General features: G+C 71.5%; 211 protein-coding genes, 2 tRNA genes and 1 pseudogene (2 of these 214 running past the window's edge). 132 read left to right on the forward strand and 82 right to left on the reverse strand.

The features are described 5' to 3' along the window. On the forward strand, positions 1–170 hold the final stretch of the coding sequence (locus DMB42_RS20360) for a hypothetical protein (protein ID WP_125636558.1). Its footprint begins 616 nt before the window's first position; only the last 170 of its 786 coding nucleotides appear in the window; the start codon falls outside the window, past its left edge; it ends in the stop codon at positions 168–170. A gap of 322 nt (positions 171–492) precedes the next feature. Here the strand turns inward: DMB42_RS20360 and DMB42_RS20365 are convergent, their stop codons facing one another. From DMB42_RS20365 to DMB42_RS20380, 4 genes are read right to left on the reverse strand one after another with little or no spacing between them, the layout of a single operon-like run. Continuing rightward, complete coding sequence (locus DMB42_RS20365; protein ID WP_125636854.1) at positions 493–1,239, reverse strand: amino acid ABC transporter ATP-binding protein; 747 nt, start codon at positions 1,237–1,239, stop codon at positions 493–495. A gap of 29 nt (positions 1,240–1,268) precedes the next feature. Further along, the gene (locus tag DMB42_RS20370; RefSeq protein WP_260477812.1) at positions 1,269–2,177 is read right to left on the reverse strand and encodes an amino acid ABC transporter permease; all 909 of its coding nucleotides are present in this window, start codon (positions 2,175–2,177) and stop codon (positions 1,269–1,271) included. A gap of 2 nt (positions 2,178–2,179) precedes the next feature. Beyond that, entirely contained in the window at positions 2,180–3,136 is a 957-nt protein-coding gene (locus tag DMB42_RS20375) for an ABC transporter substrate-binding protein (RefSeq protein WP_125636560.1), read from the reverse strand. A gap of 13 nt (positions 3,137–3,149) precedes the next feature. Then, a complete protein-coding gene (locus tag DMB42_RS20380) occupies positions 3,150–4,712 on the reverse strand; it encodes an amidohydrolase (protein ID WP_125636561.1) in 1,563 nt (520 codons plus the stop codon). A gap of 116 nt (positions 4,713–4,828) precedes the next feature. Between DMB42_RS20380 and DMB42_RS20385 the strand changes: the two genes are divergently transcribed. Beyond that, the gene (locus DMB42_RS20385) at positions 4,829–5,704 is read left to right on the forward strand and encodes a LysR family transcriptional regulator (protein ID WP_125636562.1); all 876 of its coding nucleotides are present in this window, start codon (positions 4,829–4,831) and stop codon (positions 5,702–5,704) included. A gap of 111 nt (positions 5,705–5,815) precedes the next feature. Further along, positions 5,816–6,991 carry an amidase gene (locus tag DMB42_RS20390; protein WP_185844765.1) on the forward strand — a complete coding sequence of 392 codons (1,176 nt, stop codon included), beginning with the start codon at positions 5,816–5,818 and terminating at the stop codon, positions 6,989–6,991. A gap of 60 nt (positions 6,992–7,051) precedes the next feature. Here the strand turns inward: DMB42_RS20390 and DMB42_RS20395 are convergent, their stop codons facing one another. Next, entirely contained in the window at positions 7,052–8,092 is a 1,041-nt protein-coding gene (locus DMB42_RS20395) for an Lrp/AsnC family transcriptional regulator (protein ID WP_125636564.1), read from the reverse strand. Positions 8,093–8,191: 99 nt separating this feature from the next. Between DMB42_RS20395 and DMB42_RS20400 the strand changes: the two genes are divergently transcribed. The 6 genes from DMB42_RS20400 (at position 8,192) to DMB42_RS20420 (ending at position 13,292) form a co-directional block, all read left to right on the forward strand. Further along, a complete protein-coding gene (locus DMB42_RS20400) occupies positions 8,192–8,911 on the forward strand; it encodes an aspartate/glutamate racemase family protein (RefSeq protein ID WP_125636565.1) in 720 nt (239 codons plus the stop codon). A gap of 180 nt (positions 8,912–9,091) precedes the next feature. After that, the gene (locus tag DMB42_RS53315; protein ID WP_185844766.1) at positions 9,092–9,244 is read left to right on the forward strand and encodes a hypothetical protein; all 153 of its coding nucleotides are present in this window, start codon (positions 9,092–9,094) and stop codon (positions 9,242–9,244) included. A gap of 103 nt (positions 9,245–9,347) precedes the next feature. Continuing rightward, entirely contained in the window at positions 9,348–10,334 is a 987-nt protein-coding gene (locus tag DMB42_RS20405) for an MvdC/MvdD family ATP grasp protein (protein WP_125636566.1), read from the forward strand. Further along, positions 10,331–11,299: a TIGR04500 family putative peptide maturation system protein gene (locus DMB42_RS20410; protein WP_125636567.1), complete on the forward strand. Its 969-nt coding sequence runs from the start codon at positions 10,331–10,333 to the stop codon at positions 11,297–11,299. Before DMB42_RS20405 ends, DMB42_RS20410 begins: the two co-directional genes overlap by 4 nt. Before the next feature lie 88 nt (positions 11,300–11,387). Then, positions 11,388–12,686 carry an SMI1/KNR4 family protein gene (locus tag DMB42_RS20415; protein ID WP_125636568.1) on the forward strand — a complete coding sequence of 433 codons (1,299 nt, stop codon included), beginning with the start codon at positions 11,388–11,390 and terminating at the stop codon, positions 12,684–12,686. Positions 12,687–12,794: 108 nt separating this feature from the next. Next, positions 12,795–13,292, forward strand: coding sequence for a hypothetical protein (locus DMB42_RS20420; protein WP_125636569.1), 498 nt, complete (start codon positions 12,795–12,797; stop codon positions 13,290–13,292). Positions 13,293–13,367: 75 nt separating this feature from the next. Here DMB42_RS20420 and DMB42_RS20425 read toward each other — a convergent pair whose 3' ends face one another. Next, positions 13,368–13,808 (reverse strand): PaaI family thioesterase, encoded by a 441-nt coding sequence (locus DMB42_RS20425; protein ID WP_125636570.1) that lies wholly within the window; start codon positions 13,806–13,808, stop codon positions 13,368–13,370. A gap of 92 nt (positions 13,809–13,900) precedes the next feature. After that, positions 13,901–15,829, reverse strand: a complete 1,929-nt coding sequence (locus DMB42_RS20430) for a BTAD domain-containing putative transcriptional regulator (protein ID WP_125636571.1) — start codon at positions 15,827–15,829, stop codon at positions 13,901–13,903. A gap of 78 nt (positions 15,830–15,907) precedes the next feature. Here DMB42_RS20430 and DMB42_RS20435 point away from each other — a divergent pair, with 78 nt between their 5' ends. From DMB42_RS20435 to DMB42_RS20520, 18 genes are all read left to right on the forward strand, one after another. Then, positions 15,908–16,780, forward strand: coding sequence for an alpha/beta fold hydrolase (locus tag DMB42_RS20435; RefSeq protein WP_125636572.1), 873 nt, complete (start codon positions 15,908–15,910; stop codon positions 16,778–16,780). Positions 16,781–16,932: 152 nt separating this feature from the next. Then, positions 16,933–17,955, forward strand: a complete 1,023-nt coding sequence (locus DMB42_RS20440) for an oxidoreductase (RefSeq protein ID WP_221762261.1) — start codon at positions 16,933–16,935, stop codon at positions 17,953–17,955. Beyond that, on the forward strand, positions 17,936–18,784 hold the full coding sequence (locus DMB42_RS20445) for a sugar phosphate isomerase/epimerase (protein WP_221762262.1): 849 nt from the start codon (positions 17,936–17,938) through the stop codon (positions 18,782–18,784). Before DMB42_RS20440 ends, DMB42_RS20445 begins: the two co-directional genes overlap by 20 nt. Beyond that, entirely contained in the window at positions 18,774–20,060 is a 1,287-nt protein-coding gene (locus DMB42_RS20450) for a M20/M25/M40 family metallo-hydrolase (RefSeq protein WP_125636574.1), read from the forward strand. Before DMB42_RS20445 ends, DMB42_RS20450 begins: the two co-directional genes overlap by 11 nt. Continuing rightward, positions 20,057–21,223 carry an Ldh family oxidoreductase gene (locus DMB42_RS20455; RefSeq protein ID WP_125636575.1) on the forward strand — a complete coding sequence of 389 codons (1,167 nt, stop codon included), beginning with the start codon at positions 20,057–20,059 and terminating at the stop codon, positions 21,221–21,223. The genes DMB42_RS20450 and DMB42_RS20455 overlap by 4 nt, the downstream gene beginning before the upstream one ends. Continuing rightward, a complete protein-coding gene (locus tag DMB42_RS20460; protein WP_125636576.1) occupies positions 21,220–22,140 on the forward strand; it encodes a Gfo/Idh/MocA family protein in 921 nt (306 codons plus the stop codon). The genes DMB42_RS20455 and DMB42_RS20460 overlap by 4 nt, the downstream gene beginning before the upstream one ends. Continuing rightward, the gene (locus tag DMB42_RS20465; protein ID WP_125636577.1) at positions 22,137–22,595 is read left to right on the forward strand and encodes a DUF6917 domain-containing protein; all 459 of its coding nucleotides are present in this window, start codon (positions 22,137–22,139) and stop codon (positions 22,593–22,595) included. The genes DMB42_RS20460 and DMB42_RS20465 overlap by 4 nt, the downstream gene beginning before the upstream one ends. A 174-nt stretch (positions 22,596–22,769) precedes the next feature. Next, positions 22,770–23,297, forward strand: coding sequence for an EF-hand domain-containing protein (locus DMB42_RS20470; protein WP_125636578.1), 528 nt, complete (start codon positions 22,770–22,772; stop codon positions 23,295–23,297). A 166-nt stretch (positions 23,298–23,463) separates the two neighbouring features. Further along, a complete protein-coding gene (locus DMB42_RS20475) occupies positions 23,464–24,666 on the forward strand; it encodes a DegT/DnrJ/EryC1/StrS aminotransferase family protein (protein ID WP_260477813.1) in 1,203 nt (400 codons plus the stop codon). Further along, a complete protein-coding gene (locus DMB42_RS20480) occupies positions 24,663–25,802 on the forward strand; it encodes a DegT/DnrJ/EryC1/StrS aminotransferase family protein (protein WP_125636580.1) in 1,140 nt (379 codons plus the stop codon). Before DMB42_RS20475 ends, DMB42_RS20480 begins: the two co-directional genes overlap by 4 nt. Continuing rightward, positions 25,799–26,725 carry a UbiA family prenyltransferase gene (locus DMB42_RS20485; RefSeq protein WP_125636581.1) on the forward strand — a complete coding sequence of 309 codons (927 nt, stop codon included), beginning with the start codon at positions 25,799–25,801 and terminating at the stop codon, positions 26,723–26,725. The genes DMB42_RS20480 and DMB42_RS20485 overlap by 4 nt, the downstream gene beginning before the upstream one ends. Further along, a complete protein-coding gene (locus DMB42_RS20490) occupies positions 26,722–27,999 on the forward strand; it encodes an NAD(P)/FAD-dependent oxidoreductase (RefSeq protein ID WP_125636582.1) in 1,278 nt (425 codons plus the stop codon). The genes DMB42_RS20485 and DMB42_RS20490 overlap by 4 nt, the downstream gene beginning before the upstream one ends. Positions 28,000–28,009: 10 nt before the next feature. Continuing rightward, entirely contained in the window at positions 28,010–29,617 is a 1,608-nt protein-coding gene (locus DMB42_RS20495; protein ID WP_260477814.1) for a class I adenylate-forming enzyme family protein, read from the forward strand. After that, positions 29,608–31,332, forward strand: a complete 1,725-nt coding sequence (locus DMB42_RS20500; RefSeq protein ID WP_125636583.1) for a CoA transferase — start codon at positions 29,608–29,610, stop codon at positions 31,330–31,332. The genes DMB42_RS20495 and DMB42_RS20500 overlap by 10 nt, the downstream gene beginning before the upstream one ends. Then, positions 31,333–32,994: a class I adenylate-forming enzyme family protein gene (locus tag DMB42_RS20505; protein WP_125636584.1), complete on the forward strand. Its 1,662-nt coding sequence runs from the start codon at positions 31,333–31,335 to the stop codon at positions 32,992–32,994. After that, positions 32,991–33,788 carry a class I SAM-dependent methyltransferase gene (locus DMB42_RS20510; RefSeq protein WP_125636585.1) on the forward strand — a complete coding sequence of 266 codons (798 nt, stop codon included), beginning with the start codon at positions 32,991–32,993 and terminating at the stop codon, positions 33,786–33,788. Before DMB42_RS20505 ends, DMB42_RS20510 begins: the two co-directional genes overlap by 4 nt. Continuing rightward, positions 33,788–34,249: a carboxymuconolactone decarboxylase family protein gene (locus tag DMB42_RS20515; RefSeq protein ID WP_125636586.1), complete on the forward strand. Its 462-nt coding sequence runs from the start codon at positions 33,788–33,790 to the stop codon at positions 34,247–34,249. The genes DMB42_RS20510 and DMB42_RS20515 overlap by 1 nt, the downstream gene beginning before the upstream one ends. A 65-nt stretch (positions 34,250–34,314) precedes the next feature. Further along, positions 34,315–35,502: a WD40 repeat domain-containing protein gene (locus DMB42_RS20520; protein WP_125636587.1), complete on the forward strand. Its 1,188-nt coding sequence runs from the start codon at positions 34,315–34,317 to the stop codon at positions 35,500–35,502. A 16-nt stretch (positions 35,503–35,518) separates the two neighbouring features. Here DMB42_RS20520 and DMB42_RS20525 read toward each other — a convergent pair whose 3' ends face one another. Next, positions 35,519–36,178, reverse strand: coding sequence for an SDR family NAD(P)-dependent oxidoreductase (locus DMB42_RS20525; RefSeq protein WP_185844767.1), 660 nt, complete (start codon positions 36,176–36,178; stop codon positions 35,519–35,521). 71 nt (positions 36,179–36,249) lie between these two features. Between DMB42_RS20525 and DMB42_RS20530 the strand changes: the two genes are divergently transcribed. Both DMB42_RS20530 and DMB42_RS20535 read left to right on the forward strand, forming a co-directional pair. Further along, complete coding sequence (locus DMB42_RS20530; protein ID WP_125636589.1) at positions 36,250–36,633, forward strand: MerR family transcriptional regulator; 384 nt, start codon at positions 36,250–36,252, stop codon at positions 36,631–36,633. 4 nt (positions 36,634–36,637) lie between these two features. Next, positions 36,638–37,093, forward strand: coding sequence for a pyridoxamine 5'-phosphate oxidase family protein (locus tag DMB42_RS20535; RefSeq protein WP_185844768.1), 456 nt, complete (start codon positions 36,638–36,640; stop codon positions 37,091–37,093). 28 nt (positions 37,094–37,121) lie between these two features. Here DMB42_RS20535 and DMB42_RS20540 read toward each other — a convergent pair whose 3' ends face one another. After that, positions 37,122–37,913 (reverse strand): maleylpyruvate isomerase family mycothiol-dependent enzyme, encoded by a 792-nt coding sequence (locus DMB42_RS20540; protein WP_125636591.1) that lies wholly within the window; start codon positions 37,911–37,913, stop codon positions 37,122–37,124. A gap of 106 nt (positions 37,914–38,019) precedes the next feature. On the opposite strand from DMB42_RS20540, the gene DMB42_RS20545 reads away from it, so the two are divergent. Both DMB42_RS20545 and DMB42_RS20550 read left to right on the forward strand, forming a co-directional pair. Continuing rightward, positions 38,020–38,568 carry a TetR/AcrR family transcriptional regulator gene (locus DMB42_RS20545; RefSeq protein WP_125636592.1) on the forward strand — a complete coding sequence of 183 codons (549 nt, stop codon included), beginning with the start codon at positions 38,020–38,022 and terminating at the stop codon, positions 38,566–38,568. After that, a complete protein-coding gene (locus tag DMB42_RS20550) occupies positions 38,552–38,971 on the forward strand; it encodes a DUF5360 family protein (protein WP_125636593.1) in 420 nt (139 codons plus the stop codon). Before DMB42_RS20545 ends, DMB42_RS20550 begins: the two co-directional genes overlap by 17 nt. Here the strand turns inward: DMB42_RS20550 and DMB42_RS20555 are convergent. After that, positions 38,922–39,404: a VOC family protein gene (locus DMB42_RS20555; protein ID WP_125636594.1), complete on the reverse strand. Its 483-nt coding sequence runs from the start codon at positions 39,402–39,404 to the stop codon at positions 38,922–38,924. The genes DMB42_RS20550 and DMB42_RS20555 overlap by 50 nt on opposite strands. An 87-nt stretch (positions 39,405–39,491) precedes the next feature. On the opposite strand from DMB42_RS20555, the gene DMB42_RS20560 reads away from it, so the two are divergent. Then, on the forward strand, positions 39,492–40,508 hold the full coding sequence (locus DMB42_RS20560) for a YafY family protein (protein ID WP_125636595.1): 1,017 nt from the start codon (positions 39,492–39,494) through the stop codon (positions 40,506–40,508). Here DMB42_RS20560 and DMB42_RS20565 read toward each other — a convergent pair. Continuing rightward, a complete protein-coding gene (locus DMB42_RS20565; RefSeq protein WP_229825326.1) occupies positions 40,417–41,202 on the reverse strand; it encodes an alpha/beta fold hydrolase in 786 nt (261 codons plus the stop codon). The genes DMB42_RS20560 and DMB42_RS20565 overlap by 92 nt on opposite strands. 70 nt (positions 41,203–41,272) lie before the next feature. Between DMB42_RS20565 and DMB42_RS20570 the strand changes: the two genes are divergently transcribed. After that, entirely contained in the window at positions 41,273–41,953 is a 681-nt protein-coding gene (locus tag DMB42_RS20570; protein WP_125636597.1) for a TetR/AcrR family transcriptional regulator, read from the forward strand. Continuing rightward, a complete protein-coding gene (locus DMB42_RS20575) occupies positions 41,950–43,374 on the forward strand; it encodes an MFS transporter (protein ID WP_221762263.1) in 1,425 nt (474 codons plus the stop codon). Before DMB42_RS20570 ends, DMB42_RS20575 begins: the two co-directional genes overlap by 4 nt. 213 nt (positions 43,375–43,587) lie before the next feature. Here DMB42_RS20575 and DMB42_RS20580 read toward each other — a convergent pair whose 3' ends face one another. Next, entirely contained in the window at positions 43,588–44,529 is a 942-nt protein-coding gene (locus DMB42_RS20580; protein WP_125636598.1) for a DUF5996 family protein, read from the reverse strand. Between the two features lie 92 nt (positions 44,530–44,621). On the opposite strand from DMB42_RS20580, the gene DMB42_RS20585 reads away from it, so the two are divergent. Continuing rightward, positions 44,622–45,020 (forward strand): MerR family transcriptional regulator, encoded by a 399-nt coding sequence (locus DMB42_RS20585; protein WP_125636599.1) that lies wholly within the window; start codon positions 44,622–44,624, stop codon positions 45,018–45,020. On the opposite strand, the gene DMB42_RS20590 is transcribed toward DMB42_RS20585, so the two are convergent. Next, complete coding sequence (locus tag DMB42_RS20590) at positions 45,007–46,206, reverse strand: hypothetical protein (RefSeq protein ID WP_185844769.1); 1,200 nt, start codon at positions 46,204–46,206, stop codon at positions 45,007–45,009. The two genes, DMB42_RS20585 and DMB42_RS20590, sit on opposite strands and share 14 nt — an antisense overlap. A gap of 112 nt (positions 46,207–46,318) precedes the next feature. Beyond that, positions 46,319–47,950 carry a dolichyl-phosphate-mannose--protein mannosyltransferase gene (locus DMB42_RS20595; RefSeq protein WP_125636600.1) on the reverse strand — a complete coding sequence of 544 codons (1,632 nt, stop codon included), beginning with the start codon at positions 47,948–47,950 and terminating at the stop codon, positions 46,319–46,321. Positions 47,951–48,029: 79 nt separating this feature from the next. On the opposite strand from DMB42_RS20595, the gene rsmI reads away from it, so the two are divergent. Further along, positions 48,030–48,872, forward strand: coding sequence for a 16S rRNA (cytidine(1402)-2'-O)-methyltransferase (gene rsmI, locus DMB42_RS20600; protein ID WP_260477815.1), 843 nt, complete (start codon positions 48,030–48,032; stop codon positions 48,870–48,872). Between the two features lie 5 nt (positions 48,873–48,877). After that, complete coding sequence (locus DMB42_RS20605) at positions 48,878–50,455, forward strand: dolichyl-phosphate-mannose--protein mannosyltransferase (protein WP_125636602.1); 1,578 nt, start codon at positions 48,878–48,880, stop codon at positions 50,453–50,455. Here DMB42_RS20605 and DMB42_RS20610 read toward each other — a convergent pair. Continuing rightward, on the reverse strand, positions 50,391–51,878 hold the full coding sequence (locus DMB42_RS20610) for a hypothetical protein (RefSeq protein ID WP_125636603.1): 1,488 nt from the start codon (positions 51,876–51,878) through the stop codon (positions 50,391–50,393). The genes DMB42_RS20605 and DMB42_RS20610 overlap by 65 nt on opposite strands. Positions 51,879–52,038: 160 nt before the next feature. Between DMB42_RS20610 and DMB42_RS20615 the strand changes: the two genes are divergently transcribed. Further along, the gene (locus DMB42_RS20615) at positions 52,039–53,259 is read left to right on the forward strand and encodes a glycosyltransferase (RefSeq protein WP_185844770.1); all 1,221 of its coding nucleotides are present in this window, start codon (positions 52,039–52,041) and stop codon (positions 53,257–53,259) included. Positions 53,260–53,377: 118 nt separating this feature from the next. Further along, entirely contained in the window at positions 53,378–55,159 is a 1,782-nt protein-coding gene (metG, locus tag DMB42_RS20620; protein WP_125636604.1) for a methionine--tRNA ligase, read from the forward strand. On the opposite strand, the gene DMB42_RS20625 is transcribed toward metG, so the two are convergent. Further along, positions 55,104–56,333 carry an FAD-dependent monooxygenase gene (locus DMB42_RS20625; protein WP_125636605.1) on the reverse strand — a complete coding sequence of 410 codons (1,230 nt, stop codon included), beginning with the start codon at positions 56,331–56,333 and terminating at the stop codon, positions 55,104–55,106. The two genes, metG and DMB42_RS20625, sit on opposite strands and share 56 nt — an antisense overlap. A 35-nt stretch (positions 56,334–56,368) precedes the next feature. Further along, positions 56,369–59,554: a BTAD domain-containing putative transcriptional regulator gene (locus DMB42_RS20630; RefSeq protein ID WP_125636606.1), complete on the reverse strand. Its 3,186-nt coding sequence runs from the start codon at positions 59,552–59,554 to the stop codon at positions 56,369–56,371. An 18-nt stretch (positions 59,555–59,572) separates the two neighbouring features. Between DMB42_RS20630 and DMB42_RS20635 the strand changes: the two genes are divergently transcribed. Both DMB42_RS20635 and DMB42_RS20640 read left to right on the forward strand, forming a co-directional pair. Then, positions 59,573–60,427 (forward strand): TatD family hydrolase, encoded by an 855-nt coding sequence (locus DMB42_RS20635; RefSeq protein ID WP_125636607.1) that lies wholly within the window; start codon positions 59,573–59,575, stop codon positions 60,425–60,427. A 146-nt stretch (positions 60,428–60,573) separates the two neighbouring features. Continuing rightward, the gene (locus tag DMB42_RS20640) at positions 60,574–61,419 is read left to right on the forward strand and encodes a resuscitation-promoting factor (RefSeq protein ID WP_185844771.1); all 846 of its coding nucleotides are present in this window, start codon (positions 60,574–60,576) and stop codon (positions 61,417–61,419) included. Positions 61,420–61,455: 36 nt separating this feature from the next. Here the strand turns inward: DMB42_RS20640 and DMB42_RS20645 are convergent, their stop codons facing one another. After that, positions 61,456–62,667 (reverse strand): FG-GAP-like repeat-containing protein, encoded by a 1,212-nt coding sequence (locus tag DMB42_RS20645; RefSeq protein ID WP_125636609.1) that lies wholly within the window; start codon positions 62,665–62,667, stop codon positions 61,456–61,458. Continuing rightward, positions 62,664–64,571, reverse strand: coding sequence for a protein kinase domain-containing protein (locus DMB42_RS54325; RefSeq protein WP_312024749.1), 1,908 nt, complete (start codon positions 64,569–64,571; stop codon positions 62,664–62,666). Before DMB42_RS54325 ends, DMB42_RS20645 begins: the two co-directional genes overlap by 4 nt. A 68-nt stretch (positions 64,572–64,639) precedes the next feature. Between DMB42_RS54325 and rsmA the strand changes: the two genes are divergently transcribed. Continuing rightward, entirely contained in the window at positions 64,640–65,479 is an 840-nt protein-coding gene (gene rsmA, locus DMB42_RS20655) for a 16S rRNA (adenine(1518)-N(6)/adenine(1519)-N(6))-dimethyltransferase RsmA (RefSeq protein WP_396983091.1), read from the forward strand. Between the two features lie 270 nt (positions 65,480–65,749). Then, positions 65,750–66,397, forward strand: a complete 648-nt coding sequence (locus DMB42_RS20660; RefSeq protein ID WP_125636611.1) for an NlpC/P60 family protein — start codon at positions 65,750–65,752, stop codon at positions 66,395–66,397. Between the two features lie 320 nt (positions 66,398–66,717). Here DMB42_RS20660 and DMB42_RS20665 read toward each other — a convergent pair whose 3' ends face one another. After that, complete coding sequence (locus tag DMB42_RS20665) at positions 66,718–67,542, reverse strand: arginase family protein (protein ID WP_221762265.1); 825 nt, start codon at positions 67,540–67,542, stop codon at positions 66,718–66,720. 549 nt (positions 67,543–68,091) lie between these two features. Between DMB42_RS20665 and DMB42_RS20670 the strand changes: the two genes are divergently transcribed. Further along, the gene (locus DMB42_RS20670) at positions 68,092–68,994 is read left to right on the forward strand and encodes a 4-(cytidine 5'-diphospho)-2-C-methyl-D-erythritol kinase (protein WP_125636612.1); all 903 of its coding nucleotides are present in this window, start codon (positions 68,092–68,094) and stop codon (positions 68,992–68,994) included. A gap of 230 nt (positions 68,995–69,224) precedes the next feature. Continuing rightward, entirely contained in the window at positions 69,225–71,042 is a 1,818-nt protein-coding gene (locus DMB42_RS20675) for an ABC-F family ATP-binding cassette domain-containing protein (protein ID WP_125636613.1), read from the forward strand. A 281-nt stretch (positions 71,043–71,323) separates the two neighbouring features. On the opposite strand, the gene DMB42_RS20680 is transcribed toward DMB42_RS20675, so the two are convergent. Continuing rightward, positions 71,324–71,827, reverse strand: coding sequence for a MarR family winged helix-turn-helix transcriptional regulator (locus DMB42_RS20680; protein WP_125636614.1), 504 nt, complete (start codon positions 71,825–71,827; stop codon positions 71,324–71,326). Between the two features lie 56 nt (positions 71,828–71,883). Here DMB42_RS20680 and DMB42_RS20685 point away from each other — a divergent pair, with 56 nt between their 5' ends. From DMB42_RS20685 to DMB42_RS20700, 4 genes are read left to right on the forward strand one after another with little or no spacing between them, the layout of a single operon-like run. Further along, positions 71,884–72,654, forward strand: coding sequence for a trans-aconitate 2-methyltransferase (locus tag DMB42_RS20685; RefSeq protein ID WP_260477816.1), 771 nt, complete (start codon positions 71,884–71,886; stop codon positions 72,652–72,654). Then, the gene (locus DMB42_RS20690) at positions 72,651–73,001 is read left to right on the forward strand and encodes a VOC family protein (protein ID WP_125636615.1); all 351 of its coding nucleotides are present in this window, start codon (positions 72,651–72,653) and stop codon (positions 72,999–73,001) included. The genes DMB42_RS20685 and DMB42_RS20690 overlap by 4 nt, the downstream gene beginning before the upstream one ends. 52 nt (positions 73,002–73,053) lie before the next feature. After that, positions 73,054–74,529, forward strand: a complete 1,476-nt coding sequence (locus tag DMB42_RS20695; protein ID WP_125636616.1) for a CYTH and CHAD domain-containing protein — start codon at positions 73,054–73,056, stop codon at positions 74,527–74,529. After that, on the forward strand, positions 74,526–75,701 hold the full coding sequence (locus DMB42_RS20700) for a cytochrome P450 (RefSeq protein ID WP_125636617.1): 1,176 nt from the start codon (positions 74,526–74,528) through the stop codon (positions 75,699–75,701). The genes DMB42_RS20695 and DMB42_RS20700 overlap by 4 nt, the downstream gene beginning before the upstream one ends. 33 nt (positions 75,702–75,734) lie before the next feature. Here DMB42_RS20700 and DMB42_RS20705 read toward each other — a convergent pair whose 3' ends face one another. From DMB42_RS20705 to DMB42_RS20720, 4 genes are read right to left on the reverse strand one after another with little or no spacing between them, the layout of a single operon-like run. After that, positions 75,735–76,565 (reverse strand): NUDIX hydrolase, encoded by an 831-nt coding sequence (locus DMB42_RS20705; RefSeq protein ID WP_260477817.1) that lies wholly within the window; start codon positions 76,563–76,565, stop codon positions 75,735–75,737. After that, the gene (locus DMB42_RS20710) at positions 76,558–78,618 is read right to left on the reverse strand and encodes an RNA degradosome polyphosphate kinase (protein ID WP_125636618.1); all 2,061 of its coding nucleotides are present in this window, start codon (positions 78,616–78,618) and stop codon (positions 76,558–76,560) included. The genes DMB42_RS20705 and DMB42_RS20710 overlap by 8 nt, the downstream gene beginning before the upstream one ends. 54 nt (positions 78,619–78,672) lie before the next feature. Then, entirely contained in the window at positions 78,673–79,575 is a 903-nt protein-coding gene (locus DMB42_RS20715; RefSeq protein ID WP_125636862.1) for a TetR/AcrR family transcriptional regulator, read from the reverse strand. Between the two features lie 43 nt (positions 79,576–79,618). After that, on the reverse strand, positions 79,619–80,557 hold the full coding sequence (locus DMB42_RS20720; RefSeq protein WP_125636619.1) for an acyl-CoA desaturase: 939 nt from the start codon (positions 80,555–80,557) through the stop codon (positions 79,619–79,621). A 302-nt stretch (positions 80,558–80,859) separates the two neighbouring features. Between DMB42_RS20720 and DMB42_RS20725 the strand changes: the two genes are divergently transcribed. The 12 genes from DMB42_RS20725 (at position 80,860) to DMB42_RS20780 (ending at position 92,209) form a co-directional block, all read left to right on the forward strand. Then, positions 80,860–80,931 (forward strand) — tRNA-Gln (locus DMB42_RS20725). Positions 80,932–81,066: 135 nt separating this feature from the next. Beyond that, a complete protein-coding gene (glmU, locus tag DMB42_RS20730; RefSeq protein ID WP_125636620.1) occupies positions 81,067–82,518 on the forward strand; it encodes a bifunctional UDP-N-acetylglucosamine diphosphorylase/glucosamine-1-phosphate N-acetyltransferase GlmU in 1,452 nt (483 codons plus the stop codon). Next, positions 82,515–83,492 carry a ribose-phosphate diphosphokinase gene (locus DMB42_RS20735; protein ID WP_125636621.1) on the forward strand — a complete coding sequence of 326 codons (978 nt, stop codon included), beginning with the start codon at positions 82,515–82,517 and terminating at the stop codon, positions 83,490–83,492. The genes glmU and DMB42_RS20735 overlap by 4 nt, the downstream gene beginning before the upstream one ends. Before the next feature lie 97 nt (positions 83,493–83,589). Continuing rightward, on the forward strand, positions 83,590–84,219 hold the full coding sequence (locus DMB42_RS20740; protein WP_125636622.1) for a 50S ribosomal protein L25/general stress protein Ctc: 630 nt from the start codon (positions 83,590–83,592) through the stop codon (positions 84,217–84,219). Between the two features lie 59 nt (positions 84,220–84,278). After that, positions 84,279–84,863 (forward strand): aminoacyl-tRNA hydrolase, encoded by a 585-nt coding sequence (gene pth, locus DMB42_RS20745; RefSeq protein ID WP_125636623.1) that lies wholly within the window; start codon positions 84,279–84,281, stop codon positions 84,861–84,863. 225 nt (positions 84,864–85,088) lie between these two features. After that, on the forward strand, positions 85,089–86,465 hold the full coding sequence (locus DMB42_RS20750) for a sugar transferase (RefSeq protein WP_125636863.1): 1,377 nt from the start codon (positions 85,089–85,091) through the stop codon (positions 86,463–86,465). Beyond that, the gene (locus DMB42_RS20755; RefSeq protein WP_185844772.1) at positions 86,465–87,229 is read left to right on the forward strand and encodes a 3'(2'),5'-bisphosphate nucleotidase CysQ; all 765 of its coding nucleotides are present in this window, start codon (positions 86,465–86,467) and stop codon (positions 87,227–87,229) included. Before DMB42_RS20750 ends, DMB42_RS20755 begins: the two co-directional genes overlap by 1 nt. 18 nt (positions 87,230–87,247) lie before the next feature. Further along, entirely contained in the window at positions 87,248–88,162 is a 915-nt protein-coding gene (gene cysD / locus DMB42_RS20760; protein WP_125636625.1) for a sulfate adenylyltransferase subunit CysD, read from the forward strand. Continuing rightward, entirely contained in the window at positions 88,162–89,424 is a 1,263-nt protein-coding gene (gene cysN / locus DMB42_RS20765) for a sulfate adenylyltransferase subunit CysN (RefSeq protein WP_125636626.1), read from the forward strand. The genes cysD and cysN overlap by 1 nt, the downstream gene beginning before the upstream one ends. Positions 89,425–89,568: 144 nt before the next feature. Next, positions 89,569–90,468 carry a sulfotransferase gene (locus DMB42_RS20770; protein ID WP_260477819.1) on the forward strand — a complete coding sequence of 300 codons (900 nt, stop codon included), beginning with the start codon at positions 89,569–89,571 and terminating at the stop codon, positions 90,466–90,468. Next, a complete protein-coding gene (locus DMB42_RS20775; protein WP_125636627.1) occupies positions 90,465–91,337 on the forward strand; it encodes a glycosyltransferase family 2 protein in 873 nt (290 codons plus the stop codon). The genes DMB42_RS20770 and DMB42_RS20775 overlap by 4 nt, the downstream gene beginning before the upstream one ends. Beyond that, on the forward strand, positions 91,334–92,209 hold the full coding sequence (locus tag DMB42_RS20780) for a WecB/TagA/CpsF family glycosyltransferase (protein ID WP_125636628.1): 876 nt from the start codon (positions 91,334–91,336) through the stop codon (positions 92,207–92,209). Before DMB42_RS20775 ends, DMB42_RS20780 begins: the two co-directional genes overlap by 4 nt. On the opposite strand, the gene DMB42_RS20785 is transcribed toward DMB42_RS20780, so the two are convergent. The 6 genes from DMB42_RS20785 to DMB42_RS20810 are packed head-to-tail and all read right to left on the reverse strand — an operon-like array spanning position 92,199 to position 98,646. Then, the gene (locus DMB42_RS20785) at positions 92,199–93,089 is read right to left on the reverse strand and encodes a sulfotransferase (protein WP_125636629.1); all 891 of its coding nucleotides are present in this window, start codon (positions 93,087–93,089) and stop codon (positions 92,199–92,201) included. The genes DMB42_RS20780 and DMB42_RS20785 overlap by 11 nt on opposite strands. Further along, positions 93,086–94,339 carry a lipopolysaccharide biosynthesis protein gene (locus tag DMB42_RS20790; protein ID WP_260477820.1) on the reverse strand — a complete coding sequence of 418 codons (1,254 nt, stop codon included), beginning with the start codon at positions 94,337–94,339 and terminating at the stop codon, positions 93,086–93,088. The genes DMB42_RS20785 and DMB42_RS20790 overlap by 4 nt, the downstream gene beginning before the upstream one ends. Continuing rightward, complete coding sequence (locus tag DMB42_RS20795) at positions 94,327–95,181, reverse strand: sulfotransferase (RefSeq protein WP_125636630.1); 855 nt, start codon at positions 95,179–95,181, stop codon at positions 94,327–94,329. The genes DMB42_RS20790 and DMB42_RS20795 overlap by 13 nt, the downstream gene beginning before the upstream one ends. Further along, a complete protein-coding gene (locus DMB42_RS20800; protein ID WP_125636631.1) occupies positions 95,178–96,074 on the reverse strand; it encodes a hypothetical protein in 897 nt (298 codons plus the stop codon). The genes DMB42_RS20795 and DMB42_RS20800 overlap by 4 nt, the downstream gene beginning before the upstream one ends. Then, positions 96,071–97,336 (reverse strand): hypothetical protein, encoded by a 1,266-nt coding sequence (locus DMB42_RS20805; protein WP_125636632.1) that lies wholly within the window; start codon positions 97,334–97,336, stop codon positions 96,071–96,073. Before DMB42_RS20805 ends, DMB42_RS20800 begins: the two co-directional genes overlap by 4 nt. After that, positions 97,333–98,646, reverse strand: a complete 1,314-nt coding sequence (locus tag DMB42_RS20810) for a Wzz/FepE/Etk N-terminal domain-containing protein (RefSeq protein WP_125636633.1) — start codon at positions 98,644–98,646, stop codon at positions 97,333–97,335. The genes DMB42_RS20805 and DMB42_RS20810 overlap by 4 nt, the downstream gene beginning before the upstream one ends. A 348-nt stretch (positions 98,647–98,994) precedes the next feature. Here DMB42_RS20810 and DMB42_RS20815 point away from each other — a divergent pair, with 348 nt between their 5' ends. Further along, the gene (locus DMB42_RS20815) at positions 98,995–100,014 is read left to right on the forward strand and encodes a glycoside hydrolase family 26 protein (protein WP_260477821.1); all 1,020 of its coding nucleotides are present in this window, start codon (positions 98,995–98,997) and stop codon (positions 100,012–100,014) included. Here the strand turns inward: DMB42_RS20815 and DMB42_RS20820 are convergent. From DMB42_RS20820 to DMB42_RS20830, 3 genes are read right to left on the reverse strand one after another with little or no spacing between them, the layout of a single operon-like run. Beyond that, positions 100,011–100,913, reverse strand: coding sequence for a sulfite exporter TauE/SafE family protein (locus DMB42_RS20820; protein ID WP_260477822.1), 903 nt, complete (start codon positions 100,911–100,913; stop codon positions 100,011–100,013). The two genes, DMB42_RS20815 and DMB42_RS20820, sit on opposite strands and share 4 nt — an antisense overlap. Continuing rightward, entirely contained in the window at positions 100,901–102,127 is a 1,227-nt protein-coding gene (cysC, locus tag DMB42_RS20825; RefSeq protein ID WP_125636635.1) for an adenylyl-sulfate kinase, read from the reverse strand. The genes DMB42_RS20820 and cysC overlap by 13 nt, the downstream gene beginning before the upstream one ends. A gap of 59 nt (positions 102,128–102,186) precedes the next feature. After that, positions 102,187–102,906 carry a bifunctional 2-polyprenyl-6-hydroxyphenol methylase/3-demethylubiquinol 3-O-methyltransferase UbiG gene (locus tag DMB42_RS20830; protein ID WP_125636636.1) on the reverse strand — a complete coding sequence of 240 codons (720 nt, stop codon included), beginning with the start codon at positions 102,904–102,906 and terminating at the stop codon, positions 102,187–102,189. Positions 102,907–102,968: 62 nt separating this feature from the next. On the opposite strand from DMB42_RS20830, the gene DMB42_RS20835 reads away from it, so the two are divergent. From DMB42_RS20835 to DMB42_RS20930, 20 genes are all read left to right on the forward strand, one after another. Beyond that, positions 102,969–103,340, forward strand: coding sequence for a signal peptidase I (locus DMB42_RS20835; protein ID WP_125636637.1), 372 nt, complete (start codon positions 102,969–102,971; stop codon positions 103,338–103,340). Between the two features lie 75 nt (positions 103,341–103,415). Then, on the forward strand, positions 103,416–106,916 hold the full coding sequence (gene mfd / locus DMB42_RS20840) for a transcription-repair coupling factor (protein ID WP_125636638.1): 3,501 nt from the start codon (positions 103,416–103,418) through the stop codon (positions 106,914–106,916). Positions 106,917–106,944: 28 nt separating this feature from the next. After that, a complete protein-coding gene (locus DMB42_RS20845) occupies positions 106,945–107,538 on the forward strand; it encodes a SurA N-terminal domain-containing protein (protein ID WP_125636639.1) in 594 nt (197 codons plus the stop codon). Positions 107,539–107,542: 4 nt separating this feature from the next. Beyond that, on the forward strand, positions 107,543–108,475 hold the full coding sequence (locus DMB42_RS20850) for a MazG family protein (protein WP_125636640.1): 933 nt from the start codon (positions 107,543–107,545) through the stop codon (positions 108,473–108,475). A 75-nt stretch (positions 108,476–108,550) separates the two neighbouring features. Further along, positions 108,551–110,500, forward strand: coding sequence for a WD40 repeat domain-containing serine/threonine protein kinase (locus tag DMB42_RS20855; protein WP_125636641.1), 1,950 nt, complete (start codon positions 108,551–108,553; stop codon positions 110,498–110,500). Between the two features lie 103 nt (positions 110,501–110,603). Continuing rightward, on the forward strand, positions 110,604–111,881 hold the full coding sequence (gene eno / locus DMB42_RS20860) for a phosphopyruvate hydratase (RefSeq protein ID WP_125636642.1): 1,278 nt from the start codon (positions 110,604–110,606) through the stop codon (positions 111,879–111,881). Positions 111,882–111,952: 71 nt separating this feature from the next. Beyond that, positions 111,953–112,360, forward strand: a complete 408-nt coding sequence (locus DMB42_RS20865; protein WP_125636643.1) for a septum formation initiator family protein — start codon at positions 111,953–111,955, stop codon at positions 112,358–112,360. Further along, positions 112,350–112,838 carry a DUF501 domain-containing protein gene (locus tag DMB42_RS20870; RefSeq protein ID WP_125636644.1) on the forward strand — a complete coding sequence of 163 codons (489 nt, stop codon included), beginning with the start codon at positions 112,350–112,352 and terminating at the stop codon, positions 112,836–112,838. Before DMB42_RS20865 ends, DMB42_RS20870 begins: the two co-directional genes overlap by 11 nt. Next, entirely contained in the window at positions 112,829–113,776 is a 948-nt protein-coding gene (locus tag DMB42_RS20875; RefSeq protein WP_125636645.1) for a Ppx/GppA phosphatase family protein, read from the forward strand. Before DMB42_RS20870 ends, DMB42_RS20875 begins: the two co-directional genes overlap by 10 nt. A 240-nt stretch (positions 113,777–114,016) precedes the next feature. Next, positions 114,017–115,390 carry a hypothetical protein gene (locus tag DMB42_RS20880; RefSeq protein ID WP_125636646.1) on the forward strand — a complete coding sequence of 458 codons (1,374 nt, stop codon included), beginning with the start codon at positions 114,017–114,019 and terminating at the stop codon, positions 115,388–115,390. An 88-nt stretch (positions 115,391–115,478) separates the two neighbouring features. Beyond that, positions 115,479–115,805 (forward strand): PadR family transcriptional regulator, encoded by a 327-nt coding sequence (locus DMB42_RS20885; RefSeq protein WP_125636647.1) that lies wholly within the window; start codon positions 115,479–115,481, stop codon positions 115,803–115,805. After that, positions 115,802–116,746 carry a hypothetical protein gene (locus tag DMB42_RS20890; protein WP_125636648.1) on the forward strand — a complete coding sequence of 315 codons (945 nt, stop codon included), beginning with the start codon at positions 115,802–115,804 and terminating at the stop codon, positions 116,744–116,746. The genes DMB42_RS20885 and DMB42_RS20890 overlap by 4 nt, the downstream gene beginning before the upstream one ends. Before the next feature lie 18 nt (positions 116,747–116,764). Next, positions 116,765–117,559 (forward strand): uracil-DNA glycosylase, encoded by a 795-nt coding sequence (locus tag DMB42_RS20895; RefSeq protein ID WP_125636649.1) that lies wholly within the window; start codon positions 116,765–116,767, stop codon positions 117,557–117,559. A 95-nt stretch (positions 117,560–117,654) separates the two neighbouring features. Continuing rightward, a complete protein-coding gene (locus tag DMB42_RS20900; protein ID WP_125636650.1) occupies positions 117,655–118,971 on the forward strand; it encodes an NAD(P)/FAD-dependent oxidoreductase in 1,317 nt (438 codons plus the stop codon). Between the two features lie 80 nt (positions 118,972–119,051). Continuing rightward, positions 119,052–119,564: a glycine cleavage system protein R gene (locus tag DMB42_RS20905; RefSeq protein ID WP_125636651.1), complete on the forward strand. Its 513-nt coding sequence runs from the start codon at positions 119,052–119,054 to the stop codon at positions 119,562–119,564. Then, positions 119,561–120,085, forward strand: coding sequence for a peptide deformylase (locus DMB42_RS20910; protein ID WP_125636652.1), 525 nt, complete (start codon positions 119,561–119,563; stop codon positions 120,083–120,085). The genes DMB42_RS20905 and DMB42_RS20910 overlap by 4 nt, the downstream gene beginning before the upstream one ends. A 49-nt stretch (positions 120,086–120,134) precedes the next feature. Further along, positions 120,135–120,210: transfer RNA gene (locus DMB42_RS20915), tRNA-Leu, on the forward strand. A 365-nt stretch (positions 120,211–120,575) separates the two neighbouring features. Continuing rightward, positions 120,576–121,367: a Bax inhibitor-1/YccA family protein gene (locus DMB42_RS20920; protein WP_125636653.1), complete on the forward strand. Its 792-nt coding sequence runs from the start codon at positions 120,576–120,578 to the stop codon at positions 121,365–121,367. A 158-nt stretch (positions 121,368–121,525) separates the two neighbouring features. Then, the gene (locus DMB42_RS20925; protein ID WP_125636654.1) at positions 121,526–121,759 is read left to right on the forward strand and encodes a DUF4287 domain-containing protein; all 234 of its coding nucleotides are present in this window, start codon (positions 121,526–121,528) and stop codon (positions 121,757–121,759) included. 55 nt (positions 121,760–121,814) lie between these two features. Next, the gene (locus DMB42_RS20930) at positions 121,815–122,222 is read left to right on the forward strand and encodes a PPOX class F420-dependent oxidoreductase (RefSeq protein ID WP_125636655.1); all 408 of its coding nucleotides are present in this window, start codon (positions 121,815–121,817) and stop codon (positions 122,220–122,222) included. A gap of 64 nt (positions 122,223–122,286) precedes the next feature. On the opposite strand, the gene DMB42_RS20935 is transcribed toward DMB42_RS20930, so the two are convergent. From DMB42_RS20935 to DMB42_RS20945, 3 genes are all read right to left on the reverse strand, one after another. After that, a complete protein-coding gene (locus DMB42_RS20935) occupies positions 122,287–123,504 on the reverse strand; it encodes an acetyl-CoA C-acetyltransferase (protein WP_125636656.1) in 1,218 nt (405 codons plus the stop codon). 74 nt (positions 123,505–123,578) lie between these two features. Next, on the reverse strand, positions 123,579–124,922 hold the full coding sequence (locus tag DMB42_RS20940; protein ID WP_125636657.1) for a PQQ-binding-like beta-propeller repeat protein: 1,344 nt from the start codon (positions 124,920–124,922) through the stop codon (positions 123,579–123,581). Positions 124,923–125,012: 90 nt separating this feature from the next. Further along, the gene (locus DMB42_RS20945) at positions 125,013–125,951 is read right to left on the reverse strand and encodes an SGNH/GDSL hydrolase family protein (protein WP_260477823.1); all 939 of its coding nucleotides are present in this window, start codon (positions 125,949–125,951) and stop codon (positions 125,013–125,015) included. A 171-nt stretch (positions 125,952–126,122) separates the two neighbouring features. Here DMB42_RS20945 and DMB42_RS20950 point away from each other — a divergent pair, with 171 nt between their 5' ends. After that, on the forward strand, positions 126,123–127,493 hold the full coding sequence (locus tag DMB42_RS20950; protein WP_125636659.1) for a cystathionine beta-synthase: 1,371 nt from the start codon (positions 126,123–126,125) through the stop codon (positions 127,491–127,493). Here the strand turns inward: DMB42_RS20950 and DMB42_RS20955 are convergent, their stop codons facing one another. Beyond that, complete coding sequence (locus tag DMB42_RS20955) at positions 127,494–128,342, reverse strand: NAD(P)-dependent oxidoreductase (protein ID WP_185844773.1); 849 nt, start codon at positions 128,340–128,342, stop codon at positions 127,494–127,496. Between the two features lie 72 nt (positions 128,343–128,414). On the opposite strand from DMB42_RS20955, the gene DMB42_RS56010 reads away from it, so the two are divergent. Beyond that, complete coding sequence (locus tag DMB42_RS56010) at positions 128,415–131,582, forward strand: BTAD domain-containing putative transcriptional regulator (protein WP_312024750.1); 3,168 nt, start codon at positions 128,415–128,417, stop codon at positions 131,580–131,582. Positions 131,583–131,867: 285 nt separating this feature from the next. Here the strand turns inward: DMB42_RS56010 and DMB42_RS56015 are convergent. Then, a pseudogene (locus tag DMB42_RS56015) lies at positions 131,868–132,530 on the reverse strand (histidine kinase dimerization/phosphoacceptor domain-containing protein); the annotation flags it as partial. A gap of 192 nt (positions 132,531–132,722) precedes the next feature. Here DMB42_RS56015 and DMB42_RS20970 point away from each other — a divergent pair. Both DMB42_RS20970 and DMB42_RS20975 read left to right on the forward strand, forming a co-directional pair. Continuing rightward, a complete protein-coding gene (locus DMB42_RS20970; RefSeq protein WP_125636662.1) occupies positions 132,723–132,932 on the forward strand; it encodes a hypothetical protein in 210 nt (69 codons plus the stop codon). 131 nt (positions 132,933–133,063) lie between these two features. Beyond that, positions 133,064–134,203 carry a cystathionine gamma-synthase gene (locus DMB42_RS20975; RefSeq protein ID WP_125636663.1) on the forward strand — a complete coding sequence of 380 codons (1,140 nt, stop codon included), beginning with the start codon at positions 133,064–133,066 and terminating at the stop codon, positions 134,201–134,203. Here DMB42_RS20975 and DMB42_RS20980 read toward each other — a convergent pair. Continuing rightward, positions 134,200–134,631 (reverse strand): hypothetical protein, encoded by a 432-nt coding sequence (locus DMB42_RS20980; protein WP_125636664.1) that lies wholly within the window; start codon positions 134,629–134,631, stop codon positions 134,200–134,202. The two genes, DMB42_RS20975 and DMB42_RS20980, sit on opposite strands and share 4 nt — an antisense overlap. Before the next feature lie 10 nt (positions 134,632–134,641). After that, entirely contained in the window at positions 134,642–134,767 is a 126-nt protein-coding gene (locus DMB42_RS55065) for a hypothetical protein (protein ID WP_260477824.1), read from the reverse strand. Between the two features lie 139 nt (positions 134,768–134,906). On the opposite strand from DMB42_RS55065, the gene DMB42_RS20985 reads away from it, so the two are divergent. Then, positions 134,907–135,329, forward strand: coding sequence for a DUF6292 family protein (locus DMB42_RS20985; protein WP_229824666.1), 423 nt, complete (start codon positions 134,907–134,909; stop codon positions 135,327–135,329). Between the two features lie 88 nt (positions 135,330–135,417). Here the strand turns inward: DMB42_RS20985 and DMB42_RS20990 are convergent, their stop codons facing one another. The 3 genes from DMB42_RS20990 to DMB42_RS21000 all read right to left on the reverse strand — a co-directional run bounded on the left by DMB42_RS20990 (position 135,418) and on the right by DMB42_RS21000 (position 139,623). After that, on the reverse strand, positions 135,418–137,385 hold the full coding sequence (locus DMB42_RS20990; protein ID WP_125636867.1) for a VWA domain-containing protein: 1,968 nt from the start codon (positions 137,383–137,385) through the stop codon (positions 135,418–135,420). A 37-nt stretch (positions 137,386–137,422) separates the two neighbouring features. Then, positions 137,423–138,169 carry a hypothetical protein gene (locus DMB42_RS20995; protein WP_125636666.1) on the reverse strand — a complete coding sequence of 249 codons (747 nt, stop codon included), beginning with the start codon at positions 138,167–138,169 and terminating at the stop codon, positions 137,423–137,425. A gap of 62 nt (positions 138,170–138,231) precedes the next feature. Beyond that, on the reverse strand, positions 138,232–139,623 hold the full coding sequence (locus DMB42_RS21000; RefSeq protein WP_125636667.1) for a sigma 54-interacting transcriptional regulator: 1,392 nt from the start codon (positions 139,621–139,623) through the stop codon (positions 138,232–138,234). Between the two features lie 172 nt (positions 139,624–139,795). On the opposite strand from DMB42_RS21000, the gene DMB42_RS21005 reads away from it, so the two are divergent. Then, a complete protein-coding gene (locus DMB42_RS21005; protein ID WP_260477848.1) occupies positions 139,796–140,977 on the forward strand; it encodes an FIST N-terminal domain-containing protein in 1,182 nt (393 codons plus the stop codon). After that, on the forward strand, positions 140,974–141,936 hold the full coding sequence (locus DMB42_RS21010; protein WP_125636669.1) for an ROK family protein: 963 nt from the start codon (positions 140,974–140,976) through the stop codon (positions 141,934–141,936). Before DMB42_RS21005 ends, DMB42_RS21010 begins: the two co-directional genes overlap by 4 nt. 39 nt (positions 141,937–141,975) lie before the next feature. Here the strand turns inward: DMB42_RS21010 and DMB42_RS21015 are convergent, their stop codons facing one another. The 4 genes from DMB42_RS21015 to hppD form a co-directional block, all read right to left on the reverse strand. Then, a complete protein-coding gene (locus tag DMB42_RS21015) occupies positions 141,976–142,611 on the reverse strand; it encodes a hypothetical protein (RefSeq protein ID WP_125636670.1) in 636 nt (211 codons plus the stop codon). Next, positions 142,608–143,153, reverse strand: a complete 546-nt coding sequence (locus tag DMB42_RS21020; RefSeq protein WP_221762266.1) for an RNA polymerase sigma factor — start codon at positions 143,151–143,153, stop codon at positions 142,608–142,610. Before DMB42_RS21020 ends, DMB42_RS21015 begins: the two co-directional genes overlap by 4 nt. A 73-nt stretch (positions 143,154–143,226) precedes the next feature. After that, positions 143,227–144,633, reverse strand: coding sequence for a M1 family metallopeptidase (locus DMB42_RS21025; RefSeq protein ID WP_185844775.1), 1,407 nt, complete (start codon positions 144,631–144,633; stop codon positions 143,227–143,229). Between the two features lie 186 nt (positions 144,634–144,819). Then, positions 144,820–145,929 (reverse strand): 4-hydroxyphenylpyruvate dioxygenase, encoded by a 1,110-nt coding sequence (hppD, locus tag DMB42_RS21030; protein WP_125636671.1) that lies wholly within the window; start codon positions 145,927–145,929, stop codon positions 144,820–144,822. A gap of 103 nt (positions 145,930–146,032) precedes the next feature. On the opposite strand from hppD, the gene DMB42_RS21035 reads away from it, so the two are divergent. Both DMB42_RS21035 and DMB42_RS21040 read left to right on the forward strand, forming a co-directional pair. Beyond that, a complete protein-coding gene (locus DMB42_RS21035) occupies positions 146,033–146,512 on the forward strand; it encodes an Lrp/AsnC family transcriptional regulator (RefSeq protein WP_125636672.1) in 480 nt (159 codons plus the stop codon). A gap of 218 nt (positions 146,513–146,730) precedes the next feature. After that, a complete protein-coding gene (locus tag DMB42_RS21040) occupies positions 146,731–148,779 on the forward strand; it encodes a transglycosylase domain-containing protein (protein ID WP_260477825.1) in 2,049 nt (682 codons plus the stop codon). Between the two features lie 20 nt (positions 148,780–148,799). On the opposite strand, the gene DMB42_RS21045 is transcribed toward DMB42_RS21040, so the two are convergent. Continuing rightward, a complete protein-coding gene (locus DMB42_RS21045; RefSeq protein ID WP_185844777.1) occupies positions 148,800–150,758 on the reverse strand; it encodes a thioredoxin domain-containing protein in 1,959 nt (652 codons plus the stop codon). Between the two features lie 96 nt (positions 150,759–150,854). Here DMB42_RS21045 and DMB42_RS21050 point away from each other — a divergent pair, with 96 nt between their 5' ends. Further along, positions 150,855–152,006: a hypothetical protein gene (locus DMB42_RS21050; protein WP_260477826.1), complete on the forward strand. Its 1,152-nt coding sequence runs from the start codon at positions 150,855–150,857 to the stop codon at positions 152,004–152,006. Here the strand turns inward: DMB42_RS21050 and DMB42_RS21055 are convergent. Genes DMB42_RS21055 through mca form a run of 3 tightly spaced genes read right to left on the reverse strand, consistent with a single transcriptional unit; the run spans position 151,992 to position 153,366 of the window. Further along, a complete protein-coding gene (locus tag DMB42_RS21055; protein ID WP_125636674.1) occupies positions 151,992–152,285 on the reverse strand; it encodes a GNAT family N-acetyltransferase in 294 nt (97 codons plus the stop codon). The two genes, DMB42_RS21050 and DMB42_RS21055, sit on opposite strands and share 15 nt — an antisense overlap. Further along, complete coding sequence (locus tag DMB42_RS53320) at positions 152,286–152,447, reverse strand: hypothetical protein (protein ID WP_185844778.1); 162 nt, start codon at positions 152,445–152,447, stop codon at positions 152,286–152,288. Between the two features lie 34 nt (positions 152,448–152,481). Continuing rightward, positions 152,482–153,366, reverse strand: a complete 885-nt coding sequence (gene mca / locus DMB42_RS21060; RefSeq protein ID WP_125636675.1) for a mycothiol conjugate amidase Mca — start codon at positions 153,364–153,366, stop codon at positions 152,482–152,484. Between the two features lie 147 nt (positions 153,367–153,513). Between mca and DMB42_RS21065 the strand changes: the two genes are divergently transcribed. From DMB42_RS21065 to DMB42_RS21125, 13 genes are all read left to right on the forward strand, one after another. Continuing rightward, the gene (locus DMB42_RS21065) at positions 153,514–153,933 is read left to right on the forward strand and encodes a DUF4307 domain-containing protein (RefSeq protein ID WP_125636676.1); all 420 of its coding nucleotides are present in this window, start codon (positions 153,514–153,516) and stop codon (positions 153,931–153,933) included. A gap of 108 nt (positions 153,934–154,041) precedes the next feature. Then, positions 154,042–154,542 carry a transcription elongation factor GreA gene (gene greA, locus DMB42_RS21070; RefSeq protein WP_125636677.1) on the forward strand — a complete coding sequence of 167 codons (501 nt, stop codon included), beginning with the start codon at positions 154,042–154,044 and terminating at the stop codon, positions 154,540–154,542. Between the two features lie 134 nt (positions 154,543–154,676). After that, positions 154,677–155,792 (forward strand): C40 family peptidase, encoded by a 1,116-nt coding sequence (locus tag DMB42_RS21075; RefSeq protein ID WP_260477827.1) that lies wholly within the window; start codon positions 154,677–154,679, stop codon positions 155,790–155,792. A gap of 68 nt (positions 155,793–155,860) precedes the next feature. Next, positions 155,861–156,382, forward strand: a complete 522-nt coding sequence (locus DMB42_RS21080; protein WP_125636679.1) for a hypothetical protein — start codon at positions 155,861–155,863, stop codon at positions 156,380–156,382. 250 nt (positions 156,383–156,632) lie between these two features. Further along, on the forward strand, positions 156,633–158,426 hold the full coding sequence (locus DMB42_RS21085) for a phosphoenolpyruvate carboxykinase (GTP) (protein ID WP_125636680.1): 1,794 nt from the start codon (positions 156,633–156,635) through the stop codon (positions 158,424–158,426). A 130-nt stretch (positions 158,427–158,556) separates the two neighbouring features. Further along, positions 158,557–159,480, forward strand: coding sequence for a TIGR04222 domain-containing membrane protein (locus tag DMB42_RS21090; protein WP_185844779.1), 924 nt, complete (start codon positions 158,557–158,559; stop codon positions 159,478–159,480). Between the two features lies 1 nt (position 159,481). Further along, positions 159,482–160,327: a DUF692 family multinuclear iron-containing protein gene (locus DMB42_RS21095; RefSeq protein ID WP_125636682.1), complete on the forward strand. Its 846-nt coding sequence runs from the start codon at positions 159,482–159,484 to the stop codon at positions 160,325–160,327. Next, entirely contained in the window at positions 160,320–160,673 is a 354-nt protein-coding gene (locus tag DMB42_RS21100) for a hypothetical protein (RefSeq protein ID WP_125636683.1), read from the forward strand. Before DMB42_RS21095 ends, DMB42_RS21100 begins: the two co-directional genes overlap by 8 nt. A gap of 35 nt (positions 160,674–160,708) precedes the next feature. Further along, positions 160,709–161,587 (forward strand): hypothetical protein, encoded by an 879-nt coding sequence (locus tag DMB42_RS21105; protein ID WP_125636684.1) that lies wholly within the window; start codon positions 160,709–160,711, stop codon positions 161,585–161,587. Between the two features lie 24 nt (positions 161,588–161,611). Then, entirely contained in the window at positions 161,612–162,442 is an 831-nt protein-coding gene (locus DMB42_RS21110) for an amidohydrolase (RefSeq protein ID WP_221762267.1), read from the forward strand. Positions 162,443–162,467: 25 nt separating this feature from the next. Next, the gene (locus tag DMB42_RS21115; protein WP_125636685.1) at positions 162,468–163,016 is read left to right on the forward strand and encodes a hypothetical protein; all 549 of its coding nucleotides are present in this window, start codon (positions 162,468–162,470) and stop codon (positions 163,014–163,016) included. Positions 163,017–163,071: 55 nt separating this feature from the next. Then, on the forward strand, positions 163,072–163,833 hold the full coding sequence (locus tag DMB42_RS21120) for an isoprenyl transferase (protein WP_125636686.1): 762 nt from the start codon (positions 163,072–163,074) through the stop codon (positions 163,831–163,833). Positions 163,834–164,091: 258 nt separating this feature from the next. Continuing rightward, positions 164,092–165,360, forward strand: a complete 1,269-nt coding sequence (locus tag DMB42_RS21125; RefSeq protein WP_125636873.1) for a PhoH family protein — start codon at positions 164,092–164,094, stop codon at positions 165,358–165,360. 9 nt (positions 165,361–165,369) lie between these two features. On the opposite strand, the gene DMB42_RS21130 is transcribed toward DMB42_RS21125, so the two are convergent. The 3 genes from DMB42_RS21130 to DMB42_RS21140 are packed head-to-tail and all read right to left on the reverse strand — an operon-like array spanning position 165,370 to position 167,962. Beyond that, a complete protein-coding gene (locus DMB42_RS21130) occupies positions 165,370–165,879 on the reverse strand; it encodes a hypothetical protein (protein ID WP_125636687.1) in 510 nt (169 codons plus the stop codon). Further along, on the reverse strand, positions 165,876–167,291 hold the full coding sequence (locus tag DMB42_RS21135) for a HAMP domain-containing sensor histidine kinase (RefSeq protein WP_125636688.1): 1,416 nt from the start codon (positions 167,289–167,291) through the stop codon (positions 165,876–165,878). Before DMB42_RS21135 ends, DMB42_RS21130 begins: the two co-directional genes overlap by 4 nt. Then, complete coding sequence (locus tag DMB42_RS21140) at positions 167,288–167,962, reverse strand: response regulator transcription factor (protein WP_125636689.1); 675 nt, start codon at positions 167,960–167,962, stop codon at positions 167,288–167,290. The genes DMB42_RS21135 and DMB42_RS21140 overlap by 4 nt, the downstream gene beginning before the upstream one ends. Before the next feature lie 267 nt (positions 167,963–168,229). On the opposite strand from DMB42_RS21140, the gene DMB42_RS21145 reads away from it, so the two are divergent. Then, on the forward strand, positions 168,230–168,937 hold the full coding sequence (locus tag DMB42_RS21145) for a lytic transglycosylase domain-containing protein (protein ID WP_260477828.1): 708 nt from the start codon (positions 168,230–168,232) through the stop codon (positions 168,935–168,937). Between the two features lie 71 nt (positions 168,938–169,008). After that, positions 169,009–171,009 (forward strand): glycosyltransferase family 2 protein, encoded by a 2,001-nt coding sequence (locus DMB42_RS21150; RefSeq protein WP_185844780.1) that lies wholly within the window; start codon positions 169,009–169,011, stop codon positions 171,007–171,009. Here DMB42_RS21150 and DMB42_RS21155 read toward each other — a convergent pair. The 9 genes from DMB42_RS21155 to DMB42_RS21195 all read right to left on the reverse strand — a co-directional run bounded on the left by DMB42_RS21155 (position 170,999) and on the right by DMB42_RS21195 (position 182,282). Continuing rightward, entirely contained in the window at positions 170,999–172,150 is a 1,152-nt protein-coding gene (locus DMB42_RS21155; RefSeq protein ID WP_125636691.1) for a S9 family peptidase, read from the reverse strand. The genes DMB42_RS21150 and DMB42_RS21155 overlap by 11 nt on opposite strands. Then, positions 172,150–173,151, reverse strand: a complete 1,002-nt coding sequence (locus DMB42_RS21160) for an alpha/beta fold hydrolase (protein WP_125636692.1) — start codon at positions 173,149–173,151, stop codon at positions 172,150–172,152. The genes DMB42_RS21155 and DMB42_RS21160 overlap by 1 nt, the downstream gene beginning before the upstream one ends. Beyond that, positions 173,148–174,431: an MFS transporter gene (locus DMB42_RS21165; protein ID WP_125636693.1), complete on the reverse strand. Its 1,284-nt coding sequence runs from the start codon at positions 174,429–174,431 to the stop codon at positions 173,148–173,150. The genes DMB42_RS21160 and DMB42_RS21165 overlap by 4 nt, the downstream gene beginning before the upstream one ends. Before the next feature lie 31 nt (positions 174,432–174,462). Then, entirely contained in the window at positions 174,463–176,358 is a 1,896-nt protein-coding gene (locus DMB42_RS21170; protein WP_125636694.1) for a GAF domain-containing protein, read from the reverse strand. 91 nt (positions 176,359–176,449) lie between these two features. Next, positions 176,450–177,202 carry an SDR family NAD(P)-dependent oxidoreductase gene (locus DMB42_RS21175; protein WP_125636695.1) on the reverse strand — a complete coding sequence of 251 codons (753 nt, stop codon included), beginning with the start codon at positions 177,200–177,202 and terminating at the stop codon, positions 176,450–176,452. 75 nt (positions 177,203–177,277) lie between these two features. Further along, the gene (locus DMB42_RS21180) at positions 177,278–178,675 is read right to left on the reverse strand and encodes an aspartate ammonia-lyase (protein WP_125636696.1); all 1,398 of its coding nucleotides are present in this window, start codon (positions 178,673–178,675) and stop codon (positions 177,278–177,280) included. Between the two features lie 76 nt (positions 178,676–178,751). Further along, positions 178,752–180,458: a serine/threonine-protein kinase gene (locus tag DMB42_RS21185; protein WP_125636697.1), complete on the reverse strand. Its 1,707-nt coding sequence runs from the start codon at positions 180,456–180,458 to the stop codon at positions 178,752–178,754. A 35-nt stretch (positions 180,459–180,493) separates the two neighbouring features. Beyond that, complete coding sequence (locus DMB42_RS21190; RefSeq protein WP_125636698.1) at positions 180,494–181,603, reverse strand: serine/threonine-protein kinase; 1,110 nt, start codon at positions 181,601–181,603, stop codon at positions 180,494–180,496. 70 nt (positions 181,604–181,673) lie between these two features. Continuing rightward, positions 181,674–182,282 carry a superoxide dismutase gene (locus DMB42_RS21195; RefSeq protein ID WP_125636699.1) on the reverse strand — a complete coding sequence of 203 codons (609 nt, stop codon included), beginning with the start codon at positions 182,280–182,282 and terminating at the stop codon, positions 181,674–181,676. Between the two features lie 341 nt (positions 182,283–182,623). On the opposite strand from DMB42_RS21195, the gene DMB42_RS21200 reads away from it, so the two are divergent. Further along, positions 182,624–183,295 (forward strand): CHAP domain-containing protein, encoded by a 672-nt coding sequence (locus tag DMB42_RS21200; RefSeq protein WP_125636700.1) that lies wholly within the window; start codon positions 182,624–182,626, stop codon positions 183,293–183,295. Between the two features lie 462 nt (positions 183,296–183,757). Further along, complete coding sequence (locus DMB42_RS21205; RefSeq protein ID WP_125636875.1) at positions 183,758–183,946, forward strand: DUF5999 family protein; 189 nt, start codon at positions 183,758–183,760, stop codon at positions 183,944–183,946. A gap of 93 nt (positions 183,947–184,039) precedes the next feature. Here DMB42_RS21205 and DMB42_RS21210 read toward each other — a convergent pair whose 3' ends face one another. Then, the gene (locus tag DMB42_RS21210) at positions 184,040–185,689 is read right to left on the reverse strand and encodes a fumarate hydratase (protein WP_125636701.1); all 1,650 of its coding nucleotides are present in this window, start codon (positions 185,687–185,689) and stop codon (positions 184,040–184,042) included. A gap of 31 nt (positions 185,690–185,720) precedes the next feature. After that, positions 185,721–186,587, reverse strand: coding sequence for a DMT family transporter (locus tag DMB42_RS21215; RefSeq protein WP_125636702.1), 867 nt, complete (start codon positions 186,585–186,587; stop codon positions 185,721–185,723). A 68-nt stretch (positions 186,588–186,655) separates the two neighbouring features. Here DMB42_RS21215 and DMB42_RS21220 point away from each other — a divergent pair, with 68 nt between their 5' ends. Both DMB42_RS21220 and DMB42_RS21225 read left to right on the forward strand, forming a co-directional pair. After that, positions 186,656–188,032, forward strand: a complete 1,377-nt coding sequence (locus tag DMB42_RS21220; RefSeq protein ID WP_125636703.1) for a PLP-dependent aminotransferase family protein — start codon at positions 186,656–186,658, stop codon at positions 188,030–188,032. 36 nt (positions 188,033–188,068) lie between these two features. Further along, positions 188,069–189,007, forward strand: coding sequence for a Gfo/Idh/MocA family oxidoreductase (locus DMB42_RS21225; protein ID WP_125636704.1), 939 nt, complete (start codon positions 188,069–188,071; stop codon positions 189,005–189,007). 8 nt (positions 189,008–189,015) lie between these two features. Here the strand turns inward: DMB42_RS21225 and DMB42_RS21230 are convergent, their stop codons facing one another. Continuing rightward, positions 189,016–190,179 (reverse strand): MFS transporter, encoded by a 1,164-nt coding sequence (locus DMB42_RS21230; RefSeq protein ID WP_125636705.1) that lies wholly within the window; start codon positions 190,177–190,179, stop codon positions 189,016–189,018. Positions 190,180–190,273: 94 nt separating this feature from the next. Here DMB42_RS21230 and DMB42_RS21235 point away from each other — a divergent pair, with 94 nt between their 5' ends. Beyond that, positions 190,274–190,867, forward strand: coding sequence for a TetR/AcrR family transcriptional regulator (locus DMB42_RS21235; RefSeq protein ID WP_125636706.1), 594 nt, complete (start codon positions 190,274–190,276; stop codon positions 190,865–190,867). Here the strand turns inward: DMB42_RS21235 and DMB42_RS21240 are convergent. Beyond that, positions 190,842–191,507 carry a DUF998 domain-containing protein gene (locus DMB42_RS21240; RefSeq protein ID WP_125636707.1) on the reverse strand — a complete coding sequence of 222 codons (666 nt, stop codon included), beginning with the start codon at positions 191,505–191,507 and terminating at the stop codon, positions 190,842–190,844. The genes DMB42_RS21235 and DMB42_RS21240 overlap by 26 nt on opposite strands. A gap of 200 nt (positions 191,508–191,707) precedes the next feature. Between DMB42_RS21240 and DMB42_RS21245 the strand changes: the two genes are divergently transcribed. Then, positions 191,708–192,358, forward strand: a complete 651-nt coding sequence (locus tag DMB42_RS21245; protein ID WP_185844782.1) for a DUF1707 domain-containing protein — start codon at positions 191,708–191,710, stop codon at positions 192,356–192,358. A 3-nt stretch (positions 192,359–192,361) separates the two neighbouring features. On the opposite strand, the gene glpX is transcribed toward DMB42_RS21245, so the two are convergent. Then, positions 192,362–193,396 (reverse strand): class II fructose-bisphosphatase, encoded by a 1,035-nt coding sequence (gene glpX / locus DMB42_RS21250; protein ID WP_125636709.1) that lies wholly within the window; start codon positions 193,394–193,396, stop codon positions 192,362–192,364. Between the two features lie 252 nt (positions 193,397–193,648). Between glpX and DMB42_RS21255 the strand changes: the two genes are divergently transcribed. Genes DMB42_RS21255 through DMB42_RS21265 form a run of 3 tightly spaced genes read left to right on the forward strand, consistent with a single transcriptional unit; the run spans position 193,649 to position 195,064 of the window. Further along, complete coding sequence (locus DMB42_RS21255) at positions 193,649–194,257, forward strand: TetR/AcrR family transcriptional regulator (RefSeq protein WP_125636710.1); 609 nt, start codon at positions 193,649–193,651, stop codon at positions 194,255–194,257. An 11-nt stretch (positions 194,258–194,268) separates the two neighbouring features. Further along, positions 194,269–194,799, forward strand: a complete 531-nt coding sequence (locus DMB42_RS21260; RefSeq protein WP_125636711.1) for a DUF4245 domain-containing protein — start codon at positions 194,269–194,271, stop codon at positions 194,797–194,799. 37 nt (positions 194,800–194,836) lie between these two features. After that, the gene (locus tag DMB42_RS21265) at positions 194,837–195,064 is read left to right on the forward strand and encodes an exodeoxyribonuclease VII small subunit (RefSeq protein WP_125636712.1); all 228 of its coding nucleotides are present in this window, start codon (positions 194,837–194,839) and stop codon (positions 195,062–195,064) included. 14 nt (positions 195,065–195,078) lie between these two features. On the opposite strand, the gene DMB42_RS21270 is transcribed toward DMB42_RS21265, so the two are convergent. Continuing rightward, positions 195,079–195,492: a nitroreductase family deazaflavin-dependent oxidoreductase gene (locus DMB42_RS21270; protein WP_125636713.1), complete on the reverse strand. Its 414-nt coding sequence runs from the start codon at positions 195,490–195,492 to the stop codon at positions 195,079–195,081. Between the two features lie 84 nt (positions 195,493–195,576). On the opposite strand from DMB42_RS21270, the gene DMB42_RS21275 reads away from it, so the two are divergent. Then, positions 195,577–196,182: a TetR/AcrR family transcriptional regulator gene (locus tag DMB42_RS21275; protein WP_125636714.1), complete on the forward strand. Its 606-nt coding sequence runs from the start codon at positions 195,577–195,579 to the stop codon at positions 196,180–196,182. Here the strand turns inward: DMB42_RS21275 and xseA are convergent. Continuing rightward, positions 196,179–197,381 carry an exodeoxyribonuclease VII large subunit gene (xseA, locus tag DMB42_RS21280; RefSeq protein ID WP_125636715.1) on the reverse strand — a complete coding sequence of 401 codons (1,203 nt, stop codon included), beginning with the start codon at positions 197,379–197,381 and terminating at the stop codon, positions 196,179–196,181. The two genes, DMB42_RS21275 and xseA, sit on opposite strands and share 4 nt — an antisense overlap. Before the next feature lie 26 nt (positions 197,382–197,407). After that, positions 197,408–198,439: a hypothetical protein gene (locus DMB42_RS53325; protein WP_125636716.1), complete on the reverse strand. Its 1,032-nt coding sequence runs from the start codon at positions 198,437–198,439 to the stop codon at positions 197,408–197,410. Between the two features lie 100 nt (positions 198,440–198,539). On the opposite strand from DMB42_RS53325, the gene DMB42_RS21290 reads away from it, so the two are divergent. Beyond that, on the forward strand, positions 198,540–199,505 hold the full coding sequence (locus DMB42_RS21290) for a 4-hydroxy-3-methylbut-2-enyl diphosphate reductase (protein ID WP_125636717.1): 966 nt from the start codon (positions 198,540–198,542) through the stop codon (positions 199,503–199,505). Here the strand turns inward: DMB42_RS21290 and DMB42_RS21295 are convergent. Then, a complete protein-coding gene (locus DMB42_RS21295) occupies positions 199,502–200,011 on the reverse strand; it encodes a DUF6542 domain-containing protein (RefSeq protein ID WP_125636718.1) in 510 nt (169 codons plus the stop codon). The two genes, DMB42_RS21290 and DMB42_RS21295, sit on opposite strands and share 4 nt — an antisense overlap. Before the next feature lie 14 nt (positions 200,012–200,025). Further along, complete coding sequence (gene rmuC, locus DMB42_RS21300; protein WP_125636719.1) at positions 200,026–201,282, reverse strand: DNA recombination protein RmuC; 1,257 nt, start codon at positions 201,280–201,282, stop codon at positions 200,026–200,028. Between the two features lie 95 nt (positions 201,283–201,377). On the opposite strand from rmuC, the gene DMB42_RS21305 reads away from it, so the two are divergent. Both DMB42_RS21305 and ychF read left to right on the forward strand, forming a co-directional pair. After that, positions 201,378–202,103 carry a hypothetical protein gene (locus DMB42_RS21305; RefSeq protein WP_125636720.1) on the forward strand — a complete coding sequence of 242 codons (726 nt, stop codon included), beginning with the start codon at positions 201,378–201,380 and terminating at the stop codon, positions 202,101–202,103. 11 nt (positions 202,104–202,114) lie between these two features. Continuing rightward, on the forward strand, positions 202,115–203,191 hold the full coding sequence (gene ychF / locus DMB42_RS21310; protein ID WP_185844783.1) for a redox-regulated ATPase YchF: 1,077 nt from the start codon (positions 202,115–202,117) through the stop codon (positions 203,189–203,191). A gap of 60 nt (positions 203,192–203,251) precedes the next feature. Here ychF and DMB42_RS21315 read toward each other — a convergent pair whose 3' ends face one another. Continuing rightward, the gene (locus tag DMB42_RS21315; RefSeq protein ID WP_125636721.1) at positions 203,252–203,554 is read right to left on the reverse strand and encodes a hypothetical protein; all 303 of its coding nucleotides are present in this window, start codon (positions 203,552–203,554) and stop codon (positions 203,252–203,254) included. A 197-nt stretch (positions 203,555–203,751) separates the two neighbouring features. Between DMB42_RS21315 and DMB42_RS21320 the strand changes: the two genes are divergently transcribed. From DMB42_RS21320 to DMB42_RS21365, 10 genes are all read left to right on the forward strand, one after another. Further along, on the forward strand, positions 203,752–204,051 hold the full coding sequence (locus tag DMB42_RS21320) for a hypothetical protein (RefSeq protein ID WP_125636722.1): 300 nt from the start codon (positions 203,752–203,754) through the stop codon (positions 204,049–204,051). Between the two features lie 626 nt (positions 204,052–204,677). Continuing rightward, on the forward strand, positions 204,678–205,430 hold the full coding sequence (locus DMB42_RS21325) for a conjugal transfer protein (protein ID WP_260477829.1): 753 nt from the start codon (positions 204,678–204,680) through the stop codon (positions 205,428–205,430). Between the two features lie 63 nt (positions 205,431–205,493). Further along, positions 205,494–205,757 carry a hypothetical protein gene (locus DMB42_RS21330; RefSeq protein ID WP_125636878.1) on the forward strand — a complete coding sequence of 88 codons (264 nt, stop codon included), beginning with the start codon at positions 205,494–205,496 and terminating at the stop codon, positions 205,755–205,757. Positions 205,758–205,811: 54 nt separating this feature from the next. Continuing rightward, on the forward strand, positions 205,812–208,346 hold the full coding sequence (locus tag DMB42_RS21335; RefSeq protein WP_185844784.1) for a TcpE family conjugal transfer membrane protein: 2,535 nt from the start codon (positions 205,812–205,814) through the stop codon (positions 208,344–208,346). Positions 208,347–208,393: 47 nt separating this feature from the next. After that, on the forward strand, positions 208,394–210,871 hold the full coding sequence (locus tag DMB42_RS21340; protein ID WP_125636724.1) for an ATP-binding protein: 2,478 nt from the start codon (positions 208,394–208,396) through the stop codon (positions 210,869–210,871). Beyond that, entirely contained in the window at positions 210,868–213,213 is a 2,346-nt protein-coding gene (locus tag DMB42_RS21345; RefSeq protein WP_125636725.1) for a type IV secretion system protein, read from the forward strand. Before DMB42_RS21340 ends, DMB42_RS21345 begins: the two co-directional genes overlap by 4 nt. Positions 213,214–213,215: 2 nt before the next feature. Further along, positions 213,216–213,839, forward strand: coding sequence for a hypothetical protein (locus tag DMB42_RS21350; protein ID WP_125636726.1), 624 nt, complete (start codon positions 213,216–213,218; stop codon positions 213,837–213,839). Positions 213,840–213,841: 2 nt separating this feature from the next. Next, positions 213,842–214,939: a C40 family peptidase gene (locus DMB42_RS21355; protein WP_125636727.1), complete on the forward strand. Its 1,098-nt coding sequence runs from the start codon at positions 213,842–213,844 to the stop codon at positions 214,937–214,939. A 13-nt stretch (positions 214,940–214,952) separates the two neighbouring features. Beyond that, complete coding sequence (locus DMB42_RS21360; protein ID WP_125636728.1) at positions 214,953–215,339, forward strand: (deoxy)nucleoside triphosphate pyrophosphohydrolase; 387 nt, start codon at positions 214,953–214,955, stop codon at positions 215,337–215,339. Between the two features lie 2,034 nt (positions 215,340–217,373). Then, positions 217,374–218,699 carry a hypothetical protein gene (locus DMB42_RS21365; RefSeq protein ID WP_125636729.1) on the forward strand — a complete coding sequence of 442 codons (1,326 nt, stop codon included), beginning with the start codon at positions 217,374–217,376 and terminating at the stop codon, positions 218,697–218,699. A gap of 121 nt (positions 218,700–218,820) precedes the next feature. Here the strand turns inward: DMB42_RS21365 and DMB42_RS21370 are convergent, their stop codons facing one another. The 7 genes from DMB42_RS21370 to DMB42_RS21400 form a co-directional block, all read right to left on the reverse strand. Continuing rightward, the gene (locus tag DMB42_RS21370) at positions 218,821–219,573 is read right to left on the reverse strand and encodes a succinate dehydrogenase/fumarate reductase iron-sulfur subunit (protein ID WP_125636730.1); all 753 of its coding nucleotides are present in this window, start codon (positions 219,571–219,573) and stop codon (positions 218,821–218,823) included. Next, positions 219,570–221,456: a fumarate reductase/succinate dehydrogenase flavoprotein subunit gene (locus DMB42_RS21375; RefSeq protein ID WP_125636731.1), complete on the reverse strand. Its 1,887-nt coding sequence runs from the start codon at positions 221,454–221,456 to the stop codon at positions 219,570–219,572. Before DMB42_RS21375 ends, DMB42_RS21370 begins: the two co-directional genes overlap by 4 nt. Positions 221,457–221,469: 13 nt before the next feature. Next, positions 221,470–222,255, reverse strand: a complete 786-nt coding sequence (locus DMB42_RS21380; RefSeq protein ID WP_125636732.1) for a hypothetical protein — start codon at positions 222,253–222,255, stop codon at positions 221,470–221,472. 194 nt (positions 222,256–222,449) lie between these two features. Continuing rightward, positions 222,450–222,899: a response regulator gene (locus tag DMB42_RS21385; RefSeq protein WP_125636733.1), complete on the reverse strand. Its 450-nt coding sequence runs from the start codon at positions 222,897–222,899 to the stop codon at positions 222,450–222,452. Beyond that, complete coding sequence (locus DMB42_RS21390) at positions 222,896–224,038, reverse strand: ATP-binding protein (protein WP_260477830.1); 1,143 nt, start codon at positions 224,036–224,038, stop codon at positions 222,896–222,898. The genes DMB42_RS21385 and DMB42_RS21390 overlap by 4 nt, the downstream gene beginning before the upstream one ends. Continuing rightward, on the reverse strand, positions 224,035–225,171 hold the full coding sequence (locus tag DMB42_RS21395) for a PP2C family protein-serine/threonine phosphatase (protein ID WP_125636734.1): 1,137 nt from the start codon (positions 225,169–225,171) through the stop codon (positions 224,035–224,037). The genes DMB42_RS21390 and DMB42_RS21395 overlap by 4 nt, the downstream gene beginning before the upstream one ends. Before the next feature lie 31 nt (positions 225,172–225,202). Next, complete coding sequence (locus DMB42_RS21400; protein WP_125636735.1) at positions 225,203–226,132, reverse strand: LysR family transcriptional regulator; 930 nt, start codon at positions 226,130–226,132, stop codon at positions 225,203–225,205. Positions 226,133–226,264: 132 nt separating this feature from the next. Here DMB42_RS21400 and DMB42_RS21405 point away from each other — a divergent pair, with 132 nt between their 5' ends. Continuing rightward, positions 226,265–227,023, forward strand: a complete 759-nt coding sequence (locus DMB42_RS21405; protein WP_125636736.1) for a succinate dehydrogenase cytochrome b subunit — start codon at positions 226,265–226,267, stop codon at positions 227,021–227,023. Then, positions 227,020–228,499, forward strand: the 5' portion of a protein-coding gene (locus tag DMB42_RS21410) for a fumarate reductase/succinate dehydrogenase flavoprotein subunit (protein WP_125636737.1). The gene runs 446 nt beyond the window's last position; 1,480 of the gene's 1,926 nt are visible here — the first part of the coding sequence; it begins with the start codon at positions 227,020–227,022; its stop codon lies off the right edge, out of view. Before DMB42_RS21405 ends, DMB42_RS21410 begins: the two co-directional genes overlap by 4 nt.

Here is a 228,499-nt window from a genome sequence, read left to right on the forward strand (position 1 = left end):
CTTTGGGGCGGTACCGGATCAGCGCGACCTACCGCTCGGCCACCAGCGGCCAGGTCTACCCGTTGCAGATCAAGCTGACCGGCAGCGCGGCCTTCGCCCCGCAGGTCACCGCCGACTTCGAGCAGAGCGGCACCAACCAGCGCATCAGGCTGGAGGTCAGGTTCGCGTGAGCCCGCGTTCGCGTGGGCGGGCCGCCACCTGGCTCCTCGCCCTGGCGGGCTCGTTCGGGCATCACGCGGTCTTCGACCATCCGGCCGGCAGCGGAGAGCTTCAGCACCGAGCACGACGACGGCTTGCCCGTGGTGACCTGGATCGACCCCTCACACGTACGCCTGGACGACCGCCCGGGGGACGGCCGGGGGTCGTGGGGCGGGCGGACGGTCGTCCTGGACCCCCGCTCCGGCCGGGCTCGTACGGTTCAGCGCGCGTTCCGGTGAGCGGAGGCCCGGCGGCCGGGGGTGGGGCTGCCGGGGGCCTCGCGGACGGACGTCGTCAGGAGCGGTTCTCCGGGCTCAGGACGCTGGACAGGAACGCCCTGGTGCGCTCGTGGCCGGGGTTGGCCAGGAGCTCGGCCGGTGGGCCGCTCTCGACCACGACCCCGTCGGCGAAGAAGGCCAGCCGGTCGCCGACCTCCCTGGCGAAGGCGATCTCGTGGGTGACCACGACCATCGTCATGCCGTCGGCGGCCAGGCCGCGCATGACCTCCAGCACCTCGTCCACCAGCTCGGGGTCCAGCGCGGACGTGGGCTCGTCGAACAACATCAGCTCCGGGCTCATCGCCAGTGCCCTGGCGATGGCGACCCGCTGCTGCTGGCCGCCGGAGAGCTGGTGGGGCCGCTTGTGCGCGTGCGCGGCCAGGCCCACGCGCTCCAGGTGCTCCATCGCCGTCGTACGGGCCCGCTCCGCCGACACGCCGAGGACGTGGACGGGGGCGCAGGCCACGTTCTCCAGCGCGCTCTGGTGGGCGAACAGGTTGAACCGCTGGAACACCATGCCGATCCGGCGGCGGAAGACGGCGAACTCCTTGGGCGTCCACGGTCGGTAGCGCCCCTCGCGCAAGCTGTGCCCGACCTCCTCGTCGAGCACCCGCAGGCTGCCGCCGAGCACCTGCTCCAGCCCGTTGACGCAGCGCAGGAACGTCGACTTGCCCGACCCCGACGGCCCGATGACGCAGCTCACCTCGCCGGGGGCGACGGTGAAGTCCACACCGTTGAGCACCTGCGTGTCGCCGTAGCCCATGCGCACGCCCGTGGCGTGCACGACGGGGCTCACGCCGCCGCCTTGGGCAGGATCCTGGCGGCCAGCCCGCCGCCGCGGACCAGCCGTACGGCCTCGGAGCCGAACCGGCGTTCCAGCCTGCCCTGAAGGAAGGTGGCGACGGCGGTCATGAGCATGTACCAGAGGCTTGCCACGATGAGCAGCTCCATGATCAGGTTGTTGGCCTTGTAGATCTGGCTGGCGTTGGTCATCAGGTCGTGCCCGGCCACCACGTAGACCAGCGAGGTGGTCTTCAGCATGGAGATGAACTCGTTGCCGGTGGGCGGGATGATGATGCGCAGCGCCTGCGGCAACACGATCACGCGCATCCGCTTGGCCGGGGTCATGCCCAGCGCGTACGCGGCCTCGGTCTGGCCGTGGTCGACGGCCTGGATCCCGGCGCGTACGGTCTCGGCGAAGTACGCCGCCAGGTTCAGCCCGAGCCCCAGCATGGCCGAGGTGAAACCGGTCATGACCAGGTTCGTGTCCCACTTGACGCCGATCATGGTGAACGGGACCTTGAGCACCAGCTCGGGGAACAGGAAGGCCAGGTTGTACCAGAAGATGAGCTGCACCAGCACCGGCGTGCCGCGGAAGAACCAGATGTAGAGCGTGGCCAGCCCGCTGAGCACCGGGTTGTGCGACAGCCGCATGATCGCCACGACGACGCCCAGCACCAGACCCAGCACGGTCGCCAGCACCGAGATCTCGATGGTGACCCAGATCCCGGCGAGGATGCGGTCGTTGAACAGGTACTCGGCCACCTTGCCCCAGTCGAGGCGCGGGTTCACCACGACCAGGTAGACCAGCCAGCCGGCGATCGCCGTCACGACGACCGCGGCCAGCAGGCGGCCCCAGTGCCGCGTCCTGGCGACCGGGATGTGCTCTCCGGAGGGCCCGGTGAAGGGTTCCGTGCGCATGGTCACTTACCGCCGTTGATCACTGCGGACTGGACGGCCAGCTTGTCCAGGTTCCACGCCTTGAGCAGATTGGCGTACTCGCCGCTGGCGATGAGGGAGTCCAGGGCGCCCTTCACCGAGTCGATGAGCTGCTTGTCGTCCGGCTTCATGCCGATTCCCCACGGGCTCTCGGTCCCGTCCAGGGACAGCGCCTCGACCTCCAGCTTGGGGTCGGCGGCCTTGCTGGCGGCCACCACGTAGTCGGTGATGGTGGCCTGGGCCCGGCCGCCGGTGACCTGGATCAGGGCCTCCTGGTCGCCGGGGAACTTCAGGACGTTGACGGCCGGCTTGCCGTCCTTCTTGCAGTCGGCGTCGTACTTCTCGGCCAGCTCCATGGACGAGCCGTTGTCGACGACGGAGACCGTCTTGCCGCACAGGTCGGCCGGGCCGGAGATCTTGGCCGGGTTGCCCTTCTTGATCAGCATGCCGGCGCCGGCCTGCACGTAGTCGACGAACGTGACCTGCGTCTGCCGTTCCGGCGTGTCGCTCATCGAGGAGATGACGAAGTCGTAGCGGCCGGTGAGCACGCCGGGGATCTGGGAGTTGAACTCCTCGTCGGCGATGGTCACCTTGGCGCCGAGCTTCCTGGCGATGGCCCTGGCCAGGGCGGGGTCGAAGCCGATGGCCGTCTTGCCGTCGCTCGCATACACCTCCATGGGCGGGTAGCCGACGGACGTGACGACCTTCAGCCCCTGCGACTTCAGGCGGGCCGGCGCCTTGGCGGCCAGGTCCTTGTCCGGGGTGATGGCGTTGATCACGTCGGCGGCCTTCTCCTCGGTGGGAGCCTGGTCGAGCGTGACCGCCGCGGTCTCGCCGTCCGCGGGGGCCGCGGTGCCGCCGTCCAGGGACTGGGCGCCGCAGGCCGTGGTGGCGGCCAGCAGGGCGCCGGCGGCCAGGGCGGTGATGGTGCGGATCTTCACAGGGGGTGCTCCTTCAGGATCGCTGCCAGCGGACTTCGCCGCCGACGACGGTGGTGAGAACCTGGGTGCGCAGCACCGCCTGAGGCGGTTCCAGGTAGGGGTCTGTGTCCACGGCGATGAAGTCGGCCAGCATGCCGGGCGCGAGAACGCCCTTGCGGTCCTGCTCGCCGGCCGCGTACGCGGCGCCGAGGGTGTGCGCGGTGATCGCCTCGGCCATGCTCAGCCGCTGCTCGGGCTGCCAGCCGCCGGCGGGCGTGCCGTCCTGCCGGGTACGGGTGACCGCGGCGTACAGGGCGGCCCACGGGTCAGGGCTCTCCACCGGCGCGTCGGAGCCGAAGGCCAGCGCTACGCCGGCGTTCAGCATGCCGCGCCAGGCGTAGGAGGCCAGGTCGTGCCCGGCCAGCAGCGAGTCGACGAGGGCGATGTCGGTGGTGCAGTGCACCGGCTGCATCGAGGCGACGACGCCGAGCCTGGCCATCCTGGTCAGGTCCTGGGGACGCAGGTGCTGGGCGTGCTCGATGCGGTGCCGCAGGCCGGACGTGGTGCCGATCGCCTCGTAGGCGTCGATGACCAGCCGGTTGGCGCGGTCGCCGATGGCGTGCGTGGCGACCGCGATGCCGGCCGCCGCCGCCGTGCTGAAGATGCGTACGAGGTCTTCGTACGGGGTGACCGCGATGCCGGTGTTGTCGTGCTCACCGGCGAACGACTCGTGCATGTGGCAGGTGTGCGAGCCGAGCGCGCCGTCGCTGAACACTTTGACCGGCCCGGTGCGGACCCAGTCGTCGCCCTGGCCGGTACGGCGGCCCTCGGCGATGGCGGCCTCCAGGGCGACCGTGGGGATCGCCTTGTGCACGCGGATCTTCAGCTCGCCGGCGTCGCGCAGCTCCAGGTAGGCGGCCCGGCAGTCCTCGCCGTCGATGTCGTGCACGCTGGTCAGCCCGAACGCCAGCAGCTCCTCCTGACCGGCGCGCAGCAGGTCGCGCAGGTCGCCGGAGACCATGAGGGCGCGCAGCGGGTACGACGCGGACTCGCGCAGGATGCCGGTGGGCTCTCCGTACGCGTCCCTGACGATCTCGCCGCCGACCGGGTCGGGGGTGGAGGCGTCGATCCCGGCCATCCGCAGCGCGGCGGAGTTGGCCCAGACGGTGTGGCCGTCGACGTTGGGCAGCGCCACGGGCAGGTCGGGGCAGACCGAGTCGAGGGCCTTGCGGTCGGGCTGGACGGGCGGGTTCCAGATGTTGCTGTTCCACCGGCCGCCGAACAGCCATGCGCCCGGCCGCAGCTTGGCCGCGTGATCGGCCACCTTGGCCAGGGCCTCGTCCAGGGAGCGCACGTCGCGCAGGTCGACCGCGCCGAGGCTCTGGGCGTACTGGGCCGTGTGGATGTGGGCGTCGTAGAGGCCGGGCAGGACGGCGGCACCGTCGAGGTCCACCAGCTCGGCTCCCGCGCCCGCCGCCTCGCGCACCTCGGCCTCGGTGCCGACGGCGACGATCAGCTCGCCGTCCACGGCCATGGCCTGGGCGGCGGGGGCGCCGTTGGTGCCGGTGCGGATGGCGGCGTTGCGATATACGCGCATGTCATGGATCTCTCAGGGGTTCGGGTGGGGTGGTGCGGCTCACTGTAGAAGTGGCGAAAAGAAGTAGGAAGCGATATAAACACGACATTTAGCACCGCTGAGAGCAAGGAACGCTTATGCTCAAGCCAGAACATCTGCGTACGCTGCGTGAGGTGGTCCGTCTGGGGTCGTTCGCGGCGGCCGCCAATCGGCTCGGTTACACCTCCTCGGCCGTCTCCCAGCAGATGGCCGCGCTGGAGCGTGAGACCGGCGTGCGGCTGTTCGACCGCTTCGCCCACAGCGTGCTGCCGACCAGCGCGGCGGAGGTGCTGGCCAGGCAGTCCGAGACGGTGCTCGCCGACATCGAGCGCATGGTGGCCACCGTCCAGGCGGTCCACCGCAACAGCGAGCCGCAGATCCGCCTCGGCCTGTTCCCCAGCTTCACCGACGTGCTGGCCGGCGTGATGCGGGACATGGAACCGGAGGACCGGGCCGGGATCCGGCTGTCGGTCGCCGAGTCCTCCCAGCTCATCTCGCGTCTCGGCAGCGGCGGCGACATGGACGCCGCCGTGGTCTACCAGGTGGGCAACACCGGGTTGTCGTGGCCGTCGGTGTTGTCCAGGCGGTGGATCGCCGAGGACCGCTACCGGCTCGTCCTGCCCCGGCTCTGGCCCGACCTGTCGCCGTACCGGGCCGAGCAGCTCGTCGACCTGCCGTGGATCATGCACCACCCGGCCAGCAGTGACGCCACGCTCTTCGAGGCCCTGTTCGCGCACTGGTGCCTGCACCCGCGCGTGGTCTGCCACTCCGACGACTTCAAGATCACGCTGTCGCTGATCGGCGCGGGCCTGGGCGCTGCCCTCATCCCCGACCTGGCCCTGCGCGGCCACGGCGAGGACGTCGTGGTGGTCGACGTACCATGGCTGAACATCAGCCGCAGCATCTTCACTCTGGTCCACCCCGACCGAGAGAGCGCCCGCCTCCAATGGCTGCTGGACGCGCTCACCGTCTGAACCGCCCTCTCGACGCGGCCACGACCGATCTGCCAGCATGTGCCGGATCACCCCCGGGCCGCGACCACCTGGCGTCGCCGTGCCCGCGCAAGGCTAAGGAGCTCTTCCACCGTGGAACGCGAGGCGGCGATCGCCCAGTCCGCCGAGGCCATCCGCCTCCACAGCGGGCACCACATCCTCATCGAGGCCGGGCCCGAGCCCGTGCTCGACCGGCTCGGGCGCGCGGCCCGTCCCACGCCGGACGGCCCGCTGCGCGACTGGACGTACGTGGTCAAGGACATGATCGACGTGGCCGGCCTGCCCACCACCCGCGGCTCCTCCCTGTACGGCGCCGAACCGGCCCTGGCCGACGCCCGCTGCGTCGAACTGCTGGACGAGGCCGGGGCACTCCTGGTCGGCAAGGCCAACCAGCACGAGTTCGCCTGGGGCGTGACCAGCGAGAACCCGCACTGGGGCGACGTGGGCAACCCGCGCCACCCGCACCTGACCCCCGGCGGTTCGAGCGGCGGCACCGCCGCCGCGATCGCGGCCGGGATCGCCAGGTTCGGACTCGGCACCGACACCGGAGGCTCGGTGCGCATGCCCGCGGCCTGCTGCGGCGTGGTGGGACTGCGCCCGCGCTCGGGGGCCGTCCCCGCTGCCGGGGTGGCGGGGCTCGCGCCGGCCTTCGACGTGGTCGGCCCGATGACCGCCTCGGTCGCCGACTGCGCCCGCGTCTGGCAGGCGCTGACCGGCGAGGTCGCCCGGCCGCCGGACTCGCTGGCCGGGCTGGTGGTGGGGGTCGTGGAGGGATGCGCCCAGGCGGACGACTTCGCCGAGCTGGGCGCGCGGCTGAGGGAGGTCGGCCAGCCCGCCGAGGTGCTGGAACCGTACTGGACGATCGTGGGGGCGCAGGCACGCCGCACGCACGAGGGCACGTTCCCCGCGTGCGCCGCGCGCTACAGCCCTGGCGTACGCGCCAAGCTGGAGGCGGCGGGCGGGATCGGCCACGAGCAGTACCGGCGGGCCGTCGAACGGCTGGCGTCGCTCCGGGACGATTTCGCGGCGGCCACGGCCGGGATCGACCTGCTGGTCATGCCGACGCTCGGCGGTCCCGCACCCCGGGCCGGCTGCGACGAGGCGGCGGTGCGCGGCGAGACCGGCCGGATCACCGCGACGGTGTCGGCGCTCGGCCTGCCCGCCCTGGCCGTCGGCGACCTGCAGCTCGTCGGCACGAGCGAGGCCGCCGTGCTGCGCGCCGGACTGTGCAGGGAGACCCGCGGCGGCACGATCCCCGAGCCACGATGATCAGGCGCCGGGCCGCTGTCCACGCTGATCAGGCGCCGGGCCCCTGTCCGGCCATGCTGATCAGGCGGCCCGCGGCAGGCTCCACGGGTCCACCGGGACGACCTCGGCGCAGCGGCCGTACGGGTCGAGCAGCCGGCCGTACAACTTCGACTGGCGCAGGACGATCTGCCGGTCGGCCACGCTCACGTGCGGGAAACGTTCCTCCAGCCGTACCACCAGCGGATGCAGGTCGGCCACGCCGTGCAGTCCCACGGTGAGCAGCATGTTGCGCGGCCCGGCCAGCGCCGCGCACGTACGCGTCTCCGGCCAGCCGAGCAGCGCGCGGCCGGTCTCCTCCAGCAGCGCGTCCGGCATCCGCAACCACAGCAGCGCGGCCGAATGCCAGCCCGCGTGCGAACGCGCCAGGTCGCAGCGGAAGTCGAGGTCGCCGGTGGCCACCAGCCTGGTCAGCCGGCGCTGCACCGTACGCTCGGACGTGCCCACCGCCCTGGCCAGCTCGGCGTAGGGGGCACGGCCGTCGGGCAGCAGGGCGGTGAACAACCGCCGGTCGATCTCGTCCATCTCCCTGGTCGACTCCGGCATGCCCGGCCGCCTGGCCAGCGCGTGGGCCGTACGCGGCGGCAGGACCCGCAGCCGCCACCGGCACGACGCCTCGAACACGCGCGTGGCGACGTGGGTGCGCACCTTGGCCACGCCCGGCACCCGCGGCAGCGCGGTGAGCACGTGGTCGGCCAGGGCGGCCATCGAGGGGGCCACGGCGATCACGAACAGGTCGTGCCCGGCGGCGACGTGCTGCACGGTGATGAGGTGCCGTTCGCGCGCCAGCGTCGTCGCCACCTCGGCCGCCGCGCCCGCCGCGCAGTCGATCTCCAGGAACGCCATGCTCAGCGCGTGCATCTGGCGGGGGCCGAGCGCGACCGTGGTCCACGCCTCGCCGGTGCTCGTGAGCCGCTGCCAGCGCCGCGCCGCCGTCACCGGGTCGGCCCCGACGGCCGCCCCGACCTCCACCCAGCTCGCCCGCGGGCTGATCTGGAGCGCATCGATGAGTTCGAGGTCGGACTCGGCCAGCAGCGGCGGCGGCTCCACACCGGAATCCTGCATGGCTGCTCCTCGAATGTCTGATTGCTGCGTTCTGGCGGTCGGGACACCCTATACCGCGATCCTGAGCCGGACCGACGTCACCCGAAAGGAAGATCACCGATGATCCCGCTCGGCCGGGCCAGGATGGTCGGCGTGCTGGGCGGCATGGGCCCGGCCGCCACCGTCGACTTCTACGGCAAACTCGTCGAGGAGACCGCGGCCTCCAGCGACCAGGAGCACGTCCCGGTCGTGATCTGGGGCGATCCGCGCGTCCCCGACCGGTCGATGAGCCTGCTCGGACGCGGCGAGGACCCGACCCCGCACCTGCGGCGCGGCATCGGGGAGCTGCGGCGGGCCGGGTGCGAGGTGCTGGCGGTCCCGTGCAACACCGCGCACGCCTTCGTCCCCCGCCTCGACCAGGACGCCGGGCTCGAGCTGGTGAGCATCGTCGAGGTCACCGCCGCCGCCCTCGCCGCCGACGGCGTCCGCGCCGCCGGGCTGCTGGCCACCACTGGGACGCTGCGCGCCGACCTGTACGGCCCCGCGCTGCGCCGCCACGGCATCACCCCGTTCGAGCCGGACGAGCCCGGCCAGCACGAGGTCATGACCGCCATCGCCGCCGTCAAGGGCGGCCGTACCGGCCGTGAGCACGGGGAGGCGCTGGCCGCGCAGGCCCGTTCGCTGGCCGCGCGGGGCGCGGGGCGCGTGGTGGCCGCGTGCACCGAGGTGGTGCTCGCCCTGGACCCGGCCCAGGTCCCGGTCCCCGTGGTGGACCCCGCCCGCCTGCTGGCCGACGAGGTCGTCCGGGTGGCCCTGAACGCGGAGCCGGCCCGCGCCTGACCCGCCGTGGCAGGCGAACCGAAGGGTCGCCGCACCCGCCTCACCCGCCTCTCAAGTCACTCAAGTCACCTCCAAGTCACTTTCAAATGGCGAATGGTGAGCTTTGTCCCGAGCTGAGGGCGTGTTCGCACGCCCGCGAGCCGGGGGGCTCGCAGCTCACGTTGAAGGGAGGTAAAGGCCATGAGCAAGAAGATCGTGAGTCTGGACGATCTCAATGACGAACTGGCGGTGATCGACGAGGTCGACCTCGGCCTCGTCTCGGGTGGCATGCGGATGCAGCGCTGCTACGGCACGAACGGCAACCCGCCCACCGACTGGGTCTCCGACTACTAGAGACGACCAGCTGAAGACGATCTACTGAAGACGATCCGCTGACGAAGATCGCCGTCGCGTGGGAGGGAACGTCTGGTTCCCTCCCACGCGGCTGGGGGGACACGTGCTACTGATTCTGAGCGAGCCCGGCGACGCGACCGTGGAGATGGTCCTGCCCAAGCTGAAGGCCCGGGGCGCGGACGCCCTGTGGTGGGATCCGGGCGACTATCCGTCCGCCGCCCGGCTGACCGCCCGCTTCGGGGCCGAAGGCGACGAACTGCTCCTGACCAGGGACGGGCAGGTCTTCGACCTCTCCACGACGACGGCCGTCTGGACCCGGCGTCCCGGACGCCCGCGTGCCGCCGAGAACGTCACGGCCGCCGACCAGCGGGAGCGCGTGGAAGAGCTCTCGGAGTGGTTCATGGACGGCTTCTGGGACCTGCTGGACGCGCGCTGGCTGCCGGCGCGCCAGCCGGTGTTGCGCAGGGCGCACAACAAGCTGGTCCACTTGGCGCTGGCCCGGCGGCTGGGCTTCGCCGTACCGCGGACCGTGATCACCAACGACCCGGCCGAGCTGGTGCCCACCTACGAACGCGCGGGCGGGCGGCTGATCGCGAAGGCGATGGAACACACCCCGTTCGAGATCGACGGCGGCACGCACGCCGTCTACACGACCGTGGTGGACCGGCGGGCCCTCACGGGCCGGAGCCTGCTGGCGCACGAGCCGGTCATCCTCCAGCCGTACGTCGCCAAGGCGGTCGAACTGCGGGTCACCGTGGTCGGACGGCAGGTGTTCACCGCCGAGATCGCCTCGCAGGACTCGCCGCGCACCCGCGACGACTGGCGCCACTACGACTTCGCCCGCGCCCGCCACAGCGTGCACCGCCTGCCCGACGACGTCGCCACCCGCTGCGCGGACCTGGTCGCCGCGCTCGGCGTCTCGTTCGGGGCGATCGACCTCATCCTCACCCCCGACGGTGAGTACGTGTTTCTCGAGATCAACCCCAACGGCCAGTGGGCCTGGATCGAAGAGCTGACCGGCCTGCCCATCAGCGACGCCATCGCCGACTGGCTCACGGCCGAAGAAGCCGAAGAAACGGACGCGCAATGACTCAACTCTCCCTCGGCCCGGCCCTCGAAAGCGGCGTGAACCTGCTGCGCGGGCTGACCCGCCGGCGTACGGCCGTGGAGGCGGCCCAGCGCACCGCCGCCGCCTGGGCCGAAGCGCATCCGCTGCTCGAAGCGCAGCTCGTGACCAGCCCGCGCCCCGGATCGCCGGTCGTCGACTACGACCTGCTGATCGACGACCCGTCGGGCGGCACCATCATGCTCGGCGTGCAGGGCGACGACGGCACGTCCTGGCTGGTCGACCATTCGACCCACTGGGCCGCCGGTTACGTGCTGACCGTGGACGGGACGCACGTCTCGGTGTCCGAGGCGATGCTCATGCTGCGTTCGCTCACGCGTCCCGGGTTGTCGCCGCAGGAGGAACTGGTCCGGTTCTGCGTCCTGCGGAACGCCGCTGAACGGGAGGACGTCGGGCTGACGGAGATCCAGGCCGCCGCGGACGGCTTCCGCAGGCGGCGCGGTCTCACCAGCCAGGCGGCGATGCTGGAGTGGCTGGCACGGATGGGCATGAGCGCCGAGGCCTTCCACGACCACATGACCCTGACCGCCAAGGACCAGCGGTTCCGCGCCAGGAAGCGGGCCGAGCTGGCCCCCGCGTACCTGGACGGCCATCGTGACCGGTTCGCCCGGGTACGCGCCATGTGGGCGCTGTCGGACGAGCCGATCGAGGCCGCGGAGCTCGACGGCTCCCTCGGTGACCGGTGGGACCTGCGGCTCACCAGGGCCCGGACCTGGGCCGGAGAGCTGCCCGTACCGCTGCGGGAGGTCCCGGCCGGCGGCTCGGCCGGCCCGGTGCCGTACGAGGGTGGTTTCCTGATCGGCCGGGTCCTCGACCGGCAGGAGGCCGTGGCGGACGACGCCACGATCGAGGCCGCCGGCGCGGCCGCCTTCGAACAGTGGCTGGCCGACGCCGCCCGCGAGGCGCGGATCACCTGGCACTGGCTCTGACCTGGGCGGCACAACCCGTGCCGCCCCTCTTGGCGTGATTCGCCAGGAGATGTCGGCCTAGTTCGGTACTCTGCCGCAGGTGCGGCGGATGATCCCCTCTCGACACTTATGGTGGGCCCTCTCAGCGGCAGCGGCCGCGACGGCGGTGGCCGCGGCGATCCTGCTCGCCCGCCGCTCACGACAGCCCACACCCCCCGAACGAGCCCGGCCGCCTCTGGACCGGGACCGGGACCGGCCGGCTTCGGAGCGGGACCGGGACCGGTCGGCCTCGGGCCGGGACGCCGGGGCGGCGGTCGGCACGGCCGGGAACGCGGCGCCGTGGCCCCCCACCCCGATCCTCGGAACCCCGACGGCACGGGACATCGAGCGCTACACCACCCCCTCGGCGACCTTCGCCGACGCCCCCGCCGCCCTCCGCCGATGGCTGAGGCCGAACGACGCCGCCACCCGCCGCCGACGCCGGTGGGCCGTGGCGGGGCTCGCGCTCGCCGTGCTGGCGGGAGGTACGCAGGTCCTGGAGGCGGCGGTGTTCTCCAAGGGCGGGGACTACCTGACCGAGGTGGGACTGGAGAACTGCGCGCGGAACTACCCCGACGCCGGCGTCCGCTGCGTGGCGGACGTCGAATCGGCCACCGAATCCGACACCGGCGAGTGGGGGCTGAGCGTCGACTGGGCACCGGACACCGAGCCGATGCCGATCGAGACGGGCGAGGTCACCGAACCGCAGCAGACGCCGCTCGTCCCGCGGACGGCGGCGTCCGACGCCGACTGCCACCCCCGAAGGGCCGAGCCGCGCGTACGGAAGATCGACGCGAAGGTGACCCGGGCGGTCAACCGGCAGTGGCGGCGCATCGAGACGTGGCTGAAGTCCAACGCCCCCAAGAGCTACCGCACGCTCGGCAGACCGGGGAAGGCCACGACCATCGCGGTGGCCGAGGCCCAGATGGGCCTGTCGTTCCCCGACGACCTGCGGGCCTCGCTGCTGCGCCACAACGGAACCGTCGCGGCCGACGCCCCCTGGGCCTTCGGTTTCATGGGCTACCTGGACGAGGACGTACGGGGGATCCGGGACACCTGGCGTGACCTGTGCGAGAGCGACGGCATCGACGAGGTGGAGAACGGCGACCCGCGTACGGACTGGTGGGACGGCCGCATGATCCCCGTCGGCTCCGACGGCTCCGGCAACCACCTCGTGATCGACTCGGTACGCCACGACGTCGGCGAGACCGACAACGAGGACATCATGAACTTCACGCCCGGCGACCTCCGCATCCGCTCCTACTACGCCCTCCTGAAGACCACCGCCGACGCCCTGGAGAACGACGGCACCATCGGCTACTGGAAACCCAAAGCAGTAGCCGGCGAACTGACCTGGAACATCCTCTAACCCCACCAAAAGCCCACCAAAGGCCCGCCAACCCCCCGAAGCCCCAACCCCCGAAGCCCGCCGGACGGGCCCATCGACAGGAACCATCCGGGGTGTCACGCTGCGGACATGATCGCCCCGCAGATCATCGTCACACCCCCCGCACCGAGCCTGGCCAGAAGGATCGCCCTGGCCGCCGCGGCAGGCGTCGTCCTGACCGCCGCGCTCATCGGCTCGACCGTCCTGATGCCCGCCCTCGCCCCCGCGTCGCAGTCCCGCCTCTGCGGCGAGTACACGGGCTGCGTCTCCACCCTCTTCCTGGCCTGGGACCCCGGCCGCTGGATCGCCCTCGCCGCCGCCTGGCCGCTGCTCCACCTCCTCCGGCTGCGCCCGTCGTGGCAGATCGCCCTGGCCGCCGCCGCGTACCTGGTGGCGATCTGGCAGGCGGCCCTGGCGATCATGTCGGCCGACGCCGGCGCCGGCCTCGCGCTCGTCCTGTTCAGCGGCCTGATCGCCTATCCGGCGGCGGCCTGGGTGACCATGCCGCACGTCTCCGTCCGCACCCGGGTCCTCACCGCCGGCGCCGCGCTCGGACTCTTCGGCGTCGCCTCGCTGCTCGTTCAGTGACGTCCGTACACCGCCCGCCCCTGGCGAGCGGCCCGCCGCCGGAGCCACCCCGCGCGGGCGGCCCGGCGGCCCGGCTCACCGGCCGACCGCCCGGACGATGACGGTCGCGGTCGCCGTGGCCACGAGCCTGCCCTCAGGGTCGAGGAGCTCGCCCGCGAGGAAGCACACGTCCTTGCCCCGCCTGACCACCCGCCCCCGACCGACGAGCCGGCCGGGCCGCGCGGGCCGCAGGAACTGCACGTGGAGGTCGAGGGTCGGCGCGAACCGGTCCTCCGGCAGCGTCGCCACCAGCGCGGGCCCCAAGGTGTCGTCGAGCATCGCGGCCAGGAAACCGCCCTGGATCACGCCGACCGGGTTGGTGAACTGCTCGCCCGCCGCGAACGCCACCTCGATCGTGCCCGCCTCCGGATCGACCGCGACGAGCTCCCAGCCGAGCAGCGCCGCCGCGGGCGGTGGCGGCGCCTTGCCCGCCAGCATGTCCCAGAACATCCCACGCCTGCCCGCGTCCGCCGTCATGCGCCCCATTCAACAGGCGCCCACCGACAGTCCGTTCAGGGCCCGAGCAGTCCGTTCAGGCCCCGAGCAGTCCGGTCAGGTCCCGAGTCCGGTCAGGTCCCGAGTTCGGTGAGGAAGCCCGCGACCGGGCCCAGCGTGATCAGTCCGCTGCCCGCCCCCGCCAGCTCCGCCGCCGCAGGGGCGAGCGCGCACCGGGCGCGGGCCGCCGTCACGCCGTCGCCGACCGCGACGGCGGCCCGCGCGGCCAGGCACCACATGGCCTCGAACAGCAGGTCGGGGGGCGGGTTCGGGATCCCGTGGAGCGCGTCGGCGGCCTCCGCCCCACGTTCCTCGGCCAGCAGTACGAGCGGCCGGGCCCAAGGCTCGTACGGCCCCCAATCCGCCTCGACCGGCGCGGGCAGCCCGTGCCGCACCCGTACGGACAGCAGGGCGAGCGGCAGCAGCCCACCCCGCAGGCCGGGCATGCCGACGTCGTCCAGCCGGGCCGCGACCGTCCGGTACGCCGCCTCCTCCTCCGCCGCCGTGCCCCCGCCGCGGGCGGCCGCCCGCAACACCCGGTACCAGTCGGTGAACACGCTGACCAGCGGCAACTCGTTCCGTCCGGCCAGGCGGTCGGCGGCGGACGCGTGCCCGTCGGCGGCCTCGAAGTCGCCGAGCGCGCCGCGCGCCTGAAGGCGGATCAGGTGCCCGAGCACCTCGAAGGTGACCAGCCCGTGCCGGGACGACAACGCCACCAGCTCCGCGCCGATCCCGTCCCGGTACGCCGCCAGCCCCGCCCGTTCGAACGCCTGCATGAACACCCCGTTGAGCGCGAACGCCAGCAGCGCGGGGTCGTCGAGACGCCGGGCGATCCCCTCGGCCTCCGCCGCGGCCTCCCGCCCCCGGGACGACCGGGTGCCGCGCGACTCGACGGCGATCGTGGCCAGCAGCCGCGCCCGCGCCGCCTCGGGACCGTCGGGCGGGAGGGCGGCCAGGGTGCGTTCGGCGGCGGCGGCGAGCCGGGCCGCCTGCTCGGGGTCGTCCGACCGGGTCCAGATCGCCGGCACGTCGTAGGCGCCGATCACGCGGGCGGTCAGCTCCGGGTCGCCCAGCTCCTCGGCCGCCGCGACGGCCGCGATGCGGTGATCCCGGGCCGCCTCCAGGCCGCCGCCCCCGGTCACCGCGAGGTTGCGCAGCAGGCCGACCGTCGACTCCAGCCGCGCCCGCGCCCCGGCCCCCACCGTACGGTCGTACGCCTCGGCCGCCTGCGCCCACACCCGGGCCGTGGCGTCGGCGGGGGCGGCGAGCCCGCGGTCCTGGTGGAGGATGTCCGACTCCAGGCGGCGCAGCCGGGGCCCGGGGTCCACGCCGAGCTGCTCGACGAGGAGCGCCCGCGCCCGGCGCAGCACCGCGAGCGCGTCCCCCTGGAGGCCGGTCCGGTACAGAGCGAGGGCCAGCAGCCGCCAGGCGTCCTCGCGCCAGGGGTGCTCGGCGACGTGGGAGTCCAGGTCGGGCACGGTCTCCGCGGCCCGGCCCAGCGCCAGTCGCGCCTCGGCCCGCAGTTCGACGGCGTGCAGCCGAAGCTCGGTCAGGCGGGCACGTTCGGCCCGCGCCCAGCCCTCGTCGGCGAACTCGGCGTACGCGGGACCGCGCCACCAGCCGAGCGCCTCCTCCAGCCGGGCCGGTTCCGGCGGCCCGCCGGTGACGGCCTGCTCGAAACGCCAGGCGTCGACGGCGTCGGGGGCGGCGCGCAGGGCGTAGCCAGGACCCTCGGTGACCAGCAACCGCGCCGGTGCGCGCGGCGGGCGGCCGGGCTCAAGGGCCCGGCGCAGGGCGGCCACGAACGTGCGCACCGCCCCCACCGCGTCGGGCGGCGGATCGTCCCACAGGTCCGCCACCAGGCGCGTCACCGGGACGACCCGGCGCCGGGCGACGATCAGGCGGGCCAGCACGGCACGGTGCCGCGGCCCCTTCAACGGGATCGGCTCACCCTCGTCGTCCCAGGCCGCCACCGGCCCCAGCACCCCGAACACGTCCCCCATCCTTCCTGCTCACCGGATGCTCATCCGCCCCCGGCACGCTGGAAGGCGATTCGCACACCCACGTAAGGAGGGCACCTCATGACCATCCCCGGATTCGACCAGCACCGCGTCCCCGTCGCCGACGGCGTGACGCTCAACGTGGCCGTCGGGGGCTCGGGCAGCCCGATCGTCCTGCTGCACGGCTTCCCGCAGACCCACCTGATGTGGCGGCATGTCGCCGCCGACCCGGCCGACGACCACACCGTGATCTGCCCCGACCTGCGCGGCTACGGCGCCAGCGGCAAACCGGCCGAGACGAGCCCGTCCGTCTACTCCAAGCGGACCATGGCCGCCGACATCGTGGCCCTGGCCGGGGCGCTTGGGCACGAGCGCTTCGCCCTGGCCGGGCACGACCGCGGCGCCCTGGTCGCCTTCCGCGCCGGGCTCGACCACCCGGCGGCGGTCACCCACCTGGCCTGCCTGGACGTGCTGCCGACCCTGGACATGTGGGACGTCATGCGCGGCACCACCGCCGCCGTCGGCTTCCACCTCTACCTCATGGCCCAGCCGCCCGGCCTGCCCGAGCAGCTGATCGGCGCGAGCGCGGACGCCTTCTTCGGCCACTTCCTCGACCTGTGGACCAACGACCCCGCCGCCATCCCGGCCGAGGTACGGGCCGCGTACCTGGACGCCTGCCGCGCCGCCGTGCCGTCGATCGTGGCCGACTACCGCGCCTCGGCCGGGATCGACGTCGAGCACGACCGCGCCGACCTGGCGGCGGGCAACCGGCTGCGCATGCCGGTGACCGTGCTCCAGCAGGACTGGGGCGCCGCCCTGGGCTACGACGCCACCGCGCTGTGGCGGGCCTGGGCCCCCGACCTGCGGCACGGAACGGTCACCTGCGGCCACTTCATGGCAGAGGAGGCGCCCGCCGAGATCGCCGGAGCGCTCCGCGACCTCATGTCCCGATAGCGAGCCTGGTCGGGACGGGTCCCGTAACTTAAAGTAATTGACATGTCACGGTAAGTTATTCGACAATGAAGCGCCAATGAGGTCGTCCTTCCGGCGGGGAAATGTGCGGGCCGGAATGCCGAGAACGCGACGGATTAGAGGCGCTCGACAGCATGTTGCACGCATTCATCGTCGGGATGGGCAGGTCCGGCGCAGGGCTGCATCTGCCGTCCCTGGCCAAGGTGCGCGCCGCGGCCCCCGGGCTGCTGGCGCCCGACCCGGTCGTCGTCCTCGACCCGCTCCTGCCGCCCGGCGGCGTACGCGGAGCCGTGACGGCCGGGTCGCCCGAGGAGGCCGCCACGCTCGCCCCGCCCGACCGGACCGTCGTGCACCTGTGCACCCCGCCGCACGTCCGGGCGGGCATGCTGGCCCGGCTGGCGCCGCTCGGCTACCGCAAGTTCATCGTGGAGAAGCCGCTCGCGCTCGACCTGGTCGGGCTGGCGGCCGTGGCCCGCGTACGCCGGCGCTGGGGCCTCGACCTCACCGTCGCCACCCACTGGCTCGACAGCACGCTGACCGGCCGCCTGCGCGCGGCGATGCACGCCGAGGAGTACGGCCCGCTGCGGCAGATCCGGGTCGTGCAGAACAAGCCCAGGTTCACCCGCAGCGCGGCCCGCCCCGACGCGGCCACGGCCTTCGACATCGAGGTGCCCCACGCGCTCGCCGTGGTGCTCAGCCTGGCCGGCGGCGCCCGGATCTCCGGCGCGTCCTGGGAGGACATGGTCACCGAACGCCTCCGGCTGCCCCGGCTCGGCCGCGCCAGGCTCCGGCTCGACCACTACTCCGGCGTGCGTACGGAGATCGACTCCGACCTGACCTCGCCCGTACGGGAGCGGCGCATCACCCTCCACTTCGAGCGCGGCACGCTCACCGGCCACTACCCGTGCAGCGACGCCGACCACACCGCCCAGCTCCGGGTGGCGACGGCCGAGGGCGAGCGGCGTTCGGTGTTCGCCGACGACGCCCTGCCCGCCTTCCTGCTGGCCGCCTACCGGCGCTACGCCCGTGCCCGCTGCTCGCCCGGCGCGCTGCCCGTCCAGGTGGACGCCGTACGGCTGCTCACCGAGGCCAAGGACCTGTGCGCGGCGCACGAGCCCGGACGGGAGGAGGCGCCGCGTGCAGACACCACCTCTTGAGCTGGCCGGAATAGGCGACGAGGCCGCCCCCGACCTCGACGGCCAGCTCGCGGCCGTGGGGGAGCTGGGCTGGAACCGGCTGGAGCTGCGCACGATCGACGGCGTGCCGGTCGCCCGCCTGGGCGAGAGGGCGTTCCTGCGCGCGGCCGGGCGGTTGCGGGCGGCCCGGGTCGAGGTCGTCGCGGTTGCCTCGAAGATCGGCGACTGGTCGCGCCCGGTGACCGGCGACTTCGCGCTCGACCTCGCCGAGCTGGACGTGCTGGCGCGCCGCTGCCCGGTGCTCGGCACGCGGCTGGTGCGGATCATGTCCTTCCCCTCCGGCGGCCTGGCCGAGCCCGAGTGGGGGCGGCGGGTCCGCGACCGGCTGCGCGAGCTGGCCCGCCGGGCCGAGGACGCGGGCCTGCTGCTGGTGCACGAGAACTGCGCCGGCTGGGCGGGCGACCGCGCCGACCGCATGCTCGACCTGGTGACCGGGATCGGCAGCCCGGCGCTGCGGCTGCTGTTCGACATCGGCAACGGCGTCGCCCACGGCTACCCGGCCGCCCCGATGTTGCGCGAGGTCGTCCCGTACGTCGCGCACGTCCATGTCAAGGACGCGGTGACCGGCCCCGGCGGCGAGATCGTCTACGTGCTGCCCGGCGAGGGGCGGGCGGGCGTCGCGGAGTGCCTGCGGCTGCTGGCCGCCCACGGTTACGCCGGTGCCCTGTCCATCGAGCCGCACCTGCGGCTGCGCCCCCACCTCGGCGATCCCGGCCGCGGTGACCAGGCCGCGTTCGTCCGGTACGGGAGAGCGCTGGAACGGCTGGTGGGGCAGGTCGATGGACATTGACGCCGTGCCTCTCGACGCGGCGGAGCGCGACCTGCTGCTGAGGCTGCTGCGGCTGCCCACGGCGAGCCCGCCGACGACCGGCCCGGCCGGACCGCCGCCACGGTTGCGCGAGGCCCAGGAGGCGTACGCGCGGGCCGCCGCGCCGCTCGGCTTCCGCACCGTGCGGCACACCTCGGTACGCCCGGCCGAGCTTCACCGTCCCGACGTGCCCGCGCCCGTACGGGAAGCCCTCGACCTGCCCGGATTCCTCGACGACCAGCCCAGCCTGGTGCTGCGGCTGGGCCCCGGCCTGCCCGCCGCGCGCACGGTGATGTTCAACGTGCATCTCGACACCGTCGCGGGCGGCGGACCGGCGGGCTTCGACGGCGAGCGCTTCCACGGCCGCGGCGCGATCGACGCCAAGGGCCCGGCGGTCGCGCTGCTGGCGGGGCTGCGGGCGGCGCGCGCGTGCCGGCCGGCCATCGGGCGCGAGGTCGGCGTGCTGATCCAGGCCGTCGCGGGCGAGGAGGGCGGCGCGATGGGCGTGCTCGGCACCCGGCCGCTCGTCGAGCGCGGCTACGTCGGCCGGCTCAACGTCTTCTGCGAGCCCACCGGAGTACGGTTCCTGCCACGCAGCACGGCCGCCGCGACCGCCCGGATCACGGTGGACGGCGAGCACGCCGTGGACGACCGCCCGGCGGCCGGCCACAACGCCACGGTGTTGCTCGGTTTCCTGGCCCAGCACCTGGCCAGGGCCCTCGACCCCGACACCGTGTGCGTGGCCGGCCTGCACACCGGCACCCGCCACAACCAGGTCTACGGCCGCGGCTCCCTCCTGCTCAACCTGCCCTACGCCACGCGGGACGCCGGGCGCCGCCTGGAACGGGACCTGGCACGGGCGCTGGACGACGGGCTCACGGCGTTCGAGGCGGCCTTCGGCGACACGGCGTTGTTCGCCAGGACCGCCCGCGACGCCAGGTCCGTCACCCGGTTGGAGTGGCGCAAGCGCGGCCTGCCCGTGCTCGACGACCGCGACACGTGGGGGCACGCGCTCCTGCGCGACCGGGCCGGGATCCCGCCCTGGCCCACCGGCGAACCGGCGTTCACCTGCGACGCCATCTGGATGGCGGGCGTCGAGGGCGCCTGCACGGTCGTCCTGGGGCCGGGTGACCTGGCCGCCAACAACGCCCATGCCGAAGGGGAGTTCGCGCGGGCCGCCGAACTCGCCGGGTTCGCCGCCGCCGTGGCCCGGCTGATGATCGCCTTCACCGACGACAGGATTGGACGAGGAACATGAACCCCACTGCCTCACCCGCGACGGCGTCGCCGCCCGCGTACCCGCTGTTCCCGAAGTCCGAGCCGGCACGGGCGGCCGTACGGGTGCGCCACGACGACCTGCTGGACTTCGTCGCCGCCGTGTTCACCACCCGCGGTCTGGCCCCCGAGCGTGCCCGCGAGGCCGCCGGCGCGCTGTGCTACGGCGACCTCGTCGGCATGAGCTCGCACGGGCTGGTCAACCTGACCCGGCTCTACCTGCCGCTGTTCGACGAGGGGCGGGTCGATCCGCTGGCCGAGCCGCGCGTGCTCGCCGACCTCGGCGCGGCCGTGCTGCTCGACGCCAACCGCGCGCTCGGCCTGTGGGCCGCCGGTCTGGCCATGGAGATCGCCGCCGCCCGCGCCGCGACGTACGGCGTGGGCCTGGTCTCCGTACGCGAGGGCACCCACCTCGGCTGCGCCGGCCACCACGCGCTGCGGGCGGTCGGGCACGGCATGGTCGGCGTCGTCGCGAGCAACTGCGGCCGCCAGCGCATCGCCAGACCACCGGGCGGCGCGGTCGCGATGCTCGGCACCAACCCGATCAGCGTCGCCGCCCCCGCCGGCGAGCACCCGCCGTTCGTGCTGGACATGAGCACCACCGCCCCGGCCACCGGCCGGGTCAGGCAGGCCGCCCGGCAGGGCGCCGAACTGCCCGAAGGGGTGCTGGCCGGCGACGACGGCGCTCCCGTGACCGACGCCGCGGCCTTCGACGAGGGGCGGGCGCATCTGCTCTGGCTCGGCGGCGCGGCCGGGCAGTACAAGGGCTTCGGGCTGGGGCTGGCGGTCGAGGTGCTGGCCGCGCTGGTGCCGGGCGCGGGGCTCGGCGCCCACCCCGACGCGTACGACGGCGATGGCGGCCCGAACGGGCGCGACGACGACATCGGCTTCTTCGCCCTGGCCCTCGCGCCCGGCGCGCTGCGCGAGGGCGTGGACGGCGACGCGGCCACGCTGTTCGGCGCGCTGCTCGGCTGCCCGCCCACCGACCCCGCCCTGCCGGTGCGCTATCCCGGCTGGCACGAGCATCGCCGGGCCGAGAAGCGCCGGCGCGCGGGCGTCCCCCTCGGCGCCGACCTGTACGCCGAGCTGAAGGACCTCGCCGCGGCCACCGGACTCGACGCCCCCGCCCCGGTGGTGGAGCGGTGAGCGCCCGGCTGCGCGTCGCGGTCATCGGCCTCGGCGTGATCTCGCGTTTCTACCTGGCGGCCCTGCACAGCTCGCCTGGGTTGCGGCTGGCCGCGGTCTGCGACACCGACCCGCGCGCCCTGGAGGGGCACCGCGTCCCCGGCTACCACGACCACCTGCGGCTGCTCGACGAGGAACGGCCCGACGCCGTCGTGGTCACCGTCCCCAACGACCTGCACGCCCGCGTCTGCGCCGACGCCCTGGAACGGCGGATCCCGGTCTGCGTGGAAAAGCCGCTCGCCCTCGACGTCGCCCAGGGCAGGCGGCTCGCGGAGCTGGCCGGGAACCTCGGCGTGCCGCTGTTCACCGCCTTCCACCGGCGCTACAACTCCGCCGTCGGGCGGCTGCGCGCCGCGTGCGCGGGGGCCCGCGTCGAAGAGCTGACCGTACGCTACCTGGAACGCATCGAGGAGCACGCGGGCGGCGACTCCTGGTACCTCGACGCCCGGCGCTGCGGCGGCGGCTGCGTCGCCGACAACGGGCCCAACGCGTTCGACCTGGTCGAGATGTTGCTCGGCCCGGCGGACGTCGTCTCCGCGCACGTCGACCGGGACGCCACGGGGGCCGACCGGCAGGCGGACATCGAGCTGCGCGCCGGCGCGGTCCGCGCGCGGATCCTGCTCGACTGGTCCTACCCGGGCGAACGCAAGGACCTGGAGGTACGCCTGACGGGCGGCCGCACCCTGTACGCCGACATGCTGGCCGGCCACGCCGGCTTCAAGAACTCCCTGTGGCACGAGTACGAAGGGGTGCTGGCCGCGTACGAACGATGCGTGCGCTACGGCACCCCCGACGGCGAGGGCGGCCTGCCCGCCCTGCGTTTCGTCGAGGACGTCTACCGCCTGGAGAAGACCGGCGCCGGACAGGGGGCCGCGTGAACCCCGACGAGGACGGCCCCAAGACCGCGGTCACCGGGACGCTGCTGAAGGTGCTGGTGCACCGCAGGGAGGACCGTGGCATGCGGCTGGAACCGCACGCCAGCCGGTGCGTACGCGCGGGCGAGGTGCACGAGCTGGTGGCCACCGACCACACCGAGATCGACGCGGGCGCCCGGATCGACCGGGTCGCCTTCCTGGGCTTCGCCGAGATCGTCGCGGCCGGCGTGCTCGACCGCGGCGACGAGGTGTGGATCGGCGGGCGGCGGGTCGGGGTGCTGCTCGGCTTCGACGGCTGCCACCTGCCCAACCACTACAACGTGCTGATCCACGCCGACCCCGCCGCCACCGGACGGGAGGTGGGGGTGATGCCGGGCGAGCCGCTGGTGTTCAGCCAGAGCCTCCCCGAGGGACCCGAGGAAGGCGGGGCCCAGGTCTTCCGCTGGCCCCTCCTGTGAAGGAGTTTCGATTACCTACCGTGACCTCTGGTTTACCAATAGTCACACAGGGTAATCTGTTGATTGCGCACAGTAGTGGGAGCTCTTGCCTTCGAGCCCCGCTTGAGAGGTCGCGTCCATCCCCCCGGTGATCCCGATGACGGTGGGCGGGCGCGTGTCATGAAAGGAACGACAATGGCTGCGGGCACCAAGACGACCAGCCGGCTGGAAGAGCGCTTCCGGCTCTGGGACAACGACGGCTCCGGGGCGATCGAGCGCTCCGACTTCGAGCACGAGGCCGACGGCATCATCGAGGGCCTGGGCGTGCAGGGCACACCCCAGGCGCAGGATCTCAAGCAGGCGTACCTGGCCATGTTCGACCACCTGGCGGGGGCCGCGGGCGCGTCGAGACTGAACCAGGAGCAGTTCGTCCGCGCCGCCGAGCGGGAGATCATCAGCAGGGGCGACGCCGGGTTCGGCCAGGTCGTACGGCCGACCATCCAGGCAATCGTCAACGTACTCGACCGCGACGGCGACGGTGAGGTCGACGCCTCCGAGATGGCGAAGTGGTTCGCCGCCATCGGGCTCGACAGCGGCGTCGCCGACGAGGCGTTCCGCCAGATGGACACCGACGGCACCGGCAGACTCTCCGTCTCCGAGCTGGTCGACGCGGTCCGCGACTACCACCTCGGCAAGAACGACATTCCACTGCTCGGCCGGTGATCTAGGCAGAGCAGGCCGAAGGGCCGCCCAGAGCCGCGATCTCCGGGGCGGCTCTGCCGAGAGGGCCGTCCGGGGCATGTTCCCCGGGCGGCTCCGCCCGAAAGGGGCCGTCCGGGGCCGCATCCCCGGGCGGCCCCGCCCCCACCACCGCACCAGGACGGGAACCTTGGAGAAAACCCTCTTTCCTCCCGGGGGATCGCCAGCCGGCGCCGCCGCTCCCATCCCCTTCTTCTCCCAGGCCGCGACGTTCGACGAGCTGTGGAAGGAGATCCGCGCGGGCTGCGTGGACGTGCTCGACCGCGGCAAGTTCTCCCACGGCGCGAAGGTCGCCGAGCTGGAACGCCGGCTCGCCCTGTGGACCGGCGCGACGCACGTCGTCGGCGTCAACTCCGGGACCGACGCGCTGGTGCTGCTGCTGCGCGCGGCCGGTCTGCGTCCCGGCGACGAGGTCGTGGTGCCCGCCTACAGCTTCATCGCCACCGCCAGCTCCGTCGTGCTGGCCGGCGGCGTGCCGGTCTTCGCCGACATCGAGGAACGCGGTCACGGCATCGACCCGGCCTCCGTCGACTCCGTGGCGGGGGAGCGTACGAGGATGGTCATGCCGGCCCACCTGTTCGACCGGCTGGCCGACCTGCGTGGCGTGTGCGAGGTCGCCCGGCGGCGTGGCCTGACCGTGCTGGAGGACAGCGCCGAGGCCATCGGCATGCGCCTGGACGGCACACACGCCGGGCTCGTCGGCGCGGGCGGCGTCTTGTCGTTCTTCCCCTCCAAGACCCTCGGCGCGATCGGCGACGCCGGGGCGCTGCTCACCGACGACGACGACATCGCCGAGACCGCGCGGGCGCTGCGCCACCACGGCCGCGCCGGGCGCACCCTCGACCACTTCCCCGGCATCGCCAACCCCACGGTCCTGTCCGGCTGCAACAGCAAGATGGACGACCTCCAGGCCGCCGTCCTGCTGGCCAAGCTGGCCGGGCTCGACGCCGGCATCGCCCGCCGGTCCGAGCTGGCCACCCGCTACGACGCGCGGCTGCGCGAGGTGCCCGGCGTGCTGGCCGTGCCGGGCGCGGTGCCGCCGCACCCGGGCGGCAACCGGGTCTGCTACGTCTACCTCGTCGAGGTCGAGTCCCGCGACGCCCTGGCGGCCCACCTGGCCGCGAGGGGCATCGGCACCGAGATCTACTACCCCGTCCCGCTGCACCTGCAGCCGTGCTTCTCCCATCTGGGCCACGCGCGGGGCGACTTTCCGAGGGCCGAGGCGGTCTGCGCGCGGGCGCTGGCCCTGCCGCTCTACCCCGACCTGTCCGACGCCGACGCCGACCGGGTGTGCGACGAGGTCGCCGGCTTCTACCGGGGGCGGCCGGGATGACCCGCGTGCCCTTCTTCGCCGCCGACCTGTTCGAGCACGACCGGGCGGCGCTGCTGAAGACCGTCTACGCCGTCGGCACCTGCGACGACCAGAAGTTCATCCTCGGCGAGCAGACCGCGCGCTTCGAGCACGAGCTGCGGCGGCGGCTCGGCGCGGCCGACGTCGTGGCCTGCTCCAGCGGCACGTCGGCGCTCACCCTCGTGCTCGCCGCCATGGGCGTGGGCCCCGGCGACGAGGTCGTCGTGCCCGCCTTCGGCTGTGCCCCGCTGGCCGCCACCGTCGTCGGCGCCGGGGCGCGGCCGGTCTTCGCCGACATCGACCCGGTCACGATGACCGCCGATCCGGCCGCCGCCGAGTCGCTGGTCACCGTGCGTACCAAGGCGGTGATGCCGGCTCACATGTTCTCCGTGATGGCCGACATGCCGCGCTTTCGCGAGCTGGCCGACCGGTTAGGGCTGTGGCTGGTCGAGGACTCCGCGCTCGCCCAGGGCGGCACTCTCGGCGGGCGGCCCGCCGGGCGCTGGGGGGACGCGGGCGTCTACTCGTTCGTGCAGGTCAAGACGTTCGGGATGCCGGGGGAGGGCGGGGTGGTGATCACCGACGACCCGGCGCTCGCGGCACACGTACGAGTGCTGCGCAACCACGGCCAGGACGGCACACAGCGCTTCCACCACCACCGCGTCGGCTACAACAGCCGCTTCGACGAGGTGATGGCGGCCTTCCAGCTCCACCGGCTCGCCGGGCTGGACGACCGCCTGTCGCGCCGCGCCGAGATCGCCTCCTACTACTCCCGCCGTTTCGCGCCCCTGACGGAACGCGGGATCGTGGCACCGCCCGTAGGAGGGGACGGGCGGTTCCACTACGTCTACACCGTGCTCACCGAGCAGCGTGACGCGCTGGCGGCACACCTGGCCGCACACGACATCGCCACCCATGTCTACTACCCGCGCCCGCTGCCCGCCCAGCCCGCCTTCGCCCGGTACGCACCCCCCGGCGCGACCTGGCCGGTGGCCGAGTCGGCCGCCCGGCGCACCCTGTCGCTGCCGCTCTACCCGCAGCTCGCCGACGTCGAGGTCGAACGGATCGCCGACACGGTCTGCGCGTTCGCCCACAGCTCCCCGCAGGAGGACCCATGACCGACCAGGTGGTCAGCCGCGGCCTCGGGCCCTACGCACGGCTCGCCAAGCTCGACATCTACGACTACTACCTGGGCCTGCCGCTGGTGTGGTCGCTGCTGACGCCGGCCGCGCGGTGGCAGCCGTACCCGGTCGGGATGCTCCTCGCGGTGCTCATCGCCGAGGCGGCCGTGGTGGCGGCGATGGTCGGGTTCGACGACATCACCGGTCACCGCGACGGCAGCGACGCGGCCAACTACTCCTCCGACGCCGCTCGGCGCAGACTCGCCCGTAAACCGCTGGTCGCCGGCACGCTCACCGAGCCGCAGGCGCTGCGTTTCGCCTGGGCGGCGACCGTGGTCAGCGTGGTTGTCTGGGCCGCGGTCGTGGCCGCCGCGCCGTACACGCCCGTGTGGGTGGTCGTGTCGGCGGCGGCGTGCGTGGTCGCGGCCGTGCAGTACTCGTGGGGGCTCAAGCTCAGCTACCGGGGGTTCCAGGAGCTGTTCCTCGTCGGGCTCGGCGTGGGGTGGGTGCTGGTGCCGTACGGGCTGCTGACGGGGCAGGCGAGCGGGTTCGTGGCGGTGCAGGCGGTGTTGTTCGGGCTCGGGCCGATGATCTTCGGGCTCTACTCCAACACCAACGACGCCCTGGGGGACCGGAAGGCCGGGCGGTTCACCGTGGCGGCACGCACGTCCCCGCGGGTCAACGCCGCATTCGTCACCGCGGTGAGCGCGGCCGAGAGCCTGCTCGTCCTGGGGGCCGTGGCCGCCGGGGTCGCGCCCTGGTGGTTCCTCGGCGTGCTCGTGCCGCTCGTCGCGCTGCGCGTGGCCCAGCTCGTGATCGGCTTCGTACGCGGTGACGTGCTGCGGGCCCGGCGCGTGGCGATCCGCACCCATCGTGTCACCGTCACCGTGCTGATCCTGTCGAACCTGGTCCTCGCATGAACGTGGACGTCGCGGTGGTGGGGGCCGGACCGGCGGGCCTCGCGACCGCGTACGCGCTGGACCGGGCCGGGCTCACGGTGCGCGTCCTGGAGTCGGACGAGGCCGTGGGCGGGCGGATGCGCACCCTGCGGGCGCGGGGCTGCCTGATCGACACCGGCGCCGAGATGTTGCCGTCCGCGGCCGGCTACCCGGCCACCTGGCGGCTCATCAGGGCGGTCGGCCTGGACGCGGACGCCGTCCCGAGAGTGTGTGACGCCCTGGGCGTCTGGCGCGACGGACGGGTCCACCCGCATGTCGGCCGCCCGCTCGGGCTGCTCACCGGCGCGGGCCTGCCGCCGCGCGCCCGACTCGACCTGGTACGCCTGCGGCTCCGCCTGGCCCGCCGCCGCCCCGGCCCCGCCACCACCGTCGCCGACCTGGTCGGCAAGTACCATCCCGACCTGCGCGAGTTTCTCGTCGAGCCGCTGGTCGCCGGGTTCTTCGGCTGGGACCCGCGCCGCTCGGCCGCGGCCGTGTTCGCCGAGCACCTGACGACCGCCGGGAGCACGAACACCTGGCACACCTACCGCGACGGCATGGACTCCCTGGCCCGTGCCCTCGCCGTCGGGCTCGACGTGGTCACCGGGCACGAGGTGACCGGGGTGGTCACGTGCCCGGGAGGGGTGCGGCTGGAGTCGCCACGGGGGAGCGTGACCGCGCGGGCGGCGGTCCTGGCCGTTCCCGCGCCCGTGGCGGCCCGGCTGCACCCCGGCGCCCCGCCGGACGAGCGCGCGTACCTGGAGGCGTGCACGTACGCGCCCATGTTGCGGCTCAGCCTGGTGCTCAACCGGCCGGCGGCGGCAGGTTGGCGTGGTTTCGCCACGCTCGTCCCGGCGACCGAGGATCCCGTGCTCAACGTGATCACCGCCGACCACCGTAAGCATCCCGGCCGCGCTCCCGCCGGACGCGGGCTGATCTCGCTCATCACCTCGCCGTACGGCACCGCCACGCTCATGGGCGAGCGCGACGAGAAGGTGGCCGACCAGCTCGTCGGACGGGCCGAGCGGTTCGTCCCCGGGCTGGCCTCCCGGGTCGCCCGCTTCCACGTGCACCGGTTCCCGTACGGGCTGCCGGAGGCGACGCCGCGCGCCCTGGCGTTGCGGGCCGCGTTCGAGGGCCGGCCGGGCTCGGCGGTCGAGTACGCCGGCGACTGGGTCGCGCTGCGGCCGTGCAGCGAAGGCGCGGTCGCCGCCGCGGAGCGGACGGCGGCACGGGTGCTCGCCCGCCTCACCTAGACCCACCCGCATGGAGAGAGAGCTGATGGCCTTCTTCAACCGACCCATCGACCTGGGCACCCTGTTCGACGACCTCGCCGAGCGCGACCGCAGCACCGGCGTGCACGTGAGCCGCCCTCTGGACATCGCCCCCCATCTTGGAACCGATCTCGAAATTTCGGACTTGGCGGATCTGGTTGGTGAGGCTGCCGGCTGGCTGGCCGCCGCCGGGGTGCGCCGCGGCGACCGGGTCGCCATCGTCAAGCGCAACCACTGGGACTACGTGCTGCTGTCCTGCGCCGCCGCGCGCATCGGGGCGGTGCCCGCCTCGCTGTCCGCGCACCTGGCGCCCGACGTGCTGGAGATCCTGCTCAAACGGCTGGAGCCGGCGCTCCTCGTCACCGACAAGGCCCTCGCCGCCGCGCCCGGCCTGGCCTGGCAGGCCCCGCGTACGCTGGTCATCGACGGCACGGCCGACGGCCTGCTGTCCCTGGACGACGTACGCGGCTGGGCCGCGCCGCCGGTGCACCGGCCCGCCCCGGACGACCCGCTGGCCGTCGTGCACACCTCGGGGACGACCGGGGTGCCCAAGCTCGTCGTGCACTCCACCCGTACGCTGCTGCGCCGCCTGGCCGGGTTCGAGGCACACCGGTGGCCGCTGCTGGGCAGCCGTCCGGACGACGTCGTGGGCAGCGCCATCTCCTTCGCGCACGGGCGGGCCCTGGCCTGGACCGCGAGCGTGTTGTGGCTGGGCCCCGCCAAGCTGCTCGCGGTCTCGGCCCCCGGCTGGGACGAGGCCGGCCCGTTCCTGGCCCGCCACCGGCCCACGACTTTGGAGGCGCTGCCCGCCACGTACGTGCGATGGCAGCGGCGGGCGCTCGGCGAGGGCAACCCGTTCGAGCGGGTACGCCTGTTCATCAGCACGTTCGACGCCATGCACCCGCCCACCGTTCGTACGTTCCTGGGCGCCACCCGGCATCGGCGGCCGGTGTGGATGCAGGGCTGGGGGCAGAGCGAGACCGGGCCGCTGACCTTCCGCCTGCTCACCCGCAAGGCCATGGCCGACGGCGACGAACGGCATCCCACGACCCGCGACCTCGGGCGTCCGGTGCCCACGCGCACCCGGTTGCGGGTGGTCGACCGCGAGACGTTGCGTCCGGTGCGCCGGGGGGCGAGCGGGCTGGTGGTGTGCCGTACCAAGGCGTTGTGCCTGGGGTACGTCGGGGAGCAGGAACGGTGGCTCGGCAAGCGGCTCGGGCAGTGGTGGCACACCGGGGACGTGGGCGCGCTGAGCCGTACCGGGCGGGTGCGGTTCGTGGACCGGGAGACCGACACGATCCCAGGCGCGAGCTGCGTCGAGCTGGAGGACGTGATCGACGACCGGCTGCCCGGGGTGCTGGAGTGCGTGATCCTCGGCGTTCCCGGGCGGCCCTCGGTGCCGGTCGTGGTCACCGATGACGGCGGGCTCGACCAGGACGCCTGGCGGCGGGCCGTGGCCGACCTGCCCGAGCTGGCCGATCCCGTCGTGCTGACCTGGGAGCAGGTGCCCCGTACCGGCACGGGCAAGGTCCGCAGGACGGCGCTGCGCGAACTCCTGGGCGAGGTCCCGGACACGTACGGGACGGGGCGATGGACGTGACGGCGGGGTCGTGGGTCGTCGCCGGGGGCGTGGGCGAGCGTGCGGTCGTCGATCGGCCGCTGGCGGGGGTGGTGGTGCGGACGCGCGGGGGCTCGCTCGCGTTGCGGGTGGCCGTCGAGCGGCTGCGCGCGCTGGGGTGCGAGGTCGGGGCCGACGGCACGCCGCCGCCCGCCGGGGCGCCCGCCGGGTGGCTGGGGGTCGCGGCGGCGCCGTTCGGCGGGCCGGGGGAGGCGCTGCCGGAGTGCGGGATCTCCTGGTCGGGGCCGGTGGGCGTGCCGATGGCGAACGAGCGTGACGTACAGGCGGCCTGCGGGATCGCCCACGTGCACGGGCGGGCGTCCGGCCGGCCGCGCGCGTTGCGGCTGGACTACGCGTCGGTGTGCGCGGGGGTGCTCACCGCCCAGGCGCTCACGGCGGCGCTGCTCGCGCTGCTGCGCGGCGGAACCGCCCTGGCGGTGCGTACGTCGGTCGCGCAGGCGGCGCTGCTCGCGCTCACCCAGTACCTCGCCGTCGCCACCGGCGAACGCTCCGACCCGCCCTTCCCCCGCGCCGCGCGCGAGGGGCACGGGAGGCCGCCGTTCCGGGCCGCGGACGGGGTGTGGTTCGAGGTCGAGACGTTCGAGGCGGAACGCTGGCTGAGGTTCTGGGCCGTTCTGGGGGCCGGGTCGAGGGCCGTGGCGGTCGGTTGGCCGGCGTTCCAGCAGCGGTTCGCGACCGCGACCTGCGTGTTGCCGTCCGAGCTGGTGGACGTGGCCGCCGCCGTGCGGTTCCCGGACGTGGTGGCCGCCGGTGCGGAGTGTGGGGTGAGCGTTCTTCCCGTACGGGCCGCCGACGCGCCGCTCGTACCCGCTCCCGCCTCCCCGTGGCGGTTGCGCGGGCTGAGCGGCGTCGCCGGGCCGGCCCTGCCGCCGCTCGCCCGGAACGTCCGCCGCCCGCTGGCCGGGCTGCTCGTCGTGGAGTCCACCAACCGGGTTCAGGGGCCGCTCGCCGGGCACGTACTCGGGCTGCTCGGCGCCGACGTCGTACGGCTGGAGCCGCCCGGCGGCGATCCGCTGCGCGGCGTGCCGCCCATGGCGGGACCGACCTCGGCCCGCTTCCTCGCGCTCAACCGGGGCAAACGTGCCCTCGAAGCCGACCTCAAGTCCGGGGCGGGACGGCGGGCCGCGCTGCGCCTGGTCGCCGATGCGCACGTGTTCCTGCACAACTGGCCGCCCGGCCGGGCCGGCGCGTACGGGCTGGACCATGACGACCTCGCGCCCGTCCGGCCGTCCCTGGTCTACGCGCAGGCCGGTGGATGGGCGGAGGCGCTGCCCCCGCCGCAGCCGATGGGCACCGACTACCTGGTGCAGGCGTACAGCGGGGTGGCGGCGCTGCTGGCGGGGCCCGGCGAGGTGGCGGCGCCGTCGCTGATGACGCTGACCGACGTGCTGGGCGCGCTCATCAGCGCCGAGGCCGTCGTCGCCGCCCTGGTGGCCCGCGCCCGCACCGGCACCGGCGTACGCGCCGAGACGGCGCTCATCGACGCGGCCCGCCTCCTGCGCGCGACGGCCGCCCCGGCCGCCGCCGGCCCGCTGAATGCCGTGACCGTCACGGATCTGGCGGTCATGGCCCACGATCCCGCCTTCGCCGACGTGCTCGACCACACTCCCCACGCCGTCTACAGCCGTGCCCCCTGGACGTTCGCCCCAGCCGCCCACCCCGAGGAGGCCCCTTAGATGCGTACCGACCCCCTGCCCTGGACGTCCGGCAACGGGATCGTCCTGGCCGACCGCGTACCCAGAAGTCTGCGCGCGGAGTGGACCGCGCGCGGCCTGTGCCCCGATCTGGACCTGTACAGCCTGTTCAGCGAGCACGTCCGGCGGACGCCGGAGCGGGAGGCGGTCGCCGACGAGACCGGCTCTCTCGACTTCGCCGCGCTGGCCGCCCGCGTACGCCGGGCCGCCGCCGCCCTGGCCGCCGCCGGGCGCGGGCCGGCCGACATCGTCGCCGTCCTGCTGCCCAACGGGCGCGACGCGGTCGTGGCCGAGCTGGCGGTCGCCGCCGTCGGCGCGGTGGCCCTGCCCATCCCGCACACGCGGGGACGGCGTGACGTCACCGGGCTGCTGAACCGGTCCAGGGCGGCCGCGTTGATCACCGTTCCCGAGCTGGCCATGGGGTTGCGGGCAGGGCTGCCGTACGTGGAGGAGACGTGGACGTTCGGCGCCCCCACGCCGGGCACGCGCTCGCTCGACGAGGTGGACGATCAGGACGTACGCGGGTGGCGGCCCGCGTGCCCGCCCGCCGAGTGGCCGGCCCGCATCCTGCTGTCGTCCGGCACCGAGTCCGAGCCGAAGATGGTCGCCTACTCCCACAACGCCATGGCCGGCGGCCGGGGCGCCTACCTGCGGGCCGTACTGGGCGAGGACGGGCCCACGCGCAACCTGCTGCTGGTCTCCCTGGCCTCCTCGTACGGCTCCTGCGGGACCTCCGTCCTGCTGGCCCGCCACGGCGGCACCCTCGTACTGCGCTCGCGCTTCGACGCCGCCGACGGCCTGGGCGCCGTGGAGCGCCACCGGCCCACCCACCTGTACGGCGTACCGACGATGTTGCGCCGCATGGCCGACGCGGAGACCGAGGCCGACCTGTCGTCGTTGCGCCGCGTCGTCACCAGCGCCCAGCCCCTGCAGGGCGAGGCCAGGCAGGCGTGCTCCCGCCGCTTCGGCGTGCCGCTCGTCAACGTGTACGGCTCCACCGACGGCGTCAACTGCCACACCGGCCGCACCCCCGGCCAGTGGGCCCCCGGGCTGGCCGGAACCCCCGATCCCGCCGTGGCCGAGATCACCGTCAGGGACGCCGACGGGCACGCGCTGCCGCCCGGCGAGGCGGGCGAGATCTGGGCGCTGGGCCCGATGACCCCGCTGTGCTACGTCGCCGCCCCCGACCTGGACGACCGCTACCGCGCCCCCGGTGGCTGGGTACGCACCGGGGACCTGGGCCGCCTCGACCCCGACGGCACCCTCTGGGTCCTCGACCGGATCAAGCGCGTGGTGATCCGCGGCGGGCTCAGCATCTCCCCGGCCGAGGTCGAACGCGAGCTCAGCACCCATCCCGACGTCGCCGACGCCTTCTGCGTCCCGGTTCCGGACGACGACATGGGGGAGCGGATGTGCGCCTGCGTGTCCACGAGAGCGGGCGTCAGCCCGCCGTCCCCCGCCGAGCTGATCGCCTACCTGCGCGAGGAACGCGGCCTGGACCGGCGCAAACTCCCCGAACGTTTCCTCTGGCTGCCCGAACTCCCGCTCGGCCCGACCGGCAAGGTCTGCGCGGCAACCCTGGCCCGCATGGCCGCCCGGTCGGCGGTGCCCGTCCCGCGTACGCCGATGAGGAGCAGCCGATGAGCCGGGCCGCGTACGTGTTCGGCGACCGCCGCGACCATGTGGCGGAGCAACACCGCTGCCTGGAGCTGGCCTACGACCCGATGACCCTCGAACGCCTGGCCGAAGCCGGTGTCGGCCCCGGCATGCGGTGCCTGGAGGTGGGCGCGGGCGGCGGCAGCGTGGCGGAGTGGCTGGCCCGGCGGGTCGGGGCGGCCGGGAGCGTGCTGGCCACCGACATCGAGCCCGCCTTCGAGCCCGTCGCACCCGGGCTGGAGGTGATCCGGCACGACGTCGTCCGCGACCCGCTGCCGGAGGCCGCGTTCGACGTGGTCCACGCGCGGCTGGTGTTGCTGCTCCTGCCGGAGCGGCTGGCCGTGCTCGACCGGCTCGTCCGCGCGCTCAGGCCGGGCGGGGTGTTGCAGCTCGACGAGTTCGACATCACGTACGGACCCGGGTTGCTGATGCCCGACCCCGGCGCGGCCGAGCTGTACGAGACGTTCATGCGGGCGAAGATCCGGGTGATGACGCGCGCCGGCGTCGACGTGGCCTGGGGACGGAACGCCGCGGCGGCGATGCGGAGGGCCGGGCTGACCGACGTCGACCCGCGGCCCAGGGTCGAGCTGTGGGACGCGTGCTCGCCCGGCGCGCGGCTGGTCGCCCACCACACGCGGCAACTGCGTGACCGGTTCGCCGAGGAGGGCATGACCGACCGGCAGCTCGCCGACGTACGGGCGCTGATGGCCCACCCAGGTTTCCGCGCCACCTCGTGCGTGGTCTACTCCGTGCAGGGCCGCCGTCCGCTGGAGGTGGCGTGATGCGCATCGATCTCCATGGCGCCGCGCCCGGCGTGCACTCCGCGATGGCCCGGTTCGACGCCGCCGCGAGCCGGGAGCTGGATCCCGGGCTCGCCGAGCTGGTCCGCGTACGCGCCTCGCAGCTCAACGGCTGCGCGCTCTGCCTCGGCCTGCACACCAGGGCCGCCCTGGAGACGGGTGAGGACGAGGCCCGCCTGCGCACGCTCGCCCTCTGGCGGGACAGCCCGCTGTTCACCGGGCCCGAACGCGCGGCGCTGGAGCTGACCGAGTCGATGACCAGGATCGAGGAGGCGGGGGTGCCGGAGGAGGTGTTCGCCGCGGCCCGCGAGCACTTCGACGAGACCCGGCTGGCCCACCTGCTGTGGACGATCGCCGCCATCAACGCCTGGAACCGCGTCGCGATCGCCGCCGCCCCGCCCGCCCCGCCTGCCGCCCCGCCCGTAGCCCCGCCCGCAGGGTAGGGGCCGCCGTGGCGTGATCGGGGCGTGTCTCCCGTACGGAGGGGGCGTTGTGGCACGATCGGGGCATGCGTTCCCGTACGGAGGCGGTCTTAGCGGGGCTGGTCGTGCTCGTGCTGGCCGGGGGGTGTGCCGATCCGGCGGCCGAGCGGGTGTCACTGGTGAACGACTCGGGCGGGCCCCCTTCGTCCAGCCTGGCGCCGGGCATGCCCCGCGTGGCCACGGGGTCGCCGACGCCGGTCCCGTCCCGGCCGGCCCCGAGCGCGACGGCGCCGCTCATGCCGGTGGTGGTTCCGGTCACGTCGCTGGCCGAGCCCATGGCGACGGGCACGCCCCTGCCGGCGTCCGGTTCGCCGCGCTTCTTCGTCACCGTGGGGGCGCCGTACGTCGCGCCCGGCCCCTTCCCACCCGGGCAGAGCCCCTCCGCGAGCGGGGCGCCCGCGCAGTTGCCGCCCGTCGTGAACGACGCCGCGACCGGCGCGTTCGTGGCGCCCGTGCCGAGGCCGAAGGGAGGGCCCTCCGGCTGGGAGCTCGTCGCCGCCGCGCCGGACAACCGTACGTTCGCGCTGGCCGGCGGGACCCTCGGGAAGTCCTTCCGGTTCTTCCTCGTCCGGCTGGAGGAGAACGGGCAGCCGGGTGAGCCGCGGCTCGTGCCCGAGGCCGAGCCCGAGCCCGAGCAGGTGGTGGCGCTGGCGCTGAGCCACGACGGCACCAGGCTCGCCTACGCCTGCGACCTCGCCGAGGGCGGCACCAAGGTGACCGTCCTCGACGTCGCCACCGGCCGCCGCCGCGACTGGACCACCTTCGGCAAGCTCGTGGACGTGGCCTGGGCGCCGGACGGGCGGAGCCTGGCCACGGTGGGGAACGGCTGGGGGATCGGCCTGCTCGACCTGGCGGCCGGAGGGACCGACCTGAGGAAGGCGTCGCGGCTGCTCAGGTCGTACACGGAGGTGCCGCTGCCGCGGTCGATCGCCTTCACACCCGACGGCCGGGCGCTGCTCTACACAGCCGGTTCCAACGTGAACCGGCTGTCCGTCGACGGCGGGGAGCCGGAGCGGGTGGCGCAGGCCGCGGTGCCGGCGGGCGCGCGGGCGGACCTGCGCCTCAGCGTGGACGGGAGCGGCCGCCACCTGCTCTACACGCACGACTGGCGTGCCTACCGGGTCGATCTCGCCGACGGCTCCGCCACGTCGGCGCCGATCGACATCGGCAGCACGCAACCACGGGACGGCCGGTCGGCGGTCGTCGCCTGGTGAGTGTGCCGGTGGCCGGTCAGGTGCCGAGGTGCCGGGCCTCGTGCTCCCAGCGGTCGCGCGGCTGGGTGTGCAGGCGCCAGTAGTGCTCGGCGATGTCGTCCGGGTCGAAGGCGGTGCCGGGGGCGACCGCGCCGGCGACCGTCACGCTGGCCACGTGCACGCCGTCCGCGCCGTACTCCTGGTCGAGCAGGGTCACCAGGGTCCGTACGCCGGCCTTGCCCAGGGACAGGCTCACGTAGCTCGGCTTCGGGTGCGGCATGCCGCCGGTGACGATGAACGTGCCGCCGCCGCGCCGGGCCATCCCCGGTGCCACGTGGGCGGCGGCCGAGATCGCCCCGACGACGTTGACCGCGTACGCGTCGAGCTGGGCCCGCGCGGGCAGCTCGCCGGGCCGGTCGGCCTGGATGATCGCGGCGTTGTAGATCACGGCGTCCGGCGGTCCCAGCTCGGCCGCCGTCTTGTCGAGCGCGGCGCGCAGCGCGTCCTCGTCCGTGCTGTCGGCGAGCGCGGTGGCGACCGGCACTCCGTACGTGGACAGGGCGGTCACGGCGGCGTCCACGCTCGTCGTGCTCCGCGCGATCAGGCCGACCGGCAGCCCCTCGGCGGCGAACCGGCGCGCCACCGCCTGCCCGATCCCCGGCCCCACTCCGATGATCACTACACCCGACACCGTCATCTCCCATCTGTATTGGCGACAATGGACACGTTAAAGGGTCACATCCATGTGAAGGTCAACCGGAGGCTTCCATGCGAATCGGCGATCTCGCCCGGCAGACGGGAGTGAGCCGCAGGCTGCTGCGTTACTACGAGGACCAGGGTCTGCTCAGACCCCTGCGCCTGCCGAACGGCTACCGCGAGTACGCCGAGACGGACGTCTCGGAGGTGCGCCACATCCGCGCCCTGCTCGAAGCCGGTCTGCCCACGTCGGTCATCACCCGGGTGCTGCACTGCGTGCACGACGACGGCGAGGTCGTGGTGCCCTCGTCGTGCCCCGAGATGATGGACAACCTGAACCGCGAACGCACCCGTATCAACCTGGAGATCAGCCGTCTCGCGGCCTCGCGGCAGGCGCTGGACTCGATGCTCGCCATCGCCCGCGAGCCCGCCGATGGGCGGCGTTCGCCCAGGTGAGACGATGGGTGGCATGGAGGCGGGGGCCATCCGGGTGATGGATCGCGAGGAGTGTCTGACGCTGCTGTCCATGGTGCCCGTGGGCCGGGTGGCGTGGGCGCGGCCGGACGGCACGCTCGTCGTCCTGCCGGTGAACTTCACGCTCGACGCCGACACCGTGGTGTTCCGGATCCCGCCGGGACCGATCCTGGAGGCGATCGAGAGCGGCGTGCCGATGGCGTTCGAGGTCGACGACATGGAGCCGGCCATGCGTACGGGCTGGAGCGTGCTGCTGACCGGCGTGGGGGAGGTCGTACGCGATCCGGCGGAGACCGGGCGGCTGGAACGGCTGACCGGCGCGCCTTGGCCGGAGCTGGAAGACCCGGTTCTCGTCCGGCTGTCCCTGCATCGCATGGCGGGCCGCCGCCTGCCGCTGCACCCGGGCGGGGTGGTGGTCGAGCGCCTCCACAGGGAGCCCTGAGAGCCGCTTCCCCGCCGCGCCGGAGCGGTCAGACCGGCGGTACGAGCGTGAAGTATCGGTCGAGCAGGGCCCGGTCGCCGCGTACGTCGAGCCGGTCGGCGGGTACTCGCCGCCACAGGTGAAGCAGCAGGTCGGAGGCGGTTCCGGCGAGCTCGACGTGAGCCTCGGAAGCTCCGCCGAGGCGGACGGTGTCGCCGTCGAAGTGGACCGCCCATGCTCCTGGCCCGTCCGTCTGGCGGAACAGGTAGCGCTCGCCGGTGCCGGGCGGGGCCTGCGTCCAGGATCGGCGGGCGGGGGCCATCACCTCGAAGACCTGGGTGACGGCGTCGGCGGCGAACGCGGCCTCGATCGGACCGGGGGTGCCGAGCGCGTTCTCGGCGTCCCAGCGGTGCACGGCCGCCTCGATGGCCTGCATACGCTGCCAGAACCCGACCGTTTGCTCCTCCGACCAGGTCCAGGCGGGGTCGTCCGGGCCGCCGGCGGAGAACGTGGCCTCCAGCCGGGCCGCGCCCTCGGCGAACCAGTCGAGCACGGCCGCGGGCACCGGCCCGGTGTTGGGGGCGTGGTCGGGATGCGGCCAGTCACTGATGTCCGCCGGCAGGCCGAGGACGGCGAGGTCGGTGGGGTCGGGCAGTCCGGGGAGGCGGTCGCTGATGACCGCGTCGACGTGCCGGTGCACCGCGCCCAGGTGGATGACCAGGTCGGCGACCGACCAACCGGGACAGGACGGCACGAGAGGCGTGCCGCCCGGCGCGATCGCCCGCCGCGCGGCGGCCTCGAACGCCCGGACCTCCCGGTGGAACTGGGCGACGTGATCCATGGCCTCACTCCGATCGTCCGGGGGTTGGGGGTCCGGGGTTCGATGAGGTTTATGCGTCTGTGGGATCGCGTCGAAACTGTACCGGTTGGCCGGTATAGTTTCGGGCATGCCACGACCCAGTTCCAAGGACCGGCTGCTCGACGCCGCCGCCGACGTGCTGCTCACGGAAGGGGCGGAGTCGCTGACGCTGGAGGCGGTCGCCCGGCGCGCGGGCATCTCCAAGGGCGGCCTGTTCTACCACTTCCCGACCAAGCAGGCCCTGGTCGGCGCCATGGTCGCGCGGCTGACCGACGCCTTCGACCAGGCGCTGGCGACTGCGGGCGGGCGGCCCGGCGACTTCCTGCGCGCGTACGTACGGGCCACGATCCCCGAGCGGCACGCCGCCTCCGCCCCCGCCGACCGTGTCACCGCCGCGCTCCTGGCCGGCGTGCTGGTCGATCCGGCCGGGCTGGAGCCGCTGCGCGCGCGGTTCGCGGCCTGGCAGGCCCGCCTGGCCGACGACGGCATCGATCCGGCGGCGGCGACCGCCGTACGGCTGGCCGTGGACGGATGGTGGGCCGCGCGCCTGCTCGGCCTCAGCGAACCCGGCCCCGACCTGCACGAACCCACCCGCCGCTACCTGATGGAGGCCATCGACCGTGCTGCGCGCGACTAAGACGTTGATGTTGCTGACGGATCTCGGCTTCGTGGCCTACTTCACGATCACCGGCCTCGGCCTGATCCCGCCCGAGTGGGTCTTCGCCGACTACGCCGATCCGCTGATGGTCGACTGGAACTGGTCGTTCCTCTGGATCGACCTCACGGCCAGCGCGACCGGCCTGACCAGCCTGTGGCTCCTGCGCCGCGCCCGGCCCGCCGGCGAGCCGCTGATGCTGGTCTCGCTGGTGCTGACGGCGGCCTCGGGGCTGATGGCGATCGCGTTCTGGACGTTGCGCGGCGACTTCGCGCTCGCCTGGTGGATCCCCAACCTCTACCTGCTGCTCTTCCCGCTGCCGGCCATCGCCGGGCTCACCGTCCGGGGAAGAAGTCCGCACTCTGGACGTATTCCATCGCCTTGACGAACCCGGGGTCGGTCAGCCGGCGCTCCGCCTCCTCAGGGGAGACGTCCTCGACGCGGGTCTGGATCCACCACAGGTTGCCCCACGGGTCGCGTACCCGGCCGACGCGGTCGCCGAAGAACAGATGGGTGACCTCGGTGACGGACGTGCCGCCGGCCTCGACCGCCCGGCGGTGGGCGGTGTCGGCGTCGGGCACGTACAGGCGGAGGAAGCCCGGCGTCGGCGGCCACTCGGGGCGGGCGTCGAACATCATCACCACCGCGTTCCCGATCCGCGCCTCGGCGTGCGCGATCCGGCCCTCCTCGTCGGCCATCCGGCCCAGTTCCACGGCGTCGAAGGCGGCCTCCATCCAGGTGATCAGGCCGTCCGTGTCGGATGAGATGAGCCACGGCGTCACGGTGGTGTAGCCCTCGGGGATGGGGTTGACGGTCATGATGTGCCCTCCGGAATCGGTGCGATGGGAAGACGATAGGAGGCCAGTAGGTCAGTTCTTGTCCTACATCGCAGGCATTCTTGGGGCATGACGTCCTTGCGGTTGCTGAGCCTGCTGTCGCTGCTGCAGACCCCGCGTGAGTGGCCGGGCGGCGAGCTGGCCGAACGGCTCGGGGTCAGCCGCCGTACGATCCGGCGCGACGTCGAACGGCTGCGCGACCTCGGCTACCCGGTGGCCGCGTCCATGGGCGCGGACGGTGGCTACCGCCTGGTCGCGGGCCCCGCCATGCCGCCGCTGCTGCTCGACGACGAGGAGGCCGTGGCCATCGCCGTCGGCCTGGTCACCGCCGCCAGGCATCCCGTGCAGGGCATCGAGGAGGCCTCGGTACGCGCGCTGGCCAAGCTGGAACAGGTGTTGCCGGCACGGCTGCGTCACCGGGTGGCCTCGCTCGGCGCCGCCACCGTGCCGCTGCCCGGCGTCGAGGGGTTCGACGTCGATCCGGGCCGGCTCACCGCGCTGGCCGTGGCCATCGCCAACCGTGAACGGGTGCGCTTCCGCTACCTGGCCGCCGACGGCGCCGGGAGCGCCCGCCTGGTGGACCCGTACCGCCTCGTGGCCGCGGGCCGGCGCTGGTACCTGCTCGCCCACGACCACGACCGGGACGACCGGCGCCTCTTCCGCGTCGACCGCATCGACGACGTACGGGCCACCGGCGCCCGGACCACCACCCGCGAGCCGGACGACCCCGCCGCGTACGTCGCCGCCAAGCTCTACTCGGGCGCCCCCACGTACGAGGCGGTCGTGACCCTGCACGCCCCGGCCGCGGACGTGACCCGCGGGCTCGGCGCGAACCCGGGCGAGATCACCCCCCTGGACGGGCGCACCTGCCTCCTGCGCGCCTCCGCCGACACCCTGGACTGGCTGGCCTTCCGGCTGATCACGCTCGGCTGCGAGTTCGAGGTGCGCGAGCCGCCCGAGCTGGTCGAGCACGTGCGGGCGCTGGCCGCCCGTCTCACCCGCGCGAGCGCGCCAGGAACTCCAGCACCAGCGGGCTCGCCACCTCGCGGAACTCCTCGAAGTAGGCGTGCCGCGCCCCCTCGATGAGCCGCAGCTCCGCCCCCGGGATGCGGCCGGCCAGGAGCGGCGCGTTGCCCGCCGGGTTGAAGACGTCGTCGGTGCCGTGGACGACCAGCGTCGGCGCGGTGATGGCGGGCAGCACGGCCCAGGCGTCGTGCCCGGCGCTCGCGGCCAGGTGGCGGCGGCGGGCGTGGGCGGGCATGCCCGGGTCGCCCACCGTGTGGTACGGCCCGGGATGCGTGGCCAGCCAGGCCGGCGTGTACATCAGCTCCAGCAGCGCCCGCCCGGCCGCCGCCCGGTCGGCCTGGGCCAGCGCCCGGCGCACGTCGTTGCCGCGTTCCAGGCCGTGGGCGCCGCCCGGCGAGCTGCAGCCGAGCACGAGCGTCCCGACCCGGCCGGGGTGGTCGGCGGCCAGCCATTGGGCCACCCGGCCGCCCATCGAGGTGCCGTAGACGTCGGCGCGGTCGAGGCCCAGCTCGTCGAGCACGGCCAGCACGTCCTGGGCGAACCCGCGGGTCGTGTACGGCTCGTCGGGTTTGTCGCTGTCGCCGGTGCCTCGGTAGTCGAGGGTGATCGTGCGGTGGGCGCGGTCGAAGTCGTCGCGTACCGGGTCCCACCAGCGGTGGTTGTTGGCCTGCCCCTGGAGCAGCACGAGCGCGGGGCCGCTGCCGCGGACCTGGTAGGACAGCTTGACGCCGCCCTGCGTGATGGCGAATGGCACGCCTTCGATGGTGCCATGGCGGCGAATATGCCATTGACGGAGTGAGTACTCACTCCGTACCGTCGGAGGCATGACGAACCAGACAGGCCGGCGCCGCGCGCCGGCGATGAGCCCCGAACAACGCCGCGAGATGATCGTCAGGGCCGCGCTCCCCCTGGTGGTCGAGTACGGCACCTCCGTGACCACCGCCCAGGTCGCCCGCGCGGCCGGCATCGGCGAAGGCACCGTCTTCCGCGCCTTCGGCGACAAGGACGCCCTGCTCGCCGCCTGCATGGCCGAGGCCCTGCGCCCCGACGACACCCTCGCCCACGTGTCCGCGATCTCCCTGGACCTGCCGCTGGCCGAGCGGCTGGTGGAGGCGTCCGAGGCGCTGCGCGGCTACCTGGCCAGGATGGGCGCGGTGGCGGGCGCCCTGGCCACCTCAGGCGGCCTCCGCCGCCCGCCCGCCTCTCACGACACGACGGGCGAGCGGCCCGAGTCCCACGACACGACGGGTGAGCGGCCCGCCTCCCAGGGGGCTCCGGGCGAGCGGGCCGTCTCCGGGCGGGAGGCGTCGATGGCGGCTTCCCGTGAGGCCCTGGCCGTGTTGTTCGAGCCCGAGCGCGACCGTCTCAGGCTGGACCCCGAGCGCCTGGCCGAGGCGTTCCAGTTCATGGTCATGGCGGCGGGCCGCGGCCCCTCCCCGCTCGGCTCCGAGGAACTCGTCGAGCTGTTCCTGCACGGCGCGCTCACGGGCGGCGAACGCCCTTGACCGACCTCTACGAAGACCTGGCGCCCCGGCGCCGTACGGTGGTGACCGTCGCCTTACTCGGCTGCGCCTTCCTCGGCATGCTCGACGGCACCGTGATCGGCACCGCGCTTCCCCGCATCGTCGAGCAGGTCGGCGGCACCACCTCGTGGTACGTCTGGCTGGTCACCGCCTACCTGCTCACCTCCTCCGTCAGCGTCCCCGTCTACGGCCGCTTCTCCGACCTGTACGGCAGGCGCGGCCTCCTCCTCTCCGGAGTCGCGATCTTCCTGGCCGGTTCGCTGGTCTGCGGCCTGGCCGGCTCGATGGAGGTCCTGGTCGTCAGCCGGGCCGTCCAGGGGGTCGGCGCGGGCGCCCTGCTCACCCTGGGCATGGCCGTGATCCGCGACCTCCACCCGCCCCACCGGGCCGACGGCCTGATCCGCATGCAGTCCCTGCTGGCCGCCATGATGATCGTCGGCATGATCGGCGGCCCACTGGTCGGCGGCCTGCTCACCGACCACGCGAGCTGGCGCTGGGCGTTCCTGGTCAACCTGCCCATCGGCGTGGTGGCGGCCACGCTGATCGCGCTGCTGCTGCCCGACCGGCGTCCGCCGCGTACCACCGGCAGGCTCGACGTGGCCGGGATCGCCCTGCTCACCGCGGGTCTGTCGCTGGTGCTGATCGGCCTGAGCCTCAAGGGCAACACCGGGCGCGGCTGGACCGATCCGGCCGTGCTGGGCTCGCTGCTGGGCGGGCTGGCGCTGCTGGTCGCGCTCGTCCCCGTCGAGCGGCGGGCCGCCACGCCGGTGCTGCCGCCCGGCCTGATGCGCCGCCGCACGTACGCGGCGCTGCTGGCCGGTGGGTTCTTCTTCCAGGTGGCGGCCCTGCCCGCGGGTGTCCTGCTGCCGCTCTACCTCCAGCAGGTACGCGGCTACTCGGCCACCGTCTCCGGCCTGCTGCTGCTTCCGATGCTGGCGGGCATGACCGTCGGGAACCGGCTCACGGCCGCCCTCGTACTGCGTTCCGGTCACACCAGGGCGGCGCTGCTGACCGGCGCCGCGCTGATCACGGCCGGTACGTCGGCCTTCGCCGTGCTGGGCCCGGGCACCTCGCCGTTCCTGGTCGGGATCCTGCTGCTGGCAGTGGGACTCGGTACGGGCCCGGCCATGGGCGGGCTCACCATCGCCACCCAGAACAGCGTCCCCCGTGCCGACATGGGCACGGCGACGGCGGGCTCGGCGCTGTCCAAGCAACTCGGCGGCTCCTTCGGCCTGGCCTGCGCCCAGTCGCTCATCGGCGCGCAGGCCACCACGCAGGTCACCGCGGCGGCCGTGGGCTCCACGGTCGCCTTGACCGGCGGGATCGCGGGCCTGCTGGCCTTCGCCGCGCTGCTGCTCGTCCGCGAGACCAGGCTCACGGCCGAACAGCCGGCCGCCGCCTGAGGAATTCGCCGGGATTCGGGGGAATGTTCCGGGGGGAACCCCCGTTGCACAAACCGTGACCGGTGTGTCCAGTGTCCCCGGGCCTCACCTATTGCCTTCGCGGACTACCGTTCGGCTGGAGCCGCGTTGTGCCTTTCGCCGAGAGGCGACCTGCACACCGGTACACGCACACGTGGAAGCCCGCCCTCTCCGGAGGGCGGGCTTTCGCGTCCGCTACGCCGGCCGGTTCTTGGCGTAGTACGGGTCGGTGACGCCGCCCGGGCAGGCCACCTCCTCGGTGTCCAGGTGGGTCAGCTTGGCCCCGGCCTCGTACGCGCTCTGCAGGAACTCCAGCACGCCCGCCACCGGATCGCCCATGGCCCGCACGTCGTCGTAACGCAGCACGGCCAGATGGCTGCCGCGCGCGGCCAGCCACTCGGCCTGGCCGGGCTGCAGCGGCTCCCGTTCCAGGCCCTTGGGCTCGGGCGCAGTATAGGAGTAGAACGCCGGCCAGGGCCGTTCCTTGTCGCCGAACCAGAACCCCGCGCTGATCACCTCCCGGCTGTAGGCCTCGCGCGTGACGGGGTCGGTCTCCGCCGACACCTCGGCGGGACGGCCGGTGAAGAGGGTGACCGCGATGTCGAACGTGTGCCAGAAGTGGTGGACCGGGCTGACCTTGCCGCCGAAGTCCGCCGCGAACCGGTCCAGGAGCTGCGCCACCTGCGACAGGATCCGCCAGTAGCGGTTGATCAGCACCGGGTCGTAGTGCGCGTGCCGGGTGTCCTCGGCGAACGGCGTCTCGTCCTCCAGGTCGTACGGGACCGCCCAGATCTCCGGCCGGATCCCCAGGTCGGCCAGCGTCTGGAAGAGCCGGGCCTGGAACGTGGCCACCGACAGCCCGACGAGGCTGAACTCCGCGCTGCGGCCGTCCAGCACGTCGATGACCAGGCGGTGGCGTACGAGGTCGAAGTCCACGCAGAACAGCGGCTGCTCGGCGAGCCCGCCCATCGGCCGGGTGGTCAGGCCGCGCCCGGTCAGATGGAACGGCACCTGCCACCAGTGGTTACGCCGGTTACTCACCGTCAGTCGGATCTTGCCGACTATCTGCGCAAAGCGGTGGAAGGTCTCCTTGGTGTCGACCCACTCTTCGAGTGGCATAGCCGGAAAGAGCTCCATGTTCTCTATGGTAACTACGCTGTGTAATCAACCTTCAGGGGGTCGGACGCTACCATCCGACTTGAAGGGTGGTTCAAGTCGAGGAGCCGGGCATGCGGGACACGTTGATCGACATTGGCGAGGTGGCCAGGCGTACCGGGCTGGCCGCGTCCGCGCTGCGTTTCTACGAGCGCAAGGGGCTCATCGAGGCCGAGGGGCGCAACGGGCTGCGCCGCGTCTACCTGCCGGAGACGCTGGACCGGCTGGCGCTGATCACCTGCGCCCGTGACGCCGGGTTCACGTTGTCGGAGATCGCCGAGTTCCTGCGGGCCAGGCCGGCCGACACACGGCTGCGCGAGCGTATGGCCGCCAAGGAACGCGAGGTCGACCAGCGGGTGCGGCAGCTCACCCGGCTGCGTGACAGCCTGCGCCACGTCGCCGTGTGCGAGCACGACCCGCTGGTCGAGTGCCCCGAGTTCAAGCGCGCCGTGAAGGCCGTCAGCCAGAGCTGACGTACTTGCGCGGGCGCAGGGCGTGGGTGCGCAGCGCGGCCAGGGCCGCGTACTGTCCGGGCCTGGCCATCCGTACGGCCAGGTCGTCGCTGAAGGCCAGGTCCAGTGCGGTGAGCTGGGCGACCAGGTCCGCGACGGGCGCGGCGACGTCGTCGAGGCTCGTCGCCGGGTGCCAGCCCTCGCCGCCCACCACCCCGGCCACCCGTTCGCGCAGCTCGGCCGGCGACATCAGCACGCCGTCGGCCAGCAGCATGATGCTGGCCTCGCGGGCCGACACCTCGAACTCGTGCTCGCCCCTGGCCAGCAGCAGCCGGGTGACGGCCTCCCACATGGCGGGCGGTGAGTTCAGCAGGTGTTTGCCGTAGTCGGTGATGGCCAGCCGGGCGCCGTCGCGGCTGATCGCGCCCAGCTCGCGCTCGGCCAGCTCCCGCAGCCTCAGCGCCTCGGGCGAGGGGGCCAGCCGGAGCGGCAGGCTGCCCTCGGAGGCGGCCAGCGAGAGCAGCTTGCGCAGGGCGGGCAGGGGCTGCGGCGTCACCGGCGCGTGCAGGCGCACCTCGAACGGCTGGGCCAGCTCCCGCCGGGCCGGGCCGCGCCCGAGCACCCAGCGGTTGAGCCGTTCGCCGTGCACCCGGTTGAGCCAGCTGTCGCCGCCCAGCTCGGCGCGGGGCTCGGTGAGCCAGCGGCGGGTCAGCGCGGTGCGGTCGACGTCCTCGCCGGCGACGATCGCCAGCTCCAGGGCCGCCGAGCAGGCCACGTGCGCGCCCAGCTCCTCAGGGCCCATGATCATGCTCCACTGGAGCTCCGGTACGTCGGGCGGGAGCACGCCCGTGGCCTCCAGGGCCTTCTGGTAGGCGCTGGCGCCCGCGTCCTCGCCCTCCTGGGCGTAGGTACGCAGGATCTGGACGGTCGTGGGCGACACGCAGAGGGCGGCGTACCGTTCCATGCCGCCGAGCTGCAACAGCCGCCCGAGTGAGCGGGACAGACGTTCGTGGTCGCCTCCGGGCCGGAGCGGGCCGACCTTGATCGGAAGCGTGTACCAGAGGAACTCGCAGACGTCGAGCTGGGTCACCGTCTCCAGCGGTTCCCCACCCGTCAACCATTCGACGGCGGTCCTGGCCTCCTCGGCCAGGTCCGGCTGAGATCGCTCCAACTCGGCGAGAAGGGCGGTGACATCCGGTGCACTCATGCCTCGAAGTTTGCCGTATCGCACCCAGCCCTGACGATGACCGAATGCGGTGCGTATTGGGTCTTGCACAGCGACTACCCTACGAAACCGATGTTTACGATATGTGACCGGGTTAGATCCACCGTTTGTCGAACAACATCCTGGCCTTCCATTCGGTGTAGGGGATCAGTTCGGCGGACAGAATCGGGTGCAACCACCAGAAGTTGATCAAGGCCAGCAGTGCGTACGCGCCGACCACGGCGGCCCCCAGCGTGCGGCGCATCGGCATCGCCCCGGTGGCCGTCGGCGTGGCGGGCCCGATCAGCAACCCGGCGCACAACGTCAGCGCCAGGACCATGAACGGCACCATGGGGATCGCGTAGAACAGGAACATCGTGCGGTTCTGGGCGATGGCGAAGTAGAACCAGGGCAACCACCCCATCGCGTACGCCAGCAGCACCGCCCCGGCCCGCCAGTCGCGCGAGGAGACGTACCAGGCGATCAGGGCCACCAGCGCGGCCAGCGCGCCGAACCAGATCACCGGCGTGCCCACGCCGAGCACCGCCTCCGAGCAGTCCTTGGCCCCGCACACGTTCTGCTTGCCCTCGTAGAAGAACGCCACGGGACGCAGCAGCAGCGGCCACTGCCACGGCTCCGACATGTACGGATGGGAGGTCTCCAGCCCGTTGTGGAAGGAGAAGACCTGCCATTGGTAGTGGATCCAGGAGCGCATGGAGTCGAACAGGAAGAACAGGGGGCCTGAGGAGGTGGCTTGGTCCCAGTTGCGGCCGTAGCCGTTGGCGGAGGCGAACCAGCCGGTCCAGGTGGCCATGTAGGCCAGGAAGGGGACGATGGTGAAGGAGAGGAAGGCGTGGGGGGCGTCTTTGTTCCAGGCGCCGGTGTAGGGGCGTTTGAGGCCGATGGCGCGGCGGGCGCCGAAGTCCCAGAGCAGGGACATGATGGCGAAGGCGACGGCGAAGGCGAGTCCGGACCATTTGACGGACATGGCGAAGGCGAGGCAGACGCCGGCGGCCAGTCGCCAGGGGCGGGGGCCGAGCCAGGGGCCGTGGGGTGTGACGGGTGAGTTCTCGTACCAGGTGACGAGGCGTTCGCGGGCGCGGTCGCGGTCGACGACGAGGCAGGCGAAGGCGGCCAGTACCCAGAACATGAGGAAGATGTCGAGCAGGGCGGTGCGGGAGAGTACGTAGTGCAGGCCGTCCAGGGCCAGGAGCAGGCCGGCGAAGCAGCCGAGCAGGGTGGAGCGGGTCATCCGGCGGGCGACCCGGGCCAGGATCAGGATCGACAACGTCCCGATCACCGCCGAGGCGAAGCGCCAGCCGAACGGGTTGAGCCCGAACAGCCACTCGCCGGAGCCGATCATCCACTTGCCCAGCGGCGGGTGCACCACGTAGGAGGCGCACTTGTCGAGGGTTTCCTGTGTGCAGGACTGCCAGATGTTGTTGTTCCCGGCCAGGATGGCCTTGTCGGCGTCCTTGATCGTGACGCGCTCGACGCCCCAGGTGATCAGGGAGAAGGCGTCCTTCATGTAGTAGGTCTCGTCGAAGACCACGGATCGGGGATGGCCCAGGTTGACGAAACGCAGGATCCCGCCGAAGAGCGTGACGAGCAGCGGGCCGACCCACCCCCACAAGATGCTGCCGCGCATGGGGGGGATCACCCGGTCACGCAGGGACCGCGTCTGCGATTGGCTCTCGCCGACCTCCGGGTTGTCGTAGGCCTGGTACGGGGAATCGGTCACCGCCATTCGGACATCGTACGGGCCCCAAGCCGTTAGGTACTGCAAGAATCACGGTCTAATTGGTATGCCCTGCCACAATGGTCGGGTGACTGGAGAAGGCAGGTTGGTGCTGGCCGGAGCGCCCATTGGCCAGGCGGGCGACGTATCCCCGCGGCTGCGTGAGGCGCTTGCCGCCGCCGACGTGGTGGCCGCGGAGGACACCAGGCGGTTGCGCAGGCTCGCCACCGAGCTGGGCGTGGAGATCGGCGGCAGAGTCGTGTCCTACTACGACCAGAACGAGGCGGGCCGCGCCCAAGAGCTCGTCGAGGCGCTCAAACAGGGCCGCACGGTCGTGGTCATCACCGACGCCGGGATGCCCGGGGTGTCCGACCCTGGCTACCGCCTGACCCATCTGGCGGTCGAGTCCGGCATCACGGTCACCGCGCTGCCGGGGCCGAGCGCCGTCACCACGGCCCTGGCTGTGTCGGGGCTGGCCAGCGACAGGTTCTGCTTCGAGGGGTTCCCGCCGCGCAAGACCGGCGACCGGGCCCGGCGGCTGTCCGCGCTGGCCGTCGAGGAGCGCACGATGGTCTTCTTCGAGGCCCCCCACCGGCTGGCCGACTCGCTGGCCGCCATGGCCGGGGCGTTCGGCGCCGACCGGCCCGCCGCCGTCTGCCGCGAGCTCACCAAGACGTACGAGGAGGTGCGCCGCGGCGGGCTGGGCGAGCTGGCCGAGTGGGCCGCGGGCGGCGTCAAGGGCGAGATCACCGTCGTCGTCGCGGGTCACGTGCCCGGCGCGGGGGAGCCCGACATGGACGAGCTGGTCGCCGAGGTCGACCGCCGGGTGGCCGAGGGCGAGCAGCGCAGGACCGCCATCGCCGACGTTGCCAAGGGCGCCGGGGTGCCGAGACGGGAGTTGTATGACCTGGTGCACAAACGCATAGGGTGATCCACATGGGGGAGGCGGCGCGACGGCTGGTCCCGCCGTTCACGGGACGGCCGCTCTTGGGGTGGGTGGGCCCGCTCCTCCTCGCTCTCTTCGGCGGCCTGTTACGTTTCGTCCGCCTCGGCGACCCCAAGGCCGTCGTCTTCGACGAGACCTACTACGCGAAGGACGCCTACTCCCTGCTCACGCACGGCGTCGAGCGTTCCATGCTGGGCGACGCCAAGAACCCGGTCGCCGACCACCGGATCATGGCCGGCAACCTGGACATCTTCCGCCAGTGTCCCGAGCCGTCCGAGTGCGCCTCGTTCGTGGCCCATCCGCCGCTGGGCAAGTGGATGATCGCTGTGGGCGAGTGGCTGTTCGGCATGAACCCGTTCGGCTGGCGGTTCGTGGCCGCGCTCGTCGGGACGTTGTCGATCCTGATCCTGGCCCGGGTCGCCCGCCGGATGACCCGCTCCACCCTGCTCGGCTGCTTCGCCGGCCTGCTCCTGGCCCTGGACGGCCTGCACTACGTACTCTCCCGCACCGCCCTGCTCGACATCTTCCTCATGTTCTGGGTACTGGCCGCCTTCGCCTGCCTCGTCGTCGACCGCGACCGCGCCCGCGAACGCCTCGTCACCTGGTACGAGAACTCACCCGTCACACCCCACGGCCCCTGGCTCGGCCCCCGCCCCTGGCGACTGGCCGCCGGCGTCTGCCTCGCCTTCGCCATGTCCGTCAAATGGTCCGGACTCGCCTTCGCCGTCGCCTTCGCCATCATGTCCCTGCTCTGGGACTTCGGCGCCCGCCGCGCCATCGGCCTCAAACGCCCCTACACCGGCGCCTGGAACAAAGACGCCCCCCACGCCTTCCTCTCCTTCACCATCGTCCCCTTCCTGGCCTACATGGCCACCTGGACCGGCTGGTTCGCCTCCGCCAACGGCTACGGCCGCAACTGGGACCAAGCCACCTCCTCAGGCCCCCTGTTCTTCCTGTTCGACTCCATGCGCTCCTGGATCCACTACCAATGGCAGGTCTTCTCCTTCCACAGCGGGCTGCACGACTATCACGCGTACATGTCCGACCCCTGGACGTGGCCGCTGCTGATCCGCCCGGTGTTGTTCTACAACCCCTCGAACCTGCCGCCGTCGTCGTGCGGGGCCGGGGCGTGCTCGGAGGCGGTGCTCGGCGTCGGCACCCCCGCGCTCTGGTACGGCGGCCTGTTCGCCCTGCTCGCGACCGTCGTCCTGTACGCCAGGAAACGCGACTGGCGGGCCGGGGCGGTGCTGCTGGCGTACGCGATGGGGTGGTTGCCCTGGTTCTACTACGCCCTGGCCGACGACCGCACGATGTACCTGTTCTACATGGTCCCGATCGTGCCGTTCATGGTGCTGGCGATCGCGCTGGTGGCCGGGCTCGTGCTCGGGCCGGCGGACGCGCCGCCCACGCGCCGGGCCCTCGGGGCGGCGTTCGTGGGCGCGTTCGCGATGATCGTGCTGATCAACTTCTGGTGGTTGCAGCCGGTGCTCAGCGGCGAGACGATCACGCAGGCACAGTGGTGGGCTCGGATGCTGATGCGCTCTTGGGTGACCGCCGCCCCCAAGTGACGCCCCTGCGCAGCGTGATGGCCGCCGCGATGCAGGCCAGCGGCACGGCCGGCAGCACGTAGCGGTAGTCGAACTCGGCCGTCGCCGCCGGGGCCAGCAGCAGCCCGAACGCGCCCAGCCAGGGCAGCGCCGCCGGGCCGCCGAACCTGCGCCAGCGGACGGCGATGCCGTACAGGCCGATCAGCATGATGCCGCCGAGCATGATCCCGCGCAGGTAGAAGACCTTCTGGTAGCCGCTCATGATGTCCGCCCACGGGTGGACGATCCGCGTCTCGGGCGGCCCCTGCTCGTAGCTGAACGCGTCGGTGTCGGTGCGCCCGCCCGCGTACGACGACCACCTCGGCAACCGCTTCGGCTGACCGGTGTCGTCAACCTCGTAATAGGGCCTGAACTGGTACATGTTGTACGTCGACTCGTCCGGGAAGCGCGGCCGTCCCCAGTGGAAGGAACGGAAGAAGTCGCGCGCGACCACCTTCAGATAGTCGCCCGGCTGGGACAGGATCGCCCGCGTGGCGAACGCGCTGGCCGCCTCGTTGGTGATCTCGCTGAACTTCTTGTTGATGCCCCACCGGTGGAGCACCTCGCCGGTGCCGGCGCCGTCGCCGTTGCCCTGGCCCCACAGGTACCACTGGGCGTAGTCCTTGCGCTGGTTGACCGGGTCGTTGATGCACAGCAGGAGGAGCTGGACCTCCTTGTACTTGTCGATCTTCATCTTGCCGCAGTCGGCGAAGATCGCGGTACGCATGTAGAGGATGAGCCCGTCGCTGTTGGTCATGGCGAATTTGCCGTAATTTGTGGAGAACCAGCCCATGTACGTCAGGACAGGAAGCGCGCACGCCGCGATCACGGCCACGATCGGCCGCCAACCCGTACGCCTGACGATCAGGTAGAGCACCACGAGCCCGAGGATCGGCATGCCGATCGACCGGGTCAGCCAGGTCATCGCGAGCAGCAGCCCGACCACGATCCCGGCCCGCCACGACAACCGCCGCTTCCACAACACCAGCGTCACCACGCCCACGACCAGCAGCGTGAACAGGGTGTCGGACATGACCATCTGCTCAAGCTGGATCTGGTAGGCGTCGAACAACACCGGCGCCGCCGCCAGCGTCGCCCCCCACTTGGGCAGCGCGAACTTGCACCGCAGCAGGGCGTAGATGAGCGCCGCCGCGGCCAGGCCCATCAGGTGCTGGGTGAACATGGCCAGCGTGAAGCTGTGGAACGGCTTGAGCAACATCAGCCAGAAGCTGTAGCCGTCGGGCCTGATCGGGTGAGGCCTAGGGTGCAGCGCCACGTTGACGTACTCGTAGGAGTCGTTGAACCACATCGCCGGGCCGTAACCGAGCATGGTGATCAGCCGCAGCACGGCGCCGGCGCCGAAGGCCACGGCGAACACGCGATGACGGCGCACGAGGGACAGCACGCGAGCTGCCCGGCCAGTAGCGGAGTGGTCCACAGGGGTAATCTCCGCGACGCTCACCATGCTGTAAAGAATGCCAGTCGTTTTTAGGTCTTGACCCGAGCACGCCGGGCACAGGGCATGATGGTTCACTGGAAGAGCCTTAACACTGAAGGGTTGAGACGTGGAACTGACGGTGGTCATGCCCTGCCTCAACGAGGCGGAGACCGTGGAAGTCTGTGTGCGCAAGGCGCTGGCGTGCATGGAGGAGCACGGAATCGAAGGGGAGGTCCTGATCGCCGACAACGGCAGCACGGACGGCTCGCAGCAACTCGCTCGTGATGCCGGTGCCCGTGTCGTCCACGTCGACGAGAAGGGCTACGGCAACGCTCTGATGGGCGGCATCCGCGCCGCCCGTGGCAAGTACGTCATCATGGGCGACGCCGACGACTCCTACGACTTCACCTCGTTGCTGCCGTTCGTCGAACAGCTCCGCGACGGTGCCGACCTCGTGATGGGCAATCGTTTCAAGGGCGGCATCGCCCCCGGGGCCATGCCCCCGCTTCACCGCTACCTGGGCAACCCGGTGTTGTCGTTCATCGGCCGGCTGTTCTTCCCGTCGGCCATCGGCGACTTCCACTGCGGCCTGCGCGGGTTCCGGCGCGACTCGATCCTGCGCCTCCAGCTCCAGACCGGCGGCATGGAGTTCGCCTCCGAGATGGTCGTCCGCTCCACGCTGTCCGGCCTCGACGTGCGCGAGGTGCCCACCACGCTCTCGCCCGACGGCCGTTCCCGCCCGCCCCACCTGCGCTCCTGGCGCGACGGCTGGCGTCACCTGCGATTCCTGCTGCTCTACAGCCCCAAGTGGCTGTTCTTCTACCCCGGCGTGTTCCTGATGGCCCTCGGCCTGGTCGCGGGCACGGCGCTGACGTTCGGGCCGGTCGAGATCGGCGAGCTGGCCTTCGACGTCGACACCCTGGTCGGGTCGTCGGCGCTGGTCGTGATCGGCTTCCAGGCGGCGCTGTTCGCGCTGTTCACGAAGGTCTACGCGGCCGAGGAGGGCTTCCTGCCGGAGTCGCCACGGATCCGTAAGATCATCGACATCGTGACGCTGGAGAAGGGGCTCGTGGTCGGCGGCCTGCTGGCCCTGGCCGGTCTGGTCGGTCTCGTGATGTCGCTGGTCCACTGGCAGGTGCGCAGCTTCGGCGCGCTCGACCCGCGCGAGTCGCTGCGCATGGTGGTCCCGGCGGCGACGGCGCTCGTCATGAGCTTCCAGACGATCTTCGCCTCGCTGTTCATCAGCATCCTCGGCATCCGCCGTACCAAGGAGAGCTCGATCGACGTGGCCGCCAAGGCGGCCGAGGAGGCCGCGGTGGCGGTCTCCCTGGAGGACTCCAAGCGCTAGGGGTCTCCGCGTCCTCGCGGAGCCGGCGCCGGTCACGTACCGGCGCCGGCTTCCGTCTTTCCGCGCGGGGGTTGGGGGTTTGGACGAGGAGCGGGGCCGGGCCCCGTAGGCTTAGTCCATGTCCCAGCACATCTTGACCGCCGTCGCGTGGCCTTACGCAAACGGCCCCCGCCACATCGGGCACGTCTCGGGTTTCGGCGTGCCGTCCGACGTCTTCAGCCGCTACCAGCGGATGGCGGGCAACAAGGTGCTGATGGTCTCCGGCACCGACGAGCACGGCACCCCCATCCAGGTGCAGGCCGACAAGGAGGGCGTGAGCGCCCGCGAGCTCGCCGACAGGTACAACCGGGTGATCGCCGAGGACCTGACCGGTCTCGGCCTCTCCTACGACCTGTTCACCCGCACCACGACCAAGAACCACTACGCCGTCACGCAGGAGATCTTCAAGGGTCTCTACAACAACGGCTACATCTTCCCCAAGACCACGATGGGCGCGATCTCGCCCTCGACCGGCCGTACCCTGCCTGACCGCTACATCGAGGGCACCTGCCCCATCTGCGGCTACGACGGCGCGCGCGGCGACCAGTGCGACAACTGCGGCAACCAGCTCGACCCGATCCAGCTCATCAACCCCAAGAGCCGCATCAACGGCGAGACCCCCGTCTTCGTCGAGACCGAGCACTTCATGCTCGACCTGCCCGCCTTCGCCGAGGTGCTCGGCACCTACCTGCAGTCCAAGCAGGGCGAGTGGCGGCCCAACGTGCTGAAGTTCGCGCTCAACCTGCTCGGCGACCTCCAGCCGCGCGCGATCAGCCGCGACCTCGACTGGGGTGTGCCGATCCCGCTGGAGGGGTGGCGCGACCAGTCCAACAAGCGCCTCTACGTGTGGTTCGACGCGGTCATCGGCTACCTGTCGGCCTCCATCGAGTGGGCCAGGCGCTCCGGCGACCCCGACGCCTGGCGTCAGTGGTGGCAGAACCCCGACGCCCGCGGCTACTACTTCATGGGCAAGGACAACATCGTCTTCCACGCCGAGATCTGGCCGGCGATGTTGTTCGGCTACAGCGGCATCGGCGCGCGCGACGGCTCGTCCGGTTCGCTCGGCGCGCTCGACGTGCCGTCCGAGGTGGTCTCCAGCGAGTTCCTGACGATGGAGGGCAAGAAGTTCTCCTCCTCCAGGCAAGTAGTAATTTACGTGCGCGACTTCCTGGCGCGTTACGACGCCGACGCCCTGCGCTACTACATCGCCGTGGCCGGCCCCGAGAACCAGGACACCGACTTCACCTGGCAGGAGTTCGTCAACCGCAACAACGGCGAGCTGGTCGCCGCCTGGGGCAACCTGGTCAACCGGTCGATCTCCATGGCGTCCAAGAACTTCGGGGTGGTGCCCGAGGCGGGCGACCTCACCGACGCCGACCGGGCCATGCTGGAGCGCTCGCGCAACGCGTTCGCGCCGGTGGGCGCGGAGCTGAACAGGTCGCGGTTCAAGAACGCGATCACCGAGGCGTTCGACGTCGTGCGCGAGGCCAACAAGTACCTGGCCGAGCAGGAGCCGTGGAAGCTCAAGGACGACGCCGAGCGGCAGAAGTCGATCCTTCACGTCGCCCTCCAGGTCGTCGACGACGCCAAGACGATGCTCACGCCGTTCCTGCCCGGCTCGTCCAACAAGGTCTTCTCGATGCTCGGCGGCGAGGGCGTCTGGGCGGGCATGCCGGAGATCCGCGAGGTCGACGAGGACGGCGGCACCCCGTACCCGGTCATCACCGGCGAGTACGACGGCGCGGCGCGCTGGGAGCACCGGCCGATCAAGCCGGGCACCCCGCTCGCGCCGCCCGTGCCGCTGTTCAAGAAGCTCGACCAGAAGGTCGTGGACGAGGAGCTGTCCCGGCTGGCCGACTGAGCCCGTAGTCCTTGAGCGTGATGGCGGAGGCGGTCTTCCTGACCGACTTCGCTATCACGCCCTTCCACGGCAGATACGGCATGATCTTGTAGTTCTGGTTCATGAACCACGCCATCAGCCGGTTCTCCGGCACCATGAACTTGCTGACGCCCACGGCCGACTTCTGACAGCCGGTGGCGTAGGCGCGTACCTCCTGTTCGTAGCGGGCGAAGGCGGTCCGGTGGTCGCCGTTCGCCGCCGCCAGCTCGCCCGCCAGCACGTGCGCGCCGACGAGCGCGAGCCCGGTGCCCATGCCCGACAGCGGCGACGGGCAGCAGGCGGCGTCGCCGATCAGCACGACCCGGCCGCGCGACCACGAGTCCAGGTGCACCTGGCTGGTCGAGTCGAAGTAGAAGTCGTCGGCCTGCCACATCTTCCGCAGCAGCGTGGGCGTCTCCCAGCCGACCCCCCGGTACGCCTCGGCCAGCAGCTCCTTCTGCCGGGTCACGTCCCGGCGGTCGTGGTCCAGCGGCGGGGAGCCGAAGTAGAACATGGCCTTGGCCTCGGTGTTGTTCCTGGCGCTGTAGATGCCGACCGTTTTGCCGGGCGTGCTGTAGAGCTGTCCGGTGTGGTCGAGGCCGAGGTAGTTGTCCAGGGTGAAGACCGCGCAGTAGAGCCCGAGATAGCTGGTGACGGCCGACTCCGGCGCGTCGAAGGCCAGCGAGCGCACGTTGGAGTGCAGGCCGTCCGCGCCCACCACGAGGTCGAACCTGCGGCTCGCGCCCCGCTCGAACGTCACCGTCACCCCGTCCGCGTCCTGGGCCAGGGAGGTGATGGAGTCGCCGAAGACGTACTCGGTGCGGTCCTTGGTGGCGTCGTAGAGGATGCGGGCCAGGTCGCCGCGGAGGATCTCGACGTCGCCGGCGAACAGGTCACCGGGTACGGAGGCCATTTTCTTGCCGGACTCGTTGACGTACGACATGTCGCCCATGTGCGTCTGGTGATGCTCGACGTCGGCGAGGATGCCCAGGGCGCGCAGCACGGCCATGTGGGCCTCGCCGCGGAAGTCGACGGAGTAGCCGCCCTCACGCAGGGCGGGGGCGCGTTCGACGACGGTGACGCGGTGGCCGGAACGGTTGAGGTAGAGGGCGAGGGCGGGGCCGGCGACGCTCGCGCCGGAGATCAGGATGTCCATGCCCGAGAGCCTGCCGGGCCCCGCTCACCGCGCTCTCACGCCGTACTCACCGGAGGGCTCACCGGCGCGTTCTGCGGGTTGTCGCCGGCGTCGGGGAAGTCGTCGATCGAGTGCAGGGGAGAGTTGTCGATGACCTCCTCCGCGACCCCGGCCAGCAGCAGGGCCTCCCGGTGGGGGAGCCGCGCGCCCGCGCGCCGCGCCCGCGTGAACGCCTGCTCGCCCAGCGCCTCCCGCAGCCGCCGCGACAGCCCGGCGACGTCCTCGTCGTCGGGCGGCTCGATGCCGCGTATCGCGACGGCGGCCCCGAGCAGCGTGGCCGCCACCGCCGGGTCGTCGTCGCAGGCCAGCGCCGCCAGCGCCTCGATCGCCCGGGCGCTCTCCGACAACGCGCCCGACGTGACCGCGCTCTCGACCGCCCGCAGGTAGGAGGCCCGCGCACCGGCGAGGTCGCCCTCGGCCGCGGCCAGCCGGCCGAGCCCGACGAGCAGCCTGGCCATGTTCCCGGACGTCTTCACCCAGACCGGGTCGGATCGTCGCAGCGCGTCCTCGTACAGGTCTCTGGCCCGTGCCAGGTCGCCCTCGCGCAACGCCACGTCGCCCAGGCCGCGCAGCGCCGCGGGCAGGATCGCGCCTCCCGTGCGCGCCGCCAGCACGGCCGCGCGCTCGTAGTCGGCCCGCGCGCCGGCCAGGTCGTGCCGGATGCGGTAGTCGCCCCGGTTGCAGTAGTGATCGGCGAGCTCCTCCTCCGCGCCGAGCTGCTCGGCCAGCGTGATGGCCTCCTCGGTGCGGGCCAGGGCGGTGGCCTCGTCGCCGCACGTGCTGGCCAGCCAGGCCAGCGCGTCGAGCGTCATCGCCGAGCCCCAGCGCTCGCCGAGCCCGCGGAAGTCCTGGAGCGCGGCCGACAGGTCCGCCTCGGCGGCGGCGAACTCGCCCGCGGCCATCCGCGGGTAGGCCCAGATGAGCCGGGTGACGGCGCGCTCCCACCCGTCGGAGCTGCGCCCGCCGCGCCTGATCAGCGCGATCGTGGGGCCGGGGGCGACCGAGCCGGAGGTGACCATCGGCCACAGGCAGGTGACGATCGGGTTCCGCAGCCCGTCCGCCGCGATCATGGTCTCGGCCTCGCCCCGGTGGCGTTCCCACAGCTCGGGGCGGCCGCTCGCCGCCGTGAGCAGGGTCAGCAGGTACGCGTCCCCGAGCGCGGGATCGGGCCGCGGACCGGCCGCCTCCAGCAGGGCGGCCGCCGCCTGGGCGGTCACCGTGCGCATCCCGCGCATCCACAACGAGAACGTCTGCGCGGCCAGCAGCCGCATCCCGAGCGCCACCTCGCCGTGCTCGACCGCCCAGCGCAGCGCCGCCTGGAAGTTGTCGTGGTCGGCCGCGAACCGGGCCAGCCACGGCAACTGCTCGGCGCCCCGCAGCCGCGGGTCGGCCTCCTCGGCCAGGGCCAGGAAGTACGCCGCGTGCGCCCGCCGGAAACGTGTGGCCTCCTCGCCGAGCCGGTCGGCGCAGAACGCCCTAATCGTCTCCAGCATGCGATAGCGGCCGTCGGCCACCTCCAGGAGCGACTTGTCGGCCAGCGAGTCGAGCAGGTGCTCGGGCAGGCCGCAGACGGCCGCGGCGGCGGTCGCGGTGGCGCCGCCGGAGAAGACGGTCAGGCGCATGGCCATGGCCTGCTCGGGCTCGGTGAGCAGCTCCCAGCTCCAGGCGACGACCGCGCGCAACGTCTGGTGCCGGGCATCGGCGGTACGGCTGCCGCGCAGGCTGAACCGGCCCTGACCGGCGAGGCGTTCGGCCAGTTCGCCGGCCTCGTGCGTACGCATGCGGGCGGCGGCCAGCTCGATGGCCAGCGGGAGGCCGTCGAGCGCGGCGCAGATGCGTTCGACGGGCTCGCTCGGGGTGAAACCGGGGCGTACCGCCTTGGCTCGGTCGGTGAAGAGTTCGAGGGCGTCGGAGGGGGTGAGGGGGTGTACCGGCCACAGGTGTTCGGGGGTGATCGCGAGCGGCTCGCGGCTGGTGGCCAGGACGCGGAGCCCGGGACACGCGGACAGCAGCCGTTCGGCCAGGGCCGCGGCCTCGCCGACGACGTGCTCGCAGTTGTCCAGCACCAGCAGGGCCGGACGGTCGGACAGGACCGCGACCAGCCGGGCCCACGGGTCCGGCTCGCCGGACGCGCCCAGCCCCGTGGCGCCCAGCAGCGCGCCGTCGCGTACGCCCAGCGCGGCCAGCACCGCGCGCGCGAGGTCGGCGCCCGGACCGAGAGGGGCCAGCTCGACCAGGACGGCGTCAGGGTGGTCCCTGGCGATCTCGACGGCGAGCCGGCTCTTGCCCGCGCCGCCTGGGCCGAGCAACGTCACCAGGCGGGCGGCGGCCAGCAACGATCCGACCTCGGCCAGGTCGCCGTCGCGGCCGACGAAACTCGTGAGCCGAGCGGGCAGCGCCACCCCCGGCCCCGCCGCCCGGGGCGCCTGCGTGACGGCCGGCTCCGGGGGCGGGTCGCCGCGCAGCAGGCTCTGGTGCAGGGCGGCCAGCTCGGGGGAGGGGTCGGCGCCCAGCTCCTCGGCCAGCAGCCGCCGCGTCTCCTCGTAGGACATCAGCGCCTCGGCCTGCCTGCCGTCGGCGCGCAACGCCCGCATGAGCTGGCCGCGCAGCCGTTCGCGCAGGGGGTGGCGCCGGATCAGCTCGCCCAGCTCCGGGATGACGCTCCGATGCCCGCCGCACCGCAGGTCGGCCTCGACGCGGTCCTCCAGCGCGGCCAGCCGGCGCTCCTCCAGCGGCGCGCCGTGCACGGGATCGAGGTCGGCGAACGCGGGCCCCCTCCACAGCGCCAGCGCCTCCCGCGACAACCGGGCGGCCCGCGCCGGGTCGCCTCCGGGGTTCGCGGGCGGGGCAGGGAGGAGGGCGGCGCGGGCGGCGTCGGCCAGGCGCAGGAACCGGCCGGCGTCGATGTCCTCAGGATCCACCGGCAGCCGGTATCCGGCGGCGGTCAGCTCGACCGGGATCCCGTCCCCCCGGAGGCGGGAGACCTGGGAGTGCAGGGCGTGCTGGGCGTTCTTAGGCGGCCGGTCGGCGTACAGGAGGTCGACGAGGCGGTCCTGGCTGACGATCTCGCCGGGCCGTACGAGCAGCAGCGCCAGCAGCGCGCGCCGGGCCGGACCACCCAGGGGTACGTCGACGCCGTCCGCGTCCCATGCCCGGGTGCTGCCGAGAATGCCGAAGCGCATGGAGGCTACTTTAGATGCGTGAGCAAGATTCCCGCCGCGCCCGAACCGCTTTCCGCACCGGTGTTCGACAGTCACTGCCATCTCGACATCATGGTCGGCAACCGGCAGGCGTCCTCGGGGGACCCGGTGGCGCAGGCCGCGCAGGCGGCGTCGGCCACCGTACGGACCATCCTGCGGGACGCCCGCGAGGTCGGCGTGACCAGGCTGGTCACCATCGGGTACGACCTGCCCTCCTCCCGCTGGAACGCCGAGATCGCGGCCGAGCAGGAAGGCGTGTACGCCGGGGTCGCCATCCACCCCAACGAGGCCCACGAGGCCACCCCCGAGGTCCTGGCCGAGATCGAGGCCCTGGCCGGGCGGCCGGAGGTGCGCGCGGTGGGGGAGACCGGCCTCGACTACTTCCGCGACTGGGCGGGCAAGGACGACCAGCACGCGAGCTTCCGCGCCCACATCGAGATCGCCAAGCGCACCGGCAAGGCGCTGGTCATCCACGACCGCGACGCGCACGACGACGTCCTGAAGGTGCTGGCCGAGCAGGGCGCGCCGGACAGGGTGGTGTTCCACAGCTACTCGGGCGACGCCGAAATGGCGAAAAAGTGCGTTGAAGCTGGATATTTCATGTCGTTCTCCGGGCCTGTCACCTACAAGAACGCCGGCTACCTGCGCGAGGCCGCCGCCGTCGCCCCCATGGAGCTCATGCTCGTCGAGACCGACGCCCCCTACCTGCCGCCGGTCCCGTACCGGGGCAAGCCCAACGCCCCCTACCTCATCCCGCTCACCCTGCGCTGCCTGGCCGAGGTCAAGGGTGTCCATCCGGACGAGTTGTGCGAGGCGATCAGCACGAACGGAGTCACGGTCTTCGGCGAGTGGTGACCATCTTTCCGTGAAGCGGTGGAGGCGGGCGCGCCGCCGCCGCTAGCGTTCGGGCGGTCCCTGGGCGTTTCCGGAGGTGGTTCGTGCGAGGCAGGAGGCGTGCGCCGCGTCCGCGCATCCCCTGGCGTTCCCCGTGGACGCCCGTCGTGTGCGTCGTCGGTACGCTGGCCGCCGGCCTGCTGGTCACGGCCTCGTACCTGGTCAAGGACGTCGTCGTGGTCGTGGACGGCACGCCGGTGGCGATCCGCAGCTTCGCCGGGCGGGTGGCCGGCGCGCTCGGCGACGCCGGAGTGTCCGTGGGCCACGGCGACGTCGTACGTCCCGGCCTCGACGACGGCCTCATCGACGGCTCCACCATCGAGGTACGCCACGCCCGCCCGATCACCCTGACCCTCGACGGCCGCACCACCACGCACCTGGTCACCGCCACGAACGTCCGGGACGCCCTGGCCGAGCTCGACGTCGACGCGGCGGCCGGCAGCCTGTCCGCGCCGCCGGGCCGCCCGGTGCCGCTGTCGGGAATGTCGCTCACGGCGTTCACTGAGCGCAGGGTCTACGTGATCGCGGGCGCCGGGCGGCTCGCCTCGCGCACCTCGGCGCGTACCGTCCGGCAGGTGCTCAGGCAGGAGCGCGTCGTCCTCCGGCGCGGCTCGGTGGTGCGCCCGCCGCTCGGCAGTTTCCCCGAGGACGGGACGGTCATCACGGTCATGCCGCCGCGAACCGTACAGATCCCGTGGGAGGTGACCAGGCTCGACTGGCAGGCGCTGGCCGACTGCCAGTCGCGGGGCGACCCCGTGGCGTACAACCCCCACGGCCCCTACTACGGGATGTACCAGTTCAGCCTGCCCGTGTGGCAGGCGGTCGGCGGCGCCGGCCTGCCCAGCTCCTGGCCGGAGGAGGAGCAGACGTACCGGGCGCAGCTCCTCTACCAGCGGGTCGGCGGCCGGTGGCAGTCCCAGTGGCCCAACTGCGGCGACCACCTGTTCGACTGACGGCGACGCCGCTGTTTCCTGACGGGCTGCCATCTATCAGCCGGCCAGTGAGGCCCCGAAGTCGGCGCCCTTGGGCGGCTGCACCGGCCGCAGGCCGTCGGCGTTCCGCGGCGCCACCGACACCTTGCCGTACGGCGGCGCGTCCGGCTGGCCCACGAAGAGCTTGTTCCCGCTGAAGGCGACCGACCAGCCGAACAGCCCCTCGGCCGTCGGGAGCTTCCGGTCGTCGGCCGGGTTCTGCCACGACAACACCTGCACGCCGCCGCCATAGGGCGCGCCCACGGCCAGCCTGCCGTCGGCGGAGGCGGCCATCGAGAAGCCGAACGCCTGCTTGCCGCCCTGCTTCACCGTCCTCGTCTGCTTCCTGGCGGGATCGAGGAACTGCACGTAACCGGGGCCGGGCGCGCTGATCGCGTACCCGTGGCCCTCGGCGTAGGCGACCGCGTAGCCGTACCGGTCGCCGGAGGACTTGGTGGGGGAGTCGAGCTTCAGGCTGGTGATCCGCGCGGCCAGCACGTCGTCGATGAAGACCACCGACCCCGAGTCGATCTTGCCGGCCTGGACCTGCCGTCCCGCGCCGTCGTCGTTCTCGTACGGGACGCCCACGACCAGCCCGTTCTTCGGCCCGATCGCCAGCGACCAGCCGAACTGGTCGCCGACCTCGCTGTTGCCGCGCACGTCCACGGTCTCCTGGCTGATCCGGCGCAACGCGTCCGTGCCCTGACGTACGTAGACCGCGCCGGCGTCCTGGATCTGGCCGTCGTCCTCGTACGGCGCGCCGATCGCCACCAGGTTGCCCCTGGCCGCCAGCGACCAGCCGAAGTGCGCGAACCGTTGCGGTCGCGGAGCGGTGAGGCGTTGCGGGGGCCCGGCGTCGCCGCCGTAGACGACGTAGACGCTGCCCGCGTCCTGCTCGCCGTCCACGTCCGCGAAGGGGGCGCCGACCAGGAGGTCCGCGCAGGCGTCGGCGTTGACGTCGGCCAGCCGTACGGACCAGCCCAGCCCGTCGCCCTTCACCGGCCCCGGCACGGCGACGGGGATCACCTTGTCGCCCGACAGCAGGTGGACCGCCCCCTTCTGGCCGTCCCCGAACGGGTCGCCCACGGCCACGTCGTCCGCGCCGTCACCGTCGAAGTCGGCGGCCCCGGCGCAGGCCGCCGCCGTGGCGGCGGGCGGCGATAACGCGACGCCGCCGCGCGCGAGCGCGACGACCATCGCCCCGGCGAGGGCCGATCTGATGGGGTTCACAGTGCGACCTCGATCTGTCGGCCGTTCTCCAGCATGGTCGCGGTCATCTTCACGGGCACGCGATAGGGCGCCAGGTCGAACACGAAGGCGCTGTCCACGCGCCCGCCCGGCAGGATGACCGGCGGCAGCGTGACCGGGACCGGGTCGTGCTCGGCGCCCTTGTCGTCGACCATGGTGACGACGGGCTGGACGAGCTGGCGGCGCTCACCGCCCGGATTGATCATCGTCCAGTGGACCACGCAGAGCTGCCCCTTCGTGGTCGCCTTGCCCCCGAACTCCTTCAGCCCGCACTGCGGCGCCTCCGGCACGATCGCGACCGGGTCGTCGAACGCGCTCCCAAGGGCGAACCTGCGGCCCAGGTCGCCGGGCCGTGAGCTGGTCACCGACCGGGAGGGACTGTTGGGTACGGCGACGCCGGAGGAGTTGCGGCCGGAGTTCACGATCAGCACCGCGACCGTGACCACGATGGCCAGTACGGCGGCTCCGGCGGCGATCAGCCAGCGGGTGCCCTTCGTCCGGGTGCCGCTTAGGGTGTCGGGTTCGTCGGGGATGTAGGTCAGGACGCCGGGGTCCGTGCCCGCGCCGGTCCGGGGCTTCTCCGGTTGCTTCTCTGCCTGCTCTTCAGGGGGTTTGGGCTTGCGGGCCAGCAGGCGGGCCTGTTCCAGCTGGCGGTCCTGTTCGCGGCGGCGGGCCTGCGCCTGCGCCTCCCAGCGGGCCAGTTCCTCGCGGGCGGCCTGCTCCTCGCGCCGCGCCAGCTCGTCCAGGGACGCCTGCCGCGCTCCCGACTCGTCCTGAGCGGCCTGAGCCGCCTGGGCGCCTTGGGCGCCCTGCGCGTTCGGCGCCGCGGCGGCTCCGAAGGCGCTCGGGACCCCGGGCCGTACGGGGGTGGGGGTGGGACCGGAGGCGGGGCCTCCGGCGGTGCTCGTCGTGTCGCTCGGGGGCGGTGTGGTGAACGTGGCCGTGATGTCCGGTTCGTTCACGACGTTCTGCGGGGGCTGCCACTCGGTCAGCATCTCGGTGGCGACCAGGGTGGGCGGATCGTCGGCGATCGCCGGGGTGCTGCCGCCCACCAGCGCGATCAGGAGCTCCTGCGCCGTGGGCCGGTGGGCGGGGTCCATGGCGGTGGCCCGGCGTACCAGCTCGTTGAGCGGCGCGGGGAGCGCGCCGAGCTCGGGCGGCGTGTTCAGGACGCGGGTCGCCATCGTGATCGGGTCGCCCCGGCCGAACGGATGGCGGCCGTTGCCCGAATAGGCCACCAGGCAGCCCCAGGCGAAGATGTCGGCCGCCGGGCTCACGGCCTCGCCGCGTACCTGCTCGGGGGCCCACCACCCCGGGCTGCCCAGCAGTTCGCCGGAGAGCGTGAACCCGGTCTCCCTGTCCAGGGCCCTCGCGATCCCGAAGTCGATCACCCGGGGCCCGGACAGCGACAGGATGACGTTGGCGGGCTTCAGGTCCCGGTGCACCAGCCCGGCCACGTGGATCGCCGCCAGCGCCGCGGCGACCCCCAGCGCCACGCCGTGCAGCGGCCCCGGGTCCAGCGCCCCGAAAGTGGTGATCTGCTCCGAGAGAGGGGTGCCCGCGATGTACTCGGTCACCATGTACGGACGCCCGTCCCCGGTGTTGCCGTTGTCGAGCACCTGGGCCGTGCAGAACGACGCCACCCGGCGCGCGTTGTCCACCTCGGCGTGGAAGCGGGCGGCGAACCCCTCCTGATTGGCGAACTCCGCCTTCACCACCTTGACCGCGACGAACCGCCCCGTCGGGGCCCTGGCGAGGAAGACGGTCCCCATGCCGCCTTCGCCGAGCCGTCCGAGCAGCCGGTACGGCCCGATCTCCCGCAGATCGGTCGGGCGGAGCGGCGCGGCGCCCGTTGGCTCCATCAGGGACGTCCCTTCCTGTTCCACGCCATCCTCTCCTTAGGTCTCCCCCATCCGCCATCGCAGGTTCTTCGATGCGGGAGACTGGTTGGATGATGAGGCTGTTGGGCCCTGCAGAAATACGTATTTTGGCGAACAAGCTAGATCTTCGCCCCACCAAAAAGCTAGGCCAGAACTTCGTGATCGACGCGGGGACCGTCCGGCGCATCGTCCGCGTGGCCGACCTGTCGGCCGACGACGTGGTCATCGAGGTCGGGCCCGGCCTCGGCTCGCTCACCCTGGCGCTCCTGCCCGAGGCCGCGCACGTGGTGGCCGTCGAGATCGACCCGGTCCTGGCCACCCAACTGCCCGTCACCGTCGCCGAGCGCGGCCCGTCCGACAAGCTCACGGTCATCAATGCCGACGCCATGAAGATCGGCCTCGACGACCTCGCCGGCCACACCCCCACCGCCCTGGTCGCCAACCTCCCGTACAACGTGGCCGTCCCCGTGGTGCTCCACCTCCTGGAGACGCTGCCCTCGCTGCGCAAGGGCCTGATCATGGTGCAACTGGAGGTGGCCGACCGCCTCGCCGCCGGTCCCGGCTCCAAGGTGTACGGCGTTCCGTCCGTCAAGGCCGCCTGGTACGCCGACGTACGCCGGGCGGGGCCCGTGGGCCGTACGGTCTTCTGGCCCGTACCCAACGTCGACTCCGGCCTGGTCTCCCTGACCCGCCGCGAACCGCCCACCACCACGGCGACCAGGGAAGAGGTGTTCGCCGTGGTGGACGCCGCCTTCGCCCAACGCCGCAAGACCCTGCGGGCGGCGCTGGCGTCGTGGGCCGGAAGCCCGTCCCAGGCGGAGACGGCACTACGAGCCGCCGACGTGGACCCCTCCGCAAGAGGCGAACAACTCCCGATAGAAGCCTTCGCCCGCATAGCCGAACAAAAACCCTGACCCACCCCCGGAGCACCCCCCGGAGCACCCCCCGGAGCACCCCCCCGAGCCCCCCGAGCACTGCCCGAGCGCGCCCCGAGCACCCCCACCGCCACCTTCCGCCGAAGCTCCCCCGGCCCCCACAACCTCCGCCGACGCTCCCGCGGCTCATCCACAATCCCCGGCGGGCCTCACCGGGCCCATCCACAGAACCCCGTTCGGCCCCCACGGCCCCCGCCGGCCCGCGTGATCCTGGCCTCCTCGTCCCGCACCACGACGAAGGAGACCACCATGACCACCCGCCACCTGGCCCAGCCGCTGTCGATCATCCTCACCGGCGGCCTCCTGACCGCCGCCGCAACCACCACCCACCCCGCCCCGGCCCGCGCCACACCCCCGCAATGCATCCGGGCCACCATCACCATCCCGGCGACCGGTACCGAAGCATCCACGACCACCCCGTGCCCAGCCCCCCACCACCCCAAGAAACCGAAGCCCAGGAAGCCCCGAAAGCCCCGAAGTCACCAAAGACCCAAGGGCGACATCGCAGCCGAGGCAGCCCTGGCCCAACTGGGCGTCTCGTTCTCCTGGGGCGGCGGCTCCTCAAAAGGCCCGACCATCGGAGTGGGCACCGGCGCGAACACCACAGGCTTCGACTGCAGCGGCCTCACCCTCTACGCCTGGTCCAGAGCCGGAGTGCGCCTCGCCCACTACACCGGCACCCAGTTCCGCCAGGGCCGCAGAGTCCCCCTCAGCGCCCGGCGCAGAGGCGACCTCCTGTTCTTCGGCGGCACCGGCGACCCGACCCACGTAGCCCTCTACCTGGGTGACGGCATCATGATCCACGCCCCCCGAACAGGCGACATAGTCCGAAGAACCAAATTCCTGAACTCCCCCTACTACCGCACCGCCTACCGAGGAACCATCCGCCCCGCCTGAGAAGGCGCCCCCAAGGCCCAGACCACCCCCACAAACACCCACCACCCACGGCAGCACCCCCAGGCCAGGCCGTGGGAGCCCACCCCCGGCAGGGGCCCACCCCCGGCTCTGGAGCTCCGACCCTTGAACCGGGCCCTTGAACCGGGCCCTTGAACCGGGGCCGTTGGGCCCGGGCCTGGGCCGTGAGACCCGGCCCGGGCTCCGGCCCTTCCTTGGGGCCTGCCCCTGCTTCTGCCACTGCCCAGGCCCCGGCCCTGCCCGTGGCCTGGGTTGTCAGACCCGCAATGGGCCGGGGCCGGGTCCTGGGCCCTGGCCCCCACCTACCGCCCGGCGCAGACCGCCACCAGTTCCTTCACCAACGACGCGAGCAAAGCCTGATCCTCAGCCCCCGCCGGCTCATACTCCATGAGCCCCAGCCCCACCACCTCGAACCGCCCCGCAACAGCACCGACCAGCGCCAGAAGCTCATCAGGCTGATACCCGTCAGGCGTAGGACTCCCCACACTCCCGAAGAGCTGCGGATCAAGCACATCGAAGTCCACATGCACGTAAACGGCCGCCCGCTCACCGCCCCCCGCCGCAGCGGCAGCACCCACCGCCTCGACCAGGGCCTCGGCATCCGCCGCCCGTACCCGCCGTACACCCTGAGCCTCGACGAACGCCACCTCAGCCGGATCCAGGTCACGCACCCCCGCCAGGACGATCTGCCCAGCCCCGACCGGCTCCCCGGCGGCCACCAGCCCCTCAGGCCCTTCGCCGGTCAACGCCCGCAGGACCATGCCGTGAAAGGCCCCCGAAGGCGACGAGTCCGGCGTGTTCAGATCCCCGTGCGCATCGAACCAGACGACGACCAGCCCGTCCCCGAACCGCCGCCGCGCCGCCGAAACCGGCTCCAACTCGACACCGCAGTCCCCGCCGGCGGTGACCAGAAGCCCGTCCCAGCCAGCCTCGGAAACCGCCTCCCGCACCCTGGACGCGGTGACCACCAGATCATCGTCATCGACCTCGACCCGAATCCGGCGATCCGCATCCACCATCTCCGAGACCAGCCGAGCGCCTTCACGCAGCCGCTCAGCCGTACGAGCCCCCGACCCCCGCCACTGCGGCACCTCAACCACGGTCACCTCGGACACGAGCACCTCCACGTCCAGTCAGCCATCCTGCCCCCCAGCGTCCCAAGGACCGATCCCAGCCGACCACCACACCCCACACCTGGCCCCGACCGACCCCCGAACCGAACCCTGGAGCGACCGCCCCGACACCGCCCATACGGCCCCGGCATCCGGGAAGGGCATGCCCGTGACGGCTGCGGCACCGATGAGGGCGTGCCCGTACTGCCGTGGCGTCCGGGAGGTCGTGCCCATACAGCTGCGGCGTCCACGCGGGCATGGTGGGCTTCTGGTGCAACGCCGAGTGGATGTCCGCCACCCCAACGTGGGCGGCAGTCGACCCCAGTTCGCCACGAGCCCAGCCCCCCAAGCCCCCGCCGGGTCGAGTCTCAGCCGCTCTCCTCCCCGGCAGCGATTCCCGCGTTCGTCGAGCCGACCGGCGGAAAGGATGACGAACCTCACCCTGCGTGGCACGGAGTCGTCCATCTCACAGGTCTAATTCCAAGAACCGCATGTCAGCGCACCCCACCCCGATAACATCGAGTGTCCTTGACCCCGGCAAGCGATGAAAGTGGCAGAAGATCGATGAGTTCGGTGACCGTACGTGTGCCCGCGAAGGTCAACGTGCAGCTTTCAGTCGGCCCGCTCCGGGAAGATGGCTACCACGACCTGGTCAATGTCTTCCACGCAGTGTCGATCTTCGATGAGGTGGTCGCGAAGGAGGCCGAGTCGATCACCGTCACGGTCAACGGCCGGTGGTCCGACCAGGTGCCGCTCGATGACGACAACCTCGCCATCCGCGCCGCACGCGCCCTGGCCAAGCACGCGGGCCGCTCGTACGGCGCCGACCTGATCATCCAGAAGGCCATCCCGGTCGCGGGCGGCATGGCGGGCGGCAGCGCCGACGCGGCGGGCGCCCTCGTGGCGTGCAACGAGCTCTGGGGGCTCGGCCTGCCCTTCGAGGACCTCATGGAGATCGCCGGAGACCTCGGCAGCGACGTCCCGTTCTCGCTGCTCGGCGGCACGGCGGTCGGCACCGGCCGGGGCGAGCAGCTCAGCGAGCTGCCCACGGGCGGCACGTTCCACTGGGTGTTCGCGCTGGCCGACGGCGGCCTGTCGACCGCCAAGGTCTACGCGGAGTGCGACCGCCAGCGCGAGGTCTCGGGCGCCCGCGTGCCGTGGCCCGAGCTCAGCGCCCCGCTCATCGAAGCCCTGGGCACCGGCGACGCGTACGCGCTGGGCGCCCACCTGAGCAACGACCTCCAGGCCGCCGCCCTGGCCCTGCGTCCCGAACTCGCCACCACCCTCGACGCCGGCCGCCAGCACGGAGCGCTGGGCGCGATCGTCTCCGGCTCCGGCCCCACCTGCGCCTTCCTGGCCATCGACGCCACACACGCCCGCGACCTGGCCGACAGCCTCACCGCCACGGGCGCCGCCACCACCACGGTCGCCGCCCACGGCCCCGTCACCGGCGCCACCCTGCTCTGACCACCTGCGGGCCCTGCGCCACGACGAGATGTTCCGGCGGTTCGGCGGGTCGGCGACGAGCCGGCGCGAAGGGTGGCGAAGGGCCGCAGACGGATCGGCGAGGGCCGACGTCGCGATGACCTCGGGATACGTGCATGGGCCTCCCGGGTCGGTGACGGTCCACCTGCGGACGCTCAAGGAGGTCGTCGACGTCGGGAATCGGTTGGGGAGACCGATACCCTGGACACGTCATGAATCTGGTCAACCTTGAGTCGGTCACCCACGCCTACGGGCCCAAACCGCTCCTCAGCGACGTCTCCCTGGGCATCGAGGCCGGGGAGCGCATCGGCGTCGTCGGCCGCAACGGGGGCGGTAAGACGACCCTGATGTCCGTCATCGCCGGGGACGTACGCCCGGACAGCGGCCGGGTCACCCACACGCGCGGCCTGCGGGTCGGTTTCCTGTCCCAGCAGGACACCCTCGACCCCGAGGCCACGGTGAGCGAGCTCGTCCTCGGAAACAGGGCAGAGCACGAATGGGCCGGTGACCAGCAGGTTCGCGAGATCCTGGCCAACCTGATCGGCGACCTCGACCTCAGTGCCAAGGCCGCCGCCCTCTCCGGCGGCGAGCGCCGGCGCACCGCGCTGGCCCGCCTGCTCATCGACGACCACGACCTGGTCATGCTCGACGAGCCCACCAACCACCTCGACATCGAGGCCATCGCCTGGCTCGCCGCCCACCTGGCCGCCCGGAAGAGCGCCCTGCTGGTCGTGACCCACGACCGCTGGTTCCTCGACGCCGTCTCCACCCGTACGTGGGAGGTCGTCGACGGGCGGGTCGAGCGTTACGAGGGCGGATATGCCGCCTACGTGCTGGCCAAGGCCGAGCGCGCGCGCATCGCCCAGGCCGCGGAGGAACGCCGCCAGAACCTCATGCGCAAGGAGATCGCCTGGCTGCGCCGCGGTCCGCCCGCCCGCACGTCCAAGCCGAAGTTCCGGATCGACGCCGCGCAGGCCCTGATCGCGAACGAGCCTCCGGCGCGGGAGAGCGTCGAGCTGATGCGGTTCGCCGCGGCCAGGCTCGGCAAGACGGTCTACGACCTCGAAGACGTGACCCTGCACGCCGGCGGTCCCGGCGACGGGCCGCTGGTGCTCGACCACTGCACGTGGCAGTTCGGGCCGGGCGACCGCGTCGGCCTGATCGGCGTCAACGGCTCGGGCAAGTCGTCGGTGCTGCGGCTGCTCGGCGACAACGTCCAGCCCGATTCGGGCCGGGTGGTCAGGGGCAAGACCGTACGTCTCGCGCATCTGTCGCAGGAGCTGACCGAGCTCGACCCGTCCCGGCGGGTGCTGGAGTCGGTGGAGGAGATCCGCAAGTACCTCCAGCTCGGCAAGCGGGAGTGGACGGCGTCCCAGTTGCTGGAGCGGCTGGGCTTCAAGGGCGACGCGCAGTGGAAGGTCATCGGCGACCTGTCCGGCGGCGAGCGGCGGCGGCTGCAGCTGCTGCGGCTGCTGATGGACGACCCCAACGTGCTGCTCCTCGACGAGCCCACCAACGACCTCGACATCGAGACGCTCAACGAGCTCGAAGACCTGCTGGACGGCTGGCCGGGCACACTGATCCTGGTGAGCCACGACCGCTACTTCCTGGAGCGGGTGACTGACCGGTGCGTGGCGCTGCTGGGTGACGGCAAGCTCGTGATGTTGCCCGGCGGGGTCGACGAATACCTCGAACGCCGCAGCGCCGGCACGGCCGTGACCGCCCGCCTCGGCGGCGCCTCCGGCCCGGCGGCGGGAGCTCGGGCCCCCGCCGCGGCGCCTTCCGCCGCGCCGTCCGAGAGCGGCCTGTCGGCCAAGGAGGAACGCGAGCTCCGCAAGGAACTCAACCGCCTCGAACGCCAGCTCGACAAGCTCGGCGACCAGGAGGCCCGCCTCCACGCCGCCATGGCCGAGGCCGCCAGCGACTACGCCAAGCTGGGCTCCCTCGACGCCCAGCTACGTGACGTCCTCACCCAGAAGGACACCGTCGAGGCGGAATGGCTTGAGGTGGCCGACCGCCTCGGCGACTGATCCCGCGGCCCAGGGAAACCGAGGAGACGGCTCACAGGGCGCTCGTAACGGCGAGCAACCCTGTGAGCCTTCACGACCGGCGCTCGACGGACGCCCGCCGACGTCGGCGAGTCGGGCAACCACGACACCGCGTAGAAAAAACCACGCAAAGAAAACCGCGCAGAGAACCACGCACAGGGCCGCGCGCAGAGCCGCGCACAACGCAGCGCACAGAGCCGCGTGGAGCGGTCGCGTGCAGAGGATCGCCACACACCACGCGCAGAGGGTTGTGTAGGAACGGGCTACTTGGGGGAGTCGAAGGGGGCGAGGAGGAGGCGGAGGAGGGCGGCGAGGGAGCGTTGGTCGGCGGTTGGGAGGCCGGAGAGCAGGTCGCGTTCGCGGCGCAGCAGCCCCGCGAAGGCGGCGTCCACCTGTGCGAGCCCCGTCTCCGTCAGCGACACCAGCACGCCGCGCCGGTCCTCCGGGTCGGGTCGCCGCCGCACCAGCCCCGCCTGCGCGAGCCGGTCGATGCGGTTGGTCATCGTCCCCGACGTCACCAGAGTGGCCCGCAGCAGCGCCCCGGGGCTCAGCTCGTACGGCTTGCCGGCCCGCCGCAACGCGGTGAGCACGTCGAACTCCCAAGGCTCCAGATCATGTTCGGCGAACGCCGCCCGCCTGGCGCGGTCGAGATGTTTGGCCAGCCGTGACACCCTGGAGAGGACCTGGAGGGGCTCGACGTCGAGATCGGGCCGCTCGATCCGCCATGCCGCGACCAGCCGGTCGACCTCGTCATCCTGTGGCGTCATGACACAGAGTCTACTGTCTTGACATCGAGATATCTCTCTCGATATCAATTATCTCTATGTCAAGAGATATCTGGGACCCGGTGACCTACGCCGTCTACGCCGACGAGCGGTCGCGGCCGTTCATCGAGCTGATATCCAGGGTCGGTGCCGTGGCTCCCGATTATGTCGTGGACGCCGGCTGCGGCAGTGGCGAACTCACCGTCATGCTGGCCGAACGCTGGCCCGAAGCCACCGTCGAGGGCTTCGACGCCTCGCCGGCGATGATCACCAAGGCCCGGCAGCTCAAGACGCCGGTGCACTTCGCCGTGGCCGACGTCGACACCTGGCACCCCGACCGGCCCATGGACGTGATCGTCTCCAACGCCGTCCTGCAATGGGTGCCCTCCCACCGGGGTGTGCTCGAACACTGGCTGGAGGAGCTGGCCCCCGGCGGCTGGCTGGCGTTCCAGGTGCCCGGCAACTTCGACGCCCCGAGCCACGTCGCGATCCGCGAGCTGTGCGCCTCCCGGGCCTGGTCGGACCGGCTCAGCGACCTCAACAGAAGCAACCCGGTGGACGATCCGGTCCAGTATCTCGACTTCCTCAACGACGGCGGCTGCCAGGTGGACGCCTGGGAGACGACGTACGTGCACGTGCTCCAAGGCGAGAACCCGGTGCTCGACTGGGTCTCCGGCACGGCCCTGCGTCCGATCTTCGACCGGCTTGGCCCGGAGGAGCAGCGGCAGTTCAAGGCCGACCTGGCCGGACTGCTCGCCGAGGCGTACCCGGCCAGGAGCTACGGCACCCCCTTCCCCTTCCGACGCGTCTTCGTGGTGGCCCAGAAATGACGATCAGAGCTCTGCATCACGTCCAGCTCGCCGCGCCCAAGGGCAGTGAGCCGCAGTTGCGCGCCTTCTACGAGGGCGTGCTCGGGCTGCGCGAGGTTCCCAAGCCGCCGGAGCTGGCCAAACGCGGCGGCGCCTGGTTCCGCGGCGATGGGGTAGAGGTTCATCTCGGCATCGAGGACGACTTCAGGCCCGCGCGCAAGGCCCACCCGGCGTTCCTGGTCGAGGACCTCGACGCGTACGCCGCGAAGATCCCCGGAGCCGTGCCCGACGACCTCTTCCCCGGCTACCGCCGGATCTACGTCACGGACCCGGTGGGCAACAGGATCGAGCTTCTACAAGTCGTGTGATGTTCATCTGCAGGTGACATCATGGTCCGAAATCGCACACTTGTGAGGTGCAGTGGCCATCGAGATCGAGGATAAGTTCGACGTTCCAACCGACTACGCGATTCCGGATCTGAGCGGCCTTGCGCAGGTCGCGGGCCCGCGCAGCCACCAGCTCGTGGCGCTCTACTACGACACGCCCGATCTGCGGCTGGCGGCGCGCGGCGTCACGCTCAGACGCAGACGCGGTGGCGACGACGCGGGCTGGCACCTGAAGCTGCCCAAGGCCAAGGGCGTGCGCCAGGAGATCACGTGTCCGCTGACCCGGAGCACCAAGATCGTGCCGCCGGAGCTGGCCGAACTCGTCCGGGCGTACTCCCGGGGCGCGGAGCTCCAGGTCGTCGCCGAGCTCGACACCCGTCGTAGTGTGACGCTGCTGCACGAGGATGGCACCCACCTGGTCGAGGTCGCCGACGACCGGGTCAAGGGCACCGTCCACCGGGACGGCAGGGTCCTGCGGTGGCGCGAGGTCGAGGCCGAGCTCCTGGCGGAGAACCGCCTGGACCTGCTGGCCAAGGTCGGCAAACGGCTGCGGAAGGCGGGCGCGACCCCCGCCGGGAGCGCCAGCAAGCTCGCCCGGCTCCTCGAGCCCACCCCGCCCGCCAAGGCCGCCACCGAGCCGGGCACGGCCGGTGAGACGGTCCTCGCCTACCTGTCGAGCCAGGTCGCCGCCCTCCTCACCCAGGATCCCCGGGTACGCAGGGCCGAAGAGGACGCCGTCCACCAGATGCGGGTGGCCTCGCGCAGGCTGCGCAGCGCGCTCAAGGCGTTCAAGTCGGTGGTGGGCGGCACCGAGGGTGTGCAGGACGAGCTGCGCTGGCTCGGTACGGTGCTCGGCGAGGCCCGCGACCTTGAGGTGATCAGGGCCAGGTTCGACAAGGAGCTGGCCGGTCTGGCCCCCGAACTGGTCACCGGTCCCATCCAGACCCGGCTCGGCACGGACCTGTACGAACGCGAGCAACAGGCGTACGAACGCATCAAGGACGCGCTCAGCGGCGACCGCTACTACACCCTGCTGGACGCCCTCGACGCGCTGATCGCCACCCCCGAGCTGGGCAAGGCGGCGGCCAAGCCGGCGCAGGAGAAGCTCACCGCCGTCGCCTCCGCCGGCTGGGACCGCGTGACCAGGGCGTACGAGACCGCCCAGGGCATCGAGGACCCCGAACGCCGCGAGATCGCCATGCACGACGTCCGTAAGGCGGCCAAACGCGCTCGATACACCGCCGAAGCGCTCGAACCCACCCTCGGCAAGGACATGGCCAGGCTCGCCAAGCTGGCCGAGAACGTCCAGGAGATCCTGGGGGCGCACCGGGACGGCGTGGTCGCCCAGGAGACGCTGGCCAAGGAGGCAGAGGGCGCCCGGCAGGCCGGCGAGGACACCTTCACGTACGGGCTGCTGATCGGCATCGAGCGCAACATCGCCGAACGGGCGCAGGCCGATTTCCCCAGGGTATGGGCGGAAACCGTGAAGGCGGTTAAGAAGGTTCTATGAGTAACCTTCCGGCAATACCCTTCGCGCGCAGCGACCCTCTCGACGTACCCGCCGCTTACCGGGAACTGCGGGCGGCGGAGGGCATCGCGCGGGTGCGCACCTCCGTGGGCGACGAGGTCTGGCTGGTCACCGGCTACGAACAGGCCCGCGCGCTGTTCACCGACCCCCGGCTCGGACGTTCGCACCCCGAGCCCGAGCAGGCGTCGCGGGTGTCGAACTCGGCCCTGCTCGGCGGCCCCCAGGGCGAGGTCGCCACGGAGAAGGCCGAGCACGAGCGCCTGCGCAGGCTGCTCACGCCCGCCTTCTCGGCCAGGCGGATGAGGAGGCTCGCCGACCATGTCGGTTCCCTGGTCGAGGAGCGGCTGGACCGCCTGGCCAAGCTGACGCCGCCCGCCGACCTGCACGCCGAGCTCTCCTTCCCGCTGCCGGTGCTGGTCATCTGCCAGTTGCTCGGCGTCCCGTACGAGGACAGGGAGTACTTCAGCGGCGTCTCCGGACGTATGGCCGACCTCCGGGACGCCGCGGCGGGCGAGGCGGCGCGGGTGGAGCTGAGCGCGTACATGGCTGGGCTGATCACCCGCAAGCGGCACGAACCAGGCGAAGACCTCCTGTCGGACCTGGCGAACGAGCTGGACGACGACGGCAGGATCGCCGAACTGGCCGCCGGGCTGCTGTTCGCCGGGCACGAGACCACGGTCAACCGCATCGACTACGGCGTGCTCCTGCTGCTGGCCAACCCGGGCCGGCTCGCGCTGCTGCGCTCGGACCCCGGGCTCGCGCCCGTCGTGGTCGAGGAGATCCTGCGCATGGCCGTGCCGAGCCTGCACGGCCTGCCCAGGTACGCCCACGAGGACATCGAGATCGACGGCCGGACGATCCGTCGCGGCGAGGCCGTCGTGATCAACCCGGGCGTGGCCAACCGGGACGAACACGTCTATCCGGATCCCGACGCCTTCGTCATCGGACGACCGTCGACCGACCCGCACCTCGCCTTCGGGTACGGCCCGCGCTTCTGCATCGGCGCGAGCCTGGCCAGGGTGGAGCTGGAGGCCGTCTTCGGCCGGCTCTTCCAGCGTTTCCCGGACCTGCGCCTGGCCGTCCCCCTCGCGCAGCTGCCGCGCAACGAGGGCAGGATCACGCAGGGCTTCGCCAGCCTCTCCGTGACCTGGTGACGGCCGGCGAAACGTCCCACCTGGTGAGGGCCGTCAGGTCGCGTAGCGTTCCACGCTGACGACCTGCCCGTCCCGGCGGTGCAGCACCGCGAAGGCGCCCTTGCGCAGGTGCACGTCCTTGTCGCTCAGCGTGTGGATCAGGTGCGGCAGGACCTTGCCGTGGCTGCACACGGCGGCGGCCACGGCGAGCCTGCCGACGAGGTCCGGCGTCTTGCGCGGGTCCTGGCCCTCCTCGCTGAGCAGCGCCTCGGTCCTGATCTCGGTCCCGTACGGCTCCAGCGTCTGGACGCAGCGCCGGCTCGGCGAGCTGACCAGCACCTCGGGCCGGTAGGCGGCCAGCGCGGTGGCCAGGGCCGCCGCCTGGGAGCCGCCGTCGGCGTCGAGCGGGCGCAGCGCGTCGTCGCCCTTCCACGCGCTCCTGGACCCGGCCGAACCGTGCCGTACGAGCACCAGCGGGACGGTCGCGAGCGGCGCGGCGGCCAGGGCGCGCAGCAGACCGGCGTCCCACTCGTAGGTCAGCAGGTCTCTGGCCTGCTCCAGCGGCAGCCAGCGCAGCCCGTCGACCTCCTCACCGGGCTCGAACCCGGCGTCGTGGGTCACCTGAGCCGTCCAGTAGTCGACCCGCTTGAGCCGGCCGCCGCTGAGGTAGTGGATCGGCGGCAGCGCGCGGCCGAGCACGACCGTCAGGCCGGTCTCTTCGTCGACCTCGCGCAGGGCGGCGGCGATCACGTGCTCGCCGGCCTCCAGCTTGCCCTTGGGGAGGGTCCAGTCGTCGTAGCGCGGGCGGTGGATCACCGCCACCTCGGGGCGGCTCTCCTCGCCCCTCCAGACCACGGCCCCGGCGGCCCGGAGCAGATCAGTCATCAACGGTCCTCCAACGCCTGGTGCTGACGAGATGGCTCTGCAGGTCCTCGCCGTGGTGGCGGATCCAGGTGCCGTCGGAGTTGAGCCACCACGCGTTCGTGGTGTCGGCCATGGCCAGGTCCATCAGCTCGATCAGGTACGCCCTGTGCTGCTGGGAAGTCACCTTGACCAGGGCCTCGACGCGACGGTCGAGGTTCCTGCGCATCAGGTCGGCGCTGCCGATCCACACCTCGGGCCGTCTGCCGAGGCCGAACTCGTACACGCGGGAGTGCTCAAGAAAGCGCCCCAAAACCGACCTTACGCGGATATTTTCGGACAAGTCGGGAATTCCGGGGCGGAGGATGCAGATGCCGCGCACCCACAGATCCACCGGCACCCCCGCCCTGGACGCCCGGTAGAGCGCGTCGATGATCGGCTCGTCCACCAGCGAGTTCGTCTTGATCCTGATCCGGGCCGGGCGGCCCGCCTGCTGGTGGGCGATCTCCCGGTCGATCCTGGCCAGCAGGCCGCTGCGCATGGAGTGGGGTGCGACCAGCAGCCTGCGGTACGCCGAGTGGTTGGAGTAGCCGGTGAGATGGATGAACAGGTCGGTGACGTCCTCGCCCACCAGCGGGTCGGCGGTGAGCAGGCCGAAGTCCTCGTACTGGCGGGCCGTCTTGGGGTTGTAGTTGCCGGTGCCGATGTGGCAGTAGCGGCGCAGCTCGCCCGAGGGCTCCTGGCGTACGACGAGGGCCAGCTTGCAGTGGGTCTTCAGGCCGACCACGCCGTAGACCACGTGGCAGCCGGCGCGCTCCAGCTTCCTGGCCCAGGAGATGTTGGCGTGCTCGTCGAAGCGGGCCTTGATCTCCACGACCACGACGACCTGCTTGCCGGCCTCGGCCGCGTCGATGAGCGCGTCGACGATGGGGGACTCGCCGCTGGTGCGGTAGAGGGTCTGCTTGATCGCCAGCACCCTGGGGTCGGCCGCGGCCACCTCGATGAAGTGCTGCACGCTGGTCGCGAACGAGTCGTACGGGTGGTGCAGCAGCACGTCGCGTTCGCGCAGGGTCGCGAAGATGTCGTCCTCGGCGTTGATCACCTCGGCCGGCACGAACGGGCGGTAGCTCAGCTCGCCGCGGTCGAGGTCGGCGATGGCGTGCAGGCCGGTCAGGTCGAGCGGGCCGGGCAGCCGGTAGATCTCGTGCGGGGCCAGCTCCAGCTCCTCGATGAGCGGGGCCAGCACGTCCGGCGTGATCGTGTCCTCGACCTCCAGCCGCACCGGCGGCCCGAAACGCCGCTTGAGCAACTCCTTCTCCAGCGCCTGCATGAGGTTCTCGGTGACGTCCTCGTCGACGTCGAGGTCCTCGTTCCTGGTGACGCGGAAGACGTGGTGCTGGAGGATCTCCATGCCCTTGAAGAGCTGGCCCAGGTGCGCCGCGATGACGTCCTCCAGCGGTACGAACCGGTCCTTCGAGGCCGGTACGAACCGGGGGAGCTGCGAGGGCACCTTGACCCGGGCGAACACGGTGTGGTCGGTGATCGGATTGCGTACCAGCACGGCCAGGTTCAGGCTGAGCCCGGAGATGTAGGGGAAGGGGTGGGCCGGGTCGACGGCCAGCGGCGTCAGCACCGGCCTGATCCGCTCCCTGAACAGCTTGCGCAGCTCCGTACGCTCCTCGCGGCCCAGGTCGTCCCACCGGACGATCTCGATGCCCTCGGTCGCGAGCTGCGGGCAGACCCGGTCGTGGAAGGCGGCGGCGTGCCGCTTGGCCAGGGAGTCGGCGATCGTGGCGATCCTGGCCAGCTCCTCGCGCGGCTTCAGCCCGCTCTTGGTGCGCAGCAGCAGCCCGGTGGCCATGCGCCGCTTCAGCCCGGCGACCCGTACGCGGAAGAACTCGTCGAGGTTGCTGGCGAAGATGGCCAGGAAGCGCACCCGTTCGAGCAGCGGGATCGAGGGGTCCTCGGCCAGCTCAAGGACACGTTCGTTGAACTGGAGCCAGCTTTCCTCGCGGTTGAGGAACCGCTCCTGTGGCAGGGGCAGGTCGTTTCCCGAGTGCAGCGGTTCCGCGGACATATGGCCTATATTGCCCCGATTGGTTGAACGGAACGTTAACGTAGCCGCAACGACTCACTCCGGATGCTCGGCCTGCTCCAGGCGTGCGGCGCGCTCGGCGAGCCTGACCTCCCGCTGACGGATCTTCTCCTCGCGCTCACGGGCCTTCTCCGCCTCCTTCAGCAGCCGCTCGCGCTCCTTCAACTCTCGTACCCGGGCCTTCTCTGCGTCACGCAGCTCACGCTGGCGCAGCTTCTCGGCCTCCTTGAGCTCCTTCTCGCGGGCCTTCTCGAAGTCGCGCAGCTCCTTCTCGCTGGCCCGCGGCTTGGCGAGCGCCTGCTGGTCGCGGCTGGCCACGGTGATGACCGGGCTGGGGTTCAGCCCGGTCAGGCCGTTCCAGGCCAGGTTGACCAGGTGCGCGGCGACCTCCTCGCGGCCCGGCTTGCGTACGTCCAGCCACCACTGGCCGGTCAGCGCGACCATGCCGACCAGCATCTGGGCGTACATCGGGGCGAGTTTGGGGTCGTAGCCGCGGTCCGCGAACTCGTCGCGCAGCACGTCCTCGACCTGGCTGGCGATCTCGCTGATCAGGCTCGCGAACGTGCCCGTGCCCGAGGCCGCGTGCGAGTCACGGACCAGGATGCGGAAGCCCTCGCTGCTCTCCTCGATGTACTGCAGCAGGGCCAGGGCGGCCCGCTCCAGCTTGATGAGGGAGTGGGAGGCGGCGAGGGCGGAGGTGATCATGCCGAGCAGCTTCTGCATCTCGCGGTCCACGACGACCGCGTAGACGCCTTCCTTGCCGCCGAAATGCTCGTACACCACGGGTTTGGAGACCTGCGCGGTGGCGGCTATCTCCTCGATAGAGGTCCCGTCGAACCCCTTCTCGGCGAACAGCGTGCGGCTGATCCGGATCAGCTGCTCTCTGCGCTCTCTACCGGACATGCGCCTGCGAGATCGGGGTTCGGTCACGGTTTCCATAATGACGGCCACGGACGAATGGCCATTCATCGGCTGATCATCATCAGGCAATGCGCTTCGCCGCCAGGCGCTCCGGCGTCGGCCAGCGCACGTCGTCCACCCAGCCCGCCCGCTCGAAGATGCGGATCAGGCCGGCGCTCAGGTCGATCTGGCCCTTGAGCGCGCCGTGCCGGGCGCAGGTGGGGTCGGAGTGGTGCAGGTTGTGCCAGGACTCGCCGAACGACGGGATGGCCAGCCACCAGACGTTGCGCGACTTGTCGCGGACCTGGAAGGACTCCTCGCCGAAGACGTGGCAGATCGAGTTGATCGACCAGGTCACGTGGTGCAGCAGGCCGATGCGGATCAGCGAGCCCCAGAACAGCGCGGTCAGCGCGCCCTGCCAGGACCAGGTGAGCAGCAGGCCCAGCACGCCGGGCAGCAGGACCGAGACGAGGGCCAGCGTCGGGAACCACTTGTGCAGCTTCTGGATGTCCTCGTCCTTGCACAGGTCGGGGGCGTACTTCTCGCGGTTGGTGCGCTCGCTCTCGAACAGCCAGCCCATGTGGGCGTAGAGCAGGCCCTTGGACATCGACTTGAAGCCGGGGCCGAAGCGCCACGGCGAGTGCGGGTCGCCCTCCTTGTCGGAGAACTTGTGGTGCTTGCGGTGCGTGGCCACCCAGTCCAGCACCGACATCTCCAGCGACAGGCTGCCCGCGATGCCCATCGCGATCTTCAGCGGCCGCTTGGCCTTGAACGAGCCGTGCGTGAAGTAGCGGTGGAACCCGACGGTGACGCCGAGCCCGGAGACGATGTAGAAGACGAAGGCGATGGCGATGTCCGTCCAGCCGAGTCCCCAGCCCCATGCCAGAGGTACCGCCGCCGCGATCGCGATCAGGGGCAGTCCCACCACGAGTGCGAACGTGACGAGCTCCGCCTTGGATTTCGGTTCGGGTTCGAAGTCGGGCTTCGGGGCAGGGGATGAGCGCTCGGCGAGAACGGTCATGGGCTACCTCCAACGACATGTATGAGGACGAATGTCCGGGCTACGCAACCGTAACCTACGCCATCGTAAGTAAGGAAGCCCTAAGCTGTGGATGTCACATAGCTGACGGGCGGCTCGTCGAGGTGAGTGGGTTTCGTACCTTGCGGCTTTTCGGGAGGTCTGTTATGTGAGCAGCGCGCCGACCAGCCCTCATGACCCCGGTATTCGCGGGGACTGGTGAGGTGGGAGAGAATTGAGGGCGCATACGCCCGTGCGGGCTCGGTATCGTAGGGGCTGTGCCGGACGCCGCGGCGTCCGGTCCGTCCCGGATCGTCTAATCGGCAGGACAAGTGGTTTTGGTCCACTTTGTAGGGGTTCGAGTCCTCTTCCGGGAGCCTTGACACACATTTCGCGACTCCCCGGGCGAAAGAGCCCGGAGCCGGGCAGGTATCCTCACGGTGTCGGGAGGGTTGCGGGGCGGTAGCCGCGCCGACGACCCTGATCCGTCCAGTCACAGGGAGCCTCAGTCCGTGAGTGTGCCGCGCCCGGCAGCCGTCATCGTCCTCGCCGCCGGCGAGGGCACCCGGATGAAGAGCCAGACCCCGAAAGTCCTGCACGAGCTGTGCGGCCGCGCGCTGGTCGACCACATGCTCGCCGCCGCCCGCGACCTCGGTCCCGAACGGCTCATCGTGGTGATCGGCCACGCGCTCGAACAGGTCGGCGGCCATCTCGCCGCGACCAGCCCCGACGCGCGCGCCGTGCCCGGCCGTGAGCAGCGCGGCACCGGCCACGCCGTCCGTACCGTGCTCGAAGAGGTCGGCACGATCTCCGGCACGGTCCTGGTCACCTACGGCGACGTGCCGCTGCTGCGTGCCCGTACCCTTTCCGACCTGCTGGACAAGCACGCCGCCGACGGCAACGCGGTCACCGTGCTGACGGCGCAGGTGCCCGACCCGACCGGCTACGGCCGGATCGTCCGCGACCCCTCGGGCGCCGTGCTGGAGATCGTCGAGGAGAAGGACGCCGACGACGAGCAGCGCGCGATCAAGGAGATGAACTCCGGCATCTACGCCTTCGACGGCCTGCTGCTCGCCGACGCCGTCAAGCGCGTGTCCACCGACAACGCCCAGCGCGAGGAGTACCTCACCGACGTGCTCGGCATCCTGCGCGGCGACGGCCACCGGGTCGGCGCCTGCGTGGTGGCCGACCACGTCGAGGTCGAGGGCGTCAACGACCGCGTCCAGCTCGCCTTCGCCCGCCAGGTGCTCAACCGGCGGCTGCTGGAGGAGCACATGCGCGCCGGCGTCACCGTCGTCGACCCGTCCAGCACGTGGGTCGACGTGGGCGTGGAGATCGCGCCCGACGCCGTCATCCACCCCGGCACCCAGCTCCACGGCCGTACGGTGATCGAGACCGGCGCCGAGGTCGGCCCGGCGACCACGCTGACCGACACCCGAGTCGGCGAGCGCGCCGTCGTGCGCAACGCGGTCTGCGACAGCGCCGAGATCGGCCCGGAGGCCAACGTCGGCCCCTACGCCTACCTGCGCCCCGGCACCGTCCTCGGCCGGAAGTCCAAGGCGGGCACGTTCGTCGAGCTGAAGAACACCAAGGTCGGCGAGCGTTCCAAGGTGCCCCACCTGACCTACGCCGGCGACGCCACCCTCGGTGAGGACGTCAACATCGGGGCCTCCAGCGTCTTCGTCAACTACGACGGGGTCGACAAGCACCACACCACCGTGGGCGACGGCGCGTTCGTCGGCTGCGACACCATGCTCATCGCTCCCGTGACGATCGGCGACGGCGCCACCACAGCGGCCGGATCCGTCATCGTCAGCGACGTACCCCCAGGTGCGATGGGCGTGGCAAGAGCGCGACAGCGCAACATCGAGAAATGGGTCTTGCGCAAGCGCGCGGGCACGAAGTCGGCCGCCGCCGCCGAACGGGCGCTGGCCGAGCGAGCACAGCAGGAGAACGAACAGTGACCAGCATCAAACAGCCGGGCGAGAAGAACCTCATGCTCTTCTCCGGCCGGGCCTATCCAGAGCTGGCCGAAGAGGTTGCCGAGCACGTCGGCGTCTCCCTCACCCCCACCAAACTGATCGACTTCGCCAACGGCGAGATCTACGCCCGATACCTTGAGTCCGTCCGCGGTTGCGACGCCTTCGTGATCCAGAGCCACACCGGCCCGATCAACAAGTGGATCATGGAACAGCTCATCATGGTCGACGCGCTCAAGCGGGCCTCCGCCAAACGCATCACCGTGGTCATGCCGTTCTTCGGCTACGCCCGCCAGGACAAGAAGGGCCGCGGCCGCGAGCCCATCACGGCCAGGCTGATGGCCGACCTGTTCAAGACCGCGGGCGCCGACCGGCTCATGTCGATCGACCTGCACACCTCGCAGATCCAGGGCTTCTTCGACGGTCCCGTCGACCACCTGTTCGCGATGCCGGTCCTGGAGAGCTACCTGAAGAACAAGCTCGACCTGGCCAACACCACCGTCGTCTCCCCCGACACCGGCCGCGTCCGCCTGTCCGAGCGCTGGGCCGACACCCTCGGCACGCCCCTGGCCTTCATCCACAAGCGCCGCGACCTCGACGTGGCCAACTCCGTGAAGGTCAGCGAGGTCGTCGGCAAGGTCAGTGGCCGCACCTGTGTGCTGATCGACGACATGATCGACACCGCCGGCACGATCTGCAAGGCCGCCGACGCCCTCTACGAGCAGGGCGCCACCAACGTGATCGTCGCCGCCACCCACGCGGTCTTCTCCGACCCCGCCGTCGACCGGCTGAAGAACTCCCGCATCTCCGAGGTCATCGTGACCAACACGCTGCCGCTGTCGGAGACCAAGCGGTTCGACAAGCTGACCGTGTTGTCGATCGCCCCGCTGATCGCCCGCGCGGTCACCGAGGTCTTCACCGACGGGTCCGTCACGAGCCTGTTCGAGGGCGACACCTGAGCGAGTAAGCTGTACGGGTTGCGCTCGTAACGCCTTCCGCTAGGGCGGGTGAGGGGGAGCGCGCCACAATCCGATCTCTGCATCCCTAGGAGATGTCGTGTCCGAAGTACGTATTGCCGCCGAGCCCCGCACGGTGTTCGGCAAGGGCGCCGCCCGTAAGATCCGCCGCGCCGACAAGGTGCCCGCCGTTCTCTACGGGCACGGCATCGACCCCAAGCACCTGACCCTGCCCGGTCACGAGGTGCTGCTCGCGCTCCGCACGCCCAACGTGCTGATCCGCCTCGAGGGTGAGGGCGTCGACGAGCTTGCCCTGCCCAAGGGCGTGCAGCGCGACCCGATCAAGGGCTTCGTCGAGCACGTCGACCTGATCCTGGTCAAGCGCGGCGAGAAGGTCACCGTCGAGATCCCGGTCACCACGACCGGCGACGTCAACTCCGAGGGCCTGCTCGACCAGCAGCTCGTCGCGGTGGCCGTCGAGGCCGAGGCCACCCACATCCCGACCGGTGTCGAGGTCGACATCGAGGGCATGGAGGTCGGCACCGTCGTCACCGCCGCGCAGCTCAACCTGCCGTCGGGCGCCACGCTGGCCGCCGACCCCGAGGCCGTGGTCCTCCACGTCATCGCCAAGCCGACCGAGGAGCCCGCCGCCGAGGCCGCCGAGGTCGCCGAGGGCGAGGTCGCCGAGGCCGAGGGCGAGGGCGAGACCGCCGAGGCCGCTGCCGAGTAAGCACGTCCTGCGAACGGGGGTGGCGCGAGGCCGCCCCCGTTCCGCTGTAAGGGGAGCACATGGACCGCTGGCTGATCGTGGGACTGGGCAATCCGGGGCCCGAATACGCGGGTAACAGGCACAACGCGGGCTTCATGGTGCTCGACGAGCTGGCCGCGCGGGCCGGTGGGCGCTTCAAGGCCCACAAGAGCAGGTCCGACGTGCTGGAGACGCGGGCGGCCGTGCTGGCCAAGCCGCTGACGTACATGAACCTGTCGGGCGGGCCGGTCAAGGCGCTCGCCGACTTCTACAAGATCGGTCCCGAGCGGCTGATCGTCGTGCACGACGAGCTCGACGTCCCCTACGGCGCGCTGCGCGCCAAGCTCGGCGGCGGCGACAACGGCCACAACGGGCTCAAGTCCATCACCAAGGTCCTCGGCACCCGCGATTACCTGAGGGTGCGCTTCGGTATCGGCCGGCCGCCCGGCCGCATGGACCCCGCCTCCTTCGTGCTCAGAGACTTCGCCACCGTCGAGCGCAAGGACCTGCCCTTCCTCGTCGACCGCGGCGCCGACGTCGTCGAGTCGCTCATGACCCGCGGCCTGGAAGTCACCCAGAACGAGTACCACCGGGCTGATCTGCACATTTCCGGCCCTCCGCGCTGATCGCCGCATAGAACCGTTCGCCGCCTGTCGCCGCGTACGCACGGCTACCATCTGTGACTGTCCGTTCGGTAATGGACACACACAGGTGTGCCGGGGAGACGGCGGGAGCGGAGCGGGGGAAGACGGCATTTGGCGACCGAGGCCGCCTCACGCAGTGAGGCAGGAGAGCCCGTGAGATCGGGCGAGGCCGTCTCGTGGCGGGTGAGCCCGGTGACGCCGGTGTGGATGCGGTCCTACCGGTTCCGTGCCGTCGTGGGCGATCTGTGCGGGGCGGGCGTCGGGTCCGCCGCCGCCTTCTGCGGCAGGTTCGGGGGGTTCACCCCGTACGTGCTGCCGTACCTGCTGGTCAGTGTGGCGTTGCCGTGGGTGTGGATCTGCGCGGTCGCGTTCAACCGGGCCTACGAGCCGCGCATGATCGGCGTCGGCACCGAGGAGTTCCGCCGGGTCGTGCACGCCGGCGTGGCGCTGACCGCGGCCACCGCGATCGGCTCGTACGTCACCAAGACCGACGTCGCCCGCGGCTACGTCGTGCTCGCGCTGCCCCTGGTCACGCTGCTCACGCTGGTCGCCCGCTACCTGCTGCGGCGCTCGCTCAACCGGCGCAGGGCGGCCGGCGCCTGCATGCGCAGGGTGGTCGCGGTCGGCCATCCGGCCTCGATCGCCGAACTGGTCCAGCTCTTCCGCAGGGAACGCCACCACGGCATGGACGTCGTGGCCGCCTGCGTGCCCCACGGCGACGCCCAGGGCGCGCTGAGCGGGGTGCCCGTGGCGGGCGACTTCCGCGACGTGCCGCTGGTGGTCGACCAGGTGCGCGCCGACACCGTGGCCGTGCTGGCCTGCCCCGAGATGGACGGCGACGCGCTGCGCCGGCTGGCCTGGCGTCTGGAGCGCAGCCACACCGAGCTGGTGGTCGCCCCCGCGCTGATGGACGTCACCGGCCCGCGCATCATGATCCGGCCGGCCGCCGGGCTGCCGCTGCTGCACGTCGAGCACCCCGAGCTGACCGGCGCCAGGCAACTGGTCAAGAACGTCTTCGACCGCCTGGTCGCCGCCGCGCTGCTGGTGCTGCTGTCGCCGCTGCTGGTGGGTCTGGCGGTGGCCGTACGCGGCACGAGCCCCGGGCCCGCGCTGTTCCGCCAGGTCAGGATCGGCAAGGACGGCAGGCCGTTCACGATCCTGAAGTTCCGTACCATGCGGCGGGGCTCGGAGGAGCAGAAGATCACCATGGTCAGCGACCGTGACGGGCTGCTGTTCAAGATCCGCAACGATCCGCGCGTGACGCCGCTCGGCACGCTGATGCGCCGCCACTCCCTCGACGAGCTGCCCCAGCTCATCAACGTGCTCCTCGGACACATGTCGCTGGTCGGCCCCCGCCCGCCGCTGCCGGAGGAGGTGGCGCGCTACGGTGACGATGTGCGCAGAAGGCTGCTGGTACGCCCCGGGCTGACCGGGCTGTGGCAAGTGAGCGGACGATCCGACCTGTCCTGGGAGGAATCGGTCCGCCTTGACCTGCGTTACGTTGAGAACTGGTCCCTCACGCTGGACCTCCAGATCCTGTGGAAGACTTGGTCGGCCGTCGCCCGCGGGCAAGGAGCATATTGATGACGATTCGCGACGACCATGCCGTGGCCGCCGACCTGGCGACCGAGGCGGGCGAGCGGCTGCTGGGAGTTCGCGAGCGCACAGGGTTCGGCGACTCCGCCGCGCTGCGGGCGGAAGGCGACCGGGCCGCGCACGTGTTCCTCATGGAGGCGCTGGCGCGCTTGCGTCCGAGTGACAGTGTCCTGTCCGAGGAGGCCACCCGCGAGGAGCGGCTCGACCCGCGCAGGCTGGGCGCCGAGCGGGTGTGGATCGTCGATCCCCTCGACGGCACCCGCGAGTTCTCCGAAGAGGGCCGTTCCGACTGGGCCGTGCACGTGGCGTTGTGGGAGCGCGGCAGGCTGACGGCGGGCGCCGTGGCGCTGCCCGCGCAGGGCCGTACTCTGAGCACGGCCGAGCCGCCCGCGCTGCCGGCGTTCGAGAAGGGGCGCTTCCGCATCGCGGTGAGCCGCACCCGGCCGCCGGAGTTCGTCCAGAAGCTGGCCTATCTGCTGGGGGCCGACCTGGTGCCGATCGGCTCGGCGGGCGCGAAGATCTCCGCGGTGCTCACCGGCGAGGTCGAGGCGTACGTGCACGCCGGCGGCCAGTACGAGTGGGACTCCGCCGCCCCCGTCGCCGTCGCGCAGGCCGCCGGCGCCTTCGCCAGCCGGGTCGACGGTTCGGAGCTGACCTACAACCAAGCCGACCCGTCACTACCGGATATCCTGGTTTCCCTACCGGAGCTGGCGACATCCCTGCTCGCCGGAATTCGGGACCTGCACCGCTAACCGCCGGAGGAAGCGCCCATGCTCCAGCGCGACTACACGACGTCGCAGCTCGACGTACTCGAAGCCGAGGCCATCCACATCATGCGCGAGGTGGCGGCGGAGTTCGAGCGGCCGTGTCTGCTCTTCTCCGGGGGCAAGGACTCGATCGTCATGCTCCGCATCGCGGAGAAGGCGTTCTGGCCCGCGGCCATCCCGTTCCCGCTGATGCACGTCGACACCGGGCACAACTTCGACGAGGTCATCGAGTTCCGCGACCGCCGTTCCGAGGAGCTGGGCGCGCGCCTGATCGTGGCCAGCGTGCAGGAGTCGATCGACAGCGGCCGGGTGGTGGAGGAGACCGGGCGGCGCGCCTCGCGCAACCGCCTGCAGACCACCACCCTGCTCGACGGGATCGAGGAGCACGAGTTCGACGCCGTCTTCGGCGGGGCCAGGCGCGACGAGGAGAAGGCCCGCGCCAAGGAGCGCGTGTTCTCCTTCCGCGACGACTTCGGCCAGTGGGACCCGAAGAACCAGCGCCCCGAGCTGTGGAACCTCTACAACTCGCGCATCCGCAAGGGCGAGCACATCCGGGTCTTCCCGCTGTCCAACTGGACCGAGCTGGACATCTGGGACTACATCCGGCGTGAGGGCATCGAGATCCCCTCGATCTACTTCTCCCACACCCGCAAGGTGTTCGAGCGCGACGGCATGTTGCTGCCCGACTCCGACGTCGTCTCGCGCGGCGACGACGAGCCGCTGTTCGAGGCCGTCGTACGTTACCGCACCGTCGGCGACATGACCTGCACCGGCGCCGTTCAGTCCAAGGCCGTCACGGTCGAGGAGATCATCGAAGAGATCGCGGCCACCCGGATCACCGAGCGGGGGGCCACCAGGGCCGACGACCGCTCGTCCGAGGCCGCCATGGAGGACCGCAAGCGAGAGGGCTACTTCTGATGGACATTCTTCGCTTTGCCACCGCGGGAAGCGTCGACGACGGCAAGTCCACCCTCATCGGACGGTTGCTCTTCGACTCCAAGGCCATCTTCGAGGACCAGCTCGAAGCGGTCGAACGCACCTCGCGCGACCGCGGCACCGAGTACACCGACCTGTCGCTGCTGACCGACGGCCTGCGGGCCGAGCGCGAGCAGGGCATCACGATCGACGTGGCCTACCGCTACTTCGCCACGCCCAAGCGCAAGTTCATCATCGCCGACACGCCCGGGCACATCCAGTACACCCGGAACATGGTCACCGGCGCCTCCACGGCCGACCTGGCGATCATCCTCATCGACGCGCGCAAGGGCGTGCTGGAGCAGTCGCGCCGGCACGCGTTCCTGACCTCGCTGCTCCGCGTGCCGCACCTGGTGCTGGCCGTGAACAAGATGGACCTGGTCGACTACTCGCAGGAGCGGTTCGAGGAGATCCGCGAGGAGTTCACCTCCTTCGCCTCCAAGCTCAACGTGACCGACCTGACGTTCATCCCGATCTCCGCGCTCAACGGCGACAACGTGGTCTCGCGCTCGGAGAACATGCCCTGGTACCTCGGCACCTCCCTGCTCCACCACCTGGAGAACGTGCACATCGCCTCCGACCGCAACCTGGTCGACGTGCGTTTCCCGGTCCAGTACGTGATCCGCCCCCAGAAGGCCAACGACCACGCCTTCCACGACTACCGCGGCTACGCGGGCCAGGTCGCGGGCGGCGTGCTCAAGCCGGGCGACGAGGTCGTGCACCTGCCGTCCGGGCTGACCACGCGGATCGCCTCGATCGACACGTTCGACGGGCCGGTGGAGGAGGCGTTCCCGCCCATGTCGGTCACGCTTCGCTTCGAGGACGACCTCGACGTCTCGCGCGGCGACATGATCGCCAGGCCCAACAACCAGCCGCACGCGGCCCAGGATCTGGAGGCCATGGTCTGCTGGATGGCCGACGGCCTCAAGCTGGCCCCGCGCTCCAAGCTGACGATCAAGCACACCACCCGTACGGCGCGGGCCCTGGTGCGCGACCTGCACTACCGGCTCGACGTCAACAGCCTGCACCGCGACGAGGAGGCCACCGCGCTCGGCCTGAACGAGATCGGCCGGGTGTCGCTGCGGGTCACCCAGCCGCTGTTCGTCGACGACTACGCCCGCAACCGGCTGACCGGCGGCTTCATCCTCGTGGACGAGGCCACCAACGGCACGGTCGGCGCCGGGATGATCATCGACGCCAACTGAGCGCACCGACCGTACTGGACGGCCCGGCGATCTTCGCCGGGCCGTCCGCGTTTCGGTAGATCTTTGCGAGGTTTCCTGACCTTCTGATTACCCTGCGCGCTAGTGTCGTCGCATTCCGTGTTGGCGACGTGAAGGCCCTCCCCTGTGACCGACCGCGCAACCGCCACCCGAGTGATCTTCCTCGGGGGCCTCGGCCGAAGTGGCACCACTCTGCTGGAGCGGCTGCTCGCGGAGCTGCCCGGCGTGGTGGCGCTCGGCGAGGTGGTCCACCTGTGGTCGAGGGGCGTGCTGGCCGGGGAGCCGTGCGGCTGCGGGGCCGCCTTCGCCGCCTGCGACTTCTGGCGGCGGGTGGGGGAGCGGGCGTTCGGCGGGTGGCGTCCGTCGCTGGCCGAGCGGGTGCTCGTGTTGCGGCGGCGGGTGGACCGTACCCATCGGATGGGGTGGATCGCCCATCCCGACCTGGCCGAGTACGCGCGGGCGTACCGGAGGGTCTACGAGGCGACCGGCGCGCCCGTCGTGATCGACTCCAGCAAGCACGCCTCGCTCGCCCACTGCCTGGTCGCGGCCGGGATGGACGTACGTGTCGTGCACGTCGTCCGGGATCCGCGGGCCGTGGCCCACTCCTGGCGCAGGCTCGTCGAGCGGCCCGAGGACGGGCGTCCGATGACCCGGTGGGGGCCGTTCCGCACGGCGCTCCACTGGACCGCCCAGAACGCCGGCCTCGAACTCCTCGCCCGCCAGGGCGCCCGGGTGGCCCGGGTGCGCTACGAGGACCTGGTCGCCGACCCGGAGCGCACGCTGACCGAGCTCGCCGGGTTCCTCGGTCTCGACGTGCCCGGCCTGCCGTTCCTGGAGGGCGCGACCGCGCTGCTCGGGCCCGCGCACACCGCGTCCGGCAACCCGATGCGGTTCCAGGTCGGGGGGATCCGGTTGCGGTGCGACGACTCGTGGCGTTCGGGGCTGCCGGTGCGCGACCGGCGGCTGGTCGCCGCGCTCACCTGGCCCCTCCGCGTGCGGTACGGCTACCGGGAGGTGGCCGCGTGACCGCGCCGCCGTCCGTGGGCGTGGTGATCCCCACGCGGGGCGATCGGCCCGGTCCGCTGCGCGAGGCCGTGGCGGCCGTGCTGGCCCAGGACTACCCGGGCCGGATCGCCGTGGTCGTGGTCGCCGACGGGGGCGACGCGGGGGAGCCGGGTGTGCCCGTGCTGGCCAACTGCCGTACCCCTGGGCTGCCCGGGGCGCGCAACACCGGCGTTGAGGCGCTCGACACCGACCTCGTGGCGTTCTGCGACGACGACGACCTCTGGTTGCCGGGCAAGCTCGCCGCCCAGGTGCGGGCGCTGGGCGGGGGCGAGTTCGCGAGCTGCGCCATCGAGGTCGAGCACGGGCGGCGCCGGGTGGTCCGGCTCGCGGGCTCGGACACGGTGACCGTGGCCGACCTGGTGCGGTCGCGCATGGTGATGGTGCACTCCTCGACGTTCCTGTTCCGGCGGGGGGTGTTGTGGGCCGACGAGAGTGCCCCCGGAGGGCAGAACGAGGACTGGGACCTGGCCCTGCGCGCGGCCCGGCGGCAGCCGATCACGTACGTGGACCGGCCGCTCGTACGGGTGCGGTGGGGTGGTTCGTCCCACTACGCCGCGCGCTGGGCGGACCGGATCGCCGGGCTCGACTGGATGCTCGACCGGCACCCCGAGCTGGCCCTCGACCGGCGCGGGGCGGCCCGCGTCTACGGGCAGCTCGCGTTCGCGCACGCGGCGCTCGGGCGGCGGCGGGAGGCGGTCCGGTGGGCGTGGCGCACGCTGGGGGCGCGGCCGGGCGAACCGCGCGCGCCGATCGCGCTCGCCGTCGCGGCCGGGCTCGTGCCGGCCGCGACCGTGCTCGGGTTGCTGCACGGGCGGGGGCGCGGCATATGAGCGCCCCGAGAACCCGCACCCCCGCCGTCCCCGCCCAACGGCCCCCGTCCCACGCCCCCGCCGACAGCAAGGGCAGCGTGTACGGCCCCTCGGTTCCGCTGCGTTCCAGGGCGGCGGGGCGGGTGGTGGTGGCCGGGGTCGGGGTGGACGTCGTCACCGAGGCCGACGTGGTGCGGTGGGTGGAGCGGGAGGCGGCGGCCGGGCGGGGCGGGCGCATCGTGACGCCCAACGTCGACATCTGCCGGGCCGTCGCCCGCGACCCCGCGCTCCAGGAGCTCGTACGCTCGGCCGACATCGTGGTGGCCGACGGCATGCCGCTGGTGTGGGCGGCCAGGCTGCTCGGCACGCCGCTGCCCGAGCGGGTCACCGGGGCCGACCTCATCTGGTCGCTCAGCGAGCTGGCCGCGGCCCGGAGCTGGCCGGTGTACCTGCTCGGCGGGCCGCCGGGCGTGGCCGAGCTGGCCGCCGCCGAGCTCAGGAGCTGCCGTCCGGGGCTGAAGGTGGCCGGGGTGCACGCTCCGCCGTACCACTTCGACGCCACGGCGGAGGGCAGGGAACGGGTGCGGCGGCGGGTGGTCGCGGCGCGGCCCCGCCTGGTGTTCGTCGGCCTCGGCTTTCCCCGGCAGGACCTGCTCATCGCCGAGCTGCGGGAGGAGTTGCCGGAGGCGTGGTTCGTGGGGTGCGGGGCGGCCATCGCCTTCGCCGCGGGGACGGTCCAGCGGGCGCCGCGGTGGATGCGGCGGGCCGGGCTGGAGTGGGCGTTCCGGCTGGTGAGCGAGCCCGGACGGCTGGCGCGGCGTTACCTCGTGGACGACCTCCCCTTCGCGGTACGCCTGCTCACCGGCTCCCTGCTGCGCCGGTTCAGGCGGTGAGGGCGCGGACTCGGGTGACTTCCTGTGGGGTGAGGCCGCGGGCGGCGGTGGTCAGGGCTTGACGGGAGTCCATCGGCCGGAAGGCCGTGCGGGACAGGCCCGACCAGGCGAAGGCCGCTGACCGGCCGGAAGCCGTCGTGCACGCGCGTACGATCCGGCGTTCGGCGGACGGGGTCCAGGGCAGGCCCGCGTGGGCGTACAGGCGTCTGAAGCCGGTGACCGGGTCGCGTGCCAGGGACTCGTACGAGACGACCAGGATGCCGGGGGTGGCGGCCAGCACCGACCGGGCGGCCCGCCATAGACCGGCGGTCCTGGCCAGTACGTCCGCGGAGCCGAGCAGGGGACGCAGGTCCAGCACACCGGGATGGTCGCGGACGAGGAGCGGCTGGTCGAGCAGGTCGCGGACGTCGAACGTCCAGCCCAGGCGGCGCCAGCTCGCGGCGAAGGACACGGGATCGCGTACGAGGGCGATGACCGCGCAGCCCAGCCGCCGGGCGAACCAACCGGCCGAGAACACCGCGAACGGGTCGTCCAGCAGCGCCCGGCGGCCGGTCAGGCGGCCGTACGCGAACGCGGTGCCGTAGCGCGCCAGGCGGGCCAGGTCGTAGGGGGAGTGGTTGGCGCGCAGCTCGGCGAGCCAGTGGTAGCGCAGGGCGACGGTGTCGCGGAAGGCGGGCAGCCAGGTGGCGGCGTTGTCGTCGCAGATGTACTGGAAACGGTGGGCGACGTCCGCCCGGAGCACGCCGGGGCAGCGGCCGGGCGGGTGTTGCGGGTTGAGCGGCTCGTTGACGTAGACCAGGCCGCCGCCGGCGGCGAGCATCTTGCCGGCCCAGCTCGTGCCGCTCCTCGGCAGGCCGGTGACGAGGACGGGGGCGTTCACGCGGCCGTGGCCCAGGTGCGCGGGCGCAGGGCGGCCAGGGTGTGGCGGCCGAACGGGCGCAGGCCGTAGCGGTGGTGGAGTTGCCACAGCGGCAGCAGGTTCTTCACGATCACGCCGGACGACCAGCCGATGACCGCGCCGAGCGCGCCGTGGGAGGGGATCAGGACCAGGTCGAGCGCGACGGTGCAGGTGATCGCGGCCAGCAGGTTGAGCAGGCTGGTCAGGGTGTGCCCGGCGGCGGTCAGGACGACGTCCACCATGCCGCAGGCGGTCGCGACCAGCATGGTCCCGGCCAGGACGAGGGCGATGGGGGCGGCGGCGCCGTACGCGGGGCCGAAGACGCGCAGCAGCCACGGCGCGAGGACGGCGTAGCCCAGCCACACCGGCCAGGTCAGCAGCACCAGCCAGATCGTGGTGGCCTGGTACAACTCCCGCGCCCGGCCCAGCTCCCCGTCGGCCAGCGCCCTGACCAGCCGCTCCTGTACGGCCTGCGCCAGCCCCTGGTTGGCGAGCTGCCCGACCACCCGGAACCGGGTGGCGGCCGTGTAGACCGCGGCCTGGGCCGGCCCGGCGAGCCAGGCCACGATCACGATGTCCAGCCGCTGGAACACGGCCTGGATCGCGCCGGCGACGGACCGCGGCGCGGTGTACCGCCACAGGTCACGCCCGGTCCCCGGCAGGTACGGCGTGCGCGGCGCGCGCCCCGGCAACCCGGCGAGGGCCAGGACGAGCAGCGGCACGAAGGGCAGTGCCCAGGCCGCCGGCAGCCATTCGGGAGCTTTCGCCAGCGCCGCCCACGAGACGAGCACGAGCTGCGCGGTGGGCAGCAGCACCCCGTCCAGCAGCACGGTGGGACGTATCGAGCCGAAACCGCGGGTCGCGGCCAGGGCGACGTCCCCGAGCACGATGACCGGCAGGGCCCAGGCCAGCAGCCCGATGCGCGGCTCCAGCAACACGCCGGCGCCGCAGGCGACCAGCGCGCACGGCACCATGGCCGCCCGGATATATCCGGAAATGCCGCGATAGTCGTAGGTCTTCGCCCGTGCGATGAAGTACACCAGCCCGTTCCCGGCATCCAGCTTGGCGATGCCGGCCGCCATCAGCGTCAGGGCCGTCACGCTGAAGAACGCCCCGGCCTGCGCCGGGCTGAACGCCCTGGTCACCACCACGGCGAGCGAGAACTGCGCCAGCGCGCTCACGCCCGCCCCGGTCAGTCCGGCGATCCCGCGCCGGACCATCACCGGCGCCACGACGGCTCACCGCCCAGCCAGCGCGTCAGCCGCGCGTCGTACGGTTCGAAGTGATCCCTGAGCGCCTGCTCCAGCACGCCGGGTACGGGCCTGGGCAGCGGCCTGCCGTTGTGCCGCTCGAACGCCGGATATCCCAGATGCGGCACCCCCAGGAACTCCAGCACACGATCGTGCACGGACTCCGGCTCGGCGAAGAACCGGTGGCTGTCCAGCACCAGCATGCGGTCGCGGCCGAACAGCGGTTCGAGGCGGTCGAGCTGGTCGGCGTACCGGCCGCGGGCCACGTACGCGTGGTGGCGGTGGGAGTGGTGCTCCGAGTACGGCGACGCGCGCAGGCTCTCCTCGGCCCCGGCCAGCCGCGCGGCCTCCAGCTCCAGGGCGGACTCCAGGTGCGACTCGGTCTCGAAGCCCCTGGCCAGCTCGTGGGCGTGGGCCGAGCAGGCCCGCGCGACCGGGTCGCGGACCAGGACGATCAGCTTGACCCCCGGCAGGTCGGCGGCGATGCGCTCCCCGGCCGGCGGATGGAACAGGTAGTAGGGGGAGGACTCGAACGCCTGGGGCCGGCCGCCGTACCGGTGGGCGAGCAGGGCCGCGCCCGCCCGCAGCGGGAAGTGCGCCTGGTACCAGGACAGGGGCCGGTGGTAGCCGACGTCGAAGTAGTGGACCCCTTTGTGCAGGACCGGCTTGAGCAGCAGCGGGTGCTGGGCCAGCGCCCGGTAGAGCGAGGTCGTGCCGCACCGCTGCGCCCCGATGATCAGGAACGCCGGCAACACCCGCGCGCCCGACGTGAACCGGCCCGCGAGGCGCGAGAAGGACAACACCGGCCGCTTCATCGTCCTCATGGCAGCAGCTCCTCGTGGTCGACGGCCGGGTTGAGCCAGGTCTCCGGCGGGCCGAGCACGAAGTGGCCGTCGGCGGCGTGCCGGTCGGCCAGCACGATGAGGTAGCGCAGCGCCGTCTGCCTGGCCGCGGCCGACGACAGGCCGAGCGGGGCCAGCTCACGGGCCGCGCGGGCCACGCAGGCGCGGGCCGCCTCAGGTGGGGCCATCCGGCGCAGCGCCCGCTGGAAGAAGTGGTGGACGGCGTCGAGGCCGTAGGGGACGCCGGTCTCGTACCGCTCCCAGTCCCAGACGAGCAGCCGGCCGTCGGCGGACGGGCACATGTTCCACGGGGACAGGTCGCCGTGCCAGGCCGGGGCGGGGCCGCCGGTGGCGGCGATCTCCTTGACCGCGGCGTACAGCAGGGAGGGTGACACCCGGCCGCGCCGGACGGGCAGCGGCGAGAGCGCCAGCACGGGCAGGCCACGCCACTCGCCGTGGTGCAGCACGTCGGGCACGACGACGGTCTTCAGCGGCGCCTCGGCCAGGCCGCGCAGGGCCGCCGCCTCGTGGTCGACCAGCTCGCGGGCCGGCGGGCTGTCGCCGACCTTCACGAACGCCAGCAGCCGGCCGCCGCTGCGGACCTCCAGGACGGGCTTGCGGTTGGGACGCAGCGCGGGACGTACGTGCAGCACGGTCTCCACGGGCGCGTCGAAGACCTCGCCCAGGTAGGTCGCGATGGAGTCCTCGACCGGCACGGTGACCGCGCCCCCCGGATGCCACCAGCGCCGCGGCGCCAGCCGGCGGGGCAGCACCCGGTGCGGCAACACCGAGTACGGCCGCGGCGACCCCATGCCCGGGAACAGCAGGCGCACGGTCTCCCGGAGGTATCCGAGCCGCGCGGAGGCGTCCTTCATGCGTTCCTCCACAGCAGGGCGAACGAGATCAGATAGAGGCTCAGCGGCGTCACCAGGCCGTCGTAGACGAACATGTAGAGCAGCACGAGACCCATCACCAGCACCCCGGCCAGCCCGATCGGGGAGCGGTCGGCCCAGTGGCGGCGGATGGCGCCGAGGAAGAAGGCCACGTAGAGGGCGGCCCCGGTGAAGCCCTGGGTGATCAGCAGCAGCCAGAGCTGCCCGTCGCTGCCGAGCGGCGGATGCCCGCAGGCGGCGCACCACTGGGTCTTGCCGGTGGTGATCGAGCGGTGGTTGCCGAGCGTGTTGCGGGTGTTGCCGTAGCCGATGACCGGCGAGTGGCGGGCCGCGGCGACGGTGGCGGTCATGGTGAACGCCCTGACGTCGTTGGAGTGCGGTTTGTCCAGCCGCTGGGCGAACACCGAGGCCAGCGGGCTGAGCGCGAACGCCACCAGCCCGGCGGCCACCGCCCCGCACAACGCGATCCTCGTACGACCCCCCACCCGCACGATCAGGTACGCCACCGCCACCCCGAGCCCGATCCACAGGCCGCGGTTGAGCGAGTACACGACCGGGACCGCGGCCAGCGCGATCACCAGGACCGCCAGCACCCGGCGGCCCCGCCCGCCGTACGTCCACCAGCCGACGACGAACCAGATCAGCAGCACCGAGGCGTTGCTGCCCCACGCGTTGGCCCATTCGAAGGGCGCCTCCGGCCTGGGCGAGGAGTAGCCGAGCACCTTCTGCGTCTGGGCGGCCGTGGGATGGATGAGGTTCTGGACGAAGGAGTTCTCGCCGATCCAGCCGGGCAGCAGCAGCTCGACCGGCGAGGTGAAGGCGAAGTGCGGCAGGACCACGCCGAGCAGGCCGCCGGCGACCGTGGTCAGGAACAACACGCCGAGCCAGCGCACCAGGCGTAGTTGCGGCAGCTCGCGCTCGGTCAGGTTGCCCAGGTAGAGCACCATGATCAGGATGGACACGTACAGGGCCAGGCGCATGGCCCAGCCGATCAGCCGGCCCATGCTGAACTCGCCGTACGTGCCGGGGGGCAGTTCGTCCAGCATCATCGCGCTCAGCGCGTAGCCGGCGAGCAGCAGCAGCCACAGGCCGAACCCGTGGGGCACCCTGATCGGCCGCCGCCGCCACAGGATCACCGCCATCGGCACGGCCAGGACGATCACCGACAGGCCGCCGAAACCCAGGGCCCACCAGATCGGGTAGCCGAGCAGGAGCGCCGCGATCGGCCAGGCTGGTCCTGTCACGTCTGCTTGCGTTGCCGGTGGTGGAACGACTGCATGGGGGTGGTCTCCGCCGACACGCTCACCTGCAGCTCGCCGGTGGCGACGAGCTTGCCGAGCGGGGTGTGGGTGCGCGGGTCGAGCAGCGGGACGAACTCCGGCACCGCGTCGGTGGCCGTCACCACGCCGACGACCGGCACACCGTGCCTGTCCAGCTGGCGTACGGCGGCCACCACCTCGGTCGAGGCGACCCGGCCCAGCCCGACCAGCACCAGCGCCGCGTCCGCCCTCGCCAGGTCGCGGACGTCGGAGCCGTCGAGCACCGACAGCGGCGCGCTGACGGCCAGCGGCTCGGCCAGCGACGAGGCGTAGAGGTCGGCGGGCAGCGACCGGACCAGCAGCCGTTTGCCCGGGCACGAGGCCACCACGGCGCAGGCCAGCTCGTGCAGCACGCCGTGCTCGCGGGACGCGGACAGGTCGGTCAGCACGGGCAGCCCGGTCAGCCGTTCGACGTCGGCGGCCGTACGCAGCCGGGTGTCGAGCCGGTCGCGGGCGTAGGCCGCCGCCGCCCCGAGCAGCAGCCCGGCCATCAGGCCGGTGCCGAGGAAGAGCGGCAGGCTGGGGGAGCTGGGCCGGGCGGGCGGCAGGGCCTCGCTGATGACCGAGCCGGGGGTCACCGCGATCGTGCGCAGGGCGTCGTACTTGAGGGTGAGGCTGGCGGCCTGGCGGTTGAGCATGCTCTGGCGCTGGGTGGCGATGGTGTGCTCGGCGCTGCCCTTGATCAGGCGGCCGGCCTCTTTGACGGCCGCGTCGAGGGCAGCCTGGACCTGCTTGAGCTTGGCCGCCACCGCCTGCTGCCGCTCGGCCGTCGCGGCCCGCGCGCTCTCGCGCCTGTTGGCCAGGTAGGCGTCGGCGTAGGCCCGGGACTGCGCGGCCGCGGTCACGGGCTCGGGCGCGGTCACCGAGATCCACAAGACGGCGGAGTTGGGCGGCACCGAGACCTCGACCGGCTGGGGCGCGGGGATCCGCAGGGCCTGGGCGACCCGGGCCGAGACCACGGCCGACTGGGCGATCTGGGCCTCGGTGTCGAGGTTGAGCGGCTCGCGCTGCCGGTTGCTCACCTGGTTGCTCTGGTCCTGGCCGTCGACGGGCGTGACCAGGACCTGGGTGACGGCGGTGTAGGCCGGCGGCGTGGCCCGCAGCAGGGCGAGCCCGGCGGTGCCGCCGACCACGACGCAGCCGACGAGGAGCAGCCACCGCCTGCGCAGCAGCGAGAGATGCTCGTCCAGGTCGGCGCGGGGGCGGCGCGCCTGGAGGTCCGGCGACGGACTCATGGGGACGGTCTCCTGGAGGGGATGCGCGCTGTCGCGAGTGTGCGACGCTGCGTCACTTGCCGAAGTGTGCGCCCACTATAGGCCGGACGGATATTACCCAAGTCGAATACTGAAGATTTTTTCCGGTACGGCCTTAAAGACGTACCTCTTTAAATGGACTTTTCGCGAAAAGTCGGGTGGGGGGACGTGCTCGCTGAACTGGGCAGACGGGCACACTGGCTGAAGTTCGAGGAATGGCATGGCAAGGTTCAGGTTTGAAAGGCGGGGGTCCGTCGACAAGGGGGTTGGAAGGCGTTGCAACATCGGGGCTTTTCTCATTTCGCGACGAAGACCGCAATCACCTGTGCGGTGCTCTCGCTTCTGGCCGCCTGCTCGACCGCCGAGGGCGCGCCCGCCCGGGTCGACTCCAGCACGGCCGAGCTGGCCGGCGCGCCCTCCTGCGCGGTCACCGCCAGGCTCATCCCCTCGTGCGGCGCCTGGTGGGGCGTGGCGCCCGAGGTCTTCACCGGCGCTCCCGTGGCCGAGGCGCTGCGCGGGGCCGAGTCCCGCATGGGCGTCGGCGCCGACGTGCTGCACGTCTACCACCGGGGCAGCGAGCTGTTCCCCACGCCGCAGGAGATCGACCTGGCCCGTGACTCGGCCCGGCCCAGGCTGCTCATGATCAACTGGAAGCCGTCGTTCGACCACACCTGGGCCGAGATCGCCGACGGCGCGCTCGACCGCCGGATCGACCGGCTGGCCGCCTACCTCAGGCGCACCTTCCCCGAACGTTTCTTCCTCACCCTCCACCACGAGCCCGAGAACGACGTGAACGCCCGCTCGGGCTCGGGCATGCAGGCCACCGACTACGCGGCGATGTTCCGGCACGTCGTGCTCAGGCTGCGCGAGCGCGGGGTGAAGAACGCCGTGACGGTCATGACGTACATGGGGGCGCCCAACTGGGCGGCCAAGCCCTGGTTCGAGGACCTCTACCCGGGCGACGACGTGGTCGACTGGGTGGCGATGGACCCGTACGCCGACGACCGGGTGCACGACTTCGACGGGCTGGTGAACAAGACGCGCAAGGAGTACGGGCAGTGGCCGGGGTTCTACCGGTGGATGCAGGCCCGCTTCCCGGGCAAGCCGGTGATGGTGGCCGAGTGGGGCGTGTTCGAGCGGACGGACGACCGGGCCTTCAAGCGGCGTTTCTTCGAGTCGGTACTGAGACAGATCAAGCGATATCCGCAGATCAAGGCAGTGTTGTACTTCGACTCGCCGCAGGCGCCGCGCGGCAACACGAGCTTCGACTCCGACTCGGGCGCGGCCCGCGCGTTCACCCAGCTCGCCCGCGACCGCTACTTCCGTTCGACCCGCGTGCCGCGGCCCTAGCGCCGCGCTTCCTGGGGCAGCCCGACGGCCGCGTTCGCCCCGCCGCGGCGGGCCAGGACGCCGTCGCGCAGCCGCCAGCCCGCGAACGTGACCGCGCAGGCGGCGACGAGGAGCCACACGGTGACGGCGTTGCCGACGTCCAGGAGCTTGAGCGCCGAGGCGAGCAACACGATCGCCAGCAGGGCCCTGATCAGGCCGCCCGGGGCGCGTGAGGAGATCCGCGCGCCGAGGTAGACGCCGGGGATCGAGCCCACGAGCAGCGAGAGCGTGAGCTCCATCTTGAAGTCGCCGAACAGCAGATGGCCGAGCGCGGCCGAGGCGACCAGGGGCACGGCCTGGACCAGGTCGGTGCCGACGAGCTGGTTGGCCTTGAGCGCCGGATAGAGCGCGAGCAGCGCGACGATGATCAGCGAACCCGAGCCCACGGAGGAGACACCGACCACCAGCCCGCCTACCGTACCGACCAGTAGGGTCGGAATTGGGCGCACGACGATCTCGTGGGCGCTCGACGAGCCGCCCCGCGTGCCGAGCCAGCCCTTCAGGGCCATGCCCGCGACGGCCAGCAGCAGCGCCACGCCCAGCGCGTACTTGACGGCGTCGGTCACCGCGAACGCCCTGGCCAGGAACACGCCGCAGAACGCGGCCGGCACCGACCCGGCGCACAGCCAGCCGACCAGCCGCAGGTTGACCGTGCCCCGCCGCAGGTGGACGACGCCGCCGACCGGCTTCATCACGGCCGAGGCGACCAGGTCGCTGGAGACCGCGGCCAGCGGCGGGACGTTGAAGAACAACATCATCATCGGGGTCATCAGCGCGCCGCCGCCCATGCCGGTCAGGCCGACCACGATCGCGACGACGAAGGACCCGGCCACCAGCGCGAAGTCGATCAACGGACCCACCCTCCGGACTGCAGCGTCCCCAGGACCCGGGAGACGGCCGCCTCGATCGAGATGTGCGTGGTGTCGATCACCAGGTCGGCGTCGTCCGGCTCCTCGTACGGGTCGGAGATGCCGGTGAACTCGGGGATCAGGCCGGCGCGGGCCTTGGCGTACAGGCCCTTGCGGTCGCGCCGCTCGCACTCCTCCAGCGGCGTGGCGACGTGCACGAGCAGGAAGTCGGCCCCGACGGACTCGACCATCTCGCGCACCTCCTCACGGGTGGCCGCGTAGGGGGCGATGGGGGCGCAGATCGCCAGGCCGACGTGGCGGGCGGCCTCGGCGGCGACGAATCCGATGCGCCGGATGTTCAGGTCGCGGTCGGCCTTGGAGAAGGTCAGGCCCTTGGACAGCAGGTGGCGTACGACGTCGCCGTCGAGGTGGGTGACCGTGCGGGTGCCGAGCTCCAGCAGCGCGTCGCGCAGGCCGCGGGCGACGGTGGACTTGCCTGAGCCGGACAGGCCGGTGAAGAAGACGACCAGGCCGCGGCGGTGGGGCGGGCCGGGGAGCGTGACGGGCTCGGGGCCGGCGAGGTGCTCGGTCGCGCCGTAGGCGGTGGCGACGTGCTCGCGCAGTTCGAGGTCGATCTCGGGCTCCTCGCGCGGCGCCAGGGGCACCGGGACCACGAGGGTGCCCTCCGGGAGGCGTTCCGCGGCGCGGAGGGCGGCGCGGACGACCGCGGGGCCCGCCTCGCCGTACGAGAGGGGGAGCAGCACGATCACCGCGTCGAGCTCCTTGGCGGTGGCGGTGATCTCGGTGAGGTCGTCGAGCGGGCCGCGCATGGTCACGACCAGTGCGGGCCGTCCGCCGAGCGCGGCCCTGACCTCGGCGGGCGTACGGCGCAGCCGGGCGAACGGGCCGTGCTCGGGTGTGCCGAGCGCCTCGATCGGGCCCGCGGTCAGGCCGTCGGCGTCGTGGGCGGTCACGGTGAGCACGGCCAGCGGCAGGCCCTCGGGGTCGAGCAGGCGTACCTCGTCGCCGGGCGAGACCTCGGCGGACAGGTGGAGGGTGACGGGGGCGGGCCACGGCGTGCCGTCGGCGAGCGTGCCGCGCTCGTGCACGGCGTGCAGGTCGTCGTGGCCCAGGAAGCCGGTCAGCGGCTCGAACGCCCCGGACAGCAGCAGCTCCAGATCGGCCAGCTCGTGCGCGTCCGGGGTCCACTCCACGATTTCCGACATCCCAACTATTCCGATTGAATTGGTAGGAAAGGAGTCTACCCACTGATCCCGTCGTGTCGCTAGAGCAACCGGGCGAAGTGGTGCTGAGGCTTCCTGATCACCATCATGATCTCGTCATGCGTGGCGGGATAACGCCCGTTGCTCAGCCGCTCGACCGCGGCGACCGCGGCGGCGCCGATCCGCCCGGTACGGGCCGGACCGCTGATCCGGCGCTCGTCGTCGGTGATCAGCAGACCGCGGCTCAGGCAGAACGCGTGCATGCCGTCGCTGGAGGCCAGCGGCTCGTATACGACGGGCAGCGGGCCTGGCGTGCCCGGGGTGACCAGCGTGCGCCACAACACGCGGCGCAGCCAGGACGGCGTGAGCCGGTCGAGCAGCCCGTAGGCCGACTTCCTGTCGCGCATGCGCAGCAGCACCAGCCCGCCCGGCCGCAGGGACTGGAGCAGGCGGTCGAAGACCAGCTCGGCGTGCTGGACGCGTTCGAGCAGGAAGGACAGATGGATCACGTCGTAGGCGCGGTGCTGGAGCGGCACGCAGCGCAGGTCGCCGAGCGACCAGGCCACGAGGTCGGCGCGTTCCTCGACGACGTCCCTGATGGCGGGGTGGTCCTCGTCGGCGCCGGTCGCTCTGGCCTCCAGCGGCTCCACGTCGAGCGGCTCGTCGTGGGCGCAGCCCGCGACGAGTATGTCGAGCCGCCGGCTGAACCGCCCGGCCCAGTGCTCGCGGATCCGTTGACCGAAGAGGTCGCCTCGCTGGGCGACTGATCGCACCTCAGACATGTCACCTACAGTAATCAATCGAGCGGCGTCGGTTACGCACTTCCCTGCTAGCGTCCTGCCCCGTGGGCGAGCAGGTTTACGTGGGAAACGCCAATATCGACGCCGCCGGCGACCGTGGCTGGCTACTCGGTCACTTCAAACCCCTCGGCGACCCACGGCACAGTGAAGAAGTCGAGATCAAGTGGGGCGTGCACCCGGCGGGCGACGAGCGTGCCCAGTGGGTGAGGGGCGAGGCGCGTACGGCGCTGCTGGTGTTGATCAGCGGGCGGTTCCGGGTGGAGCTGCCGGGGCGCAGCGTGCTGCTGGCCGAGCCCGGCGACTACGTGTTGTGGGGCAAGGGCGTGGACCACTCGTGGGTGGCCGAGCAGGAGTCGGTCGTGCTCACCGTACGCTGGCCGTCGGTCCCCGGTTACCGGGTCCCGCACCCCGAGTAGGGTGGGTGGAGACCCCCGCGACCTGACCCGGCCGGGGGTAGTTGTGTTGCCGTCGTGGGGCTGTGGGCGTAACTGATGAGTCTTTCCGGACTGCTAGACCTTGTTGCCCTGGGGGCCGGGGCCGACCCGAAGCTGCGCGCCGCCCTTGAGGAGGGCGGCGACGTCTCGCTGATCGCGCCTTCGGCGCTGCGCCCGTTCGGCGTGGCCGCGCTGGCCGCGCACGACCAGCGCACCGTCCTGGCCGTCACCGCCACCGGCCGTGAGGCCGAGGACCTGGCGGCGGCGCTGACCAGTCTCCTCGAGCCGAGCTCGGTCGCGGTGTTCCCGGCCTGGGAGACGTTGCCGCACGAGCGGCTCTCGCCGCGCAGCGACACCGTCGGCCAGCGGCTGGCGGTGCTCAGGAGGCTGGCGCACCCGATCAAGGGCGACTCCGCCGCGGGGCCGCTCGGCGTGGTGGTGGCCCCGGTCAGGGCGCTGCTCCAGCCCATCGTCAAGGGGCTCGGCGACCTGGAGCCGATCAGGCTGAAGGCGGGCGACGACGCCGACCTCGACGAGGTGGTCGAACGGCTGGTCACCAACGGCTACCACCGGGTCGACATGGTGGAGAAGCGCGGCGAGGTGGCCGTGCGCGGCGGGCTGCTCGACGTGTTCCCGCCCACCGAGGAGCATCCGCTGCGGCTGGAGTTCTGGGGTGACACGGTCGAGGAGATCCGCTGGTTCAAGGTGGCCGACCAGCGTTCGCTGGAGGCGGCCGAGGACGGCCTGTTCGCGCCGCCGTGCCGCGAGCTGCTGCTGACCGGCGAGGTCCGGGAGCGGGCGCGGGAGCTGGCGCGGGAGCACCCCTCCCTCGCCGAGGTGCTCGACCAGCTCGCCGAGGGCGCCGCGGTCGAGGGCATGGAGGCGTTCGCGCCGGTGCTGGCCGGGGAGATGGACCTGCTGCTCGACCACCTGCCGGTCAGGTCGGCGGTGTTCGTGTGCGATCCCGAGCGCATCAGGGGCAGGGCGGAAGAGCTCGTACGCACCTCGCAGGAGTTCCTGGAGGCGTCCTGGATCAACGCGGCGGCCGGCGGCGAGGCGCCGATCGACCTGGGCGCGGCGGCCTTCCGCACGCTGGAGGAGGTCCGCGGCCACGCCGACGCGCTGGGCCTGCCGTGGTGGACGACGGCGCCGTTCGGCAACGGCGTCGAGCTCGACGCCCAGGACTCCGAGGCGTACCGGGGCGACACCGCCAAGGCGCTGGCCGACATCAAGGGCTGGCTGGCCGAGGACAAGGCGGTCGTGCTGCTCAGCGAGGGCCACGGCCCGGCCGAGCGCATGGTCGAGCTGCTCAAGGGCGTCGACGTGCCCGCCAGGCTGCGGCAGTCCGTGGACAAGGCGCCCGAGCCGAAGGTCGTGCACGTCTCGACCGGCCTGATCGAGCACGGGTTCATCACACCGGGCCTGGCCGTGCTCACCCACCTCGACCTCGTGGGGCAGAAGGCGTCCACGAAGGACATGCGCCGGCTGCCCTCGCGCCGCCGCAACATGGTCGACCCGCTCCAGCTCAAGGTCGGCGACCACGTCGTGCACGAGCAGCACGGCGTCGGCCGCTATGTCGAGATGGTCCAGCGCACGATCCAGGGCGCGACCCGCGAGTACCTGGTCATCGAGTACGCCAAGGGCGACCGCCTCTACGTCCCCACCGACCAGCTCGACGAGGTCACCCGGTACGTCGGCGGCGAGGCGCCCACGCTCAACCGCATGGGCGGCGCCGACTGGGCCAAGGCCAAGTCCAGGGCCAAGAAGGCGGTCAAGGAGATCGCCGGCGAGCTGATCAGGCTCTACTCGGCCCGCATGGCCTCGCCCGGCCACGCCTTCGGCGCCGACACCCCGTGGCAGCGCGAGATGGAGGACGCCTTCCCCTACGCCGAGACCGGCGACCAGCTCGAAGCCATCGACGAGGTCAAACGCGACATGGAGCGCGGCGTCCCGATGGACCGGCTGATCTGCGGCGACGTCGGCTACGGCAAGACCGAGATCGCGGTGCGGGCGGCGTTCAAGGCCGTGCAGGACGGCAAGCAGGTGGCCGTGCTGGTGCCGACCACGCTGCTGGTGCAGCAGCACATGTCCACCTTCACCGAGCGCTTCTCCAGCTTCCCCATCGCGATCAGGCCGATCTCCCGCTTCCAGACCGACGGCGAGGTCAAGGGCACCCTGGAAGGGCTCAGGGCGGGCGCGGTCGACGTCGTCATCGGCACCCACCGGCTGCTCAGCCCGGAGGTCAGGTTCAAGGACCTCGGGCTGATCATCATCGACGAGGAGCAGCGGTTCGGCGTCGAGCACAAGGAGGCCATGAAGCACCTGCGCACGCAGGTCGACGTCCTGGCCATGTCGGCCACGCCGATCCCGCGCACGCTGGAGATGGGGCTGACCGGCATCCGCGAGATGTCCACGATCCTCACGCCGCCGGAGGAGCGCCACCCGATCCTCACGTTCGTGGGGCCGTACGAGGAGAAGCAGATCGGGGCGGCGATCCGGCGCGAGCTGATGCGCGACGGCCAGATCTTCTTCGTGCACAACCGGGTGGCCTCCATCAACCGGGTGGCGGCGCGGCTGCGCGAGCTGGTCCCCGAGGCGCTGGTCGCGGTGGCCCACGGCCAGATGAACGAGCACCAGCTCGAAAAGATCATGGTCGGCTTCTGGGAACGCGAGTACGACCTGCTCGTCTCCACCACGATCGTCGAGTCCGGCCTCGACGTGCCCAACGCCAACACACTGATCGTCGACCGGGCCGACAACTACGGCCTGTCGCAGCTCCACCAGCTCAGGGGCCGGGTCGGGCGAGGCAGGGAGCGCGGTTACGCGTACTTCCTCTACCCGCCGGAGAAGCCGCTGACCGAGACCGCCCACGAGCGCCTGGCCACCATCTCCCAGCACACCGAGATGGGCGCGGGCATGTACGTCGCCATGAAGGACCTGGAGATCCGCGGCGCGGGCAACGTGCTCGGGGCCGAGCAGTCGGGCTTCATCGCGGGCGTCGGCTTCGACCTCTACGTACGCCTGATGGCCGAGGCCGTGCAGGAGCAGAAGGCCAAGCTGTCCGGGGCCGAGGTCCAGGAGGAACAGCAGGACGTCAAGGTCGAGCTGCCCATCAACGCCCACATCCCGCACGACTACGTCACCTCCGAGCGGCTGCGGCTGGAGGCGTACAAGCGCATCGCGGCCATCATCGCGCCGATCCACATCGACGAGGTGCGCGACGAGCTCACCGACCGCTACGGCAAGCCGCCGGTGGAGGTGGAGAACCTGCTGGAGGTGGCCCGCTTCCGGATCAGGGCGCGCTCGGCCGGGCTCACCGACGTCACGCTGCAGGGCCAGAACATCAAGTTCGGCCCGGCGCGGCTGCGCGAGTCACAGCAGGTCAGGCTCGACCGGCTGTACAAGAAGGCCATCTACAAGCAGGCGGCCGAGACGTTGCTCGTGCCGGTTCCCAAGACCAAGCCGCTGGGCGGGCAGCCGTTGCGTGACCTCGATCTGCTCAAATGGTGCGGTGACCTGGTCGAGGCGATGTTTCTGGAGCCCGCGCGGGTAAGCTAAGCGCGGTTTTTGTCGGAAAGGGACGCATGTGAAGTCGATTCGAGTGGCTGTGGCCGCCGGTGCGGTGGGACTCGCCGCGCTGACCGCCTGCTCTTCGCCCATTGAGGCCGGAGCCGCGGCCGTGGTCGGGAGCGAGCGCATCTCGGCCCGCGATCTGACCAGGAACGTTCAGACGTACGAGGCGGCGCTCAAGCGCGCCAACGTCTCGGCCGAGCAGCTCGGAGTGCCCGTCACTCAGTTCGTGCTCTACCGGATGGCGAACGAGAGCGCGTTCAGGCAGCTCGCGGCCAAGCACAACGTGCAGGTGAGCGACGGCGAGATCGACGCCGCGCTCAAGGACCCGGGCCAGTACCAGTCGCCCGAGATCAACCTGATCGCCAGGGGCGTGAGCCCGGCCGACGCGCGTGGCTACCTGCGTGCGGAGCTGGGCGCGATCAAGGTGCGCAACCAGCTCGGCGGCGCCCAGGACCAGGCCGCCCAGGAGAAGTTCGTCAAGGAGCTGACGAGCATCAAGCCGATCTACAGCCCGCGTTACGGCGAGTTCACCCAGCAGGGGTTCGTCGATCCGGGCCGGTTCGGCAAGTCCTCCCAGCAGGCGCAGCAGCAGCCGCAGCAGGGCTAGCGACATGCCGCTCATCGTCGTCACCACCTCGCCCAGGGTCGCGCCGGGCCTGCTGAGCGACCAGGCCTGGCAGGCGCTGCGCTCGGGGCCCGTGCTGACCGCCACCGACTCCCACCCCCAGCTGCCCTACCTGGCCGCCGCCGGGATCGAGGTGGAGGTCGTCGCGCCCGACGCGGTCGGGCTGTCCAGGCTGGCCGTGCGGGAGCGCGTGGTGTGGCTCGCCGGTGACGACGAGGACTTCATGCGCGCGATCGGGCGGGCCGCCATCTCGCTCGACGAGCCGCCGCTGATCGAGGTCGTGCCCGGTTCGTACGACCTGCCCGGCTCGCGGGTGCTCGACCTGGTCGCGGTCATGGACCGGCTGCGTACCGAGTGCCCCTGGGACCGCAAGCAGACGCACGAGTCGCTGGCGCCGTACCTGCTGGAGGAGTCGTACGAGGTCCTGGAGACGATCGAGCAGGGCGACTACCCGGCGCTCCGCGAGGAGCTCGGCGACCTGCTGCTCCAGGTGGTCTTCCACGCCCGCGTGGCCGAGACGTTCGACATGGACGACGTCGCCGCCGGCATCGTGGACAAACTCGTCCGGCGCCACCCGCACGTGTTCGGTTCGGTGCGGGTGGAGAGCGCGGACGAGGTCAACGACAACTGGGAGGCGATCAAGGCGGCCGAGCGGGCGGCCAAGGGCGGCGAGTCGTCGGTGCTCGACGGCGTCCCCATGGGGCAGCCCGCGCTCGCGCTGGCCGCCCAGCTCCTGCGCAGGGCCGGGCGGGCGGGGGCGCCCGACGCCCTGGCCGCCGCGATCGGCCAGGGCGTGGCCCGGGAGCTGTTCGACCTCGTACGCCGGGCGCAGGAGGCCGGGCTGGACGCCGAGGCCGAGCTGCGCGCGGCGGCCCGCGCCTACCGCGACCGCGTACGCGCGTGGGAGTCGAACGCCTAGCTGCCCGTGTTGTGGCGACAAGTCGCCGAATGCCAGGATCCTCAGGGGCTTGAACGACAGGGCCGAGGGGGACTGGTGGTGGAGCTGAGACCGCTGCGTTCGGGGGAACCGCGGGAAGTGGCGGGTTATCGCCTGCTCGGCGAGCTGGGCGACGGCGGGCAGGGGTCGGTGTTCCTCGGCCGGGACGCGGACGGCCGGCACGCGGCCGTCAAGGTGCTGCATCCGCGTCTGCTGAGCGACGAGCGGGCCACCCGCCGGTTCCTGCGGGAGAGCGCGACGGCCGCGAAGGTGGCGGGCTTCTGCACCGCGACCGTGTACGGGAGCGGGCTGACCGAGGGCCGGCCGTACATCGTGAGCGAGTTCATCGACGGCCCGTCCCTGCACGACCTGGTCATCGACGCCGGCCCGCTGACCGGCGGCGAGCTGGACCGGCTGGCGGTCGGGACGATCACCGCCCTGACCGCCATCCACGGCGCGGGCATCGTGCACCGCGACTTCAAGCCGAGCAACGTGCTGATGGGCCTGGACGGCCCGCGCGTGATCGACTTCGGCATCGCCAAGGACATGGACGTCTCCACCACGGCGAGCAGCGTCGTCGGGACGCCGGGGTTCATGTCGCCCGAGCAGATCTCGGGGGAGACCGCCACGGCGGCGTCCGACGTCTTCAGCTGGGCGGCGACCATGGGGTTCGCGGCGACCGGGCAGCCGCTGTTCGGGCGCGACTCGATCCCCGCGGTGATGAACCGGATCCTGCACGCCGAGCCGGACCTGCGGGAGGTGCCCGAGCCGCTGCGCTCGGTGTTGCGCGGGTGCCTGGCGAAGGAGGCCGGGGCACGGCCGTCGGCGGACGACGTCCTGATGCGGCTGCTGGGCCGTACCGCGCCCGACCTCCGCGCCCACGCCCCCCGCCGTACGGGCTCTCGCGCCCCACGCCGTGACGCGCGGGAGGAGCGGGGTGGCGTCCGGAGGGAGCGGGGAGAGCGCCGTGGTGTGCGCGCGGTCCGGTCCGACGGGCCGGTGGCGGGCCACGACGTGCGGGCCGTACGCAGGCGGTGGGCCGCCGCCGGTGTGGGGGTGCTCGTCGTCGCCGGGATGGTGGCCGGGGCACTGTGGCGGAACGCCGGACTGCCCTCCGCCGTCGGACGGGAGACGGCGTTCGGCGTCGAGCTCGGCCCCGAGTTCGGCCCCACGACGAGGGGGGCGCGGGTCGAGGCGATGGCCATCGGCTACGACAAGGACTCGCCCGTCGTCGCCTACGCCGAGAGGTCCGGCCACTCGATCGAGGTCTGGGACCCGAGCATCGGCGAGCGGATCGACCGGCTGGCGGACGCGGGCCCCTCGCCGGTGCGCTCGCTGATGCTGGTCCCGGTGGGCGGGCGGCAGACGGCGGTCTGGACGGGCACGGACGGCATCGTACGGCGCTGGCGCATCGGCGACCCCAAGCCAGGCAAATTGTACGTGGCGTGCCGGTCGGAAGCCCGCGTGGCGCCCGGCCTGTGGCGCAAGCAGCCCGCGGTCGTGATCGGCTGCCCCGACGGCCAGGTCGTGACGCTCGACCTGACCTCCAACCGCATCGTGGCCCGCGCCAAACCCGTGGCCGGCCCGGTCACCGCGCTGGCCTGGGACGAGGCCAGCGGCAAGCCCCTGGTCGGCACCGGCGCCGGCCTGGTGGGGGCGGCGGCGGGGGTGCTCGGCAAGGGCGAGGTGCGCTCGGTGGCCGCGTTCGGCGACGGCCCCGCCGCCGTCACCGTGGGCGGTTCGACCGCCGTGTACGACCTGGCCAGCGGCGCCTTCGTACGCGGCTTCAGCACGGGCGCGGCGGGCGTCGGCGTCACTTCGGCCGGGGGCCGCAGGATGATCGCCGGCGGCGGCGACGGTGTGACCGTGTGGAACGCCGACCACGGCGAGCGGCTGGGCGACCTGGCGCAGGGCCAGAAGGTCACCGCGCTGGCGGTGGGCGAAGGGCTCCTGGTCGCCGCGACGGACGGCAGACTGCGCGCGTGGAGTCTGTCCTCGATCGGATGATCCGCGGTGGTGAGGTGTGTGGTGGGTGACCGTGCCGTATCGGTGGCCCGGGGTACCGATAGGCTCTGATGGCATATTGCCTTTCGATTTAGGAGCGCAACCCGTGGCTACCATCGAGGTCGTTTACGCTCGCGAGATCCTCGACTCCCGGGGCAACCCCACGGTCGAGGTCGAGGTGGTCCTCGACGACGGCAGCAGCGGCCGCGCCGCCGTGCCGAGCGGGGCGTCCACCGGCCAGTTCGAGGCGGTCGAGCTGCGTGACGGCGGCAAGCGCTACGGCGGCAAGGGCGTGGAGAAGGCCGTGCTCGCCGTGACCGACGAGATCTTCGAGGAGATCAACGGCATCGAGGCCGAGGATCAGCGCATCATCGACCAGATCATGATCGACCTCGACCGCACGCCCAACAAGGCCAAGCTGGGCGCCAACGCCATCCTGGGCGTCTCGCTGGCCGTCGCCAAGGCCGCGGCCGACAGCGCCGACCTGCCCTTGTTCCGTTACGTCGGCGGCCCCAACGCCCACGTCCTGCCGGTCCCGATGATGAACATCCTCAACGGGGGCGCCCACGCCGACACCAACGTCGACATCCAGGAGTTCATGATCGCGCCGATCGGGGCGGAGACGTTCCGCGAGGCCGTGCGCATGGGCACCGAGGTCTACCACGCGCTCAAGGGCGTGCTCAAGGAGAAGGGCTACGCGACGGGCCTGGGCGACGAGGGCGGCTTCGCCCCCAACCTGCCCTCCAACCGCGACGCCCTCGACCTGATCCTCGTCGCGATCGAGCGGGCCGGCTACGTGCCGGGCGAGGACATCGCGCTGGCCCTCGACGTGGCCGCCTCCGAGTTCCACAAGGACGGCGTCTACACGATCGACGGCAAGGGCGTCTCGGCGCAGGAGCTCATCGCCTTCTACGCCGACCTGGTCGCCAACTACCCGCTCGTGTCCATCGAGGACCCCCTCGACGAGGAGGACTGGGCGGGCTGGAAGGCCATCACCGAGGCCCTCGGCGACAAGGTCCAGCTCGTCGGCGACGACCTGTTCGTGACCAACCCCGAGCGGCTGGAGCGCGGCATCAAGGAGGGCACCGCCAACGCCCTGCTGGTCAAGGTCAACCAGATCGGCACGCTGTCGGAGACCCTCGACGCCGTCGACCTGGCCCACCGCAGCGGCTACCGGTGCATGATGAGCCACCGTTCCGGCGAGACCGAGGACACCACGATCGCCGACCTGGCGGTGGCGGTCAACTGCGGTCAGATCAAGACCGGCGCCCCGGCGCGGTCCGACCGGGTGGCCAAGTACAACCAGTTGCTGCGCATCGAGGAGCTTCTGGACGACGCCGCCCGCTACGCGGGTCGCGCGGCTTTTCCGCGGTTCCGGCGCTAGTTTCGACTGACGGCTCGCGGCCTGGGAAGGGCTGAGCGCCGCGAGCCGTACGTCGAAGGGGGTGTGCAGCATTGGCGAAGAGGCCGCAGCTGACCGGGCGGGCCGCCATCCTCGCGATCGTGGTCTGCGCGATCGCGATGAGCCTGGCCTACCCTGTGCGCGAGTACATCAGCCTGCGCCGCAGCATCTCCGAGCTGCAGGCGGAGAAGGCCAGGGTCGAGGCCGAACGGCAGGCGCTGCTGGCCCGCGACCGGCAGAGCGACGATCCCAACTGGATCAAGCGCACCGCGAAGGAGCGGCTGCACTTCTGCGGCCCCGGCGAGAAGTGTTATGTGGTGATGGAGCCCGAGCAGGGCAAGGAGCAGGCGGCCGTGAAGCAGCCGGTCGAGGTGCCCCCGTGGTACCAGACGCTGTGGGAGTCGGTGGAGGCGGCCGACAAGGGCACGGGCCGCAGAGCGGTGGAGAGCAGTGGAAAGTGATGACGTCGAGGCGGTTCAGCGGCAGCTCGGCCGTCCGCCCAGAGGGCTGCGCGAGGTGGCTCACCGTTGCCCGTGCGGCAACCCCGACGTGGTGGAGACCGCGCCGCGACTGCCCGACGGGTCGCCGTTCCCGACCTTGTACTACCTGACCTGCCCCAAGGCGGCCTCGGCCATCGGCACGCTCGAAGGCTCGGGCCTGATGCGCGAGATGCAGGCCAGGCTGGCGACCGACCCCGACCTGGCGGCCGCCTACCAGGCCGCCCACGACGACTACGTCGCAAGACGCGACAAGGCGGCACAGGACGAGGGCATGGAGCCGCTGCCGCGCGACATGCAGAGCACCGGCGGCATGCCGCTGCGCGTGAAGTGCCTGCACGCCCTGGTCGCGCACGAGCTGGCGGTGCCGGGGAGCAACCCGTTCGGCAGGGAGGCGCTGGAGGCGCTCCCCGAGTGGTGGAGTGACGGACCATGCGTGTAGCCGCCATCGACTGCGGCACCAACTCGGTGCGCCTGCTGATCGCCGACGTCCTCGACGACACGCTGGACGACGTCGAGCGGCGGATGGAGATCGTCCGCCTGGGCCAGGGGGTCGACCGCACCGGCATGCTGGCGCCCGACGCGCTGGAGCGTACGTTCAAGGCGATGCGCTCCTACCGGCAGCTGATCGACCGGCACGGCGCGGTGGCGACCAGGGTGGTGGCCACGAGCGCGACCCGCGACGCCGGCAACCGGCAGGAGTTCGTCGACGGCGTACGCGAGATCTTCGGCGTGGCGCCCGAGGTCGTGACGGGGGCGGAGGAGGCCGAGCTGTCGTTCACGGGGGCGACCAGGGGCCTGCTGCGCATCTCGCCGGAGACCGAGCTGCCGCAGGGCCCGCTGCCCCCCTACCTGGTGGTGGACATCGGCGGTGGCTCCACGGAGTTCGTGGTCGGCACCGAGCACGCCGAGGCGGCGCTGTCGGTGGACATCGGCTGCGTACGCCTGACCGCGCGGCACCTGCGGGACGCCGGCGACCCGCCGCCCGCCCCGGCGCTGGAGGCCGTCGTCGCCGACATCGAGGCGGCCCTCGACCGGGTCGCGGAGGCGGTGCCCGTCGAGCGGGCGCACACGCTGGTGGGCCTGGCGGGGTCGGTGACGACGATCGCGGGCATCGCGCTCGACCTGCCCGCCTACGACTCCGGGCGTATTCACCACTCAAGGATTTCCGCCGGTCAGGTCCACGAGGTGACGCGGCGGTTGCTCGCGATGACCCATGGTGATCGCGCGGCGGTCCCGGTCATGCACCCTGGACGAGTTGACGTGATAGGTGCCGGTGCGCTTATTCTTGACCGGATCGTGCGCCGTTTCGCGTTTACGCAGGTCGTGGTTAGCGAGCACGACATCTTGGACGGCATCGCCTGGTCCCTCGCGCGATAGGTATCGCCAAATCCGGACATTTCCGATCTATGTCCTGTGTTGAGGGTGCAATCAGTATTGTGATTAGGTAAAGGTGCAAAACGGGGGCTTTGCCATTTCGCTGTGCACGGAAGGTGACGGCGTGGCGACCGTTCCCGAGCGCGTCTTTTCCCTCACGGAATGGAGCACTCTCACATGATGTCTGTTGGGTTAGCACGTAAGGCGGCGGCGTTCGGCGCCTCTGCCGCTGTGCTGGCCGCCATGGCAGCGGGTCTGGTCGCCAGCCCCGCGCAGGCGGCGACCGCGGCCGCGGCGGGCAAGGCCACCACGGCCTCCGGCGCCAAGTCGGCCAAGGTGTCGGTCACCGCTCCGGCGGCCTCGTCGAAGGACTACCAGGGTTCCTGCCCGGTCAAGGTCAACTTCTCGGCCAAGATCAAGGTTCCCGTCAAGGGCAAGACCGAACTTGCCTACCGCTGGCTCCACGGTGACGGTTCCAAGGGCAAGGTCCAGGTGGTCAAGCTCAAGGGCCACGGCACCAAGTCGGTCACCGTCAAGGAGTCGGTGACCTTCAAGGGTGACGTCAAGGGCTGGGAGGCCGTCCAGGTCCTCGGTCCGAAGAAGGTCACGTCCAAGAAGGGCTACTTCTCGGTCTCGTGTGTGGACCTCGGAGGCGTCCGTACGGACAAGGACGTGTCTGTCTCGGCGCGCGCCTGGGCCGACCCGTCCTCCTACGCCGGTCCCTGCACCCCGGGTGACAAGATCGACTTCACCGGTCTGATCAGCGTCAACCAGCCGACCTGGGTCCGCTACCGCTGGATCCTGAACGGCGACGTCGTCGACCACGGCAAGGTCAAGGTCTGGAGCAAGCGCAAGGTCGGCTTCGGCATCTCCCCGCGTCACAGCCAGCGCGGCTGGGCGCAGCTGGAGATCGTCGGCCCTGACGACGCTCTGTCCAACCGCGCCTACTACAAGGTGTGGTGCAAGGACTCGACCCCCGCTCCCGCTGTCAAGGTCTCGGCCACCGACCTGGTGACCGCCACCAACAACATCGGCTGCAAGGTCGGCGCGCACGCCAACGTGAACGCGACCGGCCCGGCTCGGGTCCAGTGGACCTGGGCGGTCAACGGCGAGTCCGTGCTCAAGGGCGAGAGCGACTTCTCGACCAGCGGCTCGAAGACCGTCGAGCTCCCTGAGCGGGCGCTGACCGGCGAGGCGGCCAAGGGTGGCAAGATCACCCTGACGGTCACCGGGCCGAACAACAGCGACTCGATCACGCAGTCGTACGCGGCGTGCGAGGCTCCCAAGCCCACCGCGTCCGTGTCGGCCGTGTCGGTCTCCGGCACCCGCAACGACATGTGCAAGGACAACCGTGGTCCCGGCGTGGACTTCTCGGCCACCCTGCACAGCACCGGCCCGACCACCGTCAAGTACTACTGGGTGGTCAACGGCGTCAAGGACGTCAACGTCCTGGAGCGTCAGGTCAACGGCGACCTCGCCGTGACCTGGGGCGTCGGTGGCACGCACAACAGCAAGGAGACGAAGGGCACCATCGAGCTCGTCGTCGTCAGCCCGAACGCCGCCTCGTCGGGCGTCGCCAACTACTCGGCGACCTGCCCGGCTCCGGCCGCCGCCTAGGCTGATCATGTGACCGGGCGGCACCCTTACGGGAGCCGCCCGGTTCTCTTGTTGCCACTACTGTGCATTGCACAGTACTCTGCTTCGCGTGGATAGCAGCCAGTTGCTCAAGGGCGTGCTCGACCTGGCCGTCCTGGCCGTGCTCGACGAGCGCGACGGCTACGGCTACGACGTCGTGCGCAGGCTCAGGGAGGCGGGCCTGGAAGAGGTGGGCGACGCCTCCGTCTACGGCACGCTGCGCCGCCTGTTCAAGGCCGGCGCGCTCAACTCCTACGTCGTGGCCTCCGACGAGGGCCCTCACCGCAAGTACTACGGCCTCAACGAGGTCGGCCGCACCATGTACGCCGCCTCCGCCAAGCGGTGGACCTCGTTCGCGGCCACCATGGATTCCCTGCTCAAGGAGGGGCACGCATGACCACGCCGGAACAGTACGCGCAGGCCGTCCGCGACGCCCTGGCGGATCACCCTGACCGCGAGGAGCTGATCGAGGACCTCGACGACCATCTGGCCGAGATCGCCGCCGAGTCCGACCTGCCGCTGGAGGATCGGCTCGGGCCGCCCGCGGCCTACGCCGACGAGCTGGTGGCCGCCTACGGGGGCCGTCCCCAGAGCCGCCAGAAGCGCCGCCGGCGGCCCCGCGAGTACGCGGCGCGGGCGCATGCCGCGCTGCTGCGCCAGAAGCCGTACCAGAGGCTCGTGGCCTTCCTGCCGGAGCTGCGGCCCGGCTGGTGGGTGCTGCGCGGTTACCTGCTGGCCATGCTGCTGCTGGCGATCACGGCCCGCGGCGGCCTCGTCCCGGGCAACCTGGCCGAGTGGGCGCTCGTGGCGGCGGCCGTGTGGGTCTCGGTGTGGTTCGGCCGGGCCGGCGGCGGGCGGTTCGCCGCGCTGCTGGCGACGGGCGTCAACCTGGTCGCGGCGCTGGCGCTGCTCGTCGGCATGGCGGAGGCCTCCGACGGGCGCGAGCAGCCGGTCGCGATGTCGACGCCGGCCGACGTGATGCTGGTCGGGGGCAGCCTCGGCTTCTACAACATCAAGCCGTACGCCAAGGACGGCAGCCCGCTGACCGACGTCTACCTCTACGACCAGGACGGCAACCCGATCACGGTCGCCCCCGAGGAGCACGGCTTCACGGTCGACCGGTCGTGCGGCGAGCCGGTGCTCAACCGCTACCCGCTGCCGCTGGTCCAGCAGGAGGAGATGTTCGCCGACGACGGCACGTCCAAGGCCACGCCGTCCACCTGCCCGACCGCGACCCCGGTCCCCACCGGCCTGCCGTCGGCCGCGCCCTCAGGCGGGCCCTCTGCCGGGCCTTCGGGTGAGCCGTCCGCCACGCCCGTGCCGTCGCGGACCAGGTGATCGGGCACCATCGGTGTCATGAGCTTCGTACCTCCCGGCACCGGCTGGCCAGGCGACCCCGCCACCCCTGACACGCCGGTGGCCCAGAACCCCGCGGACGTGCGCCGCCTCGCCGCCACCAGCAGCACCCTCGCGGAGCTCACGGCCGCGCAGTCCGTCTGCCGGGCCTGCCCGCGTCTGGTGGAGTGGCGCGAGGAGGTCGCGCGGGTGAGGCGGCGCGCGTTCGCGGACGAGACGTACTGGGGCCGTCCCGTCCCGGGGTGGGGGGCCGAGCGGCCGAAGGTGTTGCTGGTCGGCCTGGCGCCGGCGGCCCACGGGGGCAACAGGACCGGCCGCATCTTCACCGGCGACCGCAGCGGCGACTGGCTGTTCGCCTCGCTCCACCGCTGCGGCCTGGCGGCCAAGGAGACCAGCACGTACGCGGGCGACGGCCAGGAGCTCATCGACACCAGGGTCGTCGCGTCGGTGCGTTGCGCGCCCCCGGCCAACAAGCCCACGCCCGAGGAGAAGGCCACCTGCTTCCCGTGGATGGCACGGGAGATCGCGCTGGTCGCGCCGAGCGTACGGGCGGTGGTGGCGCTCGGCGGCTTCGCCTGGCAGGCCATGTGGCCCGCGCTCAAGGACGCCGGCTACGAACTGCCCCGGACGCGGCCCGCCTTCGGGCACGGCGTCGTGGTCGAGGTCCGCCACGACGCCGCCCCTGTCACGCTGATCGGCTGCTACCACCCGAGCCAGCAGAACACCTTCACCGGCCGCGTCACCGCCCAAATGCTGGACGACGTCTTCCTCAGGGCCAGGTCACTGGCCGTGTGACGTGTCCCACCACCCCCGGATTGGACTCTCCGAGAGGCCCGGACGTAAGCTTGTGAATGCTTTCACAAGCATTCCACGAGGGATGGGGCCTCAGGATGAACAAGCACATCTTGATCGTCGGCGGCGGGTACGTCGGCCTGTACACAGCGCTCAGACTGCAACGCAAACTCCACCGCGAGCTGCGTGGCGGCGAGGCGCGCATCACGATCATCGACCCCCAGTCCTACATGACCTACCAGCCGTTCTTGCCGGAGGCGGCGGCGGGTAACCTCTCGCCCCGGCACATGGTGGCCCCGCTGCGCCGGATCCTGCCCAAGGTGCGCATACTCAACGGCACGGTCACCAAGGTCGACCACGCCGAGCGCGTCGTCACCTTCCAGCCCGCCGAGGGCGAGCCGCGCCAGGTGGCCTACGACGTGATCGTGATGGCCGCCGGGTCGATCTCGCGTACGCTGCCGATCCCCGGCCTGACCGACATCGGCATCGGGTTCAAGACCGTCGGCGAGGCCATCGCGCTGCGCAACCGCGTCCTGCACCTGCTCGACGTGGCCGAGTCGACCGAGGACCCCGAGGTGCGGCGCAGGGCGCTCACGTTCGTCGTGGTCGGCGCCGGCTTCGCGGGCGTGGAGGCGCTGGCCGAGCTGGAGGACATGGCCAAGGACTCCACGCGCTACTACCGCAACATCGGCCCTGCCGACCTGCGCTGGGTCCTCGTCGAGGCCACGAACCGGGTCCTGCCCGAGGTGGGCCCCGAGATGGGCAAGTGGACGCTGGAGCAGCTCCGCGAGCGCGGCATCGAGGTCAAGCTGGACACCAGGCTGGAGTCGTGCGAGGGCGGCCACGTCGTGCTCAGCGACGGCACGGAGTTCGACGCCGAGACCCTGGTGTGGACCGCGGGCGTCAAGCCGAGCCCGGTGGTCAACGACAGCGACCTGCCCCTGGACGAGCGTGGCCGGATCAAGGCCACCGCCGCGCTGACCGTCGCCGGCACCCGCGACGCCTTCGCCGCCGGCGACGCGGCGGGCGTGCCCGACGTGACGAACCCGGGCCAGTACTGCGCGCCCAACGCCCAGCACGCCGTCCGCCAGGCCAAGGTGCTGGCCGACAACATCGTCCGTCACCTGCGTGGCGAGCAACTGGTCGATTACCGCCACAAATATGTCGGATCGGTCGCCGGTCTGGGCCTGCACCAAGGCGTCGCCAATGTCTATGGCGTGAAGCTGCGCGGTTTCCCTGCGTGGTTCATGCACCGCACTTACCATCTGTCGCGGGTGCCGACGCTGAACCGCAAGGTCCGCGTCGTCGTCGACTGGACCCTGGCCCTGTTCTTCAAGCGAGAGACCATCTCGCTGGGTGAGATGGAACATCCGCGCGACGGCTTCAGGGCCGCGGTGGCGACGACCCGCCGCTAGCCCAGGTACGGCAGCGCCCCGGCGAACATCGCCGGGGCGTTTTCGGCACTCCTGAACGCGATGCGGAAGGGGTACCAGGGGTGGGGCTCTCAGCGGTGACAGTGCTCGGCGTGGACCGGCCCGGCGTGATCGCCGCCGTCACCGGTTCGCTCGCCGACTGCGGGGCGAACATCCAGGACTCGACCATGACGCTGCTCGGCGGCCACGTGGCGATGATGTTGCTGGTCTCCGGCGACCTGGACCCCGCCGAGCTGATGAAACGGCTGCGCGCCCCCGACCTGGTGGTCTCCGCCTCGGCCGTGGAGGCGCGGCGGCACTTCTGCGACGACGGCGGCGGCCTCGGCTACGTCCTCACCGTGCACGGCCCCGACCGGCCGGGCATCATCTCGGCCGTCAGCGCCGTGCTCGCCGCCGACAAGGGCAACATCACCGGCATGAGCACCCGGCTCACCGGCCGCCTCTACGTGCTCATCGCCGACGTCGAACTGCCCAAGCACGTGGACGTCGCCGCCCTCATGCGCAGGCTGGCGGCCGTCGGCGCCGGGCTCGACTCGGAGATCACCTTCCGTCCCGTCGAGCCGGACCTGCTGTGAGCGGCGCCAGAGGCACCCCGCGGCGGGTGCTCGGCGCACCCCACCCGGCCCTGTCGGCCAAGGCCGAGCCGGTGGACCCGGCGGCCCCCGAGGTGGTGACCGCCGCCGCCGATCTCCTCGCCACCCTGCGCGGCCGTACCGCCGTCACCGGGCTAGCCGCCCCCCAGATCGGCCTGAGCTGGCGGCTGATCGCCTTCAACGCCTGGAGCCACCCCCGTGCCCGGTCGTGGGCCGGAGAGCTCGTCCTGATCAACCCTCGGCTCACGAGGGCCGCCCATTGGGACGGCGGGCGCGAGGGGTGCGCGTCCATCGCGGAGCTCACGGCGGACGTACGCCGGGCGACACGTATCACCGTACGTGGGCATTTGCCGGGCACGGGGGAGCTGGTCATCATCGAGGCGGACGCCTTCGAAGCCCGCTGCATTCAGCACCAACTGGACCATCTGGACGGTCTACTCTTCTTGGACAGAGTGCCGGGAGCCCTATCACTTCACCGCAGACTTCACAGTTGTGACGCCTGATGCGAAGTTGTGCTCCTCGGAAGCATGGTCCGTTTCGTATGATTGCGGCGCCCCCGTAGCCCAATGGCAGAGGCAAACCCCTTAAAAGGGTTGTAGTGCGGGTTCGAATCCCGCCGGGGGCACCATTCTTAAGTGTCCCCGACCTGGGGTTTTCTCCGAGTGAAGCGTCTTGTCGCATCCGCCGGTTCACTACTGTTGTCAGCCCGTCACACAATGCTTCCAGTGGTTTGCCGGGAAGACCCGATGTGGAGGGGCATCCGGAAGATTCCGTTTTCATCACGAAACCCAACAGAACCCGGTTTCAATTGGCCGCCCCGGACTTCTTCGCGGCCGGCCCGGCACCCTCCGGGCACGGGCCCGGTGACCTTGGGAACTTCCCCTGGACCGCGTTCGTTGTCCTCGCTGCCGAAGTCCCCCCGTACTTCGATCTGAGCGTGAGTTGACCTAGGTGCCGCCAGGCCCCGTAGGCTCGGCGCCACAGGAGGCAGCGATGGAGAGCAAGAACCCCGTTTTCAGCAGGTCGCGTCAGCAGCACGCGGGATGGGCCGGGCCGGCCCCGTCGCCCGACACGCTGCGGAACATGTACGACGCCCCGTCGTACGCACCCCCCGCCCCGCCCGCCCACCGGGCGATGACCCTCGACGACGTCGTGGTCCGGGGCTTCCTCACCCTGGGCGCGCTGGTCGTGGCCGCCGCCGCGGCCTGGATGCTCAACGTGCCGCCGGGGGTGGCCATCGGCGCCGCCGTCGTGGCCCTGATCCTCGGCCTGATCGCCTCGTTCACCCAGAGCGCCAACCCGGCCCTCATCCTGGGTTACGCGGTGTTCGAGGGCGTGTTCCTCGGCAAGATCAGCCAGGTCTTCGAGGGGGCCATCAGCGGCATCGTCCTCCAGGCGGTGCTCGGCACGGCCTTCGCCTTCGGCGCGGTGCTGACCGTCTACTCGCTGCGGGTCGTCCGCGTCACGCCCAAGCTGGTCAAGTTCGGCATGGCGGCCGCCATCGCGGTGGTCGGGCTGGTGCTGGTCAACCTGATCGTCGGGATCTTCAACGGCGTCGGGCTCGGCCTGCGCACCGACAGCCCGATCGGCTGGATCTTCAGCATCGTCATGATCCTGGTCGGCTGCTTCTTCCTGCTCCTCGACTTCGACGCGATCGAGCAGGGCGTGCGCCAGGGCGCTCCGGAGAAGTTCGCCTGGCAGTGCGCGTTCGGCCTCACGCTGAGCCTGGTCTGGATCTACCTCGAGGTGCTGCGCTTCATCAGCTATTTCACCGGCGACGACTGACCGTTCACCTCCAGGGGGCCTCGCCGTCACGGCGGGGCCCTCTCTTTGTGCGACCGGAAATCTACCTGCCGTCACAAAATGATGCCGGGCCGAGGGGTTGCCATTCGCACCGCGGTGTTGCAGTGTCGAGCAAAGGACCTTAATCCGCGGAGGTGCCCATGTCCTTGAACCACTCACCGGAGACGCAGACGAAGCTCATCGCAAGGGTCCCCACGATAACGGGACGCGAACTCCCCGAGTGGTTCCAAGCCATCGACAACGGCCCGGCTTTCCTGAGGTGCGACGAGCGGGCCAACTGGCTCGCCGACGAGCACGGGCTGACCCACGGCTACGCCGCCGCGATCGTGCTGGAGCACGAGCGGCACCGCCGTACCCGGATGGGCATGATGTAGAGCCCTTCCCCATCCCGCGCCCGTGCGTCGAGCACGGGCGCGTCATCATGAACACATGGATCTGGACAAGGCACTCGGCTTCATCGAGACCAACCACCACGCAGTCCTGCTCACCAGTCGTCGCGGAGGGCACCCGCAGATGTCACCGGTGCTGGCGGGCGTGGCCGGCGGTCACATCGTGATCAGCACCCGCGAGACGGCGATGAAGGTGCACAACATCCGCCGTGATCCCCACGTCTCCCTCTGCGTCCTCGCCGACGGCTTCTTCGGGGAGTGGCTCCAGGTGGACGGCACGGCCGAGATCGTCTCGCTGCCGGAGGCGATGGACCAGCTCGTCGCCTACTACCGCGACATCTCCGGCGAGCACCCCGACTGGGACGCCTACCGCGAGGCCATGGTCCGCGACCGCCGCGTCATCGTCCGCGTCACCCCGCTCCAGGCGGGCCCGGACCGCCAGGGCTGACCCGGAACGACACGAGCGGCCCGGCACGCCCGTACGGACGCGCCTGGCCGCTCGCGGCACCGGTCTAGGACAGACGCTCCAGCACCATCGCCATGCCCTGGCCGCCGCCCACGCACATCGTCTCCAGGCCGATGCTCTTGTCGTGGTGGCGCAGGCTGTTGATCAGCGTCGAGGTGATGCGCGCCCCCGTCATGCCGAACGGGTGCCCCACGGCGATGGCCCCGCCGTTGACGTTGAGCCGGTCGAGCTCGATCCCGAGGTCCTGGTACGACGGGATCACCTGCGCCGCGAACGCCTCGTTGATCTCCACGAGGTCGACGTCCTCGATCGCCATCCCGGCCCGCGACAGCGCCTGCTTCGAGGCCTCCACCGGCCCGAGGCCCATGATCTCGGGCGAGAGCCCGCTGACGCCGGTGCTGACGATCCTGGCCAGCGGCGTGATGCCCAGCTCGGCCGCCTTGACGTCGCTCATGATGATCACGGCCGCCGCGCCGTCGTTGAGCGGGCAGCAGTTGCCTGCGGTGACCGTGCCGTCGGGGCGGAACACCGGCTTCAGCCCGGCCACCCCCTCGTACGTGGTGCCGGCCCGGGGGCCGTCGTCCTTGCTGACCACGGTGCCGTCGGGGAGCGTGACGGGCGTGATGTCCTTCTGCCAGAACCCGTCGGCCAGCGCCTTCTCGGCCAGGTTCTGGGAGCGTACGCCGAACTCGTCCTGCTCGCGGCGGCTGACGCCCTTGAGCTGGGCCAGGTTCTCGGCGGTCTGGCCCATGGCGATGTAGATGTCGGGCACGGCGCCGTCCGCGCGCGGGTCGTGCCAGGTCCGGCCGCCCTCGGCCGCCTTCTTCGTACGGGCGAGCGCGTCGAGGAAGAGCGGGTTGTGGGTGTCGGGCAGCGAGTCGGAGTTGCCCTTGGCGAAGCGGGAGACGGTCTCGACGCCGGCCGAGACGAACACGTCACCCTCACCCGCCTTGATCGCGTGGAAGGCCATCCGCGTCGTCTGCAACGAGGAGGAGCAGTAGCGGGTGACGGTCGTGCCGGGCACGGTGTCGAGCCCGAGCAGGACCGCCACCACCCGGGCCATGTTGAAGCCCTGCTCGCCGCCCGGCAGGCCGCAGCCGAGCATGAGGTCGTCGATCGTGTTCGGATCGAGCTGGGGCACCTTGGCCAGCGCCGCCTGGATCATCTGTACGGTCAGATCGTCGGGACGGATGTCCTTGAGCGACCCCTTGAAGGCTCGTCCGATCGGGGAACGCGCGGTTGCGACGATGACTGCCTCGGGCATGGCCCCTCCTTGTGTCCGGCGCTGATATTAGAACTATATTCCAGTCCTCCTCGCAAGCGCCTGGGGGCCCGGGGTCAGCCGTACATGCCGGGCGCGGTGGCGGTGTGGTCGTTGACGGCGTGCACGGCGCCCTTCTCGTCCCGCCACAGGCGCCAGCCGTCCTGGCTGCCGGTGAACCACGGGGGCGGGGCGCTCATCGGCGAGACCCGCTTGCCGGTGGCCAGGTCGTACTCGCAGATGGCGGCCGTGGAGTAGAAGCCGGGGGCCTGGGCGCGCAGCGGGAGCGGCTTGGGGTCGGTGACGCAGAAGGACCAGCCGCGCTCCTCGTCCACCCGCGCGGCCTTGCCGGAGGCCAGGTTGAAGGCGCTGCCCTTGGCGTCGTGCTTGAGGAAGCCCAGTTTGTCCATGCGGTCGGGGAAGGCCAGCCACCAGCCCGAGCCCGGCACGTCGGCGGCGGTGATCTGGCCGACCACCCGGCCGGTCTCGGAGTCGAGCCTGGCGAACCCGCCGTAGGCGCCCCGGCGGTCGACCGGCCGGACGACGGGCGCGTAGCCGGGGCTGCCGCTGGGATAGACGCGTACGACCGAGGGACGCATCCAGTTGACCGTGCCGTCGCCGATCCTGATGGAGAACAACCCGAAGGTGGAGACCTGCTTGGTCTGGGGGTTGGTGTAGGGGGCGACGTAGCCGACCAGGTTGTCGCCGGTCGAACCGAACGCCCATCCGCCCGACAGGTCGATGCCCGGCCCGAGCGCCTGCTCGATCGGCTGCTGCCACTGGAGCTTGCCGGTCTTGACGTCGTACGACTCGATCATGGGGTTGGCGGCCATCCGCAGCAGCAGGACCCGCTCGGGGTCGGACCACTCGACCTCGGAGATGCCGGGCAGGCGCCACATCACCCGGCCCGTGGCCGGGTCGAGCACCACCATGCGGGCGTGGGTCAGGGCCGTGTGCTCGGACAGGCACAGGTAGGGCCCGCAGCGCTGCGGGCCGAACGTGGAGTGCATCGGCCTGGACCACTTCTGCACCCCGGACCGGGCGTCGCGGGCGACGAGGGTGGCGTTCCAGCGGCCCTTCCTGGCCGGGTCGAGCGCCACGATCACCCCCTGGCCCTTGGCCGTCTCCACGATCGCGGGGGCCGGGACGCCCATGCCGGGCAGGCGGCCGGCCATGGTGGCCGGGTAGGCCCACAGGCGCCGCCCGTCGTCGCGGCCGAGCGCCACGGTCTCCAGCGTGCCGTCGGGCTTCATGGAGGTCGTGGTGACCACGCCGGCCGCGGACACGATCCGGCTGACCGCGTTGACCTGGGTGTTCTGCCAGGAGGGGAAGTTCGCCGTGGCGGCGTCGCTGTCGGAGCAGGCCGTCAGGGCGAGGATGCCCGCGAGGGCCAGAGAAGGTTTCGTGAGGGGCCGGAGCACAGACAATTCACTCCAAAGAGGACGTGGAGTGACGGCTCGGGCTCGGAGGGTGACCGTGATCAGGCGTGGTCGAGCCACCCGCCGGACGCGCTAAGCGTCGGAAGGTGTCTCGCCGAGCCGCCGGCGGAACAGCGTGGCCCATTTGCCGTGCAGGCCCGTCGCCCGTCCGTCGACCCGGGTCGCGGTGACCTCGGTGCCGGGCTCCTCCGCGGCCGTTGCCGCCGCAAGATAGATCGGTTGGAGTCCTTCGCCCCGCGCGGGTCGCGGCTCAGGCCACAGCCCCAACGCAGCGCACACCGACGGTAGCACCGCGTAAGCGGCCTGCGCGTAACCTCGGTCAGATGGATGGAAACGATCCGGTCCGAACATTTCTGTCGGATTCGTATCGAATTCCGGGCCCAGAACGTCGGCGAACGCCACCGTACGGCCGCCCGCGTCCACGACGGCGACGGTCTGGGCGGCGGCGAGCTGGCGGCTCCACCGCCGGGTGACCCAGCGCAGCGGCTGGGCGATGGGCCGCACCGTGCCGAGGTCGGGGCAGGTGCCGACGACCACCTCGACGCCCGCCTCGCGCAGCCGCCGCACCGCCTTGGCCAGGTGACGCACGGCGGTGGCCGGCGACGTCTGCGTGATGATGTCGTTGGCCCCCACGAAGATCACCGCCACGTCGGGGCGCAGGGCCAGGGCGGCGTCCACCTGCTCGCCCAGCTCCGCCGAGGGGGCGCCCGACTTGCCCGCCACGAGCAGGTGCACCGGGCGCTCGGCCACCGAGGCCACGCCGTTGGCGAGCAGCACGGCGGGCGTGTGGCTGGGATCGGTCATGCCCAGGCCCACCGATGTGGAATCGCCGAGCATGGCCAGTTTGAGGGGGATTCCGGGGAAATCGCCGTAGACGCCGTCGGAGGGCGGTCCGTCCAGACCGTGGGGTCGGCCGATGGCCTTGCGCGCGAGCAGTCCTTCGGCGATCAGCAGGCCGTACGCCGTGGCTCCGAGAGCCGTCAGCCCGCCGCCGCCGAGCGCGGCCGCCATGGCGATCCTCCTGGCCGCACGTGCCATGCCTGCTGCCCAGACCACGTAGTGCCCTCCCGGTCGAACTCGGCGGTAGCGTTTGCTTGAAAACTAGCCGAGGGCCTGCCACCCCCAATGGATCTCGGCCTCGGGCAAGCTGATCAAGCTTCGGCAAAGAAGGTGAACACCTCGGTGCGCGTTTACGATTCCCTGGTCGATCTCATGGGGAACACTCCGCTCGTCCGGCTGCACAAGGTCACGGCGGGGATCTCCGCCCAGGTGCTGGCCAAGGTCGAATACTTCAATCCCGGCGGTTCGGTCAAGGACCGCATCGCGGTGCGCATGATCGAGGCCGCCGAAGCCTCGGGCGCGCTGCGGCCCGGCGGGGTCATCGTGGAGCCGACCTCCGGCAACACCGGCGTGGGCCTGGCCATCGTGGCCCAGCAGAAGGGCTACCGGTGCCTGTTCGTGGTGCCCGACAAGGTGGCCCAGGACAAGATCGCGGTGCTGCGCGCGTACGGGGCCGAGGTCGTGGTCTGCCCGACGGCCGTCTCGCCCGACCACCCGGAGTCCTACTACTCGGTCTCCGACCGGCTGGCCCGGGAGATCCCCAACGCCTGGAAGCCCGACCAGTACTCCAACGTCAACAACCCCGACTCCCACTACCACTCGACCGGTCCCGAGCTGTGGGAGCAGACCGACGGCCGCATCACGCACTTCGTGGCGGGCATCGGCACCGGCGGCACGATCAGCGGCACCGGCCGCTACCTCAAGGAGGTCTCCGGCGGCCGGGTGAAGATCATCGGGGCCGACCCCGAGGGCTCGGTCTACTCCGGTGGCTCCGGCCGTCCGTACCTGGTCGAGGGCGTCGGTGAGGACATCTGGCCGGCCACGTACGACACCGGGATCTGTGACGAGATCATCGCGGTGTCCGACAAGGACTCCTTCACCATGACCCGCCGGCTCGCCCGTGAGGAGGGGCTGCTCGTCGGCGGCTCGTGCGGCATGGCCGTGGTGGCGGCGCTGCAGGTGGCGGCCAACGCGGGGCCCGACGACGTGGTGGTCGTGCTGCTGCCCGACGGCGGCCGCGGCTACCTGTCGAAGATCTTCAACGACGACTGGATGGCCGACTACGGCTTCCTGACGACGAGCTCGGACGAGGGCCTGGTCGGCGACGTACTGGCGCGCAAGGGGCCGGGACTGCCGGAGTTCGTGCACGCCCACCCGCACGAGTCGGTCGGCACGGCCATCTCGATCATGCGCGAGTACTCGGTGTCCCAGCTTCCGGTCATGAAGGAGGAGCCGCCCGTCATGGCGGCCGAGGTGATCGGCTCCATCGTCGAGCGCGACCTCCTGGAGGCCCTCTACCACGGCAGGCTCGCCTCGGACGACCCGATCTCCGACCACATGTCGGCGCCGCTACCCACGATCGGCAGCGGCGAACCCGTCGCGCGCCCCGTCGAGGAGCTGGAGAAGGCCGACGCGGCGGTCGTGCTGGAGGACGGCAAGCCCGCCGGGCTGATCACCAGGCAGGACCTGCTCGCCTTCCTCGCCAACCACTGATCAGGGCTTCCGTATCGATTCGATCACGGTGCCGAGGCCCTCGTGGCCCCGCCCCTCGGCGGCGGCGCGCTCGAAGAGCCTTCGCAGCGCGTCCGGCACCGTGCTCTCGACGCCGGCCTCGCGCAGCGCGTGCACCACGTGGCCGATGCCGGCGAGCTGCATGTCCAGGGAGTTCAGCTCGCCGGGGTAGGTCCCGGCGGCGAACTCCTCGGCCAGGATCGTGGCGAAGCCCATCACGCCGTCGCCGCCGAGCTGGGTGAAGGTCTCCCGGACGAACGGGAGGAACTCCAGCGGGGAGACCCCGGCCGTGTGCAACATCGCCATGGCGTGCATCTGGCTGGTCAGGCTCGACCAGAAGATCAGCAGCAGCGACTGGTAGTACATCATCGCCAGGCCCTCGTCGGCGCCCACGTACGTGATGCCGCCGAGGGCCTCCAGCGTCGCGGCGTGCCGGTCGAGCACGTCCTTGGGGCCGCTGTAGAAGGAGTAGGCGCCCGGCTGCCCGATGCCCGGGGGCGGGACCATGATCCCGGCGGTGATGAGCGTGCCGCCCCGCCCGGCCACCCAGCGGGCCGCCGCGCGCAGCTCCTCCGGGGTGCCGGAGCTGAGGTTGACCAGCACCTTCCCGTCCAGCCTCGCCTCGCCGAGGCTGTCGTACATGGCCTGGTAGCCGATCTGGCTGATCACCAGGAGGTCGCCGTCCGCGGCCGAGGCCGCACGTCTGGCGCCCCGGACGACCAGCGGTTCTGTCTTGCTCGCCGTACGGTTCCACACGGCCACGTCGAAACCGGCGCCGAGGAACGTCTCGGCCATCTTCGACCCCATCGGGCCGAGTCCCACAACTGTCACCTGAGTCATGACAGGGAGCCTGCGGCACCCCTCTACGGAAATCCTTACGGCCTGCTACGGGTTAGGTGATGCATGGTGCGATTCGGGGTGCTCGGCCCGCTGGCCGCGTGGACGGACGACGGCGCGGAGATCCACGTCGCCGAGCCCAAGGTCCGCGCGCTCCTCGCCGGCCTGCTGGCGGCCGGCGGCGGCCCGGTCTCCGCCGACCGGCTGATCGACGACCTGTGGGGCGACCGGCCCACCCGCAACCCCGTCGGCACCCTCCAGGCCCGCGTCTCCCAGCTCCGCCGCGCGCTCGGCGACCCCGCCGCGGTCCTGCGCGGCCCCGCCGGGTACCGGCTGGCCGCCCACGACTCCGACGCCGCCCGCTTCCGCGCCCTCGCCGACCGCCGCGGCGCCGCCCCGCGCGAGCGGGCCCGCGAGCTCGACCAGGCGCTCGCGCTGTGGCGCGGCCCGGCCTACGCCGACTTCGCCGACGAGGAGTTCGCCCGGCCCGAGATCGCGCTGCTGGAGGAGCTGCGCCTGTCGGCCCTGGAGGAGCAGGCCGAGGTACGCCTGGCGCTCGGCGCGGACGTCGACCTCGCCGCCCTGGTCGCCCGGCACCCCCTGCGCGAACGGCTGCGCGCCTCGCACATGAAGGCCCTGTACCGCGGCGGCAGGCAGAGCGAGGCGCTGGCCGCGTACGAGGAGTTGCGTGTCCGGCTGGCCGAGGAGCTGGGGCTCGACCCGTCGCCGGAACTGGCCGCGCTGCACGGGGCCATCCTGCGCCAGGACCCGGGGCTGAGCCCTCCGCCGCCGCCGTCCGCCTCCAACCTGCCCGCCCCGCTCACCGGGCTGATCGGCCGCGACGCCGACCTCGCCGAGGTCATCGGCCTGCTGGCGGACTCGCGGCTGGTGACGCTGACGGGGTCGGGCGGCGTGGGCAAGACCCGCCTCGCCCTCGCCGCGGCCCGCAGGCTCGCCTTCCCAGACGCCTCCGACGTCCCCGGCGACCGGCCGGGTGGGTTCGCCGACGGGGTGTGGCTGGTGGAGCTGGCCGCGTCCGCGGACGTGGCCGAGGCGGTGGCGGCCGTGCTGGGCGTGCGCGACGACGACTCCGTGCCGCTGCCGTCCAGGCTGGCGGGGGTGCTGGCGGGCCGGGACGCGCTGCTGGTGCTGGACAACTGCGAGCACCTGGTCGAGCAGGTCGCCGCGCTGGTCTCGGTGTTGCTGCGGTCCGCGCCCGGCCTGCGCGTGCTGGCCACCAGCCAGGAGCCGCTGGGCGTGTCCGGCGAACGGGTCCGCGTCGTCCACCCGCTGCCCGAACCCGACGCCGTACGGCTCTTCGCGGCCCGTGCGGACGTCGAGCCCGGCCCGACCGTGGGTGTCATCTGCCGGCGGCTCGACGGCATCCCGCTGGCCCTGGAGCTGGCCGCCACGCGGGTGCGCGCGCTCGGCGTACAGGAGTTGGCCGCCCGGCTGGACGACCGGTTCAGGCTGCTCAGCGCCGGTATGCGGGACGCCCCGGCCCGGCAGCGCACGCTCCGGGCCACCATCGACTGGAGCTGGGAGCTGCTGTCCGCCGACGAGCGCGCCGTGCTGCGGCGGCTGGCCGTGCACGCCGACCGCTGCACGCTGGAGGCCGCCGAGGCGGTCTGCGCCGAGCCCGGCGTGGACGTGCTCGACGTGCTGGCCAGGCTCGTGGACCGGTCGCTGGTCGTGGTGGCCCGCGGTCCCCGCTACCGGCTGCTGGAGTCGGTGACCGCCTACTGCCTCGAACGGCTGCGCGAGGCCGGGGAGCACGACCTGCTGCGGGAACGGCACGCCCACTACTACACCGAGCTGGCCGCCCGCGCCGAGCTGCGTGGCCCGCGCCAGCACGAGTGGCTGGACCGGCTGGACGCCGAGAGCGCCAACCTCCGGCTGGCCCTGTCCGGGCCCGAGGCCCTGCGCCTGGCCAACGCGCTGGCCTGGTACTGGATCCTGCGCGGCAGGCTGCGCGAGGCCCGCAGGTCGCTGGCGGCGGCGCTGGCGGCGGGCGGCGAGGAGAGCGCCGCGGCCCTGGCCTCGGTGTGGCTGGCCGGGATCGGGCTGCTGCTCGGCGAGCCCACCCCGCCGGTACGCCGGTCGGGGCTCGACCGGGCGGGGGCCGCGCTGGCCGACTGGTTCCTGAGCTTCACCCGCTGGGCGTACGGCGACCACGCGGCGCACCGGGCGGCGGCGGGCCGGGCGCTGGAGGCGTACGAGGAGCTGGGGGACCGGTGGGGGACGGCGGCGGCGCTGTGCCTGCGGGCCAAGCTCGCCGTGGGACGCGGCGAGCTCGCGGCGATGGAACGCGACGGCGAACGCGGCCTGGCGATCTTCCGGGAGCTGGGGGACGAATGGGGGCAGGTCGAGGCCATGGACGTCCTCGACCGGCTGGCCGAGATCCGCGGCGACTACGAGCGGGCGGCCCGGCTGCGGCGGGAGGGGTTGCGGCTGGCCGAGCGGCTGGGGTTCGACGTGTCGTTCAAGCTGGCGGCGCTCGGGCGGCTCGCGCTGCTCGCGGGCGACTACGAGGGGTCCGACGACTACCACGGGCGGGCCAGGCGGCTGGCGGTGGCGCAGGCGTACCGGGCGGCGGAGGAGAACGCGCTGCTCGGGCTGGCCATGAGCGCCCGCAGGCAGGGGCGGTACGAGGAGGCGGAGTCGTACCTGCTGCCGGCGCTCGACTGGCTGCGGAAGGTGCGCGGGACGCCCGGGGTGGCGTTCGTGATGGCCGAGTGGGGGTTCGTGGCCGAGCAGCGCGGCGACGCGGAGACCGCGCTGTCCCGCCAGCGCGAGGGGTACGGGTGCGCCCGCGCGACGGGCGACCCGCGGGCCGTCGCGCTGGCCCTGGAGGGGCTGGCGGGCGCGTTGTCGATCGCGGGCCCTGAGCGGCTGGAGGAGGCGGCCAGGACGCTCGGGACGGCGGCGGCGATCAGGCGGTCCGTCCCCCCGCCCCTGCCCGCCGGGGAACGCGTCGACGTGGACCGGATCACCGCCAGACTGCGCGCCGCCCTCGGCGAGCACCCCTTCGAACGCTCCTTCGCCGCAGGAGAGGAGCAACTCGGCGACCACCTCGCGCAGGCTGCCGGTTCAGGCGAGGGGGAACTCGGCGATCACTTCCCAGGGGCCCTCGGGGGACGGGCCCGCGTAGAGCCGGCCGCCCAGCGCCTCCACCCGCTCGGCCATGCCGACCAGCCCGAACCCGCCGCCCAGCCGGGACACCCGCGGATCTGAGGCGGCCGAGCCGAAGTTGCGCACCCGCAACACGACCACCCGCTCGTACCGCCGCAGATCGGCCTCCACCCAGGCGGCCCGGGTGGCGTGCTTGCGCACGTTGGTGAGCGACTCCAGCAGGACCCGGTGCAGCGTGGTCATCACCTCGGGCGGCAACGTGTGGTCGTCGAGGCCCTGTCCGATCTCGAACGCCACCTTCGGCCCCTCGGCCGAGAAGCGTTCGGTCAGGATCCGCAGGTCGGCCAGGCTCGTGCCGGGTTTGCGGCCCGCCTCGTCCTCGGTGCGCAGCACGGTGACCATCCGCCGCATCGAGGTCAGCGCCTCCGACCCGGCCGTGGCGATCGCGTCGAGCGCGGGCAGCACCGCCTCGGGCTTGTTCTCGGCGACCGTACGCGCGGCCTGGGCCTGGACGACGATGCCGGTGATGTGGTGCGCGACCAGGTCGTGCAGCTCCCTGGCCAGTTCGAGGCGTTCGGCCCGCCGTACCGAGTGGACGGCCTCCGTACGGCGTTCCTGCTGGAAGCGGAGGTAGCCGCCGATGCCCGCGGCCGTCGACCAGCTCGCGAACAGCAGGAACGCGAACGCCAGCCCCGCCGAGTGGTAGTCGCGCCCCGCCGACTCGGCCATCAGCACGATCAGCCCGGCGCACGCCAGCACGGCCGCCCGCCGTACCGGCTCCACGTGCCGCAGCACGCCGATCAGGAGGATGAGCAGCGAACCCGTCTCCGCCATGCCGGGCGCGCCGGGCGCGTCCACCGACCCGATGGCCAGCGACACGGCGAAGGACAACCCCAGCACCGCGGAGAAGCCTTCGACCCGGTAGCGGCGGCGCAGCACGACGGCCGCGATCCCGGCCGCGCCGCAGCCCGGCACGAGCCACTGGAGCCCCCCGGCGCCCACGGCGATGACCAGGTCGAGCAGCAGCATCATGCCGAGCCAGCCGAGCATCGCGAGCTCGCTCAGCCGCCGGACCCAGTACACGATGCCTTTCGAATCCCCCACGCCATGAGAGTAGGCCGGAAGTCGGACAACTCGTATCAACCGATCGGCCGACCCCGCGGCCGGCGGACCAACCCTTCAGCGGAGGTGGCGGCGGGTGCCGGTCGGCGAAGCTTGGAGACATCGGAAGGGGGACAGGACATGGTTGTCATCGGGTTCGTTCTGCTGGGGTTGGGACTGGTCGTCACGGCGCTGCTCGCGCTTGCCGACCCGGTGCTGCTCTCCCGTATCAACGGGGAGGACGCGGAGGGCGGCAGTGGCCGCCACATCGACGTGGAGGTCGTACGGCTCAGCGCCGCGCCCGCTCCGGCCGTCCCGGCCGGGACGGCGAGCACGCCCAAGGCAGCCTGAGCCTTCGTGAACGTGGCCCGCGCGGCATGGCGCGCGGGCCCGGGGCGGGCGCAGTCGGGGGACGGCCCCGCCTTCGGCCCGCGGTCCGTCGGGGAACGGATCGCGGGCCGCTTTCCGTTAACGTGGGGCATATGACCAACGGTTTTGAGACCCTGGCGATTCACGCAGGTCAGGAGCCCGACCCGCTGACCGGCGCGGTCGTTCCGCCGATCTACGCCACGTCCACCTACAAGCAGGACGGCGTGGGCGGCCTGCGTTCTGGATATGAGTACAGCCGCTCGGCCAACCCCACGAGGACGGCGCTGGAAGAGGCGCTGGCCGCCGTGGAGGGCGGCGCGCGCGGGCTGGCCTTCGCCTCGGGCCTGGCCGCCGAGGACACCCTGCTGCGTACGGTGTGCAAGCCGCAGGACCACGTGATCATCCCCAACGACGCCTACGGCGGCACGTACCGGCTGTTCGCCAAGGTGCACGAGCGCTGGGGCCTGCACTACGACCCGGTCCCGCTGCACGACCTCGACGCGGTGGCCTCCGCCATGACGCAGAAGACGAAGATCGTCTGGGTCGAGACGCCGACCAACCCGCTGCTCGGCATCGCCGACATCGCCGCCCTGGCCGAGCTGGCCCACGAGAGCGGCGCGCTGCTGGTCGTGGACAACACCTTCGCCTCGCCGTACCTGCAGCAGCCGCTCGCGCTCGGGGCCGACGTGGTCGTGCACTCCACGACCAAGTACATCGGCGGCCACTCCGACGTCGTCGGCGGCGCGCTGGTCGCGGGCGACAAGGACCTCGGCGACGAGCTGGCCTACCACCAGAACGCGATGGGCGCGGTGGCCGGGCCGTTCGACGCCTGGCTGACGCTGCGCGGTCTCAAGACCCTCGGCGTGCGCATGGACCGCCACTGCGACAACGCCGAACGCGTCGTCGACCTGCTGCTCGCGCACCCGCGCGTGACCCAGGTGCTCTACCCGGGCCTGTCCGAGCACGCCGGCCACGAGGTGGCCGGCAAGCAGATGCGGCGCTTCGGCGGCATGGTGTCCTTCCGCGTCGCGGGCGGCGAGGCGGAGGCCGTGCAGGTGTGCGACCGGGCCAAGCTGTTCACGCTCGGCGAGTCGCTGGGCGGCGTCGAGTCGCTCATCGAGCACCCCGGCAGGATGACGCACGCCTCGGCGGCCGGCTCGCCGCTGGAGGTGCCGAACGACCTCGTGCGGCTGTCGGTCGGCATCGAGACGATCGACGACCTGCTCGCCGACCTCACGCAGGCCCTCGGCTAGGGCGTCGGGACCACCATCAGGAAGAGGATCACCAGCCAGATCACGGCCAGCAGGCCGCTGATCGCCGCGATCCGGCCGAGCTGCACCTGCGCGTCGTCGCCCGCGTCCTCGCTCTCAAGGACGCGGACGGCGGTGCGCAGGTCGCGGTCGATGATGACCAGCAACACGATCGCCACGATGAACAGCGTCATCGACGCCGTCATGTACCACAGGCCGAGCACGCCGTTCCCGACGGCGATGCCCACGGCCACCCCGAACACCAGCACCCCCAGACAGGCGAGGCCGTAGATCCGCGTCGTGCGCTGGATGTTCCGCAGAACGGGCACGTTCTTGTTGCGGATGGCCCGGGGAGCCGCCATCGTCGCGGCGGTCAGCGGGCCGATCGTGAAGATGGCGAAGCCGATGTGCAGCCAGAGAAGCAGGGACATGCGCCTGAGACTAGTCCCCGACGATCTCAGTCGGCGGTTCGACACTCTCTTTAACCTTCGAGGAGCAACGCATGATGAGCTCCGTGGCCGCCACCGCGACGGCCATCAGGATGATCAGCAGGATCGTGGCAATCATGGGCTCTCCTCCTTCCCCGTGGTGGACGTGAATATCGTCCGTAATGACTAGACGGACGTGCAACGGAATAAGTTCGCCACGGGTATGGTTGGGAACCGTCGCTTTTTTCTTACCCTTAGGGCACAAGGGGGTGCCGTACGTGGCCATCAGGCACGTCGAGCCGTACACCGACGAGTGGCTGCAACAGCCGGTGGGCTATGTGGAGCGCGTCGTCGACCTGCTCGGAGCCGAGGTGGCCGACTGGTGGGAAGGCCCCTGCGATCCGCGTGACGCCACGGTCAAGCTGGCCGACGGCCACGCGCTGGTGTGGGACGAGGAGAGCGGCTGGCGGCTCGGCCGTTTCGTCTCCGGCGGTCCCGGCGCGCACGCCGAGCTCACCGGGGTGCGTTACCTGGGCCACGGGCTGCTGCCCCGGCCGGAGCGTGTTCCCACGGCTCTCAGCGACGCCAGGGCGGGGGTGGGGGCCAGCTCGGCCTGGCGGCCCTGCTACCGGTCCCACCGCAACTGCCGCGACGGGTTCGACGTCGCCCTCGACTTCTACGCCCGCCTGATCGAAGCCTGACCGGCCCGGTCGCGTCCACCGGTCGCGTCCAGGTCGCGTCCACCGGTCAGGAGCGCCGGCCTGGGTCTCGCAGGCCGGCGTCCGGGTGTCAGCGGGAGCGGCGCAGGCGGAGGAAGTCGCTGACGACGTACTCGCCGAGCCGGTCGGCGCTCGGGGAGAAGACCCGGCCGCCGTTCCTGCGGGCGACCTCGTCCACGAACTCCTTCAGCCGGTCGTCGGCCGCCAGCATGAAGACGTTGATCGTGGCCCGCCGCCGGGTCATCTTGTCGACCTCGGACAACGTCAGCTCAAGCGTCTCGTGCGAGGGCGGCCACTCGAAGGCCGACCTGCCGTTGCGCATCAGGTGGGCGGTCGGCTCGCCGTCGGTGACCACCAGCACCACCGGCTCGAAGTCGGGGTGGCGGTCGAGGTGGCGGCCCGCGATCAGGAGGGCGTGGTGCAGGTTGGTGCCCTGGACCATGTCCCAGTCGAGGCCGGCCAGCTCGTCGGGCTGGAGGACCCTGGCGTAGTTGGAGAAGCCGATGATCTGCACGGCGTCCTGCGGGAACTTGGAGGCCACCAGCGCCTGCAGGGCCAGCGCGGTCTGCTTGGCCGCGGCCCACGTGCCGCGCAGGGCCATCGAGTACGACAGGTCGACCAGCAGGCACACCGCTGCGGCGCTGCGGCGTTCGGTCTCGGCGACCTCGAAGTCGTCGACGGACAGCCGTACGCGGGCCCGCCCGGCCTGCGTCGCGGTCGCCAGGCCGCCGCTGCGCACGCCGTTGACCAGCGTGCGGACCACGTCGATCGGCTGCTCGTCGCCGAAGCGCCACGGCCGGGTGGAGCCCGTCAGCTCGCCGGCCGAACCCGCGTCGTGCTGGTCGTGGTCGCCGCGCCGGCCCGCCAGGAGGGAGGAGAACACCCGCCGCAGCGCGGTTTCGCCCAGCCGCCGGACCGCCTTGGGGGTCAGCTCCAGCTTGCCGCGGCGGCGCAGCAGGTAGCCCTGCTCCTCCAGCTCCCGTTCGATGCGCTTGAGCGCCTCCAGGTCGTCGACGGCCGCCCGGCCGAGTGCCCGGCGTACGGCGGCCTCGTCGATGTCGTCGAGCCGCGCGCCCGGGTAGTCCTGGCGCAGGGCGGTCTCCAGCTGGGTGAGGTCGGCCAGCTCCTCCAGGGCGGTGACGGCGTCGCCCATGGCCAGAGGCTCGTCGCCGGTCAGCCGCTCGGGGTCGTTCCAGGCCAGGTCGGGGCGGCGGGAGTGGAGGGCCTCGCCGAGGCGGCGCATCTGCTCGGACAGGCCGGCCTGGTCGAGGGTCTGGTTGATGAGCCCGGACAGCTCCTCGCGCTGGCGGGGGGTCATCGAGGCCAGCATGCGCTGGCTCGCGGCGGCCCGGCGGGCCAGCATGTCGATGAGTTCCTCAAGGTTGCGCGGCTTCTCCGGGAACAGGTCGCCATATTTCGCCATGAAGGCGTCGAAGTCGTGCTGGGTGTGCTCGCCGCGGGTGTCCTTGTCCAACATGTCGTTCAGGTCGGACATCATCTGCCGGACGCGTTCCATGGCCTCGGGGTCGGGGTTGGCCAGCGCGTCCCGCAGCCCCCTGAACTGGCTGTCGAGCACCTCGATCGGCAGCAGGTCGCGCAGCTCCCCGAACGTCTGCCGCGCCGCCGCCGAGCGCCACTCGTACGTGCTCAGCTCCTGGATGGCGCTCGCGGTGTCCTCGGGCAGCCCGTCGAGCCCGGCCTCGCGCAGCCGCGCGTCGTCGGACGGGTCGGGGAACAACTCGGCCCGCTCCTGACCGATCGCCTTGTCCAGCAGGGCCCGCGCCCGCTCAAGGGTGCCGTCGAGCCGCCCGCGCTCGCGCAGGTCCCTGCGCCGCCTGCGGACCTCCCGGAGCATGTCGTCGAGCCCCCGCCGGTCCTGGCTGCCGGGCAGACCGCGCTTGAGCAGGTCGCGCAGCGCGTGGACCGGCGTCGAACCGGACAGGATCGCGTCGCCCATCTCGTCGAGGGCCGCGCGTACGTCATAGGGAGGGGCCAGGGGGTCGGGGCCGTCGTGGTATTCGCCGTAGCGGAAGGCCATCACGCTTCCACGCTAACCCCAACCGGCCCCCGCCCGTCTACGGACGCCGGGCCACTTCCCACACCTCGACGGCGCTGTTCGCGTCAGGCGTATAACTGACCTCGACCTGGACGGCACGCCTAGCGCCCTTGAGCGCCTTGGTGAGGTCGGCCGCCTCGCATGGCTTCGTGCCGAGCCCGCGCTTGTCGACGCCGGACGGCCTGCCCGACACCCACCGGTCGCCGCAGCGGGCCGTGGCCCGGTAGAAGGACGTCATGTACGTGTAGCCCAGCTTCACCTGCCGGCCGCCGGACCGGAACAGGACCGTCGCGTCGTCGATCCGCTCGACGGTGCCGCGCGCGGTACGCGGCTCCGGCCAGGCGTCGAGCAGGAACTCCTGTGCCTTGACGGCCTTACCGTCCTGGTACTCCACGCGCAGCGGGACCGCGCCTTCCAGGAGCGTCACGGTGAGCTGGGCCGGCTTGCACGCCGTACGGCCCAGCCCGTCGCGGTCCAGCGCCACCCGGCCCTCGGTCTCCTTCAGGCCGCAGGCGGTCGTCACCCGGCTGTAGGCGGCGCGGGTGTAGTCGAGCTTGAGCTCCTTGGCCCCCGGGACCGGGGTCAGCTTGTAGAGCACGTTGCCGCTACGCCGAACCTTGGCGGGCTTCATGGGCACAATCCGCAGACTGCCCGTGCCGTCGGCCCAGGCGTATCCGTAGGCGTGCGTGACGGTCGCCGCCCGCGCGGGCAGCGCGAGGCCGCCCAGGACGAGGGCGGCGGCGGTGGCATGGACGAGCAGACGCATGGGCGGTTCCCCCCAGAAGTCGTGAACAACCAAACGTACGACGAGGGAAACCGCCCGATTGTTCACGTCCGGTAGATCGTGACTCCGTCGAGGTCTTCCTTTGACAACCGCCGCATCAGGTAAAGACCCTCAAGCGCGAACTCCAGGGCCGCCGCGGCGTGGCCGGGGGACTCCTCGCCGGCGCCCATGCCGAGCCTGGACATGACCTGGGCCAGGCCGTTGACCGGGCCGATCTGGTGCAGCAGCTCGGCGGCGGCGACCATGTCGCCGGACTCCACCTGGGCGCCCTCGGCGAACTTGTCGGTCAACGGGGCCAGGTCCATGCCGCCCAGCCGGCTCCGGAACGTCTCGGCCGTGGCCCGGCGCAGCAGGTGGGCCAGGATCTCGGTCTCCCTGCCCTCCTCGCTGACCTCGAACTCCACCTTGCCCCGCAGGCTGTGGACCACGCAGGCCAGGTCGCAGACGCGCGTGACGGCCTGGTCCTCGCCCTTGATCGCGGACCTGCGTACGGCGGAGGCGGCGGCCGTCTCGGCGGCGGCGATCGAGAAGCGCGCCGACACGCCCGAACGGGCGTCGACGGCCGTGGACTCGCGGACCAGCCGGGTGAACCTGGCGATCACCTCGACCAGGTGCTCCGGCACGTCGGCCCCGATGTCGGGCACCGACTCCTGGCGGATGAGGGTGAGCTCGTCCTCGACCGTCAGCGGGTAGTGGGTGCGGATCTCGGCGCCGAACCGGTCCTTCAGCGGCGTGATGATGCGGCCTCTGTTGGTGTAGTCCTCGGGGTTGGCGCTGGCGATGAGCAGGATGTCGAGGGGGAGGCGCAGGTTGTAGCCGCGCACCTGGATGTCGCGTTCCTCCAGCACGTTGAGCAGCGAGACCTGGATGCGTTCGGCCAGGTCGGGCAGCTCGTTGACGGAGAAGACGCCACGGTTGGTGCGGGGGACCAGGCCGTAGTGGACGGTCTCGGGGTCGCCGAGGGTGCGTCCCTCGGCGATCTTGATGGGGTCGACGTCGCCGATGAGGTCGCCGACGGAGGTGTCGGGAGTGGCGAGCTTCTCGCCGTAACGTTCGTCGCGATGCTTCCACGCCACCGGCAGCTCGTCGCCCAGCTCCCGCGCCAGCGTCTTGCAGCGCGTGCAGGCGGGTGCGTACGGGTGGTCGTTGATCTCGCAGCCCTCGACCACCGGGGTCCACTCGTCGAGCAGGCCGGTGATCGTGCGGATGAGCCGCGTCTTGCCCTGCCCGCGCTCGCCGAGCAGGACGAGGTCGCCCGCGGCCAGCAGCGCCCGCTCCAGGTGTGGCAGAACGGTGTCGTCGAAGCCCACTATGCCGGGGAACCGGGGCTCGCCGGCCCGCAGCCTGACCAGCAGGTTTTCCCGGACCTCGGCCTTGACGGTGCGATGAACGTGGCCGCTCTCTCGCAACTCGCGGAGAATACGTGGCTGATGCACGGGATCGAGACTACGTCCCCTGCGCAAAATGCGGCAGAGAGTTTCGCATCTGGCGGAGATTTCGGATCTTGACCTATTGCGTGACGGTTCGTGCGCGTGCTTGTCCCTTTAGTGGGGAGAATCGGGCCTAAGGAACATGGACATGTCGAGGGAGGCGAGACGCGTGGCCTTGCTGACAAGCCGCTTCGCCGACGGCCTCGCGGTGGGGTCCGACCTGGTGGAGGCCGCGGAGAACGCCGTCGGCCAGGCACTGTCGAGGCTCAGCGGCCAAGCCGACCTGGTCTGCTTCTTCATCTGCGGCGAGGATCCCGAGGACGTCGCCAGGGCGGGCCAGGCCGCGATGAAGCTGGCGCCCGAGGCGCATGTGATCGGATGCAGCGCCACCGGCGTGATCGGCGACGGGCAGGGGGTCGAGCTGACGCCCGCTGTGAGCGCGTGGGCCGCCACCCTGGAGGGGGCCAGGCTCACCACGTTCGCGCTGGAGACGCTGACGGCCGAGGACCGGTTCGTGGTCGTCGGCCTTCCCGAGCGCACCGGGGACGACCATGTGGCGATCCTGCTGGCCGATCCGTACACGTTTCCGACCGACGCGTTCGTGGAGCGTTCGGTCGATGTGCTGGGCGACCTGCCGCTGATCGGCGGCCTGGCCAACGGGCTTCAGGGCAGAGGGTCCGTACGGCTGTTCGCGGACGGCAAGATCTACACCGAGGGCGCGATCGGTGTCCTGCTCAGCGGGCCGATCAAGATCAGTACGGTGGTCAGCCAGGGCTGCCGCCCGATCGGGCCCAGCATGGTGGTCACGGCCTCGGAGGAGAACCTGCTGCTCGAACTGGCCGGGCAGCCCGCGCTCGGCCGGCTGGAGGACATCGTCAGCGAGCTGGACGAGGACGACCGCGAGCTGGTCGCCGCCGGGCTCCAGATCGGCGTCGCCATGGACGAGTACGCCGAACGCCACGAACGCGGTGATTTCCTCATCAGAGGCGTCATCGGCATCGACCCCGAACGCGAGGCCGTGGCCATCGGGGACATCGTGGAGATCGGCCGTACCGTGCGGTTCCAGGTCAGGGACGCGGCCACCGCCGACGAGGACCTGTACGACCTGCTCGACGCCCACCGCGAGGAACTGGGCAAGGTGGACGGCGCGCTGCTGTTCTCCTGCAACGGCCGGGGCTCGGCGATGTTCGGCACCGCCGACCACGACCCGGTCGCCCTGCGCGACACGCTGGGACCGATCGGCGTCGCGGGCTTCTTCGCCGCCGGTGAGGTCGGACCGGTCGGCGGCCACAACCATGTGCACGGGCTGACGGCCTCCGTACTGGTGTTCTCCAGCGCCGCGGAGCCGGAGCTGTCGTGATCCTGGCGATCGACGTCGGCGGGACCAAGATGGCCGCCGGGCTGGTGGCCCACGACGGCACCGTGACCACCTCCAGGCGCGCCGCCACCCCGCAGAACGCCGGCGCCGAGACGCTGTGGAACACCCTCACGGCCCTCATCGACCCGCTGGCGGCCGGCGCCCAGGTCGCGGGCGTGGGCTGCGGAGGACCGATGACCTGGCCCGACGGCGAGGTCTCGCCGCTCAACATGCCCGGCTGGCGCGGCTTCCCGCTGCGCGCCCGGCTCGCCCGCCGTTTCCCCGGTTTACCGGTACGCCTCCACAACGACGCCATCTGCCTGGCCGCCGCCGAGCACTGGCGGGGCGCCGGGCAGGGGAGCGCCGACATGCTGGGCATGGTGGTCTCGACCGGGGTGGGCGGCGGCCTGATCCTGGACGGACGCCTGGTCAACGGCGGTACGGGCAACGCCGGTCACATCGGGCACGTCGTGGTCGAACCGGACGGCGGTCCCCTCTGCGGTTGCGGCGGCCACGGCTGCCTGGAAGCGGTGGCCCGCGGCCCCGCCCTCACCACGTGGGCCCTGTCCCAGGGCTGGACCCCCGGCACCCCCCGGGAGGGCGACGAGGAGTCGTACCGGGAGGACCGGGTGGTCACCGGACGGGCGCTGGCGGCGGACGCGACGGCCGGGGACCCGGTGGCTCTACGGGCGATGCGGCGGGCCGGACGGGCGCTCGGGATCGCCATCGCCTCCGCCACCCATCTGTGCGACCTGGACCTGGTGACGATCGGCGGCGGGTTGTCCCAGGCGGGTGAGCCGCTGTTCGGCCCCTTGGAGGAGGCGTTGCGGGAGCACGCCCGCATGGGCTTCGCCCGCCGCCTCAAGGTCATGCCCGCCGCACTCGTCCAGGAGGCCGGCCTGATCGGCGCCGCCGCCCTCCTCCTGGCCGGCGACGCCTACTGGACCTCCACCCGCGACTGACGGCCTGCTGGACCTCCGCCCGCGATTGACCGCCGGCGGTCAGGCGCCTCCTGTGCGCAGGCCGGGGCCGTCGTCGCCGGTCTCCTGGTCGACGGTGCCGCCGTCGGGCGGCCCGGGCATCGCGGTGGGCTCGCAGGCGGCCACCGCCCCCTCGACGACCTGCAACGACGTCGAGAACGGCGGCGACTCGGCCCCGCTCCGGTCCAGCGTGACCGCCAGCACGAGCGTCTGCCCCGCCGGGACCTGCCCCTTCGCGATCCGGAAGGAGATCCCGTCCCCGCTCCTGCCGATGCTCGCCTCGAACCGCCCGCCGCCGCCGTCCCCGCCGCCGTGCCGCCCGCGCGGCTCCTTGCAGGTCTGGCCGTACGGCAGGTAGTCCACCACCGCCTTGACCCCGGCCCGGCCCAGCTCGTCCGCCAGCCCGGCGGGGTCCCGGAAGGCGCTGATCTCCACCTCGACCCCGCCGTCGGCCGTCCGGTCCACCGCGTACGCCGGCCCGCCCAGCACCCCGGTGACCGCCACCGCGGCGACCACCGCGACCCCCGCCGCGGCGGCCAGCCCAACGACCCGCCCCCGCCTCCGGGGCCGGTGGGCGGCCGGCGCCACGACCGGGCCGGTCCCGGCCGCCATCTCCTCCTTGAGCGCGCCCAGCAACCGCTCCTCGAACCTGCTCATGCCTGTCCCTCCACGTACACGGCCGACGGCGAAACGACGTCCTCAAGGGCACGCCTGGCCCGGTGCAGCCGGACGCGTGCGGTGACCTGCCTGATGCCCAGGGCGGCGGCGGCCTCGGAGACGGTGAGCTGGTCGATCGCCACGAGCTCCAGGACTGCGCGCTCGCCCTCGGGCAGGCCCGCCATGGCCTCCAGGGCGCCGCGCGTCCGGCGCTCGGCGTCGATCCGCTCCTCCATCCGGACGAGGTCGTCGTCGTCCATCAGCCGCCGCCCGGCGATCCGGCTCGTCGCCTGCGCCTCCCGCGCCGACCTGCGGAACTGGGCCGACACCACGTTGCGGGCCACGCCGTACAGCCAGCCCGTCTCGCTGCCCCGGCCCGGTACGTAGGTGTGGGCCGAGCCCAGAGCCGCCAGGAAGACGTCGGCGGTCAGGTCGGCGGCGAGATGGGGATCACTCACCCGCCGGACCACGAACCGCATGACGGCGTCGACATGGCGGCGATAGAAGGCCTCGAAGGCCATCGGGTCCTCGTTGAGGCGCACTGGCCTCGCTCCCTTCGTCGTTCGCCCTTACACCTCTACTTGGACGGGACGAAGGGATGCGTTTCAGTGCAGGTCAGGCGAGTGTCGGGCGGCGCGGCTGGAAGAGCCAGGCGTCGAAGAGCGGGTCGAGGTCCTTGCCCGACACGTTCTCGGCCAGGTCGACGAACTGCCGCGTCGTGACGTTGCCGTAGCGGTGTTGCGCGGTCCAGGTCTTGAGCAGCTTGAAGAACGCCGGGTCGCCGACGGCCTTGCGCAGGGCGTGGAGGGTCATGCCGCCGCGGGTGTAGACCGACTCGTTGAACAGGTCGCCGGGCTTGGCCCGGCCCGGCGGGTACGCCCACACCGGGTCCTGGGCGCCGCGGTTGTAGAAGTCCTTGAAGATGGCGTCGGCGCTCTTCTTGCCCTTGTGCTCGGACCACAACCACTCCGCGTACGTGGCGAACCCCTCGTTGAGCCACAAATCCTTCCACCGCTTGATGGTCAGGCTGTCGCCGAACCACTGGTGGGCCAGCTCGTGGGCGATGATGCCCTCGTCGGGGTCGAAGCCGCCGTAGAGGGGCTTGGTCTGGTTCTCCAGGGCGTAGCCGGCCGAGTAGTCGTCGACCACGCCGCCGGTCGAGGAGAACGGGTAGGGGCCGAAGACCGTGCTCCAGTAGTCGGTGATCTCGCCCGAGAGGTTGTAGACCTTGTCGAGGCTGGTCTTGAACCGCGGGTCGACCGCCGCGTACGTCGGGATGCCGCCCCCCGAGCGGCCCTCGCGGACCTGGAACTTGCCGATCGTGGCCGTGGCGAGGTAGGTGGCCATCGGGTGCCGCTCGCTCCACCGGTAGGTGGTGCGGCCGCCGGAGGTGGCCGGCGGCGCGGTCTGCTCGCCGTTGGCCACGACGGTCAGGCCGGCCGGCACGGTGACCGTGAAGTCGAACGTGGCCTTGTCGGCCGGGTGGTCGTTGCTGGGGAACCAGGTCTTGGAGCCGTTGGGCTCGGAGGCCACGAACGCGCCGTCGGCGGTCGGGATGAACCCGTACGTGCCGAGGTTGGCGGTGTCCTTGGCGGGCGCCGGAGTGCCCGAGTAGGAGATCTCCGCGGTGAACGGCGAGTCGGCGACGAGCGGCGCGGCCGGGGTCACGGTCAGCTCGCCGCCCTTGCGGGAGAAACGCGCGGGGTCGCCGTCGACGGTGACCTTGGCGACGTCGAGGCCGGTGAGGTCGAGGTTGAAGCTCGACAGGTCCTGGGTGGTCTTGGCGCGGATCTTCGTCACCCCGGTGAGCCGCTTGCTCGCCGGGGTGTAGTCGACGGTCAGCGAGTAGTTGGCGACGTCGTAGCCGCCGTTGCCGTCGCGCGGGAAGTCGGTGTCGCCGATGCCGGGCGCGCCCGCGTGCCGGGCGGCGGCCGCGCGGGGCGGCGGTTCGTCGGTGGGCGCGCACGCGAGCACGCTGACCAGCGCCGCCAGCACGGCCATACCGCGTCTGTTGATTAGCATGCGTGAACGAGCCCCCTTCAACACGTGACCGAAATCTTACTCTGGGTCACACGTGCTCGACGAATCGTCACGCTGAAGGGGGCCGAGCCGGAGGCGCCGGCGGCTGTTCGCCGCCGGCGCCCCATTGGTCCAAAAAGTGGTGGTGGTCCCATAAAGTCCAGATCACCCCCACCGAGTCGGGACAAACTAAAGGTTGCCCCTGCGTTCCTGCTCACGCTCGATGGCCTCGAACAGGGCCTTGAAGTTGCCCTTGCCGAAGCCGAGCGAGCCGTGCCGCTCGATCAGCTCGAAGAAGACCGTGGGACGGTCCTGTACGGGCTGGGTGAAGATCTGCAGCAGGTAGCCGTCCTCGTCCCGGTCGACGAGGATCTTGCGCTTCTTCAGCTCCTCGATCGGCGCCCTGACCTGCCCGATGCGCTCCCGCAGCTCGGGGTCGTCGTAGTAGCTGTCGGGCGTGTCGAGGAACTGCACGCCCGCGGCGCGCATGTGGTCGACCGTGGTGAGGATGTCGTTGGTGGCCAGCGCGATGTGCTGCACGCCGGGGCCGCCGTAGAACTCCAGGTACTCGTCGATCTGCGACTTCTTGCGGCTGATCGCGGGCTCGTTCAGCGGGAACTTGACCTTGCGCGTGCCGTCGGCCACGACCTTGGACATCAGCGCCGAGTACTCGGTGGCGATGTCGTCGCCGACGAACTCGGCCATGTTCGTGAAGCCCATCACCTTGCGGTAGAACTCCACCCACTCGTCCATCTTGCCCAGCTCGACGTTGCCGACGCAGTGGTCGACCGCCTGGAAGAGGCGTCCCGTCTTGGTCGTGGGCGGCGCGACGAGCGGCTCGGCCGGCACGTACCCGGGCAGGTACGCGCCCCCGTAGTTGGACCTGTCGACGAGCGTGTGCCGCGTCTCGCCGTACGTGGCGATGGCCGCGATCACCACCTTGCCGTGCTCGTCCTCCAGTGTGTACGGCTCCACCAGGCCCTTGGCCCCGTGGGCGACCGCGTAGGCGTACCCCGCCTCCACGTCGGGCACCTGGATGGCCAGGTCGATCACGCCGTCACCGTGCTCGGCGACGTGCCGGGCCATGTCCGTGCCGGGCCGGACCGAGGCCCTGAACTCGAACGTGGCACTGCCCGAGGTCAGGACGTAGGCGACCTCGTCGCGGCTGCCGTTCTCCGGCCCGCGGTAGGCCGTCAGTCGCATGCCGAAAGCGGTCGAGTAGTAGTGGGCGGCCTGCCTGGCGTTGCCGACGGCGAACACCACGGCGTCCATGCCGTTAACCGGAAAGACATCACTCATGCCCCTAACTCTCGATATAGCTGGACGAGTTGTGCAAGAGTTACATGAATGAGTGCACAATCTGCCTACCCTCACAGGGGCAGAGTCGGAGAATCTGTACAGCATGACGATCGATGAACTGGACGCCCGGCTGATCTCACTCCTGACCGCCGAGCCCCGGCTGGGCGTGCTCGAATGCTCCCGCCGCCTGGGCGTCGCCCGCGGGACCGTCCAGGCCAGGCTCGACCGGCTGGTCGCCAGGGGTGTGATCACGGGGTTCGGGCCCGACGTGTCGCCCGTGGCGCTCGGCTACGACGTGACGGCGTTCGTCACCATGGAGATCAGGCAGGTCTCCGGGCACGACCCCGTCGCCCACCGGCTGGCCCACATCCCCGAGGTGCTGGAGGTGCACACCATCACCGGCGGCGCGGACCTGCTCTGCCGGGTGGTCGCGCGGACCAATGCCGATCTGCAAAGGGTCATCGACCAGATCGTGGAGGTTCAGGGGGTGCTCAGGACTTCTTCGATCATCGCGCTCGACACGCCCGTTCCTTACCGAGTGCTGCCATTGGTCGCCGATGTTCCGCGCCGCGGCGGTCGCTAGACGTACCATCGCTAAGGGACGAGGCACCGTTATCGATCGTTTACCCTTGACATTCGCCCAGCTCGCGGGGGTTGGGCGAGGGTGTCTGAAGAGGGGGTTCTCGGATGCGGGGCGGTGGTGGAAAGGGCATGCGAAAACGGCGCGTACTCCGAATTCTGTTGATCTCTTTCGGCGCCGGAATCGTGGTGCTCGCCGGGCTTTTCGCCATTGCTTGGGCGATGACTCCTATTCCCGACAGCACCCAGAAATCGGCCACCGCCGAGGGTTCGGTGATCTATTACCGCGACGGCAAGACCGTGCTCGCCAGGCAGGGCGTCGACCGCAGGAACGTCGAGCTGGCCAAGGTGCCCAAGCACGTACGCGACGCGGTCATCGCCGCCGAGAACCGCTCGTTCTACAACGACGGCGGCGTCTCGCTCAAGGGCACCGCGCGGGCCGTCTGGTCCACCCTCACGGGGCAGCAGCTCCAGGGCGGCTCGACGATCACCCAGCAGCTCGTGCGCAACTACTACAGCGGCCTCAGCCAGGAACGCTCGGTCACCCGCAAGTTCAAAGAGATCCTCATCGCCATGAAGGTCGACCAGTCCAAGTCGAAGGACTGGGTCCTGGAGCAGTACCTCAACACGATCTACTTCGGCCGCGGCGCCAACGGCGTCCAGTCGGCCGCCCGCGCCTACTTCGGCAAGGACGTGGACAAACTCACCGTCGCAGAGGGCGCCTACCTGGCGGCGGTCATCCAGCAGCCCAGCCGCTTCGCCGACCCCGAGGGCGCCGATCTGGCTGCGGCCCGCTACCGCTGGCAGGGCGTGATCAACGCCATGGGCCAGACGGGCGCGCTGTCGCGCCAGCAGGCGGCCGCCGAGCGTTTCCCGGTGCTCAAGGCGCCCAAGAAGCCGTTCGTGCTCAAGGGTCAGGGCCAGTACATGCTCGACCAGGTCACCGCCGAGCTCAACCGGCGCGGCTACTCCGACGAGGCCATCAACGGCGGCGGCCTGAAGATCGTCACGACGTTCGACAAGAAGCTCATGGCGGCGGCCGAGCAGGCCGTCAAGGACGTCGTCCCGGCCTCGACGCCGAAGAAGGTGCGCACCGGGCTGGCCGCCGTCGACCCGGCCAACGGCGAGGTCGTCGCCTTCTACGGCGGCCGCCACGACCAGGTCGGCGACTACGACAACGCGTTCTCGGCCAAGCGGATGGCGGGGTCGACGTTCAAGCCGTACACGCTGGCCGCCGCGCTCGACAACGGCTTCGACCTGTCCACCAGGGTCGACGGCAACTCGCCGCTGCGCGTGGCCTCCGCCGACAAGCCCATCCCCAACGACAGCGGCCGTTCCTACGGTCAGATCAACCTGGTCAGCGCCACCCAGAACTCCGTCAACACCGCCTTCGTCGACCTCGGCCAGAAGGTCGGCCTGGACAAGGTCGCGGCCGTCGCCGAGGCCGCGGGCATCCCCAAGGAGCAGGTGCAGGGGCAGCAGGCGTACGCGACCTTCCCGCTCGGCGTGTCCTCGGTCAGCGCCGTCCAGAACGCCTCGGGGTTCTCCACCTTCGCCAACAAGGGCGTGCACATGGAGGCCCACGTGGTCAGGTCGGTGACCGACGGCAAGGGCGAGAAGAAGACCGTCAAGCCCGTCGCCACGAAGGTCGTGGGGGAGCAGGCCGCCGCCGAGGCGGCGTACGCGATGCAGCAGGTCGTCAAGTACGGCACCGGCACCGCCGCCCGCCTCTACGACCGCCCGGTCGCCGGCAAGACCGGCACCACCGACGACTCCAAGAACGTCTGGTTCAACGGTTTCGTCCCGCAGCTCGCCGTCGCCGTGAACATGTTCCGCAGCGACGACAAGACCGTCACCATCCCCGGTTACGGCACGCAGTTCGGCGGCCAGCTCCCGGCGCAGGTCTGGCGGGCGTTCATGACCGAGGCGATGGCGGGCGAGCCCGTCGAGGAGTTCCCCGAGCCGTCCCAGTACGGCTACGAGTCCTCCTACTCGCCTCCCGACCGCAACCGTGACGTGCCGGACGACCGCCCGTACACGCCGCCGGCCGACCAGGGCGAGTGGGGCACCCCCGACCCGGGCCGCAGCGAGGCGCCCTTCGGCGACCAGCCCACGACCGACGCCCCCACCGACGACGGCTTCGGCGGCGACAACCGCGGCAACCGGCAGGACGAACGCCCCCAGGACGCCCCCACGACGGCCCCCGACCAGCCTTCAGGGCTCCCTGACGAGAGCCGCGACACCCAGGGCCGCCCCTCCGGCACAGGCTGAACCGCGCCCGGGGCCTCTCATCAGGCCCCGGCCGCCAGTTCGGCGCGGAGCGCGTCGACCGTGGTGACCGGCAGGCGGCAGGTGAAGCCCCTGCACACGTAGGCGGCCGGCGCGTCCCCGATCGGCCCGCGGCCTTCGAGCAGCGCCGGGAAGGTCTGACCGGCCTCGCCGGGCGCGACCACCAGCCCCGGCACGTCGGCCAGCAGCGCCTCCCGGTGGAGGGCGGCCGTACGCGGGTCGGCCGGGCTGCCGACGACCGCCACCTCCACGGGCCCGTCGAGCGCCGCGCGGGCCACGGCCAGCCCCCACCCGGCGAACCTGGCATGCCCCTCGGCCAGCACCGACACCGTGCCCAGCGCGGCCGAGGCGGCCTCGCGGTACCGGGCCGCGCCGGTCAGCGCGCCGTAGGAGAGCAGGGCCCCGGCGGCCGCGTACTGGCCGGAGGGCGTGGCGTTGTCGGTGGGGTCCTGCGGACGCTGGAACAGCCGTTCGGCGTCGTCAGCGGTGTCGTAGAAGCCGCCGGAGCCGTCGGAGAAGCGGTCGAGCACGGCGTCGAGCAGCGTGCCGGCCAGCCGGAGCCACTTCGTCGTGCCGGTCACGCCGTAGAGGGAGATCAGCCCCTCGGCCAGGTTGGCGTAGTCGTCGAGCACGCCCGCGTTGGCGCCCGCCCGCCCGTCGCGCGAGGTGCGCAGCAACCAGCCGTCGGCCATGTGGGTGGTCGCCAGCAGCTCGGCCGCGCCGACGGCGGCCTCGACCAGGTCGGGCCGCTCGAACAGCACGCCGGCCTCCGCGAGCGCCGCGATGGCCAGGCCGTTCCAGGAGGCCACGACCTTGTCGTCGCGGCCGGGCCGCACCCGCAGCTCCCTGGCCGCCAGCAGCCTGCCGCGCACGCCGGCGTAGCGTACGGGGTCCTCGGGGTCGCGCGGGAGCTGCAGGACCGACGTGCCGTGCTCGAACGTGCCGGTGACCTCGAAGAGCCCGGCGGCCCAGCGCCCGTCGTCGTCGCCGAGCACCTCGCGCAGCTCCTCGGGCGTCCAGACGTAGAACTTGCCCTCCACTCCCTCGCTGTCGGCGTCGAGGGCCGAGGCGAAGCCGCCCTCGGGCGTACGCAGCTCGCGCAGCATCCAGCCGGCCGTCTCCAGCGCCACCCGCCGGGCCAGGTCGCCCCCGCCGGCCTTCCACCAGTGGGTGTAGACCCGCAGCAGCAGGGCGTTGTCGTAGAGCATCTTCTCGAAGTGCGGGACCACCCAGCCGGAGTCGACGCTGTAACGCGCGAAACCGCCGCCGAGCTGGTCGTAGATGCCGCCGCGGGCCATGGCCTCAAGGGTCTTGCCGCTCATCTCGCGCTCGCCCGAGCGCAGCAGGAACTCCAGCACCATCGACGGCGGGAACTTCGGCGCGCCGCCGAACCCGCCCGCGACGTCGTCGAACGACTCCCGCAGGTTGGCGACGGCCCGCTCCAGCGTCTCGGCCCCGGGCGTGGCGCCGCGCGGGAACGTGGTGCCCTGGTTGAGCGCCTCGACCACCTTGGCCCCCTGCCGCAACACGGACTCCCGGTCGCCGGTCCACACCCGGTGGATCTCGGCCAGCAGGCGCCGGAAGTGGGGACGCGGGAAGTAGGTGCCGCAGTAGAACGGATGGCCCTCGGGCGTGGCGAACACCGTCATCGGCCAGCCGCCCTGCTGGGTCATGGCCTGGGTGGCGGTCATGTAGACGGCGTCGACGTCGGGGCGTTCCTCGCGGTCGACCTTGACGTTGACGAAGTGCTCGTTCATCACGGCGGCCGTCTCGGCGTCCTCGAAGCTCTCGTGCGCCATCACGTGGCACCAGTGGCACGCCGAATAGCCCACGCTGATCAGCAGCGGCACGTCCCTGCGGCGGGCCTCGGCGAACGCCTCCTCGCCCCATGGATGCCAGTCCACGGGATTGGCCGCGTGCTGCAGCAGGTAAGGACTCGTGGCGTCGTTCAACCGGTTCATCAGGACCTCCCCAGGATCACCCTAGCCGCGCTCCCGTACGCCGGCGGGCCGCCCCCATGGCTGACTCCGGCGGCGGGTACGGCGTAGGTTACGGGCGTGGACATCGACTACGTCTGCGCCCACGCGGGCCGCCCGGCGACCGCCGTCACGCGCAGGGACGTGGCACGCGCGCTGCTCGCCGTGCCCTCGGGCGTGGCGCTGGTGGCGCTGCCCGACCTGCGCCGGGCCATGATGTCGGCGGGCAACCCGCTCTCCCTGCCGTTCTGGGACTCCGCCAAGGCCACGCTCGGCTCCATCGAGGCGGGCCTGGCCACCGTCGGCGACGTGCAACGCTGGGTCGAGTCCACCGGCACCGAGCCGATCCTCATGACGCCCAGCTACTTCGTCTGGCCCGAGGAGGACGAGCGCGGTCCCGTCGCGGCCGAGATGTTCGACCACATGGTGGCCTTCCTGGAGGAGCGCGTCAGGGCGGGCGAGATCGACCCCGACGCGCTGGCGCGGGGCGAGCACGCCGCCCGCCGGGCGTACGAGGAGCTTCAGGAGCACTGGCTGGCCACGCCGCTGCCCGACGGCCGGGTGCCCGGCTTCGCGGTCAGCGACGAGCAGGACGAGGAGCTGTTCGCCGCGCTCGACGAGGAGGAGGCGTTCGCGCTGTCGGAGTTGCGGCGCATCGTCGGCGACCTGCCCAAGGCGCCCGATCTGCCCGTGGTCGAGCTGGAGCTGGCCGCCGCGCGCCTGCGCGGGCTGCTGGACCTGCCCGGCTACCCCGCGAACGTGTTGCGGGCCTGCGCCGGGTTCGACGAGCGGCCGGTGCCCGACGACGACATGGAGTTGTGGCTGACGGTGGCGGCGGGCGTGGCAGGGCCGGTCTCCGACCTCTCGGAGGAGGGCGACGCGCCGGAGGAGTTCGCCGACCTGGAGAGGGAGCTGAGCCACGAGGACACCGCGCTGGCCAACCTCTGTGCCATCCAGCACGCCGACTGGCTGGCCGCGGTGGCGGCGCTGGCCCGGCTGGGGCCCGGGGTGCTGGCCTCGCCCGAACGTGTCGCCAGGCTCATCGCCGAGTCGGACGACATCGACACCGACGAGCAGGACGACGACGACCTGGACGCCACCGAGGGCCTGTTCGCCTCGGTGGTGAGCCTGTGGTCCTACCTGGGCATCGTGGACGCCGGAGAGGTGCTCACCGCGCTGGGCTGGTGGGGCCTGCCCAAGGCGCTGGAGCGGGCCTGGTCACCCCGCGGCTGAGGAGTCGGTGAACTCCCTGAACTCGGGGTGACGCTCGATGTAGCGGGCCACGTAGGGGCACAGCGGCACGATGCGCAGCCCGGTGTCGATGCTCGCGCGCAACGCGAACTCGACCAGCCTGCCGGCCAGCCCCTGCCCCTCGTAGGCGGGCAGCACCTCGGTGTGGGTGAAGACGATCTTGGTGGGCAGCAGGCGGTAGTCGGCGAACCCGGCGACCTTGCCGTCGACGAGCACCTCGAAGCGGCATTCCGTCGAGTTGTCGACCACTTCGATCGGCATCTATCCGGCCTTCTTGTCCACGTCGCCCTCGTGCGGAACCTGGATCTTCGAGATCTGCTTGTTCATCGACTTGATCAGGATGTACAAGGCCAGCCCGATGAGGGCGACGACGGTGAAGCCGAGCAGACCCGGACTGATGTCACCAGCTACGAGAACTGTCACACCTTCAGTCTGCCACCCGGATGGGATGGTCCGGTCAGTGGCAGGCGGGTGAGACGTCCTCGGCGTGGATGCCGGCGAACAGGTCGTCCTCGGGCGCCTCGGTGTCGACCAGCGAGCGAGCCAGGTGGTAGTCCTCCGTCGGCCAGATCTCCTGCTGCAGCTCGCGCGGGCAGACGAACCAGAAGCCGTCGGGGTCGACCTGGGTGGCGTGCGCGAGCAGCGCCTCGTCGCGGATCTGGAAGTACTCGCCGCACGGCACCCGCGTGGTCACCGGCCACTTGGCGGGCCGGTCCTCCCACCGCGCGATCCAGTCGGAGTACGGGGAGCCGAGCCCGCGCTCGGTCATGGCCTCGTGCAGCGCCTCGAAGCGCTCCTTGGTGAAGCCCATCTGGTAGTAGAGCTTCAGCGGCTGCCAGGGGTCGCCGGCGCCCGGGTAGCGGTCGGGGTCGCCGGCCGCCTCGAACGCCTCGACCGAGACCCTGTTGGTCATGATGTGGTCGGGGTGCGGGTAGCCGCCGTCGTCGTCGTACGTGATGATCACGTGCGGACGGAACTCGCGCACGGCGGCCACCAGCGGGGCCGAGGCGTCCTCAAGCTTCTGCAGGGCGAAGCAGCCCTCGGGCAGCTCCTCCTCCTCGCTCTCCGGCAGGCCGGAGTCGACAAAGCCCATGAAACGCTGCTGGACCCCGAGGATCTCGCGGGCCCGCTCCATCTCGGCCTTGCGCACCTCGCCGATGTTCGCCACGACCTCGGGCCGGTCCATCTTCGGGTTGAGCACCGAACCGCGCTCACCGCCCGTGAGGGTACAGACCAGAACTTCCACGCCTTCGCGTACGTAACGCGCCATCGTGGCGGCGCCCTTGCTCGACTCGTCGTCGGGGTGGGCATGGACTGCCATCAACCTCAGGGGTGCACTCACGGGCGCGTTCTCCTCACAGGGTCTCCTCGGTGGAGGACCGGTCACTCGTCCAGAGAGGTTAGTTTCTGCTGGGCGGTCGCGAGGGCACGCCCCCCGCGGGCGACAATTGTCTCGGATAACGCTCAGGGAGTGCAGGGAGATTCCGCCATGGTCACCGAAGATGTCGGGAACGGACCCGTTCTCGGCACACCCGACGACTTCCCCGACCGTCCGAAGAGAGGCGGCCGACTGGTCGTGCATGTCGTGATCGGCGTGCTGGTGGCCATCGTCGCAGGTGGATGGGGCTACGTGATGTGGTCGATGACCGCGGGCGGCTCGGAGGCCCCGTCGCAGGTCGTCGCGTTCAACGTCGACGCGCCCGGACGCGCGGAGATCACGTTCGAGGTGTACAAGCCCGACGATAGAGTGGCCGTCTGCCGGATCAGGGCACTGGACGTCTACCACGCGGAAGTCGGTAGCAAGGAAGTAAGAATCCCGGCTGGTGAGGGTAGTAAGCAGCTCAAGGAGAGCCTGGACACCAGTGGTCAGGCCACTTCCGTCCACATCCAGTACTGCAATCTCGTATAGTGAGACATTTGGGGAAGCGTCCGGTCGGTTGAGTTGTTAGCCTTTCGCAATTCAACCATCCGCATCCTCAACTGATCTCAGGGCCCCCTAGGCAAGCAAGGAGAACCCGTGGCCGACTCTCGCGATGAGAACGTCACATGGCTGACGCAGGAGGCGTACGACCGCCTGAAGGCGGAGTACGAATATCTCTCTGGCCCCGGGCGCGTCGACATCGCCAAGAAGATCGAAGCCGCCCGTGAAGAGGGCGACCTGAAGGAGAACGGCGGCTACCACGCCGCCAAGGACGAGCAGGGCAAGATGGAGGCCCGGATCTTCCACCTCCGCCAGATCATCGACAACGCCAAGGTGGGCGAGGCCCCGAAGGCCGAGGGCGTGGTCGGCCCCGGCATGACCGTGACGATCCGGTTCGTCGGCGACGACGACGAGGTCACCTTCCTGCTCGCCTCCCGCGAGGAGAGCGGAGCTCCGATCGACGTCTACTCGCCCAAGTCGCCGCTCGGCTCGGCGATCAACGGCAAGAAGATCGGTGAGAAGGCGACGTACTCGATGCCCAACGGCCGCCAGAACACCGTCGAGATCCTTGAGGCTGTGCCGTACATCGGCAACTGACCCCCGCAGATCCTGACCGCCGGGCCCACGTCGGCCCGGCGGCGTTTTCGCGTTCGCCCGGAATCGCGCAGGATCTTGGCTTCCTGGTGAAGACGCGGAAACGGCGAGACTTATCCAGGCTCATCCCGTTCATCGTGGTGACGCTCGTGGCGGTGCTGACCACCGACGTGCTGGTGCTGGTCCAGACGGGGGAGCAGGCGCCGCCGGCCGACGTGGTGCGGGCGCGGCCGGTGCCGGAGCAGACACTCCTGGCGCAGGCCCGTACCGCCCAGCCGGTGTCGCCGCTCGGCAAGTTGCACAAACCCAACCTCTTCGTGCTCACGCGCAAGCCGTTCACGGAGGAGTTGCTGCGGAAGGTCGCCAAGCTGCGCGGTGTGCGGGCGCTTGAGCTGGCCGACGCGGCCTCGATCTCGCTCGACGGCAAACGGGTGCAGACGCTCGCGGTCAACCCCTCCACCTTCCGGTCCTACACCCCCAAGGTGACCGCCTCCTCCGACGCCCTGTGGCAGAACGTGGCCTCCGGTGACGTGGCGGTCTCGTTCGTGCTGGGCAACGACGGCGGGCTCGCGCTGCACAGCCGTGTGAGCGGACCGGCCGGACCGCTGCGCATCGGCGCGTACGCGACCACCGGGTTCGGCGCGGTCGACGCGGTCGTGTCCAAGGAGACCGGGCGCAGGCTGCGCCTCCCGCGCGACAACGCGCTCATCGTCAGCGCCCCGAGCACCAACTCCGACGCGTTGCGCCGGGCCATCCTCGCCGCGATGCCCAAGGGCACGCAGGTGGCCACCGTCAACCCCGTCCAGCCGCGCGCCCAGACCGCCAACCCCCAGAAGTGGCCGTCCGGGTCGTTCATGACCGTGGAGCAGCTCACGGCGGCGCTGAAGGCCGCGGTGTCCAAGCTGGGCCGCCCGTACGTGTGGGGGGCCGAGGGGCCCGACACGTTCGACTGCTCGGGGCTGGTGCAGTGGGCGTACGCGCAGGCGGGCGTACGGATGCCGCGGGTGACGCACCAGCAGTGGGTGGCCGGGCCGCAGGTGCCGCTGGCCCAGGCGCAACCCGGCGATCTGATCTTCTGGCGCAACGACCCGACGAATCCGGCCTACATCTCGCATGTGGCGATCTATTGGGGCGACGGCAAGGTGTTGCAGGCACCCCGTACCGGTGACGTCGTCAAGATCTCCCCGCTGAACACCCGGAACCTGGCCGGCGTCGTCCGGGTCAGCCCGGTCGTGGCCGCCCGCGTCCGCTGAGGCAACCCCTGAGCAGAATCCGCGGTTCGGCTCGTGCATTTCGTCCGCAACTGTGTAATCGTGATTACATGTCAACAGATGAAGTGACCGCGCAGGTCCGGGGCTGGTTCACCGGCCGGCTCCCCGAGGGCTGGTTCGTCGAGACCCCCGAGATCGTCCGGGACCGCGAGGAGATCGCGGTGCTCGGCAAGCTGCGCGCCCCGCCCGCCGACACCCCCGAGGCCGAGCGCGCCGCCCTGATCGAGGGACTGGCCCGTAGGTTCAGGGAGGAGACGCGGGAGCGGCGCATCGAGATCGCGCGCGAGGCCGAGCGCCGCTTCCGCCAGAAGGTCTCCTGGGGCGTGCGGTGCGGGGGTGAGACTGTGATGTTCACCACACTGTCCGTGCCCGTGATGACGCGACTGCGCCAGTCGGAGCGTCAGGTGCTCGACACGCTCGTGGCCGCGGGGGTGGCGAGGAGTCGCAGCGACGCGCTCGCCTGGTGCGTACGCCTGGTCGGCAAGAACACCGACACCTGGCTGGCCGAGCTGCGCGACGCGCTCCAGCATGTGGACAGGGTGCGCAGCGCGGGCCCCGACGTCAATTCATGAGAAGACCGGGCGGAAACGGCTCCGGGAATTGGACTAAACCACTTCGGTAATTGGTTTAGACCACGGGAATTGGCCTGGACCACTGGCCGGAAATCCTTCTTTTAAATCCCGGAGACTTGGGTAGGCTCCCCGGATCGTCAGGGCCGCTGCCTGCGGCGACGGTCGCGCCAATAGGTCTATGCCAATTGGCTTTCATGCGCCTTCGTCGTCAATGATGTTTGGGCCCTGAGAGAGTGGAGGAGTCACAGTCGTGTCCGTTTCCGTGGAAGTGCCCGCGCCGACGAGCAATCGCGAATTGGTCGCGTGGGTGAACGAGATCGCAGCCCTGACCCAGCCCGACCGGATCGAGTGGTGCGACGGTTCGGAGGAGGAGTGGACGCGCCTGACCAACCTCCTCGTGGAGCAGGGCACGCTCACCCGGCTCGCCGCCCGCCCCAACAGCTTCTACGCCAAGTCCGATCCCAGCGACGTGGCCCGGGTGGAGGACCGTACCTACATCTGCTCCGAGCGCGAGGAGGACGCGGGGCCCACCAACAACTGGATCGCTCCAGCGCGGATGCGCGAGACGTTCGGCGAGCTGTTCCAGGGCTGCATGCGCGGGCGCACGATGTACGTCGTCCCGTTCTGCATGGGCCCGCTCGGCGGCGAGATCTCGCAGCTCGGCGTCGAGATCACCGACTCCGCGTACGTCGCCGTGTCGATGCGGATCATGACCCGTATGGGCGACCGGGCCCTGCGCCTGATCGAGCAGCGGGGCGACTTCGTCAAGGCGGTCCACTCCGTCGGCGCGCCGCTGGAGCCGGGTCGTCCGGACGTGGCCTGGCCGTGCAGCTCGACCAAGTACATCAGCCACTTCCCGGAGACCCGCGAGATCTGGTCCTACGGCTCCGGCTACGGCGGCAACGCCCTGCTCGGCAAGAAGTGCTACGCGCTGCGCATCGCCAGCGTCATGGCCCGCGACGAGGGCTGGCTGGCCGAGCACATGCTCATCCTCAAGCTCACGCCGCCCGCCGGCGAGACCCGCTACGTGGCGGCCGCCTTCCCGAGCGCGTGCGGCAAGACGAACCTCGCCATGCTCCAGCCCACGATCCCGGGCTGGAAGGTCGAGACGATCGGCGACGACATCGCCTGGATGCGCTTCGGCGACGACGGCCGCCTGTACGCCATCAACCCCGAGGCCGGCTTCTTCGGAGTCGCGCCCGGCACCGGCGAGGTGACCAACGCCAACGCGATCAGGACCCTCTGGGGCAACAGCATCTTCACCAACGTCGCCCTGACCGACGACGGGGACGTGTGGTGGGAGGGGCTCACCGAGGAGCCCCCGGCGCACCTGACCGACTGGAAGGGCCGCTCCTGGACGCCCGACAGCGACGAGCCCGCCGCCCACCCGAACGCCCGCTTCACCACTCCCGCCTCCCAGTGCCCGACCATCGCACCGGAATGGCAGGACCCCAAGGGCGTGCCCATCTCGGCGATTCTCTTCGGTGGCCGCCGCGCCACCGCCGTGCCTCTGGTCACGGAGTCGCTGAGCTGGGAGCACGGCGTCTTTCTCGGAGCCAACGTCGCCTCCGAGAAGACCGCCGCGGCCGAGGGCAAGGTGGGCGAGCTGCGCTACGACCCGTTCGCCATGTTGCCGTTCTGCGGCTACAACATGGGCGACTACTTCGGGCACTGGCTCAAGGTCGGCCGGGTCAAGGGCGCCAAGCTGCCGCGCATCTACTACGTCAACTGGTTCAGGAAGAACGACGAGGGCGCGTTCATCTGGCCCGGCTTCGGTGAGAACAGCCGCGTGCTCAAGTGGATCGTCGACCGCCTCAACGGCGAGGGCAAGGCGATCCCCACGGCGATCGGCCTGCTGCCGGCCGAGCTCGACACCAAGGGCCTCGACCTGTCCGCCGAGGACCTGCGCACGCTGCTGTCGGTCGACCGCGACGTGTGGCGCGAGGAGGCGGCGCTGATCCCGGCCCACTTCGAGAAGTTCGGCGACCACCTGCCGAAGGAGTTGTGGGACGAGTACGACGCCCTGCTCGACCGGCTCGGCTGAGCGGGCGCCCGCGGTGCGGCGGTGCTGGCCGCCGCACCGCACGCGGGCGTCTTGGTCGCCCGGAACCTTTATGCCCGTCTTATACGTCTTCCCGGTACGCGGCCCGTCGGGCCGTACGAGGGGAGGGCGTATGGATCTGTTCCTTCTCATCCTCGCGGTGGCGCTGGCCGTGACGGCAACCGTCACGGTTCTCGCGGTCCGGCGCGAGCACACCGCCATCCGGGGCGCGGCCACCGAACCCCGGCCGCACGATCTCGGCCCCTACGAGCTGGCCTTCCTGGCAGGCGGCGCGCGGCGCGCCGCCGAGACCGCCGTCGGGCTGCTGGCCGCGTCAGGGGCCGTACGCGTGTCCCGCGACGGACGGGTGCACCAGGTGGCCGGCGCGCAGAGCACCGGCGAGCCGGTCGAGGACGCCGTCCTGGACGAGGTCGAGCGCTCCCCCGGAGGCTGGGCCAGCACGATCAGGCATCGCGTGAGCCAGAGCGCCACCCTGGACGAGCTCAGGCACCGGCTGGGCAGGATCGGCGCGATCCACCCCACCGGCTCCTTCATCCAGGTCGACCGGCTGATCGTCCGGTTACGGGTGCTGGCGGTGCTGGCCCTCGCCGGGGCGGTCGTGGAGGCGCTGTCGGTGGCCGCCGAGGGCACGTCCCCGCTTCCCCTGGCCGCGCTCGGCGTCCTGGCCGGGACGGTCGTGGGCGCGCCGACCGCCATCGCCGGACACCGGCGCTCGTTCCCGACCGACCTGACCGCTGCCGGGCAGGCCGCGCTCGACCGGGCCAAGCTGGACCACCCGCCGGGCACGTCCGGAGGCCCGGTGGCCGTCGCGCTGTACGGCCTCGGCGAGCTGAACGATGCCAACCTGACCCTGGCGATCAACGGTTCCCCAGACCTGACGCTGTTGCGCGGGCGGCGGCGCAGCGGACCGGGCGGCCACATCCAGTCGGAGAGCCCGGGCGGGCACGGCGGTGGTTGCGGCGCGCCGGGATGCGGCGGCGGGAGCGGTTGCGGAGGCGGCGGCTGCGGGGGCGGTTGCGGCGGCGGGGGGAGCTGACATGCCGGACCTGGGCGTGCCGGACCTGGGTGTGGGCATCGGCTGGCGGCCGGAGCTCGACCTGACGATCGAGCGGATGGCGGGTGTCGGGTTCGTCGAGGTGGTCGCCGAGAACATCGACCCCGCCCACCTGCCCGAGTCGCTGCGCGTGCTGCGCGCCAGGGGCGTGCCGGTGATCCCGCACGGCGTCTCGCTCGGCGTCGGCGGCGCCGAGCCGCCGGACCCGGCCCGGCTGGCCCACCTCGCGGCCTGCGCGCGGGCTCTGGGCTCGCCGCTGGTCAGCGAGCACCTGGCGTTCGTCCGCGGGGGTGGCATGGAGGCGGGGCACCTGCTTCCCGTCCCGCGTACGCGGGAGTCGCTGGAGATCGTCGTGGAGAACGTGCGGCTGGCCCAGGAGGCGCTGCCCGTGCCGCTGGCTCTCGAGAACGTGGCCGCGATCTTCGGCTGGCCGGACGACGAGCTGACCGAGGCCCGCTTCCTGGCCGAGGTCGTGGAGCGTACGGGGGCCGGGTTGTTGGTGGACGTGGCCAATCTCCACACCAACCAGGTCAACCTGGGGCTGTCGGCCATGGAGGCGCTGGACACGCTCCCGCTGGAGCATCTGGCGTACGTGCACGTGGCCGGCGGGCACGAGCACCACGGGATCTGGCACGACACGCACGCCGCGGCCGTCCCGCCGCCCGTTCTCGGCCTGCTGGCCGAGTTGTGCGCCCGGACCACGCCGCCCGGGGTGCTGCTGGAGTGGGACGACGACTACCCGAGCGCCGCCGTCCTGACCGAGGAGCTGGCGCGGGTCCGGGCCGCGATGTCCCCGGCCGGGCAGGCCGTGGGCGGGCGCGATGAGTGAGGACGCGCGGGCGCGGCTGGCACGGGCCCAGGGCCGGGTCGTCGCGAGCCTGGTGGCCGGGGCGGCCCCGCCCGAGGGCTTCGACGCGGGACGGCTCGGCGTGCAGGCGGCCGCCCTGGTGGCCAAGCGGCGCGGCGTGGTGGCCAGGCTGCGCCCGGACGCCGCCCGTGCCGCGGGGCCCGCCCTGGCCGCGGAGTTCGCCGCGTACGCGGCGGCCCGTACCGTTCCGCCGCCCGGTTACCGGGCCGACGCCGACGACTTCGCCGCCTGGCTGGGCGCCCGTGGTCTCATGCCGGTCGGGAAACCGCGTCGGTGGACCCGCCTGTTCCGCCGAGATCGCGGCTAAGCTGCTCGTAGCAAGCGCTTGGGAGGCGGTACGGCGTGCGGATCGTCAACATGGGCGAGTGGCCCCTCTCCGAGGAGGACGAGCAGCTCCACGAGCCGGGCGACGACCCGCTGTGGAACGAGTCGTACTACCTCGACTTCGTCGCCGATGACGGCGAGCTGGGCGGATACGTCCGCATCGGGCTCTATCCCAACTGGAAGCGCACCTGGTTCTGGGCCCGGCTGGTCAGGCGGGACGGCGGCCTGGTGGAGATCACCGACCAAGAGGCCCCGCCAACCGGCCTGACGCTGTCGGGCGACGCCTACGAGGCCGACCTGACCACGAGCGACCCCCTCAGGGCCGTACGGCTGCGCCTGGCCGCCCCCGGGTTGTCGCTCGACCTCGAATGGCACACCCGCGGCGGCGTGTACGGCTACCAGCTCACCCCCCGCTACGAGGTCCCCTGCGAGGTGACAGGGACCGTCGACGGCCGGCCCTTCCACGGCCACGGCGAGCGCGACCACAGCTGGGGCGTCAGGGACTGGTGGACGATCTCCTGGACGTGGAGCAGCGGCCGCCTCTCCGACGGCACCCACCTGCACGGCACCCAGGTCAACCTGGGCATGCCGCTGCCGTGGCCGGCGTTCACGGTGCCGCCGGGCGGCGAGATCGAGCACGCCGGGGGATTTACGGCCGGCACCCGGTTCGACGGCGACCGTCCGGCCGAGGCGCTGTTGAGCTTCCCTGGGCGCGCGGTGACCGTGCGGCCGGTCGCGTTCGCCCCGGTCACGCTGGTGTCGCCCGAGGGGGCGGTGGCCACGTTCCCGAGGGCGATGTGCGCGCTGGAGTCCGACGACGGCGCCACCGGTTTCGGGTGGACGGAGTGGCACCAGCCGCCGGGCTGGCGCGAGCACGGTTGGCACCCCTTGCTCTGAAATATCAAGACATCCTAGGTTTGGGTGGTGATTGTCGACGCGCATCAGCACTTCTGGGACCTCGAAACCGGCGGCTACCCCTGGCTCACCCCCGACGCGGGCGTGCTCTACCGGACCTACCGGCCGGAGGACCTGCGACCCGAGCTGGAACGGGCCGGAGTGGACCGTACGGTGCTGGTGCAGGCCGCCGACTCCTACGCCGAGACCGACGCCCTGCTGGCACTGGCGGACGCCCACGACTTCGTCGGCGCGGTGGTCGGCTGGGTCCCGCTGCTACGCCCGGACGAGACGGCCGAGGCGATCGCCCGGTACGCCAGACATCCGAAGTTTCGCGGCGTCCGCCACCTGATCCACGACGAGCCCGACCCCGACTGGCTGGTCCGGGACGAGGTGCTGGAGTCGCTGGGCCTGCTCGCGTCCGCCGGGCTGACGTTCGACGTGGTCTCGCTCCTGCCCCGGCACCTCGACCACGTGGTCACGCTGGCCGAGCGGCACCCGTCCCTGAAGATCGTCATCGACCACCTCTCCAAGCCGCGCATCAAGGACCGCCAGTGGGAGCCGTGGGCCGCCCAATTGGCCCGCGCGGCCCGCTGCCCCAACGTGTACGCCAAGGTCTCCGGCCTGGTGACCGAGGCCGACCACCGCGACTGGACGGTGGAGGACCTGCGGCCGTACGTCGAGCACGCGGTCGAGCGGTTCGGCCCGGACCGCCTGATGGCCGGCAGCGACTGGCCGGTGGCCCTGCTCGCGGCCGACTACCGCACGGTCTGGGAGGTCACCGGAGCGCTGCTGGCCGGAACCGACAGGGACCGCGTCCTCGGCGGCACGGCCGAGGGTTTCTACGGGTTTAGCTGAGTTAGGGCCGGAAACGGGGAAGGGCGTGGGGGGACTACGCTGTGTCGATGGGTCATACCTGACCGTCACGCCTGTCGCGTGCACGGACACCGTCGGCACGCCGTACGAGATCACCCTTGAGCTTCATCGCGACGGCACGCCGTACGGGAGCGTGGGGGAGCGGTGCGGCTGGCTGCTCGCGCGCCTGGCGCGCGGCGTCGACGAGGCCCGGCAGGGAAGGGGGGCGGCCAGGCGGTGGGTCGATCCCGACGACCGCTTCCCCGACGAGGAGCCGGAGAGCGAGTTGTTCTCCTTCCGCTACCGCACCCGCTCGGGTCTGGTGGGCGGCGGCGAGCTGCGCTGCCAGTTGCGCACCATCCCCATCTGGCAGCCCGCGCCCGGCCAGTGGCGGCTGACCCGCAGGGCCTACGTGGAGGCGTGGGGGTCCGGCGGGGTGGGCATGCGGGCCGTCCTGACGTCGGCGGAGTTGTCCGAGTTCGTCCGCGAGCTGGTTCATGAGGCCGAGGGTTGTCTGGGCGGAAGAGATCTCGCCAGGAATCCCATTGGGGGAGCAGGCACGGGCGAAACGCGGTGATAATTGCCTGTTGGGTCATTCGACCAAAGGCACAGCACCGCTGGGGAGGCACTCCGTGGGCCTGCGCGACCTGGTCTACCGGCTGTACGAGCACCGGCTGGAGACCAAGCTGTCCAAGGACAGCGTTCCCCGGCATGTCGGGGTCATCATTGACGGCAACCGCCGCTGGGCGCGCGCCATGGGCATGCGCGACGTGGCCACCGGCCACCGCAAGGGCGCGGACAAGATATCCGAGCTGCTCGGCTGGTGCCGCGAGACGGGCGTCGAGGTCGTCACCGTATGGATGTTGTCCAACGACAACCTCAACCGGCCCAGGGAAGAGCTGGAGCCGCTGCTGGGCATCATCGAGGACGTGGTCCAGGAGCTCGTGGCCGAGGGCTGGCGGGTCAGCCCGGTGGGCGCGCTCGACCTCCTCCCGGCCCGAACCGCCAATGTCCTAAAAAACGCAAAAGAAGCGTCATCACACCGTCCGGGCCTGATTGTGAACGTTGCAGTTGGGTATGGAGGAAGACGTGAGATTGCCGATGCGGTGCGCTCACTCCTCCAGGAGCATGCGAGTAAGGGCGCCAGCATCGAGGACCTCGTCGAGGTGCTCGATGTCGAACACATCGCGGAGCATCTCTACACTCGCGGCCAACCCGACCCGGACCTCCTCATCCGTACGTCGGGCGAGCAACGTCTGTCCGGATTCATGTTGTGGCAGAGCGCTCACTCAGAGTTCTACTTCCACGAGGCTTACTGGCCGGACTTCCGCAGGGTCGATTTCCTGCGGGCGCTGCGCGATTACGCTGCGAGACACCGACGTTACGGTTCTTGATGCGACATTCGGGTATCCAAGACGTAACGTTGGAAGTGTCCGGCCACAGGCCGGGCATCCCGGAGAGGGCCCGCCTTTGCATCGACATCTGCCGAGGGGGGCCGGAGTCCGGCTCCGCCGGCAGGTAGCGGTCGGGGACGCGGGTCCGGTCCGGTTCCCACCTCGTCTGCAGGGTGCCCGCACCTATGGGCACCCGGGGGAGAACGTGTGGCAGTGTCCTCGAGCAACCCTACTCACCAGTCGGCCAAGCGCACGTATGTGCTGGACACCTCGGTTCTGCTGGCCGACCCGGCGGCATTGACGCGCTTCGCCGAGCACGACGTCGTCCTTCCCATCGTGGTCATCACGGAGCTGGAAGGCAAACGACACCATCCCGAGCTCGGCTACTTCGCGAGGAAGGCCCTGCGCTACCTCGACGACCTGCGGGTTCAGCACGGCAGGCTCGACGAGCCGATGCCGACGGGGGATGGCACGATCAGGGTTGAGCTCAACCACAGCGATCCGTCCATCCTGCCCGTCGGGTTCCGCCTGGGTGACAACGACACGCGCATCCTGACGGTCGCGCGTTCGCTCGCGGCCGAGGGCTGCGACGTCGTCCTCGTCTCCAAAGACCTGCCCATGCGGGTCAAGGCGGCCTCGATCGGCCTGGCGGCCGAGGAGTACCGCGCCGAGCTGGTGGTCGAGTCCGGCTGGACCGGGATGGCCGAGCTGCAGGTGACGGCCGAGGACGTCGAGACGCTCTTCGACAAGGGCACTGCGGACCTGGAGGAGGGAAGGGAACTCCCGGCGCACACCGGCCTGCGGTTGTTGTCGGCGAAGGGGTCCGCGCTCGGCAGGGTCGCGCCGGACAAGTCCGTACGGCTGGTCCGCGGCGACCGCGAGGTCTTCGGCCTGCACGGCCGCTCGGCCGAGCAGCGCATCGCGCTGGACCTGCTCATGGACCCCGAGATCGGCATCGTGTCGCTGGGCGGCCGGGCCGGCACCGGCAAGTCCGCGCTGGCGCTCTGCGCGGGCCTGGAGGCTGTCCTGGAGCGCCGCCAGCACCGCAAGGTCGTCGTCTTCCGCCCCCTGTACGCCGTCGGCGGCCAGGAGCTCGGCTACCTGCCGGGCACCGAGGGCGAGAAGATGGGCCCGTGGGCGCAGGCGGTCTACGACACGCTCGGCGCGATCACCTCGCCCGAGGTGATCGAGGAGGTGCTCGACCGGGGCATGCTGGAGGTGCTCCCGCTGACGCACATCCGCGGCCGGTCGCTGCACGACGCGTTCGTGATCGTGGACGAGGCCCAGTCGCTGGAGCGCGGGGTGCTGCTCACGGTGCTGAGCCGGATCGGGGCCAACTCCCGGGTGGTGCTCACGCACGACGTCGCCCAGCGCGACAACCTGCGGGTCGGCCGGCACGACGGCGTGGTGGCCGTGGTGGAGAAGCTGAAGGGCCACCCGCTCTTCGCGCACGTCACGCTCACCAGGTCCGAGCGTTCCCCGATCGCCGCCCTGGTGACGGAGATGCTGGAGGACATCACGATGTGAGGCGCGGGCCTACTTGAGCTCCGGGCAGGTGTACGGCCGTCCCTCCGCCTTGGAGGGGCGGCCGTCGTTCTCCCGGACGATCTTGACCTGCTCGAACGCGGCGTCCTGCTGCGCGGTGCAGACGATCTGGGCCTTGCCGAGCCTGCTCAGCGGCCGGTCGCCCTTGAAGTAGACGGTCAGCGTGGACGTGCGCGGGAGTTGCATCTCGTCGCGCTGCACGGGGTCGAGCGAGTCCTTCATGCCGACGTACTCCAGGCCGCGCAGCTCGGTGGTGCGGTCGCCGAGCGGCTGGTCGGAGGCGGCGAAGAGGGCGCCGAGCAGGCTGCCCACGGTGTCGGTCTCGACGTCGGCGGGTTCGAGCGTGAGCTCCTTGTTCCTGATCAGGTAGATGGTCTTCGAGGGCGGCGGGAGCTTGATGGTGGGGGCGGCGCCCTTGGTCTGGACGTCGGTCGTCGAGATGCCGCAGGCCGCCGCGGCCAGCAGCGCCGCGGCGGCGCAGAGGAGTCGTGGCGCTCTCATTGGTGCGGCAGCCAGACCGTGAACAGGGTGCCGGGCTGCTGGGCGCGTACGGAGATCGTGCCGCCGTGCAGGTGCACATTGGCCCGCGCGATGGCCAGGCCGAGGCCGCTGCCCTGGCTGCGTGCCCGGCCCGCGCCCGCCTTGAAGAACCGGTCGAAGACGTGGGGCAGCGCCTCGGTGGGGATGCCCTTGCCGTGGTCCCGCACCTTCACCTCCAGGCCGTTCTCGGTGCCTCTGGCGGTGACCTCCACCGGCGGCAGGCCGTGCTTGAGCGCGTTCCCGACCAGGTTGGCCACGATGACGTCGAACCTCCTCGGATCGAGGTTGACGGTCAAGCCCTGCGAGGCGGTCACGTCCACCTTGTCGCTCCAGCCGCGCACCTCCAGGCAGTCGAGGATGGCGTCGGCCACGTTCACGGGCTCCACGTTGAGCGTGGCGGTGCCCGCGTCGAACCTGCTGACCTCGATCAGGTGCTCGACCAGCTCGCGCAGGCGCCCGATCTCCCGCAACACCAGCCGTACAGCCTCCGCGGGAGCGTCGGGCAGCCGGTTGGCCTCCTCCGAGAGCATGTCGGCCACGGCGGTCATGGCGGTGAGCGGCGTGCGCAGCTCGTGCGAGACGTCGGCCACGAACCGGCGCGACATCGCCTCCAGCGAGCGCAGCTCGGACACGCTGAGCTCCAGCGCCGCCGCCGCGTCGTTGAACCTGGAGGTCAGCTCGGCCAGCTCGTCCCCGCCGTGCACCGGCAGGCGGGTGTCCAGGTGGCCCTGGCCGAGCGCCTGCGCCGCGGCGCTGAGCCGCCGTACGGGCAGCAGCACCTGCCGGGCCGACAGCAGCGCCACGACCAGCGCGATCAGGACGATGACCGTGCCGCCCTGGGTGAGCGTGTTGCGCAGCGTGGCGAGCTGGCTCTCCTCGTCGTGCAGCGGGAAGAACACGAACGCGCGCAGGCCGGTGGCCTCGGGGCCGGTGCCGGGCTCGTACCGGTGGACCTCGGCGCCGACGACGAGCCACAGCTCGTTGCCGATCACCTTCCGCTGGGTGACGACGTTCTGCTTGGCCCGGCCGTACAGCTCGTTGGGGACGTCCTTCATGGTCATCGGGCCGTCGGCGGACAGCAGGTTGCCGTACTCGACCAGGACGCTGCGTCCGGGGCTGGACAGCGTGCGGACGACCTGGTCCAGCTCCTTCATGGACGGCGCGGCCTCGCCCGGCCTGAGCTTGCCGACGGGGAAGGTGATCCGGCCGAGCTCCCGGGTCACCAGGTCGAGCGAGGTCGTCTCGGCGCGGGTGACGAGCGCGGTCTTGGCCAGCTCGAAGCCGATGGTGGCGACCAGCACCGACGCGGTGACCGCGACGAGGGTGAACGTGATGACCAGGCGCGCCCGCAACCCGGTGGGCAGCGGGATCACGGAGGGCTGAAGCGGTAGCCGAAGCCGCGCACGGTGTGGATGAAGACGGGCTCGGCCGGCCTCGGCTCGATCTTGGCGCGTACGCGCTGGACGCAGGCGTCGACCAGCCGCGAGTCCGCGACGTGCGTGTGGTCCCAGACGACCCGCAGCAGGTAGCGGCGGTTGAGCACCTGGCCGGGATGCCGGACCAGCTCCAGCAGCAGCCGCAGCTCGGTCGGCGTCAGGTGGATCTCCTTGCTGGCCAGCGTCACCTTGAGCGCCCCCCGGTCGATCACGAGATCGCCGAAGGTGATGCGGTCGGAGGTGGCGGACTCGGCCCTGCGCAGGATGGCCCGGATGCGCGCGTCGAGCACCCTGGGCTCGACCGGCTTGACCACGTAGTCGTCCGCGCCCGCCTCCAGGCCGACCACGACGTCGAGGTCGTCACCGCGGGCGGTGAGCAGGATGACCGGGAGCTGGTCGAGCTTGCGGATGCGGCGGCAGACCTCGACGCCGTCGATGCCGGGGAGCATGACGTCGAGGATCGCGATCTCGGGGCGGCGTGCCCGGATGTGGTCCAGAGCCTCCTCGCCCGTCGCGTAGGACGTGACGGAGTGTCCCTGCCGCGTCAACGCCAGCTCCAAGGCTGTGCGCACGGAGGGGTCGTCTTCTACAAGAAGGATGCCGGCCACGCGCACATTATTATTCCATGTCCCGTATACCCGGGTTGTGTCATCAAACTGTGACCGGGTGCGGATCGAATCCCGAAGATGGGGCGGAACCCTGAAAGCGGCCTCCCTTCGGTGCGGGCGCTCGAAGGGAGGCGCGCCTCCCCCTGTGACCAATTTCACAATTTTTGGTGAAAAAGGTCGTTACCTGCTGGTTGGCCAAGAGAACGTCAACCGAATACCGCGATCCGGTTGCGGACCACCCCCTATGACAGGGCAAGCTCATGGATCGTGAGCCCCGGTCCGCAGTTGAGTGAGCGCCCCACGAAGGATGACCTTCGCTCGGCGCGCCGGCCTTCGCGTTTCACCCCCAAGCGCATCGCCGTCGCCGTCGTGTCCCTGGTGGTCGTCGTGGGCGGTGGCGGCTACGTCGCCTACCGCGCCGTCGACAACGCCAGCAAGCCGCCGGTCGAGTCCTTCACGCCCGAGCAGCTCGGCGCCCTCGCCGGAGGCGACCTGTTCGCCCCCGACCCCGAGAACGACGCGCTGAAGAATGCCGCCGAGCAGGCGTACCGGGCCGACCAGCTCAAGAAGGACCGCCCCGGGGGCAAGAAGCTCGACTGGGTCGTGCCGAAGAAGGCGCCGGGCGGCAGCGGCTTCCCGCCGGCCAACTTCCCGCCGGGCAGCAACCCCTCGCCGGGCACCAACAAGGGCGTCGCCAAGTCGATGCTCGCCGCCCGGGGCTGGGGCGCGGACCAGTGGGGCTGCCTGGAACGCCTCTGGCAGAAGGAGAGCGGCTGGAACGAGCGGGCCATGAACCGCTACTCCGGCGCGTACGGCATCCCGCAGGCCCTGCCGGGGAGCAAGATGGCCAGCGCGGGCGGCGACTGGCAGACCAATGCCACCACCCAGATCGCATGGGGGCTCGGGTACATCAAGGGCCGCTACGGCACACCCTGTGGAGCGTGGGGCCACTCACAGTCCACGGGATGGTACTAACAGGTCATCTTTCCTTCTGTAATCGGCAAGCCGTCTCACCCGATCGTGTATGCGCGGCGCACGCTGGCCGCATGGGTGCGAAGGTCAGTGTGATCATCAATGTCCACAACCCGGGTGACACCGCGGACGCGTGCATCCGCTCCGCGCTGGAGCAGACGCTCCCCGCCGCCGACCGCGAAGTGATCTTCGTGGACGACGGGTCCACCGACGGGATCGGGGAACGGCTGGACACCATCGCCGATCTGCGCGAGAACGTCCGCGTGCTGCACCTGCCGCACACGGGTTCGGCGTCGCGCGGCCGCCACCTGGGCCTGGCCGCGGCCGAGGGCGACTACGTCTTCTTCCTCGACCAGACCGACCTGCTGGAGCGCGACGCGCTGGCCCGCATGCACGAGCGCGCGGTCGAGACCGACGCCGACGTGCTGATCGGCCGGCTGGCCCGCGACTACGGGCCGCCGATGGTGGCCTTCGAGCGCAGCACGGCCCGCGCCGACATCCTGCGCGACCGCCTGATGAGCCTGCTCCTCCCGCAGCAGCTCTACCGCCGGGCCTTCCTGGAGGAGCACGAGCTGGGCTTCGCCGTGCCCGGCGGCCGGCTGGCCGAGCAGACGTTCGTGATGCGGGCGTACCTGCACGCCAAGGTGATCGCCGTGCTGGCCGAGGACGTCTGCTGCCATATCGGCCCGCGGCCCGAGGCGGTCGAGGAGGAGCCCAGGGCCATCGTGACCGGGCTGAGCACGCTGCTCACCGACATCGACACCTACGTCGGCGCCGGCCGCCAGCGCGACCGCATGTACGCCTACTGGCTCCGTTCCGCCGCGCTCAGGCCGCTGCTGACCGCCAGGTTCGCCGACTCCTCCGTCGACCGGGGCATGCACTTCCGGCTCGTGCAGGAGCTGATCACCGAGCGATTCCCGGAGCGGGCGGACCGCTACCTGCCGGTCCAGCTCCGGGCGGTGGCCGCGTTCGTCAGGCAGGGACGCCTGGACCAGATCGTGATGTTGTCCAACTCCTCCAAACGCGCGGGCCTGAGCGCCGAGCTGACCGAGATGCGCTGGGACGCCCACATCCTGGTGATCGGCCTGACCGTGGAGGTGCTGTCCGGCGACGGCCTGCCCGACCGATACCGGGTGGACGGCGAGCGCGTGCACTGGAACCCGCCGCGCTCGATCGACGGCAAACTGCTGCCGAACGACGTCACCGACATCACCGCCGACGTCGAACGGGCCCGCGTGGACGTCTACGTCCGGCACACCCAGACCGGCGTGGTGCACTTCCTGCCGATGAACCAGAACGTCGAGCGCCTGCCCGACGGCCGCCTCTACATCCGCGTACAGATCAGGGGCGAGGCCCGGCTGGACGTGACCAACGCGGCGCTCGGCCGGCCGCTGAGCCCGGGGCAGTGGGAGGTGCATGTCCGCATGTTCAGCGGCGCCAACCAGGCCAGGAGCCGGGTCGGCCGCGCCGAGGGCCCGCTCAACTGCCTGGGCGTGCTGGCGCAGCGGCCGCGGATGCGGCTGGTGGTGCCGTGCTGGACCGACAAGGGGGAGCTGGGGCTCGCCGTCGAGCCGCGTTCGTTCTCGGAGTCGATCGCGCTGGTGTCGCCGGGGGTGACCGTCCGCCAGCTCGACGGGCACGGGTACGTCGTGCTGCCGGTGCCGTACGTGCCGCCGAGCGGCGGGCCGCCCCTGGAGCTGGTGCTGCGCAGCACCGGACGCCGGGAACGCGAGGTGTGCGCGCCCGCGCTGGTCGAGCCCGGCGTGCCGGGCAAGCTCGCCGGGCAGCTCGTCGCCAAGGTCCCGGTCAAGCGGCACCTGCCGGGCGAGGACCACCTCGGGCCCGGCGCCTGGCTGTCGTCGCTGCGTACGGCGGAGGAGGAGATCGGGCTGCGGTTCGGCCTGCGGGTGCGACGGGGACGGGTGGAGACGCGCCCGGCCGTCGCGGCCGAGCTCCCGCGCCGCTCGCCCATGGGCCGCGACACCGTGCTGCACCGCATCGGCAGGCGCCTGCCCGGGGCGCGGCACATGGTGCGCTGGGCGCGCGCGGGCAGGCATCGCTACCTCAAGGAGTGACCCAGCCCTCCAGCTCCTCGAAGGCGTCCCTGAAGGCCGGGAGCATGGGCCTGAGACGGTCGGGGTAGACGTCGACGAGGCTGTCGAGGTGGTTGCCGCCCTCGATCCGGTGGTAGCGGAAGGGCCGGTGGGGGCCGACCATCCGGGCGTAGACGTCGGAGTCGCGGGAGATCGGCAGCAGCGAGTCGAGGGTCCCGTGGATCGTGATCAGCGGCTTGGTGATCCTGCCGGTCAGCCCGATCCTGGCCATGGCGGCGTACGGCTTGCGCGCGTCGTAGTCGTAGTCGGCCGCCGCGCCCGTGTACGACGGGTCCAGCTCCTTCTGGTAGAGCTGCTGGGTCAGCTCCCAGTAGTACTGCCGGTGGAAGGGCCACAGGAACTCCGACCCGGGCGCGAACCCGGCCGCCCGCACGCCCGCCTCGTCGGGATATGCCTTGAGCGCGGCCGGCAGGAAGTTCAGCAGGTTGTCGCCCTTGACGCGGAAGAGGGTGCCCTCCCAGTCCACGCCGCCGTCGTAGAGCCATCCGCGGTTCTCCAGCTGCCACCTGACCAGGTAGCCGCCGTTGGAGATGCCGGACATGAACGTACGGGCGGGCCCCCGGCCGTACCGCTGCCTGACGACGGACTTGGCGGCCACGGCGAGCTGGGTGACACGCTCGTTCCACTCGGCGACGGCCTCGTCGGGGCGGCGGCCGTCCTCGTGGAAGGTCACGCCGACGTTGCCCTTGTCGGTGGCGGCGAACGCGTACCCCTTGGACAGGACCCAGTCGGAGATCGTGTAGTCGTTGGCGTACTGCTCCCGGTTGCCGGGGGTGCCGCTGACGACCAGGCCGCCGTTCCAGCGGTCGGGCAGCCTGATGACGAACTGGGAGTCGTGGTTCCACCCGTGCGTGGCGTTGCCGGTGGAGGTGTCGGGGAAGTAGCCGTCGAGCTGCGTGCCGGGCACGCCCGTCGGGTTGACGGTGGCCTTGGAGTGCAGGCCGGCCCAGTCGGCGGGGTCGGTGTGGCCGGTCAGCGTGGTGCCGGCCGTGGTCAGGTCGTCGAGCCTGGCGCTGACCAGCTTCTCCGCGCCGGGCACGGACAGCTCGTACGCGGCGGGGGCGGTCAGCAGGCTCGCCACCAGGGTGAGGGCGACGAACATCACGCCTCCCGTACGTGCTCGGCCAGCAGGCGGCGGAACTCGGCGGGCCGTTCCAGGTGCGGGCTGTGGCCGCAGTCGTCCAGCACGACCTCGCGGTAGCGGCCGTAGCGGTCGAGGACCGCCCTGGTCTGCGTCACCATCGGCTGGGCCGGGGTGCCGGGGGAGCCGGGCACGACACCGATCGCGCCCAGGTGGGCCAGGTCGAACAGCGAGGTGTCGGAGACGATCACGTCGTCGGCGCCCCTGATCCACAGGACGGGCGGCCTGGGGCCGATCTCGTGCAGGTCGTCGAGGCGGAAGTGGGTGGGGGCGCAGGCGTTGAGCACGCCGTGCTTGCCGGGGGCCACGCCCGGCCAGGCCGGCGAGCCGGCGGCGTCGCCCGGGTAGTTGGCCTCGCCCACGCGGGTGGTGAGCATGGACCGCAGGTAGAAGTCCTCGTCGGGGATCTCGGGGTGCTTGACGTAGCCGGAGCGCAGCACGTTGCGCGGCGAGGTGGGGGAGTCGCCGGACAGGTCGCCGGCCTTCAGCCGGGCCACGAAGTCGGGGTTCGCGGCCCCGGCGCCCGAGCCCGTGCCGTCGGGGTGGGTGAGCGTGCCGTCGGGGCCCTCGGTGCCGCCGAAGCCGTACGGGGAGATCGGGTTGACCAGCGTGACGCTCCTGACCAGCGCCGGACGGTCGCGCAGGAGCTGAAGGACGACGCCGCCGCCGAGGCTCCAGCCGACCAGGTGGAGTCCGTCGAGGCCGAGCGCCTCGGCCAGCTCGATCAGGTCGTCGGAGAAGTCGCGCAGGCCCCTCGTGGCGTCCACGGGCTCGGGGTCGGTGTCGCCGAAGCCGCGCAGGTGGTGGGCGAGCGGACGGTAGCCGCCGGGCAGCGCGGCCATGCTGTCGCGCCAGAACGCGCCGGAGGAGACGTTGCCGTGCACGAACAGCACGGGCTCGCCGGACGTCCGGCCTTCCACGGTCAGTACGTGCTGCTTGAGGCGGGGGGTGGTGACCTTCATCGCACGTGCATCCTCTCGGCCAGGTCGCGTCCCTGGGTCTCGCGGGCGGTGTAGACGGCGATCAGCGTGAGCACCGCAGCCACGCCAAGGTACGCCGAGATGGGCACGCTGCTGGAATAGCTCTTCAGCAGCGCGACCGCGATGAGCGGGGCCAGCGCGCCGGCCACGATCGCGGAGAGCTGGGCGCCGATCGACACGCCGGTGTAGCGCATCCTGGTGCCGAACAACTCGGAGAAGAAGGCCGCCTGCGGGCCGTACATCATGCCGTGGAAGAGCAGGCCGACGGTGATCGCGAGGGCGATCGCCAGGAAGTTGCCGGTGTCCACCAGCGGGAAGAAGGCGAAGATCCACACGCCGATGCCGGCGGCCCCGACCAGGTAGACCGGGCGGCGGCCGATCCGGTCCGACAACGCGCCCCACAGCGGGATCGTGACGAAGTGGATCGCCGAGGCGAGCAGCACCGCGTTCAGGACCGTCGAGTTGTCGATCTTGGCGTTCTTCGCGTACGTGATGACGAACACGGTCAGCAGGTAGAACGAGATGTTCTCGGCCAGGCGGGCGCCGATGGCGACGAGCACGTCCTTCCAGTGGTGCCACAGCACGCCCACGATCGGCGCGGCCGGCTCCGGCTGGGTCTCCTGGGCCTGCTGGAACACCGGCGACTCGCTGATCGTCAGCCGGATCCACAACCCGACCATCACCAGCACGCCCGACAGCAGGAACGGGACCCGCCAGCCCCACGCCAGGAACGCCTCGTCGGACTGCCAGGCGGCCAGCACCGCCAGCACGCCGGTGGCCAGCAGGTTCCCGCCGGGGGCGCCCGCCTGCGGCCAGGAGGCCCAGAAGCCGCGCCGGTTCGTGTCGCCGTGCTCGGAGACGATCAGCACCGCCCCGCCCCACTCGCCGCCGAGCGCGAAGCCCTGCACGAGCCGGAGCGCCGTCAGCAGCAGCGCCGCCGACGACCCGAGCGTGGCGTACGTCGGCAGGCAGCCGATCAGGAACGTGGCGGCGCCCATCATCAGCAGGCTGACCACCAGCAGGTTCTTGCGGCCCAGCCGGTCGCCGAAGTGGCCGAAGACCAGGCCGCCGAGCGGGCGGGCGACGAATCCGACGGCGTAGGTGAGGAACGACAGCAGCGTGCCGGTCAGGGGATCGGACTCGGGGAAGAAGAGCTTGTTGAACACGAGTGCGGCTGCCGAGCCGTACAGGAAGAAGTCGTACCACTCGATGGTGGTGCCGATCAGGCTCGCGGCGACGATCTTCTTGATGGAAGTGGCCATGCCGGTCACGGTAAAGAGTGACCGGCGTCACTTATATGGAGTCTGGACCCACAGTCTGTGTGGTTGATGTGTGGCCGAGCCGGTGGAGCCGGAGGGCGAGCTGGATCTCCAGAGCGCGTTCGGGCTCCAGCCAGCCGTCGCCGAGCAGCTTGCCGATGCGGTCGAGGCGTTGCGTCACGGTGTTGACGTGGATGTGCATGGCCTCGGCCGTACGGGAGGGTGAGCCGCCGGTGCCGAAGTAGGCGGCCAGGGTGTCGGTGAGCGCGGTGCCGCGGCGGGCGTCGTAGTCGATCACCGCGCCGACCACGCGGCCGACGAAGCCGCGCACGTCGCGGCCGTCGCCCACGAGCAGGCCGACGAAGCCCAGCTCGGCGGGGCTCGCGCCGTCGCCGGCGCGGCCGAGCGCGATCAGCGCCTCGGCGCACCGCCGCGCCTCCTGGTACGCCTCGGCGACGCCACCCACCCCCGCGCCCGCGCCTGTGCTGTCCGGGAGGCGGGCCGGGGCGGCGCCCGCCGTGGCGGGGGTGTGCAGCGACGCGCTCAGCTCGGCGGCCACCCGCTGGGCCAGGCCGCCCGCGTCGACGCCCGGCAGCAGCAGCACCACCTCGTCACCGCGCCCGGCAGCCAGTCCGTGCCGCACCGCGGCGTGGGAGGAGGCCCAGAACGCGGCCCGCTCACGTTGCCCGCCGTGCCTGGCGACCACCACGACGTGCGGCGCGCGCAGGTCGACGCCGAGCCGCCGGGCCCGGTCGGCGAGGCCGGGCGAGCCCGGCCGCAAGATCAGGTCCTCCAGCAGCTCGCCCCTGACCCGCCCCTCGGCCTCGGCCACGCTCCGCCTGAACAGCAGCAGCAGCGCGCTGACCAGCGCGGCCCGCTCCAGGATGCGCTCGTCGGCGTCGTCGCTGCGCAGGATGAGCGTGCACAACGGCTCGCCGCCGACGTCCACCGACGCGATCAGCAGGTCGCCCCTGCGCACGGTACGGCCCAGCGCCCTGGACGCCTGCGCCGCCTCGAACACCCCCGCGTCCAGCTCGCCCACGTCGCCCGTGATCGGCCGGCCCAGGTCGTCGAGCACGGCCAGCGACCCGCCGAGCACCTCGGTCACCACAGCCGCGACGTCCTCGATGCCGCCGCCCCGCAACACCAGCGAGGTCATCCGGTCGTGGGCCAGCGCGGCCCGTTCGACGGCCTCGCCGTGGGCCCTGGCGGTCCGGTGGGCCTGGGAGAGCTCCTCCAGGGCGTTCCTGGTCTCCTGCAGCAGCCGGGCGTTGTCGATCGCGACGGCGGCGTGCGCGGCCAGGCTGGCCAGCAGCGAGACCTCCTCCTGGTGGAAGGGCCTGGCGCTGCGGTTGGCCGCCATGAGCACGCCGATCACCCGCTGGCCCAGCCGCAGCGGCACCCCGAGGATCGCGACCAGGCCCTCCTCCTTGACGGCCTCGTCGATGTGCCCCTTGTGCCGGAACCTGGCGTCGGCGAAGTAGTCGGCCGTCGCGTACGGCGTGGCCGTCTGCGCGACCAGCCCGCCGAGCCCGGCCCCCATGGCCAGCCTGAGCGCCCGGAACTTGGCCGAGATCGACCCGTCGGTGACCCGCATGTACGTGTCGCCCTGCTCGGGGTCGTGCAGCGTCATGTACGCGATGTCGGTCGCGAGCAGTTGCCTGGCCCGGTGGACGATCGCTTCGAGCACGGCGTCGAGGTCGCGCAGCGCGGCCAGGTCGCCGGCGGTGTCGTACAGCGCTGACAACTCGGCCTCGCGCCTGGCCCGCCGCCTCAGCAGGGCCCTGACCTTCAGCGCCTCGACCTTGGCCTGTTCAAGCTCCTCGATCGTGGCCGGATCGGCGCCCTGCGCCCTGGCCTCGACGATCGGCCCCTCGAACTCGACCGCCGACGCCTCCCGCGCCAGCAGCTCCAGGAACCGCCTGCTCATGGCCTCACTCCGTGAGGCCGGCTCGGTCGCCATGTGCCGGTGTCTTCCCCCGCTCCGATCTCCGCGCTCCCGCCACCCTCTCGCAGGCTCACTAGTGGGCCGTCCAGCCGCCGTCCACGGGCAGGGAGACGCCGGTGATGAAGGAGCCGTACGGGCCGCAGAGGTAGGCGACCAGCTCGGCCACCTCCTCGGGCTCGATCAGCCGCTTGACCGCGGCGGGCCGCAACATGATGTTCTCGACCACCTCGTCGCCGCCGATGCCGTGGACCCGGGCCTGGTCCTCGATCTGCGCCTCGACCAGCGCCGTACGCACGTACGCCGGGCACACGCAGGTCGAGGTCACCCCGTGGGCCGCCCCCTCCAGCGCGACGACCTTGGAGAACCCCTCCAGCGCGTGCTTGGCCGTCGTGTACGCCACCTTGTACGGCGAGGCCCGCAGCCCGTGGACCGACGAGATGTTCACGAACCTCCCCCAGCCCCGGGCGTACATGCCGGGCAGCACCCGCCGCGCGATCAGGAACGGCGCCTCCACCATCACCCGCATCATGGCGGAGAACACCTCGGAGGGGAACTCCTCGATCGGCGCCACGTGCTGGAACCCGGCGTTGTTCACCACGATGTCCACCGGCTCGTCCGGCAACGACCCGGCGAAGGCCGGATCGCCCAGATCGGCCACCACCGCGACCCCGCCGATCTCCGCGGCCACCTTCCCGGCCGCCTCGCCCTGCCTGTCGACCACCAGGACCTTGGCCCCCGCGGCGGCCAGTCGCCGGGCGCAGGCGGCGCCGATGCCGCCCCCAGCCCCCGTCACCAGCGCGGTCCGCCCAGTCAGCTCCTTCGCCATACTCCGAACCCTAGGCGGTCGCCGCGCCGGGACGCATGGGTGCGGCCGACATAGATCCGTGTCGACCTATGTGGATCAGTCCTCCGTGGGCGGCCTGGTCATGGACAGCACGTCGAGCGCGTCGTCGAGCTGCTCCTCGGTCAGGGTGCCGGCGGCGACGTGGCCGCGTTCGAAGACGACCTCGCGGATGGTCTTCCGCTCGGCCAGGGCCTGCTTGGCTATCTTGGCCGCCTCCTCGTAGCCGACGTACCGGTTCAGCGGGGTGACGATCGAGGGGGAGGACTCGGCGTACTCGCGCAGGCGGTCGACGTTGGCCGTGATGCCGGCGACGCAGCGGTCGGCCAGCAGCCGGGACACGTTCGCCAGCAGCCTGATCGACTCCAGGATGTTGCGGGCGATGACCGGGAGCTGCACGTTGAGCTCGAAGCTGCCCGAGGCCCCGGCGAAGGTGATCGCCGCGTCGTTGCCGATGACCTGGGCCGCGACCATGGTCGTGGCCTCGGGGATCACCGGGTTGACCTTGCCCGGCATGATGGACGAACCCGGCTGGAGGTCGGGCAGGTTGATCTCGCCGAGCCCGGCGCGCGGGCCGGAGCCCATCCAGCGCAGGTCGTTCGCGATCTTGTTGAGCGACACGGCCACCACCTTGAGCTGCCCGGACAGCTCCACGATGGAGTCCTGGGCGCCCTGGGCCTCGAAGTGGTCGGCGGCCTCGCGGAAGGGGATGCCGCTCGCCTCGCCCAGCTTCGCGATCGCCCTCCTGGCGAAGCCCGGCGGCGTGTTGATGCCCGTGCCCACCGCGGTGCCGCCCAGCGGCAGCTCCAGTACGTGCTCCAGCGCCGTACGCACGCGGGTCACGCCGTGGTCGACCTGGGCGGCGTACCCGCCGAACTCCTGGCCGAGTGTCACCGGCGTGGCGTCCATCAGGTGGGTCCGGCCCGACTTGACCACCTGCGCGAACTCGGCCTCCTTGGCGTGCAGCGTCTCGGCCAGGTGCGTGAGCGAGGGCAGCAGGTGGAAGGTCACCTCGATCGCGGCCGCCACGTGGATCGAGGTCGGGAAGACGTCGTTGGAGGACTGGGAGGCGTTCACATGGTCGTTGGGGTGCACCGGACGGCCCAGCCGCTCCTCGGCCAGCGTCGCGATCACCTCGTTGGCGTTCATGTTGGACGAGGTGCCGGAGCCGGTCTGGAAGACGTCAATGGGGAAGTGGGCGTCGTGCTCGTTCTCCGCGACGTCGGCGGCGGCCTGCGCGATGGCCCCGGCCAGGTCCTTGTCGATCACGCCCAGCTCGCCGTTGACCTCGGCCGCGACCGCCTTGATCAGGCCCAGCGCGGCGATGTGGGACGGTTCGAGCGGCCGCCCCGATATCGGGAAGTTCTCCACCGCCCGCTGGGTCTGCGCCCGCCACCGCGCTCCCGCCGGCACGCGGACCTCGCCCATCGAGTCATGTTCGATTCTGAACTCGCTCATGACTCCAGTCTGAACCACCGCCGCCCTCCGGGACCGGCCGCCGTACGGGGTCGGCCTGAGGGGCGGCGTGAGTGGGTCAGCTGGAGAGGAGGGCCACGATGAGGACGGCGATCACGACCGCGGCGGCGGCCGCCACGGCCATGAGCACGAGCATGCCGTTGCGGTTGCCCGCGGGCGGCTTCTCGGGCTGCCCGGCGATGGCGAACAGGTCCGTCCCGAGGCCCTGGCCCTGCGGCCCGCCCTGCCTGGGCATGGGCCGCTGCGCCCCGCCCCGCTGCGGTCCACCCTGCCCAGGCCCCTGCTGCGGCCCGCCCTGGACGCCCTGCCCCGGCCCCTGCTGGGGGTGGGGCTGCTGCGTCGGCGGGTAGACCTGCTGGCCGGGGGAGCGGGGGGAGGCGATGCGCATGGTGTTGATAGCGCCCTCGTCGTCCTGGTTCTGCCCCGGACGCCCGCCCTGCTCAGGCGAGAACGGCCCCTTGGGACGCTGGACGCTGACGGTCCGCTCGGGATCGAAGTCCCCGTCGTCGCCCGAGGCCCAGCCCCCGAGCCCTCCGGCGGCACCCGGCACACCGGCACCAGGTCCGCTCCCGGCCGCGCCCGGCCCGCCGTGCGGCGACTTCCCGGGTACGGTCCCCTGAGGCATCGTCGGCGCCCCCAACGGCCCCCTGCCGGCCCCTTGAGGGCCCGACTGCCCCTGAGGGCCTGCGGGGCGGGCTCCGGCGGGGTGTGGCGTGGCCTGCGGGCCCGAGGCGGGCGATCCGGGCGTCCAGCAGGGCCCGTACGGCCTGGAGGAACCCGCGGCCCCCCTGCCGCCGGGCGCACCCGGCGCTCCCCCGGGAGCCCCGAAGGCACCAGGGGCCCCGGAAGCATCGGAAGAGCCGGAGGAGGAGCTGAAGGGGTCGGGCAAGGCGGTCTCCTGCGCGATCAGGGCTTCGGCCGTGAGCGCCGGCATCTCGCTCGTGGGCGTGTCGGCGACCATCCGCATGAGGGTCTCCGCCTTGGCAGCGCTGAGCCGCTGCCGGTAGTCCTTGTTCAGCAGCCCGTTCAGCACCGGCCGGAGCTGCCCCGCCTGCGTGGGCGGGTCGGCGCTCTCGCTGAGCAGCGCCGCCAGCGTCTCGGCGATCGTGGCCCGCTCGTACGCAGGCCGCCCCTCGACCGCGAAGTACAGCGTCGCCCCCAGCGACCAGATGTCCGACTCCGGCCCGGTGTACTCACCCCTGGCACGTTCCGGCGCCGTGTACCCCGGCGAGCCGATCACCATGCCCGTCTTGGTGAGCCGCGAGTCGCCCTCGGCCTTGGCGATGCCGAAGTCCGTCAGCACCACCCGGCCGCTCTCGGTGATGAGCACGTTGCCCGGCTTGACGTCGCGGTGCGTGATGCCCTGGGAGTGTGCGGCGCGCAGCGCGCCGAGCAGGTCGACGCCGATCTCGGCCACGAGCCGCGGCGGCAGCGGCCCCTCCTCCTCGATCACCTGCTCCAGCGAGCGGGCCTCGATGAGCTCCATGATGATCCAGGGACTGTCGTCCTGGATGAGCACGTCGTGGATGGCTGCGACGGACGGATGGTTGATCCGCGAGGCGAGGCGGCCTTCGCGCACCATGCGCTCGCGCAGCTCGGTCCGCTGTTCCTCAGTGAGCCCCGGGTCCTGGCGGATCTCTTTGACCGCCACCTCGCGCCCCAGCGCACGGTCGCGGGCGCGCCACACCGTGCCCATCGTGCCCCGGCCGAGCGGGGACATGAGCTCGTAGCGCTCCGCGAGCAGGCGTGTCTGCTGTTCCGGCATGAGAAGAAGATATCGATTCTCGCTTGGGAAGTGCTTTACCCTCGCTTGCGAAGTTCTCTTGGCCAGAACCGCCGAGGAAGGAACAACTTTATCACCGCCGCCTTGAAACGGGCATAAGTGGACGGAGTTGGACGGGCTTCGACCCGCCTCCGGTGGACGCCCTCACCCGCTCGCCGCTCCTGACGCGGCGCCGGGACCGACAGCGCGGCCGCGGTGGCCTCCGCCCTGTGCAGCCCGCGGTGCGCGGGCCTGCGTGCGAAAGGGGGCGAGGCGATCACCGGCACCGGGCGTACGGGCCTGCGCGGGGCCAGTGGCTCCTCCGCCGAGCCGCCCGCGGCCACCCTGGCCAGCATGAGCGAGGCCCGTACCGAGTCGAGCCGGGTCTGTGGATCGATCCTGAGCAGCGCGTCGAGCACGGGGGCCAGCGGGCCCGCCTTGCTCATCGGGATCGGCTCGCCACTGGTCAGCGCGGCCAGGGCGGCGGCGGCCGTACGGCGGCCGTGCAGACCCCGGCCCTCGACGGCGGTGTAGAGGGTCGCGCCGAGCGACCACAGATCGCCCGCGGGGCTGGCCTTCGAGCCGAGAACCCGCTCGGGTGCGATGTAACCGGCCGATCCCAGGACGATCCCCGCCTGTGTGATGGAGACGTCGCCTTCGAGGGCGGCCAGTCCGAAGTCGGTGAGCACCGCGCGGTCCTCGGTCACCAGGACGTTGCTCGGCTTGACGTCGCGGTGGAGGATGCCCTTGGCGTGGACGGCCCGCAGCGCGCCGAGGATCTGCCGGCCGATCTCGGCGGCCCGGCGCGGGTGGAGCGGTCCGTGCTCCTGGATGAGCTGCTCCAGAGACTTGGCCCGGAGCAGCTCCATCACGATCCAGGGGCGGTCGTCCTCGGTCACGACGTCGAAGACGGTGATGACCGAGGGATGGGCCACCATCGCGGTCGCCCTGCCCTCGCGCTCGGTCCGCGCGCACAGCTCGGCGCGCAGCTCCTCGTCGAGGACGGTGGGCAGCCGAACTTCCTTCACCGCCACGTCGCGGTCGAGCAACTCGTCATGCGCCCGCCAAACGGTGCCCATGCCGCCGCGACCAACCGGCTCCATGAGCCGATAGCGCGCGGCGAGTAGGTAACCGGAGGGCGCACGCATGCCAGGCAGCTTACCTATTTGTGTAAACCGACCAGTAGAGGCCGGGCCGATAAAAAGTTGCGAACTTCAGTCAACCTGCCTGACTCGTTACGTCAGCGAACCTGCGGGCCACATCGGTCCAGTTGACGATGCCCCACAGTTTCTCGACGTAGTCCGGGCGCACGTTGCGATACTGCAGGTAGTAAGCGTGTTCCCAGGCGTCGAAGACGAGAATCGGCGTGGTGTTCATGCCGACGTTGCCGTGGTGGTCGTAGATCTGCTCGACGACCAGCCGGCGGCTCAGCGGCTCCCAGGCCAGCACGCCCCACCCCGAGCCCTGCACGGACGCCGTCGCCGTGGTGAGCTGCTTCTGGAACGCCTCGAAGGTGCCGAAGTGCTCGTCGATGGCGGCCCTGAGGACGCCGTCGGGGCGGTCGCCGCCGTCGGGCGACAGGTTCTCCCAGAAGATCGAGTGCAGTACGTGCCCGGACAGGTTGAAGGCGAAGGTCTTCTCCAGGCCGACCAGGTTGCCGAAGTCGCCGCCCTCGCGGGCCTCGGCCAGGCGTTCGAGCGTGTCGTTGGCGCCCTTCACGTAGGCCGCGTGGTGCCTGGCGTGGTGCAGCTCCAGGATCTCGCCGGTGATGGCCGGCTCCAGGGCGCCGTAGTCGTAGGGCATGTCGGGAAGGGTGTAGTCCGCCATGTGCGCGTCCTCTCGAAGTAGATCTACGGACGACACTATTGCAAGTGATTCGCAACTGCATCAGACTTGCGACCTAGGTCCCGCCTTGGCATCGTGGCGAGGGTCAGTTAGGTCCAGCCGGTGCGCGGGTGGCATTGGGCCGCCCGCGCACAGGCGTCCGTGGGGATTTCTTGGGATGGGAATTACCCAGGTCAGGGCGCTGTTGTAGCTACTTGTACCGCGACGGCAGGGCAGCCGTGTCGAGGCGCCCCCGCAGATCTGTCGTCATCACCCATCGCAGGATTCACACCTGTGACCCGCCGTGCCTCATGCGCGGACGGTGAGCAAAGGAGCACCCCCCGATGGCCAAGCACGCCATGATGACCAGTACCCATATCGCCAAGCTCGCTCTCGGCGCGACCATCGCCGTGACCGCTCTGGGCGCCGCCGCCGCCGTCAACGCCGAGACCGCGCACGTGACCGGCACCAAGACCGCCGCGCAGGAGTCCGCCGCGCAGGGGTCGGCCCAGGGCAGGGTGAACGTCACCGCCGCCCAGGTCCTGGCCACCGCCAAGGCCCAGGTCGGCACCACCGAGGACGCCAACGGCGGCGGCACCAAGTTCCAGAAGTGGTACGCCTCCTCGCAGCGCGCCGGCGAGACCGTCGCCCGTGACGGCGGCAGCCGCCAGGACTACGTCAACGCCGCCTGGTGCTCGATGTTCGTCTCCTGGGTCGGTGAGCAGACCGGCGCCCGCCCGCAGGTCGGCTGGGACGCCTACACCGTGGCCCACGCCAAGTGGTTCGCCGCCAACGACCGCTGGGGCACCGAGGCCAAGCCCGGCGCCGTGGTCTTCTTCGCCTGGAACGGCAGCAAGGACCTGAGCGCCATCCAGCACGTCGGCTTCGTCGTCAAGGACAACGGCGACGGCACGATCTCCACGATCGAGGGCAACACCGGCAACGGCAAGGTCGAGGAGCGCGTCCGCCCGACGTCGCAGGTCGTCGGCTACGGTTACCCGTCCTACGCCGCCTGACACATCCACAGAGCGCGCATTCCTACCGGGGATGCGCGCTTTGTCCGCGTTAGTGCACGTCAGCGCGGTTGTGACGTTCGGCACACCCGTCTTCCCGATAAATGTGCATGATGCCTAGTAGGGGACTTTCAGCCGTACGGCAGGCTGATTGACAGGAACCACGAGGCACCGTCAGCAAGCTGTAAGGGTGCCGAAAGGGGACGGGGGCATGGTTATCCCATGAGAGCAGGCGAGCACCCAGAAGCGCCGAAAGTGTCGGTGTCGGCCGCCAAACTGGGGGAATACGCCGAAGGTTCCACTGACGACAGAAGTTGAAGGACGTGATGAAGATGCGCCAGACACAGGTTCGCCGCCGGCCGAAGAAGCCGACCACAGCCGCACTGGACCTTCGCACGCCGTCGGGGCGACAGTTGCCCTTTTGACCAGCAGGAAGCAGGAGCGCCATCTGAGAGGTGCGCGATGATGTGCATTCACTTTCCCGTATGCCCCAGTGCGGACTCGCCCGACCGTGAGCGTTCGCACGTGATCTCGGCCCACCCCGACCAGGGCTGGAGCCTCCTCTGCAACGGCGTGGTGCTGTTCGAGGACACGGGTCTGCTCCTGCCTGACGGCAGCGTCGTCGCCCCCCACCGAGCGATCGTCGCGGCCTGAGCCCCGGCGGGCCTCCCCGGCCCGAGGGCAACCCCCGTCGTCCGGTGCCGAGGGGCGCGACCGCCCGCCCGGCACCCTTCGACGCGCTCGGGCCTACCTGCGCCCGATGCTCAGCACCGGTCCGGTGCGGTCGGTGAAGAAGTCGTCACCCTTGTCGTCCACGACGATGAAGGCGGGGAAGTCCTCGACCTCGATCTTCCACACCGCCTCCATCCCCAGCTCGGGGTATTCGAGCACCTCGACCTTCTTGATGCAGTCCTGGGCCAGCCGGGCGGCCGGGCCGCCGATCGAGCCCAGGTAGAAGCCGCCGTACTCCTGGCACGCCTCGGTCACCTGCTTGGACCTGTTGCCCTTGGCCAGCATGACCATCGAACCGCCCGCCGCCTGGAACCGTCCGACGTAGGAGTCCATGCGGCCGGCCGTGGTCGGGCCGAACGAGCCGGAGGCGTAGCCCTCGGGGGTCTTGGCCGGGCCGGCGTAGTAGACCGCGTGGTCCTTGAGGTACTGCGGCATCTCGCCGCCGTCGTCCAGCAGCTCGGCGATCTTCGCGTGCGCGATGTCGCGGGCGACGACGAGCGGGCCGGTGAGCGAGAGCCGGGTCTTGACGGGGTACTTCGTCAGCTCGGCGAGGATCTCCGGCATCGGCCTGTTGAGGTCGACCCGTACGACGTCGTCCGACAGGTGCTCGTCGGTGGTCTCCGGCAGGAAGCGGGCCGGGTCGGTCTCCAGCTTCTCCAGGAACACGCCCTCAGCCGTGATCTTGGCCAGCGCCTGGCGGTCGGCCGAGCACGACACCGCGATGGCCACCGGGCAGGACGCGCCGTGCCGGGGCAGGCGGATCACGCGTACGTCGTGGCAGAAGTACTTGCCGCCGAACTGCGCGCCGATGCCGAGCTTCTGCGTCAGCTCGAAGACCTTGGCCTCCAGCTCCAGGTCGCGGAAGCCGTGGCCGGAGGGCGAGCCCTCGGTGGGGATGGAGTCGAGGTAGCGGGCGCTGGCGTACTTGGCGGTCTTCAGCGCGAACTCGGCGGACGTGCCGCCCACCACCACGGCCAGGTGGTACGGCGGGCAGGCCGCGGTGCCCAGCGAGCGGATCTTCTCCTCCAGGAACGCCAGCATGCGCTTCTCGTTGAGCACCGCCTTGGTCTCCTGGTAGAGGAACGACTTGTTGGCCGAGCCGCCGCCCTTGGCCATGAACAGCAGCTTGTACTCGTCGGCGTGGCCGTGGGGGTCCTCGGCGTAGAGCTCGATCTGCGCGGGCAGGTTGCTGCCGGTGTTCTTCTCCTCCCACATGGTCAGCGGGGCCATCTGGGAGTAACGCAGGTTGAGCTTGGTGTAGGCGTCGTAGACGCCGTGCGAGAGGTGCTCGGCGTCCTGGCCGTCGGTCAGTACGTGGCGGCCGCGCTTGCCCATGATGATCGCGGTGCCGGTGTCCTGGCACATCGGCAGCACGCCGCCCGCCGAGATGGACGCGTTCTTCAGCAGGTCGAGGGCGACGAACCGGTCGTTGCCGCTGGACTCGGGGTCATCGACGATCTTGCGGAGCTGGGCCAGGTGCGACGTACGCAGGAAGTGGGAGATGTCGTGGATCGCGGTCTCGGTGAGCAGCCGCAACGCCTCCGGCTCGACCTCCAGGAACGTACGCCCAGCCGCTTCGACCTTCCGCACCCCCTCCGACGTGATCAGCCGATACTCGGTCTCATCGGCGCCCAAAGGGAGCAGATCGGTGTAGTCGAAGTCCATGTCCATAGAGGGTACGCCCCCCTTTCGGTGGTCATCCCGGGACCGGTACGGCCCCCGGAGAACGCCGCGCCGTGAGCCCCACCAGGATGCCCGCGATCACCAGTCCGGCCCCCGCCAGGTCGTAGACCGACGGCGTCGCGATGCCGAGCAGAAGGCCCGTGACGATCGCGCCGACCGGGATGAGCCCCGCGAACAGCCCGGCGAGCCCCGGCCCGAGCCTGGGCAGCGAGGTGTACCAGAGGAAGAAGGCCCCGACCGTGACCACCACCGCCAGGTACGAGAAGCCCAGCGTCTCGGCCGCGCTCGGCACCCTGAACATGGCCGTGCCCTCCTTGACCAGGCCGATCACCGCCAGCATGGGCACCGCCAGCGCCGTCGAGTACGCCGACACCCGGATCGCCCCCAGCTTCGGCAGCAGGGGGATGGCCAGCATGGAGAAGCTGACCTCGCCCACCAGCGCGCCGAGCGCCCACAGCAGGCCGGTCGGGTTGCCGCTGCCGAGCCCGGTGGCCAGCGTCGCCCCGGCCACCACCACCGACGCCCCCACCAGCAGGCGCGGCGCGGGACGTCCCCCGGCCAGCGCGAGAGCCAGCGGCACGGTGCCGAGAACGGTCCCGACCAGCGCCGGCCCCGAGGCCCGGGTGGACTCCACGACGCACACGTTGAAGATCACCAGGCCGAGCAGGGTGAGCCCGCCGAGGTACAGGGTCTCGCGCCGGGTCAGCCGGACGAACCGCAGGCCGAGCGCCCGGGTGATGACCAGCAGGACGGCGGCGGCCGCGAGGTAGCGCACGGCCTGGCCGCCGTACACGGGATAGGAGCCGATCAGGCCGGACACCCCGGCCAGAGTGCCGACCAGGAACATGGCCGTCGCTGCTCCGGCGATTCCGTTTCTCATGGAGAGGATGCTAGGGAGAGAATGGTTCATCCAAACAGTCCAATCTCCCGCTATATGACAGGACCAATATGGCTGACCTCCACATCCAGATAAATCGGGACCTGGGGGGTATTGCTGGGCAGATCGCGTCCGAGCTGCGCGAGAGCGTGCGCCTCGGGCGGCCCGTGCCCGGCACCCGCCTGCCCGCCACCCGCGACCTCGCCGCCGACCTCCAGGTCTCCAGGGGCGTGGTGGTGGAGGCGTACGAGCAGCTCGTGGCCGAGGGGTTCCTGGTCTCGCGGGTGGGGGCCGGGACCGAGGTGGCCCCGCTGGGCGCCGTACGGGCCGCCCGGCCGGAGCCGGTGACCGACGGGGGCGCCTGCGGGCCGTACCACGGGCACCGGGCCACGTCCCCCGATCTCGGCCACTTCCCCCGGGAGCGCTGGTTGTCGGCCGTACGGCACGTCCTGGCGACGGTGCCGTCCGACGCGCTCGACTACGGCGACCCCGGCGGCGTCCCCGAGCTGCGCGAGGAGCTGGCCGGCTACCTGAGACGGGTCAGGGCGGCGGACGTGCACCCGGACAACCTGGCCATCGTGGGCGGCGTGGCCCAGGGCCTGAGCCTGGTGCTGCACGTCCTGGCCCGGGGACGCGGGCTGCGCCTGATCGTGGAGGACCCTGCCAGCCACCGCCAGGTCCCGCTGCTGGAGCGCGCGGGAGCCCGCCTGGTGCCCGTGCCCGTGGACGACGAGGGCCTGACCGTGGACGCCCTGGACGGCGACGCGGTGCTGGTCACGCCCGCCCACCAGTACCCGACGGGCGTCGTGCTCTCCCCGGCCAGGCGGGCCGCGCTCCTGGAGTGGGCCCGCGCGGGCGACCGGATGATCCTTGAGGACGACTACGACGCCGAGTTCCGCTTCGACCGCGACCCGGTCGGCTGCCTGCAAGGACTGGCCCCCGACCAGGTGATCCTCTCGGGCAGCGTCAGCAAGGCGCTCGCGCCCGGCCTGCGGCTCGGCTGGGTCGCCGCCCCCGACGGCCTGGCCGCCGCGATCCGCCGCGCCCGGGGCGAGCTCGACCTCGGCTCCCCGGTCATCGAGCAGTACGCGCTGGCCCACTTCCTGCGTACCGGCGGCTACGACAAGCATCTGCGGCGCATGCGCAGGGAATACCGCCGCCGCCGGGACGCGCTGGTCAGGGCGCTGGCCGAGGAACTGCCGGAGATCCGCGTACGCGGCATCGACGCCGGTCTGCACGTCTGCCTCGACCTGCCGGACGGCTGGGACGAGCTCCGGGTCGTCCGCGCCGCCCAGGGCATCGGCCTGTCCGCCGAGCCGGTCGGGCCGATGCGGTTCTCGCCCGGCCCTCCGGCGGTCGTGGTCGGGTTCGCGCGGGTCCCGGTCCATCAGGCCGCGGAGGCCGTTCAAGGCTTAAAAGTCCATATGTCTGGACATAGTATGGACTGAGGAGAAAAGCCCGTTCGGAACCCCGCTGGAGGCGGCATGCGTGTGGGACTGCTGGGCCTGGGCCGGATCGGCGCCTTCCACGCCGCGAACCTCGCCGCGCATCCCCTGGTCGACGAGCTGATCGTGGCCGACCCGGTCCGCACCTCGCCGTACGGCAGGCCGGGGGACCCGTTCGAGGCCGACGCCGTGGTCATCGCCACGCCGACGGCCACGCACGCCGAGCTCCTCGTACGGGCCTGCGAGCTGGGCGTCCCCGCCTTCTGCGAGAAGCCGGCGGCGGGCACGGTCGCCGAGACGGTCAAGGTGCTGGAGGCGAGCGCGGGTAACCGGGTGGGCATCGGGTTCCAGCGCAGGTTCGACCCCGGTTACCGGGCCGCCGCCGCGGCGCTGCGGGCCGGGGAACTGGGCGAGCTGCACCGCGTCCACCTGGTCACGGCCGATCCGGCGCCGCCGCCGGCCGAGTACGTCCCGCTGTCCGGAGGCGTCTTCCGCGACTGCCACGTGCACGACTTCGACATCCTGCGCTGGGTGACCGGCCGCGAGGTCGTCTCGGTGTACGCCGCCGGCGCGAACCGCGGCGCGGCCTTCTTCGCGCAGGCCGGCGACGTGGACAACAGCGCCGCCCTGCTCACCCTGGACGACGGCACGCTGGCCACGCTCCAGGGCTCCCGCTACAACGGCGCCGGCTACGACGTGCGCATGGAACTGGCGGGCACGAAGGGCACCCAGGCGGTCGGGCTCGGCCCGCGTGCCCCGCTGCGCAGCGCCGAGGGCCTGCAACCGCCCGGCCCGCCCTGGCCCGACTTCGTGGCCAGGTTCGGCGCGGCGTACGCGGCCGAGATCGACGCCTTCCTGCGCGGCGGCGAGGGCCTGTGCTCGGTCGAGGACGCCCTGGCCGCCCTGTACGTCGCCGAGGCCGCAGACCTGTCGCTGCGCGAGTCCCGTCCCGTACTGGTGGCCGAGGTGCGCGCCTGAGCGGCGGGCTACGCCTCGGCGGCGGCCCGCCTGGGCGCGAAGCCCGGTGCCAGTGCGATGATCACGCCGGCCAGCAGCAGCGGCGCGACGAACGCCACCCGCCAGTCCGCGGCGTCGGCGATGCCGCCGATCAGCGCCGCGCCCACGATGAAGCCCACGTAGTTGAAGAGGTTGACCCTGGCGATGGCCACCCCGGTGCCCGCCGGGTCGAGCTTGCCCGCCGCCGAGAACGACTGCGGCGCCACCACCGACAGCCCGAGCCCGGTCAGCCCGAACGCGACGATCGCCAGCGGCTGGCTCGGGGCCACCACGACCCCGAGGAAGCCCAGCGTGGCCAGTGCGCCGCCGAGCCTGACGATGGCCGCCGGGCCGTAGCGGCGGACCGCGCCCTCGCCGCCGAGCCGTACGGCCAGGGTCGCGCCCTGGTAGACGCTGTAGGCCAGCTTGGCCACGCTGTCCTGGGCGAGCAGGGCCTTGCCCATGAAGACGGTCGCGAAGTTCGACACCGCCGCGTCGCCGATGTAGAGGAAGCCCATGGCCAGGCAGAGCGGGATGATCGGCCGCCACGGGAACTTGCCGGTCGCGGCCTCGACGACGTTCTCGACCTTCTCCTCGGCGATCGTGCACAACTTCGGCCCGGCGTAGAGCGAGCCGGCCAGCGCCAGGACCATCGGGATCGCCATCGTGACGGCCAGCGAGATCCGGCCGGCCGCGTACACCGCCCACAGGGCGCCCGCCAGGCTGAGGACGCTCCACAGGCAGTGGAAACCGTTCAGCACGGCGGTGCCGTAGCGGCGCTCGACCGCCACGCCCTGCATGTTCATCCCCGCGTCCACCGCGCCGACCGCCAGGCCGAACAGCAGCAGCGCGGGCACGGCCAGCGGCACCGAGGGCGCGAGGCCGGTGAGCACCACGGCGAGCGCCTCGGCGGGCTGCGCGACGCGCAGGAGCAGCTTGCTGCCGTAGCGGGCGGCGAACGTGCCCGCGCCGACGCTGCCCACGCCGGCGAAGACGGGCACGATCAGCAGCAGGAGCGTGAGCGCCCCGTCGGTGAGTTCCAGCTTGCCCTGGAGGCTGGCCACCTGGACGAGCAGGGTGGCGAAGGAGAGGCCCTGCACGCCGTACACGACGAATGTGGCGGTACGGGCCTGGCGATCACGTGGGGACGGCACGACGGCCTCCTGATCGGGGGGTAATCAAAACGTGAGGCGGAGTCAGGTTAGCGGCTGGTCAGGGCCGTACGCCAGCAGCAGATAAGGTGCCGGGGTGAAACGGGGTTACGCGACCGGAGAGGCGCGCAAGGAGCGCATCCTGGCCGCCGCCCTCCTGGAGTTCGCCGACAACGGCTACCGCGGCGCGTCGCTGGCCCGCATCGCCGAGCGGGTCGAGCTCTCCCAGGCCGGCCTGCTCCACCACTTCAAGAGCAAGGAACGCCTGCTCGTCGCGGTGCTCGACTACCGCGACGAACTCGACCAGCGCAGGTTCGGGCCCGGCCGGGAGGGCGGCGCCGACGCGCTGCGCGCCCTGGCCGACGTCGTCGACCACAACGCGCGGGTGCCGGGTCTCGTCCAGCTCTTCTCGGTGATCAGCGGCGAGGCGGTGACCCCTGGCCACCCCGGCCACGAGTGGGCCAGGCGGCGCTACCGGCGGCTGCGCGCCGACGTCGCGGCCTCGCTGCGCCTGGGCGTCGAACGCGGCGAGTTCCGGCCCGGCCTCGACGCCGAGGCCCACGCCGACCGCCTGATCGCGATGATGGACGGCCTCCAGACCCAGTGGCTGATCGACCCCGACCACGTGGACATGGCGGCGATCTTCCGCGGTTACGTGGAAGAGCTCATCGCCGCTCTACGGCCTGACTGACCACCCGCGCGGGCTCGGCCGCCGCCAGCCGCCCGGCGGCCGCCCACACCCCGAGGGCGAGCAGCGCGGCCACCTCGGTGACGGCCAGCCCCCGTTCGACCAGGCCGAGCGGCATGACCCGGTACCAGGGCAGCCCGTGGCCGGAGCCGATCAGCATCGCCGTACCGATGCCCGCGACCCATAAGATCGAGCACACCCCCAGCCCGAACGCCACCACCGCCGACCTGCGCCGCTCCGGATGCCGCCAGGGACGGGCGATGACCACGGCGGCGAGCGGCAGGCTGAGGAAGGCCACGAAGCTGCCGATCCGGTGGATGCTGCCGCTCATGCTCGGACCGACCGACCAGTCGTGCTTCTGGAACGAGGCCGTCATGAACAGGCCCACGCTCCAGGCCATGAGCGCGACCGTGCCGACCGCCCCGGCCAGCCGTTTGCGCACCAGGGACACGCCGATGGCGGCGGACCCGGCCGCGAGCAGCCCCACGGCGACCCCGAAGATCCACCCGCCGGGGCCGAGGCCGTGCTCGCTGATCGTCCGCCTGATCGGGTTGACCTCGTCGAGGCTGGTCAGCTCCAGGCCCACGATCACGGCGATGCCCACGCCCGCCGCTCCCAGTCCCCACCGTGCCGGTTGATGCACGCCCGCCTCCCGGGTCCGACGGCCAGAAGCCTCTCGCGGGGATCAACGGTGACAAGCGCGGCAGGATTCCGGCGCGCCGAGGCGAACGTGGAACCGGCCCGGGAGTTCGGCGCGCTGCTCGGGCGGATTCGCGGATGTGCGCCCTTGTTGGTCAGCTCTTGGGCGAGCGATTACCCGGGTCGCCGGATATCGTCAGAAGTGTGAACGAACGCGCTGGATCGTGGTTGCCGAAGCTGCAGGAAGTCGGAGAACGGCTGGCCGAGGAGTTCGTGACGGCCCGGCGCAATCCCGCCGCGCCCGGCGTTCCGCAACCCCACGAGCTGCGCGCCTCCGACGCCGACCGCGAGCGCATCGCGCAGGTGCTCCAGGACGCCCACGCCGACGGCCGGCTCGACCTCGTCGAGCTGGAGGAGCTGCTCGGCGTCGTCTACTCCGCGCGTACGCTCGGCGACCTGGCCGGGCTCACCGCCGACCTGCTCCCGGCCGAGGAGCAGCCGCTCAACCTCGACGGCCGGCCGGTGTCGGCCATCTTCAAGAAGGAGCAGCGCGGCGGGCGCTGGGTGGTGCCCGCCGAGTTGGGCGTCACGGCCATGTTCGGCACCACCAAGCTGGACTTCCGCGACGCGATCCTGCAGAACAGCCGGATCGTCATCAACGCCACCCTGGTCTTCGGCGGCCTGGAGATCCACGTGCCCGAGGGTCTTGAGGTGATCAGGGTCACCAAGGACAAGACCGTCCGCCTGACCAAGCAGCCGGTCGACGGCGTCGGGCCCGTGGTCGAGGTGCACACCACGAACTTCGCCGGCGAGGTCAAGGTCAAGGAACCGCCCAAGCGCAAACGCCGCCGCTGAGCGTCAGCCGGCCGTGTCGAAGTTGATCGCGCTGTAGGCGCGCAGCTTCCACAGCTGGTGCTCGCTCTCGATCTTCCTGATGGTCCCTGACCGGCCGCGCATCACCAGCGAGCTGGTCACCGCCGCGCCCGACCTGAACCGTACGCCCTGCATCAGCTCGCCCTGGGTGATGCCGGTCGCGGCGAAGAACACGTCGTCCGACCTGACCAGGTCGTTCGTGGTGAGCACCTGGCTGAGGTCGTGCCCGGCCTCGACGGCCCTGCCGCGTTCGGCGTCGTCGCGCGGCCACAGCCGGCCCTGGATCACGCCGCCCAGGCACTTGAGCGCGCACGCGGCCACGATGCCCTCGGGCGTGCCGCCGATGCCCAGCATCAGGTCGATGCCGGTGCCCGCACGGGCCGCCATGATCGCGCCGGCCACGTCGCCGTCCACGATGAACTTGATCCGGGCGCCCGTCTCCCTGATCTCCTTGACCAGCCTCTCGTGCCGCGGCCGGTCCAGCACGACCACCGTGACGTCGGACGGCGAGCAGTGCTTGGCCCTGGCCACCGCGTTGATGTTGTCGGCCACCGACGCCTCGATGTTCACCACGTCGGCCGCCTCCGGCCCGGTGACCAGCTTCTCCATGTAGAACACCGCGGACGGGTCGTACATCGAGCCGCGCTCGCTCACCGCGATCACCGACACCGCGTCGGGCATGCCGAGCGCGGTCAGCCTGGTCCCGTCGATCGGGTCCACCGCGACGTCGCAGTCGGGGCCGCTGCCGTCGCCGACGCGCTCGCCGTTGTACAACATCGGGGCGTGGTCCTTCTCGCCCTCCCCGATGACCACCACGCCGTTCATCGACACCGTGTTGATCAGCTGGCGCATGGCGTTGACCGCCGCGCCGTCGGCGCCGTTCTTGTCGCCCCGGCCCACCCAGCGGGCCGCGGCCATCGCAGCCGCCTCCGTCACGCGTACCAGCTCCATCGCCAGGTTGCGGTCAGGGGCGTGCTCGCCCGTCGCGAGCGCTGCCGGTACCGACGTCTGATCGGACATGTTGAGTGGCCTCCTCGTTGAGAACTCTCTCGATCGTAGTTGCCGGTCTATTCCCGGCCAGAAGGGGATAATCTGCACCCTCCGGCGCGCCTGCCTGCACGACGGTTGCGGCGCGATGGTCAGGGACTGGCCAAAAGGGATATCTATATGGGTGCCCCCGCATGACGGAGAACGGATTTTGCGCCATATCCCGTGCGCGTAGAAGATCTCGCCTCCACCATGGACATGCGCCCCGGCCGTGGAGGAGATCGAATGAGCGAAGTGGAACACGCGGTGACCCAGCCTCGCACGTCCGAGCGCGGCGCCGCGACGCGGAGTTCGCTGCTGGCGGCCGCGAGGGAGGTCTTCGTCTCCAAGGGCTTCGCCGAGGCCGGAGTCACGGACGTCGTCGCCAAGGCCGACGCCAGCGTGGGCAGTCTCTACCACCATTTCTCCGGCAAGGCCGACCTCTACCTCACGTTGTGGGAGGAATGGCAGGCCCGGCAGGCCCAGCGCACCAAGCAGGCCGCCCGTACGGCCCCCGCCGCCGGCGAGGGCGACCCCATGCGCGTGTTCATCGACGCCGCCCGCGCCTACCTCGACGGCTGCCTTGAGGAACGCGAGCTGGCCGCCCTGTTCCTGCGCGGCGACGGCCCGCCCGGCTTCGAGGTGGTCATGCGCGACCGCCTGCGTACGTGGGCCCAGCGCAACGCCGCCCTGTTCGAGGACGAGCCCGCGCTCGTCGTCGTGGTCACCGGAGCCCTGGCCGCGGCCGTCTCCGAGATCGTCTTCTCCGGCGACCGCGCGATGGCCGACGAGGTGCTCGCCATCATCGGCCGGATCAGGCCCGCCGCTTCGGCGACCGCGCCCTCCAGCGGGTAACCTCGCCAAGTGTGCGACGGTTCACCCAAGGTTTCTACGGCTACGCGGTAGCCCTCTTCGTGTGTCTGGCGGGCGTGGGGCTGTTCATGCTCGTCGCCCCGCAGAGCCGGGAGGAGCACATCCCGCGGCTCGACTACTCCATCACCGTCGCCAACTTCGGGCACGAGGTGCCCTACCAGGTGTGGGCCCCGCAGAAGGACCCGTCGGGCTGGGTGCCCAACAGCAACAGGATCGCCAAGGGCGAGGGTGGCGCGCAGGTGCTCTACCTCGGCTACGCCACGGCCGCCAGGCAGCACGCGATGTTCGCGCAGAGCGACGAGAAGCCGGCCGCCGAGTTCGCCAACCGCATGACGGGCATCGCCAAACCCGCGGGCAACCAGCAGGTCGGCGACGTGACCTGGGAGAGGCGTTTCCGCGAGGACAAGAAGCAGCGTTCGCTCGTGCGCGTGCTCCCCGACGTCACCCTCGTGATCACCGGCACGGCCGACTGGGCGGAGCTGACCGAGCTGGCCGGGCTCCTGCAGCAGCGCGGCAAGGGCTGAGGCCTGGCCGGGCCCGCCGGCGTCTAGGGTGGTGGCCGTGGCAGACGAGAAGACACCTTCGTACGAGCAGGCCCGCGAGGAGCTGACCGAGGTGGTGCGCCGCCTTGAGACGGGCGGGCTCACCCTGGAGCAGTCGATCGAGCTCTGGGAGCGCGGCGAGAAGCTCGCGGCCGTCTGCGAGGAGTGGCTCCAGGGCGCCCGGGTCAAGCTCGCCGCCGCGATGGCCAGGCGCTCGGAGCCGGGCGCCGACGACGCCCCCTTCTGATCGGGCCGGCCGCCTCAGGAAGCGGTGCGGCTGAGCGCCACCACCGGGATGCGGCGGCTGGTCTTGGCCTCGTACTCCGCGAAACCGGGGGCGATCTCCACCATGCGGGCGTAGAGCGCGTCGCGCTCCTCGCCTTCGACGAAGTCGGCCTTCACGTCGAACGTCTCGACCCCGACCTCGGCGGTGGCCGTGGGGGTGGCGCGCAGGTTGTGGTACCAGGCCGGATGGTTGTCGGCGCCCGCGTTGGAGGCGATGACCACATAGCGGTCGCCGTCGGGCAGGTACATCACCGGCGTGGTCGTCGGCCTGCCGCTCTTGGCGCCCGTGGTCGTGAGCAGCACCAGCGACGCGCCCTCGAACGGACCGCCCACCCGGCCCTCGTTGGCCCGGAATTCGTCGATGATCTGCTGGTTGAACGAGTTGGTCATGCTCAGCTCCTCATAATCGGAGAGTTCTCCGATTCGGAGAATACCGGAGAGCTCTCCGTTTACAAGTGGGGTTATGCTCCAGGCGTGCGCGCACGTCGACCATTGCCCATCGTCGGGCAACCCCAGCCCGAACGGGCCGACGCCGCGCGCAACCGCCGGAAGATCATCGAAGTGGCCGCCACGATGATCGCCGAACGCGGCGCGCACGAGCTCTCGCTCGACGAGGTGGCCAAGGCCGCCTGCGTGGGCGTGGGCACCGTCTACCGGCGCTTCGGCGACCGGGCGGGTCTCGTCCTCGCGCTGATCGACGAGCGGGAGCGGCGGTTCCAGGAGGCGTTCCTGAGCGGGCCGCCGCCGCTCGGGCCGGGCGCGCCGCCGGCCGAGCGGGTCACGGCGTTCCTGCACGCGCTGGTCGACCGCATCGTCGAGCAGGAGGAGCTGTTCCTGCTGCTGGAGAACGGGCCGGGCAAGGCGCGCTACAGCGGGCCGTACAAGGTGCATCACGTGCACCTGTCGAGCCTGCTCGCCCAGAGCCGCCCAGGGCCCCACTGCGCCTACCTGGCCGACGCGCTGCTCGCGCCGGCGAGCGCGTGGCTGATCAGGTTCCAGCGGGAGGAGCGCGGCATGACGGTGGAGGACATCAAGGCCGGCCTCGCCGACCTGGCCGCCGCCGTCGTGCGCGGGTGTTAGTCCTCCGTACGGACCGACAGGCGGTCGTCGCTCAGCCTGATCGTCAGCGGGGTGCCCGGCGGCACGTCCTTGGCCAGGCGTACGACCTCGCCCGACGGATGCTGGACGATCGCGTAGCCACGCTCCAGCGTGGCCGCCGGTGACAACGCGACCAGGCGGGCCCGCAGGTGCGTGAGGTCGTCGGTAGCCCGGTCGAGCGAGCCGGTCAGCGAGCGCCTGGCCCGCTCCCGCAGCGCGTCGACCTGCTCGGCCCGGCGTTCGAGCTCGCGTACCGGATCGGCCAGCGAGGGCCGCGAGCGCACCGACGTCAGCCACGACATCTCGCGGTCGAGCCAGCCGTTCAGCACCCGGCGCCCACGGTCGCGCAGCTGGCGGACCAGCGTGAGCTGCTCGCCCACGTCGGGGACGACCTTCTTGGCGGCGTCGGTGGGCGTGGAGGCGCGTACGTCGGCCACCAGGTCGAGCAGCGGGCTGTCCTGCTCGTGGCCGATCGCGCTGACCACCGGGGTACGGCAGGCCGCCACCGCGCGGACGAGCGTCTCGTCCGAGAACGGCAGCAGGTCCTCCAGCGAACCGCCGCCCCTGGCCACCACGATCACCTCGACCTCGGGGTCCGCGTCGAGCTTGCGCAGCGCCTCGGTGACCTCCCCGACCGCGTACGGCCCCTGGACGGCCACCTCCTCCACCTTGAACCGCACGGCCGGCCACCGGCGGCGGGAGTTCTCCAGCACGTCGCGCTCGGCGGCCGAGTCACGCCCGCAGACGAGCCCGATCGTGCCCGGCAGGAACGGCAGCCGCCGCTTCCTGTCGGCGTTGAACAGCCCTTCGGTGGCCAGCAGCCGGCGCAGCCGCTCCAGCCTGGCCAGCAGCTCGCCCACGCCGACCGGCCGGATCTCCATGGCCGTGAAGGCGAACGAGCCCTTGTTGACCCAGAAATCCGGCTTGACGTGCACCACGACCCTGGCGCCGTCGGTGGGGCGCGGCTCGGCCGCCTCGTAGACGCCGCGCGGCGCGGTGACCCGGGCCGAGACGTTGGCCACCGGGTCACGCAGGGTCAGGAACACCGTGCCGCCACGCGCGCTCAGATCGGTGATCTGGCCCTCGACCCAGACCGTGCCGAGCCTGCCGATCCATCCGCCCACCATCTGCAGGACCGTACGGATCGGCAGGGGGGACTCGGGCGTGGTCTTCGAGGTCATGCCGGAAGACTACGGGCTCGCCGTGACTATTCCCCGGCCCGCAGCTTGACCAGGCGGTTCTCAAACATGCGCACGACCTCGTCGCGGGCATGGGTGGCCCGCTCGTAGGCGAGGTAGTCGCCGATCTGCTCGGCGGACTTGCCGCGCATCCTGGCGCGCAGGGAGGCGACGGTCAGCTCGGAGTAGCCGGGCAGCGGCTCGGCCAGGTCCGCGGGGACGTGCTTGGGCTCGTCCGCGGCGGCGGCCGGCTCGGTGGCCTCGGCGGCGGCCTTGAGCACACCGTCCTGAGCCGCGGCGACGGGCTCGGCAACGGCTTCGGCGGCGGGCGCGACGGCGGCTTCGGCGGGGGCCTCGGTGGCGGCGGCTTCGGCGGCGGCCTTGGAGGTCTTCGTAGCCTTGGTGGTCCTGGTGGCCTTCGTGCCCTTGGTGCTCTTCGTGGCCTTCGCAGCGCTCTTGGGAGCCTCAGCCACCTCGGGAGCCTCAGCGGCCTCAACAGTGGCCTCAGCGGCGGCCTCAGGGGCGGCGGCGGGCGCGGCCGGCGCCTCAGCGGCGGGCGCCTCAGCCACAGCGGCCTCCGCGACCGGCTCGGCCTCCGCGACCGGCTCGGCGTCCGCGACCGGCTCGGCGTCCGCGACCGGCTTGGCGTCCGCGACCGGCTCGGCGGTCGGCTCGGCTTCGGGGGCCGTCTTGGTGGTGGTCTTGCCGGCGGGCGCGAAGATGACCGGGTCGGGCTTGCCCTTGGAGGATCCGTTGGGCGCGGCCTCCGGACGCGGCGCGAAGATCACCGGCTCCTTGCGCGCCGCCTTCTCACCCTCACCCGGCGGAACGGCGACCTGCTCGGCGGCGGAGGGACGGGAGTCGTGCTCCTCTTCCTCCTCCTTCCCGCCGCCCAGCCCCTTGATGGAGTTCTTCATCCGGTCCACCACCAGCAACGCCTGCCCGGCGGCACTGAGCGTGGTCTGGACGACGAGCAGCGGCAGGTCCTTGGCCTTCTCCTTGAGTTCGTCCTTGTTGGTAACGGTTCTGGCGATGTTGCGTATCACGTCGCTGAGGGACATGACATCTCCCTGGGAGGTCTGTATTGGACGGCCAGTCTGGCAAACGGCGGGCGACCACGCACGCGCAGCCCTGATGGCCGCTCCACGTAGCATAAGAAGTATGGAGCCCCAGACCCCCACTTCCCGCCGAGTACTCGTAGCCAAACCACGTGGCTACTGTGCCGGAGTCGATCGAGCCGTGGTTGCGGTCGAGAAGGCCCTGGAGCAGTACGGCGCGCCGATCTACGTCCGCAAGCAGATCGTGCACAACACCCACGTCGTCAAGACGCTGGAGGCCAGGGGCGCCATCTTCGTCGAGGAGACCGAGGAGGTGCCCGAGGGCGAGATCGTGGTGTTCTCGGCCCACGGCGTCTCGCCGGCCGTCCACGAGGAGGCCAGGCAGCGCGGCCTGCGCACCGTCGACGCCACCTGCCCGCTGGTCACGAAGGTCCACAACGAGGCGAAGCGGTTCGCCGCCCAGGACTACGACATCCTGCTCATCGGACACGAAGGCCACGAAGAGGTCGAAGGCACCTCCGGTGAGGCCCCCGACCACATCCAGCTCGTGGACGGCCTCGACTCGGTCGACAAGGTCCAGGTGAAGGACCCCGACAAGCTCGTGTGGCTCTCGCAGACCACCCTGTCGGTCGACGAGACCACCGAGACGGTCGCCCGCCTCAAGGAGCGTTTCCCCACCCTGATCGACCCGCCGAGCGACGACATCTGCTACGCCACCCAGAACCGGCAGGTCGCGGTGAAGGAGATCGCCGCCGAGGCCCAGCTCGTGATCGTGGTCGGCTCCGAGAACTCCTCCAACTCCAAGCGCCTGGTCGAGGTGGCCAAGGACCACGGCGCCGAGGCCGCGTACCTGGTGGACAACGCCGGATTCATCCAGGACGAATGGCTCGAAGGCGTCACCACGGTCGGCGTGACCAGCGGCGCCTCGGTGCCCGAGGAGCTGGTCGACGAGGTGCTCGCGCGCCTGGCCGGTCACGGGTTCGACGACGTGCGCGAGGTCGAGTCGGTGCCGGAGAACGTGCGCTTCGCGCTCCCGCACGAGCTGCGCAAGGACCTGCGCGTGTCCTAGTCGTCGCCGCGCGGGGTGCCGTAGACCTTGGGCTCGAAGTAGCCCTCCGGCTCGGGCACGAACGGCTGGCGCGGGCGCGGCATCTCCGCGCCCGCCCGCAGGTCCTCGCGCAGCTCCCGTACGTTGTCGCGCAGGCCGCGCCGCCAGGCCACGGCCAGGACGACCGCCGAACCCGCGAACAGCCAGGGCGCGCCGCGGGTCAGCGAGCCGTACAGGCCGAGGGCCAGCGACTGGACGATCGACACCGAGCCGAACGCGCGCCCCAGCTCGACGAAGAGCGTCGCGCAGAAGAACACCAGCGGCGGCGTGACCACCAGGGACAGCAGCTCGCGCCGGTTGACCAGGAGCACGCCGAGCAGGCACGACCCCACGAACGCGGCCCCCACCAGATAGGACAGGCCGAGCACGGCGGTCAGCACGTAGCCGGCCAGGGTGGCGACCAGGGTGAGCGCGATGGCGCCGCGAGCGGTCAGCCTGACGCCAGAACGCCTGCCCTTCTCTGCCAATGTCCCACCCCCGTTTACGGCGACCCGCCTGCCAACTTACCGTTCGAGTGCGAAATCAGAGACGTGGTTTCGAGCAGTTCGGGGGAGGCCAGGGGTCTCGGCAGCCCTTCGAGCATGTCGGGGGCGTCGAGATCGCCGTCCACGACACCCAGATCGTGCAGTTTGCGTGCGGTGACCAGTACGCGGCTTTCGAGCGAACCGACCGACTTGTTGTACGCCTCCACCGCTCGCGTCAGCGCCTTGCCCAGCGACTCCACGTTCCTGCCGAGGGACGACAGCCGCTCGTACAGCTCCTTGCCCAGCTCGAACACCGCGCGCGCGTTCTCGCTCAGCGCGGCCTGCTGCCAGGCGTAGTGGGCGGTACGCAGCATCGTGATCAACGTCGTCGGCGTGGCGATGTGCACCCGCCGCGCCATGGCGTACTCCAGCAGGCCAGGATCGCGTTCGAGCGCGGGCGCGAGGAACGCCTCGCCCGGGATGAACAGCACCACGAACTCCGGCGACGGGTTGAACCCCTGCCAGTACGCCTTGGCCGCCAGCCGGTCGACGTGCTCGCGCACGTGCCTGGCGTGCGCGTCGAGCCGGACCGTGGCCAGCGACTCGTCCGACGCCTCGGCGGCCTCCAGGTAGGCCGCGAGCGAGACCTTGGAGTCGACCACGATGTTCTTGCCGCCGGTCAGCCTGATCACCATGTCGGGACGCATCGCGCCCTCGGTGACCTGCTCCTCGAAGTCGCAGTGGCGCTGCATCCCGGCGATCTCGGCCACCCGGCGCAGTTGCAGCTCGCCCCAACGCCCGCGGGCCTCGGGCCGTTGCAGGGCCCTGACCAGCGCGGTCGTCTGCGAGCGCAGCTGCTCGTTGCTCTGGCGCACGAACTCCATCTGCTTGGCCAGCTCCGCCCGCGCCGCCCGCTGCCCCGACTCGGTGTCGCGCAGTTGCGACTCGACCCGCGCGAGCGCGTCCTTCAGCGGCTCGACCAGGTGCTCGACGGCCTGCCTGCGCTGGTCGAGATCGCCGGCGGCCTCGGCGCGGCTGGCGGAGAACCGGGTCTCGGCCAGTTCGAGGAACCGTACGTTGTTGACGTCGAGCGCGCGCGTGGACAGGGCCTGGAAACGCTCGGCGAGCTGCTCCTCGACGTAGACCAGCTTCTCGGCGGCCGACCTGGCGCGCGCGTCGGCCTCGGCGACCCGCACCGCCGCCCGCGTCCTGGTGACCAGGAAGCCGACGAGGAGTCCGAGGGCGAGTCCGATGAGCAGCGAGACGACATCCACTCAATCGATGATTGCAGCTGATCGCGTACGGATCTTCCCGACACGCTTGCGGAATCCGCTTGTGCGCCGGGCGATCCGTCACGCAGAGTGTTGTCATGGCTACCGGTACGACCGTCGCCGTCACCGTGTCCACGGTGTCGGTCGCCCTGATCGCCCTGGCCGGAGCCGTGATCATCAACTCGGGGTCCGACGATCCCGCCCCCTCCCGTCCCACGCTGCGCTGGACAACCGGCGCCTGCGTGACCGACCGGTACGCGCTGACGCCCTGCAACGGCGGCGACTTCGAGGTGCTGGCCGTCGCCCACGACCCGCCCCTGCCCGCCGACTGCCCGGACGACACCGACGACGTGCTCCGCATCGGCCTGGGCCGCACCGCCTGCGTACGGTCCTTCCTGGCCCCCCACGCCGGCGCGCCCGGCGGTGGCGGCCGCCTGCTGCGCCCCGGCGACTGCGTGGCGCTCGACGGCCGGGAACACCCGTGCGCGGGCCCCGGCTGGTACGGCAGATCCATCGCGATCACCTCGTCCGCGGACGATTGCCCCTCGACCACCCTCGACACCCTCGAAAGCGGTGCCGAGACCGTCTGCCTGGGCTCCGGCGGCCGGGTGCTCGCCCGGGGCGCGTGCGTGGCCCGACCGGCCGCCGACGTGGTCGCCAGGTCGGCCGTGACCAGGGCCGCCTGCGACTCGCCGGACGCCTGGGCCCGGATCGTCTCCTTCGAGACCACGCCCGCTGCCTGCCCCGCCGACGCCCAGCGCTACCTGCGCGCGGCGCCCGGGACCTACCGTCCGGTGACCTGCCTGCACCTGCTCAGCAAGTAAACTCGCTGTCCGTGAGCCTTTCCATCGGCATCGTCGGCCTGCCCAACGTCGGTAAGTCCACGCTCTTCAACGCGTTGACCAAGACCGGCAACGCACTCGCTGCGAACTACCCGTTCGCCACCATCGAGCCCAACGTGGGGATCGTGGGCGTGCCCGACGACCGGCTGCCCAAGCTGGCCGAGATCTTCGGCTCGGCCCGCATCCTGCCCGCCAAGGTCGAGTTCGTCGACATCGCGGGCCTGGTCAAGGGCGCCTCCGAGGGGCAGGGCAGGGGCAACCAGTTCCTCGCCAACATCCGCGACACCGACGCGATCTGCCAGGTCATCCGCGTCTTCGGCGACCCCGACGTCACGCACGTCGACGGTGAGATCTCGCCCAAGCGGGACATCGAGACCATCAACACCGAGTTGATCATGGCCGACCTGCAGACGGTCGAGAAGGCCGTGCCGCGCCTGCAGAAGGAGGCGCGCAACAACAAGGACAAGAAGGCCGCGCTGGAGGCCGCCGAGGCCGCGCTGGCCGTCCTGGAGACCGGCAAGACCGTCTTCGAGAGCGGTCTCGACCGGGAGGAGCTGCGCGAGCTCCACCTGCTCACCGCCAAGCCCTTCCTCTACGTCTTCAACCTCGACGCCGACGAGCTGACCGACACCGCGCTCAGGGAGCAGCTGTCGGCCCTCGTCGCCCCTGCCGAGGCCGTCTTCCTCGACGCCAAGATCGAGTCAGAGCTGGTCGAGCTCGACGAGGAGGAGGCCCTGGAGCTGCTGCAGTCGGTCGGCCAGGAGGAGTCGGGCCTGCGCCAGCTCGCCAGGGTCGGCTTCGAGACGCTGGGCCTGCAGACCTACCTGACCGCCGGCCCGAAGGAGACCAGGGCCTGGACGATCCGCAAGGGCGACACGGCGCCCGAGGCGGCCGGCGTGATCCACACCGACTTCCAGCGCGGCTTCATCAAGGCCGAGGTGGTCTCCTTCGACGATCTCGTCGAGGTGGGCTCCATCGCCGGCGCCCGGTCCGCGGGCAAGGCGCGCATCGAGGGCAAGGACTACGTCATGCGCGACGGTGACGTGGTGGAGTTCCGCTTCAACGTCTGACGGGCGCCGGCCGACCAGGTCGACGCCTGACGGCCTGATCGCCTACTCGCCTGACCGGCGTCAGCCGAGCAGGCCGCCGAGCAGGGCCAGGGGGCCGCCGCTGAGCGGCCCGCCCCCGCCGCCGAGCGCCCCGCCCACGCCGCTGTTGCCGGGGCGCTTCTTGTCGTAGTGGACGAGCTCGTTCGCGTACGTGCCGCCCTGGCACACGGCCTTGCCCCGGCCGACAGGGGAGATCTTGCCCCCCGCGTCGGTGCACTCGGCGTCGGTCACCCAGGAGGGGGCGGCGACGGCCGGGGAGGGCGCGCAGAGGGCGGACGCGGCCAGCGCGGCGGCGGGCAGGAGGGTGGCGGCGAGACGACGCATCACATCGGTCCAATCACGGTGGGCTAACTTTCGCTACGCTAGGTTACCGGCGGATCGCCGTCGAAAGCCCATCGTCTGGCCGACGAACTCGCAGGCCCTTCCGGGATTATGTGATTCCGGGACAACTGCGACGTCAACCACTTTGGGCCCCCGCGCGTCGAATCGTCACGGCGTTCACGCTGACTCGGGAGGCCCTCATGATCCGACGCATCATCCGGAAACGACGTCCTGCGCCCACACTCGCGGGCATCAGCCTGGAGGAGGAGCTGGCCCTGATCAGGGTCGAGCTGATGTACGGGTTGCGCGTCAACCGTGAGGCGTACCTGCGCAGGAAGGTCGACGAGCGCAACGAGCTGGCCAGCCGGATGCGCGAACGAGATGCCGCCTCGATGCTCGCGGACCTTCGGGGGTCGCTGGAGCGCGTGCTGCCGCCCACCGTGGTCGACCTGCACAGCCGCCGCCGGGCGCGCACCACGCAGGATCCGGAGCCCGCCTGAGGCGTCGGCAGCGTCGTACCCCCAGGAGTGGCGCACAACACCTTCTGTCCCCGTCTCATGCCAAATGCGCAGGTCGTGAGAGTCCATGCCTATTTTGGACAGGAATCCGTGTCCGCGCGGCTAGGCTGAATTAGGCGTTTGGCCTGGTCAAATGGGTATTCAGCCGCGAAGTGGCAGGAATCGGTACCGAAGCCTGTCATACGGATCCGGTTTGCCGTGAGGGCGGTCATGCCTGCAGCATGGGCGTGGCTTTCCTGGAAGAATGGCGGGACCGGATAGGGTGACTACTTCACCGCGGATGATGGGGATCGGCAACGGACGACACCGCGCCAACCGGGGGGATCGGCGCGAGCGGAGGCGTGATGGCTCGTAGGTCTACCGTCCAGCACGATCCTCGGATCGCTGGCGAGCCTGAGCTTTCCGCGCGCCCGGACACGGCTGACTTCGACGCGCCGCCCTCGCGCAGGCCGCGGCGGGGCGGCTGGTCCGGCGGCGGCGGACGGTGGCTGGTGTGGGCCGGCCGTATCATTCTCTGGGCGCTTATTGTGGTTATCGTGGTCAATGGGATTCGTGCCCCATTTGAGCGGTTTACCCAGCAAGAGCCCACGACGACGAATGGCGCCGTCGTGGCGCACAAGGGATTCCCCGCTGACCAGGGCATGGCTTTCGCCGCCCAGTTCGCGGGGGTCTATCTGAATTTCAGCCCGGAAGACGCGCCCAGCAGGACCAGGAAGCTGGCCGCTTTCCTGGCCGAGGGCATGGACGCGCAGATGTGGTGGGACGGCTTCGGCAAGATGGCCGCCGTCGCGATCCAGCCGTACGACATCGAGACGACCGACGGCCAGAACGCCGTGGTCAGCGTGGCCTTCCAGTCCGGGCCGCGCCGGCTCATGCTGTCGGTCCCGATCTACTACTCGGGCGACGACAACGGCAAGCGGTTCGTCGTCGCCGGCCGCCCGGCCATCCTGCCCGCGCCGGCCCCGGCCGACCTGCCCCAGGTCGCCCAGCCGGAGAGCGACGACGCGGCGGCGGCCGAGCTCAAGCCGCAACTGGAGGGCTTCTTCAAGGACTACGCCTCCGGCGACACCGCCGGACTGCAGCGCTACGTAGCCGCCGGGAAGACCCTGCCGAGCTTCGGCAGCGCGTTCACGTTCGCAGAGCTCAAGGACGTCGTGGTGCCTGTGGGGGGTGCCACCCGAGAGATCCAGGCGGTCGTGGTGTGGATCGTGCCCAACGGCGACGCTCCGGCCACGCCCAGTGCCACCGACCCGGCCGCCGTCGGCGGGCGGCTGGAGCAGGCCTACCGCCTCACCGTGGAGAAGCAGGGCGACAAGTGGTACGTCGCCGACATCCGCGGCGCTGGTCGGGCCGTTGGATAGACGCACGGCCGCGCTGTTGTTCGGTACCCCCCGGGAGGACAAGAAGTGACGTTGAAGACCGTAATGCTCACCTTGATCGAAATGACGCCGACGCCCGCGCCGACCGGCATTGACACCGGAGGGCTCGCCAACTTCCTGCGTGCCTTCTTCGCCCCGTTGTTCCTGGTGGTCGTCTCCGTGGTCGCGCTCTTCTTCCTCTTCACCCGCGAGATCACGCGTTTCGTCCAGTTCCTGATCCTGGCCGTGGCCATCGGAGTGATCTTCTACGTTCCCAACATCATCGAGGTGACGGCGAAGGCGATCGCGGGCGCACTGGGCATCAAGTAAGGGTTGAGACCGCCCCCGGGCGGTCATGTACGAGCGGGTGGAGAGGAGGACCGCGTGGACCTGCCCACGTATACGAACATCTGGCGCATCGAGAAGCGGCTCTACAAGCTTTACGACCTTCGCCTCCCGATGCCGCTCCCCATCGTCTGGATCGGCGTGTTCGTCGGGGTGTTCGTGCCGTGGTCCCTCCTGCTGATCCTGGTGGGCGTGCCCGTGGCGATGCCGTGGCACGTGTTGTTCCTGGTCCCGCCGGGGATCGTGACGTGGTTGTCCACGCGGCCCGTCATCGAGGGGAAGCGGCTGACCGAGCTTCTGGAGTCCCAGCTTCGCTATCTGGGCCAGCCCAAGGCGTGGTACCGGCTCGCGCCCACCGCCGAGCCCGAGGCGGTCTCGTTCTCGGGGCGCGTCTGGCGTACCACTCCGGCGCGGGTCAAGGCGAAGGCCGCGCGCAAGGCCCGCCAGCCGCAGCGCAGGCGCGAGGGGCAGCGGATCGCCGGGCCGCGCCAGGTGCGTCCCGCCGTGGCCGCCGCGGCCGCGGCCGCGCAGCAGGCGCCGGTGGCCGAGACCCGCAACGGGTGGGGTTCCCGTACGCGGCGGGGCATGGCTCCCGCGCTGAGCCCCCGGGCCGGCCGTGCGGCCCCCGCCTTCGGGCGGGAACTGCCGCTGGTCGTGGTCCCCGCGGATGAGACAGGGCCGGCGTCGCCGCCGGTCGAGCACGACGTCGCCGCCGGAGAGCTGGCCAGCCGCGAGCTCACCGGCGGCGCCCTCCCCGGCCGCCCCCGCCACACCCACGCCCACCCGGCCTCCGAGCCGGACGCGGCCGCCGTCGTCCAGGAGGAGCAGGGCGTACGGGAGGCTGAGGGCGCGGCGGAGGCCCGTGCCGACGGGCGCGCGGGCGCCGGGGCGGGACGAGCCTCGGGGGAGACGCGGGACGGTCGCGGGACGGTCGTGCCGATCAGGCCGGAGGGGCACAAGCCCGCGCCGGGCAAGCCCATCGACACCGAGGCGCTGCGGCGGCTGCGCAGGCTCGCCGCCAGCGCCGACGCGCCGCCGGCGACACCGGAGACGCCGGGGCGTTCCGAGGACGAGCGCGGCGCGGCACAACACCGCGACGACGCGGCCGCACACCGCCAGGAGCCCGAAAGCACAGACCGCCGCGACGACGGTCGCGACGACCGCCAGGACGACGGGCGCGGCGACGACATCGCGATCGCGCACGGGCAGCACAGGAAGGGGCAGCCGCCGAAGTCCGGGCCGGCGACGGTGATCCCGGGCACGCCGCGCGTCTGGCCCCCGGTCAACCCCGACGCCAAGCCCTTCTCCGGGCCCACCCTCCGCCTTGAGGACCAGATCCCCAAGCCCGCCGAAGGCACGCCCCCGGTCGAGGACGCCCCCGCCGAGGTCGGACACCCGGCGCCCGAAGGGGAGTCCCCCGTGAGGGAGGACGTTCCCGGCGCCGACACGAACGACGAGCCGACGCGGGAGCCGGCGGCGCAGGAAACGAAGGCGCAGGAGGCGGCGCGGGAGCGGCAGGCCGGCGGGAGGCCCGGGGACAGGGCCGGCGGGTTCGTGGCGCCCGTGCCCGTTCCCAGGCCCGGTGAGGGCAGGTCCGGCGAAGGACGCGTACGCAGGGTCGAGTCCGTGATCGGCCGCGACTCCGGCGGCTGGCGCAGGATCGCCCAGGTCGTCGTGGGCGGAGGCGGCGTACGCACCGACGGGTCCGAGATCGACGAGGCCAGGGCGAGGGCCGTGTTCGGCGGCAGCCGGCGGATCGTGGTGCTCGGCTGCACCGGCGGCGCGGGCCAGTCCACGACGGCGCTCATGCTCGGCCACACCTTCGCCTCCCATCGCGACGACAGGGTCGTGGCCGTCGACGCCAACACCGGCGGCACCACCCTGACCAGCAGGATCGAGCCGGAGACCCCCGAGACGCTCACGTCGCTGCTGTCCGGCCTCGACCAGGTCAACGGCTACCTGACGATGCGGGGCTTCACCACCCGCACCGCCTCCGGCCTGGAGGTGATCTCGGCCGACACCGACGCGGTCGCCGCCCAGCGGCTCGCCGACCGCAGCTTCTTCTCCGACCACCGCCTCGGCGAGTCGATGCGCCTGCTCGACCGCCACTACAAGCTGTCCGTCATCGACCCGGCCGCCGCCCTCGCGGCCCGCATCCTGCCGTACGCGGACCAGCTCGTGCTGGTGGTCCCGGCGAGCGAGGAGGCGTCGGAGGCGGTGGCGATGACGTACGAATGGCTCGACGGGCACGGCTGCGCGGAGCTGCGCAGGCGTGCGGTGATGGTGGTCAACGGCGTGAGCAGGCGTTCGATGGGCGACGTCGAGCAGGCGGAGGCGGTGGCCAGGGGCAGATGCCGGGCCATCGTCAGGGTCCCGTGGGAGGACGGCCTGGCGCCCGGCGGCGCCGAGATCGTCGACCCAGGTCAGTTGCGCGCGGCGGGACGGCGGGCCTATCTCGCCCTCGCCGGTGTCGTGGTTGCAGGCTTCGCGGTACAGGCACACGGACACTCCGTCCGACCGAGCGAAGAGGAGTTGGCGAGTGACCCCCCGGGCACGAGAATCGGTGAGCGTTAAGTGAACAAGCGAGCAGGTCTGGCCCGTTCATGCGCCGAGGGGGCGGCATGAGCAGGGCGTCCCGTGCGCACCAGCGCCTCGCGGTCCGGTACTTCGACGACCGCATCCTGCTCACGGACACCTGCGCGTGGGCGTACTTCCGCCTTCCGACGGTCAGCTACGAGTTCGTCACGCCGGAGGAACGCGAGGCGCTGGCCACCAACATCACGATCGCGCTGGCCGCGATCAGGATGCCCGACGCCGAGGTCCACCTGCGGGTGGCCCATCGCACCTACCCCGCGGCCGAGTGGGCCATGGCGCTCAACGCCACGTCCGACGAGGGGCCGGGCTGGCGCGACTACCTGGAGGAGATGTACCGGCACGTCTGGGCGAAGGACTTCTGGTCGAAGGAGGTCTACCTCGGCGTACGCCTCGGGCCGCGCGGCAAGCAGCTCGGCAACGGCGTGCTCGCCCAGCTCCTCGGCTTCTACCAGAAGACCGAGAGGACGCTCGGCATGGAGGACGACCACGTGCCGGACAGCGAGATCGGCCGGTGGACGGAGTCGGCCGAACGGCTCGGCAGAGCTCTGGCGTCCAGCGCCCTGTACGCCAGGCACACCACTTCCGTCGAGGTGGCGTGGTTGTTCCAGCACGCCGCCGCCGGAGCCCTCGGCGACCCGCCGCCCTCGGCCAGCCCGAAGCGGCGCTGGGGCAAGGGCGAGATCGAGTCGCTGGTCGAGGGCGAGATCCACAACGGCAGGTCGCTGCTGCGGATCGTGCAGCCGCAGGGCGACTCGTACGTGGCCAACCTGTCGTTCGCGCGATTCCCCGACCTCATGCCGTTCCCCGACGGCGAGCCGTGGATGCACTTCGCCGACCAGCTCCCCTTCCCGGTGGAGATCTCGTCGAGGATGCGGCTGATCCCGCCGGTCAAGGCGTCCAAGGATGTCGCGCGCAAGCTGGCCCACGCCCGCGACATGGACCACCACATCCGCGAGGCGGGCGCGGAGGCGCCGATCGCGCTGGCCGAGCAGATCGACGCGGCCCGGATGCTCGAACACGGCATCACCAAGGAACGACTGCCCTTCGTGTACGGCTGGCACCGCCTGATCGTCTCGGCCCCCACCGAGGACATCTGCGTACAGCGGGTCGAGGCGGTCGTCGAGCACTTCCGCGACATGGGCATCGACGTGGTGAACTCGACCGGCGACCAGTTCTCCTTGTTCTGCGAGGCGCTGCCGGGCGAGAAGGTGCGCGTCAACGCCTACGCCCAGCGCCAGCCGCTGCGGACCATCGCCGGCGGCATGGCCACGGCCACCGTCGACCTCGGCGACCGGCTCGACGACGGCAGCGAGGGCTGGCTCGGGCCGTACATCGGCGAGACGGTCGGCAGGGCGCGCAGCATCGTGCACTTCGACCCGCTGCTGGCCGCCAGCCGCAACCGGCCGACCGCCATCGCGATCACCGGCGAGCCGGGCGGCGGCAAGACCACGCTCGCGCTGCTGATGATCTACCAGATGGCGCTGCGCGGGGTCACGGTCGCGGTGATCGACCCGAAGGGCGACGCCGAGTCGCTGGTCCAGCTCCTGGAGAAGCGCGGACGCAAGGCGCGGACGATCCCGCTCGGCTCGGCCGCGCCGGGGCTGCTCGACCCGTTCTCGTTCGGCGACGACATCGCGGCGAAGAAGACCATGGCGACCGAGACGTTGCGGCTGCTGCTGCCCCGCATGTCGGAGGAGCGCGAGTCGGCGATGATCCAGGCGGTGGCCGCGGTCTCCAACGGGTCCGACCCGTCGCTGGGCAAGGTGGTCGACTACCTGGAGCAGGCCGACGACGCGGCCTCGAAGAACCTGGGCGCGGTGCTGCGTTCCATGTCGGAGATGCATCTGGCCAGGCTCTGCTTCGACCCCTCCGGCGGTGACCAGATCGACAGCGAGGGCTGGACCACCGTGTTCACCCTGGGCGGCCTGACGCTGCCCGACGTCGCGACGACCAGGGACGACTACTCCTACGAGCAGCGGCTGTCGGTGGCCCTGCTCTACCTGGTCTCGCAGTTCGCCCGCAGGCTGATGAACGGCCTCGACCGCCGTGCGCCCAAGGCGATCTTCCTGGACGAGGCGTGGGCGATCACCTCCACGCCCGAGGGCGCCAAGCTGGTGCCCGAGGTCAGCCGCATGGGCCGGTCCCGCAACACCGCACTCGTCCTGGTCTCCCAGAACGCCGGTGACCTGCTGAACGAGCAGGTGACCAACTGCCTGTCCTCGGTGTTCGCGTTCCGGTCCACCGAACGGGTGGAGGTGGAGCACGTGATGTCGCTGCTCGGTGTGGAGGCGTCGGAGGAGCACAAGGCCGTGCTCCGCTCGCTCGGCAACGGCGAATGCGTATTCCGTGATCTGGATGGCAGGGCCGGGCGGATCGGAGTAGACCTGATCTCCGAGGAACTGCTCCGCTGGCTCGACACGAACCCGACACACGACAAACCAGACGGTGGCGGGCATGATGATCACCGAGGGGGCGTGGGCAGGGCGCAGGAGGTACGGTCATGAAGATCCGACTATCCCGACGACTGGCGCTGGCACTCGCGCTCATCAGTGCCGTCCTCGTGGTTCCGCTGGTGGTGGGCGGCTTGTCCACGCCCGTCGCGGCGGCGCCCTGTGACCTGTCGGGGCCGCTCAACCCCGAGATCATCGGCGGCGGCACCGACGGCATGATCCAGCCGCCGCCCCCCGCGGGCGGGGCTCAGGCGCCGACGACCAACTACGGCCAGTTCGGCATGGCCGGCCAGTTCTGGCAGACCCACGACCTCGGCTGCTCCGACTACGTCGCCGTGCTCGGCAACATGTGGGCCAACGGCGTCTTCACCGCGGCCAAGGCCGTCGACCGGCTGACGATCACGACGTACCAGGCGGCGGCCACCGAGGGCCCGCTCCAGTCGATCAAGGACGTCGTCGACGACATCGTCCAGAACCTGTCCGAGGCCATGTACTGGCCGTTCCTGCGGCCGATCGTGATCCTCGGCGCGATCTGGCTCGCCTGGTACGGACTGATCCGCAAGCGGGCCACCACCACCGCCGAAGGCGTGATCTGGATGGTGCTCGCGGTCACCGTGGCCGTGTGGTTCTTCAGCCGGCCGGGCGACTTCACCGGGCTCGGCAAGGTCGTCACCGACAAGACGGGCGAAGTGGTCAACTCCGCCTTCTCCGGCCTGCCGGGCGCCGGCGGCGCGTCCTGCCTGCCGCCGCCCGGCCAGACGAACCCGCAGGTCAAGCCGGGCGGCTACGGCCAGACGGGCACCGCCGGAGTCGAGCAGAACGCCGACGCCCTGTGGTCCACGCTGGTCTGCAAGCCGTGGCTGGTGGGCATGTTCGGCACCGCCGACCCGCAGCAGCCCATCGTGCGCGACTTCGGGCGCAAGATGCTGGAGACCCAGTCGATCGCGCCCGCCGTGGCCGGTCAGCCCGCCCCTGACATCGCCGCCCACCAGGCCGAGTACGCCAAGGTCGCCGAACTGCTCAAGAACGACTCCCGCTACACCGTCTTCTCCGGCCGCGACTGGTCGGGCAGGCTCGGCGTGGCCGTCGGCGCGCTCATCGCGGCCGTGGTGGCCGGGCTGCTGATCTTCCTGGTGGCGGTCTCGCTGCTGGTGCTCAAGGTGGGCTTCCTGCTGATGCTGATACTCGGGCCGGTGTTCCTGCTGGTCGGCGTGCATCCGGGCAGCGGGCGCATCATCGCCATGCGCTGGGTGGAGATGCTCGTCGGCACGCTGTTGCGGCAGGCGGTGCTGACGCTCGTCCTCAGCGTCCTGGTCTACGGGTACGCGCTGATCATCTCCACGGCGATGCCCTGGGGGTTGCAGGTCCTTTTCATGGCGTTGCTGACGATCGCGGTGTTCTTCTACCGGCGGCCGTTCCAGCATCTGTTCGCGTCCCTGAGCGGCCACACGGTCGCCACGCGGATGCTCGGCGACGCCGCGAGCTCGCCCGTCCTGGAGCGGGCCGCGAACGTGTTGCCGCCGGTCGCCGGGGCCAAGCTCGGACGTTGGGGCCTGCGCAAGGCCGAGCCGCTCATCAGGGCGGCGGCGGCCGGGAGCGGCGCGGGCGCCGCGGCCGGCGCCGCGGTCGCCCAGGCGAGGATGCGCGGCGAGGAGGGCGAGGGCGTCTCCGCCGGCACCCGGATGCCGGTGTCGGCGGCGCCGCTCGACACCGACCAGCAGGGCGGCAAGGCGGGGGCCCGGCCCCCGCTCGAACCCCGTCGGGGCACCGCGCCGCCGCTCAACCTCAGCGGGCAGCACAGCAGGACGCGCGGCGCCCGCGGTGCCGCCCCGGCCTCCGGGGGCGGTCCGGGCGGCACGCCGTCCGGCGGGATGGTCCCGTCCGGCGGTTCGGGCGGCGCGTCCGGTGGTGCTTCGGGTGGTTCCTCGGGTGGCGGCGGCTGGTTCGGTGGCCGGTCGGGCGGTGGCTGGGCCTCGCGCGGCGGGTCGTCGGGCGGGTCGTCCGGTGGGTCGCGCAACGGGTCCTCCGGCGGGTCGCGGGGCTCCCGGTTCGGTGGCGGCGGTGGCGGCTCCCGGGCGTCGGGGTCGCGTTCGCGTGGGTCCGGTGGCGGGCTGTTCGGCGGTGGCGGCGGTTCCGGCTCGGGTTCCGGTTCCGGCTCCGGCGGCGGGTTCTTCGGTGGCGGTGGCGGGTCCAGGAACGGTGGCGGGTCCAGGTCCGGAGGGTCCGCGTCCCGGCCGTCCGGCGCGTCGTCGGGGCCGCGGATCTTCGGCTCGGACGAGTCGTCGTCCCGCTCGTCCGAGGCGCCGCCGTTGTGGCTGCGCAACAGCGGCAACAGCGGTTCGGGTGACGATCCGTCCGTGCCGTTCTGGCTCAAGCCGAACCGGGGCAAGGACTGACCATGGCTCAGTCCGGTGACAAGCGCGGGCTGGCCTTCGCCGCGATCGTGGTGGTCATCGCCGCGGTCGGCCTCTACCTCACGATGTGGCCGAGCTCGGACGATCCGCCCGAGCCGGCCCCCGCCGGGGGTACGACGGCCGCCGCCGCGCCCTCGGCGACGAGCAAGCCGCTGGCCACGGCCAGTGCCGCGCCGTTCGACGTCTACTCGTACCTGCCGATGAAGAAGGAGCAGCTGGCCGCGGCGGCGGACCTCGCCGAACGCTTCACCGCCGTCTACGGCACCTTCAGGTACGACGAGGACGCGGCCGCCTACGCGGGCCGGGTCAAGGCGTTCACCACCGCCGAGCTGGGCAACATCCTCGCCAGGACGCTCACCTCGGCCGGCACCGTCCAGCAGAACCGCGACGACCAGATCATCTCCCAGGCCACGGCCAGGCTGAAGGAGATCAGGCAGATCGAGAAGACCTCCATCGTCTTCATCGTGACCGAGACCAGGCAGGTCAACGCGAAGAGCGGCGACCAGAAGGTCGTCGAGGACCTCGCGGTGACGGTGAGCCAGCTCGGCGCGGACTGGCGGATCTTCGACGTGCTGCCCGCGACCGAGGGCCAGGACGGGGACAGCTAGCGGTGAACCCCCCCTCCCGAACCCGTCTGGCTCTGCTGCTCGGAATCGCCGGGATCCTGCTCCTGGCCGCGATCATCATCTCGCCGATGTTGCTGGTCTCGATGCCGTCGTTCCTGAACGGCGACGGCGCCTCGATCGACTGCGAGGGCGGTACCAAGGTGGAGGAGGTGTCCGACTCGGGCGCCGCCGACATCCCGGGCGACTACCTCGATCTGTACAAGAAGTGGGGCAAGAAGATCGGCGTCCAGTGGAACATCCTGGCCGCCGTGGGCAAGCGCGAGACCGACCACGGCCGTTCGAACCTGGCCGGGGTGAAGAGCGGCACCAACTACGCGGGCGCGGCGGGCCCGATGCAGTTCCTGATCTCGACGTGGGGCGGCAAGGCGCAGGTCGCGATGTCCTCGACGTTCAACGGGTACGCCTCCGACGGCGACGGCGCCGGAGTGGGCGACGTCTACAACCCCGCCGACGCCATCCTGGGCGCCGCCAAGATGCTCAAGCGCAACGGCGCGCCCGAGAACGTCCGGCGGGCCCTGTTCACCTACAACCGCGCCTGGTGGTACGTCGACCAGGTCGAGGAGATCGCCAGGAAGTACGCCAAGTCGGGCGCGGTCGAGGTGCCGCCGCAGGCGTCGGAGGAGTGCGACGACCCCCTGGTCGCGGCCGCCCCCAGCGAGATCGTGGCCAAGATCCTCCAGTACGCGCTGGCGCAGCGCGGCAAGCCGTACCTGTGGGGCGGCACCGGGCCGGACGCGTTCGACTGCTCGGGCATCATCTACGCGGCCTACCGGGCGGCGGGGCTGAGCATCCCGCGTACCACGTTCACGCAGTGGCCGTTCGGGGTGAAGGTGTTAGCGGGTGAGGAGCAGCCCGGGGACCTGGTGTTCTTCAACGCCGGTCCGGGCACGTCGGCCGACAATCCCGGCCACGTCGGGCTGATCGTGTCGAAGGGCAAGATGGTGGAGGCCCGGTGCACGTTGTGCGGGCCGATCAAGGTCACGAGCTACCAGGCACGCGACAACAAGGTGGGCTTCACCCGTCCCCTCCAGAACCCCGACGTGCTCGATCAGCTCAAGAAGCTGCAGACTCCCGCACTGTGAGGATGACGGACGTATGAGCACGATCGTGGTAGCGGCGGTGATCGTCGCCCCCGGCGGCAGGGTGCTGGCCGCGCAGCGGGCCGCGCCCGCCGCGCTGGCCGGCGGCTGGGAGTTCCCCGGGGGCAAGGTGGACCCGGGGGAGGGCGAGGTCGTGGCGCTGATCCGGGAGTGCCGCGAGGAGCTCGGCGTGGAGATCACGGTGGGCGAGCGCGTGGGCGGGGACTGGGCGCTGTCGGAGGGGTACGTCCTGCGTGTCTGGCTGGCCACGCTCGCCTCCGGCACGCCCGAGGCCCGCGAGCATCTGGCGTTGCGGTGGCTGGGCCCCGGGGAGTATTACGACGTGGAGTGGCTGGGGGCCGACCTGCCGATCATGAAGACGGTGGAGAGTCTGCTTCAGTAGGGTTAGAGAGTCGCTCTCTGTGACATAACGATTACTAGGTGTAATTTGTCGCAGTGGGGGAGTCCGAGTGATGCGGCGTGGCTGGATCCTTTCTGGAGCGCTGATCCTGGTGGCGGTGCCCTCCGTGCCCGTGGCGGCGGCGGGGGTGACGCTCGTGCTCGAACGCGTGAGCGGCCCCGAGGGCGCGGGCAAGTGGATCAGGACGGGTGACGTCCAGAGGTTCAGGGTCCGGCTCAACGGGATGGCCAAGGGGGCCAAGGTCGCGGTGGCCACCAGCCCGGTGGAGGCGCTGGAGGGGTTGGCCTGTTCGCCCGCGGGGCCCAAGTCGGCAGACGACTTCTGGGGTGCGTCCCGGAGGGGCGACGGCGGCGCGGAACCTGGTGGGGACTTCGGCAGGGACTTCGGCAGGGACCTCGGCAGGGACTTCGGTGGAGACTCCGGCGGGGACGTCGAGTCGTGGCCGTCCGGCCGGGATGTAGTGGCGGGGGCGTCCGGTTCGGGAGGGCCGGGCGCGGCTCCCTTCCCGTACGCGGGAGGGGAGCCGGTGCCGTGGGGGGCCGCGGGCGCGATGGGGCCCGAGGTGGGTGAGGGGCCGTACGAACGGGATGCGTGGCAGCCCGTACCGGGCCGGCGCGCGACGCGGGCGGGGGCCGCCGAGGAGGGTGCGCCGCAGTTCGGTGTCGGGGTGGAGGCTCCGGGGGCCGATGGAGGGCAGGGCTTGTCGCAGGCGGAAAGCGGGCGGCAGGCCGAGAGCGGGCGGCAGGCGGCGGGGGTGTTGGCCGCGGCGGCGCTGGCCGGAGGGGAGGGCTCGGCTCTCACCGGAGGTGCGCTGCCCGGCGCCGGGGTGTGCGCGCTCGGGGCCGTCTCGGGGGAACGCGCGGTTGACGTGACCTTCCGGGCGCCTGCGGGGGCCAAGGAGGTGGTGCTCACGGCGGTGGCCAGGTTGCGGGAGCCCTCCGGTGGGTTGACGACCATGAGCAGGACCACCGCCGTGCCGGTGGCCGAGGAGATGCCACGCGAGGTCGCCACGATCAGCGGCCAGGCGGTACGCGTCCCTCCGGCGGAGGCGCGCAACCGGCGGCGGGGGGCGGGAGGACGTACCGGCGCGGGGACCGCGGCGGGAGGCGGAGGCGCCGCCGGACTGCTGTGGGGGACGGGTGCGGGGGCGACGGGTACCGGGTTGACGCCGGGGACGGGGGCCGGGCTGCTGCCGGGGGGCGTCGGCGGGACGACGCGAGGTGGCATCGTCGGCGGGGGCGGTGTGTCCTCGGGGCATCGCGGTCTTCCCGGCGGCACCTCGGGGCTGGGTGCCGGAGGCGGGGCCCACGCGGCGTCTCCCCGAGCGGGAGAAATCGGGGGTGCGTTGGGTGCGCTTCCCCGAGCGGGGGGTGCTGCGGGGGCGCTTCCTCGGGCGGGTGGGGCTCAGGGCGTTCTCCCGGGGGTGGGGGGTGTCCAGAAGGTGTTGCCGCAGGCCGGTGGTACGGGGGGTGCTCTTGGGGCGTTTCCGCGTGCGGGAGGTTTGGGGCAGGGCGCTGTGACTGGAGGGGGCGGGGTCGCGTCCGGCGGTGTGCCGGGGGTGGCGCAACCTGGTGTCCCAGGTGGTGGGGTGGCGCAGGGAGGGATCCCCGGTGGCGCGGTTCAGGGAGGGCTGCCGGGTGGTGCGGTTCAAGGTGGGCTGCCTGGGGGGCTCGTCCAAGGAGGGCTGCCTGGGGGGTCGGTTCGTCCGGGGCAGGTAGGTGGGGGTGTCTCGGGGATGCCCGAGGGCGCGGGTGGTGGGGCGCCTTGGCCGGTGCAGGTGGTGGTGGCGCGGAAACCGGTACGGCCGGTCGCGTACGCCAGCCCCCTGGACGGGCCGCGCGGTTTGTCGCTGGTCATTGGGGGGATCGGGGTGTTGTTGCTAGCTCTGTGGCTGGTCGCGCGCATACAACGCAGCAGACATAAGCCGCGAAACGTATGGTGATTACGTCTTTACTGTGGCTTTGACCCGACTAGTATTCCCTTGACCATGGTTCCGGGACTATGCGGAGGGCTCCGGTGGCACGCACGCGAGCGACAGCCGTGTCCGCGATCGTCCTCGCGTTAGGGCTCACGGGTGTCGGCGTGGCCCCGTTCGTCGGCCAGAGCGCGAGTGCTTCTGTCAGCCGCGCGGCCTTCGACCCGGCGGTGGAGCCGTGCGACGCGGGTGAGACCTGCGACCCGCAGACCACGGTCACGGTCACCACGACGCTGGGTTCGCCGACGCCGGAGGATGCTCCGGAGACGACGATCACCCACACCGTCACCGCGTCCCCCACGAAGACCACCAAAGCGCCGAAGCCACCCAAGACCACCACCGCGCCCACGCCTCCGCCCGTGCAGGAGACGACGCAGCAGCCGATCGCGCCCCTGCCCACCGCGCAGACCACGGCCGGGCCGCTGCCCACGGAACCCACGACGGAGCAGTCCGTCGAGATGCCCTCCCTCGCGCCGTCCGACACGCCGACCGTGACCCCGCCGAGCGACACCGCCCCGACCACGGACTCGGTCCAGCTTGAGGTGCGCAAGGCCGCGCCGGAGTTCGACCAGAAGTCGCTGACGCAGAAGCTCAGCATCCCGGCGCTGGTGCTGGTCCTGCTCGCGCTGTTCGCGGTGCTCATCTTCGAGGGACGACTGCGCCGCGTCGCCCACGCGGCCGCGGTACGCAAGGCCGGTCCCCAGGCGGCGACCCGTACGGATATGCCGCCGCCCGGCTACCCGGCCGGCCCCGGGTACGCCACGGCGGCCTTCCCGGCCCCGGGTTACCCGGGCGGTACGGCGTACGCGCCGATCATCAGCTTCGTCCCGGTCCAGACCTACCCGACCGCCCAGCCCGGCTACGGCCCGGTCTACCAGGACCCGTACGGCGGCCAGCCCGGTTACGCGCCCGAGCCGGCGCCCCCGACCGTGCCCGAGCCCGTCGTGCTGCACCCGGACGAGTTCGACTCCTACAACGAGCCCGCGCCGAGCCCCAAGGACTACCGGGACCCGTTCGAGCCGCTGGTCCCGGCCGAGCAGCCGCCGGGTGACATCCCGCCGGGCGGCGCGAAGCCGTACGAGGACGAGCGTGAGTTCCCGCTCGCGCCGGCCGCGGCGGCGGAGAGCGGCGACTCCGAGCCCTGGCAGCAGGGCGCGTCCCTGTTCGAGCCGAGGCAGCCCCAGCAGGCCCCGCCGGTTCAGCAGCAACCGTCGTCGCCGCCGGAGGGGTACCGGCCGCCGCCGTACCTGCCGCCGGAGGGGGACGCGGCGACGGTCGTCCACCCGCTGCCGCCGCTGCCGCCGGAGGGCGCCACCCAGGAGATGCCCGACCCCAAGCACAAGAAGAAGCGCTGGGGCCGCAAGTAACCGAACGCGGAACGCCGAACGCCGAACGCCGAACGCCGAACGCGGAAGCGGGGGCCGGATCCGATCCGGCCCCCGCTTCCGCGTTCCGTCGCCTACAGTGGCTTCGGCTTTCCGCCGCTGCTTACTTGGCGCGCTTGAAGATCTTGTTGCCCAGCCACACCAGCGGGTCGTACTTGCGGTCGGCCACGCGCTCCTTCATCGGGATGAGCGCGTTGTCGGTGATCTTGATGTGCTCGGGGCAGACCTCGGTGCAGCACTTGGTGATGTTGCAGTAGCCGAGCCCGTGCTCGTCCTGGGCGGATTCCTGCCGGTCGGCCACGTCATACGGGTGCATGTCCAGCTCGGCGATCCGCATGAGGAAGCGGGGACCGGCGAAGGCCGGCTTGTTCTCCTCGTGGTCGCGGATCACGTGGCAGACGTTGTTGCACATGAAGCACTCGATGCACTTGCGGAACTCCTGGGAGCGCTCGACATCGACCTGCTGCATGCGGTACTCGCCCGGCCGTACGCCGGCCGGCGGGGTGAACGAGGGGATCTCGCGGGCCTTCTGGTAGTTGAAGGACACGTCGGTGACCAGGTCCTTGATGACGGGGAAGGTCCGCATCGGGGTGACCGTGATGGTCTCGTCCTCGGAGAAGGTGGACATCCGGGTCATGCAGCCCAGCCGGGGCTTGCCGTTGATCTCCATGCTGCACGAGCCGCACTTGCCGGCCTTGCAGTTCCAGCGCACCGCCAGGTCGGGGGCCTGCGTCGCCTGGAGCCTGTGGATGATGTCGAGGACGACCTCGCCCTCGTTCACCTCGACGGTGAAGTCCTCAAGCTTGCCCTCGCCGCCCTCACCACGCCAGACCTTGAACTTCGCCTTGTAACTCATTTGGCAATCCCGTCGAACTCGGCCATCTCTTCGTCGGTGAGGTACTTCTTCAGCTCGTCCCGGTCGAACAGGGTGATCAGGTCGTCGCGCATGGACGGCTGGATCTTCTCCGCGACCTGGACGTCGCCGCCGTCCGCGGTGGAGCAGACGAGCAGCTTGCGGCGCCAGTCGGGATTCATCCCGGGGAAGTCGTCGCGCGTGTGGCCGCCGCGGCTCTCCTCACGCAGCAGGGCGGCGCGGGCCACGCACTCGGAGACCAGCACCATGTTCCGCAGGTCGATCGCCAGGTGCCAGCCGGGGTTGTAGATCCGCGAGCCGGCCGCGCCGACCTGGCGTACGCGCTCCTTGAGCTTCTCCACGACCTCCATGGCCTCGGAGACCTCTTCGGCCTTGCGGATGATGCCGACCAGCTCGTTCATGGTGCGCTGGAGCTCGTGGTGCACCTCGTACGGGTTCTCGCCGTCGCGCTGGAGGGGCGCCAGGGCCTCCTCGTGAGCGGCGTCCACGAGTTCCTGGTCGATCTTGGGGCGGGCCTTGAGGCCGTCCACGTACGCCGCCGCGCCCGCGCCCGCGCGCCGTCCGAACACCAGCAGGTCGGACAGCGAGTTGCCGCCCAGCCGGTTGGAGCCGTGCATGCCGCCGGACACCTCGCCCGCCGCGAACAGCCCGGGTACGGCCGCCGCGCCGGTGTCGGCGTCCACCTCGACGCCGCCCATGATGTAGTGGCAGGTCGGGCCCACCTGCATGGGCTCGGCGGTGATGTCGACGTCGGCCAGCTCCTTGAACTGGTGGTGCATCGACGGCAGCCGCTTCTTGATCTCCTCGGCCGGCAGGCGGGTCGAGACGTCGAGAAAGACGCCGCCCTGGGGGGATCCGCGACCGGCCTTGACCTCGGAGTTGATCGCGCGGGCCACCTCGTCACGCGGCAGCAGCTCCGGCGGGCGCCGGTTGTTGGCCTGGTCGTTGTACCAGCGGTCGCCCTCCTCCTCGGTGGTGGCGTACTTGTCCTTGAACACCTCGGGGATGTAGTCGAACATGAAGCGCTTGCCCTCGGAGTTGCGCAGCACGCCGCCGTCGCCGCGGACGGACTCGGTGACGAGGATGCCGCGCACGGACGGCGGCCAGACCATCCCGGTGGGGTGGAACTGGATGAACTCCATGTTGATCAGGTTGGCGCCGGCGAGCAGGGCCAGGGCGTGGCCGTCGCCGGTGTACTCCCAGGAGTTGGAGGTGACGACGTACGACTTGCCGATGCCGCCGGTGGCCAGGACCACCGCGGGGGCGTCGAAGAGCAGGAAGTTGCCGGTCTCGCGCCAGTAGCCGAACGCGCCGGAGATGCGGTCGCCGTCCTTGAGCAGGCGGGTGACCGTGCACTCGGCGAAGACCTTGATGTAGGCCTCGTGGTCGCCGTGCGTCTCGAAGTCCTCCTGCTGGAGCGCGACGACGCGCTGCTGCAGCGTGCGGATCAGCTCCAGGCCGGTACGGTCGCCCACGTGTGCGAGCCGCGGGTACTCGTGACCGCCGAAGTTCCGCTGGCTGATCTTGCCGTCCTTGGTGCGGTCGAACAGCGCGCCCCACGCCTCCAGCTCCCAGACGCGGTCGGGGGCCTCCTTGGCGTGCAGTTCGGCCATGCGCCAGTTGTTGAGGAACTTGCCGCCCCGCATGGTGTCACGGAAGTGCACCATCCAGTTGTCGTCGGAGTTGACGTTCCCCATGGCGGCGGCCGCGCCGCCCTCGGCCATGACGGTGTGCGCCTTGCCGAACAGCGACTTGCAGACGATCGCCGTGCGCTTGCCCTGCTGGCGGGCCTCGATGGCGGCCCGTAGCCCGGCGCCGCCCGCACCGATGACGACGACGTCGTATTCGTGACGCTCGATTTCCACTTGAAGAAGTCCTTTATGCGAACGGGAAGGCGATGACGCCCTTGGCGACCATGCGGACGTAGAAGTCGGCGATCATGACCGAGAACATCGAGGCCCAGGCGAGCTGCTGGTGCTTGGCGTTCAGCTTGGAGACGAACGTCCAGGCCCGGTAGCGCAGCGGGTGACGGGAGAAGTGGTTCAGCCTGCCCGCGGTGATGTGCCGGCACGAGTGGCACGACAGCGTGTAGACGTTGATCAGCACGGCGTTGACGACCAGGATCCACGTGCCGAGGCCCTGCGGCTTGTGCACGAGCGCCAGGACGGCGTCGTAGGCCAGGACGAGGCCGATGACGATGGCCGCGTAGAAGAAGTACCGGTGGATGTTCTGGATGATCAGCGGGAAGCGGGTCTCACCGGTGTACTTGCCGTGCGGCTCCTGGACGGCGCACGCGGCCGGCGACAACCAGAACGAGCGGTAGTACGACTTGCGGTAGTAGTAGCACGTCAACCGGAACCCGCCGGGCAGGCCGAGGATGAGCAGCCCCGGCGGCAGGGTGAACCAGTCGCCGATCGGTGCCCACCCGAACAGCCGCGCGCCCTCGGGGCACGCCGTGGTCAGACAGGGCGAGGCGAACGGGGCGATGTACGGATCGACGAAATAACTGCCGTCGATGATCGCCCACACACCGTAGACAAGGAACGAGCTGAGCCCGAGGAATGTCAGCAGCGGGACCAGCCACCACCTGTCGGTGCGCAGCGTGCGCACCTTTACCTGGGCGCGCTGCCTTCTGACCGGGGCTTCGGGCGTCGTCTGGGTCATCGCGGACCTCTCCACCTCCCGCGGACCCTGCACACAGGGGGTCCGGGTCGTTTCACTGGGCGCGCGTACGGCGGGTGCGGTACCGCTCTGGGCGCGCATTGGTGGGGGATACGTTACGACGACCGCATAGGATTTTGTGAGCGGGGTCACTCACTTTTTCGATGACCTGATGTGATTCCTGTCACGTACGCGCGTCAGGGCCGCTGTCCTTGGTCCGGGAGCTTCACCACGGTGACGAAAAAATCATCTATTTGCCGGACAACACGGATAAATTGCTCGAAATCCACGGGCTTCGACACATAGGCGTTGGCGTGCAGCCGGTAGCTGTGCAGGATGTCCTCCTCCGCCTCCGAGGTCGTCAGGATCACCACCGGGATCGTCCGCAGCGTGGCGTCGGCCTTGACCTCGCGCAACACCTCCAGGCCGTTCATCCGGGGCAGGTTGAGGTCGAGCAGGATCAGGTCGGGCCGGGGCGCGTCGGCGTAGGCGTGCTCCCGACGCAGGTACGCCATCGCCTGCTCGCCGTCGTTGACCACGTTGAGCCGGTTCCTGACCTTGTTGAGCTCGAACGCCTCCCTGGTGAGCAGGATGTCCCCCTGGTCGTCCTCCACAAGGAGCACGTCGATCGGGCGCCAGTCCGTCATGAGTCGTCTCCCGCCGCCGGCAGCGTCCAGCGGAACGTGGCGCCCCGGCCGGCCGGCGTGTCGTCGAGCCAGAGCTGTCCGCCGTGGTACTCGACGATCTTGCGGCAGAGGGCCAGGCCGATGCCGGTCCCGGGGTAGACGTCCCGGGGGTGGAGCCGCTGGAAGATCAGGAAGATGCGGTCGGCGTACTTGGGCTCGACGCCGATGCCGTTGTCGGAGCAGCTGAACTCCCACAGGTCGCCCTTCCGCTCGGCTGTGACGCGCACGTTCGGCGGGGACTCCGAGCGGAACTTGATCGCGTTCTCGACGAGGTTCTGGAAGAGCTGGGTGAGCTGCAGCCGGTTGCCCGTGACCACCGGCAGGTCCTCCCGGGTGACGGTGGTGCCGGTGTCCTCGATCGCGGCCGACAGGTTGTCCAGGGCGCGGTCCAGGGCCTCGCCCGAGTCGGTCGGCACCCGTTCGCCGCTCACCCGGCCGACCCTGGAGAAGTCGAGCAGGTCGTTGATCAGGAGTTGCATGCGCTTGGCGCCGTCGACCGCGTAGTGGATGTACTGCCGGGCGCGGTCGTCGAGCTGCGTGCCGTAGCGCTGCTCCAGCATCTGGGTGAAGCTGGCGACCTTGCGCAGCGGCTCCTGGAGGTCGTGGCTGGCGACGTAGGCGAACTGCTCCAGCTCGCCGTTCGACCTGCGCAGCTCCTCGGCCTGGTCGGCGGCCTCGCGCCAGGCCGAGACGATACGGCGGCGCATGGAGTCGACGTGGCTGGACAGCTCGCTCAGCTCGGCCGGCCGGTCCACGCCGAGCCGGTGGTCGAAGTCGCCGGCGGCGACCGTGCGTACCTGCTCGCTGAGCTGGGCGACGGGCTTCAGGACGGCGTACCTGACGATGAACGCCAGCCCCGCACCGCAGGCCAGCAGCACCGCGAACAACACGATCAGCGCCACGTTGAGCCGGTCGAGCTGGGCGGCCACCTCGGGCCTCGGGCCGAGGGAACGCGCGTGCGCGATCATCGCCATGGTGACCACCACGCCGGCCGCGAACGCGACCCCCGCAACCGCGCCGATGAACAGGAACCAGCGGGCGACCGGCAGCCGGCCGACCCCGGTCGGCTGCTTCGGGGGAGGCAGTGGATGGATGCTCACGGCGACCTCCTCGACACCAGGACGACCGCGAGGTCGTCGCTCAGCCTGCCGGCGTGCCGGATCAGCCGGTCGAGGTCGATGACGCCGTGCTCGCGCACCAGGCCGACCAGGCCGTCGACGCCGAGCTGCCCCTTCTGCTCACCGACGGCGGCCTCGATCAGGCCGTCGGTGTAGAACATCATCGACCACTCCTCGCCCAGCGGCACGTCGATGACCGTCCACTCGGCGTCGGCGAAGATGCCGAGCGGCGGCCCCGAGGGCGCGTCGGCCACCACCGTGGGGACGCCGTCGCGGACCAGCACCGGCGGCGGGTGCCCGACCACGCGCAGCCGGGCGTGCAGCAGGTCGGGAGTGAGCGTGGCCGTGCACAGCGTGGTGAAGATCTCGGGAGCCTTGCGCTCGGCGCGCAGCAGGGCGTCCATCGTGCGCAGCAGCGTGTCGCCGGTCTGACCGGCCAGCACCAGCGTGCGCCAGGCGATGCGCAGCGCCACGCCGAGCGCGGCCTCGTCCGGCCCGTGGCCGCACACGTCGCCCACCACGACGTGCACCGCGCCGTCGGCGGTCTGGACCATGTCGAGGAAGTCGCCGGCCAGCAGCGTGCCCTGGTCGCCGGGCAGGTAGCGGATCTGGTGGGTGATCCCGTCGGTGCGCAGCAGGGGCACCGGGAGCAGGCCGCCCTCCAGGCGGGCGTTCTCCTTGGCCGTCAGCTCGGCCTCGAACAGTCTGAGCTGGGCCAGGTCGGCCCGCTTGCGCTCCATGGCGTACCGGATCGACCTGGCCAGCAGCCGGGCGTCCACGTCCTGCTTGACCAGGTAGTCCTGGGCGCCGGCCTGGACGGCGCTGACGCCCACGTGGACGTCCCTGAGCCCGGTCAGGACGAGCACCGCCGTGTGCGGCGCCAGCGCGAGCACCTCCTCCAGCGCTTCGAGCCGGCTGGCGTCGGGCAGCGTGAGATCGACGAGCACGCACTGGACCGCCGGGCCGAGCTTGGTCCTGGCCTCCTGGAGGCTGCGCGCCCGGAAGATCCTCGGCGGCGCCTCGGCCTGTTCGAGCAGTTCCTCGACGAGGAAGGCGTCGCCGTCATCGTCCTCGATGAGGAGCAGTGTCAGCGTTTCGGTGAGGTTTGCCGTCACACGCCTCTCCGGGGAGTCGGGCCGTTGCTGCTCATTCTGCGATGAGTTCGACCCCTTGCGGAAGCGTGCCTTCCTGGCCGGCTTCGACCACGAAGGAGAGCAGGGTCTCCCGGAACGCCTGCGCGGCCCTGGTCGGGTCGACGTCCTTGCGGTGGGCCAGGGCGATCGTACGGCTCAGACCGGGCGGCGCGAGCGGCGTGCCCGACAACCCCGGCCGCCCGTCGAGCACCATCGACGGCACCACGGCCACGCCGAGCCCCGCCTCCACGAACCGCAGCACCGCGTCCATCTCCCCGCCCTGCACCGAGAACCTGGGCTCGAACCCGGCCTGGCGGCAGGCGGTGAGGGTCGCCTCGCGCAGGTCGTAACCACGTCTGAACATCACCATCTGCCTGCCGCGCAGGTCCTCGATCCGCAGGTACGGCCCCCGCATCCGCTCATGGGAGGGCGCGACCACGACGAGGTTCTCCCGCAGGATCTCCTCGGTCACCAGCGAGGGGTCGTCGCTCTGCAGCGGCATGATGATCAGCGACAGGTCGAGCTGCCCCCTGGCCAGCGCCCTGACCAGGTCACGCGAGCCGCCCTCCTCCACCAGCAGCTCCACCCCCGGGTACGCCCGATGGAAGCGGGCCAGCGCGTCGGCCAGCAGCCCCGCGCACAACGACGGCGTGGCCCCCAGCCGCACCCGGCCCCGGCGCAGCCCCGCCAGCTCGGCCACCTCCTGGCGGGCGGTGTCGGCGTCGGCCAGCATCCGGCGGGCCAGGGGGAGCAGCGCCTCGCCCGCCGCCGTCAGCGTGACGTTGCCGCGCGCGCGGGAGAACAGCCGCGCGCCGAGGTCGCTCTCCAGAGCCTTGATCTGCTTGCTGAGCGAGGGCTGGGCGACCCGCATGCGCTCGGCCGCCTGGGTGAAGTGCCTGGTCTCCGCGACCGCCACGAAGTAGGCGAGCTGTTGCAACTGCATGTGATTTTCCTCGCACCGGCCGAGCATTTTTCCTTATGCCGACCGTATAAACCAAGCATCATAGCCGGAAGCTATGGAAACCAGATCCGCGATGACTTGGACGGATCATTGCTGGATACCTAGCGTTCAAACGTGACTGCCACGATAGAGCGCGGCGCCGCCACCGCGCCTGTTAACGCCCCCAAGGGTGCCTCGCACGCACCAACGTCCAAGAAGCCGAGCCGGTTCCTGAGCTCGTCGAACGGCAAGAAAGTCGTCATGGCCGTCACGGGCGCCGTGATGGTGTCCTTCCTTGTCCTTCACATGCTGGGCAACCTCAAGATCTTCCTCGGCAAGGACTCGTTCAACGAGTACGCCGACGCGCTGCGCACGCTGTTCGAGCCCATCGCGCCGTACCGGACGGTGCTGACGATCCTGGAGATCGGGCTCGTCGTCTCGGTCGTCCTGCACATGTGGGCCGCGATCTCGCTGGCGCGCAAGGCCGCCAAGGCCCGTCCGGTCAAGTACGTGGCCAAGAAGTCCCAGGCCAACGGCTACGCCACGCACATCATGCGGTTCGGCGGCCTGACGATCCTGCTCTTCGTGATCTGGCACCTGCTCGACCTCACCTTCGGCGTCGTGAACCCCAAGGGCTTCGACTCCGCGCCCGCCGACCGCATGGTCGCCGGCTTCGACGCCTCCCGCTGGTGGGTGACCCTCATCTACCTGGTGGCCGTCGTCATGGTCGGCCTGCACCTGCGGCACGGCATCTGGAGCGCCTTCCAGACGCTCGGCTGGGCCAACCGCAACCGCAACCGCGGCCTGCGCCTGACGGCCGGCCTGGTCTCGGCGGTCCTGGTGATCGGCTTCCTGGCCCCGCCCCTCGCGATCACGTTCGGAGTTGTGAAGTGAAGTACACCGAAGGCTCGGAGATCCGGGACTCCAAGGCTCCCGCCGGTCCGATCGAGGAGCGGTGGGAGAAGCGGAAGTTCAGCGCCAAGCTGGTCAACCCCGCCAACAAGCGCAAGCTCAACGTGATCGTCGTCGGCACCGACCTGGCGGGCGGCTCGGCCGCGGCGACCCTCGGCGAGCTGGGCTACAACGTCAAGTCGTTCTGCTACCAGGACACGCCCCGGCGCGCCCACTCCATCGCCGCGCAGGGTGGCATCAACGCCGCGAAGAACTACCGCGGCGACGGCGACTCGATCTACCGGCTCTTCTACGACACGGTCAAGGGCGGCGACTTCCGCGCCCGCGAGTCGAACGTCTACCGCCTGGCCCAGGTCTCGGTGAACATCATCGACCAGGCCGTGGCCCAGGGCGTGCCGTTCGCCCGCGAGTACGGCGGCCTGCTGGACACCCGTTCCTTCGGCGGCGCCCAGGTCTCCCGTACGTTCTACGCCCGCGGCCAGACGGGGCAGCAGCTCCTGCTGGGGGCGTACCAGGCGCTGGAGCGGCAGATCGCGGCCGGGACCGTGGAGATGCACACCCGCCACGAGATGCTCGACCTGATCGTCTCCGACGGGCGGGCGCGCGGCGTCATCGTGCGCGACATGGTGACCGGCGAGATCGAGCGGCACCTGGCCGACGCCGTGGTGCTGGCCACCGGCGGTTACGGCAACGTCTTCTTCCTGTCCACGAACGCCAAGGGCTGCAACACGACGGCCATCTGGCGGGCGCACGAGCGCGGCGCGTACCTCGCCAACCCGTGCTACACGCAGATCCACCCGACCTGCATCCCGGTCTCCGGCGAGTACCAGTCGAAGCTGACGCTGATGTCGGAGTCGCTGCGCAACGACGGCCGCGTGTGGGTGCCGCTGCGCAAGGACGACGACCGGGCCCCCGGAGACATCCCGGAGGAGGAGCGCGACTACTACCTGGAGCGCATCTACCCCGCCTTCGGCAACCTGGTCCCGCGTGACATCGCCTCCCGCGCCGCCAAGAACGTCTGCGACGAGGGCCGCGGTGTCGGCCCCGGCGGGCTCGGCGTCTACCTCGACTTCCGCGACGCCATCGGCCGCCTCGGCCGCGACGCCGTGGAGAAGAAGTACGGCAACCTCTTCGAGATGTACGAGCGCATCACCGGCGAGAACCCGTACGACGTGCCGATGCGCATCTACCCCGCGGTCCACTACACGATGGGCGGCCTGTGGGTGGACTACGACCTGCAGTCCACGATCCCCGGCCTGTTCGTGATCGGCGAGGCCAACTTCTCCGACCACGGCGCCAACCGGCTCGGCGCCTCGGCGCTGATGCAGGGCCTGGCCGACGGGTACTTCGTGCTCCCGACCACGATCGGCGACTACCTGGCCAACGGCCCGTACGGCGAGGTGGACGAGGAGGCCGTGGCCGAGGCGGAGATCAAGGTCCGTACCAGGATCGACCGCC

The sequence above is a fragment of the Nonomuraea sp. WAC 01424 genome, from assembly GCF_003947315.1.
Classification (GTDB): Bacteria; Actinomycetota; Actinomycetes; order Streptosporangiales; family Streptosporangiaceae; genus Nonomuraea; species Nonomuraea spiralis.

Bases quoted from the DNA above. Each gene is read 5' to 3' on its own strand.
- DMB42_RS21290 (WP_125636717.1), top strand. From the start codon at position 198,540: ATGGAGCCCCAGACCCCCACTTCCCGCCGAGTACTCGTAGCCAAACCA.
- DMB42_RS20670 (WP_125636612.1), top strand. From the start codon at position 68,092: ATGAGTTCGGTGACCGTACGTGTGCCCGCGAAGGTCAACGTGCAGCTT.
- DMB42_RS20975 (WP_125636663.1), top strand. From the start codon at position 133,064: ATGACCAACGGTTTTGAGACCCTGGCGATTCACGCAGGTCAGGAGCCC.
- DMB42_RS21165 (WP_125636693.1), bottom strand. From the start codon at position 174,431: ATGGCCACTTCCATCAAGAAGATCGTCGCCGCGAGCCTGATCGGCACC.
- DMB42_RS20485 (WP_125636581.1), top strand. From the start codon at position 25,799: ATGACCGACCAGGTGGTCAGCCGCGGCCTCGGGCCCTACGCACGGCTC.
- DMB42_RS20990 (WP_125636867.1), bottom strand. From the start codon at position 137,385: ATGGCCTTCCGCTACGGCGAATACCACGACGGCCCCGACCCCCTGGCC.
- DMB42_RS20690 (WP_125636615.1), top strand. From the start codon at position 72,651: ATGACGATCAGAGCTCTGCATCACGTCCAGCTCGCCGCGCCCAAGGGC.
- DMB42_RS21035 (WP_125636672.1), top strand. From the start codon at position 146,033: ATGACGATCGATGAACTGGACGCCCGGCTGATCTCACTCCTGACCGCC.
- DMB42_RS21220 (WP_125636703.1), top strand. From the start codon at position 186,656: ATGGCTGACCTCCACATCCAGATAAATCGGGACCTGGGGGGTATTGCT.
- DMB42_RS20385 (WP_125636562.1), top strand. From the start codon at position 4,829: ATGCTCAAGCCAGAACATCTGCGTACGCTGCGTGAGGTGGTCCGTCTG.
- cysD (WP_125636625.1), top strand. From the start codon at position 87,248: ATGCTCCAGCGCGACTACACGACGTCGCAGCTCGACGTACTCGAAGCC.
- DMB42_RS21345 (WP_125636725.1), top strand. From the start codon at position 210,868: ATGAAGATCCGACTATCCCGACGACTGGCGCTGGCACTCGCGCTCATC.
- DMB42_RS21015 (WP_125636670.1), bottom strand. From the start codon at position 142,611: ATGAGCAGGTTCGAGGAGCGGTTGCTGGGCGCGCTCAAGGAGGAGATG.
- DMB42_RS20750 (WP_125636863.1), top strand. From the start codon at position 85,089: ATGCGGTCCTACCGGTTCCGTGCCGTCGTGGGCGATCTGTGCGGGGCG.
- DMB42_RS20925 (WP_125636654.1), top strand. From the start codon at position 121,526: ATGTCCTTGAACCACTCACCGGAGACGCAGACGAAGCTCATCGCAAGG.
- cysC (WP_125636635.1), bottom strand. From the start codon at position 102,127: ATGTCGGAAATCGTGGAGTGGACCCCGGACGCGCACGAGCTGGCCGAT.
- DMB42_RS20440 (WP_221762261.1), top strand. From the start codon at position 16,933: ATGTTGCACGCATTCATCGTCGGGATGGGCAGGTCCGGCGCAGGGCTG.
- DMB42_RS21180 (WP_125636696.1), bottom strand. From the start codon at position 178,675: ATGAGCGAGTTCAGAATCGAACATGACTCGATGGGCGAGGTCCGCGTG.
- DMB42_RS20555 (WP_125636594.1), bottom strand. From the start codon at position 39,404: ATGACCGTCAACCCCATCCCCGAGGGCTACACCACCGTGACGCCGTGG.
- DMB42_RS20945 (WP_260477823.1), bottom strand. From the start codon at position 125,951: ATGGCGGCCGCGCTCGGCGGCGGCGGGCTGACGGCTCTCGGAGCCACG.
- DMB42_RS20395 (WP_125636564.1), bottom strand. From the start codon at position 8,092: ATGCAGGATTCCGGTGTGGAGCCGCCGCCGCTGCTGGCCGAGTCCGAC.
- DMB42_RS21080 (WP_125636679.1), top strand. From the start codon at position 155,861: ATGTCAACAGATGAAGTGACCGCGCAGGTCCGGGGCTGGTTCACCGGC.
- mfd (WP_125636638.1), top strand. From the start codon at position 103,416: ATGAGTCTTTCCGGACTGCTAGACCTTGTTGCCCTGGGGGCCGGGGCC.
- DMB42_RS21025 (WP_185844775.1), bottom strand. From the start codon at position 144,633: ATGCTAATCAACAGACGCGGTATGGCCGTGCTGGCGGCGCTGGTCAGC.
- DMB42_RS20935 (WP_125636656.1), bottom strand. From the start codon at position 123,504: ATGCCCGAGGCAGTCATCGTCGCAACCGCGCGTTCCCCGATCGGACGA.
- DMB42_RS21130 (WP_125636687.1), bottom strand. From the start codon at position 165,879: ATGAGAGCGCCACGACTCCTCTGCGCCGCCGCGGCGCTGCTGGCCGCG.
- DMB42_RS20495 (WP_260477814.1), top strand. From the start codon at position 28,010: ATGGAGAGAGAGCTGATGGCCTTCTTCAACCGACCCATCGACCTGGGC.
- DMB42_RS20875 (WP_125636645.1), top strand. From the start codon at position 112,829: ATGCGTGTAGCCGCCATCGACTGCGGCACCAACTCGGTGCGCCTGCTG.
- DMB42_RS21320 (WP_125636722.1), top strand. From the start codon at position 203,752: ATGATCCGACGCATCATCCGGAAACGACGTCCTGCGCCCACACTCGCG.
- DMB42_RS20580 (WP_125636598.1), bottom strand. From the start codon at position 44,529: ATGGAGCTCTTTCCGGCTATGCCACTCGAAGAGTGGGTCGACACCAAG.
- DMB42_RS21270 (WP_125636713.1), bottom strand. From the start codon at position 195,492: ATGACCAACTCGTTCAACCAGCAGATCATCGACGAATTCCGGGCCAAC.
- DMB42_RS21360 (WP_125636728.1), top strand. From the start codon at position 214,953: ATGAGCACGATCGTGGTAGCGGCGGTGATCGTCGCCCCCGGCGGCAGG.
- DMB42_RS20370 (WP_260477812.1), bottom strand. From the start codon at position 2,177: ATGCGCACGGAACCCTTCACCGGGCCCTCCGGAGAGCACATCCCGGTC.
- DMB42_RS20380 (WP_125636561.1), bottom strand. From the start codon at position 4,712: ATGCGCGTATATCGCAACGCCGCCATCCGCACCGGCACCAACGGCGCC.
- DMB42_RS21040 (WP_260477825.1), top strand. From the start codon at position 146,731: ATGACTCCTATTCCCGACAGCACCCAGAAATCGGCCACCGCCGAGGGT.
- DMB42_RS21385 (WP_125636733.1), bottom strand. From the start codon at position 222,899: ATGACGGACTGGCGCCCGATCGACGTGCTCCTTGTGGAGGACGACCAG.
- DMB42_RS20710 (WP_125636618.1), bottom strand. From the start codon at position 78,618: ATGTCCGCGGAACCGCTGCACTCGGGAAACGACCTGCCCCTGCCACAG.
- DMB42_RS20480 (WP_125636580.1), top strand. From the start codon at position 24,663: ATGACCCGCGTGCCCTTCTTCGCCGCCGACCTGTTCGAGCACGACCGG.
- DMB42_RS20700 (WP_125636617.1), top strand. From the start codon at position 74,526: ATGAGTAACCTTCCGGCAATACCCTTCGCGCGCAGCGACCCTCTCGAC.
- DMB42_RS21185 (WP_125636697.1), bottom strand. From the start codon at position 180,458: ATGCCGGAACAGCAGACACGCCTGCTCGCGGAGCGCTACGAGCTCATG.
- DMB42_RS21150 (WP_185844780.1), top strand. From the start codon at position 169,009: ATGGGTGCGAAGGTCAGTGTGATCATCAATGTCCACAACCCGGGTGAC.
- DMB42_RS20490 (WP_125636582.1), top strand. From the start codon at position 26,722: ATGAACGTGGACGTCGCGGTGGTGGGGGCCGGACCGGCGGGCCTCGCG.
- DMB42_RS20920 (WP_125636653.1), top strand. From the start codon at position 120,576: ATGGAGAGCAAGAACCCCGTTTTCAGCAGGTCGCGTCAGCAGCACGCG.
- rsmA (WP_396983091.1), top strand. From the start codon at position 64,640: ATGAGGCTGTTGGGCCCTGCAGAAATACGTATTTTGGCGAACAAGCTA.
- DMB42_RS20850 (WP_125636640.1), top strand. From the start codon at position 107,543: ATGCCGCTCATCGTCGTCACCACCTCGCCCAGGGTCGCGCCGGGCCTG.
- DMB42_RS20415 (WP_125636568.1), top strand. From the start codon at position 11,388: ATGATCCCCTCTCGACACTTATGGTGGGCCCTCTCAGCGGCAGCGGCC.
- DMB42_RS20980 (WP_125636664.1), bottom strand. From the start codon at position 134,631: ATGTCCCTGCTTCTCTGGCTGCACATCGGCTTCGCCATCTTCACGATC.
- DMB42_RS20680 (WP_125636614.1), bottom strand. From the start codon at position 71,827: ATGACGCCACAGGATGACGAGGTCGACCGGCTGGTCGCGGCATGGCGG.
- DMB42_RS20890 (WP_125636648.1), top strand. From the start codon at position 115,802: ATGACCACGCCGGAACAGTACGCGCAGGCCGTCCGCGACGCCCTGGCG.
- DMB42_RS20585 (WP_125636599.1), top strand. From the start codon at position 44,622: ATGCGGGACACGTTGATCGACATTGGCGAGGTGGCCAGGCGTACCGGG.
- DMB42_RS20510 (WP_125636585.1), top strand. From the start codon at position 32,991: ATGAGCCGGGCCGCGTACGTGTTCGGCGACCGCCGCGACCATGTGGCG.
- DMB42_RS21175 (WP_125636695.1), bottom strand. From the start codon at position 177,202: ATGGCGAAGGAGCTGACTGGGCGGACCGCGCTGGTGACGGGGGCTGGG.
- DMB42_RS21090 (WP_185844779.1), top strand. From the start codon at position 158,557: ATGGATCTGTTCCTTCTCATCCTCGCGGTGGCGCTGGCCGTGACGGCA.
- DMB42_RS20515 (WP_125636586.1), top strand. From the start codon at position 33,788: ATGCGCATCGATCTCCATGGCGCCGCGCCCGGCGTGCACTCCGCGATG.
- DMB42_RS21205 (WP_125636875.1), top strand. From the start codon at position 183,758: ATGTGCATTCACTTTCCCGTATGCCCCAGTGCGGACTCGCCCGACCGT.
- DMB42_RS20675 (WP_125636613.1), top strand. From the start codon at position 69,225: ATGAATCTGGTCAACCTTGAGTCGGTCACCCACGCCTACGGGCCCAAA.
- DMB42_RS21305 (WP_125636720.1), top strand. From the start codon at position 201,378: ATGGCTACCGGTACGACCGTCGCCGTCACCGTGTCCACGGTGTCGGTC.
- glpX (WP_125636709.1), bottom strand. From the start codon at position 193,396: ATGTCCGATCAGACGTCGGTACCGGCAGCGCTCGCGACGGGCGAGCAC.
- DMB42_RS21225 (WP_125636704.1), top strand. From the start codon at position 188,069: ATGCGTGTGGGACTGCTGGGCCTGGGCCGGATCGGCGCCTTCCACGCC.
- DMB42_RS21160 (WP_125636692.1), bottom strand. From the start codon at position 173,151: ATGAAGGTCACCACCCCCCGCCTCAAGCAGCACGTACTGACCGTGGAA.
- DMB42_RS53325 (WP_125636716.1), bottom strand. From the start codon at position 198,439: ATGTCCCTCAGCGACGTGATACGCAACATCGCCAGAACCGTTACCAAC.
- DMB42_RS20520 (WP_125636587.1), top strand. From the start codon at position 34,315: ATGCGTTCCCGTACGGAGGCGGTCTTAGCGGGGCTGGTCGTGCTCGTG.
- DMB42_RS20625 (WP_125636605.1), bottom strand. From the start codon at position 56,333: ATGGACATCCTGATCTCCGGCGCGAGCGTCGCCGGCCCCGCCCTCGCC.
- DMB42_RS20880 (WP_125636646.1), top strand. From the start codon at position 114,017: ATGGCAGCGGGTCTGGTCGCCAGCCCCGCGCAGGCGGCGACCGCGGCC.
- DMB42_RS20505 (WP_125636584.1), top strand. From the start codon at position 31,333: ATGCGTACCGACCCCCTGCCCTGGACGTCCGGCAACGGGATCGTCCTG.
- DMB42_RS21350 (WP_125636726.1), top strand. From the start codon at position 213,216: ATGGCTCAGTCCGGTGACAAGCGCGGGCTGGCCTTCGCCGCGATCGTG.
- DMB42_RS21045 (WP_185844777.1), bottom strand. From the start codon at position 150,758: ATGAACCGGTTGAACGACGCCACGAGTCCTTACCTGCTGCAGCACGCG.
- DMB42_RS20410 (WP_125636567.1), top strand. From the start codon at position 10,331: ATGACTCAACTCTCCCTCGGCCCGGCCCTCGAAAGCGGCGTGAACCTG.
- DMB42_RS20705 (WP_260477817.1), bottom strand. From the start codon at position 76,565: ATGACTGATCTGCTCCGGGCCGCCGGGGCCGTGGTCTGGAGGGGCGAG.
- DMB42_RS20530 (WP_125636589.1), top strand. From the start codon at position 36,250: ATGCGAATCGGCGATCTCGCCCGGCAGACGGGAGTGAGCCGCAGGCTG.
- DMB42_RS21210 (WP_125636701.1), bottom strand. From the start codon at position 185,689: ATGGACTTCGACTACACCGATCTGCTCCCTTTGGGCGCCGATGAGACC.
- DMB42_RS20570 (WP_125636597.1), top strand. From the start codon at position 41,273: ATGACGAACCAGACAGGCCGGCGCCGCGCGCCGGCGATGAGCCCCGAA.
- DMB42_RS20995 (WP_125636666.1), bottom strand. From the start codon at position 138,169: ATGCGTCTGCTCGTCCATGCCACCGCCGCCGCCCTCGTCCTGGGCGGC.
- DMB42_RS53315 (WP_185844766.1), top strand. From the start codon at position 9,092: ATGAGCAAGAAGATCGTGAGTCTGGACGATCTCAATGACGAACTGGCG.
- DMB42_RS20755 (WP_185844772.1), top strand. From the start codon at position 86,465: ATGACGATTCGCGACGACCATGCCGTGGCCGCCGACCTGGCGACCGAG.
- DMB42_RS20535 (WP_185844768.1), top strand. From the start codon at position 36,638: ATGGGTGGCATGGAGGCGGGGGCCATCCGGGTGATGGATCGCGAGGAG.
- DMB42_RS20595 (WP_125636600.1), bottom strand. From the start codon at position 47,950: ATGGCGGTGACCGATTCCCCGTACCAGGCCTACGACAACCCGGAGGTC.
- DMB42_RS21170 (WP_125636694.1), bottom strand. From the start codon at position 176,358: ATGAGCAGGCGGTTCCTGGAGCTGCTGGCGCGGGAGGCGTCGGCGGTC.
- DMB42_RS21400 (WP_125636735.1), bottom strand. From the start codon at position 226,132: ATGCAGTTGCAACAGCTCGCCTACTTCGTGGCGGTCGCGGAGACCAGG.
- DMB42_RS20560 (WP_125636595.1), top strand. From the start codon at position 39,492: ATGACGTCCTTGCGGTTGCTGAGCCTGCTGTCGCTGCTGCAGACCCCG.
- cysN (WP_125636626.1), top strand. From the start codon at position 88,162: ATGGACATTCTTCGCTTTGCCACCGCGGGAAGCGTCGACGACGGCAAG.
- DMB42_RS20795 (WP_125636630.1), bottom strand. From the start codon at position 95,181: ATGAGGACGATGAAGCGGCCGGTGTTGTCCTTCTCGCGCCTCGCGGGC.
- DMB42_RS20500 (WP_125636583.1), top strand. From the start codon at position 29,608: ATGGACGTGACGGCGGGGTCGTGGGTCGTCGCCGGGGGCGTGGGCGAG.
- DMB42_RS21370 (WP_125636730.1), bottom strand. From the start codon at position 219,573: ATGAGTTACAAGGCGAAGTTCAAGGTCTGGCGTGGTGAGGGCGGCGAG.
- DMB42_RS21195 (WP_125636699.1), bottom strand. From the start codon at position 182,282: ATGGCGGACTACACCCTTCCCGACATGCCCTACGACTACGGCGCCCTG.
- DMB42_RS20800 (WP_125636631.1), bottom strand. From the start codon at position 96,074: ATGAAGGACGCCTCCGCGCGGCTCGGATACCTCCGGGAGACCGTGCGC.
- DMB42_RS21330 (WP_125636878.1), top strand. From the start codon at position 205,494: ATGCTCACCTTGATCGAAATGACGCCGACGCCCGCGCCGACCGGCATT.
- DMB42_RS21200 (WP_125636700.1), top strand. From the start codon at position 182,624: ATGGCCAAGCACGCCATGATGACCAGTACCCATATCGCCAAGCTCGCT.
- DMB42_RS20525 (WP_185844767.1), bottom strand. From the start codon at position 36,178: ATGACGGTGTCGGGTGTAGTGATCATCGGAGTGGGGCCGGGGATCGGG.
- DMB42_RS21315 (WP_125636721.1), bottom strand. From the start codon at position 203,554: ATGCGTCGTCTCGCCGCCACCCTCCTGCCCGCCGCCGCGCTGGCCGCG.
- DMB42_RS21380 (WP_125636732.1), bottom strand. From the start codon at position 222,255: ATGACCCAGACGACGCCCGAAGCCCCGGTCAGAAGGCAGCGCGCCCAG.
- DMB42_RS21155 (WP_125636691.1), bottom strand. From the start codon at position 172,150: ATGTTCGTCGCCCTCACCCTGGTGGCGAGCCTGCTGACCGCCCCCGCC.
- DMB42_RS21215 (WP_125636702.1), bottom strand. From the start codon at position 186,587: ATGAGAAACGGAATCGCCGGAGCAGCGACGGCCATGTTCCTGGTCGGC.
- DMB42_RS20715 (WP_125636862.1), bottom strand. From the start codon at position 79,575: ATGGAAACCGTGACCGAACCCCGATCTCGCAGGCGCATGTCCGGTAGA.
- DMB42_RS20630 (WP_125636606.1), bottom strand. From the start codon at position 59,554: ATGCGCTTCGGCATTCTCGGCAGCACCCGGGCATGGGACGCGGACGGC.
- DMB42_RS20895 (WP_125636649.1), top strand. From the start codon at position 116,765: ATGAGCTTCGTACCTCCCGGCACCGGCTGGCCAGGCGACCCCGCCACC.
- DMB42_RS20430 (WP_125636571.1), bottom strand. From the start codon at position 15,829: ATGGGGGACGTGTTCGGGGTGCTGGGGCCGGTGGCGGCCTGGGACGAC.
- DMB42_RS20605 (WP_125636602.1), top strand. From the start codon at position 48,878: ATGGGGGAGGCGGCGCGACGGCTGGTCCCGCCGTTCACGGGACGGCCG.
- DMB42_RS20720 (WP_125636619.1), bottom strand. From the start codon at position 80,557: ATGACCGTTCTCGCCGAGCGCTCATCCCCTGCCCCGAAGCCCGACTTC.
- DMB42_RS21190 (WP_125636698.1), bottom strand. From the start codon at position 181,603: ATGCGTGCGCCCTCCGGTTACCTACTCGCCGCGCGCTATCGGCTCATG.
- hppD (WP_125636671.1), bottom strand. From the start codon at position 145,929: ATGAGTGATGTCTTTCCGGTTAACGGCATGGACGCCGTGGTGTTCGCC.
- DMB42_RS20590 (WP_185844769.1), bottom strand. From the start codon at position 46,206: ATGAGTGCACCGGATGTCACCGCCCTTCTCGCCGAGTTGGAGCGATCT.
- DMB42_RS20545 (WP_125636592.1), top strand. From the start codon at position 38,020: ATGCCACGACCCAGTTCCAAGGACCGGCTGCTCGACGCCGCCGCCGAC.
- DMB42_RS20400 (WP_125636565.1), top strand. From the start codon at position 8,192: ATGATCCCGCTCGGCCGGGCCAGGATGGTCGGCGTGCTGGGCGGCATG.
- DMB42_RS20900 (WP_125636650.1), top strand. From the start codon at position 117,655: ATGAACAAGCACATCTTGATCGTCGGCGGCGGGTACGTCGGCCTGTAC.
- DMB42_RS20365 (WP_125636854.1), bottom strand. From the start codon at position 1,239: ATGGGCTACGGCGACACGCAGGTGCTCAACGGTGTGGACTTCACCGTC.
- DMB42_RS20450 (WP_125636574.1), top strand. From the start codon at position 18,774: ATGGACATTGACGCCGTGCCTCTCGACGCGGCGGAGCGCGACCTGCTG.
- metG (WP_125636604.1), top strand. From the start codon at position 53,378: ATGTCCCAGCACATCTTGACCGCCGTCGCGTGGCCTTACGCAAACGGC.
- DMB42_RS20420 (WP_125636569.1), top strand. From the start codon at position 12,795: ATGATCGCCCCGCAGATCATCGTCACACCCCCCGCACCGAGCCTGGCC.
- DMB42_RS20685 (WP_260477816.1), top strand. From the start codon at position 71,884: ATGTCAAGAGATATCTGGGACCCGGTGACCTACGCCGTCTACGCCGAC.
- DMB42_RS21340 (WP_125636724.1), top strand. From the start codon at position 208,394: ATGAGCAGGGCGTCCCGTGCGCACCAGCGCCTCGCGGTCCGGTACTTC.
- DMB42_RS20830 (WP_125636636.1), bottom strand. From the start codon at position 102,906: ATGTCTGAGGTGCGATCAGTCGCCCAGCGAGGCGACCTCTTCGGTCAA.
- DMB42_RS21255 (WP_125636710.1), top strand. From the start codon at position 193,649: ATGAGCGAAGTGGAACACGCGGTGACCCAGCCTCGCACGTCCGAGCGC.
- DMB42_RS55065 (WP_260477824.1), bottom strand. From the start codon at position 134,767: ATGATTGCCACGATCCTGCTGATCATCCTGATGGCCGTCGCGGTGGCG.
- DMB42_RS20470 (WP_125636578.1), top strand. From the start codon at position 22,770: ATGGCTGCGGGCACCAAGACGACCAGCCGGCTGGAAGAGCGCTTCCGG.
- DMB42_RS20970 (WP_125636662.1), top strand. From the start codon at position 132,723: ATGGTTGTCATCGGGTTCGTTCTGCTGGGGTTGGGACTGGTCGTCACG.
- DMB42_RS20425 (WP_125636570.1), bottom strand. From the start codon at position 13,808: ATGACGGCGGACGCGGGCAGGCGTGGGATGTTCTGGGACATGCTGGCG.
- DMB42_RS21055 (WP_125636674.1), bottom strand. From the start codon at position 152,285: ATGCCGATCGAAGTGGTCGACAACTCGACGGAATGCCGCTTCGAGGTG.
- DMB42_RS21065 (WP_125636676.1), top strand. From the start codon at position 153,514: ATGGTCACCGAAGATGTCGGGAACGGACCCGTTCTCGGCACACCCGAC.
- DMB42_RS20660 (WP_125636611.1), top strand. From the start codon at position 65,750: ATGACCACCCGCCACCTGGCCCAGCCGCTGTCGATCATCCTCACCGGC.
- DMB42_RS20930 (WP_125636655.1), top strand. From the start codon at position 121,815: ATGGATCTGGACAAGGCACTCGGCTTCATCGAGACCAACCACCACGCA.
- DMB42_RS20455 (WP_125636575.1), top strand. From the start codon at position 20,057: ATGAACCCCACTGCCTCACCCGCGACGGCGTCGCCGCCCGCGTACCCG.
- DMB42_RS20780 (WP_125636628.1), top strand. From the start codon at position 91,334: ATGAGCGCCCCGAGAACCCGCACCCCCGCCGTCCCCGCCCAACGGCCC.
- DMB42_RS21100 (WP_125636683.1), top strand. From the start codon at position 160,320: ATGAGTGAGGACGCGCGGGCGCGGCTGGCACGGGCCCAGGGCCGGGTC.
- DMB42_RS21095 (WP_125636682.1), top strand. From the start codon at position 159,482: ATGCCGGACCTGGGCGTGCCGGACCTGGGTGTGGGCATCGGCTGGCGG.
- DMB42_RS20435 (WP_125636572.1), top strand. From the start codon at position 15,908: ATGACCATCCCCGGATTCGACCAGCACCGCGTCCCCGTCGCCGACGGC.
- pth (WP_125636623.1), top strand. From the start codon at position 84,279: ATGGACCGCTGGCTGATCGTGGGACTGGGCAATCCGGGGCCCGAATAC.
- DMB42_RS20810 (WP_125636633.1), bottom strand. From the start codon at position 98,646: ATGAGTCCGTCGCCGGACCTCCAGGCGCGCCGCCCCCGCGCCGACCTG.
- DMB42_RS56010 (WP_312024750.1), top strand. From the start codon at position 128,415: ATGGTGCGATTCGGGGTGCTCGGCCCGCTGGCCGCGTGGACGGACGAC.
- DMB42_RS20540 (WP_125636591.1), bottom strand. From the start codon at position 37,913: ATGGATCACGTCGCCCAGTTCCACCGGGAGGTCCGGGCGTTCGAGGCC.
- xseA (WP_125636715.1), bottom strand. From the start codon at position 197,381: ATGACCTCGAAGACCACGCCCGAGTCCCCCCTGCCGATCCGTACGGTC.